The sequence below is a fragment of the Mucilaginibacter xinganensis genome, assembly GCF_002257585.1.
GTDB lineage: Bacteria > Bacteroidota > Bacteroidia > Sphingobacteriales > Sphingobacteriaceae > Mucilaginibacter > Mucilaginibacter xinganensis.
The window spans coordinates 1-230,686 of record NZ_CP022743.1 but is presented as its reverse complement, the minus strand read 5'-3'; the positions used below and the strand labels follow the sequence as shown (position 1 = coordinate 230,686).

The window sequence follows — 230,686 nt, the reverse complement described above, 5'->3', positions numbered from 1 at the left end:
GGCAGTGGGGTACCCCAAAAGCGGGAGCGCGAAAGGTTCCAGTCAACCAAATTTTCCAGCCAGTTACCAAAGCGGCCTGTACCGGTCGATTCAGGTTTCCAGTTAATGGTTTTGTTCAACGCCACCATTTTATCCTTTACCGCAGTAGTTTTGATAAACCAGCTGTCCAACGGATAATATAAGATCGGCTCATCGCTGCGCCACGAGTGCGGGTAGCTGTGTTCGTATTTCTTAACGTCGAACGCTTTGTTCTCTGTTTTTAGCTTGATCGAGATCAGCACATCGGTAGCTTTAAAGCCCGGGGCCTCGCGTTCTTCTTTGCTGTAATATTCTTCTTTTACATAAAGGCCGGCAAAATCAGTAACCTCATCCACAAAGCGGCCCTGCTTGTTTACCAGTGGTACTTCCTTGCCAAATTCGTCATATACCATTACCGATGGCACACCATTTTCCTTACAGGCCCTGAAGTCATCCGCCCCAAAAACGGATGCGGTGTGAACGATCCCGGTACCATCCTCGGTAGTAACAAAGTCGGCAGGAATTACGCGGAACGCATTCTTCTCCAGGTTTTCGTTGGTTACATAAGGCATCAGCTGCCAGTAGTGCAGGCCCAGCAGGTCGGTGCCTTTATAATGGCCTTTCACCTCCCAGGGGATGATCTTATCACCGCCTTTATAATCGTCAAAAAAGGCGTTTTCGCCCTCGGCCTTAAAGTGTTTGCCTACCAGGTCATTAGCCAGTATAACCGTTACCGGCTCATAGGTATAAGGGTTAAAGGTGCTGATTTTTACATAATCAATTTTTTCGCCAACGGCCAGTGCGCAGTTCGCGGGCAAGGTCCACGGGGTGGTAGTCCAAGCCAGGATGTATAAATCAGTATCAACACCCTCAAACAAAAACTCCGAATCCTTATCCCTTTTAACCTTAAACTGGGCAGTGATGGATGTGTCTTTCACCATTTTGTAGGTGCCGGGCTGGTTCAGTTCGTGCGAGCTGAGGCCGGTACCTGATTTAGGCGAATAAGGCTGTACCGTATATCCTTTGTATAATAAGCCTTTGGTATGAAACTCTTTCAGAATCCACCAAAGCGACTCAATGTATTCGTTTTTATAAGTAATGTAGGGGTTCTCCAGGTCAACCCAGTAGCCCATCTTTTCGGTAAGGTCGTTCCAGATGTCGGTATAGCGCATTACCTCCTTGCGGCAGGCGTCGTTATAATCCTTAACCGAGATGGTTTTACCGATATCATCTTTGGTGATGCCCAAAGCCTTTTCAACAGCCAGCTCAATAGGCAGGCCGTGGGTGTCCCAGCCGCCTTTGCGTTTTACCTGGTAACCTTTAAGTGTTTTGTAGCGGCAAAAAATGTCTTTTATGGCACGCGCCATCACATGGTGAATCCCGGGCATCCCGTTTGCACTCGGCGGCCCCTCGTAAAATGTGTACGGGTTGTTCGCCGGGCGACTGCTGATGCTTTTTTCAAAGATGTTGTTCTGTTTCCAGAAATCAAGTACATCTTTGCCTGTCTGCGATAAGTTTAACTGCTTATATTCCTTGTACATCCACCTCAAATTTTAGAGGTTGCAAAAATACGGATTTTTACGATAAATAGTATGATATTAAGCATTATTTGGCGGTTTGAATGGGGAAATGACTGAAAGATTGTTTTGGGGGAAGCCGGTAATTTGTCTGAACCTTGATTTTCGAGATTTAAGGATTAGCTTGATGAGGAGTGTCGCTTTGTTACCTAAACGCGGGGCACGAGAACCCCACCGCTTTGGGCCTGCGCTGCATTCTCGCGCCAGAAGGGAGAGGAGGTCACCTCTTTGTCCTGCGCTGCATTCTCGCGCCAGATGGAGGTTATTGATCAGAAGATCGATTACATTCATGAAAATCCGGAAAGGAGGTTGACGATTATTTATTGATTGGGATTTAAGCATGCCGCTTAAATTGTTGCATTTGAGCAAAAGATTAGACAGGCGACCGTTATTTAGATTATGTATTACTGCATAATTTTTTATCTTTGATAAGACACCTAAACGATGCTCAATGCTTAAATTTAGATTTCGGTTATCAATAGAAATTAATTTTAGATACTTAGTAACAATTCGTTAGGCAATAATTTGCATAAATTGTTAAAATAAAAGTGTCGGCACCGAAATCTATAATCCTATAATTTATGATATTACAAAATTTTGAAGTAAACGATCTATATGGTAATCAATCACTAAAAATGGAAATTAGTGATAATATTTTATTACTTGTTGCCGAAAATGGGTCGGGTAAAACGACACTTCTTAGATTGTTATACTTATTTCTTTCAAAACAATGGTTCAAATTAATTGAATATGAGTTTAGCACAATAAATGCCGTATTAGATGATGTAAAGTATACATTTAGAAAAAACGAATTTCAGAATATTGGTCTAGATTCTGAAAAGATTAAAGCACTTATATTAAAATATCCATTATATGAAAAATTCATAAAAGAGGAGTTAAAAAGGTATGATATTAATCAATTGTTAAAAGATACATATTTGTTAAACGATATTGAAAGCGAGTTTGACATCCCTTTAAGCCTTTTATTTCGAATCGTACAGGACTTAAAAGAACTTTCCTTCGATGAAACTAAATATAATTGGGACGTAAATATAATTTACCTTCCAACCTATAGAAGAATTGAAAGGGATTTTCATTCGTTATTTGGAGACTTAAATAAGAGACTCGAGCAACATATATTAAATTTAGTCCCTGAGATAAATCTCCGGATTGAATCAGAGAAATCAGAAAACGACAATGAGGAAAGCGAAACTGAAGCCGATCTTCAAAAAGTGTTTAGTGAATTGTGGAAGACGAGAGATATTGAAAAGTGGAAAAGAAAGAAAAATGAATCATCGCAATTAGAACTTATTGAGTTCGGAATGAATGACGTCAAGTACAAATTAAGTGAATTATTAAAGAAAAATGAGTTAAATCAAATTGCTGAAAATAATCTGTTGGTTGATCAGTTTTTAGTTAACTGTAATAAGTATTTATCCAATCAAAAGGAAATGCGACTTTCTAAAAATTCCAACTTTTTAGAAATACAGAGAATAAATCTAGAAGATTGCCTTGATTTGGATACCCTATCATCTGGAGAAAAACAAATAGTGTCACTTTTTAGCTATTTGTTGCTAGATAAAAATAAAGTTTTTGTAATATTCGATGAACCGGAAATTTCGTTGTCAATTAGTTGGCAAGAAATGCTTTTAAATGATATTTTGACTTGCAATTGTGAGGGCCTTGTTGTCGCCACACACTCTCCTTTTGTCATTTCGGACTCGTTGAAAAAATACACTCATGGCCTAAACGAATTCATTGTTAAATGATGAATTTCTTAGATAGTTTCTTTTTCAAAGCAGAATCGATACTACCACGTGCAGGTAATATTCGTCTTTTACAACACTATAATTCTCAACACAAAACAATCCATGTTTTCGTAGAAGATGAGGATGATTTTGAATTCTATCGCCCATTTATAACTTTGACTTATATAGATTTTAAGATTATTCCGTATTTTCAAAAGGGGAAGAAATATGTAAAAGAGGCGTATTATGAGATAAATTGGAGTAGGTTTATAAAGTCGAAAGTCCTGTTTTTTACGGATAAAGATTATGATGACATTCTCGGTAGAGAAACAGTAAACGACATAAATTTTTTTGTAACAAAACACTATTCCATAGAAAATTATTTAGCTACTGTTGAATCGTTTGATTTCATATTGTCACGATGTTTTGGATTAAAACATCAAGGACTAAAACAAAACCTTTTAGATAAGTTTAAAAACACATATGAAATATTTCAATCAAATTTATTGCCTATTACAGCATTTATATTGATTTATAGAAAAGATGAAAATCACCTTAAACTCGATTATTTAAAAATGAGTTATTTTTTCCATTTTGATGAACTTGAAATTTTTTATAAAAAATTAGTGCCTCAATTTGAATTTGATAAAACTACTAAAAGTCTAACCATTGCTAAATTGGAAAAGCTTATTATTAGAAACCAATCAATATTAGAATATATCGAAGATAAGTGTTTTGCGGACCGCTCTAATTTTTCTCTAAATAAATTATTGGGTCATAGGAACGCTATAAAACTTATAGATGACCCCAAAAAATATATTCGAGGAAAATATGATATATGGTTTTTATTAGAATCTTTTCGATGTGTAGAAAGAATGACTGGGAAGATTAATCTCAAAATAAAAGAAATGAACAATTCTTTAACAGAACATCAGCAGATTCCGTTAATTCGTAAAAATATAGACCTTAATATAAACAATGTGTTTGACGTACTACCTCCTAAAATAAATATGCCAACGGATATCAGACAATTCTTAACTATCAATCTGGATCATTTAAATGGAAACAATTAAAGAAATTTTCAATCACAAACTCTTTAGAATACCGGATTATCAAAGAGGGTATTCGTGGGAAAAGAATCATTTGGATGATTTTTGGCAAGATATTTCAAACCTCCAAAAGGATAGAATTCACTACACAGGTATGATAAGTGTCGAGGAAGTAGATAAAAGTGAATACTTTAGCTGGGAGGAAGACAAATGGTTGATAGAAGGCAAAGGTGATAAACCATACTTTATAGTAGATGGACAACAAAGAATTACGACAATTATCATTTTAATTTGGGTAATTTCTGATAAAATAACTGATTTGGAACAAATCAGTTACAATAGTAAAAAAGATATTATCAATAAATATATATATACAGAAAATCTCCCTGAACATAAAAAATCCTACATATTTGGCTATCACAAAGACAATCCTAGCTATGAATTTTTAAAACGAGAAATCTTTGAACAGATTGATGGCGTAACTAATTCAGAACTTGAACAAACGGTTTACACAAACAATTTACTATATGCAAAGAAGTATTTTATCGAAAAAGTTGCAAAGCTAAACATTAAGGATTTAGGCGACTTATTTGATAAAATAACCAAACAGCTAAAATTCGACTTCAAAGTCCTGGAAAAAGAATTAGATATATTTATTGTATTTGAAACAATGAATAATCGAGGTAAACCTCTTTCTAATTTAGAAAAACTTAAGAATAGATTAATTTACCTTTCCACTTTATTAAAAGACGACAATCCAGACCTCAGAATTCAGTTAAGAAATAATATTAATGAACATTGGAAGACCATTTACAAATATTTAGGTTTAAATAAAGAAAAAAAATTAGACGACGATTTATTTCTTCAAAGTCACTGGATAATGTTCAAAAGGTATGAGAGAAGAGAACCCGAATTTTACGCAACGGATATATTTGAAAGGTATTATACATCTCAAAATGTTATCTCAGGGGAGGAAAATTATTACACAATAAGTAACTATATTGAAAGTCTTGCTTTGAGTGTAAAACAATGGTTTGTGATGAATAACCCCTCGCATCGTCATGCGCAAGATCTTGCTGCATCAGATAACGTAATTTTTTGGTTAAAAAAATTAAATCGCTTAGGATTTAAATCATTTGCACCCTTAATAATGGGAGCCTTAGTAATTGAAGAAGACAAACAAAAAATTGTACAGCTTTTAAAAGCGACAGAATCATATGTGTTTTTAATTTTTGATGTTTCATTTAGACGATCAAATACCGGTACTTACCATTTTAGTGCTAAAGCTAGTGAACTATATAATAAAGAAAAAGACATTATTGAGCTAATACACGATATAAAATACTGGATTTACGGAGATGATGATTATAATGGATATTTTGATATAAATAGTTTCTACTCATATCTAAAGGATTTGTTTGTTAGAGAAGGATCAAATGGCTTTTATGATTGGAAATATTTAAGGTATTTTCTATTCGAGTATGAACTTTACTTGAATGATAATATTTCTTCAGGTAGAGATTGGAATGAATTGAAATTCGTAGAATATATTTACCCAAATAACCCCGTAAAAGCATGTTGGAAGTCGACTTTTAAGAGATTCAGCGCTAATGAGAGAAAGCGATTAAGTGGGAGCCTGGGTAATTTTACGTTACTTCCCCATGCAGTATTGGAAGAGGACAATTGCTTTGAGGATAAAAAGCTATATTTTTTAAATTCAAAAAATTCGTTGGAAATCGCAAACTTAGAAAGCTGGGGCCCTGACGACATATTAAGCAGAGGGGTAAAAATGTTGGGATTCATGGAAAAAAGATGGAATATTTCAATTCCGGAAGATTTTAAGCAAGAGCTTTTATTTTTGGATTTTGATTTTGAGAAGAGTTAACTAATGACAAAGGGCTCACTATTCTGGAAAGAGAATCTAGCTATTTCATCTCAATCTTTTTCAATGCCACTACCACAAGGCTAACGAAGCGAACTAATTTAACAAATAGAGGAATTTGTACCTTAAGTTATGGCTGACTAAATAGTTTGCGACTTGTTGCCTGGTTATCTGTCAGCGGGCCACAAGGCAGTACCTTGCTGTAGCGATAGATTTAGCGCCAACAGTCACGCCCCGCAGAAAGCGGAGATTGAATTTTCTCTTAAACTTATGCCGGGTTGCCCCTGCGTTCCAGGTACCGGTCGCGGCCATGGCCGGGGCCATATTTGTGGTAGTAAATAGCCATGGTTAGCTTGCTGTAATTATCATACCAGGCTTCATCAAAGGCTACCGACTGGTCCTCTTTAAACTCTATGACCAAACTTTGGGAAAAAGCCGCTCCCCAGCTGCCGTTATTACCCCGCGTTCTGTAAGTGCCAACGTTGGTGATCTCCGTAAAGGGGATAGTTAACTGCTTATTAAAAACAACATCGTACACAATAATTTCGGCAGCAGTTACCGTAACCCTTTTCCATGATCTTGAAAAGAAATGATAATATACCCAAAGCGCACCACACAAAAGCAGCGTAATTGAATAAGCAAGCAAAGGGTTTGCAAGGTTACCCTGCAGGCATGTATAAAGCATTTCCCCGGTCAGCGCTAAAAACACAACCGCGCCGGCTATCGCCCGGTTATAATAGGAGCTATCAAAATTGGAAATTATAGTTTCATCCATAAGGGTTGCTGTTTGCCGGAGTTGAAATGCAAGGTTTTTCAAAAGTATCGAAAATTTTGATGCGATGCCCAGGACTTAATAAGTTGCCTGCTTGGGAGATAGCGTAGTGGCTGACAGGCGGATAAGGATAGCTACAACTTTATCCAACATAGCATGTCGGTTACCTAAACGCGGGCCATAACGTGTAGACTCCCTGCAGTAGCACCGGGAATTTAGCACTCCCGTTTTTGCGTGGTGCTCTGCCGTCGTCATAATCATTAAAAACCGATAAAAAGTAGTGTTTAATGCAAATAATCTCTTTTATTTGTCAATCGTTATATTTATTTTGATATAACGGAATGTATTTAACCTGTTTTTCTCAAACCAGATCATTTATGAAAATAAACTTACCCTTACCTCATTGTAAAACTACGTATTACCGGTTGCTTCAAATTTGTTTAATTACACTGGGGATTGCCGGATCCCTATTACCTAAAAGCGTATCGGCACAAATAAAGGACGTGTCGCCCGATTCGATAAGATATGGCGGGTCGATTTACCAAAAAATTAAGCCAAAACCAGCTTATCCAAAAGTAGTGGGTTATCTGAGTATCATTCTGCCGCTCAAAACCTTGTCTGCCGGAAAATTCACCTCAAACTTTTCACACCATACCAGCAGTATCGGTTTCCCCTTGGGTGTAAATGTATTATACAGTGAACGATTTGGTTTTAGCTATGAAATTACACCTACTATTAAATCATCCGGCGGAAGCAGCAGGGTTAGTAACCTGTTAATTGACCCGGGTACCATGTTTCGTTTCGATCATGGCTTTACTATAATTACCCGGCTGGCTTTTGAAACCTCCGGGCGGTATGGTTTTACACCGGTATTTAACCAGGTTTATGCGCGGTCTAAGGCGGTGAATTATTTTGTGGCCTTGTCGCTTCCAAACCGGTTTGGGAACAGCGAGCCCTATTCTCTGGGTTTAAACCTCCAGTTTGGTTTCACTTTCAATTAGCAGAATAACCAGTACGCTGTATGCCCGGTCATTGTGGCGCAAAGCGGGTCTTATTTTCGGGAGACGGAGTAGTGGCTGCCATAACTTTTATTCAACATGGCACGGCGGCAACCTAAGGGCGGACCACAAGGGTGAACCCTCAATGCTATTAACTTAAGGACGCCTTAAACATTTAGCCCCCTCTAAATCTCCCGGTAGCGGCCGGAATAATAAGAACACCATTTTAACATCACCAAAACTTCCACCATTTATTTCTTAAATTATCGTTGCTTATTTGTTGGGGCGCGCTGCGCGCCATCTCCAGGGATGCTTTCACTTCTTTTTCAGGAAACATAATGTCACTATCATGTATATATTGGAGCGGAACATATCCAAAATTGTTCCCATCCTGGCCAATTATTGTTACATATGCTCTTGTCAATCTAAAAAAGGCAGCCGGATCTTTTGCTATTCTCTCTAAAAAACCATTAAAAGTTTTAGCAATAGGTTTAAGTGTATTAAAGTGGGGCTGGGGTTCTAACAAAAAAATATTACCAGCATTTTCCCCTTCTAAAAAAATTGTCAAACAAGTGGGTCCTCCGTCAATTTCTGCAAATGCTAACCATTTGTGCTCGCTTCGATAAAGTGTTTTGGTCTTGTTTAGATCGATGGTCCATGCCAGCTCTCCTTTTGGCAGATACTGATCCGTAAATTTTATCAAGTCAGCAACTGGTAATTGTCTCATCAAGGGTTTTTTTATTACATTCCCGGGGAGGACAGGCGTTGCCAAGCTAAACCCATTGCATTTGGTATAGAGGTCGGTCAACTCAATATTTGTACAAATTTTTTTGAAGTTTTCTAAGCCTTTCGGATCGATCTTTCTATCAAGCGTATTTTCAATTTCAACGGTTATGGCTTCTTTAGTTGAGTTGACGTCAAATTTAGCTTTAAGTAGCGGGCTTCCAGTTTCAAATAAATCAAAGAAAGCCTTTTTGTTTTTTATTTTATCCATCTATAATTCCAAGGTTTATTGCCCGTCTAAACGATGCTTAAATGAAATAATTTAATTTGTTATTAGTTAGTAATCGACCTAATGGTATTAAGAAACTCAGAAATAAAAACCTAATAGACCTTGCCTTATTTTTGCTCTGTTAATAATGCGCTTACCAGCCAAACCCTTAGTACATATCTCCCGATTTTATATTTCATAATGCTGCTACGACGAATTAAATATAACAATTATTCATTATCGTTTGATGCCCATTTTGGCCTTTCACCAATGGGGAGTAATCTGCATTGTTCAAAAGCCTCTGGCAGTAGCAAAGCCTGGCTGGTTGCTGGTCTGTTTTTTATGAAAGCTGTCACATTTTCCAGTTAAAAAAGGCGAAATCCTCGAAAAATGCCAAATTTTATTAAATCACAAAATATGAAACATGTTGATTATTAATTAATTATGAATACGTGTTCAAAAACATAAATTTATTAATTGCTGATTATCAGTCACTTGCATTTTAGATATTTGTTAAATACATGAAAATCAGCATGTTTCACTTTGTTCCGCCTCGTTCTGCTGAAAAATGGAACGCTTTGCCGGCTATTATACATCCGTAGAAATTTCTTACCTTACGGCATTGGCGAAACATTAAACCATGATCTTTCACAAAGCAATAAACAATAACATTATCAGCATTCTGGGCACGTGGGATCCACTTTTACCGCGCCACAGGGCTATCTTTAAAAAACTACTCACATACAGCAAAAGCAAGGGGTTGAATCCCTATGTAATTATTGTTTACCCGCAGCCAGGCATCTTTATTTACGGCAACGTTTACAAGGATTATTTTGACCTGCCGGCAAGGATTGAGCTTTTTAAATATTTAGGGATCAACAATGTGCTGGTGCTTGACATTGGGCGCGACGATCTTCGGGCGGGAGCCGCAGGGCTTTTTGACGAATTATTTAAAGACAGTACCATGCAATTGAAGGAGCTGTGGGCAGGCGAGAATCAGTATTTTGGCACGGGCGAAAAAGGGCTAACCTGGGCCCTGCAGGACGAATGCAGGGAACGGGGAATCAGGCTGCATACGTTGAAGAATTCGTTCAAAGTGGTGCTGGATAAAGACGAAGTTGCACGCAGTTTCCGCACCGGCAACTTCCGGCAGGCAGCGGCCATAGTGGGCCACTTTCCAACCTATTTTCTGCACCCCGGCCACCACATTAAAATGTACGACGGCACCTACAGTGCCTGCCTGAGAATTACCCCCTTCGATAAAACCAACGAAATACCTGTTACTGTTACAATAGCTGATGAGCAATTAGCTGAATTTAACCACCCTGGCGGTTACAGCTGGCTGGTGCTTAATGGGGTAGCTGGGGTATAGTTGGTACTCAATTATCTATTCCAGCTACCTCCTGCTGATACTACTTTGCTTTATAAACAAACGAAACACTGTCAGTAACGCGCAAACCGCTCATGCTTTGGCTGTTGTAGGTAATGGTATAGCGTGCTGGTTTAATGATGGCAAAAGCCTTAAGCAGGTCCACATTTGCGGAAAGGCTGTCTTTCCCTTTTACCTTAATATAGCTGCTTGCCGGTGGGGGCATTATCCTTTTGGCCATGGCTCCACGGTAATCGGCCTCTTCGCCGCTTTCGCTTTTTACGTCCAGGTATTTACTCATTAAAGGCTCAAACGGCGTGTGCCATTTACAAAACTGCTGTGCGGAATCGGCAGGGTTATAAACAGTAAATTTAAGCAATACAGAATCGCCTGCTTTAATGGTGTCCTTAATTTTCATTTTTGCGAATAACCCTTTTTCAACGAGCGGGGTACCCGCATTTGCCGTCGAATCTGTGGATTGATTATTCCGGGTTTTAACGCTGCATGCCGAAATGGTCAGCATGGTAATAAATAAAATAGATGAGATGTTTTTCATCCGGCAAAAGTAAGGCCTTTTATTCATCCGCATGAAAAAAAAGCCTTACTGTGAACAATACAGGGTATAAAGCGCATTTTGTATTACCTTTTCAACGGATGTCGACGGGCTGTTTTTCGGTTTTGCTACAGCTTTAACTCTCCCCAGCCCTTCCGGTATTCGCGTTTGATATATTGATTTGCCGGTTCAAAGTTGGTAATCTTCATGTTCTCGCCGTCCCACTTAAGCGCGGTGTACCTGCCGCTGAACTTATAGCCCTCCATGTTGCCATAAACGGGGTCGTTGCGTTTAATTTTTTCCTGCAGATCAAACGTGCGCAGCAGCAGGTTGCCCATCAGCACCGTTTCGGTTAACGGACCGGCATACCCTACAAATGGCGAGTCCACCTCCATTTTGCCATACCCGGCAATGCTGGCATCCACCCATTGCCACCAGTGGCCGTCCATGCCACCCTGGATGCGCGGATATTTCTCCGCCACGTGCACATCTTTATTTAATGATAATGGTAGCAACCGGGGGTGACTGCCACCCCAGCCGCAGCTTACCTTCCCTTTACTACCAATGAAAAGGGTGCAGCCCTCAAAATCATTTTCGGCCGGGATGTCGCCCAGCGCTTCATTCATATTTACCGAGGGGTCAAGCTCCGAAAGTCGTTCAGGGGTAATACCGCCATCCATCCAGTACAGGTCAAGCGGTTTGCCGTTTTGCTGGGTAAACTTAAATTTTATGGAGCTGGATACCGGCCCGCTTTCTGGATAAATCCCTTCCTTAAATATGCCTTTATAAACAGTGCTGGCGCTTCCAGAAACCTCGGTTGGATAGCCCAGGCCCAGCAGCTTAAACGGCGGGCCCATAATGTGGCAGCCCATATCGCCCAGGGCGCCGGTGCCAAATTCCCACCAGCCGCGCCAGTTAAAAGGCACCAGGTTGTCAATATAATTAGTTTGTTTGGCGGTACCCAGCCACAGGTCCCATTTCAATTCCTTCGGCACAGGCGGACTCGTTTTTGGCCACGAGATACCCTGCGGCCATACAGGGCGGTCGGTCCAGCAATACACTTTCTCAATGTCTCCTATCAGGCCTGCTTCAAACCATTCGCGCATGGTGCACATGCCGTCGCAGCTGGCACCCTGGTCGCCCATTTGGGTAACCACCTGGTACTTTTTGCTGGCTTCGGTTAATATGCGCGCCTCGTAAATATCATGCGTAAGCGGTTTTTGCAGGTATAAATGCTTTTTAAGCTGCATGGCACTCAGGCCCACCAGCGCATGGTTATGGTCAGGAATGGCGACAGTAACGGCATCAAAGTGTTTACTTTCTTTTTCAAACATTTCGCGCCAGTCGTGGTAAAATTTTGCTTTAGGGAATTCCTTGCGGCGCGGTGCGGCCATGCGGTCATCCACATCGCAAAGAAAAGCCATTTCGGCATTCTTCTTCGGGGCGGTAGCATAATGATGAATATCGTTTTCCGCTTCGCCGCCGCAGCCTACTGCCGCAATGTACAGCTTGTCGCTGGGGGCGGTATAGCCCTTGCCGCCCAGCACATAGCGGGGCACAATATAAAACCCGGCAGTGGCAATAGCCGCTTTCTTTATAAAGTCGCCGCGGGTAATGGCGGTGTTTTTTTTGCTTTCTTCCATTGGATTTTTTTGAATGGTTAGCTTTCGCCCCACCCTGCGCTTTTCAAAGGGTAGGGTTAAGAAACAGCGTTTAAATACTGTTCTTTGAAGTGGCTGCCGGCAATCTTATTTTTTCAGCGGTTTAACAGATACTTCTTTAAAAAAAACGATATCATTATCGCCATGGTTTTGCAGGCCGATGTACCCCTCATTAGGGCGGACGCCGCGCTGCGGTTCAAAATCAAACTTACGGGCCGGGGTTGGCTGGCCTTCAGTATAGTCGGTAACCTTTTGGCCGTTTACGGTAACAATGGTGCGCGGCCCGTCAAGGGTAATCTCCATGGTATTCCACTGCGGCCCGGGCTTGCCCGGTTTAGCCAACGGCTTGGTTAATGAATATAGGGTGCCGGTGATATGGTATTCGTCTTCCTTAGAGGTTTCCGGGTGATTGTCTATCTGCACCTCGTAGCCATAAAATACAGGCATCCATTCCTCGCGCGGCTCAATAGGGATGCGGATAAACACGCCCGAGTTGCTGTTAAACTTTTCCATTTTATACACCACACGAATGGTGCAATTGCCAAATTTTTCTTTGGTCCAGTATTCCAGCCCCATACCGCCATGGCTGCCGGTGAGGCCATCTTTAACGTAGCGGCTGCCGGGGCCCACGTGTTTCCAGCCGTTCAGATCCTTTCCGTTAAACAACTGTCGCCAGCCGTCTTTGGTTTGGGCATTGGCGTGCGTTAAAAAAAAAGAAAAAAAAGCCGCAAATAAGCCGGCAGCAAATAACTTTTTGGTAGTCGTCATAGTGAGGAATGGTAAAAGGGTTTATAATTGGATAAGCTAATGTAATGGTTTTGTTTAATTGTTGCAATAACCAATAAATTAATAAGCAAAACGGGTTGCGCCGCTTGCAAGTTAAAAAGCGCCCCTTATTACTTACTTTGCGCTGCAAACGGAATCCCCGGACATTAAAAACTATCTGCGTTGCCCTTATATTTGTAGGGCCATTATATGGAAAATCAGCCCGCTCAACCTCACCGTAAAATCATCCATATTGATATGGACGCATTTTACGCATCCGTTGAGCAGCGCGACAACCCAGAATACCGCGACAAACCGCTGGTGGTAGGCGGCCTGCCCGAAGGGCGCGGAGGCGTAGTGGCTACGGCCAGCTATGAGGCCCGCAAGTTTGGCATCCGCTCGGCCATGCCGTCAAAACAGGCGCTGCAGCTTTGCCCTCATGCTCTGTTTGTTCGCCCCAGGTTTGATGCCTACAAGGAAGTTTCGCGCTGCATCCGCGAGATCTTTAGCCGCTATACCGACCTCATTGAGCCGCTCTCACTGGATGAAGCCTATTTGGATGTTACCAATGACAAGCTCAATATCGGTTCGGCCATTGAAATCGCGCAGCAAATAAAACAGGCAATAAAGGATGAACTCCAGCTTACCGCTTCGGCGGGTGTGTCTGTTAATAAGTTTGTGGCCAAAATAGCTTCAGATATCAATAAGCCCGACGGCCTTAAGTTTATCGGCCCGGCGGCTATTGAAGGCTTTATGGAGCAGCTGCCGGTAGAGAAGTTTTTTGGTGTGGGGAAGGTAACCGCACAAAAAATGAAGAATATGGGACTGCACACCGGGCATGACCTGAAGCAGCTCACCGAGGCTGAACTTACCAAACGCTTTGGCAAGGCGGGGAGGTTTTATTTTAATATTGTTAGAGGGATTGATAACCGCGAAGTACAGCCTCATCGTGAAACAAAATCATTGGCTGCCGAAGATACTTTTGCGTACGATCTTACCACAACCGAAGAAATGGAGGCCGAACTGGATAAAATTGCAGCCACCGTTTGCAAACGATTGCAGCATTATGAACTGAAGGGCCGAACCGTGACCCTCAAAATAAAATACAGCGATTTTAAGCAGATCACCCGCAACCAGTCATTCCCGGCGGGTTTTAATGATTTAGAAACCATTAGTACAACAGCAAAAAAACTGCTTGCCGCAACAGATCCTGAAGACAAGCGCATTAGACTACTGGGTATTTCCCTTTCCAACTTCGGCGAAATTACCGTAAAAGGAAAAGATGAAAAACCAACTGATCAGCTCAGGCTGTTCCCTTTCTGATCCTTCTACCGGGGCTTTTCGCTAATCACCACCCTGAATTTATTTTTATAAACCACGCGCCCGTTGCTTTGGACATAAGGCTGAATGGATTGTAAAATAACATCCTGTACCCTTTGCAGCCCGCTGTTCGCAATAGCTCTTGCAGCTGGCCCGGATGAACATAATCCTTTTAACGCAGTGGCGGTGTCGGGGTAATCCCAAACGGTATCTACATCTTTTTGGTTGATAATGTTAAATCCGGCTTCTTCCAGCAGTTTTTCCAGCTGGTGGTTCTCGGTAAGGGCGAAAGGACCAGGAGCTCCCGGAGGCGGCGGGGGCAGCAGGCTGCCGATAGCTGCCAGGTTGCTGGCCGCTTCGCAATCCTCCTTGTTACCCCAAATCATAACCACTATTTTACCGCCGGGCTTCAATACCCGCCGGGCGCCCACAAAAGCATTGGGCGTGCTCGCCGCGTATTGAAAGGAATTAAATCCGCAAACCACATCAAAAGTGTCGTCGTCAAAAGGAAGTTCTTCCATTTCGCCGGTGCTAAAATTTGCCGTGGTATGCCGCTGCCGGGCTTGCTCAATGAGCTCTTCGCTGGCATCTATACCGGTTACATAAGCACCGGTAGCGCTGGCAAGGCTGCTAAATAGCCCCGATCCGCAACCCACATCAAGCAGTTGGGTTGTTGGGGTAAGATTTAAAAAGTTAAGTGCGTAAACATAGCCGGCATTACCGGTTTGTTCCTGTACGGTTGCCCAGTCTTTTGGATTTTTACCCCAAAGCGGCCCCTGTGTAACCCCTGACCCCATGATGCTTAGATTTTAAAAGCAAGGTAGGGGATAATTTGGAAATAAATAACAAAAGCGACGATTTAAGACCGTCGCTTTTGTTACCATTAATAAAATTTTGGCAGCGGGTTTAATTTAACGTTTTGTCTTTGGTGCCAATAAGGGTAAATGGGGTCAACTTCGCTGGCAGCATCCAGCTTTTTAACCTGGTCGGTGGTTAAATTCCAGCCTACGGCATCCAGGTTTTGTTTTAGTTGTTCTTCGTTACGGGCACCTATTATAATATTGGCCACGGTTGGTCTTTGCAGCACCCAGTTAAGCGCCACCTGGGCCACCGATTTGCCGGTTTCTTCTGCAACCTCGTCCAAAGCATCCACTATATTAAACAAATGCCCGTAGTTTGTTGCAGGGCCATGGCTGCCGCCCTGTTGTGTACGGTTGTCTTTTGGGATAGGCGCGCTTCGGCGGAACCTGCCGCCTAACTGGCCCGAAGCCAGGGGGCTCCATACTATTGTGCTTACATTTTGGTCAATCCCGGCCGGCATCAGCTCCCATTCAAACTCGCGGTTTAACAGGGAATAGTATGCCTGGTGCGCAATATATTTTGCCCAGTCGTACCGCTCAGACACCGAAAGAGATTTCATTAACGCCCAGCCCGAGAAGTTGGAGCAGGCAATATAGCGCACCTTGCCGGCAGTTATCATATCATCAAGGGCACGCAGGGTTTCTTCAACCGGGGTGTTGCCGTCAAAGCCGTGCATGTGGTAAATGTCAACATGGCCGGTATTTAAACGGCGCAAACTATCCTCCAGCGATTTAACCAAATGAATGCGTGAAGACCCGAAATCATTTGGCCCGTCGCCCATGGTAAAAGTGGCTTTGGTTGAAATGAGTACCTGGTTGCGCAGGCCCTCAAGCGCCTTGCCCAGGATCTCTTCAGAAAGGCCGCGGGAGTAAACGTTGGCCGTATCAAAAAAGTTTACGCCGGCGTCAATACACAGGTTAACCATGCGTTTAGCCTCGTCAAGCTGGGTATCGCCCCAAGCCTTAAAAAATTCATTGCCGCCGCCAAAGGTAGCTGTGCCGAAGCTGAGTACCGGAACCTGCAGTCCCGATGCCCCCAATTGTCTGTATTCCATAATAAGAAGTGTGATCTGGTGTAAAAATTCAAAGGTAACGCCAGTAAGAACAAATCAATGTCAGGGAAGTTTCAGGAAAACCAGCAAGAAGGGAAAAAGCGATTTTAAAAAGCGGGATGGTGTAACAGGGCGATAGGCTACCTGTTGGTCTGGGTGCTAAATTCAAAAAATCATCAGCGCAACATCCAAAAAATCCGCACATTTGCATATCCGCATATTCGCATAGCAACAAAATGTCATTATCCGATTTCTTTAGCCCTATAGATCAAAAAAAGGTGATCCCCGCAAAGGGTTATTACACGAGCCAGTTAGGCAGTAAAATCGAATATTACGCAGTTGATTTTCCATCATTGGAAGAAAAAACTGATATCGCCATTATTGGTGTGATGGAGGACCGCAATGCGCTTGACAATTCGGGCTGCGCCCTTGGCGCTGATTACGTACGCGAAAAATTATACCGGCTAAACGAAGGCAATTACAATACAAAGATCGTGGACCTGGGTAACATTCGCCAGGGTGCATCCATCACTGATACCTATATTGCGCTTAAAACGGTAGTTAGTGAACTGGTAAAAAAAGACATCATCCCGGTTATAATAGGTGGCGGGCAGGACCTTACCTACGCTCAGTACCTTGCCTATGAAGACCTGGAACAAAAGGTTGACCTGGTGATAGTAGATTCACATTTTGATTTGGAGGATGATGATAGCGGTAGTTCTGAAAATATTGAGACCACTTCAGCATCTTATCTCAACAAAATATTTTTACATGAGCCCAATTACCTGTTTAATTACAGCAACCTGGGTTACCAAACCTATTTTGCAAGCCAGGATAGTTTAAGGGTAATGGAAAAGCTTTATTTTGACGTGCACCGCCTGGGTGCGCTCAGCGGCAATGTTGCAGTGGCCGAACCTATTATCCGCAATGCCAGTATGATCAGCTTCGATATCGGCGCCATCCGATCATCAGATGCCATGGGAAATGCCAATGCAACCCCCAATGGGTTTTATGGTGAAGAGGCCTGCCAGATAGCACGTTACGCTGGGTTTAATGATAAATTAAGTTCTATCGGCTTTTATGAGTTTAACCCGGCGTATGATAATAACGGCCAAACCGCTACGCTGCTCGCCCAGATGATTTGGTATTTTATAGACGGCGTTTATAACCGCAAACGCGATTTTCCACTTAACCCAAAATCACAGTACCTGATTTATAAAACCAGTTTGAAGCACGACGACCACGAAGTGGTTTTTGTAAAAAGCAAAAAATCTGATCGTTGGTGGATGCAGGTGCCTTACCCCGCAGGCGGCTCAAAAAACGAACGCTTTCACCTGGTGCCCTGCCAATATGACGATTACAAGACAGCTGTATCGGGCGAAATGCCCGATCTTTGGTGGCGTACGTATCAAAAATTAAACTAAGCTGTATAATTCAAACCCTGTTTTAACGTTAACACAGCTTACACGCTGAACGCAAATGAAGAAAATAGTTCTTTTTATAATAATGCTGCTGCCATTTATAACAATGGCACAAACTCAGGAAACCTTTTTGCTGCGAAGCAAAATAGGTAATTTAAATGCCCCGGCGAGGGCCTACTTAATTTATAAACTTGGCGCTAACCAGGTGATAGATTCCGCAATTATTGCCGATGGTAAATTTGATTTCAGCGGGCAGCTCCTTAACCCATCCGCTGCTGTGCTGGTTGTTGACCATAAGGGCGTCGGTTTTGAAAAGCTGGACAGCACGGCTGATATTTTAAACCTTTACCTGGATAAAGGGGAGTTTGCCTTAAGCAGCGCCGATTCTGTATCAAAAGCGCAAATAACCGGATCGAAAATCAATGAGGATGACAAAAGACTAAAAGCATTACTTGACCCGATAAAGGTGAAGGCGCAAAAATTGGCTGCCGAAAAGAAAACAGTTGCGGCACCGCAACAAAATTCACCTGAATTCAGGAGCGCGCTGCAGGCAAAGTACAAGGCCTTGCAAGCTGAGCAAAAAGTGGTTATCAAAAAATTTATACAAGGTAATCCTGACAGCTACCTTAGCCTTTTAGCGCTTTATTCGGTAGATGGCCCATCGCCTGATCCGTTTGAACTTGATACGCTTTTTAACTCGTTGGCTGATAATATAAAAAACACAGAAGCCGCAAAAATCTTCAAAACATCCCTCGAAACATTGAAGCACACCGCCCCGGGAACTATGGCTCCTGATTTTACGCAAAATGATGTTAACGGCGTGCCGGTAAAATTATCCTCATTCAGGGGTAAATATGTTTTGATTGATTTCTGGGCATCATGGTGTGGGCCCTGCCGCGAGGAAAACCCTAACGTAGTGAGGGTTTATAATAAGTACAAGGAAAAGAACTTTACCATTATTGGTGTATCGCTTGATAAGCAAAGCGGCCGTGCCGACTGGCTGTCCGCAATAAAAAGCGACGGGCTGAACTGGACCCAGGTGTCAGACCTTAAATTCTGGAATAACCAGGCTGCTGCGCTTTACTACGTATCATCTATCCCCGCAAACTTCCTAATAGACCCAAACGGGAAGATCATAGCTAAAGACCTGCGCGGCGATGACCTGGACAATAAACTTAAAGAAGTGCTGCCAAAATAATATTTGGAACAAAATAACGCGGGGCTTTTTCGCGCCGGTAAATATACCTGTGAGGGTAACGGCCCTGCCTAATTCTTCTCATTCCTCCCGTTTTATGACTTTTTATCCGATAGTAGCCGATTTTTGACAATCGGGCTACAGCAATCCCAAATAATATTTTTTAAGTTTACGGTTAAATAATAGTAACTGATGAAAAAAACCTTATTAATGGTGCTGGCAGCCCTGCCAGCGCTCGCTTTTGCACAAACGGGAAAATATACTGTACAAGGCACCATTGGTGCTTTAAATGCGCCTGCTAAAATATACCTGCAGTTCCGCCAGTCAGGAAAAGTGCTCACCGACTCGGTGGTACTTAAGGATGGAAAATTTCAATTTAGCGGCACAGTTGGTGCATCACCGGTAATGGGATACCTGCAGCTAAACCAAAAGGGTACCGGCCCGGGATATAAAGATTACAAAGCTGTTTACCTTGAACAGGGAACCATTACGGTAACCAGCAAAGACACCCTTGCAAGTGCAAAGGTTGACGGCACAAAAACCAACCTGGAAAATACTAAATATGATATTTCCCATAAACCGGTTGACGATGCTTACGCCGCATTGGAGGCAAAAATGTCGGCAGCTTCTGATGAAGTAAAAAAATCAGACGCGTTTGTTAAAGAAAATGCAAAAACCGAAAAGCAGATTGAATGGCAGGACAACCAGATCAATAAGAAATTTATCCAGGATAACCCGGATTCGTTTATCAGCCTGAACCTTATCCAGAGCCTTGCATACAGCACCGACTATGTTGATATAGCACCCCTGTTTAACGATTTAACGCCTGCGGTAAAAGGTTCAGAAAACGGAAAGAAGTTTGCCGAAATGCTGCCCAAAATGAAAGCTGTTGCACTGGGCGCTGTAGCGCCTGAGTTTGCTGAAACTGATACCGCCGGTAAAGTGGTTAGTCTTTCATCGTTCAGGGGTAAATATGTACTTATTGATTTTTGGGCTTCGTGGTGTGGCCCCTGCCGCCAGGAAAATCCAAATGTGGTAAAAGCATATAATCATTATAAGAATCAAAAATTCACAATAGTTGGTGTTTCTTTAGATAGGCCCGGAGCAAAAGAAAAATGGTTAAAAGCTATTCATACTGATGGCCTGGCCTGGACCCAGTTATCGGACCTGAAATTTTGGGACAGCAAGACAGCCGGGCTATATGCAGTGCGCGCCATCCCTCAAAACTTTTTGCTTGATCCCGATGGAAAGATCATTGGTAAAAATTTAAGGGGCGAAGACCTTGAAAATAAATTAGAAGAGATTTTTGGAAAGATATAATTAACGTCCGAAAGTTTGTAAAGGCAGAAAGTCCGAAAGAAAGCGTTGTTGAGATCCTTTCTTCCGGACTTTTTGTTTAATAAATTCTTACAACAGCCACGTTAACCAACGGATAAGCACTAATGAATTAATAAGGCTTTATCCTTACCTAATATAAAAGCGCTTAGCTACAGCTCCGTTCGCATTCCCCTATAACAGATCGAAACCTATATCTTTTCTGAAATACATGCCATCATAATAAATGCGGCTTGCATCGGCTGTGGCTTGTTGCAGGGCGTCGAACATATTATCCTGTAACGAAGTAATGGCAAGCACGCGGCCGCCCGAAGTTTTTATGGTTTCCCCATCCAGATAAGTGCCGGCATGAAACACCTGTGAATCGCGGACGTTTTCAATACCGGTGATGATTTTATCCTTTAAATATTCGCCAGGGTACCCACCTGCTACCATCACTACGGTAGCGGCAACTTTGTCGGAGATCTTTAACTGCTTTTCATCAAGTGTGCCTTCGGCAACTCCCTGCAACAAGTCAGCAAAATCGCTTTCTATGCGCATCATTACGCTCTCTGTTTCCGGGTCGCCCATACGGCAGTTATATTCTATCATATAAGGGTCGCCGCCGCAATTCATCAGGCCTATAAAAATAAAGCCTTTATACGGAATGCCCTCCTGCTTAAGGCCGTCAATGGTTGGGATGATAACCTGCTGCTCTACTTTTTGCAAAAAATCATCGCTGGCAAACGGTACCGGCGAAACGGAGCCCATGCCGCCGGTATTTAAACCGGTATCACCCTCGCCAATGCGCTTATAGTCTTTGGCTGATGGTAAAATCTTATAGTTGTTACCATCGGTAAGCACAAAAACAGACAGCTCAATTCCCTGTAAAAACTGTTCAACCACTACTTTTGAGCTGGCCTCGCCAAACTTGGCTTCGGTAAGCATTTCTTTTAGTTCCTGCTGCGCTTCAGCTACGGTTAGGCAAATCAATACGCCTTTTCCGGCGGCAAGGCCGTCGGCCTTTAAAACAATAGGTAATCCTATGGTTGCAAGGTATTCAAAACCTTGATTAATGGTATCGCTGGTAAAAGTTTTTGATGCTGCGGCAGGGATATTGTTGCGCTCCATAAATTGTTTGGAGAAATCCTTGCTGCCTTCCAGCTGTGCGCCTTCGCGCTGCGGGCCTATAACAGGAATGTTTCGCAGTTGCTCATCGCCCAGGAAAAAATCATGGATCCCTTTAACAAGCGGCTCTTCCGGGCCAACTAACACCATATTGATTTGGTGGTTTAAGACAGCCTGTTTGATCCCCTCAAAGTCGTTTACCTTAACATTAAGGTTGGTGCCGTACTGGCCGGTACCGGCGTTGCCGGGCGCTATAAAAAGCTTTTCGCATTTTGGACTTTGGGATAATTTCCAGGCGAAGGCGCTTTCCCTTCCGCCTGAACCTAAGATCAGGATGTTCATGTGCGCAAAGATAGTTTTTTGAGCCGGAAAAGTTTGAAAAGAGTAAAGGCCTGATAGCACAAATAAATAGATGGCAGGTTAATCTTCCGTTATTTTATTCAGACGAAATAAAATGCCTGTTTGGGCTAAATAAGCACCCTTAGAATATACAATAACACTTTTGCCACTCTCAGACTAAAATATTAATTTTATCCTTAATATAATAAGACCTTTCCACCATGGCGCGCCGACTTGATAAATATGAAAAACTCCCTGTTTATCAAAAAGCGCAGGAGCTATTTGACCTGACCGAAGTAATAGCCGATGCGCTTAAAGAAGACGAGATGAAAGAGCATCTTGCTGCACAAATGTTTAGTAATGCCGCGCTCATCCAGGCTAAAATAGCCGGTGCAGAAGGCGGGGGCTTATACACCCTGCGCATGCAAAATGCCGTATTGATAAAGCTTGCAACGCAGGATATGTTTAACGCTATATCGTTTGCATCAATGGTTGAAATTAATGAAGAGGATTATGTGGACCTGATGCGGGATAAGATTGATGAGTTTAGATTGGTTTTTAACGACTGGGTGCGGGGGTTTGATAAAACCTATGATATTCCGGATAACTGGGCCATCCGTTTTGATACCAGCACCCCCGAACAGGAAAAGCTGGAGGAGCTGATGTTTGACGAGGATCGTTTTTTTGATGATTTTGATGAAGATGATATCAGCGAAGACGATGAAGGGCCGGAAGATAAAGAGTAGTTGGTTGGGGTTAGGCTACGGATCGTTTTACAGTAACTCTCTTTAAAGTAACCCCGTATAAGGGACTAACCCGGAATGGGGAATATTGGTGAACAGTAAATTAAATGAGTATGGTTGCTGAGCAAGTGCAAACAAAGCCTGATTACAGGGAAATCAGATCAATAGACAAACGAACAAATTTGTCGCATGCGGATTTTATTAACGAATATGTTAACAAATCACTCCCCGTGGTGCTTACCGATGCTGCCAAAGGCTGGAAAGCGATGGGCAAATACACGCCGGAGTTCTTTAAAAAAAATTACCCGGACATTACTAAAACCATAAACGGGGTAACTTATAAAATGGACGAATTTATCGACCAGATGTTAGCCTCAACCCCCGAACACAAAGCGCCATATCCCTACAATTTTGATGTGGAAAAGGTATTCCCTGAATTGATGCCTGATTTTTTACCCGAAATTATCTATGGCAATATCGATCGGATTAACCATAAACTAATGCCGCGCAAAATGCTGAAGGGCACTACGCTGTACGAAATATTCTTAGGTGGCAACGGCTGTAGCTTTCCTTTCCTGCATGTTGATGCTTTATATATGCATACCCAAATAACGCAGGTCTATGGATCGAAGATCTTTTACATGTACTCGCCCGATCAAACGCCGTATATGTACCCTTTTGCGGATAATCCAAAATTTTCGCAGGTAAACTTTAACGAACCGGACTATGAAAAATTCCCGCTGTTTAAAGAAGCCACACCGGTAGAAATAAAAGTTGAAGAAGGCGAAACCATCTTATTTCCGTCAGGCTGGTGGCATACTACACGTATCACCGAGCCCTGTATTTCGCTGGGCCGTGCGCAACTTAACGGGCATAATTGGGATGATTTTATAAATGATCGCTACGTAAACTGGAAGAAAAAGATCTCGTACGCCGCAGCGCCCGTATTGGCTTATGGCAAAATAGTGGGCAGTATAATGAATGCACAGGACAGGTAAATAATTTTCAGGGATTGATGGGTTACACCTGTTACGGTGGGCCATTGACTTATTTATAATCCATTGATTTGACCAACAGATTAATGGATTTTTTATTGGCAGATAAGCCATCGTTAAATAACAATCGGTGTAATTATTGCGCTTAAACGGCGCTATTGACCTCAGAAATCGTCCTAAAATCCCCGTAATCCAAATCAAAAATGTAACTTTGCCTGTCATAATGGCTCATAAATTGCTGTGGCGCAATTGTTGAGTTTGTTGCAACAGATAAAAAATAGCATGTTAAATTTTATAAGTAAGCTTTTCGGAAGCAAATCAGATCGGGACGTAAAAAGCATTTTACCTATAGTTGAAAAGGTAAAAGCTGAATTTGCCAAACTTGGCACTTTAACTAACGATGAGCTAAGGGCAAAAACCATTGGTTTTAAAGAAACTATTGCTGAAGGGCTTGCCGCTATTGATGGTGAGATTGGCGCGATAAAAGACCGGATTGAAGAAAATCCCAATCTTGACGTAAACGAAAAGGTTGAGCTTTATACCCAGCTGGATAAGCTTGAGAAAGACCGTAATAAGGAGCTGGAAGTAATTTTAATGCGCATTCTTCCTGAAGGTTTTGCGGTTGTTAAAGAAACAGCCCTTAGGTTTAAAAACAATAAAACCATTGAAGTTACTGCTACACAGTTTGACCGCGACCTGGCTGCACGTAAACAAAACGTAATTATAAAAGGCGATAAAGCCATTCACCATAATACCTGGCTTGCTGCAGGCAATGAAGTTACCTGGGACATGGTACACTATGATGTACAGCTGATAGGTGGTATTGTACTGCATCAGGGTAAGATCTCGGAAATGGCTACCGGTGAAGGTAAAACGTTGGTAGCTACGCTGCCTGCATACCTTAACGCGCTTGCCGGACAGGGTGTTCACATTGTAACCGTGAATGATTACCTGGCCCGTCGTGACTCGGAATGGATGGGGCCGCTTTATGAGTTCCACGGTTTATCGGTTGATTGTATTGATAAGCACGAACCCAATTCAGAAGAAAGACGCACCGCTTACCTGGCCGATATAACATTTGGTACCAATAACGAGTTTGGCTTTGATTACCTGCGTGACAATATGACACGCAGCCCGGAAGAACTGGTACAGAAAAAGCTGCATTATGCCATGGTGGATGAAGTTGACTCCGTGTTAATTGATGATGCCCGTACACCGCTGATTATTTCAGGACCTATCCCACGGGGAGATGAGCATGAGTTTTATGAACTGAAGCCTCGCATTGAGCGTTTGGTAAATGCACAAAAAAACTATGTGAACGGCGTTTTAAATGAAGCTAAAAAATTAATAGCCGAAGGTAAAAGCGGACCTGACGAAGGTGGTCTGGCTTTACTGCGTGCGTTTAGGGGCCTGCCCAAAAGTAAAGCTTTAATTAAATACTTAAGCGAGGGCGGCAACAGGCAGCTTTTACAAAAAACCGAGAACTTTTACATGCAGGATCAAAGCAAGGATATGCATAAGGTTGATGCCGAGCTGTTTTTTGTGATAGATGAAAAAAACAACCAGGTAGAGCTTGCCGAAAAAGGTATTGAGCTGATCACAGCATCGGGTGAAGATGCAGGCTTTTTTGTTATGCCTGACGTGGGTACAGAGATCTCTGAAATTGAAAAATCCGAACTACCTGCTGAAGAAAAAGTTGGCCGTAAAGATGAGCTGATGCGCGATTTCTCTATCAAATCTGAACGTATCCACTCGGTTAACCAGTTGTTGAAAGCCTATACCTTGTTTGAAAAGGATACCGAATATATTTTGGACGAAGGAAAGGTTAAGATAGTTGACGAGCAAACCGGCCGTGTACTTGATGGCCGCCGTTATTCTGATGGTTTGCACCAGGCTATTGAGGCTAAAGAAAATGTTAAGGTTGAGGATGCTACCCAAACCTTTGCAACCATTACCCTGCAAAACTATTTCCGTATGTACCACAAGCTTTGCGGTATGACGGGTACTGCCGTTACGGAAGCGGGTGAGTTCTGGGAAATTTATAAGCTGGATGTGGTTGAAATACCAACCAACACCAATATCAGCCGTGATGACAGGCAGGATTTGGTTTACCGTACCGTACGTGAAAAATACAATGCGGTTGCCGAAGAGATTGTGGCTTTAACAAAAGCCGGTCGCCCGGTATTGGTGGGTACTACTTCAGTTGAGATTTCTGAACTTTTGAGCCGTATGCTTAAGCTGCGCGGTATCAAACATAACGTACTGAATGCCAAGATGCACCAGAAAGAAGCCGATATTGTGGCCGAAGCAGGTCAGTCTGGTACTGTAACCATAGCAACCAACATGGCTGGTCGTGGTACGGATATAAAATTAGGCCCGGGCGTAAAAGATGCCGGTGGTTTAGCTATTGTAGGTACGGAGCGGCACGAGTCGCGCCGCGTTGACCGCCAGCTGCGTGGTCGTGCCGGCAGGCAGGGTGACCCGGGATCGTCACAGTTCTTTGTGTCTCTTGAGGATAACCTGATGCGTTTATTCGGTTCTGAAAGGATCAGTAACCTGATGGTGCGGATGGGTATTGAAGAAGGCGAAGTAATTCAGCACTCCATGATCTCCAACTCGATTGAGCGTGCGCAGAAAAAAGTGGAAGAAAATAACTTCGGGATCCGTAAGCGTTTGCTGGAGTATGATGATGTGATGAACTCACAGCGTACCGTTATTTACGCAAAACGTAAAAATGCGCTGTTTGGCGAGCGTTTGGAAGTGGATATCAACAACACCATTTTTGATGTGGTTGAAGATGTGGTAACTGAATATAAAGAATCAAACAATTACGAAGGGTTTATCCTGGAAATGATCCGTTTATTCTCAGTAGATGTTGAGATTTCGCATGATCAGTTTACTTCAAAAAATATAAACGGATTGGTTGATATAGCCTTCCAGGAAGTAAATGATTTTTACAAACGCAAGCAGGAAGCTATTGCCCAGCAAGCTTACCCTGTTTTAAAGGACGTTTATGATACCCGCGGCGAATACGTGGAAAATATTGTTGTTCCGTTTACCGACGGTATCAACGGCATCCAGGTTTCGGTACCGCTTAAAAAAGCAATCGCTAACCACGGGCAGGAAGTGTTCAAATCGTTTGAGAAGAATGTGACCCTGTACCTGATTGACGATGCATGGAAAGAGCACCTGCGCGAAATGGATGAGCTGAAACAATCAGTACAAAACGCGGTTTATGAACAAAAAGACCCGTTATTGGTTTATAAGTTCGAGGCTTTTGAACTGTTCCGCCAGATGCTGGCCAGCGTAAATAAGGATTTGGTAAGTTTCCTTTTCAGGGGAGGTATCCCGGTTCAGCAGGAAGCCGAAGAAATCCGCGAGGCAAAACCTCAGCCAAAGCTTGATCTGAAGAAAATGCGTACTTCTAAACCCGAAATGGTAAGCGAATCAAACGGCATACCGATGATGGATATGGGCGAGCCGCAAAAAGCTACCCCTGTTAGGGTTGAACAGAAGATTGGCAGAAACGACCCTTGTCCTTGCGGCAGCGGTAAAAAGTATAAAAATTGCCATGGCGTTGGCCAGGTTTAATTAGCAAAATATCACGCCGCAGAAGGCGATGATGAATTTATATATTTATGAAAAATGCAGTGTCTTATTATAAAACTAAATTTAGTAAAATAAGGGACTGCATTTTTTTTATAACCATTCTTTTACCGGGAATTGCTATGGCTCAAACCCGTGGCACGGTACAGGTTATAAAAGATCCGCTGCTGGATACCCTGATAGCACGCCGCAGCACCCTGGGTAGCGGCAGGAGCAGTGCGAATGCCCCCCAAACAGCAAACGGCTATCGTGTACAGATCTTCTTCGGTTCCAGCAGGCAGGCCGCCTATGATGCCCAGGCACGCTTTAATGATGAGTACCCCGAGTTGCGTACCTATATCATTTATACCGAACCTAACTTTAAGGTGAGGGCCGGCGATTTTCGCACCCGGCTGGAGGCGCAAAAGCTGGTGTCTGAAGTGCGGTCAATGTTTACCAGTATTTTTATTATTCCCGAAAAAATTAATCTTCCCAAACCCCTCCTTTCCGATGATTAAAGAGCAAATTCAGCAACTGTCAAAAGATATTTTTAATGATACGGTAGCTACGCGCAGGCACCTGCATGCGCATCCCGAGCTTTCATTTAATGAAGTGGAGACATCCGCTTATGTTGCAGGCAGGCTTGAGGCATTAGGCCTGCAATACCAGCGCATGGCCGATAACGGGCTGGTTGCTTTAATTAAGGGGGATAAACCATCAGATAAAGTGGTGGCTTTGCGTGCCGATATGGACGCGCTGCCCATCACAGAAGCTAACGATGTTCCTTATAAGTCGCAAAACGTTGGTGTGATGCATGCCTGTGGGCACGACGCGCATACCTCGTCGCTGCTGGGAACGGCCAGGATCCTGACTGACCTTAAGAGCCAGTTTGGCGGTACCGTAAAGCTTATTTTTCAGCCGGCAGAAGAGAAATTACCCGGTGGGGCCAGTTTAATGATCAAAGAGGGCGTGCTGGAAAATCCTAAGCCACAGGCTGTTTTGGGGCAGCACGTAATGCCTTTAATTGAGGCCGGTAAGGTGGGATTTAGGGCCGGTAAGTATATGGCATCAACCGACGAGCTTTATGTTACCGTAAGGGGAAAAGGAGGCCACGGTGCGCAGCCGCAGCAAAACATAGACCCGGTGATTATTACGGCGCATATCTTAACCGCATTGCAAACTATCATCAGCCGTTTTGCCGACCCTAAAAGCCCATCCGTGCTTTCTTTCGGCAAAGTAATAGCAAATGGGGCCACCAACGTGATTCCCAATGAGGTTTACCTGGAAGGCACATTCCGCACGATGGATGAGAATTGGCGTAATGATGCCCATATCAAGATGAAGAAAATGGCCGAAGGAATAGCTGAAAGTATGGGCGGCACCTGCGAGTTTAACATCATGCGCGGGTATCCTTTCCTTATAAATGAAGAAAAACTGACAATAGCCACCCGCGGACATGCCGAAGATTACCTGGGAAAGGAAAACGTGCTCGACCTTGACATCTGGATGGCGGCAGAAGACTTTGCCTACTACTCACAAGTAGCGGATTCCTGCTTTTACCGCTTAGGTACCCGTAACGAAAGCCGTGGGATCACCTCCTCCGTGCATACGCCAACCTTTGATGTGGAAGAAGATGCATTTAAAATCTCAACAGGGTTAATGGCATATTTAGCGGTTAAACAGCTGGGGAATTAGGGAAAGGTTCACAGATCATAGTAGCTTTACTTACGTTTCCGCAGGGTCTCTCGCAGAGAGCCCTGCGCTGGATTAGCTGTCTAAGGATAATGCGGCCATTTGAACAAATGAAAAAGATTAAGTAAACCACAAACATTACGCAGGGTTCTCTATTGGAGCCCCTGCGATGACAAGAATGAAAAAACTACTCATCGTTTTCTGCTTTCTCCTTTTCGTTTTCGGCTCACGCGCCCAGCAGATCAAACGTTTCAATCCTGATTCAATCCGCACTATTGTTATTGATTCTGCAATAAATATCCATTCGCACAGATTAAATGCACAGGATTTCATTGATGCCGTGCTGGCCGATACCGGCTTTTACCAGGCGTTTCAGAACATGAAGCATTACGGCTTTACTGCCGAGAACCGCATTTACACCTTTAACAGCAAAAATAAGATAGACGGTAAAAGCTACCGTAAAATAAAACACAGCTACATTGATGGCAAGCCCAAAGCAGCGTACCTGGCTAAAAGTGACAGTGGCTCACTTTATAAAAGTAATGGCAAGCCGCAGCTTTACACGGTTGAAATGTTTGATTATATTTTTACCAATGCCTATAAATCGAACTTTGTGCCCGGGCCTATGACGCAGGGGGAAGCAGGTAAAAATGCGTCATACAAAAGCAAATTGAAGACGCTGATTTTTGCGCCCGGCCACAAAGTAACCGGCCTGCCATTTATCAGCAGTAAGACAGAGATCTTTGGGAAGGATATGAAGGGCTACTATTTTTACCAGTTTGCGCGCGGTAAATACCTTGATTCTATTCCTGTTTATCGCTTCCGCGTGGTAAGGAAACCCAGCATTGCTGATAATGACGTGGTGATAAAAGAACTAACCACCATTTTTGATATGCGCACCTTCCAGATCCTTGGCCGGTACGTGGATTTAAAATACCACAATATGCTGTTCAGCTTTGATGTGCAGATGAATATCGAGCTGAATAAGGTTAACGGCGAATTACTACCCGCAAAGATCACCTATCAGGGTAACTGGGACGTCCCCTTCCACAAAACAGAGCGCGCCAGCTTTTTGATCGTACAAAAAGACTATAAGAAAGAATAATACGCCCCTGGAATTACAAGTAAAGGGGCGTCCTTAAATTTTATTAGAGCTATTTTCTTTTAACTCTTTTTTCATTTTGATGAGCGTCTAAATGCAGTTGGTTACTTCTGTTTGATTAGTTTATATTCCAGTTTATCTACAATTAAGTTTATTGAATCGGCGCTTTCACGGGTGTCAAATATGTTGAGCGTGTCTTTATTGATCTTAAAAGTAAATGATTTTTGCGCTTTACTGTAAAGGTTAAATAAAATTTCATCAAGGTTGTTTTCGGGGCCAGCCACAAAGTCCGTATTCAGGGCATACGTTTTAAAATCTGCCAGGCCGGTAACTTTACCGTCATTAGTGAAGGTGATTGCTCCCCTATTGCCCGGGATATTATTAAGTGTATAATTTCCGGCAATCAGGCCCCTGTTTATTAAAAAATCCATGCCATCGCTTAACCCATTTTGCTTATTTAACGCTTTTGTATACCGGGTAGTGGTGTGCTCATTTTTATCCTTGTCATAACCATATAATACCAGCGTGGTATCGCCATTTTTAATGCTGTAACCTAAGTCAAAATCGCCGAGCAGGATGGTTTGCTCCGTTTTTCCCTGCTGAAATTTCAACGTAAGTTCACTTCCTTCGTGGTTGTTCCAGCCTGCGGCAACTTTAACGCTATCGCCCTTAATACTGTCGGTTTGTATGTTAAAGGTGGTTAAACCCGAGGCCAGGTCCTGCGCAGCCAATGGCGATTTTGTAGCCAGGATCTTCTCTATATAATCACTTTTAACCCATACCCCTTGTATAAACGGCTTAAATTGGCTGATGAGCACTTGCGAAGAACTGTTGATTGAGCCTACCGCAACAGAATCAACGTTGCCATGTTTGGTGTTGCTTTTACAGGCTGCAATAAAAGTGATTATAAGCAGCATTAAACAGGTTGATTTGCGCATGTAAAACGGGTTATGGGTTTAAAGTTATCAAACACATTAACATGCTGAGTGTTTTAGTTTGTTTTTTGGAACGATTTATCTTTATCGCAAAGCCATTACTTTACAACCTTTCAACTTCCCCCGGTATAACAAACCAACAAATTTGTATTTTTGTACTATATTAATTTTATCCCCGCATGGATACTGCCGCTATTAAATTGCTGAAAGGCCGTTACTGTAATTCGTTAACTGAATACTCGCGTTTTGTAACTCGTGAGGTTTTTATTGGCGATGTGCCTATGGGCGGCAATAACCCTATCCGCATTCAAAGTATGACCACCACCGACACCATGGATACCATTGGCACGGTTGAACAATCAATAAGGATGGTTGATGCAGGCTGCGAATATGTGCGCATCACTGCACCCAGCATTAAAGAGGCTAAAAACCTGGCCGAGATAAAAAAGCAGTTGCGCGCACGTGGTTACAACGTGCCCCTGGTGGCCGATATTCATTTTACCCCCAATGCTGCCGAAGTGGCTGCCCGCATTGTTGAAAAGGTGCGTGTTAACCCCGGCAACTATGCCGATAAAAAGAAATTTGATCAGATTGATTATACCGATGCCGAATACCTGGGCGAGCTGGAACGCATTAACCAAAAATTTGCGCCGCTGGTGAAAATATGTAAGGAATACGGTACCGCAATGCGGATTGGCACCAACCACGGATCACTGAGCGACAGGATAATGAGCCGCTATGGCGACACGCCGCAGGGAATGGTGGAAAGTGCAATGGAATTTATCCGCATTTGTGAAACGCTGAATTACTATAATCTGGTGATCTCCATGAAATCAAGCAACCCGCAGGTAATGGTGCAAGCCTATCGCTTGCTGGTTGAAACCATGGTGGCCGAAGGCATGAACTATCCGCTGCACCTTGGTGTAACCGAAGCCGGTGATGGCGAAGATGGCCGGATCAAATCTGCAGTAGGGATAGGCACCCTGCTGGAAGACGGACTTGGCGATACGGTGCGCGTATCCTTAACCGAAGAGCCTGAAGCGGAAGCCCCCGTGGCTATCGCATTGGTAAAGCGCTATGCACTGCGGGAGTCAGCAACTGAAAAGCCGAAAGCAGAAATGGAGCTTGGTCAAATTGCGCTCCCCTCTCAATTCTCGCCCTACGAATATAAGCGTCGACATACTTACGAGGCAAATGCCTTTATCGGCGGCCACATGGTACCACGGGTAGTGATTGATCTTTCGCACAAAAACCTGAAAGATCCTGCTATATTGAGCGATGCCGGTTACCTGTATTCGGCACTGCTGGATAAATACAACATGGCCGAGCAATCGGTTGATTTTGTATATTTTGCTGATGAGCTGCCATCCTTCACTTTGCCGGGCAACTTAAAACAGCTGTACAATTATAACACATGGCAAAAGCTGGCCGATAAAACCATGTGTCATCCTTTATTTACGTTAAACGAATACCTGGACAATGCAGACCATTCGTCGGCCTTAAACCTGGTGAAGGTAAAACCTGCGGATATTGATTCGGAGACTTTTGGTGCTTTGCCATTTGACCGCTCGTTAGTGTTTGTTCTTGAAACTGATTCCTTGCAGGGCATGACAGAGCAGCGCTCATTTTTCTTTAAAATGGAGGAATTGGGGCTGGAGGTGCCCGTGATAATTAAAAGGACGTACCCGGAGGAAGGGCAAAACGACCGCGGCCCCTGGGCTATGGCCGGCGGACAAGAGGAACTGACCACACTGCTTCAGCTTTACGCGGCTACCGATCTCGGCGCCTTACTGGTTGACGGCTTTGGCGATGGCGTATGGATTGATGCACCGGGGATTGATACCAAAGTTATTACCTCAACGGCATTTGGTATTTTACAGGCTACCCGCTCACGCATCTCCAAAACAGAATATATTTCGTGCCCAAGCTGCGGCCGTACGTTGTTCGATCTGATGATCACCACGCAGATGATCCGCAGCCGCACCAGCCACCTTAAAGGCTTAAAGATTGGTATTATGGGTTGTATTGTAAACGGCCCCGGTGAAATGGCCGATGCTGATTATGGTTACGTAGGCTCGGGTACCGATAAGGTTACCCTTTACCGCGGCAAGGAAGCCGTAAAGAAAAACATCAGCTCGGCTAATGCACTTGATGAACTGATTGGCATTATTAAAGAAGACGGCAACTGGGTTGAGCAGGAATAATTCTGCATTTAAACCTTTATATGAGCAACAAAAACACTGTTTTAACCATTTCATCAACCCTAAAAGCGCTCCTTGCAGCACCGGGAGCAGGTTGCCCTGATTTTGGGATTATTGATGAAGACTGGACACAGGAAGATTTTGCTGTATTGGGCAACGCCCATGGCGTAAAACATGGCCTGCCCGTAAAAACCGACTACTACTCGGTAATTTTATGCCTTAACGGCAGCTGTAAAAAAACTATAGGCCATTTTGTGTTCGAAGTTTACCGCAACTCGGTTCACCTGGTTTCTCCTGATTTTATTACCTCATTTGAAGACGCATCGGATGATTTGGTTTTGTACCAGGTGCTTTTTAAAAAGGAGTTTTTAACCGGTAACTTTTTAAAGGAAAATGTGCTGGATAACCTGTTGGAGGTAAACCCCGATTATCCCCCTATTTATGGCCTTTCGGCAAAAGGATTTGCTTCTTTAAAAGCCCTGTATGAAAAAATAAGTGCCGAGAGCAGGGAAAAAGGTGCTTTTCATTTACAGATCCTGCGCTTGCTGGTAACCGACCTGCTTTACGAAATGAACCGCGCCTGCGAAAGCTGCTTATTAAACTCAACCCGGCACCTCAGCAAGCAATACCAGCTGGTTTATAAGTTTAAAAAATTAGTTGAACAGCAGTTTTTAACCCTTAAAACAGTGCAGGAATATGCCGATGAACTGTTTATCTCAGCAAAATACCTGACGGAAATAGTGAAAGCCGAAACCGGGCAAAACGCATTGCACGTGATCCATAACCGCATGTACCTGGAGGCGCAGTACCTGCTGTCGTCATCAGGCCTTAGTATTAAAGAAATAGCCGAACGGCTTAATTTTGATAACAGTTCGCATTTTAGCCGTTTCTTTAAACGTTTTGCAGGCAGTAACCCTTCCGGGTTTAAACAGCTACAGTAAACACTGCCCAATTTATCGTTTAACATACCCCGTTATGACCGTTGCCTGACGGTAAAAACCTCCTTCCGGAAAAATTGGTTGTTAAAACCGATTTATTGAGATTGATGCGCCTCGTGATGCAGGGTACCTTTGACCTGTCAATAAAAAATAACGATCATGAAAAAGCCAGACTTGGATCTATTAAAAAGCAGGTTGCTGCAAATTTATCTTGGGACATATCAAATTTTAACCATCATTTACAGGTAACCATTTCGGTCATCTTAAAATCTATCATATATCATAATACAACTTACATCAAATTAATTAAGGGTTTACTTTAAACAAAACAAACAGCCGGTTCCAGGCTTCGCTATATTATATTGATGATTAGAAAGAGGCATGCTTTTAACAGGGTATGCCTTTTTTGCGTTTATAGCAGGTTGTATCGTTCAATCCACAGCTGCAAACTCGGCAAACAGGTTGCCGGCCTCCGTTAAGCTACTTAAGGGCACATAATCACAAACAGCCGCATACTCCGCCCATAGCTGGTGAACAGCGGCATTAGCATGGGCCTGCTGAATAGCCTGCGCCGAAAGCCATTCAAATACTTCAATAATAATGCCTTCGGCTGTTTCCATAATTACAGCTGGCCTGTCCGTTACCAAACCCTCTTTTTTAAGGCGGGTTGCGTGGGTTTTAGTTAATTCTTTCAGTGCTTCAGCCTTGCCCGGTTTGGGTTTGTAAGCTACTATTACAATGCGTCCCATAAAATAATATTTAAAGCAATTTACAATTTTTAAAACTGTTACCATACTAAATGGTTCCCCTGTAAATACTTTAGTCATGGCAAAAAATGTGGCCGATCAACTGGTTGAAATGCTGGTTAACGCAGGCATAAAAAGAATATACGCAGTTACAGGCGACAGCCTTAATAATGTGAATGATGCGGTGAGGCGCGAGGGGAGTATCCAATGGATCCATGTGCGGCATGAAGAAGCAGGCGCATACGCGGCAGGTGCCGAAGCCCAGCTGAACGGCCTGGCGTGTTGTGCAGGCAGCAGCGGCCCCGGCCATGTGCATTTAATTAACGGTTTGTATGATGCCAACCGCTCAGGCGCGCCGGTTATTGCCATTGCATCAACCATACCAAGTTTTGAGTTTGGCACCGAATACTTCCAGGAAACCAGCACCATTAAGCTTTTTGACGATTGCAGCCTGTACAACCAGATAGCTACCACACCAAAGCAATTGCCCAGAATGCTGCAGGCGGCCATCCAGGCGGCTATTCAGCAAAAAGGGGTAGCCGTGGTGGGCCTTCCCGGCGATTTAACTGAACAGGATGCAGCAGAAATTACCACGGCCACACAGGTTTTTAAGTCAACCGCAGTAGTTACGCCTTCGGCAGATGATTTGCAGCAGCTTGCGGAACTGATTGGTAAGCATCATAAAATAACCATGTTTTGCGGGATAGGCGCCGCAGATGCACATGACGAGGTGGTTGAGCTTGCCGGTAAAATAAACGCGCCGGTGGCTTACTCGTTCCGTGCTAAAATGGAGATCCAGTATGATAACCCGAACGAGATAGGAATGACGGGGTTGCTGGGTTTGCCCGCAGCTTATCACAGCATGCATGAAAGTGATTTGCTGATACTGTTAGGTACGGACTTTCCGTACACCCCATTTATGCCCACCGATTGTAAAATAGTGCAGGTGGAGATTAAACCCGAACGCATTGGCCGCCGGGCAAAGGTTGACATGGGGCTGCATGGATCGGTAAAAGATACACTTGCTGCCCTGCTGCCACTCATCGCCCAAAAAACCGACGACAGCTTTTTAAAGGCGCAGCTAAAGGTTTATGCAGATGTTAAGGAAAAAATGCAGACCTATGTTGATGATACCGGCAAGAAAGACCTGATTCACCCGGAATTTGTTGCAAGCACCATTAACGACCTTGCCACCGCAGATGCCATATTTACCGTTGATACCGGAATGAGCTGTGTATGGGGATCGCGCTATATCCAGGCTACCGGTAAGCGTAAAATGCTGGGCTCATTTAACCACGGCTCAATGGCTAATGCTATGCCGCAGGCTATTGGTGCCGCTTTGGCCTGCCCCGGCCGGCAGGTGATTGCCCTTTGCGGCGACGGCGGCCTCTCTATGCTGCTTGGCGACCTGGCAACCATCACCCAATATAAATTACCCGTAAAAATTATTGTGTTTAATAACCGGTCGTTAGGGATGGTAAAACTGGAAATGGAAGTTGCAGGCCTGCCCGACTGGCAAACCGATATGCTGAACCCTGATTTTGCCATGGTAGCCCAGGCTATGGGCATTAAGGGTTTTACAGTTACCGACCCTGACCATGTAAAACAGGCCCTTCAGGAAGCTTTTATGTATAAGGGCTCTGCGCTGGTTAATATAATGACAGACCCCAACGCCCTGGCAATGCCCCCCAAGGTGGAGTTTGATCAGGTAAAAGGCATGACCCTTTCTATGACAAAACTCATTCTTAGCGGCCGCATGGACGAAGTGATAGATACCGTAAAAGGTAACTATAAACACCTGAAAGATTTATTATGATCGGTTAGCTATAGGTAGGTTGCTGTAAAAAACGCTGGTAATGATAATCTGTAAATTGATTACTGCCGGCTTCATTAATACTCCAGCCACTTGTTCAGCTTCAGGTTAATTTTGGTGCCCTCGGTGTATTTGCCAAACTGATCGTTCAGTACGCGGATGGTTACGCCGTTGTTTTCCATTATCAGGTCCTCGTAACAACCTTTAAACAATACCTGCTTTACTTCCCAGTCGTTATGCGTCCAGGTTTTGGCAGTTTCAATCCATTCGGGGTAGATCACCACATGGTCCGACTTTGTTTTTAAGCCGCAGATGCGGGCTTCGGCATTGGTAAGTACGGTGCAATTGGTAAGCAGCTGCGCAGTGTATAAGAACTTTGGATTTTGATAAAGCATTTTAGGGTGCCCCCATTCCAGGATCTCGCCATCTCTCAGCACAATCAGTTCATCGGCCATGGATAACACTTCGGCAGGGTCGTGCGATACGATGATTACCGTAAGCCCGGTTTCTTTGACTATGCGCCTGATGTCGTGCTGCAAGCCTTCGCGAAAAGAAGTATCCACCTGGTTAAAGGGCTCGTCGAGCAGCAGCACCTGCGGGCTGGTAATAAGCGCCCGGGCAATGGCCACCCGCTGCTTTTCGCCGCCGCTAAGTTCCGATACCTTTTTATCAGCCAGGCGGGTCATTTTTAGCTGGGCCAGCATCTGTTCGGTTTTTTGCTGTTTAGCCTTCAGGTCGGTGCTGGGCAGCATAATGGCAACATTGTCCCACACCTTGGCAAACAGGTTGAGGTCATCGGTTTGCTGGGTAACCATTTTCATGGCATCATGCCCCGGGATCAGCTTTTCTTCCGGTCCCCAAATGCGGGCGCCCTTAAAAAGCACCTCACCGTTATCGGGCGAAAGCAAACCGTACAGCAGGCGTAATAAAGTGCTTTTACCGCTACCGCTTTCACCAATTATAGCGGTTATTTGCCCCGGTGTAATTTTTAAGTTGATCTTCTTAACACCCGAACTTTGTACGCCGGGATAAACCTTGCTCACCGAAATTGCCTGTAAAAAGGGTGTATCTGCCATTGGCGTAAAGATACGTTGTAAAGGTTGTAGTTGTTTGCAGGGTTGTAAAAAGTTGTGTTGCTTAAGGATGCCTGTATTTCTTGTAAATGTTGTTAAAGGGGATAACAGGGTTTACAAGAAATACAGGCATCAAACGTTAAAATCCAAAGGTAAAGCCGAACGAGAGGTTCTTTAAGCCTTTTTGTGCGGGGCTGTTTTCAAACATATCGTTAAAGTAATACTTGGCAAATATGCCCATGTCGCCATAGCCAAAGCGTACAAAGCCGCCGTACCGTACTTTTGCAAAATGGTAATCGTCATCAAATTTTTGCTTGCCATTTTCCTTACTGATCTGTTTAACCCGACCGCCTAAAAGTAACCCTGCATCAGGGCCAAATACAATGTGCGCCCTTTTACCTTCGGAGTTTTCGTTGGTGCGGAAATCAAACGACAGCGGGATGCGCAGGTAGCTGGATGAAAAGCGGTTCTTACTGTAGTCTATATTGTCCCTGCGGTAAGTCAACACCGGCTGATTGGGCAGTATGGTAATATCCTCGCGCAGGCGGATCAGCGTCCAGTCGAAACCGCCGGAAAGGTAGATCTTAAAGTTCGGGTTAAACCGTACCCCCATCTGCACCAGGTCGAACCCAACGTTGCTGGTTTTCCATGAGCGGTAGCGTAAAAATTCATTTTGGGGCGATAGGGTAAAGCTGCCGTTATCAACCAAAGTAGCCAGGCCCAGGTCAAACCGTGAAAAGGTAAGGCCAAAAGAGAACTTAGGATAAGCCCTGTTGCTGGGGGTAGTATCTTTTTGGGAACGATGGTCGTTATCGTCGTCATACCCTACAGAAAGTTTAAAGCTTTTTGATTTGGTGGAGTCATTGCCGGTTTTGGTACTGTCGGCCGGTTTGTTCTGTGCAAAAGCACCGTATAAGGTTATGCTTAATATTGCGGTAAAAATTAATCTTTTCATGTTGTGTGTTGTAAATATAGTTGTTACTGTTGAATTGGGTTAATTTTAATAGCCTTACGGAAGTTCCGCCGGGCAATTAACCCGTCAGCTATTATTTTTCTACTTCTGTTTCTCTTTTTGATTTTAGTATGCCCAGGTTAATTGACATTACATTGGTTTCCTCATCATCGGTATCTTTAAACTCAATTATTTTTTCTTTTCGTTTATCAACCGTTGCAATTACCGCGTTTAAAAAGCCGCCAATGCCGTGTGCCTTCCGTTTGGGTTTTTCAGCTACTGCATATTGAGGGCTGCCCGGCCTGTTAGCCAATACAGGTGTTTCATCAACAGCGGGTTTGGTAACCAGCGGGGTGTTGTTATCAGGCACTACAGGGCTAATTACTTCCTGCTTTTGCTGCACTGCCAGCAATACCGGTTGCTGCTGCTGGGCAACAGGGCTTTGCTGAACTGCAGTTGCAGGGTCGGTAGTTTCTGTAACGGGCTGCACAGCCTGCTGCGGGTGCTTAACAGCAGCCATATTGCTTACGCCGTGTGCAGCTGCCGGTTGTACCGTGCCCTGCTGCGGTGCCGGAGCGCTGTCAGTTACCGGAACGGTTGCCGGCTGGCCGGTTTTAGCAATAACCTTAACGGGTGGCTTTGTTGTAACAGCTTGCTTTTGCTGGTTAAACAATATGCCTGCCGCGATTAAAACAATAATGCTGGCGGCTATGCTCAGGTACGGTACCATGGTTTTTTTACTGCGTTTGCCATCAATGCCTTCAACTACGCCATCCCAAACCTGGCTGGTGGGGGCTGCTTCAAAATCGTGCAGCTTTGACCTGAACAGATCATCAAATTCTTTATCCTGCATTTTCATACCTTTTACCTTCCATTTTTATTACCTTTTCCTTTAATACCGACCGCGCCCTCGAGAGCTGCGATTTTGAAGCGCCTTCCGTTATCCCTGTCATTTCGGCTATCTCGCGGTGGCTGTAACCTTCTATAGCATACAAGTTAAATACAATGCGGTAACCGGGTGCCAGCTGCTGTATCAGCGCCATCAGCTCATTGGCTGCCAGTTTTGATGTTGCAAGGGCATCAACCGAGGTGTGTGCAGCCGCATCCTCTATATCAACCATTTGCACCATTTTATGATATTTCCGGTAGTATTCTATCGAGCTGTGCACCATTATCCGGCGGATCCATCCTTCAAATGAGCCATCGCCACGGTAGTCCTCTATTTTCTGAAAAACCTTAATAAAGCCATTCTGCAGCATGTCTTCGGCTTCCATCCGGTCTGTAGCATAACGCAGGCATACCCCCATCATTTTCGAAGCAAATTGTTTATACAGCAACTCCTGTGCCTTCCTTTCGTTGGCTTTGCATTTTTTTATCAGTTCGTCGATAGTATATTTAGGCTCCAAAAGCATCATTTAAAGGTAAGATGGAAACGCCGGCGAAATGGTTGCATGAGATTAAAAATAAATTTAATAACTTGGTATTCTATCTTTTTATAAAACAGATGAAAATATTTAACCTGGCCTTATTTATTGTAGCAACCTTATTTACGCCTGCTGTTGCAAGGCAATCCCCGGCACCAATTTACACACTTTTAAAACCCGACCGCGTTTTTGACGGCGAGCAAATGCATCCCGGCTGGTGGGTACTGGTCAGGGATAACCGCATTGAGGCCGCAGGCGAGCCGAAAAGCATGTCGGTGCCATCATCAGCAAAGATCATTGACCTGAAAGGCGAAACGCTGATGCCGGGGATGATTGAGGGGCATTCGCACTTATTCCTGCACCCGTATAACGAAACCCCCTGGAACACGCAGGTGCTGTTTGAAAGCCGCGCCGAACGTACCGCCCGAGCCGTAGTGCATGCCCGTGAAACGTTGATGGCAGGCTTTACCACCGTGCGTGATCTGGGCACCGAAGGGGCTGGTTATGATGATGTGGGCCTGAAGGCGGCAATTAATAAAGGCGTTATTCCCGGTCCGCGGATGCTGGTTGCTACCCGGGCAATTGTGGCTACCGGGAGCTACGGCCCCAAAAGTGCGGTTACCGAAATGGTTACTGTTAAAGGTGCTGAAGAAGCCGACGGAATAGACGGTATTACCCATGTAGTGCGTTCGCAGATAGGGTATGGGGCTGATGTGGTTAAAATTTATGTGGATTACCGCTGGGGCATTAACGGTGCTGCCGAACCCACCTTTACCGAGGCCGAATTGAAAACGGCGGTAGAAGTGGCCAAAAGCAGCGGTCGTACCGTTGCCGTGCATGCAGGTACTGCTGAGGGAATGCGCCGCGCCATAGCAGCCGGGGTAACCACCATTGAACACGGCGATGGCGGAACGCCTGAGCTGTTTAAGCAGATGAAAGAAAAAGGGATAGCCCTTTGCCCTACGCTTGCTGCTACGGAGGCCATTGCCGGTTACATGGGCTGGAACAAAGTCACCGGTGCCGAGCCGGAAAGTGTTAAGCAAAAGCATATTGCCTTTACCCAGGCGATGCAGGCCGGTGTTACGATGTGCATGGGCGGCGATGTAGGCGTGTTTCCGCATGGTGACAACGCCCGCGAAATGGTGCTGATGGCCGACTATGGCATGAAGCCGATTGACGTGTTGAGATCTGCTACAAGTGTAAATTCGACAGTTTTTAAATTAAAAGAGCTGGGGAATATAAAATCTGGTTATATTGCAGATATTATTGCCGTTGCCGGTAACCCTGCCGAGGATATTAATTCGGTTAAACAGGTGAAACTGGTGATGAAAGACGGCGTAATTTATACCAATTAATAAAACCAAAACCCAACGCTAAAACATCATGAATAAAATAAACTCAAAAGGTTTGTTAACAGGGGCTATTGCGCTGTTCCTGCTGGTCGCTGCTGCCGTTACAAAAGCACAGGACATTATTATCCCCGTTGAAACAAAGGACAATGCGCTGGTATTGCAGGTAACACCCGAAAAGGCACTTAACATGGTGTATTTTGGCGGTAAGCTAACCGACAGGAACGAATACGCGGCAACAGCCAAGGCGTTTAATTTTGGCGGAACCATTGGCACTTATAACGGCGCATACACCACATCGGGCACGGGCAACCTGGTTGAGCCCGCTATTGCCGTAACCCATGCCGACGGCAACAAATCGCTGGAGTTAAGATACATCAGCCACATTGTAAAAAAAATTGATGATAACGTAAGCCTGCTGAGCATTACCCTTAAAGATGCGGTTTATGATTTTGAAGTTACCCTCAACTATCAAACGTATTATAATGAGAATGTAACCGAGCAATGGAGCGTTATTAAGCACCACGAAAAAAATGATGTGGTACTAAATAAGTACGCCTCGGCAAATTTGTGTATCCATGCAAACAGCTACTGGCTTAAGCATTACCACGGCGACTGGGCCCAGGAAATGCGCCCCGAAGATGAGCAGCTTAACCATGGCATGAAGACCCTCGACTCCAAGCTGGGCAGCAGGGCCGATCTGTTTCAGCCGCCTACCTTTATGGTGTCGTTCAACAAAACAGCTACCGAAGATGAAGGCGAGGTGATGTACGGTAACCTGGAATGGAGCGGTAACTTCCGGATTGATTTTGAAGTGGACCCCGCCAATAACCTGCGCCTGGTTGCCGGGATAAACAATTTTGCTGCCGACTATACACTTAAGCCAGGTCTTGAGTTTGAGACACCAAAATTTGTTTATACCCTTACCAGCAAGGGCAAAGGCGAAGCAAGCCGCAACCTGCAAAGCTGGGCACGCAAGTATAAAATTGTTGATGGCAACGGCCCAAGGTTAACCCTGCTGAATAACTGGGAATCAACTTATTTTGATTTTAATGAGGATAAGCTTGCCGGTTTATTAAAGGATACAAAGAAACTGGGTGTTGATTTATTTTTGCTGGATGACGGCTGGTTTGGTAATAAATACCCGCGTAATGGCGACCATGCCGGCCTGGGCGACTGGCAGGCAAATAAAGCCAAACTGCCTAATGATATCGCTTTTTTAACAAAAGAGGCAAAGGCCGATGGCGTAAAATTCGGGATCTGGATTGAACCGGAAATGGTGAACCCTAAAAGCGAGTTGTATGAAAAACATCCTGATTGGGTGGTGAAGCAGCCGCAACGCCCCGAAATTTACATGCGGAACCAACTGGTGCTTGATTTGACCAACCCAAAAGTGCAGGACTTTGTTTTTGGCATAGTGGATAACCTGTTTACCAAAAACCCCGACTTGGCCTACATTAAATGGGACTGTAACTCCGTGATATTTAATGCCTACTCATCATACGAAAAACACCAGGCAAACTTTTATACAGATTATGTAAGGGGATTATACAACGTACTTGACCGCATCAGGGCTAAATACCCCAGCGTGCCTTTAATGCTTTGCTCCGGCGGCGGCGGGCGTGTTGATTATGGTGCGCTGAAATATTTTACCGAGTACTGGCTGAGCGATAATACCGAGCCGGTTGAAAGGGTGTTTATCCAATGGGAATATTCATACTTCTACCCGGCGTTAACCAGCTCAAACCATGTTACCGACTGGGGCAAACAGCCTATAAAATTCAGGGTTGATGTGGCCATGATGGGTAAGCTTGGGTTTGATATTGTAATAGGCAAGTTAAAACCTGCTGAGCTGGAATTTTGCCAGGGTGCTGTAAATACCTACAAGCAATTTAGTGAAGAGATTTGGCATGGCGACCAGTACCGCCTTCAGGACCCGCGCGAAAATGATGTGGCCGCAATAATGTACGTAAACCCGGAGAAAACTACCGCCATTATGTTTAATTACCTGGTAAACCCACGGTACGGTGCAGGCAGCAATGCGCCCATTCGCCTTAAAGGCTTAAACCCCGATAAAATGTACACCATAAACGAGGTGAATGTATTTCCGGGCACACGGTCAACCATCAAAGAAGGATCGTATTCAGGTAAGTTTTTAATGACGATAGGCCTTAATCCTGATGTGCATCAGCGAAGAACAAGTGTACTGGTTTCGGTAAAGGCCAATTGATAGCAGCTATAAACAAAATATACAGAAGAGCGGATGAAATAAAGTTTTTAAAACCATTCGCTCTTCCTTGTGTTCCTGTTATCCAATCACGCTAAAATGTCAACGATTTCTGAACGGCTAAAGTTATTTAACCAGCATTTATTGCCCGATATGGTGCAGCTGAAATATGAGGCGATGACCGATAATGCTTTCAGGTATTACCGCGGCACCTGTCATTTATTTTATGAGGATCTTGCAGCGGTTAAGAAATTCCCGGACTCGCCTTTAACCTGGATCTGCGGCGACATGCACCTTGAAAACTATGGGAGCTATAAGGCCGATAATAAGCTGGTTTACTTTGACCTTAACGACTTTGACGAAAGCATACTTGCGCCTTGTTTATGGGAAGCCGCACGATTGGTTACAAGTATTTTTATAGCTTTTGACACCCTGGATATAGAACCCGAGAAGGCTGATAAGATGGCGAGGCTATTTATAAAAACCTATGCCGCAACACTTGTAAGGGGGAAAGCCACCAGTATTGACCCACGGACAGCAAAAGGGATAGTTTGCGATTTCCTGAGTTCGGCAGCCGGGAGTAAATATACAGACATCTTAAAAAAACGCACTGATAAAAAGAAGAACAAGGTAGTACTATCATTAAGCGATGAGCGCCAATTTAAAATAAAAAAGCCATTAAGACTAGCTCTGATGGGGCATATCCAGCAGTGGATTGAACAAAGCAGCGACAGCCCTTACAACTATAAAGTAAAGGATGCCGTTTTTCGTTTGGCGGGTACCGGCAGTATAGGGCAAAAACGATACTTGTTTTTATTAAAGAGCACCAACACCAGGAACAAATATCTTTTGGTAGATATGAAGCAATCAAGGCCATCATCGTTAGCACCGTACGTTACCGCTACACAGCCGGCCTGGCCATCAGAAGCTGAGCGGATAATAGCGGTACAGCACCGGATGCAAAATGTTTCGGCATCGTTGTTAAGCAGTACCCTGTTTCATGATGAGCCTTATGTGCTGCAGGAACTGCAGCCGGTAAAGGATACCATAAAATTTAAACTTATCCGTGATCAGTATCGGGATATTTACCAGGTGATTGATGATATGGCCGCACTTACTGCTTCGGCACAGCTACGTAGCGGTGGTATGAATGGGTCGGCCACTATTGACGAGTTGATAGCGTTTGGCAGCAACGCAAACTGGCAGCAGGCCCTGCTTGGTTACTGTTTTAAATATGGAATGAAGATAAAGGCAGATTACCGCCAGTACCTGAGCGATTATAATGACGGCGTATTTAACCAGAGCTCTTCTCAGGTTATAACAAACGATTAAAAAGCTTTGAAAGCAGTTTTTGTGAGGCGGCTATAGCGGCAGCGTGAACCAAAAAGTACTGCCATGCCCCAATTCACTTTCAACCCCTATTTGGCCTCCATGTCGTTTAATGATCTCCGAACAAATGTATAAGCCCAGGCCAAGCCCCGAGTTTTGGTATCCGGAAGATTCAGCACGGTAATACCTGTCAAACAGGAAGGGGAGTTTATCAGCAGGAATTCCAGGTCCGTTATCTTTAACAGCTATCTTAGCCATATCCCCCTCCTTTGAAACGGTTAAATGAATTTCCATAGAATCCGGCGCATATTTTACCGCGTTGTTTACCAGGTTAACTATAACCTGGTCAATGCCGTGTTCATCGGCGTACACCTGCAATTGCCTGTCGCCCCGGGTAACCAGGTGGTGCTTATTGGCTGCCCTGATGTGGTTACAACAGGTATTTAATAATTCGTTTATGTTAAAGGTGGTTTTGTTAAGCCGCAGTTCCGTTTTACTCGCCCTGCTTACATTTAAAAGGTCCTCAACCAACGCGCTTATTTTATGCATGCTCCTGCTTGACTGATCAATAAGCTTGGGCAGCAATTCTGACGACGGATCGTTCTTTACGCGCTCAAGCAATTGCAGAGACGCTTTTAAACTGGTGATGGGCGTTTTTAGCTCGTGGCTGGCAATACTTATAAAATCGTCTTTTTGTTGCTGCAGTCGCCTAAACTCTGTAATATCCAGCAGGGTGCCGAGTATTCTTACCGGCTTTTCATTTTTATAATAGACCTTTCCCTGTACCCTTATCCAATGAATAGTGCCATCATTGTGAATTACCCTGGCCTCATAAAAAAGCTTTCCATTTTCATACGCGGCCTGGTGGGCGGCATTACGGCCTGCCTGGTCATCCGGGTGAATAACCGCAGCATACATTTCCCATGGAACCTGTCTGTCAAAGCCGAAAATGATATTAAACCTGTCAGATGTGAGCATTTTTCCGTTAACCATATCCAGGTCAAAAGTGCCGGTTTCAGCGGCTTCAACAGCCAGCCTGATCCGCTCTTCTACATCTTCTATGCTCCGTCTGGCCATAACCTTAGCCGAAACATCAATGGCTAATACCATTATAGCAGTTACTTTGCCATCGTTTAGCATGGGTTCGTACACAAAGTCAACAAACACCGGCTCAGGAGTTCCTTCCTTTACCAATATCAACTCATGTTCTTTTGCCATAAAAGGGACTCCGCTTTTGATAACTTCGTTCATTATAGGTGCGTACAACTGCGCTGCTTCCGGAATGGCTTCCCAAATAGTCTTGTTTTCCAGTTCATTGCGTTTTCGGCCAACCAGCTCAAGATAATTGTCATTAACGTCCTGTATATACAAGTCGTTAGCGCGGATAATACAAAGACCAACCGGCGCCTGTTTAACCATGCTTCGGAAACGAAGGTCGCTTTCGGCAAGGTCGTCATATAGCTTCCTTAGGCTTTGCTGCGATTCGCTTAATTCTTCATTGGATGCATTTAACTCTTCATTCGCAGCCATTAATTCTTCGTTTGACGCGCGAAGCTCTTCGGTTAAGTTTTGAACCCTTTCAGCACCTAAAACCCGTTCTGTTACATCAGTAGCCGTATGCAAAATGCAATAAGTGTTTCCTGTGTCGTTTTTTACCGCCCTGTATTCAAAATCGAAGTAAAAGGTTTGCAATTCCCCGCCCACTTCAAGTTCGGCAGCCGCATCAGTACCGCTTACGGTGATACCTTCGTTCCAAACTTTTTTAAAAAGATCAATAAACGGCTGCCCTTTTAGTTCGGGTAAGGCATCTTCAAGTGATTTGCCAATAACGCTTTTATCTTTTCCCCATATTTCAATCATGCGGTTACTTGCATATTGTATAACGGCATCTTCTGAAACATGGATAGCAACGGCGCTATTTGACGACGCTAAAACGGCTAACAGTTCATCGTTACTTAAAAAATTTACTGGCTGGTTCATTACTATATCTATAGAACAAAAAATTAAAAATATAAAAAACGCGGTAAATACTGCTAACCCGGTAGTTTAATTTAACCGATGATTGAATTTTACAAACCAATTATTTGGCCAAAAGTTCTGTACAGAAATAAAATAAACTGCCCTGTTTTAAAAAACAATTCTTAAACACGGCTGGCTTATCCGGAATAAAAAGGAGGGAGAATCACTTTGTTTTCCACATTGCATTTAAGATTTAATTAGCGCACGGCGGGAGTTAAAAAGAGAATAAGTTACTGATATTTAACCCAATGCAATAGCGGGCGCTATAACGAGTGGTGTCCGTTTAAAACTTATGGTTAATATTTATGACATAAGTTGGCACACCTGTTGTTTAGGGATTATTTTATTTAATAATTACTTAAAATCAGTACCATGAAAAAGTTTACTTTATTATTTCTGCTGGCAATTTTAGCCGGCGGGTTTTCAGCCGAGGCACAAATTCAAAAAGGCAATGTGTTAGTGGGCAGTAATTTTGCCGATATCAATCTTGGCTTGAATTATCCTCATGTATTTACATTTAATGTTACGCCAAAAGCGGCCTGGTTTGTTGAAGATAATTTGGCATTGGGCGGGTATGTTAACCTGGCTATTGAAACTGCCAACGACTCTAGAACAGCAACCAGCTATGGCTTTGGTGGTTTGGGAAGATATTACGCCGGATCTGACATGACGGTATTAAAGCATGGCCGTTTCTTTGGTGAGGCTACCGTAGGTTTTGGCGGCACCAATATTAGCGATGGCGGCGGTAATACCAATGGCCTTGCATTAAGCGTTGGCCCAGGTTTTGCCTACTTTGTTACCCCCAACATAGGTTTGGAAACATTGCTGAAATTTAACGGCCTTGCTGGCTTTGGAAATCAATCGTTCCGCAGCAATCTTGATCTTTCCTTCGGCCTTCAGGTTTACCTGCCCGGTCAAAGAACGGCAAACAAAATTAAAAGCGATATGAAATAATTGCTTCCTATTTATTAGAACCCGCTTCCAAAAAAGGCGGGTTTCTTTTTGACCGGAAGTTTACCACCCGAATAAAATAAATTTATTGCCATTAAATGAGCAGGTTATCATAAATTGGGTTACATTTAATTTAAATATCACTCAACTTAAAGCTTATGGAACCAGTAAACAATTTCGGATCGCAGGACAATGGAAAAACCGCGGGGATAGTGAGTTATTTTACAATTATAGGCTGGCTGATAGCCTATTTTGCCCTCCACCAAAATAACAAAACAAGTTTAGGCAGTTATCAGCTCAGGCAAACGTTGCTTTTTCACTTGTCCTATATGGTTATCAGGTACGGGCTTAGTTTTGTTTTAGGGATTATCTGGCTGTCAGGTTCAGGCGGTATTTTTTCACTGTATTATTTACTGAAGATAGTTGACCTGGGTTTCTTTATCCTTTGGATCATCGGATTTATCGGCGCGGTTCAGGGCGAGAAAAAAGAGATCCCGGTTTTAGGGGAAAGGGCGCAGGCCATGTTCGCGTCAATATAAGCCTCGTTTTTAAAGCAAAAGCGAATCAACAAAATGCGCGTGTACTATGTTTTCGCAAGGCGACCATGAGAATATAGTGAACCTTCCATCCTGCGAGGACACCAGCGCTATGGCGTCGCGCTGATCAAAAACAAACTGCGCTGCTGACAGGTGCCTTGTGCCGCCCATTTGTGAGGGATGAATGGTTGCGGCCATGCTGCCTACAACGGGTTCAGTAACCAGTGTTTCTTCAACAGGCCGGCCGTTTGATGACATGCCGATTTTTGCGCCGAAGGCAAGCAGTTCAAGCTGGTCATTAATAATAGTGGCACCATCAACTGCGGTTAAACCGGCCACACTATCTACTGATCGGTTTACTTCATCCTGCCAAAGGTTCATGGTATGTTCATTTACCACTTGGCTCATCAATGTTTTAAGTTCATCAAATGCAGGGGTTATAGGGTACGTTATAGGGTGCACTATGGAATCTCGCCAGGCATCGCCGCCATCAGGCACTACCAGCAGCGTTCCGCCGTGTCCGTGCAGCCGCATAGAAGCAGCCAGTTGCACCAGCACATTTACAGAGTCGTTCCACCCGGTTGGCGAATTATAATCCAGCAGGGACGTAAGCATGGCAGGGCAATCGGGCAGGCTTTTGCTGTGCTCATCAATAATTTTAACTTCATCGCCTTTAAGCACCGCTACGTTAATGAATTTGCCAAAGCCCTTTATCCGGCGGTGCTTTATAACCAGCAGCCCTGGTTCAATGGTTTCTAAAACAAAGCTACAGTCGGGGATAGACCGGGTGGTTCCCCAAACGTATAATTCGCCATCCTGGTCCCATATTCCCAAATGAATGCCGGAACGTTCAACGGCAGGCGCCAGTTTGGTTAACACATGCGGCGTTAATAAGATCTTTTCCTCAAAAACAAGGGGTTGCCCGGCCAGTATAGGCGGCAGGTAAGTAAGCGAAACCTTTGGCGATCGCCCTTCCTCGCGGCGCAGGCTTGCCCAAAAGGCTACATCAATTATAGCTTCAATCACGCGTGCAGAAGGCTCGGGCGCCAGGTCTTCTCCTCCCTGTGCAAGGGCAGTTGCCAAAAGCTTTATAAAATGCTCTTCAATAGCCGGGGCCGCGGCTATTGCCGCCTTGTAGGTTGATGTGTAAGCCATGTATGCTAAACGCGTATTTTGAAAAGCTAAAATACCGCAATTATATTTTATGGTAAAACAAATGCCGTAAGTATTACACAAGGATTGCAGGAGCGTTCACTGAACAATGCCTTTACATAGTATAAAATTACCTCTCTGTCTGTATTTTTAATATATCGGTCTGTTAATGTTGTTAATATCAATAATAATATTTACCATTGTGTATTAGTGACACAATGTAATTGTGCGCTGCATAACCAGTGTTAAACCAATTAAATATGATGAAGATAAATTACAAAGCAGTTCCGCTGCTTGCATTGTTCAGCCTGTTTCAATTAACGGCGGGGGCACAGCAAAGCGCAAAAAAAGCCCTTCCGCAATTAGGTAAAAGCACCCTTAAACAAGTAATAAATGCCATGACCCTGCAAGAAAAATCAAAACTGGTAGTGGGTATGGGCTTTAAAATGCCGGGTATGCCGCCGCCTGTTAAAGGTGAAAAACCAAAGGCTATTGACATCGGCGGGTTTAAATTGCCCCCTTCAGATCCTGATGCTTATAATATCCCTGAAAAAGTTCCGGGTGCGGCAGGCAGAACGCATGCAATTGCCCGACTTGGCATCCCGTCTATCACTGTTTCTGACGGCCCCGCGGGGTTAAGGATTGAACCTAAGCGCCCGAATGACTCCAGTACTTACTATGCTACGGCATTTCCTGTTGCAACCTTATTGGCATCAACGTGGGATACGGCGATGGTTAAAAAAGTTGGCGTGGCTTTTGGCAACGAAGTGCGCGAGTATGGTGTTGATATATTACTTGCACCAGCATTAAACATTCACCGCAATCCGCTGGGTGGCCGTAATTTTGAATATTATTCTGAAGATCCGCTGGTAGCAGGCAGCATGACAGCCGCTATAGTAAGAGGCATCCAGAGCAATGGCGTAGGCACATCAATTAAACATTATGCAGCCAATAACCAGGAAACCCAGCGCAACAGTATCAACGCCATTGTGAGCGAACGGGCTATGCGCGAGATCTATTTGCGTGGCTTTGAGCTGGCCGTTAAAGCTTCGCAGCCATGGACGGTTATGTCATCATACAATAAACTGAACGGTACTTATACCTCTGAGCGCCGCGACCTCTTGACCACTATTCTGAAGAACGAATGGGGCTTTAAAGGCTTTGTGATGACAGATTGGTTTGGCGGTAAAGATGCCGTAGCCCAGATGAATGCCGGAAATGATTTACTGATGCCGGGTAATCCTGATCAGTCAGACGCAATTGTTGCTGCTGTAAAAAGCGGCAAGCTGAGCATGGCACAACTGGATGCCAATGTGGAGCGGATGTTAAAGATCATTTTAAAATCACCAACATTTAAAGGCTATAAATATTCTGATAAGCCCGACCTGGCGGCGCATGCAAAAGTGGCCCGTATGGCAGCTGCAGAAGGCATGGTATTGCTGAAAAATGATGACAATGTATTACCGCTTGCAATAAACAAGAGGGTTGCTGTATTTGGTAATACCTCGTACAAATTAATAGCGGGCGGGTCAGGAAGCGGCGACGTAAACAAAGCCTATACTGTGCCTCTGGTACAGGGATTAAGCAATGCCGGTTTTAAGGTACAGGAAGAGCTGGCAAAAACGTATACCGATTATATTGCCGACGCCAAAGCAAAACAACCAAAGCCACGCAACTTTTTTATGTTGCCGCCTCCAATTCCTGAAATGGATGTGAATGGGTTGCTTGCAAAGGAAGCAGATGGTGCTGATGAAGCCATTATCACTATTGGCAGGAATGCCGGCGAAGGAGCCGACCGCAAGGTGGAAGATGATTATTACCTGACTGCGGGCGAAAAGGCGATGATAGCCGCCATAAGCAAAGCTTTTCACGATAAAGGCAAAAAGGTTGTGGTTGTGTTAAACATTGGCGGTGTTATTGAAGTGGCCAGCTGGCGCGATAGTGTTGACGGCATTTTACTGGCCTGGCAGCCCGGCCTTGAAGGTGGTAACGCCATTGCCGATCTGTTGAGCGGTAAAGTTAATCCGTCAGGCAGGCTGGCAACAACTTTTGCTATGGATTATAAAGATGAACCAACGGCTAAAAACTTTCCGGGTACACCGGAGAAAAAGCCGGAGCAGGTTACTTATGATGAAGGCATCTACGTTGGCTATCGCTATTTCGACTCCTATAAAATTAAACCTGCCTATGAATTTGGTTACGGCTTATCCTACACCAAATTTAAACTGAGCGACGTTGCTGTTAGTTCGGCTGATTTTAAAGGAAAAATATCAGTAAAGGTAACGGTAACCAACACCGGCGATGTTGCCGGTAAAGAGGTGGTACAGCTTTACCTGAGCGCTCCGCATAAAAACATTGATAAGCCCGAGCAGGAGTTAAAGGCATTTGCCAAGACGGCATTATTGGCTCCGGGACAGTCACAGTTTATGGTGTTTACTTTAAATGCAGGAGACCTGGCTTCATTTTATACCGCTAAATCGGCGTGGATAGCCGATGCCGGAGAGTATAAGGTTAAGATAGGCACATCATCAGCAAATATTGAAAAGACTGTTTCATTTAAACTTGCTAATGCCCTGGTTACCGAAAAAACAAATACTGCCCTAACCCCCCAGGTTGCTATTAACGAATGGAGGAACAAATAATAAACTAAACTATATAACTGAACGACCCTGCAGCATTTATGCTGCGGGGTTTTTCTTTATTAGGCTCAAAAGTTACCAGATTGCATAAATTATAGCACAAAACCAGGTTTAATTTATATTTTACAGCCTGCAATAAAAATAAACATGGCATCAGGTTTTTTTGCGATTTTAGACGATATCAGCGCTTTGATGGACGATGTCGCGGTGACAACAAAAGTTGCGGCGGGTAAGACTACAGGTATCTTGGGCGACGATTTAGCGGTGAACGCAGAAAAAGCTACCGGTTTTTTATCATCGCGTGAATTGCCTGTCTTGTGGGCCATTACAAAAGGCTCATTACTTAATAAGCTCATTATTGTTCCTGTCGCTTTATTATTAAGCGTATTTTTCCCTTTGGCCGTTAAAATCGCCCTGGTACTAGGAGGCTTCTATCTGGCTTATGAGGGAGTTGAAAAAATAATTGAATACCTTTTTCATCGTTCAAAAGCTGTACACCCGGTAATTAACGAAAGCGAACAAAACGACACGGGTGCCGAAAAAACAAAAATCAGATCGGCTATAACAACCGACTTCATTCTGTCAATAGAGATCGTAATTATTGCGCTGGGGTCCGTAACAGGGAAGAGTCTGCTGATACAGGGAATAACCGTTTCGGTTGTTGCTGTCCTGGCAACAATAGGCGTTTATGGCATCGTTGCATTGATTGTAAGGATGGACGATGCCGGCTACCATTTGATTAAGCGCTCAAACAACAAAGGCTTCTTTTCAGCAGTGGGTGTTTTACTGGTTAAATCATTGCCGGTTATTATTAAGCTATTAAGCGTTGTTGGAACAATCGCTTTGATCCTGGTTTCGGGTGGTATTTTCGCTCATAACATCGAATATTTACATCATTTATTGCCGGGCTTGCCATCAACGGTCAGGGAGCTCATGATAGGGCTGGTTGCCGGTTTAATTACGGTAGCTTTGCTAAAGGGCACCCTAAAAATACTGGCTTTTTTTAAAAAATGATCCGCATCTGCCGCACAATGTGAATCAACCATAAAAGTGTTTGACTTTTGTATCTTAAGGAGTACAAGATGACCCACGGTCTGGAACTCTTTAGTTAAACGTCTAAAAACAATCGATAAACACAGGTTAACGATCCCATTCTCCAAAGCCAAAATTTTTTTAAAAAATATTAAGATGCCTATTGTTTCGTACGAAAATATTCCTAGGTTTGTATAATGAATTCCGAAAAAGATAAAAACGGGCGCAAATTCGATCCTACAAAATCGGAGCTGGAGATATTGCAGGTGCTTTGGGAACACGGCCCCTCAACAGTAAGATTTGTGAACGACCGGCTTAATGAGCAAAAAGATGTTAACTACACTTCCACCCTCAAGCTGATGCAGATTATGGCGGAGAAAGAAATATTGAAACGTGATGAAAGCCAGATGAAACACATTTATCACGTAGCAGAGGAAGAACAAAAGACAAAAAGCCACCTGCTGAACAAATTTGTAGATACCATGTACAGGGGATCTGCCGGCAGCCTGGTAATGCAGTTACTGGGAAATAACCAGGCCTCGAAAGAGGATATAAAAGCAATAAAAGAATTGCTGAATAAATTAGATAAAGATCAATAACCCGGGGTTTTAATTTAACCACTATGGAAACTATAACAAGCAGTTTATTAAGCGATCACCTGGTAAAAGCGCTGGGCAACACGCTAATTCAATCGTTGTGGCAGGGGCTTGTACTTGCCGTAGCCGGTGGCCTCATCATTGTTTTTACCAAAAAGCTCACTTCGGCATTGCGCTACAACCTGCTTATTGCAGCGCTTTTTTTGTTTACCGGTGCCATGCTATTTACTTTTCTACAACAGTTGCAGCCCCTGCAAAGGGGTAATGCGGTTTATAATGGTGGTAATACTATGTTTAATATGCCCGGTAATTTACAAGTAACTGCAGCTGTTAGCATTATAGATAAGCAAAATGTAGCCAACCTGCTTACTGGGTACTTAAATGCCAATTGCAGTACCATTGTTTTAATATGGTTTTTAATTATTTGTGCCAAAAGTGTTAAACTGGCGGTAGGCATCCGCGAGGTGTATTGCCTTAAGCACAGCAAAATTAATGCGGTAAGCAGCTACTGGGAAAACAGGCTGCAGCAGCTGTCGGCTTCTCTTAAAATACGGCAGGTAATCCGGATGCTAGAATCAGGGCTGGCAAAAACGCCAATGGTAATAGGGCATTTAAAGCCGCTTATCCTTATCCCCGTAGGCTTTATCAATGCTTTGAGCACAGATGAAGTGGAGGCAATATTGGTGCATGAACTTGCACACATCCGGCGCAGGGATTACCTGGTAAACCTGTTGCAGAGCCTTTTGGAGATCATATTCTTTTTTAACCCCGCAGTTATGTGGATCTCGCAGCTTATTAAAGCCGAGCGCGAAAACTGCTGCGATGATATAGCGCTGAAACAAGCCGGCAGTAAATCCGGCTATATACAGGCGCTTTTAAGCTGCCAGGAGTACCAACTGGCGGCACCCGGTTTAAGCATGGCTTTGGCGCGCGACAAAAGCAAGTTGCTGAACAGGGTTAAAAGGATGGTAAATAATCACAATCAATCATTAAACATCATGGAAAAAACAGTGCTTACCATAGGCATGGTAACAGCCGGGCTGCTCACGGTAGCCTTTTCGGCAAAAAATAAGATCGAAGTAAATCCGGTTAAAAGAACAACCGTTGTTAACAGCCGGATTAATTATCAAAACACAGCAATATCTCAAATTGATACAACCGTATCTCTCAAGGGCAGGCTCTATAACCCGGCTGATTATGAGGACGGTACTACCCTAAGAACGGTAGACAGCAGGAACGGAAAAACGCAGGCGGTTTACCTTTTCAAAAGAAAAGGCATCCTGTACCAGATTTTTACGGAACAAGGAAAACCGACGTCTCTGTATGTTAACAGGCAGGCAGCATCCTTAGTTGAAAATAAAGATAAAATAAACGGGCTGTTAAAGGAATTCAGGGCAGTTGCTGCTGTAGCCCCCGCCCCCCCTGCACCACCGGCTGCCCATGAACGTGCTGCCGCTGTTACAGCTATGACGCCGCCGGCACCACCTGCCCCACCCGCACATGAAATGGCTGAACGGAGCGAAAACGACATGCCTGTACCCCCCGCCCCACCAGCAAGCCCGGCAAGGCCAGCTCCTGTTGGCGCGCTTAATGCCCTTCCTCCGACGCCCCCTGTTGCTCCTCTGCCGCCGATAAAGCCAGCCTCATTCACGAAAATCACAGATGAGCTTATTAAAGCCGGCGTAATTAAGGATAAGGACAATTTTGATATCAACATCAGCAACGAGACGCTTGAGGTTGATGGTGTAACGCAACCGGAGGCGCTTCACCAGCAGGTATTGAAAAAGTTTGTTAAAAAGCCGGGCGATAAAGTGAACTGGCATTACAGTAATCATAATTAGTAGCCCCGGCATGAAAAGATTTGCGAAGTATGGCGTACTTCGCAAATCTTTTTATTCAGGCTGCACGGCAAAGATCTTTAAACCAATAATTCCGGCCATTATCAGCATCATGAAAAAGACCTCTGCCCATGAGGTGCGCTGATTGAAGAAAGCCAGTTCTGCGATTTTTATAAAGATCAAAGTAATGGCGGTCCATACCGCAAAGGCAGTGGCCGTCTGGATCTGTTTTATAGCCATGGAAAACAGGTAGATATTGGCTATGCCGAATATAATATAACCCATAAAAGGAAGTAATACCGGCAAGCCACCATCCCACCGGTAAAAATTAATAAAGCGCAATGTCTTAAGGTCGCTGAATTTCATGAACTTTAAACAAAATGTCCAGGCGGTTTCGCAGGTTGCTGCTAATAGTAAATAGATCCAGGGCAATAGCATTTGATTTATTTGTTATATGATACCAGGTTTTTACCTGTATTGGTATTTGTTAATTCAGCAGGCTGGTTATTTTTCGTTCGTGTGTTCAACACGCCCCCACTTTTATTTAATTTAAAAAGCCTTTTTAGGCGTTGGACAACGTTCAGCCTCAGCTCATAATAATGCCTGAACCATTTATATTTCAACAGCCGTTGTTCATCAAAGCGCTTTACCGAAAAAGCGTGCTGAAAAAAATAGTCTTTTGGATAATCATAGTATAAGCCCCAATTCTCAGGCGCGTTACCTGGCTTAAAACCGGGATCGTACAAGGTGCCGAAAAGGTGGTCCCAAAGAGCAAATTTGGTTGAAAAGTTAGCGTGAAATACCTCGCGATAATTGGCATGGTGCCATAGATGGAGTTCGGGCGAGTTAAAAATGTATTTTATTTTTCCCAATTTTATGTTGACGTTGGCGTGTATAAACATGCCGAACATGGCATCCAGCATGGCCTTGATAGGAATCACGGCCGGATCAGCACCAAGAATAATAATAGGGGCAAATTCTATAGTTTGGTTTATGATGATTTCAAAAGCGTGTGAACGTGACCCTGCTAAAAAATCAACCTCTTTACCTGAATGATGGGCCTCATGCGTGCGCCAGAGTATTTTGCTGGCATGCTGCAAACGATGAAAAAGATAAATATACAGATCGTGCGTTACCAGGAAAAACAGCACCTGCTCAGTTACTGACCATTCTTTAAAGAATTGAAATCCATGCCAGGAGATATGATGCTGAATGGGATAAATGATGTAATCAAATATCACAATTTTTAGTACGTAGCTCTGGATAATGGTATACCAAACCAGGTCCACCCAAAAACCATCCCTAAAAAACGGTAAGCCTTTTCGGTAGGGCGAAATCCGTTCCCACGCTATGATGAATATTATCCAGCAGATGAGTATGGTTGTTGTGGTTTGTAATAGTGTCATGTTATGAATGCCTTAACCAGGGTAGCAGGTTTAATACACGATGCTGATTCGTGGAGGGTTTTCGTTTAACATATTCATTTCGCTTTGAGTTTAAATAGCTGTCCAGCCGCCGTCAACAATAAGGTTTGCGCCCGTCATATAGGCTGATGCATCACTGGCTAAAAAAACCAGCGCACCCTGGTAGTCGGCAGGGCCTGCCATGCGCCCCAATAAAGTTTTGGCAGAATAATTTTGGATAAAAAATTCGTTCTGGCCATTCTCAACCCCACCCGGTGAAAGGGTGTTTACCCTTATGCCTTTATTGCCCCAATAGGCCGCTAAAAACCGGGTAAAATTTACTACGGCGCCTTTGGTAACCGGGTAAACCGGCGACTTATAGAAAGTTTGTTCGCCGCACTCATTGCGATAAATAGATTGATCAGGCCCCACCAGGCCATAGGTTGAGGCGATGTTGATGATGCTGCCGCTTTCCTGCCCGGCCATTACCGTTCCAAAAACCTGCGAGGCCAGGAAAACGCCGGTAATGTTTACATCAAGCGATTTCTTAAAGGCATCAAGCGGGTAATTTTCAAAAGCCGAAAGCTCTTTTGCCATCCCCGGGTTTTCGAACATATCATTTATAGCGGCATTGTTTACCAATATGTCTATTGATCCGTACCTTGTTACTATTTTATCGCGCGCTATTTTTAATGATCTTTCGCTGGTTACGTCAATTCTTAAGCCACCATGTTTTTCGCCAAGGATTTCGGCAAAACTTTCTGCGCCGCTCTCATCCAGGTCGGCAACTACCACATTTGCGCCGGCACGGGCCAGCGCTTCACAATGTTTTTTTCCCAACAGGCCCAGGGCTCCCGTAACAATTGCCGTTTTATTTTCAAGTGAAAATAGCTTCATAGGTTTTAACTATACTATCTTAGGCTTAATATTGTAATTATCTATTTTTCTAAAAACAGCTTCCAGCACCCCGCCTTTTAAATATTGTTTAACGTTGCCGCTACGTATCGCTGCTTTCATAATTGGCATCACATCCCGGTAAGCCGAAAGGATATAGACTATATCTTCATCGCTATGGCTGTAACACATGTTGTGAAACCCGGCCCACAAAACACCGCGTTTTATCATTTCCTGCTGCATTAGTGTTTTAACCTCCAAGCCGTTGCCTGCTTCGGGCGTAAAGGTTACCATTGAACGGCAGTTGTAGCCAATACAACGGGTGTAAATGTCCATGCCAGTTTCAATAGCTATGCGATTATAGCCATCCTTTATCAAAGCACCTTTTTCATCAAGGTATCGGGGTACATCCTTATCGCGAAGCTCATTGATGGTTGCAATACAGGCGGCCATTGATAGTGCCTCGCCGCCAAACGTGGTGTAACTGAATACGTCCGAATTAAACAGTTCCATCACATCGGCCCGGCCGGTTAGCAAAGCAATAGGCATGCCGTTGGCACAGGCCTTTGAGTAAACAGCAAGATCGGCCTTAACACCAAAATATTCTTGCGCACCGCCTATGGCTATCCTGAACCCGGTCCACATCTCATCAAAAATCAGCAGCGTGCCGTTGGCTTTGCATACTTCGGCAAGCTCATTTAAAAAGCCGGGTTTGGGCGCTTCAAAAATAAATGGCTCCAGTATCAGCGCAGCAACGCTTTCATCAAGTGCAGCTTTTATAGCATCAATATCATTATACTGAAAGGTATAGGTCATGTTCTGGATGGCTTCCGGGATGCCGGCGTTCCTGCTGGTAATGCCGATATACCAGTCGTGCCAGCCGTGGTAACCACAGCAAAACACTTTGTCGCGGCCTGTAAATGCACGGGCAACCCTGATGGCTGCCGAGCAAACGTCGGCTCCTGTTTTGGATATTTTTACCGCTTCGGCGTTGGGAATAACCTGTTGAATCAATTCGGAAAGTTCAACCTCCAATGGGTGCATTAACGAGAAGGTGATCCCGTCAGCTAATTGTTTTTTTATGGCTTCATCAACAGCAGGATAGGCATATCCTAAAGATACGGGGCCTATTGCAGCGTTAAAATCAATATATTCATTCCCGTCAACGTCCCAAACGTGCGAGCCTTGCCCCCTTTGTAAGTATTTAGGGGCAATGCCGTTGGTAAACTGGCCCGGGCCCTTTGCCAGAGTTTGTGTAACCGGTTTCTGCACTTTGAGCGCGCGCTCATACCAATCGTTTGATTTGGATATTTCGGGATAATCGGGGTTGAATTTTATAGTGTTCGGCATGGTGTGTCGTTCTTTTTTATTCAGCAAATTGCTGCATTGTTGTTTCTGGCTGCCGGTGAAATGTTTTGTATCCCAGTATCCTTTCGGCTATCTGTTTACCGGTAAACCCTTCATGTTCCAGGACGTTGGGAAGTAAGGCAGGCTTAAACCATCTTTCGTTTAGAGCAAAGGGCAAAATATTGGCGGTAAGACTGTGTTTCAGTAACACCTCTGCTACTATGCTGTATAGGCCACCGGTTAAAAAATGATCTTCCAGTGTAACTGTTAAACGGCTGTTGCGGGTAACATCAAGTATCGTCCGTTCATCTATCGGTTTCAGGCTGCGCAAATTCACCAGGCCAACGGACAGTCCTTCTTTTTTTAGGATGTCAACAGCTAAAAGCGCCTGCTCAAACAGCAACCCGTAGGTTAACAAGGTAATGTCATGCCCCGTTGAAATTATTTCGGCCTTACCCAATTCAAAAGGAGTATGGATATAATTAGTTTTGCGGGTATTGATGCGGACATACGCTGGATTGGGGTGACTCCAGATCTGTGGCAGCATTTTCACCAGGTCATCTTCGTCTGCAGGGGCAAAAACTGTCATGTTAGGGATTCCCCGCATCAGTGCAATGTCCTCAAGTGCCTGGTGGGTTGGTCCGTTCCCGTCCGATAAAAAGCCCGGGATAAAGCTGCTCAGCTTAACCGGCAGGTTGGGGATGCCTGCGTCTGTACGGATAAACTCAAATGCCCGCATAGATAAAAATGAGGCCAGCGCATGCACCACCGGGATCCGGCCGCGCAGGGCAAGCCCCGCGGCTGCGCCTATCATTGTTTGCTCGGTAATGCCGGTATCAATAAACCGGCTTCCCAATTTAGACGGAATATTTCTTACCAGCGCGCGGTTCTCGGCTGTCATTACTATAAAGCGATCGTCTGATAAAGCTATCTCTGTTAATAATTCTTCGTAGGTCATTTTTACCTTACCATTAATGTTTCTGATATCAGTTGCGTTAAGTGTTCGCCGTGCAGTTCCTTAAGCAGGTCGTCCACTTCGGCAGTGTTGAAATTGCAGAACCACCTGTCGGCCCGGCGTTCAATACTTGGCAGGCCTTTACCGCGGATGGTATCGGCAATTACAACATTAAGTTTGCCTGGTTGAAAGGGGTAGGCCGAGAACGCTTCGTGCAGCGCCTCAAAATCGTGGCCGTTTATCCGTTTCACTGCCGCACCAAAAGCTGTAAATTTATCGTGTAACGGCTCCAGCGGGATCAGGTCCTCGGTAGCCATGTTGGCCTGGAACTGGTTTCGGTCAATCACGAAGATCAGGTTATCTAATTTATAAGCATTTGCTACCAATGCAGCTTCCCAGCAGGTGCCTTCATTTAACTCGCCATCGCCCATAATACAAACTACTTTGTTGGTGCCGCCTTTTATCTTGATGTCTATTGCAACGCCAATTGCTACCGATGGCAAATGCCCCAACGACCCCGAGTGAAATTCAATACCCGGGATGTTGGTATTTGGGTGCCAGTAGATATTGTCATCCAGCGATAGATGATTTTTAAGGCGATCCGGATCCAACAGGCCCAGCTCGGCAAACGTGCCGTATAATGCGGGTACATCATGGCCTTTTGATAAAAACAGGTAGTCGCGGTTAGGGTCATCCAGGTTATGTTTATGGATGTTAAGGAATTCAGAATACAGATAAACGATAAGATCGGCTGCGGATAGCGATGCGCCAACAAAACAGCCGCCGTTTGTTGACATTTTTATAATATGCTCCCTCACTTTCAGAGCGGTTACCTCAAGCCGGGTAACAGGCATGGTTGCAGTTTGCATTTGCTTTAGTTAAAAGTTAGTTAGTGAATGGTTAGTTTGGTTTGTTCAGGCAATATCGTCGTCAATTCATTCAGGTGATTACGGTACCAGTTTACACCGGCATATTGCGCATTGATATGATAGATGCCGGGTTTTTCGGCCAGCAGGTTTAAAATGTCCTCACAAGAAAAAGTTGAGTTTACTGGATACAATTCCTCAAATACCGCTTTGATAAATTGATAGTCAGCTTCATAGTCTATTGTAAACCGGTGCGACATGGACAGATCATCGCCCTTGCGGCAAACGAGATTGCCGATGCTGAACTTTTTGGGATTTTCCCAGATGTAAGGTGTGGTATGTTCCAGTTCCAGTAGCCGGCCTGCTTCCCGCCATGTTTTTTCAAGACAGGCCATGCTCATTATTTCTACATCGTTACCGTCCGGAAATGTTGCCGGGTGTAAATTGCTTACATAATCAAATTGACCGGGGCTGGCAAAATAATGGGTTAGCACATCGTTAATAATACCGGGGTCAATAAGCGGGCAATCGGAGGGGATTTTAACTACGTGGTCCGCATTAAAATACAACGCGGCTTTATAATGGCGGTCCAGCAAATTTTCAAGGCTGCCGCGGAAACACGGTACGCCAATTCTTAATGATTCCTGCGCTATCATATCATCATCTGCGGCTAAGGAAGTGGCAATTACCAGCTGTACTTCATGGCGGATCATTTTTAAACGTTCCACCATCCGGAATAGCAGACTTTCGCCTAAAACAGGCAGCATAACCTTTCCCGGTAGGCGGCTGGACGACATCCTGGCCTGTACAACTATTAATATTTTATTTGCCATTTATGCTATACTTTGCGTTTGTCAGGCATATTGCGATAGAAGTTGTTCTTTAGGTTTCGGGGTCAGCGTAAGTTCAGCCAGGAAATCTTCCTTTCTTCCGTTAAATTCAAGGTAGCTGCTGCATACCTGCGCTATGTTACTTGCTGAACGGCCTTCATTTTGAACAGGTGCCAGGCGTTTTAACTCTTCCACATCAAAGTAGGAGTATACCTTTTTGCCAAGTGCTATGCCTGTGTAAACTACGGTTGAATATTGCGTTATTAATTCGGTACAGTTAGCTATCATGTGGCCGGTGTTTCCACTTTGATATATTAAAGTGCCGGCGGGTGCATATCTGCGGATCTCAGCCGTTGCGCGGTCAAACTTTTCATTGGGATGCAGTTTAAAAAGTAACCGCCTCCCCTTGGCTATCCGGACAGCGTATTTAATAAACTTCGGCCTGTTCTCAAGCCTGTAGGTCTCCCGCATATCTGTAGTTGCCACCATCACATAATCACAAAAGGGAAAATCATTGTTTAAAAATTCCCTGTGGTTGTCATAATTAGGAATCCCGGTAACAATTAATTTTTTGCTATCGGTACCGTGCTGGTTAAAGTATTCTTTGTATCCTTCGGATGCGACGCAATAAATGTCGCAAGCATTGGTCGAACCATTTAATGAGGTATCGCCGGTAAAATAGGGGGGTAAGCCAATTGCTTTTACCACACCTGTTAAAAAGGTCCGCTTATCAATCATGCCCTCCTGCACCCAAATGGTTTTGGTGTGCTTAAACTTATTGGCCATAACCATATCGGTGCAATAAACCACCAGGTCATACTTGTTTTTAATACCGCTGTAGTCAATTTGTAAGCCGTGCAACCGCAGGTATTCTTCAGACTTTGCCCTGAACTGTCCTTTCAACACCGTTCCATCGGCAAAGGGTGTATATTTTATAATAGCTTTCAGAAAAGTACCATCGGAGAACAACTGGCTAAACCAGCAATCATAGCCATTAAGGTGCTTTGATATCTGGTGCATTTGAGAGGTTTGGTTGATAGAGCCGGTGATAAATAATATCTTTCTCCTCATTGCTTTTGCTTAATCAGAAATTAAAACTACTAATTAGGTTTTGGCTTTAACGGGTAGGGGGAAAAAGTAATGTTTTGTTAATTTTCTTTTAATGTTCTTTTTATCAACAGCTTAAAAGCGTTGTTTTTACAATATTGAGATTAACTATTTTTGAAGAAAAACTTAAAACTAATTAAACATTTACCGGCATAAGTGATATTTTTATAGTTTATGCCAACATCCCCGCCCCTTAAAAAAATCAGGATAGTACAGCTTACTGCTGTAATTTTCTTTACAGTATCCGGAGGTCCTTACGGGCTTGAGCCGCTTATAAGTTATGCCGGCGAGCACGGGGCGCTGCTGCTGCTTTTGATAACCCCGTTAATGTGGGACGTGCCTGCAATTTTTACCGTGCTTGAACTTAATAGCATGATGCCGGTTACGGGCGGCTATTACAAATGGGTAAAGTACGCTTTAGGCAATCGGTGGGGTTTTTTTGAAGGCTGGTGGACCTGGCTTTACACCTTTGTTGACCTTGCCATTTACCCGGGTTTGTTCGTGCTTTATGCCTCGTACTTTTTCCCGGTGCTGGCTGCTTATCGTATCCCGATATGCTTATGCGTGGTGTGGGCATCAGCGGGTTTGAATATTTTGGGCATTGTACCTGTAGGTAAAACAGCGTTGTTTTTGGGCGCTATTGTATTCACGCCTTTTATTATTTTATTTACACTATTTTTTATCCACCATACAGGTGGCATCAGTATCCCTTCGCCGTCATTAAAGGGGATTCCTTTTCCATCGCTGGGGATGGCACTATATACGGTAATGTGGAACTGCCTGGGTTGGGATAATGTTACCACCTATGCCGAAGAAGTTGAAAAGCCGGTAAAATCATATCTTGTTTCTGTTTTTTCGGCGTTTGTGCTGGTTATTGTACTTTATTTTCTGGTGATGCTGGTTGCTCAGCAAACCGGCATCGGCAATGGTGTTTTGGCGGATAAAGGGTTCCCGGCGGTAGCTGAAATAATTAGCGGCAAATGGCTTGGCGGGTTAATTGCATTTGGGGGCATGGCAAGCAGTTTAGGCATTTATGCGGCGGTACTGCTTTCGGTGTCGCGCGTGCCAAAAGTTATGGCTGATGATGATCTGCTGCCCGGTCGCCTTAATAAACTGCATCCGAAATTTCAAACGCCCTATATTTCAATTATTGTTTGTTCGCTGATTGTTAGCCTTATGATATTATGGCCTTTTGCTGATCTGCTGATTATTGATGTTACCGTTTACGGGGCGGGCCTTTCGCTCGAATATATTTCGCTCATCAAACTGCGTATGGCAGCTCCGGATACAAACCGGCCGTTTAAAATTCCGTTAGGTATACCGGGACTTTGTTTAATGATATTGTTGCCGGTTACTGTTTATTTTGTAGCCCTGGCCGGCGCATTTTCATCACAGGAGCATGCTGTTTGGGCCGCTGTTTTCGCAATCACGGCACTCGCCAGTGCCGAACTGGTGTGGCGGATAATTGTTTGGAAAAAACCACACCACAAAAAGGGAGGCCTGTATTCTGTATAAGTTCAGATTTTTATCCGCGTAATAAATGTCTTATTATTAGCTATATTACAACTTTGTTGTGAACCCAGGAACTGAGTTTTATAAACCCCGGACATGTTTGAGAAAATAAAATACGCATGGATGTTGATTTTGCTATTGGCGGCACCATTTATCGGTACTGCACAAAGCGCATTTAACAAGCCAGCAGAGATCAGCGTTAACCTGGCTAAAATAAAAGCACCCATGAAGCCAGTTTGGGCATGGTTTGGTTATGATGAGCCAAATTATACCTATATGAAGGATGGTAAAAAGTTACTTTCGGAACTATCGGCTTTGAGCCCGGTTCCGGTTTACGTGCGGACGCATAGCTTACTGGTTTCGGGCGATAGTAAGGCAGCTTTAAAATGGGGATCGACCAATGCTTATACTGAGGATGCTAATGGAAATCCTGTTTATAACTGGGCTATTATTGACAGCATTTTTGATCCGTATATAAAAAGAGGAATGAAGCCTTTTGCACAAATAGGATTTATGCCCGAGGCGTTGTCCACACATCCGCAGCCTTACCGGCATCACTGGAAACCCGGCGATCCGTATTCTGATATTATCACCGGCTGGGCCTACCCACCTAAAGATTATAAAAAATGGGGCGACCTGATCTATAATTGGGTAAAGCATAGCATAGCGCGATACGGAAAACAAGAAGTGGAAAGCTGGTATTGGGAAGTATGGAACGAGCCAAATGGTTATTGGAAAGGCACCCGGCAGGAGTTTTTTAAACTTTATGATTACGCTGCCGACGGGGTAAAGAGAGCATTACCCACAGCTAAAATAGGCGGGATTGATATTGCGGGAACTTCAAGCACCGGCGCACAGCAATGGCTCAACGCTTTTATTAAACACTGCACAACTGATACCAATTATGCAACCGGCAAAATAGGGGCACCTTTAGACCTTTTAAGCTTTCATGCAAAAGGATCGCCCCGGTTAATTAACGGTATGGTACAAATGAACATGTCGCCGCAATTGAATGATATAGCAACAGGTTTCCGCATAGCGGCGGCTTATGCTCAAACCAAAAACATCCCGCTTATTATCGGCGAGTCTGATCCGGAGGGTTGTGCCGCTTGTGGCATGGCTACCAATCCGTCAAATGCCTATCGTAACGGCACCATGTACTCCAGTTACACTGCAGCTACATTTGCACGTAAGTATGAGCTGGAAGATGAGTACGGCATTAATTTTAAGGGGGCAGTTTCCTGGTCGTTTGAGTTTGAGAATCAGCCCTGGTTTTATGGCTTCCGCGACCTGGCCACTAATGGCGTTGATAAACCGGTGCTAAACGTGTTTCGGATGTTTGGCAAAATGAGGGGCAACCGCGTTGAAGCAGTAAGCAATCGCATGTACCCGTTAAAGGCGGTGATAGATTCCAGCATTCGCGGTGCACAAACAGACATTGGCGTTTTGGCATCAGCAGAAAAACATACGGCAGCAATAATGATCTGGAATTACCATGATGATGATCAGCAGGGGCCGGCTGAAGCCATTTCTGTAAGTATTGATAATATTCCTTCAAAAACAGTTACACTGACACATTACCGGATTGATAATGAGCATAGCAATTCCTACGAAGCCTGGAAAAAGATGGGCTCGCCGCAAAACCCAACGGAGGTAGAAATAGCAGCGCTGCAAAAGGCCGGGCAACTACAAACCATGGGCGAACCGCAAAAACTAAATACAAGGGAGAGTACCCTTAAGTTGGATATTTCGATCCCCAGGCAAGGAGTGTCCCTGCTTAAGCTCACCTGGTAGTGCATAAGTAACGCCGGCTTAATGTGCAGATATTTATTACTGTGCTACCCAAATAGCATCTGTAAACCAATGCTTGCTGTCAAAAAAGTGTGCTATTGGTTTAAATGAAGCCTTAATGGCCATTTGGTCAATTTGCTGAACGGTGAATTTTTGCGAGATCTCCATAAAGATGTACTCGTCTTTTACAAAATGAATGGTTTCCATTCCGTTGATCCGTACATCCTGGTCAGCCTTGCTGATGAGATAGCTTTTACAGGCCCCGGTTTCAGGATCATAGGTAGGGTAATGCTCAAACTGGTTAACATCAAAATTGGCATTCAGCTCGCGGTTAATGCGCTCCAGTAAATTAAGGTTAAACCTTTTGGTAATCCCCTCTTTATCATTATACGCTGCTAAAACCGTTTTAGGGTTCTTCTTAAGGTCAACACCTATCAGCAGCATATCGCCCGGCGACAAATGATTTCGTACATCCATGCAAAACTGTTCGGCTGCGTCAACCGGCATATTGCCAATGTTCGAGCCTAAGAACATAATAACCTTACGCCTGCCTGAAATTGATGACGCCTTTTTTAGCATATCAAAATATTCGCCGTTAAGGCCGGTTATATTTAAGCCGGGCAGGGTTACAGGCAGGGTTATATTTAAATACGAGATTACATTTGAGGAAATATCAATGGGCAGATAGTTAAAATCAGCTTTTTGTTCTAAAAGGTATTTCAATAAATAGGTTGATTTGGTGGCGTCACCAGCCCCAAGTTCAATCAGGTCGAAAGGATCGCCTGATCCTATAATGGCGTTGCAGATATCGGCGGTTTTTTCAGAGAAGATCTCCAGTTCGCAATTGGTTGGGTAATACTCTTCGCAGTTCATCAGGTCCTGGAAAAGCTTATCGCCGTTGGCATCATAAAAATACATCGAGCTTAAAAACTTAGGCGATGCATTTAGTCCACATATCACATCGTAATAAAATTTGCCGGTTCTACAGTTTGAAAGTCCCTGCATTTCTGCTTTTGCTAAAGTGGTGTCAATATTCTTCATTGGTATTGGGTATTACTTAGCCAGCCTTATGCCGGTAAATTGCCATCGTAAATTAGTTTGAAAAAAGTTGCGGTAAGTTACACGGCTGTGCCCCGGCGTTGTAACCTCCGATGCCCCGCGCAATACCTTTTGGTTAACCATAAATTTGCCGTTGTACTCGCCAATTGCACCAGGGGCTTTGGAGAAACCCGGGTAAGGGAGGTATGAGCTTTCTGTCCATTCCCATGCTTTGCCCCAGCTAAACAGCGGTGCGGCGGCTTCCCACTCAAATTCCGTCGGCAGCCTTAAGCCCTTCCATGCCGCGTAAGCATATGCCTCAAAATAGCTGATATGGCAAACAGGTTCCTTTAAAATAAGTTGCTCCAGCCCGTGATAGGTGTAATGGTGCCATTCCTCATCAATCAAATGCCAGTACAGGGGAGCCTCTGCTTTATTTGTTTTTACCCAATCCCATCCCTCGGCATGCCAATGGCGGAAATCATGGTACCCGCCGCCGTTTATAAATTCCAGGTATTCGGCATTGGTAACCAGGTTGGGGCTTATTTCAAAAGCATTAAGGTAAACCTTGTGGCGGCTAAGCTCGTTATCAAAACAAAACCCGCTGCCGTTAAAACCAACTTCGTAAATACCCTCATTTAGTTTTATAAACCCGTCGCTCTCAACCGGCTCAATTTTGGGCGATAGGTATTCTTTTGAATAGGCCGGAAAAAGCGGGTTATGGCCCAAAATGTATTTGATATCGGTATATAAAAGTTCCTGGTGCTGTTCTTCATGGTTAAACCCGAGGATCAAAAGCTCCTTAACCTCGGCCGAAGGCGCTTCACATAAAAAGCTTGCCATTGCTTCATCTACATATTCCCTGTAACGGTAAATTTCGGCCACGGTTGGCCTGCTCAAATTGCCCCGGTCTGTACGGATAACGCGGTTGCCCACGGTTTCATAATAGCTGTTGAATACGTAGTTGTAGTCGGGGTTATATTCCTGATAGCCCATAAAATAGGGCTTAAGTATAAAGGTTTCAAAAAACCAGGTAACATGGCCAATGTGCCATTTAGGGGGGCTAACATCAACCACGGGCTGTACCACGTAGTCCTCCGTTTGTAAAGGGCTGCAAATTTCCTCCGTTCGTTTGCGTACTTTTAGGTAACAGTCGGCTAAATCCATTGGTTTACTTATTATCTAAATATCGTTTAAGGTTAGAAATTGTTTTAATATTCAACCCAGTTGCCTGTTTTTTTCTCATCATTAACGCATAGGCATTATTAAAGCCAATTGGCTTCAGCCATTTAATGCTGTATTTTTCTTCGAACTCTTTTTGCACATAATTATAGGTTTCGCTTTTACTGTGCGTTAACGAATCAATTATTTTTGGCGATGGCTGCAATATGGCCAGTAACCCTGTGCCGGTGTATTCCGGGTAAAAATCAATCTGATCATTTGTTAAGGCGTCAAAACAAATTTTGGTGCCTCCCAACCCGGTTTTAGTTGAGGTTTCATAATCGGTATTGCCCTTAATCAGCATACTGTAGATGCTTGCCAAAATGTACTGCTCGCCAAATATTTTCGACCCGATCCTCACCGTTCCGCCTTTTGCGTTCCGGGCATGCTGATATAGATTATTAGCCGTCAAAAAATCTCTGGCTACCCGCTCAGGGCTTTGGTGAAGATAGTCAGTACGGTAATTAAGTGCGGTCATTATGCTGTCATTTATCTTTCCGGAAAGTAAATTGAGCGTTTTTTCAAGATCGGGAAACTTCCTTAAAGCATCGTCGCGAACAATTGGCGCAGCGTAATAGGGCGGGAAGATAAACTTGTCATCGTCCAAAACAACCAGGTTGTAGGCCTTTAGCCTGCCATCGGTAGAGTAGCCACTGATTACATCCAGTTGTTTTTCATAAGCCGCTTTGTACATTACGGCATCGTTTATTACCAGGGTTTGGATCTTTAAGCCATACTTGCTGACGAGGCCAAGATTACCATCCTGCCGGCCCATAAATTCGGGGGTAAAGCCAGCCTTTAGCTTGCTGCCATAAGCAGAGGGGATGAAGTAAAAGGAAGCAAGGAAGATAAGCAGCAGTGGGAGAGTAGCAGCAGCAGTTTTGAGTTTTTTGATATTCAGTTTTTGTAACCGCGACAGCAAAAAATCAAACAAAATAGCCAGCAAAGCGGCAGGTATTGCGCCTGCCAATATCATGTTGGTATTGTTGAGAGAAATGCCGCCAAAAATAAACTCGCCAAGGCCACCCGCTGCGATATACGATGCCAGCGTAGCTACGCCTACTGTAATTACCGTAGCCGTACGGATGCCAGCGAATATAACCGGCATGGAAAGGGGCAGTTCAACTTTAAAAAGCACCTGCCATTTACTCATGCCCATGGCCATAGCCGCCTCTTTAACAGCCGGATCAACGCCCGTAATACCGGTAAACGTATTGCGGATTATGGGCAGCAAAGCATAAAGTAATAAAGCCACGATGGCTGGTTTAACGCCGATGCCCAGCAGGGGGATCATAAAACCCAACAACGCAATGCTTGGTACCGTTTGCAAAATACCTGCAATACCAAGTATAGCTCCCGAAAACTGCTTTTTACGGGTGATGAAAATACCAAGCGGCAAACCAATTATCACCGCAATAAACAGCGACACAAAGGTAAGCCCGATGTGTTGCAGCGTTTGCGTGAGCAGTTTATCACTTTGCTGCTGCATAAACTCCCATAAAGTTTGCTGCTGCTCATTCATGGGCCTGCTGTTTTTTATATTGATAAAAGGCCGCCGTCAAATTTTCAAAAGATACAGTCTTCATTTCCTTGTTTTCCAGATTCATCATGTTCAAGCGTTCAGCATTAAAAAATGTAGCCCTTTCCAAAACCGCCCATAAATCATCTTTGTAGTTAACCAGTATCCCAGGCCCCTGCCCTTTTATTTCTTCATTTGAAAGTAAATGCCAGAGTGATTTAACGGTAATTGTTTTAAATTCCAGCAGCAGCCTTTGCTCTTTCAAAAATTCCTTTACAAAATCGTTTTTGGGCTTAAACAATAGCTCTGCAGGCGTGCCATCCTGGATTATTTTGCCTTGATCCATCAAACAGATATGGTCGCCCAGTTCAAAGGCTTCCTGCACATCATGGGTTACCATAATAATGGTTTTCTGCTTTAACTCGTCCAGGGCCTTAAACTCTGCATGGATCTTTGCGCGGGTAACGTTATCCAGCGCACCGAAGGGCTCATCCATCAGCAATACTGCGGGGTTGGCTACCAATGCCCTTGCCAAGCCAACGCGCTGCTGCTGCCCGCCGCTTAGCTCATTCGGGTAAGCATTAAGATAGTCCTTATTTAAATGTAGTTTTTCCAGCAACTCGGTAATGCGTTTTTCCGTTTGCTTTTTATCCCACTTTAACAACTGGGGTACAATGGCAATATTTTCGGCCACGGTGTAATGCGGAAACAGGCCGTTGTTCTGTAAAACATAGCCAATGCCGCGCCGCAAAATCTCGGGCTGTTGCTCAAAAATATTCTTTCCGTTAATGAAAATGTTCCCGCCCGAGGGGTCAATCAACCGGTTGATCATTTTAAGCGTGGTGGTTTTACCGCAGCCGCTGGTACCCAGTAAAATCAAATTTTCATGTTCTGCTACTTCAAACGAGATCGCGTCTACGGCTTTGGTTTTACCGAAGTGCTTGCTAAGCTTTTCAACCTTGATCATAAATGGCGGTTAGTCTTCCATCCCCAGGAAAAGATTGTTCAATGATTCTGAATAAAGCGGGTGTGCAAATACAAAATAGCGTACCTGGTCATAAGTAATGCCACCTGCCATAGCCATTTGTAATACCGTCATGATCTCGCCGCCTTCCTGCCCTAATACAGCAACACCCAGGATCTTTTTGGTCTCCGGATCAACAATTGCCTTCATAAAGCCGCGGGTGTCGCCGGTTTCAATGGCGCGGGCAACATGTGCCATGGGTAATTTAGCTACTTTATATTTTATCCCCTGTTTTTTTGCTTCGTTCTCGCTCAGCCCTATCCTCCCCAGTTGCGGATCGGTAAACATGCAATAGGGGACAAGCCTGTCTTTTATACTTAATTTTTGCTTTTCTATCAGGTTTCGATAAACGATAGTATAGTCGTTGTAGCTGATGTGGGTAAACGCCGGCCCGGGTTTTACATCGCCCAGTGCATAAATTCCCTGTACATTGGTCTCCAGCTTATCGTTCACCGTAATAAAGCCCTGCTCATCAACCTTAACGCCTGTGGAAGCCAGGTTTAAAGCTGCTGACTGCGGCGTGCGACCCACTGCGATTAACACGTGCGAACATTTTATTTTTTCTTCCTGTCCGCCTTTGTTCACGGTAGCGGTTATCTTGCCGCCGGCTTTCTTTTTAAACTTTGTAACACTGGCATTGGTGTGGATGGTGATTTGCTCCGCTTCCAATATTTTTGTGAGTTCTTCAGAAATGTCATCGTCCTCGCGCGACACGATCCGGCCGGATTTTTCAATTACCGTAACCTTGCTTCCAAACCGGCGGAACATTTGCCCAAACTCCAGGCCTATATAATTACCCCCAATTACCAGTAAATGTTCCGGCACCTGGTTAAGCTCCATAATGGAGGTTGAATCCAGGTAACCAATCTCTGCAATCCCTTCAATTTCGGGTACAAAAGGTTTGGCACCGGTATTAATAAAGAACAGGTCAGCGGTAAGTTCTTTTTGCCGGCCGCTGTTCATTTTTACTGTTATGGTTTTGTCGCCGGTAAATACTGCTTCGCCAAAAATGAGGTCAAGGTTCTGTGTTTTTTCAAGGCCTTTTTGACCGCCCTCTCTTGATTGGTGAACAATCGCGTCCTTCCGCTTTTTAATCTTCGGCATATCAACCGAAAAATTTTTTATTTTGATGCCCAGTGGCCCGCTGTTTGCCGCCAGATATGCCATTTTAGCCGATGCAACCATAGTTTTAGTAGGCGTGCAGCCATCGTTTACGCAGGTGCCGCCCACCCAGCGTTTTTCAATGATGGCCGTTTTTTTACCTGCTGCGGCCAGTTTTTTAGCCAAAGGGCCTCCCGCCTGCCCGGAACCTATAATAATTGCATCGTACTGTTTCATGGTTATGCTGTTACTTTAACGCCTTTCCAAAACGCCACGTAGCCCGTAATGTTTTCGGCTGCCGGTTTTGGATCGGGATAGTACCAGGCGGCGTCAGGGTTGTGCAGGCCGTCAACATCCAGGCTGTAATAGGATGCCACGCCTTTCCAGGGGCAGGTGGTATGTGTTGCCGATGGCTTAAGATAAGCTGCGGTAACGCTGTCTTTGGGGAAATAATGATTGTTTTCTACCACAATGGTGTCATTGCTTTCGGCAATCACCTGGTTGTTCCAAATTGCTTTCATAATTTAAGATGTATTTATGCATAAAGATAAGCGGTAAAATGCCAGATATAAAATCCTGATGGCGGGTATTTGTTTGCCCCGGGTAAAAAAGACTGTTCAGTACCCTGTAATTATAGCGGCAAATGCAAGCTTTTGCGGGCCCAGAAAAGAAAATTAAAAAAATTTAAAAGAATATTTTTAATTTATCATTAAACGTATATCTTTGCAGTCCCAAAATAAGGGTTACCAAATCCAAAATCGTTGGGAAAAAGCCTTAAAAAGGCCCGTTCGTCTAGGGGTTAGGACGTTAGATTTTCATTCTAGAAACAGGGGTTCGATTCCCCTACGGGCTACAAAGCCGCTTTACGAAAGTAAAGCGGCTTTTTTGTTGGCTAGTTTATAGCGAGTGTGGACATTCGGGATAATAGTCAGTCAAGCGCTTAACCCGGCGGGTAAAATTCCTTATAACACACCTGCCTTTCCCATCCCTCAATTGATAAACCCCATTTAACCGCATCCGGCAAATTTACCGACTGGCGAATGAAAAGTAACGGCTATGCAAGCTAAGTAGTTTAATTTGTTTTTTAGCGGTGCTTCGCCTTCACATTTTATCCGCCTTACGCTTTTGGGCCTAAGTGTTGAAAATGGGATAGTGTGCGAATACTTAATTTATTGCTAAAATGTAACAATCAATACTTTAAATGTGTCTGTTTGATTGTACTTTCGTTTTAACGAATAATGGGAGCCTATCATATTTTAACCGATTTGCAGCTGATCGATCTTTTAAAAAAAGGTGATGAGCATGCTTTTGCTGAAATTTATGGCCGTTATGCAGAGCAGTTGGCAGGTTTCGCTTCATCCAAATTATTTAGCCTGGAAGATGCAAGAGATATTATCCACGACTTGTTTGTGAAACTTTGGATGGATAGGAAACAATTGCAGGTTAATAATAATTTAAAAGCATACCTGTTTACTTTAGTACGTTATCGCATCGTTGATAAGATCAGGAAAAATGTTACCCGAGAAGAATACGCCGTAATGGTACACGCATTAAGCATCGTTCATGAAACAACGATTGAGCAGCAAATAGCGGCAAAAGAATTGCAGCAAAATATCGAAAAATCCCTGGATGATTTATCGCCGAGAGTAAAGGAGATCTACTTATTAAGCCGGGAAGAAAATCTTAGCATCCCTGATATTGCTAAGCAATTGCAACTTTCGGAACAAACTGTGAAAAACCAGTTGACCGTTGCATTAAGACATTTACGTCAATCACTGGCGGTAGTTACCACTACCGCTCTAATAATTTGGCTGCTTTCCTGAGCTGTTGTCGTTTTTGAGCTTATCAAGCACCAATTTTTGTAGCTTTTGATGCACCCGATTCCCATCTCAGCAATTTTTCCTATTAAAAGCCAGCAACACGCGATATGTCGAAAACGCGTGCAGCGGGAATGTAAAAGATACCCAAGCGATGATTGTAAAAATTGATCAAGTGGCGAAATTGCTGTAAATTAAGTTGAAATATTAATGCCACCCGGCGTTGTTTATTATTGTAACTAAACCAGAAAACTTAGCGTCTTATACATATGAAAACTAAAAAAAACGCCCTGTTCAGTCTGCTGCTGATATTGATCATGGCTTCGGCATTTCGTACAAAAGCGCAAAATAGCCTGTATCCTGTTTATAAGCCCGTATCAAAGGAACTCTACCAGGAAATCGTTCGGATGGACAGCTTATGGGAAGACAGTTACAATCACTGCAAGATGGATGTGCAGGACAGTCTATTATCGGAGGATATGGAGTTTTTTCATGACCAGGGCGGCCTGGTGACCTCTAAAAAGCAACTTACGGATGCTTATAAAAAAAACATTTGCGGGCAGGTCACCCGCGAGTTGCTGAAAGGGAGTATAGAAGTTTACCCCATCAAAGACTATGGCGCAGTCGAGATGGGTTATCACCGATTCCATAGCATCCATGACACCGGGCCTAACTCCACCTATTCCCGATTCGTGCACATCTGGAAAAAAGAAAACGGGTCCTGGAAAATTACGCGGGTAATCAGCCTGCATTAATTGATAGTGCTCGCGTTATAGATTTTACCGTATTCCAATAATGCCCGCCAATAAAGTCAATATATAGGATCTGAACTAGACACTATCGGCTCGATTTATTCGTCCCGGCCACCACATTATTGGCTATAAAAAGTGGGTGCGGCAATAGCTACAGAAACTGGTGTATCATTACCTCATAAATTACAGCTGTTTTACTAAAAAAATTATTTCATTTTCTTATAGTACCAAACGTGATTTCAAACGACTACTGTCAAATTCTGATAGAAATGAGTCGTAACCAAATCGAAGCCTTACTGGATCGTTATATCAAAGGCGAAACCTCAACCGAAGAAAATGCGCTGGTAGAACGCTGGCTGGAAGAGAACGGCAACTTCAATACGGAATGGGAGGGTCTGGATCAATCAGGTAAAGACAGATGGCTTTCCGGCGTGTTTGGGGACATTAAAAACTCTATTCATGCAAGTGAGGCTAAAGTTATACAATTGCCACAACGGAAGCATTTTTTGTGGCGAAGCGTTGCAGCAGCGGTATTGATAATCTTTTCAATTCTATATATAGAATGGCCAGCCTTACAAAACCGCTTACACCCCGTACAGTTTACAGCACTTCAAGTACCCGCTAACCAAAGAAAGGAAATTACCCTTGCAGATGGTAGTCAGGTGTGGGTAAATGCTGGCTCAGAAATAAAATACCCGAAAGTTTTTAATAGCAAAGTCAGAGAAGTTTATCTTTCCGGGGAGGCTTACTTTGATATTGCGCATGACGCCCATAAGCCTTTTATCATTCACACGGGTAACGTGGTAACAACTGTGTTGGGCACAGCTTTCAATATCAGGGAAGACAAAAGCAAAAATACCATCGAGATTACTGTAACCCGTGGTAAAGTGAGCGTAGCAAACGGCGAAAAATTGTTGGGCGTACTTACACCAAACCAGCAGATCAGCTTTAATACGTTAAAAGAGGAAGCAATTAAGGGAGCGGTAGATGCTAATTTGGTAATTGCATGGCGGCAAAGCGAATTACATTTCGATGATGTAAGTTTTGCCGATGCTGTATCACAATTGCGACAGCGTTTTAATGTAAAGATCAATTTCGCCAATGAAAAATTAAAAAACTGCCGCTTCACCGGCACTTCATTAAACGGCGAGAAACTGGATAATATACTAAAAGTCATCTGCGCATTTAATAACGCTACTTATCAAACTAAATCAGATGGCAGCATCCTTATCGACGGGGCAGGCTGCAAGTAAAATTAACCGGACATCAAAATGAAAAGTATCTAAGCTCATATAAGCTTTTGTCCTCAAGGTGGGATAGAAAGTAAATAACCTGTAAACCGACGGTCATCGGCTTACAGGTATCCCGGAGAACCGGGGTTTTAAATAATCTGTAGTCACTTAAAACATTTAAAAGTATGAATATTTCTGCAAAAATGCGGAAACCTGGGGCATTACATACCTGCCTCGGGTGTCTAATATCAAATAAACAAATTATCCATCAAGTAATGCGTGTCAGCGTTGTAGTCACATTAATTATTCTAGCCACTTTACAGGTATTGTTCGCCACCACAACCAAAGGACAGGATATGCACACGGAGAAGGTTACGGTTGGTCTTAATCACGAGGATCTGGTTAGCGGCCTTAAAAAGATAGAACAACAAACTTCGCTACGATTTTATTATCGCAGATCGGATGTGCAAACGCTGTCTGATTTAAACTTGACCACTGATAGTCGAACTGTTGAAAAAACACTTGAAGAGTTACTAAAAAATACCGGTTTCACTTTCAGGCAGATCGACTGTAATATTCTACTGGAAAAAAAACAGCAAACTGATTATACAATTACAGGCAGGGTAACCGGCGTAGATCATAAGCCCGTTGAATTGGCTACTTTGAGAATTGCCAAAGTCAGTAGCACCAAAATCATTTCAACCACGCTGGCAGACACCGGTGGGAAGTTCAATATAATTGTTTATGAACAAGGTGATTACCTATTGACCGTATCTTCTATCGAAACAGACAGTTTAACGATGAAAATCACAGTAAGTGATTCGAAAATAGTTGAACTAAAGGATATAGTTTTAAAATCGGTACCACATCAATTGGCCACCGTGAACATTTCAGGAACCCGTCCATTAATTAGGCAGGAAGCCGACCGAATCACTTATGACCTTCAGGCAGACCCGCAAAGCAAAGTAAGCAGCGTATTGGATATGATGCGAAAAGTGCCTTACCTCTCTGTAGATGGTGATGACAATATCCTGCTAAAAGGCAGTTCGGGCTACCGTGTTTTTATAAACGGCAAGCCATCGGCAATGGTGGAAAGAAATCCCAAAGATGTGCTACGCAGTATCCCAGCGTCAACCATCAAAAGTATCGAGGTAATTACTACACCTCCATCCAAATATGATGCGGAAGGACTGGCAGGAATCATCAATATTATTACAAATAAAGACGTCGCTAACGGATATCACGGTTCAATTAATATCAACGAAAAATGGCCTGTAGGCGGCCCAGGCGCAGGCGGTGCTTTTACTTTTAAAGAAGGGAAGTTTGGTTTGTCTACACTTGCTGGAATTAGCCGAAATAACAAACCTGAAACCCGTGGAGAACTAATACGAGTAACTACAGGAACCAATCCAACCAATCTGGAACAGCACAGCACCAACCAAAGCAACAGCCATACGGGCTATGCCGGGCTGGAACTTAGTTATGAAATTGATTCCCTTAATCTGATTTCCGGCCAGTTCAACTGGAACAGCAATAAACAGACAGGGCTGGCTTTTCAAACTTCTATCCTAACTGGTTCAGAATTACAACAGTACAACCTGACCAACGATAATAATAGTGAAGGACACGGCCTTGATGCTGCTATTAATTATCAGCTGGGTTTTAAAGCGAATAAGGATCAGCTCCTAACCATTTCCTATCGCTACTTGAAAAATAGCAATTCCTTGTTTAATAATATCGACGTGTCCAATGAAATCAATTACAGTAATCCTGATTATCATCAGACCAACGCCGAGGGCCTGACCGAACATACCGTGCAGGCCGATTATGTGCAGCCTATTGGTAAGATAACAATGGAGGCGGGTCTAAAAGGGATTTTTAGAAAGAATAGAAGTGACTTTCAATATTTAACAAAGAACGAGCTAACTGGTAATTATGACCTGGATCAGACTGGCTCAAATATTTTCAATAACGGTCAGGATGTGCTGGCCGCTTATAATAGTTATTCTTACCAAGCTGCGAACTGGCAACTCAAAGCTGGTCTTAGGGCAGAAGAAACTATTATTAATGGTGATTACAGCCAGGGTAGCGACCAAATACAACAAAGGTATTTAAATGTACTGCCAGCCATCGTTGCCAACAGGAGGTTTAACGATCGCAGCAGTTTGAGTTTTTCCTATTCAATAAGAATACAGCGTCCTGCAATATCGCAGTTAAATCCATTTGTCGACAGATCTAATCCCAATTTTGAAACAAGCGGTAGCCCTAATCTTAAACCCATTACCTCCACCGCATTTCAGTTAAGCTACCTGAAATCAGGTAAGTTAACCTATAATATAGCGTTGGGGTATTTATTCTTTAACCAAGTCATCAACGCCTTCTCTTCGTATGATCCTACCACCAACGTAACGCTTACACGTTTTGAGAACTATGGTAAAGGCCGTGTGCTCAAGTCCAATATTTATATAAATTACCAAATCAATGACCATTGGAACGTTAACCTGAATACGGATATTCGACATGTTACCTTTTATGGGCTTGTAGATAACGTAACACTCAAAAATTCAGGCTATGACGCTTATGCATATGCCTCAAGTGGTTACAGTTTTAATAATGGTTGGCGTGCCAATGCAGATTTTACATACAGGAAGGCTGGTATTTTACTACCGCTGGGAAGAACTAACGGCTTTACGGCATCATCTTTCAGTGTGAATAAGGATATCGTTCAAAATAAGTTAACTCTTTCAGCAGCCGTAAGTAATCCTTTTACCAAATATCGTTATGTGAACGAACAACTCACCGGCCCCGATTATATGCAAACCAGCAATTATCAAGTTTATTATAGAAGATTCACCGTGAGTTTAAACTATCGCTTTGGTAAGCTCAAAGAGGAGATCAAAAAGAATAAGCGTGGCATTAAGAATGATGACTTGTCTCACTAAAGTTTAGTAAAAAGTCTTCTGCTATCTTCGCCAAAAAGTGTTTGATTATACTATATGAACGTGGGATTTAAACTTCAAATTTTAGAATATATCACTTCTTTTTTGTATCTTCCTATTGTAAGATTTGTAATTAATCTGCATCAAAAAGTGGTTAGCAATTCGGTGCGTAGTACATCGACAAGCATATAAAGTATTGTAAGTCAATGAGGTTTAATCGTGTTCGATTCCCCTACGGGCTACAAAGGTATTAAACAGCTCCCCGCTTGATTGTAGATACGATATGTTACTTTAAAAAGCTAGCCAGGTAACCTGATATTGTTTTGGTCTGCGTCATCAGGCTAACATGCCCCTGCGAAGGCACCACGGCCAGTTGCGACTTTGGCATCGGTTGCATATCGGCAGCTACGCCACCTCCCAGTAATTGATAGGTTTTCATCAATTCAACTTTATCCAGGCCGTCATTGTCGCCCGAGATGAGCAAAACCGGCGAAGTAATTTTGGCAATGTTACTGTCGCCCATGTCAAATGACGTAGCTAAAAAAGTGAGCATCTGTTCTATAAACCTTGGCCATTTTGTTTTGTCTGGTGCTGTGGCATCATACGCCGCTTTCATCGGGCTATTTGCAAACATTTCGGGCTTCATGTTTTTAAATGCACCAGCTATTTGGGGCACCCATCCCGTACTTTTATAAGTGGAAGAAATGATCACCAATTTTTTTACCCGTTTAGGGTAATTTACGGTTAGCTGGTAAGCCACTGATCCACCCATGCTGTATCCTGCAACATCGGCGCTGTCAACCTTTAAATAATTCATTACCCCATCTACATCACTTGCCAGGGCAGCCACGTCAAGTTTCCGGTCTGAAAACGGTGTGTGCCCATGTCCCTGGAACTCAAGGGCAATCACTTTCCTGGTTTTTGCCAGCTCAGGGAGCAATTGCCCCCAGTTCTCCTCAATAGTCATAAAAGCGCCATGGAGTAATACAAGCGGCGTACCCTCACCATATACTTCGTAATAAACTTTAATGCCATTAACAGGCGCATAGCCACTGGCGGCAGGTTTAAGCTGTTGCCCGTTAGAATGTAATACTGTAAAGATAAGCAGCGTAATTATTAATACCGTTTTGAGAACATTAGCTCCTTTAAATACTCTTTTCATAAAACGTAATTGAAATTGACATTGATTTTGTTGACCTCACAAAGATCGATGGTCTTTCCGGATTTTAGGCTGTGCAAAAATGACAAAATGAGGTGCGGATTGCGACTAATGGCAAGGATTATAGCAGACCGGGTGATTTGTCCTGATTTGGATTGCGGCCTTAGGCGGTTGTATTTTGTCCGAATTTTCAATATTTATTTCGCCGGATAAGCCACATCAGATTTGACCAAAGTTGCTGACGGTGGTATTACCGGAAGTAATGGATGAACCGTTTAACTATTTAGATTTTGAAAATTCGCCGATATGCCAGAGGATGCCGGATGGGTCATGCAAAAAGCATTCGCTGCCCCAGTGTTCTACGCGAATGGGCGTAAGTTTAACATCTGCATATTTGCTTGTCAGATCCAATGCTAATAGCCTGTTCCAATAACTTTCAACGTCATCTACTTCTAAAAACACCATGGTGTTATCTACCCAATCTTTTACAAAAGCATCCTGCAAATAAAACCCCAATTGATCCGTTTGAAACAAGGACAAAGCTGGGCTCAAAATAGTTTCCCTGAAACCAAGATCACTGTAAAAGCCTCTTGACCGGTTAAAATTCTTCGCCCCTATAAATGGCCTTATTGATATAGCGCTGGGTTCCATGAGTTATTGTAATTGGGTTGCTGTTAATTACCCAAAAGTGGATATTATAAATCCTAAAAACAATTGATTCAAATCAAGAACTGCTTTTGCTTTTAACAAATTTTTCCCTAACCCTGCTTAACGTTTCAGGTGTGATCTTTAGAAAACCGGCAATAAATTTCAGGGGAAACGTTTGTATCAGCTGGGGCTTGTTTTCAAACAGGTATTGATACTTCTGCAGCGGGGTAAGTGAATGGTCAAAAAAGTAAAGTCTTGAAGTTGCCTGTTCTATTATCCTGTTCAATTGGAGAAACGCCGGGGACCGGTTTATAAGATCATGAATGGATTCTATACTTATTTCCAGTACATCGCTTTCGGTAAACGCAACGATTATACTTTCTGATGGTGATTGGGAAATAAAGCTTTTGTGATTTAAAACCCAGTCATTTTCTGTGTGCAGGTCTATAATGTTCTTTTCAGCTCCAGGTTTTGGACCGCATTGATAGATAGCCCCCTTTTTAATAAAGAAAATTGACCTGGCAATCTCTCCTTCCCTGAGTAGTAATTCTCCTTTAGGCACCTTTCTAAGTTTCACTTCCTGCTCGAAAAGTAAAATATCTCCGTCGCTATATTGGCCTGTCCTTTTTAAAACTTCTGAAAACATATACTTAATACAGTAGTTGGCATTTTACTTTATTTGCCGGCTTTTAATACAAAAATAAGGTATTGATTTAGTATGTACAGATATCTTGCTTACCCGATAGCGTTAAGCCAACAGACCTGGAGCGATCAGATTTAGGTTTTGCCGGCTTGAAAACATCCCGCATTAAGGGGGGCAACAGCTTAATTACAACGATCCACCCATTGCGAAAGGTCGCGCTTTTTTAATATTGCCGTGTATTTGAGCTGCCGGGCGGCAGGGCAAACGGTAGCCTGGAATTTGGATTGCGACATCAGGTCGGTGTATTCAACGGCAAAAACCGGTTTGTTTAACGTAATGTATGCGGAAAGCTCATTTTGCCAGCCCTGCGCGAAAGCATCTTCAGTTAAGGCCCAGTCAAATTTAGCCGCAAAATCTGCCGTTAACTCTTTTATATTTTTTTGCCCGATAGATAAGCCGTTGCTGTGTGCAAGCGCGATCAGGTAGTCTGCATATTTTCGGGTATCTGCCAGCTGGATGTTAAAACCGGGGTCATTATCGTACCCGTCCATGTTGTCGGGCTCAATGCCATCGAACCCTTTTTTGATGATCATATTAAACCTGGAATTGAGCCATGGTTTTAGCTTGTCTACCTGGCGGATATCCAGCCATTTTTCCTGCGGCCACTCCGGGTATTGTTTTCCGATAACCTCGGGCGGAAGCAATGAAGCATCACCCCGGTCGTTTTCAAGCGTTCCGACTGAAAGGTAGGCAATTACTTTTTTTCCTTTGGCGTGTAACGCTGCTACAGTTTCGGCACTGGTGGTAAAGGCGTCCACATCTACCACTTCAGCGGCAAAATTGGAGGTGCTGCTGATGTCGTCGAGCTGCCAGTCGAACCCGGCACCCGCCGCAGGTTGCCACCAGGACGTTTTGCCGCCGCCGGGCTGCAAGGGATCAAGAGCATTTGCAGGTACGTCAGCACCATTGTTTTTTTTGCAGGCCACGAGGAAAGCCATGAATGCCCCTAATATGAAGAGTGATTTTTGAAAAGCCATTGGGCAAATTGTACGGTTGAAAGCTTGAAGACGAAAAAATACCTTATTTATTGTAATAGAAATGTTGCAATCGCTCAAAGTATTTTTAGGCTAGGCTACGATGACTTAGCTTGATGGGGTTTTTAAATTAAATTTGCCGTAATGAAAATTAGCGATTTTGAAAGCGCTGAGGGTAAACTTCGATAGTTTACCGAGCATTTTATTGAGTTCCTGTAAAAACGTTGCCCAAGTTCCCGGCGACGTGACGCGCTACTTCGATTAGTTTCCTGACCGGAATATTTCACCTGGGAAATTACTTTAAAAGCCTGTTCCACTTGTTCCGTCTGTTCCACTTGTTCACACGCGTTCCGCGGAACAGAACATGGGTTAGGGCTAGGAGGGCTTTTGCCAATGGGGGAACCCACCGCGATCATATAAGTGTTGCTCCTTTTTAAAACTCCAGCTCAAGCAATACCGGGCAATGGTCTGAATGCCGTGCCTCGGGTAATATGGCGGCTCTTTTAATGTGCTGTTCAAGTGCGCGGGTAGCCATGTTATAATCAATCCGCCAGCCCAGGTTTTTAGCGCGGGCGTTTGCGCGAAAGCTCCACCAGGTATAGTTGTGCGGCTCTTTGTTCATGTGCCTGAAGGTATCAATATAACCCGACTCTAAAAAGTTCTCCATCCACTCGCGTTCCTCGGGTAAAAAGCCTGATGAATTTGCGTTTGATTTGGGGTTGTGAATATCAATGGGCCTGTGGCAAATGTTATAATCGCCGGATACTACCAATTTAGGGCATTGTGATTGCAGCAGCTCCAGGTAGCGGCCAAACTCATCTAAAAAACGATACTTAAAGGCCTGACGTTCCTCCCCGCTTGAACCCGACGGGAAATAAACGCTCATCACTGACACCTCATCAAAATCAACCCTGATGTTGCGGCCTTCGCGGTCAAAATCGCTGATTCCGCAGCCGTATTCAATATGCTTAGGGGTTTGTTTGGTAAAAATAGCCGTGCCGCTATATCCTTTCTTTTCGGCAGGATACCAGTAGTGTTGGTAGCCTAAATCCTCAACAAGTTTTAAATCGGTCAGTACATCAGGTGTCGCCTTAATTTCCTGCAGGCAAACCACATCTGCATCAGTAGCCTGCAGCCAGGCCAGCCAGTTTTTGTTTATTGCCGACCGGATACCGTTAACATTATAGGTGATGATTTTCATTCGGATTTTATTTGTTCCCGGGAAACAGCATTGCATCCAGTTGCTTGCATTCCTTGCTGCTCAGCAGTTCAACCGTCATAGCCACGTTTTCTACCGGGCGATCCCTTTCATCTTTTTTAACCGCAGCAATCCTGTCTACCATGTCAATGCCGGATACCACTTCGCCATAAACGGTGTAACCATGATCAAGATGAGGCGCACCACCAACTGATTTGTAATATTCTCTTTGCCATGCAGGTATTTTAAACCCTTTTAAGCGTGTGTTTTCAAGGGTATCCATTTTGCCATCAGTAAAGCGCTTGCCTTCCACAATATAAAACTGGCAACCGCTTGATGCTTTTGCCGGGTTATCATCCCTTGCCGCCGCCAATACACCGCGTTTATGAAAAAGGCTATCCCTAAATTCAGCCGGAACAGTGTAGCCAACATCGCCATTGCCAAGTTCTGCACCGGGCTTTGCTTTACTGGTATCCCTTGAATCCGGGTCGCCACCCTGGATCATAAAATTCTGGATCACCCTGTGAAACAGCGTTCCATTATAAAACCCTTTTTTTACAAGTTTTATAAAGTTATCGCGGTGTTTTGGGGTTTCGTTATACAAGCGGATGATACAATCGCCATAACTTGTTTTGATGCGCACATACTGATTCTTCGGCCCTTTGGCAAAAGCGATAGTAACAGCCATCAAAAATAGAGCAGTGGTAAAAAGTCTTTTCATATTTAAGTTAACAAATCTTATAGTTGTGGATTATCAGCCTCTTCACCGTCAACCATGCCCAGTTCCTGGAAATAATCAATCATCAATGATTTCAATACCATTTCCTGCTCCAGCAAGGTGTAGTTGGGGATAACGCCCACCCGTTTCCAATGCGGCCAGCCATCCTGGTCCAATCCTTCCAGCTCATAGAACCCCATTTTGCTAAAAAGCTTACAATTGGCTATGTGCATCAGCTCTTCCTTTTGGCGTTTACTGAACTTGCGGGGGCCCTGCCCCAGTTCCTGCACCCCGATAAGAAACAACATCACCTTTAAGTCGGGTTTTTCGTTATCAAACTCGTCTGCAATGCGTTGTTGTAGTGCGCTCCATTTTAAATTGATCTCAGCTGGTTTCACAGTGGCAAATATAGTTTAGTTCATGGTTCATCGTTCATGGTTCATGGTAAAAAGTTCAGGGCGATAGTTCATGGTTAGTGGTTGATGGTTTTTGGAGGCAGCAATTGTCTGGGTTTATGGATAACGGTAAATCAGCCTTCTTTTATTCCGCAAAGAACCATGAACTATCAACGTTGAACCGGAATAGCAATTTTGTTGCATTTAAACAAGAATGTTACCTTCTCTAACCATTTAAATGCTTACTTTTGCGGCTTACTGTAAAAAAGTAACTGATTTGAAAGTAAATAAATACCATATTATCCGCTCATGGGTATTGCTGATCTGCTTTATCACAGGTCAGTATATGGTATATGCCCACCAGCACAAGCTGATACAGGGATCAAAACATACTTATTCGCACCAGCAGTCCAAACAAACTCTTACCGAGAAGTGCCGCGTTTGCGATGCTATGCATCATAACAATATGGCCATAAACGGGCAGGTAAGTTTTACCCCTGTTATTGTAGCTGATTACGTTTATAAATCGCCGGTGTATAGCTTTACAAGCTTATCGCTTATCCTTGCCGGTGGCCGCGCACCGCCTTGTTGTTAATTTCTTCGCTTACGTTAAAAGCGGAATGCTTTTAAATACCAAATAATGATCTGCCTGTTTAAAAGAGCCTGTTCCCATAATCTGAATTAGCCCTCACAGGAACAAAATCAGGATCAATTGTTCAATTTCTATGCTAACAAAATGAAATTTAAGATAAGAATATTAAGCTTACTGGTGTTACTTTTATCGGTCATTGTGACCGCAAATGCCGCAGTACTAACAAAGACAGAAGATGCCGGAACTACCATAACGGGCACCGTAACTGACAAGGCCGACGGAAAACCAATTATAGGCGCTACGGTTAACGTGCCCGATTTACGGCACGGCACAATTACCGATGTAAATGGCCATTATAAACTGGATAATTTACCAAAGGGCGTTTACCTGGTGCAGGTTACTTACCTTGGTTATGCCACTTTTAACCAGCGGGTTGACTTTGGAAAAACAACCACACTTGATATTCAGTTGCAGACCTCTTCGCTGGAAGCCGGCGAGGTAGTTATAACCGGTGTAAGCAAAGCAACTGAGATAAAACGGAACCCCGTACCAATGGTAGCGGTCGGTAAAACGTATCTTGATCAGCGTGCCGGTGCAGGAAATGCCATAGATATGATAGCAAACCTGCCGGGCGTAAGTGCTGTAACTACCGGCCCAAACGTTTCAAAACCATTTATACACGGTTTAGGCTATAACCGTGTCGTTACCCTGCAGGACGGTATTCGCCAGGAAGGCCAGCAATGGGGTGACGAGCACGGTGTGGAGATTGATCAGAACTCGATTGACAGGGTGGAGGTTATCAAAGGCCCGGCCAGCTTATCTTACGGATCAGACGCGATCGGCGGGGTTGTGAACCTTATTACGCCTTCGCCTGTTCCTGATGGAAAGGTACTGGGTTCGATACAGGGAACTTATGGTACCAATGAGGGCTTGCTTAATGGTTCTTTCAGGCTGTATGGTAATAATAATGGCCTGGTTTGGGGTACTATCCTTTCTGCAAAAGAAGCAAAAGATTACCAGAATCAGCACGATGGCCGGGTATATGCTACTAATTTTAAAGAAAAGGATGCCCGCTTTATGATCGGCTTAAACAAATCATGGGGAACATCTTATTTAAATGCCTCGGTGTTTGATGATCAGCAGGCCATTCCTGATGGCAGTCGCGATTCACTTACCCGTAAATTCACCAAACAGGTTACCGAAGACGATCTTTCGCGCCAGGTAGTTTCTCCATCGGAGTTAAATTCATATAACATCCCTGTTTTACATCAGCATGTGCAGCTTTATCGTATCTACAACAATAGTAATTTTAACCTGGGCAGCGGCAACCTGATTGTAAACCTGGGTTACCAGTATAGCCACCGCAGAGAATACACCCACCCGGAAGATGCCGGCGTAGCAGGGCTTAACCTGCATTTAAGCACTTATACCTATGATGTTAAATACAACTTTAATTTGGGTAAGGGTTATGAAACTACCGCCGGCATAAACGGCCAATACCAAAACAACACGATAGGCGACGCTACAGATTTTCCAATCCCGGCTTATCACCAGTTTGATATTGGCCCTTTTCTTATTATGAAGAAGAGTTTCGGCAAACTCGACCTTTCAGCAGGCGGCAGGTTTGACAGTCGTTCATTCCACGGGCAGGCAGCTTACATTGATACTGCGGCAGGTAAATTTCCGCAGTTGTATACCGGGAGCGATCCTAATAATGCTCCAAACGTAGTGCCCCAGTTTGCTGCTTTAAATAAAACATTTACCGGTTTTAACGGAAGCTTTGGCGGTGCCTACAATTTCTCAGATCATTTTTTGCTGAAAGCTAATATTGCCCGCGGCTTTAGGGCGCCAAGCATTGCGGAACTTTCTGCAAACGGCCCCGATCCGGGCTCGCAAATTTACCACGTAGGCAACAATAACTTTAAACCTGAATTTAGCACCCAGGAAGATATCGGCGCGTTCTTAACCCTGCCGAATGTATCCTTCAGTGTAGAATTGTTCAACAACAACATTCAAAACTATATTTTTCAGCAGCAGGAGTTAAATGCAGACGGATCGCCGGTTATTACTCAGGGCTACAATACTTTTACTTATGTACAAAGTAAAGCAAGAATAAATGGCGGCGAAATCAGCCTGGATGTTCACCCCATTAGCTGGCTACATTTTGAAAACTCACTGGCATTAACTTACGGGCAAAACCTGGGTACCGGCGGCCGCGTTGCCGATAGTTTAAAATATTTGCCATTCATCCCGCCGCTGCACAGCCATTCAGAACTAAAGGCCAATTTTAGCAAAGGATTCAGCAATTTAAAAAATATCTATGCATTTTTCGGGTTTGACCACTTCAGCGCACAGGACAGGTTTTTTGCAGCTTATGGTACCGAAACCTACACAGCCGGATATAACCTGTTAAGCGCAGGCATTGGCGCCGAGGTTGTGAATTCAAGCGGCAAACCGGTAATGAAATTATTTATTGAAGGCACCAACCTTGGCAACGTTAACTACCAAAGCAATATGAGCCGGCTTAAGTATTTTGATAACGCAAATGTACCTGCGGGCGTTCAGCCTGGTATATTCAACATGGGCCGCAACGTAAGTTTTAAGGTTGTTGTCCCCTTTGACTTATCACCGCACCCAAAATCATAAGCAGCTACTTGTAAAATAAAGATCCCGCCGTAAAAAAGTGGGATTTTTGTTGCGGACGTTCAGCTTCTGGCAAATGCCGCTTATCCTTTCCAGAAAGAAAAATTAATAACGTTTGATAATTGCGGGCATTGAAGTGCCCGAAGAGTTTTTAAAAGCACCGACCGCTAATTTATAATTAAGATGCGGGCGCTTTTCGCATACCTTTTACAATCCGCTCGCGGTGTTGCATACCCCAGTTCCTCAATTCTTCCAAAACCTTTTCTAACGATTTGCTGTATAGGGTAAGTTCGTACAATACCGAAACCGGAATAGTAGGCGACACTTTACGAATAACAAATTCGTTCATTTCCAGTTCACGCAATTCCTTCGACAATATTTTTGGTGTTATGCCGTCGAGCGAACGCTGGATATCATTAAACCGTTTGGGGCCGCCTGTTAATGTCATTATCAGCGGTAGTTTCCATTTGCCGCTTAAAACGTATAGTGCATCTTTTATAGCAAGGGCGCTGGCATTGCAGGCCTCGGAGCTATGGTCCATATTTTCGAAAGCAGTCGGCATATACTAATGTTTTACTATCCCAAAGCATAGCAATATCCTTTGGGATAGTACTATACTTTTGATACTAAAGGTAGGTATTTTTGACGAAAATAATATAAACAAAAATGAAAGCTTTAAAAATTACTTATTGGGTTACCACATCAATAGTTGCCTTAATGATGACCTATTCCGCCTATGCTTATTTAACGCAACCTGCAATGGCACAGGGATTCGCGCACTTAGGGTTTCCGTCTTATTTTAGGATTGAACTGGCCATAGCCAAGGTGATTGGCGCTATAGCGTTGCTGGCACCGCTTGGTGTAAAGGTAAAAGAATGGGCTTATGCCGGGTTCTTCATCGTATTTGTATCTGCATTTATTGCGCATTCAGCATCCGGTGATCCATTTTCTATCAGGATAATGCCGGTTATATTTTTAGCGTTTTTAGCGGCATCGTATTACACTTACCACAAGTTGCCAAAAGCGGCGTAAAGGGTAGCGTTTGTGCGTCCTGGTCATACCGCATGGTATAACCAGGACGACCTTTTGCTATTTGCCTCTGAACATAGATGCGATCCAGATGATAATGGCTATTACTACAATAACCGATATAATGCCTACGGCGGCACCGGCTTTAAAAATGCCGCCAATTACTGAACAGCTGCTTAAGCAAAGCAATACTAAAATAAGCGAAGGGAAATATAATCTTCTCATGGCAGGTTTTTTTTCCTGATATAATATCGAAAAGACAAATAAGTTTTAACCGGTGGCATTTATTTTCGCTAACTGCCAAACTCTGTTACTGTAGATTTATCCTGTCGCCATGTGCCTTTGGTTCCGAGATCACCAGGAAGTGCAGGTCGGTATCGCCATTATTTAAAATGCGGTGTTTAATGCCCGGCATTATATGAATTGATTGATTAGCCTCTGCAATAATTGCCTCGCCCTTCACTTCAAAGGTAGCCGTACCCGACAGAATGTAAAATAACTGTTGGGCCTTACTATGGTAATGCAATTGCTCTCCTGTTAAGGGCGGCATCTTTTCCTGTATCACGCTCAGCGAGGGCGACTTTAACAAGTGCCAGCCGTCGCATTGATCGCCCCAGGTATAGTGTTCCGCATTGTTGATTGATGTAATCATTGTTAAGTTTTTACCGGATTACTTTAATTTGCCTTTGTTGCCCAAATATACAAACCGCCGGAATTTAAAACCTTGTTTAGCTAACTCGGGTTTTCTGGTTAACTTTACCTCAACATTAATTCTATTACATGAAACAGCAATTTCATTACGCCACGGTAAGTGAAGCCATTGAGCAGCTAAAAAAACAAGGCTATACCCTTGACCTGAATTTAAAAGAAAATCATTTTGTGGCTGGCGAACAACTATACCCGGCAGATGAGTTTGAAATAGTAGATCTGTACCGTTATGAAGGCCCGTCTGACCCGGCCGATGAGGCTACCGTTTATGCACTGGCGTCAGCATCCGGAGTGAAAGGAATTTTAGTTTCCGGCTATGGTATTTCAACCGATGATGATTCGACAGAAACATTAAAGCAGTTACATTATAAATACCAGCAAAAGAATTAATAGCTTTTTAAGGCTGTTAATTCTTTACCGATAAATTATTTTATGCCGTAATGGTCGTTCATTAATTTTTCGAATAATCCGCCAGGTAATATGCTTTTTAGTGTTGATGCAATGGTTTGGGCAAACGCACCTACCAGGTAGCGATGCGCAGGGCTTGACGAATCTACTATCTGGCAAAGTTTTTTACCAATTACTTCAGGATTAGCACCTATGCTTTCATCTTTTTCCATGGCGGCAACAGCGGTATTATACTCCTTCTCCAGCATTTCGTTTTTTATTGGGAAAGGGACTTTAGCGCGGTTTTGCGTAAAATCCGATTTAAAGTCGCCGGGGTTAATAAGGGTAACTTTTATGCCCGTGTTGCGAAGCTCCATCCGCAAGCTTTGCGAGTAACCTTCAATAGCGTATTTTGATGCGCTATACATGCTTTGATAAGGCAAGCCAAACAACCCGGCCAGTGAACTGATGTTTACCACCAACCCGTTTTTTACCGCAATCATGTGCGGCAGCACAGCGCTGCTTACCCGTACCACGCCGAAAAAGTTAACTTCAAACTGTTGTTTGGCACTTTCAACAGGCATGGCGTAGGCAGGGCCGGTAACACCATTGCCTGCATTATTAACCAGCACGTCAATCCTGCCCTCGGCTTTAATGATCTTATCAATGGCTGCGTTTACCGAAGCATCATCAGTAACATCCAATTCAATGGGTTTAAATGGTACTGATTTCATGCGTTTTAAATCGCGCGACGAACCATAAACCGTATGCCCCTTTGCCTGGAGCGCTGTAGCACAGGCCAATCCTATGCCTGATGATGCGCCCGTTACAAGAATTACTTTGCCCATTGTTTTATAATTGCTTAATGTGTTGATTTATAATTAAAATGAGCCGTAAAAATGCGAATAAATCAGGTAGCAGAAAAATTGTTTTAACTATTTATGGTAACATTTTGGAGGTCATCTTTTTAACTTTAAAACTTTTAGGCAAAAGTTCTGTATATTTATTAACCCTTATTTAAACCTTATTTTAAAAGCTTCGTATATAGATTATATCGGGGCGCTTAACCAATTAACATTAAACAATATGCCGATCAGATAGCGTGTATGATAAGCGAAAAACAACTCAACCAAATATTTAAATCATCATCGGTTCCGATGATGGTATTGCTGCCGGAAGTTCCGGACTTTTCAATAGTTGATGTAAATGAAGCTTATCTTGCGTTAAATGGTTATAAACGGGAACAATTAGTGGGCAAAAGTTTCCTGGGTCTTGCTGGTTTTCACGACATCTCCGACTGGGCAACATCACTGGAAAAGGTTGTTGTCCATAAAAAAGCTGACAAGATTCCGGTTAGCGCTTATACAGTTTCTGTAAACAGCGCAGGGGATAAAGAAACCAGGTACTGGGAGATAGATCACGCGCCCATTCTTGATGATGATAATGAAGTAGCTTTCATCCTTTGTTCGATATTGGATCATACCAGCGATATTATTACCAGGAAAAATTCCGAACAGGCACTAACAGAATCGTTAAACCAGTTTTATTCATTGTTGCAAACCATTGAAGGGATAGTTTGGGAAGCAGACGCAGATACGCTAAGGTTTACTTTTGTGAGCGATCACGCAAAACAAATCCTGGGGTTCTCTACAAATGAATGGCTAACCGAACCTCACTTTTGGGAAAACCATATTCATCCGGGCGACAGGGATGAAGTTTTAAACTATGTAAACTTAAAATCGGGCAAAGAAAAAAGTTATTCGTCAGAATACAGAATGATTAAAGCTGATGGCAGTACCATATGGATAAAAGACATTGTTGCTATAACTACTGACAATAATAAAAGGAAATGGTTAAGAGGCCTTATGCTGGATATTACCGTACCCAAAAGGCTTAGCAATCTTGAATACTTGGAAAAAAATGTATTGGAGCTAAACTCCAAAAGTAATGTAACCATACAGGAAATTTTATCTTATTACCTGGAGGGGATCGAAGCGCTTTTTCCACAGATGAAATGTTCTATTATGCAGGTTAAGGGTAACAGGCTGCATAACTGGGCAGCGCCGTCGTTATCGCCGCATTATCTTGCCACAATTGAAAACCTTCCGGTTAATGACAATACAGGATCATGCGGTACAGCCGCGTTTTTAAAAAAGAAAGTAATTGTAAGTGACATTGCAAACGATGCGCGGTGGGCCGATTATAAACAGATCGCATCAAAATACGACTTGCAGGCCTGCTGGTCGCACCCTATCATTAATTCGGAAGGAGAAGTATTGGCTACATTAGGCCTGTATTACAACAAGCCCAAAAAGCCCGATGAAGAAGAGCTTAAGGTTATTGAACGGGTAACCGCTATATTAAAGGTTATTTTAGAGAACAGGCAGCGGGCTGAAATAATAGCAGACGCGAGTGTTTTAATGACGCAAAGCCAGGAACTGGCCCATTTTGGCAACTGGCGCTGGGATGTGCAAAACAACATCGTGAGCTGGTCTGACAGCCTTTATCTAATATATGGCTTAAACAAAAAAGACTTTAAAGCAACGTTTGAAGGGTATCAGGAATTACTGCACCCCGATGACCGGGAAAGAGTTTATAACATCATTTCCAATGTGTTAAATTCCAAACAAGATGTTGAATTTGAGGAGAGAATAATAAGACCTAACGGCGAAATGCGGTATCTAAAATCCTGGGGCAAGCTAAAATCTGACGCGAGCGGTGTGCCGGTAGAAATGATAGGGGCCTGTTTGGATATTACGGAAAGCAAAAAAACACAGCAAGAACTGCAGTCAGGCGAATCGCGCCTCAGAGCACTTGCTGATTCGCAAACCAGCTATGTGATCCGGATTGATTTGGAGGGAAGATATACATACTACAACAAGAAATACCTGGAGGACTTTGGCTGGATATTAAAAGATAAGGATATTCCCAATACACTTGCCACAGTAACGGTCCAGCCATATCACCATCAACTGGTACGGGATATATTGAAAAAGTGCATTGAAAATCCCAATAAGGTTTACCAGGTAGAGTTTGATAAAATACAGCCAAACGGCAGCCCTAAACCAACTTTATGGCATTTTATAGGCCTTGCCAATTCAAACAACCAAACTACCGAAGTTCAATGCATTGGCCTGGATATTACCGACCTGAAGAATGCAGAAACCGCGTTAAAAATAAGTAATGAGCGTTACGAATACGTGAACAAAGCAACCAATGATGCTATTTTTGACTGGAACATAATTGAAGATGCCATAAAATGGGGTAATGGCTTTTTCAGGATGTTTGGATTTGACAGCAAGGCTGAATATACATCTTATAGCTGGGCTTCACAAGTACATCCGGAAGATAAAGAGAGGATACTGGATAGTTTACTGGAGACGTTAAAAGACGAAATGAAGGACAATTGGAGTGTGGAATACCGTTTTAAAAAGGCCGATGGCAGCTATGCGGATGTTGAAGGCACAGGCTACATTGTAAGGAATGAAACGGGGAAGCCTATCAGGATGATTGGCGTGATAAGGGATATAACTGAGCGGTTGAACTATATTAAGGCCATTGAAAAACAAAATGAAAAATTACTCGAGATAGCCTGGATGCAATCGCACGTAGTGCGGGCTCCCCTCACCAAAATTATAGGGCTTGCGGACCTCATCAGGGATTTTCCTAATAATGACGATGAAGAAAACCAGCTGATAGAACACCTGTTAACCTGTGCATACGAGTTGGATGACATTATCAGAAACATTTCTGCAAAAACTGAGCAGATTGATTTAAACACAGGGATAGCGTTAAAGTAAATACATTAAATGCCTGTGCCGGCGGGTTGCTCAGTATCCGGATTATTTAATTTTAGCCGGTTCAATGGCAGGCTTTCGGGGTGATTGTCTTTTATAAACTTCACCAAATTTTCCCGTACATAACAGCGAAGATCAAACGCCTGTGATGAGTTGCGGGCACTCACCAGTACCCTTACTTCAATACAAGTAGTTTTTGTGTCGGTAACCTGGATCACCTTTACACGCTTATCCCATAAAGGCGTGGTGGTAAGCAGCCGCTCAAACTCAGTGCGTAAAGCGTCAATAGGCGTATTATAATCAAGGTATAAAAAAACCGTTCCAAGGATCTCCGAAGTTGAACGGGTCCAGTTTTGAAAGGGCTTTTCAATGAAATAGTTGATGGGCAGTATAAGCCTGCGCTGATCCCAGATGTTAAGCACTACATAGGTAAGGGTTATATCTTCTACTCTGCCCCATTCACCTTCCACCACCAGCACATCATCAATGCGGATAGGTTGAGTAAATGCGATCTGGAAACCGGCAAGCAAATTCCCCAGCGATTTTTGTGCAGCAAAACCGATAATTATCCCGCCAACGCCAACACCTGTAAGTAGCCCTGCACCAATTTTGCGTACGCTGTCAAAACTTAGCAATATAACAGCTATGGTTATAAATATGATGATGGAGGCCAGCAACCGCCTTACAAACTGCATTTGTGTGCGGATCTTGCGTTCCTTCAGGTTGTCCTCTTTATTAAGATCGTAGGTGTGATAAATATAGTCCTCAAAAATATTGATGGCGCTTATTAAAACGATTGAAAAGGATATAATCAGTGCGATTTCTGCAGTACGTGAAAATAAGAGATCAGACCTTTTGTCAAGCACCATCAGCGGCTCCATCAGGTTCAGCATAAACAGCGGCACAAAATGGTTCATGGGCCGGCTGAAATACATTATAATGCTGCGAAAAAGCGAGTAGTCGGTATATTTTTTATTGTAGTTAAGTATAGCTTTTATGGTAAATTTAACTGCCAGGCCAATTATTACAGCAGCTGCCACAATAATCAGGTTCCATACCAGCGGCTGGATCCGGCCAGACCACCCTTCAATTATATCTTTCATAGCGCAAAATACACTTTTGCCTTACAACACAGGGGAGTAACTTTTGTTGTAAACAGATGCAAAAGTAATGTTGGCAACTGCTAATCTTCAAAAAAGCTTACTGGTTCTAGATCTTTTATTTCATTATCAGTAAACAATCTTGAATGGATCATGAAACGGAAGCCGGTGGGAATCTCTATTGAAAAGCTGGAGCCGCGGCCTTTGGTAACACCGATGGTTAGCTGGGTATGCTGCCAGTATTCAAACTGATCTTTGCTCATCCAAAACTCACAGTCATCTATGGTGCCCAGCTTTACATCACTGCCACCCAGCTTAAATTCGCCTTTTTCGAAACACATGGGCGATGAGCCGTCACAACATCCGCCGCTTTGGTGAAACATAAGATCGCCGAAACGGCCTTTTAATTCGGCTATAAGCGCTGATGCTTCGGGGTTTACTAATACTCTTTTAGTCATAATGGTTTTTTAAAGATACTGATAGGAACCTTACACCGGGCTAACTCCGCCCCGCAAAATGCGGAACGGAGCGCAAAGTCAGGGTAAAGCCCTTCTTAAATCAATCAGCTACTAAAAAAAGCCCAGTTTGTTTTTATTGTACGAGATCAGCATGTTTTTTGTCTGCCGGTAATGGCCCAGCATCATCTTGTGGTTCTCGCGGCCAAAACCCGACTTTTTATACCCGCCAAATGGTGCATGTGCAGGGTAAGCATGGTAATTATTTACCCAAACCCTGCCTGCCTGTATGGCGCGCGGAACCTGGTAAATCTCATGTGCATCCCTTGTCCACACACCTGCACCAAGCCCGTAAAGTGTATCATTTGCTATCGCTATAGCTTCCTCCGTAGTTTTAAAGGTGGTAACGCAGGCAACCGGGCCAAAAATCTCTTCCTGGAAAATGCGCATTTTGTTATGGCCCTTAAACAGCGTAGGCTGGATATAATAACCGCCGCCAAGTTCGCCATCCATTTTTTTAATTTCGCCGCCGCAAAGCACTTTTGCACCTTCTTCTTTTCCTATTTTAAGGTACGACTGGATCTTCTCATACTGATCGTTCGAAGCCTGCGCCCCCATCATAGTATCACCATCAAGCGGGTTACCCATTTTTATGGCATTTGTTCTTTCAATTACCCGCGATATAAACTTATCATAAATATTTTCATGTACCAGGATCCGCGACGGACAGGTACAAACTTCGCCTTGGTTAAGTGCAAACATCACCGCCCCTTCTACCGCCTTATCAAAAAACGCATCATCGGCATCGCCAACAGATTCAAGGAAAATATTCGGCGATTTGCCCCCCAGCTCCATGGTAACCGGGATCAGGTTCTCTGAAGCATATTGCATAATTAAACGGCCTGTGGTGGTTTCGCCAGTAAAAGATACTTTGGCAATTCGTGGCGATGAGGCCAGTGGCTTGCCTGCTTCAGGGCCAAAACCGGTAACTATATTTAATACGCCCGGCGGCAAAATATCTTTTATCAACTCCATCAGTATCATTATGGATGTTGGCGTTTGCTCGGCAGGTTTTACCACGCAGCAGTTACCGGCAGCAAGTGCAGGCGCTATTTTCCAGGTAGCCATTAATAACGGAAAATTCCATGGGATGATCTGCCCAACTACCCCTATTGGCTCGTGCAGGCAAATGCTAACGGTATATTCGTCGTGTTCAGAAATTCCGCCTTCTTCGGCACGGATAACGCCGGCAAAATACCTGAAATGGTCAATAACCAAAGGAAGGTCGGCAGCCCTTGTTTCGCGGATAGCCTTGCCATTGTCAATACATTCAACAATTGCAAGGTACTCCAGGTTAGCTTCAATAACATCGGCAATCTTATTCAGGATAGATGCCCGGTAAGCTGCTGACGACTTGCCCCACGTAGCGAACGCGGCATGCGCAGCATCCAAAGCAAGCTCAATATCCTCTTTGCCGGACCGCGCCGCTTTGGTAAATGCCTTGCCATCAATAGGTGATATGTTTTCGAAATATTCACCTTTTACCGGAGGGACAAATTTGCCGCCAATAAAGTTGTCGTACTTTTCTTTAAAAGTAGGTTTTGAAATAGTGGTCATATTTTTACGTTATAATTGGTAGCACTAATTTAAGTTTACAGGGGTGCTGGCATTTGCACAATGGTATCAAATGGTAGCACTATGGTATCATTTTATATAAAGTTGTAAATGAATATAACTATACCTAATTTGTACCTTATTAGGCAGTAGCCATGACCAATAAAAACCTGGTAAACCCATTATCCCTTTCAACCCGGAAAGAGATCAGAACGCTTGTAGAGAACAGGAAGGCTTACACTTTAAACCAATGTGAGCTTAACATATTTGAAACTTACCAGCGAAGCGAACTTGTGCCTTTAACTTTCAGCGACCTGGTAATTACCAGCATGCTTCGTGGCAAAAAGGTGATGCATTTGTTTGACCAGCCCGGGTTTGACTACCTGCCCGGCGAAACGGTGATTGTTCCGCCTAACATCACCATGAAGATTGACTTTCCGGAAGCATCGGCAAACCAGCCCTCGCAGTGCACGGCCTTGGCCATAAACAACCAGGAGATAATGAATACGCTCGACTTTTTGAATGAGAATTACCCGCGCGAAGACAGCAACACCTGGAAACTTAACTATAACCAGTTTCATTTTTTTAACAATTACGAGCTGGCACAACTCATCAATAAGCTCATCCGCATCAGCACAGGCGATACAATTACTAAAGATGTGCTGGCCAACCTTACCTTAAAGGAGTTACTGATCCGCATTATGCAGATGCAAAACCTGCACGAAGTGAGCACCGGCCTGCATGAATTATCTGCCGGCAACAGGTTTGCTTATGTATTGGAATATATCCGCATACACCTTACCGAAAAACTCAATATTGATGCCCTGAGCCAAATGGCCTTTATGAGCAAACCCAGCTTTTTCCGCGCCTTTAAGCATGAACTTGGTATTTCGCCGGTTGATTACATTATAAAGGAGCGGATCCAATTTGCAAAGCAACTGATGCGCAACCCTTATCACAGTATCTCTGAAGCATGCTTTAAAGCTGGCTTTAACAACCTGAACTATTTTAGCCGTGCTTTTAAAAAGATTGAAGGAATAACGCCGAGTGGCTACAGGGCTGGGGTTACCGGAAATAAATAAGCCTTTGGGCAAACCTTATGGCGCCAGCCGATAGTGTTTTCAGGGATTCCTTTTTGCTGGCTTGTTGCCGGTAAAGTGAGCTAAGCGCTTTGTTATTAGTTGCCCGGGAAGGGTTGCACCGGCCTTACTTCGCGGATAGCAAACCCTGCCATTACCATCGGGCAGCTTTGGGCTATAGCAGTGGCTTGTTCAATGTTTTCGGCCCAAATTAAATCATAACCGCTTAAGCCTTCTTTTGCTTCAATAAACGGGCCATCTGCCTGTACCCCGTGTTTGGTTACATAGCGGCCTTTTATCGCCAGCGGCTCGCCACTAATATAATTGCCTGATGCTATCAGCGACTGAACCCAGCCCGTCATGTCCGGGCCTTCTGAAAAGCGATCTTTTACGGTAAGACCACCTATTCTTGCCAGGTCTTCCCTTACAATCAGCATAAATTTTTCCATCACATTTTTAATTAAATTTAAGCAGATAATCTTTAAATCAACAACACCAAATGACATCTTTTTATTAAAGACAATCTCGTCTGCAAATTTCTAACAGGATAGCTTTATTTACCTGATGTTAAATGGCTGCTGTGACACTGTGACAAAGTGTGATAAGGGATGTTTTATAATTTACGAATTGTAATTGCCGTAATGTATCTGCTAAACTTATTATTGTCACAAGTGTCACACCCACTGAGCTGTGACAGTGTGACAAACCTGCACAGAAGCATCAAGGCCATTAATTTGAGTGATATTTATTGTGTACGTCGTTTTTCATCTTCGCTGGCACTGGTCCTTTTGCGGGAATCAGCAATTTTGTTGCGGCCTATTTTGTAGCTAAAACTTAAGGCTATGTTTCGGGTATCATTATATTCATGAAAGCCGTTGTGCTGGTTCAGGTAACTAACATTAATACGGTAGGGGTTGCCATTAAAAATATCATTAACTGCCAGCCTGATGGTCCCCTGCCTGTTTAATAAGGTTTTGCGGATGCCGGCACTTACATCAAATGTGCGGTCGAGCTTATAAATGCCCTGGATAGTTGGCGATGAATACCATGCGCCGATTTCGGCTTTTAATCCGCTGGCCTTATTAAGGGTAAAAGCATTATTGGTATTTACATACAATCCAAGTGTATGATAATCATAATTACCTTGCAGGTAGCCCGATTTTTCCTGCCGGTATGAACCCTGCACAAAATTGTTGATCTCCCACCAGCTAAAAGGTGTTACAGGAACCGAAAGATAAAATCCGGTTTCCAAACTCTTATCAAGGTTGCGCTGGGTGTCATAAAATATCTTATCAGTGTTATCCTGCACGGTTATATTGCTGAAATATCCATTTGTTTGGCGATAAAACAGGGTAAAGTTATATTGCTGTTGGTAAGTATAGCCAACCTCTGCACTTTGGATAAACGCAGGTTGTAAGGATGGGTTTCCCTCCAAATAGGTATATGGACTGGTGTAATATTTAAAAGGGTTAAGCCGCCAATACTCCGGCCGGTTTATGCGGTAACTGTAGTTGAGGTTTAGCTCGTGATCTTTTGAGATGGCATAGGTTAAAAACAGTGTTGGGAACAGGCGGAAATAGCTGTTGCGGTTAAGGGAATCAAGCGTAACGCTGTAGCCTTTGGTTCGGGTATATTCGCCACGCAAACCCGCTTCCACGCTCCATTTGCCGAGGGTGCCATTCACGCTTGCATAAGCGGCGGATGTAGTTTCGTTATATTCAAACTGGTCGCTTTTGTTGCCATCCAGTTGCGGGCTCCCGGTGTTGTTATTAAAAAAATTAAAGCCGTTGTGTGTAACAATGCTGCTGTATTTAACACCGGTTTCCACGCTCCATTTTTTATTGAATGCGTAGGTATAATCAGCCTTGCCCGACCAGATATCTATTTTTTGTTTTGAAAATGTGCTGATACTGTAAGGTGCCGACGCCGGGCTGCCGTTGGATAAAAAAGATAAACTATGAACCACCTGGTTCCCATTGTTGCGATAAGGTGTAAAATCCAGGTCGATGTTAAACGTTTGTCCAACGGTATCCAGTTTGGCTTTATAGTTCAGGTTATAGCTCAGTTGGTCGGTATTGCCGCCGGTATTATTGGCGGTTTTTAAAAGCGAATCAATGTTAAGCTGGTGGTTGTTATAGATATCGGTTTGTACATTATTGATGCGGGTGTTGGTACTGTTGGTTCCGTTTATTAAAAAGCCAACCACCTGTTTGTCGGTTAGGTCGTAATCCAGGCCAAATTTATAGCTGCTTGCCCTGCCCTTGCGTTCGCCAATTTTGTTGTTATCCCAATATGAATAGCTTTGCGGGCTTTCAAAAATAATGTATTCGGTTTCGTTATGCTCCTTATCGCGATAGCTGTAACCATAACTGCCATAAACGTTCAGTTTGTCTTTTCGGTAATTAAAGCTGGCTGCCGAAGTATAGCTACCATGTGCTGATTGTGTAAAAGCACCGTTAACAATAATATTTAAACCTTGTGCCTTTGATTTTTTTGAGATGATATTTATCACTGCGCCACCCTGGGCATCGTAACGGGAAGTTGGGTTAGCTATGATCTCAATCTTCGCAATATTATCCGAAGGTAAATTCCTGAGGTAAGCGCTCAGATCCTCGCCCGAAAGCCTTATCAGTTTATCATCAAGATAAATAACGGCGCCCTTACCGTTAGCTTTTATGGCACCGTCAAAAGTGGTTTGCACCCCAGGGGCTTTATTTAGCGCATCCCATGCCGTACCGCCGCTGGCTGTAATACTGTTTTCCACGTTAAATACAACGCGGTCAATTTTCCGTTCAATTAAAGGTTTGTTGCCGGCAATGGTTACCTCGCTTAACTGTTTGATAAGTGGCGATAAAATGAGCATTAGCGTGTCTTTCGGTAAGATAATATTTCGTACCAATGTTTGGTAACCCACCAGGCTTACGGTTAACTGGTATTGCCCGCTATTCAAGCCGCTATAAAAAAAAATACCTTTATCCGCGATCTTTAAAACAGGCGCTTTACCGTTGTGGCTTAAATAAAGACTAACGCCATCAAGCGAATTACCTTTATTGTCATGAACGGTTCCACTTAAGTTTTGTGCTGATAGAAGGCCCGGCAACAGGATAAAAGGCAGCAGAAAAGTAAAAATGTTTTTCATAAATAATTTTTGTCAAACTTAGTACGCCGCTCCCTAAACCAAAGTTAAACTCGGTTAAATAGAGTTAAATCGTACGTAAGGCTATGCTATTACCTGTTATTATTATCAAATTAGCTTTATGAAATGGTTCAGCTCCCGGTACGCTTATCCGCTTATCATCCTCTCGCTGGTGGTAAGCATTGGTTTGCAGGCGGTATGGTTAAGGCAGTTGTTTATTTCGCAAAAGGCACAGTTAAAAAAAGACCTGGAGCAGGCTGTAAGTACGTCAGCAATCCACGCTATTTACGCTTCTATTTCAGGAGCCGGCAAGCGTGGAGATCGTTTTAAAGAGTTTTTTTTATCGCCTCAATGGCTGCAAATGCGGCAGGCTTTTGATGATCTGAAAATAAATGGCGTGCATAGCATATTTCACTATGGACTTGGATCAGATAGCTCGTTGGTTCAAATAAAGATCATGTTCAATAATCATTCGACAAAAAAGGACGAATCATCAACTGACCGCAGGTGGAACGATGAATCGCCCGACGAGGTAGTAAGAATTGACAATCGCGACATTAAACTAATGGATTCCACTGTAAGCAGGCAACTTGCAAAGTTGGGCATTTATCAAAGCAGGCAATATGCCTTATATGGTTACGGAAGAGACACGCTTACATCAATGACCATTCCAGAATTACTATTTAACGAGGCGGAATATCATTCAGGCAAGTATTCTTATAACTTAAAAAGCATGCACAAATACCAATTGGTTGTAGGCGAGTTAAATAGTATTGTTATTTACCAGATGCGTTATTACCTGTTTTCGTCATTGCTAATGATCTTGCTAACCGGCGTTGCGTTCTATTTTTTATTAAAGCTGATCCGCAACCAGCGCTTATATGCCGACGCTAAAAATACTTTTACCAGCAACATGACGCATGAATTTAAAACACCGGTGGCCACTATAGCTGTAGCGTTAGAGTCTATCACCAAATACCAATTGGTTAATGACCCCGAAAAGCTGCAAAATTATCTGGACATCAGCAGGCACGAGCTGCAGCGCCTGAACCTGATGATAGAAAAAGTGCTGAACTTAAGCCAGGAAGAGGAAACCAGCAATGCCATGCGCCATGAATTGTATGATGTGCAGGCCGGGTTAAAGCAGGTTGTAGCCTCCATGCAGGTGCAGCTGGATAACAGCCGGTCCGTTGTTCATTTGTCGCTGGCTGATGAACCATGTTTTGTAAACAGCGACCCTGTGCACCTTACCAATGTGTTTTATAATTTGATTGATAATGCTATTAAATATGCCGGCCCGCAAATGGAAATGCAGATCAGTTGCCAATGTTCGGGAAGCAATGTTATCCTAAACTTTAAAGATAACGGCCCTGGTATAGCAGATATTTATCATGACAAAGTATTTGACCGTTTCTTCCGGATCCCGGCGATTAACGACAGGCACAACGTAAAAGGATCGGGCCTGGGCTTGCATTACGTAAAGCAAGTGATTGGTAAACACGGGGGCAGCATTGCCATTAAAAGCGAGCCGGGAAAGGGGAGCGATTTTATAATTGTATTACCCGCTGCCGCATGAATTATAAGGTGTTATATGTAGAAGATGAGCCATTTTTGGCCCGAATTGTTAGTGATGGCTTAAAAAGCAGTGGCTATAACGTTAAGCTGGTTTACGATGGGAGTTTGGCTATGGATGAATACCATGCCACACGCCCTGATATTTGCATTCTTGATATTATGCTGCCATCAAAAGACGGGTACGAAATCGCAAATGAGCTTCGGGTTTCTGATCCGCATTTGCCTATCATTTTTTTAAGCGCAAAAGCGCTCACAGAAGATATTGTGAAAGGCTTTAAAAGTGGCGGTAATGATTACCTGAAAAAACCCTTCAGCATGGATGAACTGCTGGTTAGGATGGAAGCCCTGCTTAAAAGACCTGCCGGTTTAAAAGAGGGGGTGCAGAACGAGGCCGCTGCTATTTATAATTTTGGTAACTGTATGCTTGACACGGTGCATCAAAAGCTAAAAACGTCTGCCGGGGAATTTGCCCTGTCATTTAAAGAAATGGCGTTGCTTGAAATGATGATACTGCATAAGAACACTGTGCTGGAGCGCCAAAGCGCATTACTGAAAATTTGGGGGGAGGACAGCTATTACAATACCCGCAGTATGGATGTATTTATGACCCATTTGCGCAAACTGCTAAAAGATGAGCCGGACATACAGATCATCAACATCCGGAGCATTGGGTATAAGTTTATTTGCTGAAAGGGCTATGCTCATTCTTTAGCCAGCGGATAGCCCTTCGAAATCCAGTTTGTTTTTAAATTGGTTGGTAAGTTAAGCAGCTTAACATTAGTAAATCCTGCTTTGATAAGTTCGTTAAATGCCGGGCGGATATTAGGACATTTGGCAAAAGGGCAGCAGCCGCAATAAATAACTATCTCTGTGTTTTTAGGCAGTGCGGCTACCGTTTTCTTCAACTTTTCGAGGGTTTCAGCGTTGCTAACCGCGCCAATATGCTGTGCCCCTTTAATGTCCTCTACCGCGCCAATGTTTAATATCAACGGTGTTTTTGTACCCCCGGCTTTAATGTTGGCAGCTAAGTCAGCCGGTTCCAGCAACTGGCTGTTGCTCCATGGATTATTTAAACCGGGTACCGGTATAGCTACAGGAGATGTTTGTGCCACACTGTTTAATGAGGCCGAAATGACAACTAAAGCAGCTAAAAACGTTTTGAAGATAATTTTTTTCATCAGGTTCATTTTAAATAACAGTAATCAATGGCCCGTTAGTGTGTGATGTTAGCCGGCCAAACGACTCAAACCCCAATTGTAGTTCTTTTAACAGCAGCTCAAATGCTTCACAGCTATCTTCGGCAACAGCTACCAGCAGGCCGCCGCTGGTTTGCGGGTCGGCAAGAATGTATCGCTGTTCATCCGTTACAGGGCCAATTTTATGCCCGTAGCTGTTCCAGTTGCGTTGGGTGCCGCCGGGGAAACACTTTTGGGCCAGGTATGATGGCAAAGAAGCTATTACCGGGATCTTATCAAACTCAATTATCGCTGACAGCCCGCTGCCTTCGCACATTTCAGAAAGATGGCCCAGCAAGCCAAAGCCGGTTACATCGGTCATGGCTTTAACACCTGCTATTTTACCGAATAGTTCGCCGGGCTTGTTTAAGGTGGTCATGCTTTGCAGGGCTATAGCCGCGTCTTCGGGCAATAATACGCCTCTTTTTTGGGCGGTTGATAAAATACCCACGCCCAGCGCTTTGGTAAGATATAACCTGCACCCGGCTGTTGCGGTTGAATTTTGTTTAAGGTGAGCGATGTCAACCAGTCCGTTTACAGCCAGGCCAAAAACAGGTTCAGGGCAATCAATACTATGTCCGCCGGCTAAGGTAATACCCGCTTCGGCACAAATAGCCCTTGCACCTTCCAGTACTTTCTGCGCAGCCTCGGGCGGAAGCTTATCTATAGGCCAGCCCAATATGGCAATAGCCAATACAGGTTTGCCGCCCATTGCATAAACATCACTAATGGCATTAGCCGAAGCAATGCGCCCAAAATCATAGGCATCATCCACAATCGGCATAAAAAAATCAGTTGTAGAGATCAGTGCAGTACCGTTGCCAAGATCTAAAACCGCTGCGTCGTCTCTTTTATCGTTTCCTACCAATAGCCGCGCGTCTGGTGGTGCGCTTATCGGGCTATGCAATATTTTATCAAGTATAGCCGGGCTGATCTTGCAGCCGCAGCCCGCACCATGCGAATATTGGGTAAGTTTAATTGTAGTTGCTTCCATTAATACAAGGTTGCTTTTTCGGCAAGTGTTTTTGTAAATGTTAAAATGGTATGGGCGTTATCAACGATATCGTCGCTGTGAATATCAACCGGGAATACTTTTTCAGCATTTCGTTTGGATAAGCCGGTGCGATAGGTTTTATCATAATAAACCAGCACCAGCCTGATAAAATCAACCATACGGTTTTCGCGGATAGCTTCCAGCGCATGTTTTGTTTGTTCGGGGCCAAGGCGCTTGCGGATCCTTTCGGTACATGCTGCAAGGAAGTCTTTATCCAGGGTGCCATACTCTTGCGCCAGTTTGGCCACACGTTGTTCGGTATTAACCCTCATATCAATCAGCGCCGCCTCCCGCATCTGATACCAGAATGGGTTAGGGATGGAGCGTTTGCCAATGGTAAGGCTTTCATCTTCCACCCAAATTTTAACCGCAGGATCCATCTCTGTAAGCGCTGTTGCCAGGTTATTTTCAAACTGTTCCTGGGTTGGCTGTACCATTATGTTCATGGTGCCGTAGGATGAACCCTGGTGTTGCGCCAGGTCTTCCAGGTCAATCACCTGCTCGCCCATAGCTTTAAGCTGGTGCAGGATCTTCGTTTTACCCGACCCTGTCATGCCGCCCAACACCTTTAAGCTGTAATTTATTGCAAACCGGGTATGTACCCAACGCCGGTAATTTTTATAGCCCCCTTTTATCACCACCACATCAAAGCCGTACAGTGCCAGTGCCCAGGCCATAGCGCCACTGCGCATCCCGCCACGCCAGCAATGTACCGCCACCTTTTTATCCGGCGCTATTTCAAGTGCCTGCTTAATAAAACCCGACCATTTGGGCCCTGTAAGATCAAACCCTAAAAGGATTGCTTCTTCGCGGCCTACCTGTTTGTAGGTTGTGCCTACTTTAACCCTTTCCTCATTGGTAAATAAGGGAATGTTAAATGCTCCGGGAATATGCCCCTGCAAAAACTCGGCTGGCGTACGCACGTCAATTAATGCAACGGGCGTGCCCGAATTAAAAAAATCATCTATGGTTAGCTGGCGGGTCATTTGCTTTGGATACGGCAAAGATACGCGAGATTTCAGTTCTATCTGGTAAAATAATTGTTGCCTGACTAAGCCATATACCCAGCCCGCTTAAGCGCCTTCAGGAACCCTCCTTAACTAATTTTTGATCCAAATAAAGGATGCCCAAAAATGTAGCTGCCCCTAAAAATATAACCCACTTAAATTTATACAGAACGTCCATAAACCGGGCGCCCGCATTTTCGTTAACAACCACCAAAACCTGGTAAAATCCGGCAAACCCTACAATAAGCACAACAAAGGCTATCAGATAAAACCGCATATCCCTTTTCCGGTTAAACTGCTGCTGCACCCTGCGTTTAACATTGGAAGCGAAGTTATAGGGCAAGCCCTCTTTAGGCTCATCCTTCAATTTTTCAAACAAAAAGCGGTATTGATCCAGGCTTTCTTTTTCACCGGCAGATAACAGCTCATCTGCTGATTTTAGTTCACCTTCCAGTAAACGCTGTATTTCCTCGTCATTTAGCTTTTTCATATTGGCTCGTTTTTTAAATCTTTTTCTATTTTTTCTTTAAGCAGTTTCCGTGCCCTGAACAAATTACTTTTTATGGTCCCTTCGGGCGTTCCTGTAATTTGTTCTATCTCCTGGCAACTAAACTCATTTAAATGGTATAAGGTTAGCGCTGTTCTGTACGCCAATGGCATTTGCGCTATCAGGTTATTCAAATATTCCGAAGCATTTTTTCGAGTTAAAACCTGTTCAGGATTATCATCGGTAAAGTGGTAGTTGTCTATATTTTCCGGATAGTCTGATTGCTGGTTAGCCCTGTATTTTTTTAGATAATTAATTGCTGTTAAATAAGCGATCCGTGCAATCCAGGTTGACAGTTTTGATTCAAATTTAAACTTTGGCAGGCTCTTGTGTACCTTAATAAAAACTTCCTGGCAAATATCTTCCTTGTCCTGCACATCGTGTACAAGGCGGTTAATTACAAAGAATACCAGTTTTTCATATTCCTTTACCAGTAACTCAAAAGCGCGGAAATCCTCCTTAATTATCCTGGATACAATTTCCTTTTCATTTAACATACTATATTAGTCAACGGTTACCGGCTAACGGTTGCAAAAAATAATAAAAAATATTTGCAACCGGGCAGCATCTTTTGCTGACTACTGTATCAAATTACTTTAAATAACAACATTATGAAACAGTTACTTCCCTTTATAATAGTGATCGTATTTTTTATAATCATCGCGGTTTTGATAATTGGCTTACTTAATTATCGCTTAAAGAACAGAATTATCAATTCAGGCCCGCTGGACGAAACCTCTTTCAAATTCCTTTCACAGCTTTCAACCATCGGCTCTGAATCATTAAAGTGGGGCCTTATATTATTTTTCGCAGGGCTGGGCCTGGTAATTATGCAGTATATCCCATACAGCGCCGAAGATTCACCTTTGCCGTACGGAATTGAAATGATCTTTGTAGCTGCGGGGTTCCTTTCTTACTATCTGCTTATTCAAAATAAAAGAAAGAGCCAGGATAAGTAAGGCCCGCAACCCCGGCACCATTTAATTTTTTGTAACCCATTTAAAAAGGAGCCATGGCCCCTAAGGGGAAGCTGCATGCCAAATTTTTACCACTTTTTAATTATTATCACAATGAAAACTAAGTTTAAACCAATATTTATAATACTGATTGTCAGTATATTTTCATTAGCTAAAAGCACCATCCAGGCGCAGGTAGCACCCCAGACTTTCCGCGTATCAGGTAAAATTGTTGATTCAGTTACGAGTGAGCCATTATCACTGATTACCATAAGGTTGAAAGATGAAAAAGGAGAGATCGTAAGGGCCATGGTAACCAGGGATAGCGGCTTGTTTGCTTTCCCTGCGCTAAATGCAATCCATTATGGCATAACAATATCAGCTATTGGTTATCAGCAGAAAGCTATTGCCATTAATCTTTCAGGGAACATCGAGCTTGGAGAGATCTACCTGAAAGGTCAATCAACTTCTTTAAAAGAAGTTATCATAACTGCGGACAGGCCTATTGTTAATCAAAAGGCTGATCGTATTGTTTATGACCTGCAGGCCGACCCGGAGAGCAAGGGCAGCAGTGTTTTAGGGATGATGCATAAAATTCCTTTTATCTCGTTAGATGGCAGCGATAATATTTTGGTTAAAGGAAATGCCAGCTATAAGGTACTGATTAATGGAAAGCCATCAAGCGTGGTGAACGGAAATTTAACTGCCATACTCCGCAGCATGCCCGCTTCAACCATCCAAAAAATTGAAGTGATCACCATCCCGCCTGCTAAATATGATGCCGAGGGCCTTGCCGGGATTATTAACATCGTCACCAATAAAAAGCTGCATGATGGTTATAACGGCACATTAAATATTAACGGGAGCTTTCCTGTCGGCGGGCCGGGTGCAGGCGGCTCGTTTACAGCTAAAATGGGCAAGTTCGGCATTTCAGCTTTTGGCGGCGGCAGTATCTATAACTCGCCGCAAACCAGTTTTACAAATAGCAGGATAAGTTCAGGTTTGCCTGCAACAAGCTTACTACAGAACGGACTAAGCAAGTCGAACACCAAAAACGGTTATTTGGGCACCCAATTAAGTTACGAGATTGACTCGCTTAACCTTATTTCCGGGCAGTTTAATATCAATGGCAACCGCTCAAATGGTACCAGTAGTTTGTCTTCTTTTTTAACGGGATCAAATGTTGCTTCACAAGGATATGACCTGCTTAATAACAATTCAAATACCTCCTATGGTATTGATGCTGCGATTAATTACCAGCTGGGTTTCAAATCGGTTAAAAACAGGTTTCTTACTTTCTCCTATATGTACAGCACCAATCCGGGCAATCAAAACGCCGCTATTGATCTGTCAAACCAGGTTAACATGGCAACACCAGACTATCGCCAAAATGCCCGCCAGGGTTTTACTGAACAGACTTTTCAGCTTGATTTTGTAACCCCGGTAAAAACGCTGAATGTGGAAGCCGGTGTAAAAGGGATCGTAAGGAAAAACTCCAGCAACTTTCAATACAGCTCCTTTAACGCAGCAAGCGGACAATTTGAACAGGATGCTTCACTTTCAGATTTATACACCAATACCCAAAATGTGTTTAGTGCCTACAACTCTTACCAGCTGGCATTAAAAAGCTGGAACATAAGTGCAGGCGTAAGGCTTGAACAAACCGTAATCCGCGCTAATTTTGTTTCTTCTGCATCTGTTGCAGATCAAAATTACCTGAATGTTGTTCCATCAATTGCCGTTGGTAAAAACTTTGCCGACCAAAGCAGCATCAATTTCGGATTTTCACAGCGGATAAGAAGGCCGGGCATCAACAGGCTGAATCCATATATAGACCGCTCTAACCCTAATATCGAATCAACCGGAAACCCGGCTCTTCGCCCGGTTTTGTTAAACGATATCCAGGCAGGTTATAGCAGCAATAAAAAGCTATCGGTAAATATTGGCCTGGATTATTCTTTCATGAACAACCTCGACCTGAAGGTTACCAATTTTGACCCTGCGACCCAAATCAGCAGCACTACTTATGCCAACGTTGGTAAAGCTAAAAGCCTCGGCGCTAATGTTAATATTGGCTACCCGGTTAGTAAATGGTACAACGCAGGCTTAAATGGCAATTTGATGTACCTGTGGTTAGCCGGCCCAAGCGATGGTGCAATCATCAACAATAACCGTTACATCTACTTTGTTGCCTTATCCAACGCTTTCCAGGCCGGCAATGGCTGGCGTATCAATGCAGATCTTAATGTGATCAGCCGGAATCCAAACGGTTTACAGGGCACTTCAAACGGAATGATCAGTACTGCATTTGGCGTGAACAAGGAGCTGATTAAAAACAAACTGGGTTTTGCAGCCACCATCAAAAACCCGCTATCCAAATACCGGAATAACCAAAGCCAAACTTTTGGCCCCAACTTTTCACAATTCAGCGCCAGCAGGGATTATTTCAGGTCGTTTAATATTAGCTTAAACTACAATTTTGGCGGGTTAAGGGACGGGATTAATAAAAGCAAGAACGAGATCAGGAATGATGATTTGGCTAATTGATATTTAAGTTCCTAAAGTGGTGTTCCCGCTTTAGCATTATTGAAAAAGCGTTGCCATTTACAAAGCCTTTCTGATAGAGAGGCTTTTGTCGTTAAAAATAATCCGGGTAATTAATAGGGTATTTTATAAATTGTGATGCTGTAAGTGCAGCATCACAATTTAATGTTCAAATCCTGTCACTTCTATATTTTAACATTGCTGATGGCATTGTTCAGCTGCAATCATCCTATCAATAAAACAGCTCTTAAATCAAAAGATAATAAATCTGTTGCTATAGTTGTTGCAGTTGACAAACAGACCGGGATCACGAAGAACGCGGATACAGAACCCTGGTCCGAACCCTTATACATAATCAAGCGTGAAGGTGTGGACGGGATGGAGGAGCCTGACTCAAACACCATGAACCACGGATTACCTGTTAATGATTTTTTTCGTTTTGGTACCCTGATAAAATTAATCAGCGTGAAAAACGGCTGGATGGAAATTCAGAAAGAAGGGTGCGATCATTGTTATTCTTTATTTGTTCCCCAATCCTGTAAATGCGTTGGCAATGAATTGGCGGTTCCGCTAACCAGCTCTGACCTGGATTCCCTGTACCGCGAAGAAAGGCAGCCCTATGATGGCGATGAGAACGATATTGATACATCCCGGCTTACCGAATTTAAACTGGAACGGGTTAGTGAGGCCGAGTTCTATAAGCAGAAAAAACTTGCTGTAAATTTATTTACAGCAGATACCGGCCGGTTTAAAAAGAAAGACAGCGTACTTTCTATAAAGACAGTGAAAAAAACGGTTAAATTAAAGGACTCGGTAAATGGCGAGCATGAGGAGGCATACGATTATTTGGGCCAATACAAATCCATTAATAAACTGGTTATTGCCGGAACGTACAACGAAAGCGCCAATTGTTTTTTTATAGACGGGATCACCGGAAAAGAAATTGGGACAGACTTTGTTGGTTTTCCTTATCTATCTCCCGATAAAAAATATGCGGTTTGTGTTAATACTGATGACGGCGATGAAAGAGCTAGTATTAATTTATATGCTATAAAAAAGGAAACGGCAGTGTATATAGCCGGCAACCATTTTCAATATTGGATGCCAATAGCAAACGGACCCGCGATGTTTTGGGGGCAGGATAGTTGTTTTTATCTCCCGCTTGTTCCTTACGGCGCTTGGAACAAGCCCAACAAAAAGGTTTCGGGGGGATATAGCCCCAACCGTAATTACAGGTATGCTAAAATTATATTTAAACGCTTGAAACGTTAAGCCGATTTATTTCCTGGTAAATCGTGTTAGTGTCCCGCCTGGCCTCGATCAGGTTTTTAATTTTACCATAAGGAATCAATACCTGAGGTGAGCCTTGTACATACGATCCTATTGTCTATAAGAAGATGCTAGCCGCTACACATGTGTGCCTTGTATAAATCGGTTGTAAACGGGGCGGAATTTGCCCTGTAGAATTTTATAAGTTGTGTAAAAAACGTATTTATCTGTATTATCTCCTTCAGCCGACTCCTCTATCCTAATGCTGCCGTTAACCGGCACAGTAAAATTTCTAAAAATATTGCCGTGGGGATTTCCTTCATTAAGCGATCCGTTCGAAATAATCCAATCGTTAAGATTTCCCTGTGGAGAAATGTTCAATAAAAGGCCTCGCGAAAGCCCATAGTCCCCTTTTCGCTGGTACTCCATATGGATCAGCCAATTACTATTGTAGTTGTTTTTTATCACGCAAATTATGGCGATTTTAGCAATTTCTTCTGGCTGTAAACAAATGGTGGTGTCTTCATCGCAATCAAAACTTCCAAAAGCGGTGCCTCCTTGCGGGTTAACAACCTTAGGTAATATGCTTTTAAGCGATTTTATAATGAAAACACTGTCGGTAGAGTGAATTTCCTTTTGATTTTCCCTGTAGTGCCTGTACCTCGCGCCAGCTGTTGAATATGGTAGTTTTGCAACGGTAACATTTTTTATAAGGGAATTAAAGTTTGTCTGTCCAAACGTGCTTGTACAGAGCGATGTTAAAATAAAGGGTAAAAAAATCCTTTTAATGGTCACGGTATTGAATAAAGTGGTTTTAATATCAAATATATAGGAAAGTATTTCAACAAAAAGAGAATAATTGACCTCCCAGTTTATCTCTTTGATATTAAAACATAAAGCCTTCCTATTTTCACAGGAAGGCTTTATATACTGTTAACCTGGGAACATCCCGGCATTTTGTTCCCTTACATGGACTCGAACCACGACAGGCTGAACCAGAATCAGAAGTGCTACCATTACACCATAAGGGAATTTGGTATTTCAAAAAGACCCGTGGGGCTTATCTGCTGCAAAGATATAAATAATGCTAATTATTTCACCCGGACGGCTTGTTGATTTTTGAATAAACAGGAAGTAAGCAAAAAACCTACTTAAAGATCTTTAAAATAGAACCCCAAAACCAGCTTTCATCGGCTTTAAGCATGGTTTCCAATGTTTTATCTACATTTTTAGCCAGCTTGTTGATATCCGTTACCGATTTATTGAAGGTTTTAAAGGCCGGGTCTTTAGCATCGCCTTTAACTTTTGACAGTTCATCCAATATTTTAATTACCGGATCCAGTTCCCTTTTGCGGCGTTCTTTGGCAACCTGCCGGGCAATGTTCCAGGTATCTTTGTCTGCAAAAAAATATTCTTTACGTTCGCCGGGCTTATGCTGTTTTTCAACCAGTCCCCAACTGATCAGGTCGCGCAGGGTCATGTTGGCATTCCCGCGCGAGATACTGAGCGATTCCATCACTTCTTCAGTAGTTAAAGCTTCCGGCGTTACCAGCAAAAGCGCATGCACCTGGGCCATGGTACGGTTAATTCCCCACTCAGACCCCAACTTGCCCCATGCCTCAATAAACTTCTGTTTAGCTTCAGGTAGTTCCATATACAAAGGTACTTATTTTACAAAACTTTCAAAATATTGTGAAAGTTTATTTTCATTGCTTTTTGTAACGTTTGCCGGTTTTAGGCGTCAATGTAACGGGATTGTTTGCTAACACGGTATTGCCTGTATGCAATAAATTGTTAAATTTGATTACCAATTATAAACAACCAATTATTCCTCTTCATTAAATAACCCATCATGAAAGAACACAACGTTTCAAGGCGGCAGTTTCTCGGCACCGGGATACTTGCAGCTGCAGGTATGGCGCTGGCCTCGAAAACAGCATTTGCAAGCTCGATTTTTGCAGATGGCAAACCAAACTCAATGATCAATGGCGTGCAGGTAGGTGTAATTACCTACTCGTTCAGGAGCATGCCCGGCACTGCCGAACAATTATTACAATATTGCAAAGACTGTAACATCAGTGCCATTGAATTAATGGGCGATGCAGCCGAAGCCTATGCCGGTGCACCCAAATGGGACCGGAGTGCAGATTTTGCCGCTAAAATGGCCGAATGGCGTATGAATGCACCTATGGACAAGTTTGTAGAACTGCGCAAAATGTATAATGATGCCGGTGTAAAGATCTATGCCTGGAAACCCAACGCATTGGGAGCGAAAAATACCGACGCTGAAATTAATTATGCTTTTAATGCCGCGAAGGCGCTCGGATGCAGTCATGTAACCGTTGAATTACCTGATGACCAGGAACTAACGCAACGCCTGGGTGATAAGGCCACCGAACATAAAATTTATGTTGGCTACCATGCCCACACACAAGCCACTCCTGAGCTGTGGGATGTTGCCCTCGGCCAGTCAGAATATAATGCCATTAACCTGGATATCGGGCACTACGTAGCCGGTACCAGCACAAGCCCGGTAGATTTTATCCTGAAAAACAGCGACAGGATTGTAAGCATGCACATAAAGGACCGCAAATTCCACGATGGTGTAAATATGCCGTGGGGACAGGGCGATACCCCAATTAAAGAAGTGCTGGCATTAATGAAAAAGAAGAAATACAAATTCCCCGCAACAATTGAACTGGAATATAAAATACCTGAAGGCTCTGATGCTGTTAAAGAGGTAATAAAATGCCGCGATTACGCTAAAAATGCGTTGAGCTAAAATCAAAGCAATACAACTTATGCCACCCAAAGATTTGATGACGCTCCCCGTTGTCGAATCTTTTTCATGTTAAACAAGCCCGCTGTGCTGTTTTTAAGCGGGGCATCGTTTTACATTTTAAAATACACGATGATAAGGATATGAAAGAAATTGCAATATTGGTACACGAAGACGCGGTATTTTCAACAGTATCAGGTGCTATGGATATGCTGATCCATACCAACAGGCTTTTCCATGAATCGGGCAAGCCGCTTCCTTTTAAAATAATGCTGGTTGGTGAAAAATCATCAAATGAATACTTACACCATCCCGAGCCTTATGTGGGTTACAGTAACATAGCCAACATGAAAAAACCGGGTCTGATTATTGTACCTGCATTTTATGGTGACCGGGGAGCTATCCCGCAAAAGCATCAAATGCTAATTAACTGGATAAACCGCATGAACAAAAGCGGTACGGAAGTAGCCAGCCTGTGCTCCGGCAGTTACTTCCTGGCAGAAGCCGGTTTACTAAACGGAAAATCATGCACCGCGCATTGGTTTGATAAAGACGATATAACAAGCCGGTATCCCGCGGTCAACTTCCTTTCAGATCTGGTAATAACTGACGATTGCGGAATTTATACCAGCGGCGGCGCATTCTCTTCGTTAAACCTGGTGCTGTACCTTATTGATAAGTTTTGCGGAAGGGAAGTAGGGATTTGGGCGAGTAAAATGTTCAGTTTGGATATGGACCGCAACAGCCAGGCGCACTTTGCTGTATTCAAGGGCCAGCACCAGCATAATGACGATAACATATTAAAGGCACAGCATTATATAGAACAAAATCATCAGCAACAGTTAAATATTGATCAAATTGCTGAATATGCCAATATGAGCAAGCGCAATTTTATCAGGCGTTTTAAAAAGGCCACTCAAAACACGCCTTTTGAATATGTACAGCGGGTAAAAATTGAAGCTGTTAAAAAGGAACTCGAAAAAGGATCTCCAAATATTAACTTGCTGATGTATGATGCTGGCTATAACGACATCAAAACCTTTCGCGAAGTGTTTAAAAAAATAACCGGGCTTACCCCGCAGGACTATCGTAAAAAATACAGCCGGGGGACGCCTGAACTGGAAGGGATGGATATTTATCAAACGCTAAATTAAAAAAGAAAAGTTCGCGTGCAACAGGAGTCCTTCTAACCAATCAAAAAACATAAAATAGGCTAGCCGGGATACTATTATTCTTAAAATCGCCAAGGATAGCAGAAGATGTTTCAGGAATTTTTTGAACCCCTTTTTAGTGATAATGAGATTTAGTTTTGATTAACGGGTGATACATGAAGCTTATTGAGCTGCCTTTGTACCAGGTCGAGCGCTTTCATTTGCCGGGTGAAATTTGCGATGAAGTACAGACCCAGCCCGTAGGTTATAATGCTGACCGGGGCGGTGAGCTTTAGCATATAACTCACGCCATTTTTGATATCTAAAAAAAAGAACAGGCTGGCTACTGCCAGCAGTAAACCATACTCCAGCAAATAGTAAGAAACCAGCTTTCGCTGACCGGATAACTTTTGGATCTGGTTGCTGAGATAGGCTCTGCTGACGGAATTAAAGTAACTGCTTTTGAAGGTGATGCCTTTCCACACAAAGTAAATCAGCACGCCCATTAGCACATACATTAAAACCAGGCTGCTCACCAGCAGGATAGTGTGATCGCCCTTAAAGCTGGAATATACCCTTGCAATAGCCAGGATGAGGAACATATAGCTCCATACTGCGCAAATGGTGCTCCACAAAAGCATTTGCTGCACCTTGTCATCCAGCTTGTCAATTTTAACTTTTAATTCTTCATCCCCGATGGTATCGTTGTTTAAGCACAACAACACGTTGTTCCTGACATTTTTCAGATTCCGTCCCATAGCCTAAACCGTACTATTTGGGTGCCATGAAACAGGAAAAAGCGTGAAAAGTGCCTTTAGCTTCCGTAAATGGGTATTTTAGTTTCTTATTTAAAAATAACAATGTTTCAGTTTCTCATTTTGACATGCCCAAATTATCAATTTGATGGTACTGCCGCTTCAAATTCTGTTCCGTTTGTTCCACTTGTTCCGCTTGTTCACACTCGTTCCGTGGAACAGAACATCATAACAGCTGTGGGACGTGCAAAATAAAAGCCCCGGAAAAACCGGGACTTCCTGATAGATCAGTTAATAGTTAAAAAGAAGCTTGTGCATTTACCTGCTGGTTTTGTTTAAAATACAGGTACTTAATCTTGTATTGGCCGGAAAGCTTATCGTACGCCACCAGGTCAGCATCCCCGTTGAAGTTGCGCTGCAGGCTGTAACGGAAGCTAACCTGTTTTGGAAAGCTATTCCATAAGTTGGCAACGGTAAGGCCCAGCAGTGGCTCATTGGCGCCGCCACTAAAATAGAACTGCTCCACCGGCTTCGGGCCTTTACCCTGTTGAACGAGTTTTGAACGGCTGTAAAGCAGGAAGCCTGCGGAGTCAATAATTCGGTAAGCTTCGTTTTGATAAAAACGGAAATCCTGCCCCTGCAGCCGGTAGCCAAAAATATCCTGCTTAGCCAGCTTTATCTTCTTTCCCTGGTAAGTGAGGCTTACATTTTTACCGTTCATAAATTCGTTAAGCTGTAATTTGTCGTGGCTTTCTAAAAGGTAGCTTAGTTTATGGTTCTTATAGTCCTGTTCGGTAAGGTAAATCCCTTTTTCTTTATTAGCGGTTTGTGCTCTTAAACCCATTGCGGATATAACCAGGATTATAGCCATAAGCACTTTTGTTGAATTTTTCATTTTGTCAATTATTATGATTTTGTGTATTGTGTGGTCTTTCAAAAAAGCCGGGTGGCAACCCCGGCTTTTGAATCAAGCTAAACATACTTAAACAATGAAAAGTAAGTTATTGCCGATCTGTGTATTTCTTTATTCGTGACGCTTGTTTAGAACCTTACCAGTAATGCACCTATAAAACGGGTTTCCGAAGGTACCAAGTCGGGCGTAAAATTCGACGGCACCGGCGTGGTGTTATACCCGTCGGGTGATGTCACACCGCCATGGCCTGCAAAATAAGGAACGCTTGCATGGCGGTGTACCACCTCCAGGCGGAAGGTTAAATAATCATTTGGCATCCAGTCAATCGAAGTTGAATAGTCGTATCCATGGAACTGGTCACCCGGGTTTGCAGAAAATGGATGCGATCCTGTTGCACCGGTATTGATGGCAGGAATCGGGTTTGCGTCACCTGTGGGATATAATACCAGGTAACGGCCGGGATTGTTGATCACCCCGCCGCCTATTGTCCAGCCCAGGTGCCCTTTTGCCATCACCATACGGTTATAGATCATGCCGCTGGCGAAGTATTGTGCAGGGCCCTTTACCGGGTCGGCGTGGAAGCCGTTTACGCCATCACCTTTTTCAAAGCCGATGTCACCGGTTACAGAAAACGCCATGCTGTTGATAAAAGAATTCTTGTTTTTGTAGTAACGCACCTCGATGCTGTTGTCTGAGTGGAACCGCTTCCTGCCGGGCTTGTCCTGGGTATCGGCGCCGTAGTAAGTATTCGTCAATACCTGGGCCCACTCTACCGGCCGCCAAAGAATTTGTCCGCCAATACCAGGCTGGCTGTTGAACATGCCGTAAGACTGCCAGCCGTTTATTAACCAGGGTTCGATCTTCAACTTATCAGACACAAAGATCTGGATGCGTAACCCGTTGAAAAACCATGGGGTGTTATCCGAGGTGAATGATGGCTGATAGGCCCAGTTCTCGGCGTTGTAGTATGAAAACAGGCCAATGTACGACATAAAGATACCGGCATCTACGTTAATGCCATTTAGTACGTCAAAGTGGTAACCGGCATTGGCCTCGCTCAAATACCGGTAAGCTGTTGCCAGGTCAAATTGCCCGCGTGTAACGCTAAAGTCATTACGGGGCACTACAGTTGCGCGTGTTCCAAATTGGGTTAAAACACTCGCCCTGATGTTGTCATAATGGAAATCGCCCCCGAAAGCTATCGTAGAAATTTCAAATTCATGGTCGCGCGCCAGTGCAGTTGATCCAACTACAGTATGGTCGATGGGATTATTGTTGGATGCCGTATAGTTAAAATCAAGCAGGAAGCGCCCGGTAAAATACTTAGTGTCCAGCAGGGCTTTATGCCGGCGGTCGTTACCGTTTAACCAGGTAAAGTCGCCGAATGCAAATGGTTCTTTTTTTACCACCGTATCTTTTTGCATCACGGTGTCTTTTTTAATAACCTCTAATGCAGATACGTTGTTTTGCGCACGAACATTTAGGGCAATAGTTGCCAGGGCAGCTATTGTTAGTAGTTGTTTTTTCATTTTTTATACGTGTTATTTGAACTTTTATTTGTCCCGGGGCCAGGGGCAATGCTGCCGTAGCCCAGGCATTAATATAGATTAAGGTGTATATGTTTCCTTTCGTGCCAATAGAAACAATTGGCATTCCAGTTCTGTAGTTTTTGGGTTATGTCATTGTATAACAGCTGTTTATAATATTTAATGTGCTCTTGAACTATCTTTCGGTACGAATGGGTTCTCAATTTGGTGAGGCTATTTTCTCATTTTGTTAATTCAGCAAAACCGGGTACTCCTCTATTTTGCGGTAAAGCGTTGCCAGCCCTATGCCAAGGATGCGCGCAGCTTCTGTTTTATTGCCTTTGGTGTATTTTAAGATCCGATGGATATGGTTACGTTCAACGCTTTCCAGGTCGAGCGCAACCAGGTCATAATACACACCATTATGAAATTCGTAAGGGAGCAACTTGGGGGTCAGGAGCGGTTCATCCATCAGGATGATTACTCTTTCAATAACGTTTTTCAATTCTCTGATGTTCCCATTCCATTTATGCTGGTTTAGCAGCTTAAAAAAGTGCTGATCCACATCAGGTACCTTCTTTTTTATTCGGGCGGCATATATTTTAATAAAATGGTTGGCCAGCACTTCAATGTCGCCAATCCGGTCGCGCAATGGGGGCAATAAAATAGAAAACCCTGACAAGCGGTAATAAAGATCGAGCCTAAAGTGGTTTTCTTCGGCTTCTTTTTGAAGATCCCGGTTAGTGGCTGCTATCAGCCGCACATCAACTTTTGTCGTTTTGGTTTCTCCTATTTTCATAAACGAGCCGTTTTCAAGTACACGCAATAATTTTGCCTGCAAATCGAGGCTCATTTCACCCAATTCATCCAAAAAAATAGTTCCGGTATTTGTTTCTTCAAAAAGGCCTTTTTTATCTTTTATTGCGCCGGTAAATGCGCCGGCCTTATAACCGAATAACTCGCTTTCCAGTAATTCAGGGCTGAAGGCGCTGCAATTTACGGCCACAAATGGTTTGTCTTTTCTTAAACTTTCGTAATGTATGGCCTCCGCAAAAACCTCTTTGCCGGTCCCGGTTTCGCCCAGCAGCAGCACCGTGGCATCGGTTTTGGCGACCTTTTTAGCCAGTTTAATAGCCTCCTGGATGGCCGGGGAGTTGCCCAGAACAATAGGGAAACCATGTTGATTCTCTACCTGGTCTTGCAGTTCCTTTAAACGGAATTGCAGGTTGGCTTTATCCATTGCTTTACTCACCATCGGAATAATCTTTTCATTGTCGTCACCTTTTGTCAGGTAATCGAACGCTCCATTCTTAATTGCCAGCACCCCGTCACTTATTGCACCGAAAGCTGTAAGATTAATAACCTCCACGCCTGGCCTTAGTTGTTTTATTTTGCTAACGAGTTCAACGCCATTGGCATCAGGTAATTTCACATCGCTCAGTACCACACGGATATCCTCGCGTTCCAGGATGCGAAGGCCGGCTTTTGCATTAGCAGCCTGCAGAACATGGTAACCTTCAAGCTCCAGTATCCTTGAAAGTAACTCACTGAGCTTTACTTCATCATCAATTATTAATATATTTGATTTCATTTTTATACTTGGTTGGATTGTTTATTAACATCAGCGGCAACATATCCAGTAATTTGATGTACATGCTGATCCCTCTTTTAATTTCTTCTAAAAAAATATATTCATCTGCCGTATGTGACCGCGCGGAATCGCCCGGACCTATTTTTACCGACGGTATGTTCAGCCACGCCTGGTCGGACGATGTGGGGGAACTATAAGTCTTACAGCCGATAGCTATGCCTGTTTTAACTATTGGATGATCCATCGGCACCGATGATGCTCTTAGCGGGCTGGGGCGGACGGTAAATGGCATTTTTATATTGGCTTTAATCACATCCAGGATCTGCTGGTGTGTATGGCTGTCGTCGTTCCTGATATCTACTGTAAAGCTGCACCTGGCCGGTATGATATTATGCTGGGTGCCTGCATTAACGGTGGTAACTGTCATTTTTACGGATGACAGTCCTTTAACCTGTTCGGGGAATTTATAGTTCCTAAACCATTCTATGGCCGCCAGGCTGTTGTAAATCGCGTTTTCTCCTTCCTCTCTTGCAGCATGGCCCGAACGGCCATTCGCCACACAATCAATAACCAGGTTGCCCCGTTCGGCTATAGCCATTTGCAATAAGGTGGGTTCTCCTACAATAGCCAGTTCCAAACCGCCTAACAAAGGCAGGATAGATACAATCCCGTTGCGGCCTGAGTTTTCCTCTTCGGCTGTTGCGGCCAGGCAAAGATTAAAACCCAAGCCTTTATAACTGTAAAAGTGCAGAAAGGCAGCAATAAGCGATACCAGGCATCCACCTGCATCGTTGCTGCCCAGGCCGTATAAGCGGCCGTTGCTTACCTCGGGGCAGAAAGGATCATTTGTATAACCGTCGTTCGGTTTTACAGTATCGAGGTGGGAGTTAAGTAAAATGGTAGGCTTTGCGGGATTAAAGTGTTTATTGAAACACCAGATATTATTTCCTTTTCTTTCAGTTTTAATTGAATAACCGTTGAGGTAATCCTCCACCAGGTCGGCGGCGAGGGTTTCTTCGCCGCTAAAGGAGGGCGTCTTGATCAGATGCTGAAGCAAACCTACCGATTTACTGAACAGCATGGGGTTTACCGGCAGTTTTTCCATAATTACATGGATGCCATCGTTTTGGTTTTTTGCCATCTTCTTTTAATTTACTTGTGGATCAAAAAGCATGGCGGTGCACAGGCAATTACACCGGAGTTTGCTTTGCAAAACATCATAGTTGACACAGCTTTTACAACCGTTCCAAAACATACTGCTTTTTGCTACTTCTGAATAGGTTACCGCTTCAAAACCCAGTCGGCTGTTCAATTTCATAATGGCCAGGCCGGAGGTGATACTGAAGATTTTCGCAGCGGGATATTTGCTGCGCGACAACTCAAAAATTTGGGTTTTTATCCGGGCGGCGATACCTTGGTTACGGTGTTTTGGGGAAACAATTAGCCCGCTGTTGGAGACAAATTCTTCATTGTCCCAGGTTTCGATGTAGGAAAATCCAGCCCATTCTCCGCTTTCTGTTACAGCAACAACACCCTTGCCGTTGTCTATTTTTTCAATGATGGATGCCGCTGATCTTTTTGAGATTCCGGAACCCCTCGCTATAGCAGAACTTTCCATTTCGTTTATGATCTCGTCTGCAAACACCACGTCAGCCGGAATAGCTGACCTCACAATAATTCGTTCTTCGTCCATTTTTGAAGTTTATTTCAGGCGGGCGCTGATTGTGGCCCAACTGTATTACAGGCAATGCCAAAAGGATGCCCATTATGCCGGCAACCGGCTAATTATGCTTTTAGACGTTTTAAACCAATGTTTTAGGTTTTTCAGGTTTTTTCTTCACTAAAAAAAGCCTCTCAAAATGAAAGGCTTTTTTTTTCATAATAAGTGGTTTAGAGAATTAATTAACCGGATGTTGCTTTGCCGGCTCGCCTGTAATTGGCTCTAAAAAGCCTCCGCCATTAACCGCTAACCTGCTTAATCCACCTGTGCTTTTTGTTTTCTTTTTTTTAGGCCCGAACAATGGGAGTATAATAATCGCTAATAAGGCAACTATTTTTAATACAGTATAAAATGCTGTCATAGCTAAATTTAAATTTACTAAGGTTCTTTACCGTTAAACAGCTAAAGGGATGCCACATTACCGGATATCCCTGATATGGTGCATCTGCTGCACAAAATCAACTTAAAATCATCTGCCGGCTTTTTAGCCCGATTAATTATCCTTTCATTTTGAGACGGTAGGGTTCTCAAAATGAGTGTTAAAGGATACTCGGATTTGCAGACAAAGAATAAACCGGGAGGAATCCGGTATCAGAGAGACGACTAACCTTTTGAAACTTTTTATCAGGCTTGCAGTGCGTTTGTGGAAAAAATCAAAGTGTCAAATTGAACGATTCGACACTTTGATTTTTCGGATAGCACCCAATTTGTTAGCGCTAAACTTTGAATAGCGCTGTTAATGCGGAAGAATTTATCTGCCGGTGAGATTTACTTTATTCCATAAAAACGGGCGGCATTGTTATAAAAAATATCCTGTTTCTGTTGTTCATTCAGGAAGGGGGCGGCTTCGACAGTTTTGATGGAAAGTGGTATGGCGTCTTCCCATATCATTTGGTCAGATCCATACATAATCTGTTTTTCGTGACCGGCAGTAATAACTGCTCTAAGATACTGGTAAAACTCTTCTTTCGGCAACGCCCAGTCTATCACTGAAATATCAGCATATACCTGCGGATACATATACAGTATAGCTTTGGTTTCCTCTATGTAAGGATAACCCATGTGCATAATTTGCAACTTTAAACGGGGGTGCTTCTTCAGCACAGGTTCAAGGTAAAATGGGCTTCCAGAGGAAACTGTAAAATTTGGAAAGCCGTGGTACGGGGTTTCCGGTGGTCCCAAACCCATGTGAATGGCTATCGGAACCCCATATCGTTCACAGATGGCGATATAGGGTTCAAATTCTGGCTGGTCGAGTGTTTTGCCGTCATATTGCAGGCCTAACTCTCCGAAAACAGTAAATTTTTTTTCCTGGATTAGTTTTCTAAAAGTAGCTGTATCCGGCAAAGGATTATCCTGGTGGTCGGGATATTCGAGCGAACTTATAAACCGCCCCGGATCTTTTGAAATAAAGTCTGCATTCCTTAAAAGGGTTCCGGAACAGATAGCCTTTACAATATTATATTTCTTTAGTAACGCAAAATTACCGCGAAAGATAGCATCATTAGTGCCTGCATCGGGGGTTTTGCCGGTAACCGGGTTAGGAGGGGGTGGCGTTCCATAATCGCCGGCAGACCGTGTATGAAAATGTACATCAATTATCTTTCTTTGTTGCGCGTCGCAGTTTAGGTATAACAAGGCAAATAGCGCAATTACTAAATAAGGTTTTATCATATTCAAATATAACCGAATTTCAACGTTAATCAAGGGTCAAAGCGTTAGTAAATAGGCTTTTAACTATTAATTCTCTTTGTTTTAACGCCAGCCAAATTGCTAAGACCACATTTAAAGAGTATTTGGCAGACAAATTTTTATTGATAGTTTTACATTCACGCTGAAAGGGGCTAGTCCCAGTGTTGTTAAGAGGAAACCAATTGATACCAATGTGTTGTAATGCCTGCTCCAATGGTTAAAACCAGAAAATTGCAAATGTCTAAAATTATTAAAGCCCTTTTAGTTACAGCCGTCTTTTTCTCGGGTTGTTTTAGCGGGCATGCACAAAAAAATGCGCCTGCTCCGTGCGGACCTATTCCTTCAAAAAATCAACTGAGATGGCAGGATATGGAATACTATGCTTTTGCGCATTTATCGTTAAACACCTACACTGATCAATCCTGGGGCTTTGGCAATGAAGACGTGAAACTCTTTAACCCGACCAGGCTGGATTGCCGCAAATGGGCACGCCTCTGCAAAGAGGCAGGTATGAAAGGAATTATAATCACAGCCAAACACCATTGCGGCTTTTGCCTGTGGCCCTCCAAATACACGGAATATTCCGTAAAAAATGCTCCATGGAAAAATGGCAAAGGGGATGTGGTAGGGGAAATGGCCGACGCCTGCAAAGAATATGGATTAAAGCTCGGAATCTATTTATCGCCCTGGGACAGAAACAGGGCTGATTATGGTAAGCCGGAATACATTAACTATTTCCGTAATCAGTTGACAGAACTGTTAACCAACTACGGTCCTATTTTCGAGATTTGGTTCGACGGCGCTAACGGCGGCTCCGGCTATTATGGAGGAGCGAATGAAACCCGTATGATTGACCGCAAAACGTATTACGATTGGGCCAACACCTACAAACTTGTCCGAAAGCTTCAGCCTAACATCGTCATCTGGAATGACGGCGGGGATCGTGCCGATCTGCGGTGGGTAGGAACAGAAGGTGGATCTGTCGGCGAAACGAACTGGAGCCTGCTGAACGCAAACGGCGATGTGCCATATAATATGTTGCATTACGGCGTCGAAAATGGTAACGCATGGGTGCCGGCAGAAGTAAATACTTCTATCCGGCCTGAATGGTTTTATCACCCCAGCGAGGATAAAAAAGTAAAGTCTGTACCTCAGCTGATGGATATCTACTACAATTCGATTGGTCATAATGGTAGTTTGTTATTGAACTTTCCTATCATGCCTGATGGTCTTATTCACCCCACTGACGAAAAAAACGTATTGGGTTTTGGCAAAGCAGTAAAAGCTGCATTTTCTGTCAACCTGGGTAAAAATAAAACTGCCACAGCGTCCAATGTTCGCTTGGGCAGCAAAGATTTTAGCGCTGGCCACGCTACAGATAATGATAACCATACTTATTGGGCTACGGATGACAGTATTAAAGCAGCATCGCTTACAATTGATTTAGGGAAGATCACCAGGTTTAACCGATTTTTAGTGCAGGAATACATCCAATTAGGGCAACGTGTAAAAGAGTTTACCGTGGAGGCACTCACTAACGGCCGGTGGCAGGAACTGGCGAAAGGAACAACTATTGGCTATAAACGCATCGTTAGCTTCCCTACTGTAAAGGCCAGGAAAGTCCGCCTCCAAATCAGGGATGCCAAAGCATGTCTGCTTATTTCAAATATTGGTGTTTATTATGCACCACAAATACTCACCGCGCCCTCTGTTACCAGGAACCAGGCCGGCACTATAATTATAACACCGGCTGACAAGGAATCGGTAATTTATTATACTACGGATGGGAGCATCCCAACTCGTGGTTCAAAAAAATATCAGGGCCCTTTCGCGGCTGACGGTAAACCTGAAATCCGTGCGATTGTTTACGACCCGTTTACCCGTCAAAGCAGTTCCGCGACGCATGAAAAGTTTGACGTTTCAAGGAAAGACTGGAAAATTGTTGGCATTGCGGATGAAAAGGTCAGCGCAGTATTAGATGGCGATCCATCTACTGCCTGGCACCAAAGCAAGGACAAAAAGATGCCACAAGACCTGGTTGTTGACTTAGGGGAGGAAAAAAAACTTGCAGGCTTCAGGTATCTACCTGATCAAAGTATATGGAATCCCGGAATTATTGCTGGTTATGAGTTTTATGTTTCAAAAGATAATATAGAATGGAAGCTGGTTAGCCATGGTGAGTTCCCTAATATTAAAAACAATCCTTTATGGCAAATAATAAAATTTGCTTCTCAAAAGAGTAGATACATCAGGCTAAGGGCGCTAAAGAACACTGAAAACAACAATGATACAGGCTATGCCGAAATAGACATCATTACGGAATAACGGTAAGTTTTTTTGTGGGGTTTCCAATGTGAAATTCAGGCGGCTTAACGGCGAGTAATTGCCGGCAACGAAAAATAGGATACTAACAGCGAAGATACGGTAGATGCAATCCCTTTTTTTGTTTTAATAAAATGCAGAATGCTTTTTTAGCGAAGCCATAACACGCTTATGTATTACCAACCATGAAAGGTATCACGATATAATATGCTGTAAGCATAATACAAAACAGCCTGTATTGAATTAAAAAATTGCCATACCTTAGTTTATAATTTATTACCTTATCAATCTACACCTTACACATGGACAGAACATTAAAAATCTACACCAAAACAGATCACCTTTTTGCCGAGTTTATATTTCAGTACGACCATCCCGGGCAGGCAACCGCACATTACGTGCAGTACCGCAGGCTTTACAACGATGATGAAGAAGATGAAAATAAATCGGTTTATCCACTTATGGAGATGGACACGTACTTATCATTCAGGCAGTTTGATTCGATAGAGCAAATTAAGGCGCATGATATAGAGGTGGTAAAAAAAGAACTTGGGCGTGACATGACAGATCCCCGGGGGTATAAATATGTATATAACCCCACGCCGGTATTGCTGCGTTATATAGTTACCAATAGAACAGGCGGCATGGTAAATGTGCTGTTTAGCTTTATTGATAACACTAAAGAGGTTAAGTTTCTTTCAGCAGTTCATCCCCGTTTTGACTTTGAACTTTCTGCCGATAGCCTGGAAACAAATATTAGCTGCATATCCAGGATTCCGGTATATACAGACAGGGACGTTTACGAAATAAGGAGTCACGATTTAAAACGATTGGAGCCCTGGTATTAGTAAAAAACGCTAACACCTTAAATGAGTTTACTTTTTGCTTAGATTTTAAATAAACAAGGCTTATTTTTATTGCCACGATATTTAAAGCAGGTAAAAGTTTATCATGAAAATAGCTACCTATAATGTAAACGGTGTTAACGGACGACTGCCGGTATTGCTTCGGTGGCTTGAAGAAACAGCTCCCGATGTTGTTTGTCTGCAGGAATTAAAAGCGCCACAGGAAAAGTTTCCGGAGCAGGCCATTCTTAATGCCGGGTACAACGCCATTTGGCATGGGCAAAAAAGCTGGAACGGGGTAGCTATCCTCGCCCGCAACAACGAAATAAAAGAGGTGCGGCGGGTATTGCCCGGAGACCCGGAAGATGAACACAGTCGCTATATTGAAGCGGAGGTTAACGGCATTACCGTAGGTTGCCTTTACCTTCCGAATGGTAATCCTGCCCCGGGGCCTAAGTTTGATTATAAGCTGAGATGGTTTGAAAGGCTTACGATGCATGCTGCTGAATTACTTGCCTCCGGGATGCCCGTGGTGTTAACCGGCGACTATAATGTAATGCCTACGGAACTTGATGTTTATAAGCCCGAGCGATGGGTAGAGGATGCGCTTTTCAGGCCCGAAACAAGGCTGGCTTTTAAAACATTGGTTGAACAGGGCTGGACGGATGCAATCAGGAAGATTTACCCCAACGAGAAGATCTATACTTTTTACGATTATTTTCGAAATGCGTACGGCCGGGACGCCGGGTTACGGATTGATCATTTCCTGTTGAGCCCGGAGCTTGACAAACGCCTTGTTGCCGCAGCTGTCGACCGAAATGTACGCGGGTGGGAAAAAACAAGCGACCATTGCCCGGTATGGATAGAACTGGCCGATGAATAAGCTTACACTGATTTAAGATGCCGCAGTTGCCTGACAGTTTTAATAAAACCCGGATAGCGCCAACGCCAAGCGGTTATTTGCATTTGGGCAATATTGCTTCGTTTGCGTTAACGGCCTTTTTGGCACGAAAAAGCGGCGCGAAAATTTTATTGCGGATAGATGACCTTGACCAGGCCAGGGCGAACAGATTATACCTGCAGGACATATTTAATACGCTGAATTTTCTGGAGATCCCCTGGGATGAAGGGCCCGAAAATCTGGCTGAATTTGAATCTTCATATTCACAATTACACCGGTTACCACTATACAACCAGGCACTTAAACAACTCGAAGATGAGGAGTTGGTATTTGCGTGCGATTGCTCCCGCAGCAGCTTAGCCGTGGCTGAATGTGTGTGCAGTGCAAGAAGTATTTCATTATCGCTGCCAAACATCAGCTGGCGGCTCCGCACGGATGCCAATACTGAGGTGACAGTTAAGAACTATAACGGTAGTGTGATGAAAGTAGCGCTCCCGCCTGCAATGCAACACTTTGTGGTACGAAAAAAAGACGGCTTCCCAGCCTACCAGCTTACCTCGTTAGTTGACGATCTTTTTTTTGGAATTGATTTAATTGTAAGGGGTGAGGACCTGTGGCCTTCAACACTTGCACAGCATACACTTGCAAAAAAACAGAAAAAAAATACCTTTTTTGAAATCTCGTTTTTCCATCACCCGTTACTGATGAATGGGGGACAAAAGCTATCAAAATCGGCCGGAGATACTTCTGTGCGTTACCTGGCCCAAAATGGTAAAAAACCTGCCGAAATTTATAAAATTATAGGCGGAATGCTGGGTATTAAAGGTGATATCAGCAATTATCAACAGCTTGGTGCCAATGTTATAAAGGCAATGAAACTATAAATGAGGTACCACCGCCTAATAACGATCTGACTGTTATAGTGCCATTCATATCTTCAATAGCCTGCCTGGTAAAATAAAGACCAAGACCCATGCTTTTTTTGTTAGTGCCCGATTTAACAAATTTATTAAAAATGCTGTTGCGCTGCTCTGGCCTTATACCTACTCCGTTGTCTTCTATTTCAATCACGCAATGCTCATTGTCTTTATATGACCGCACTTTCACCCATTGTTCCGGCTTGCTGAAATCAGCATATTTAATAGCGTTTGAAATTAGATTGTTAAATACGGTTTTTAAATTGGTTACATTACATTTTAGCTGCCAAACTTCAAGTTCGCTTAAAAACTTTACCTTTTTTCCTTCGGAAAAGAAAGCGTTTTGGCTTATCACACTGCTTATTATTTCGCCCAAATTACAAAGCTCTGCAGTCATACCACCATCGGTACGAATAGTATGCAATACATCCCGGATGTGTTTGTCCTGCAAATCAATACTTTCGCGCATCATTCCGGTATAATCCGGGACTTTAGCAATATCCTTTTCTTTTTCTAATACCGAAATAAGGCCTGTTAATGAAGATAATGGCGCCCGCAAATCGTGTGTTACTGTGTAAACAAATTTATTTATACGCTTATTCATGTCCGTAAGCGCAAGGTTTTGTTCAACAATAACCTTTTTTGATGTATGTACTTTTCGCAACATCAGGCCGCCAAGTAAAGCAGAACTGATGAGGATTACAATAACGGTAAGAAAATCAGCCATAAAAACATAATGATCAACTATCCGCGAAGTATTTCCAAGCAACGCTGAAAAGTTCTGTTGTTTTATGGTCAGCTCGTCAGATATGGTATTTATTTGCAGTAAAAGGCCTTCTTTGTCAACAGGCTTACCCGATTGAATTTTATGATGGGCAAACGCACCTGTTTGACTCAGCTTTGCTACCAATAGATCTGCCTGATGCCATTGCTGAACTGCCTTGTTAAAGAAACTGGTGTTTTTAAAGTTCTGAAAAAACCAGATCAGTTCAGGAAGATCATCTTTGTTGTTGCCGCCCATTAAAAAACCAATGCGTGCTATTTTAATGTCTTTACCGTTAGTTAGCGCGTCCCTGGCAATGCTATCCCCTTTAAGTATGCTGATGTCATTGTTGAAAAAAAGGTAATCCGTTTCCTCGTGCGAATAGATGTAGCTTAATAAATGCCGGGTAGCATCTTTTTCGGCTTTTGAATATTGCGATTCAAAATAGGTGTACGCCCTGCCGGCCGACAAGATTTTTACCGAATAGTAGTGTGTAATACCGATTGCAGCCGTGGCAATCAATACAATTGTAGTTAAAGCTATAATTACTTTTTTCATAAAAATACCGCCGGGCTAACTTTTACAACTATTCCACTTATACGAAACGCTGATTCATTAGGTTATAACGTGACGGACTATTTTAAACACAAAATTCAAAAAATAGTTGCTGAATTTTCTGTAAGCCCGGCAGACGGTAGCGCCCTGAAAACGCGTTCAGTATAATAAGGAGGATGGAATTTATTAAGGGCATTGCTCAATAACGAAAGCCGGTTTAGAAACTTTGAAAAAGCTAGTTGTGGGTTAATAAATTTTTTAATACGTTAAAGGCTGCTATTCTTACAACTATTTAATTAACTTGTACGTATCAATAGGCGTGATTTTTTGTTTTGGTATAAACTGGGAGATAATGATGGGTAATCAAATCACTTACGTTATTTGGCAGTTTTCTTATTTAATCGAAGCTGAAAACAGGTATTATGACAAATAAGGATGGCGGCTAAAGGGAACAAACAGAATTCAAAAAACACGTTTAATCTTGAGCTCTTTTTCGACATGTCACCTGACCTGCTTTGCATTGCGGGATATGATGGCTATTTTAAACGAATAAATCCCACCGTTTCAAAAGTGTTGGAATACACTAACGAAGAATTGCTGGCTAAACCCATTCACGAGTTTATTTACCATGAGGATAAGCATCTTACAGCAGGTCATCGGGAAAATCTGTTAAATGACGTTCCGCTGTTGAATTTTGAAAACAGGTATGTTACCAAAAGCGGGGGTATTGTTTGGTTGCACTGGACGTCGATGCCTATTGAGAGTGAAAAAGTTGTTTTTGCCATAGCAAGAAACGTTACCCATAAAAAAAGAATTGAAGACGACCGGAACTTACTGCTTACCAATCTAACTGAGCTTAACAATGATTTGAAGCAACTTGCTTACATGACATCGCATGATCTGAGGGCACCCGTAAGCAACCTTATTTCTGTTTTTAGCCTTCTGGATGTTTCAAAGATAGAAGATCAGGAAACACTCGAGTTTATAGAAATGATGAGGACAACTACCGATAGTTTAAAAGTTACCTTAAACAATTTTGTAGATAATTTAATTGAAAAAAACAACCTAGGCGTTACAGTTGCAGAGATAAGTTTCAATGAATGTTTAACTTCCGCATTGCAACCTTTGCAATCATTAGTTAAAAATTCAAGGGCGGTATTACGCGTTGACTTTTCAGCGGCTGAAAAGGTTGAATTTAATAAAGGTTACCTGGAAAGTATCTTTCTTAATTTAATCAGTAACTCAATAAAGTATTCAAAACCAGATAGTTTTCCAAATATCTCCATTTGTACTAAAAGGGTTAACGGGAGAACCCGGTTAATTTTTTCAGATGGCGGGATGGGGTTTGACATGGAGAAGGCTAAAGGCAAGATCTTTGGCTTTAATCAGAAATTTCATGAACATACCGACAGTAAGGGGATTGGCTTGTACCTGGTGTATAACCACGTCACGAGCCTGGGCGGCCAGATTGCTGTTGAAAGCAGGATAAATGAGGGTGCAAAATTTACAATATCTTTTAACGGATAGCCATCTTCGGGAACGTTCCCAGCTACCAGGCTTTCGTAGCTGCTGTTTATATGGAAAACATCGATTTCTTTACGGTCAAAAAGTTATTTCGAAAGAATGGAGGTCATTCAGATATTCATACTTTAAGTCAAAATTACGCTGATTACAAATGTTTTTCATAATGGCCAGGCCTAAACCGGTGCCGTCTGACGATCTCCCTTTATGAAAACGTGTAAAAATAGTTGCTTCCCGAAGGGGAGAAGGATCGCCGGAATTTTGAAACAGCAATTTGTTGCCTGCCAGCGTTATTTTTATTTGTCCATGCAATTTATTATGCCGTATTGCATTACTGAAAAGGTTATTGATCAATACATCAGTTAAATACCTGTTTGCAATAATGTCGACATCATCAAGCATATAGTCCAACTCAATATTTTTATTTTGAATCAGCTCATTAAACTGTTGGATTTTTTCCCGGATAATGGTTTTTACATTTAGCTTTTCTGTTTCATGCAATAAATTATTATCAATTTTTACCAGTAATAAAAGCGACTGGTTTAAACGGGAAAGCTTATTGGTTGCGGAGTAAATATCTGTTATTTGGGCAAATTGGTCTGGCCCCAATGTTTCATCCTGTATCAGTGTATCCAGCTTCGAAGTAATAACAGCCAAAGGCGTCATTATCTCGTGTGAGGCATTTTCTGTAAAGGTTTTTAACCCGTGATAGTCTGAGGTTACCCTTGATGACATGGTTGACACGGCCTCACCCAACTCCCTGAATTCATCTGCCTTTGCTTCGATAATATCCATCTTTTTATTATCAGACACATTGAAGCTTTTTACTTGGTTTAATATGTAATAAAAAGGACGCCAAAGGCCGTTCAAAATATATCGGTTGGTTATTATCAGTACCGTTAATAATACAGTAGTTAATGATAAAGTAATAATGAATATAATTTGAATAAGATATTCTGTGTCTTCGCGTGACACCACAATGGTAACAATAAAGTTTTCGCCTTTGCATTTGATAAGGGTGGAAACAGCACGCCCGGCTTCCACTTTTTTCTCCCGCGGATTTTGGTAAGGGGTATCAAAGTATTTGGTATCAAATTTAGCCAGGTTTGTTTTAGCAAAGGTGGTGAGGTCCTCGTCAAAATCAACAGATTTTGGCAGTCGCTGGTTCTGGTTTACGTAATCAACTACTTCTCCTATTTCTTCAGACAGGTTACTGTCCAGTTGTTCACGGGCAATCCGGTTAATAACAAAATAATATATCAGTCCGGATATGAATAATACAGTAACGCTAATAATGATACTCGCTTTATTATAATGCGCTGCTAATTTCATAGTTAAACAAATTTATAGCCCACACCATAAACGGACGCGAAATAGTCTTTACCAGAAATATCTGACAGTTTTTTTCTGAGGTTTTTAATATGCGTATAAATAAAATCAAAGCTATCCAGCATATCCATTTCGTCCCCCCACAGGTGTTCCGCTATGGCATTTTTCGAGATCACCTTTCCTTTGTTAGCAATAAAATACAGCAGCATTTCGTATTCTTTCCGGGTAAGAACAATGTTTTTTTCATCAATACTCACATTTCGCCCCAAAAGGTCAATGCTTATCTCTTTATAATTGAGTACGTTGGTGCTGCCGAATGCTTTTCTGCGAAAAATAGCTAGTAGCCGTGCTTTTAATTCAGCCAAATGAAAGGGCTTGGTGATGTAATCGTCCGCCCCAATGTTAAGCCCTTTGATTTTATCGTCTAATGAGTTCCGGGCCGAGATGATCAGCACACAGTCCTGCTTGTTGTGTAATTTTAAATAATCAAGTATGGCAAACCCTTCCCCGTCCGGTAAACCAATATCCAGTATAATACAATCGTATTCATAAATAGCGATTTTTTGGAGTGCAGATTCAAGGGTATTGCTTGTTTCGCAGATACTTCCCTCTTCGGTAAAGTATTTCTCTATGCTCTCGCGCAGACCGGGCTCATCTTCAACTATCAGGAGTTTCAACTTTAATTTTTTATTAAAACTATTATATGATTCTGAAGTAAAGCTGAAGACGCCGTCTGGGAATTTTATGTATTTATTTAAATACCGCCTGTCAGGGAACTTCAGTTTTACTCCAGATTTACAATATACTTTTAAAAAGGAAATTTAGCTAATAAACCAGCAATATATAAATGCCGATGCTGAAATATTTTATAACGATATGTATTTGCTTTATGTTAGGTGCAAACCTACAAGCACAGGATAATTATGAGATCCAGGTTTACGGATCAGAAACCGTTGAAAAAGGAAGCACAATGCTGGAACTGCACAGCAATTTTACCTTTGATGGCAGTAAAACTGTTGCTGACGGCGTTTTGCCTACCAACCATGTTTTTCACGAAACCATTGAAATAACCCATGGCTGGACGCCATGGTTCGAAACGGGATTTTATTTTTTTAATACCATAGGTAGCGATGGGCGCACAGGCTATGTCGGGTCGCATATCAGGCCCAGGGTAGCGGTGCCTGAAAGCTGGAAGTGGCCTGTAGGCGTAAGTTTATCATTGGAGTTTGGTTTTCAGAAGGTGCAATATGCTGCCAATACCAGTTCGTTAGAAATAAGGCCAATTGTTGATAAGCGGTGGGGTAAATGGTACGTTTCAGTAAACCCAACTTTAGAACAGAGCTTTAAAGGGCCGGATCAAAACCTCGGACTGATCTTTTCGCCAAACATTAAAGGCAGTTATGATGTTTCGAAAGTGGTTTCCCTTGGATTGGAATATTATGGAAGTACAGGGCCATTTTTTAGTTATTATCCAATACAGGAGGAGCAGCACCAGTTATTCATAGCAACTGATTTAAACTTTAACCCTAACTGGGAGTTTAACGCAGGCTACGGTTTTGGCCTTACCGATAGCGCAGACAAATCAATTTTCAAAATAATATTGGGCCGCCGTTTTTAAATTGCAGCGGAACTGAAGAAACTAACTTTATACAAACTAAAATACTGATTAAAGAAGAAAAATATGGTAACAATTGAGCCTAAGCGCAGGGATATACAACATCCTGGTAAAAACAAAAAATATTCGGCGCCATTGCGTTTCTGGCATTGGTTAAATGCGATAGTAATCACAGGTTCGTTGCTTACAGTACTGCTTAATTCAACGTTATTAAAAACACGCAAAAACGCAGCGTTTATTAAAGGTCAGCTGCATGAGGCAGGCGCTAATGTAACGGATGACCAGGCAAGGTCTGTCGCACATGAACTGAGTGATAAAGTTTGGGCAATACACACCTATTTAGGGTACGGTTTGGCCGCGTTGGTTTTGTTCCGCATCCTGCTTGAATTTTTTCAACTGGCTGATCAAAAGCTGATCCGCAAAATTAAAATAGCTTATAATGATTTTTTTGTAATTAAGAAAAACAGGGAGCTGGCGAAGCACGAGTTTTGGGTTAAAACAATTTATGCCGTTTTTTACCTCTTTATAATAACTATGGCCGTTACCGGTTTATGCCTTGCTTTTGAAGATGATGTGCCTGCGCTTAAGGCCATTCACGCCATTCGCGAAATCCATCAATTTACGATGTATCTGATCCTTGCGTTTATTACAGTGCATCTTGCAGGCATTTTCTTAGCCGAGCGTAAAGACAGTGCCGGCATTACCTCCGATATGATAAACGGCGGCCGATAGGCACAAAAAAAGGCCATACAACGCGGTAGTTAAACGCGAAGTATGGCCACAATATAAACAATCAAGAATTATTTAAATTTAAGGTTCACCGTTGCTATGTTTGAGTTTAACCCGGTTGAACGCACATAATGGCCAAGCCTGAACTCGAGCATATTTAAATGCTGCCAGCCAAATACGCCGTTAGGCGGTGCCAGCCTTACGTTAAGCCCAACAAAATTGCTGTGAAACGTTGAAAGGTCATAATCACTTGTGTAGTACTTCTCGGTAACGCTGTGCTGCCCGTATGGGGCAAAGTACCGGGTACCATGTTGATCGGTGTACCTGTAAAAAGGACTAAGCGACACAAAAGAAGTTAGCTTAACGGGCACCTCAACCTCCGCTGTATTGGCCCTGATTCCCCAGTTATCCATATAATACCGGTAAAACGTACGGATGATGAAGTGATCGTCAAGAAAATAGTTAAACCTTACGCCTATTGGCAGTTTATAGCGGCTTCCCGGAAGGCTCTCTATCCGCTCGTTATAAACGTCGCCATTCGGCCCTGCGCCTGTTGCAAAATCGCCATTAAAATAAACCCGCTGGTAGTCTGTAGCCAATAACCCTTTTTGGTAGGATGGTTCAACAATAAACAAGCCCTGCAGCCTGGTGCTGATTACCTGCGAAAGGGAAAATGCTGTACTGAAAGAGTTTCTTGGTTTACTGTCAACCGGCCGGTTATCATCCCGGTGCGATCCTGATCCGTAACCCGGCGGACGTAATTCAACAGGGAGGATCACTTTCCAGGTATCTAAAAATACATTCGCCTTAAAGTCAAACTGTGTGTTTTTATCGGCAGACACCCTGGTTAAATTAAAACCTGCACCGAACGACTGGTAGTCAAATTCATGTGAGTATGAACCGGTAAACCCAAAGGCATTACCTGTTTTATCGTTTGATTGTGTCCAGTTAAGAGATGGGTAAACCCTGGTGTCCTGGCTTGAAGCAGATGATACACTATACGGATCAATTTTATCCGATGAAGCAGAAGTATAATGATCAACACCCAATTCAAATAAAAACGTGTTTTTGCGGCCTGCTTTATTGTACTTTGATAGCTGCACATCAAGTGTGTTGGCAAAATCGCTTAATTTTTCGGTTCCAATCCCACCGGTTACTGCTGAATTATTGCCATTTTGATGATAAAAAGCAGACACAAAGTTTATTTCATCAACTTTAAGCTTACGCGTCTGATAATTTGAACTGTCTGCAACAGCTGGTGGTGTTGTTGTTGTTGTTTGTGCGTGCGACGACAATATGCCTAAATATAAAGCCAGTACACCTAAATATATTTTTCTCATTTACGGGAATTTAAAATTAATTACAACCGCAGCCACCGCCGCTTTTGCCGCCATTGGCACCTGATGCACCTTCGCGATATAACTGAAAGCTTTGCTCAAATTTTTGTGCTTTGCGTGCAGAGAGCTCCATCTCTGCATCGTTTAGCCTGTTTTTTTGGTACTGTTTTACTGAGCTGCATGAAGCAAGCAGGCAAACAAATCCAAGGCTAAAAAAGGAAAGCACCAGGCTTTTTTTCTTTGTCATATTAATTTTTTAAGTTGATGTTCTTTGAATGATGTACCCTGCTGTAATCATCAATAATTACGCAGGCCATTTGCGGCAGTTGGTTGATCAAATCAAGCCCTACTTTAACGCCCATTACCATTACCGGGGTGGCCATTGCATCGGCCAGCTCTGCGCTTGGGCAAATAATGCTAACACTCTTGATGCCGCCAACAGGAAGACCGGTTTTCGGATCAATAGTATGTGAGTATCGTTTCCCGTTTATAACGGCATATTTTTCATAATTACCTGATGTAGCTATGGCCATATTGCTGATATTTAATGTAGAAAAAGGCGTGCTGCTCTGGTCGGGGTCAGCAATCGCTATCGTCCATGCTTTGCCGCTGGGTTGTGTACCCCAGGTAACAAGGTCACCTGCTGCATTTACTATCCCGCTTGCAACGCCTCGTTGCTGCAGTAAGTTTTTTGCCTTGTCGGCAGCGTATCCCTTGCCTATTCCCCCAAAACCAATCCGCATTCCTTTTTCCTTTAAAAACACCGTGCTGTTTTCGGCATCAAGCAGCACATTTTGATAATTGATCAATCTTACTGATTCCCTTGCCGTTTCGGCATCAGGGAGTGCCTTCATGTTAATATCAAAGTTCCAAAGGCTTTTATCAATGGACCCATAAGTAATATCGAATGAGCCCTGTGTTATGGATGATATTTTTAACGAACGCGCAACCAGGCTGAATACCTCCTCGTCAACTCTTACCGGTTTTATCCCCGCGTTCCGGTTTATTTCATTTGTCTGGCTGTCGTCGCTGAAAGTAGTAAGCAGCTTTTCTATCCGTCTGATCTCATCTATTGCAGCGTCTATGTGCGCTTCGGCCAAAACAACATCATCAACCACAATGCTGATTTCAAAGCGGTTGCCCATTAACTTTAAAACGCGACGGTGTACATTGACCATATCGCAGGTTAGCGGCTGCTGGTTACCAAAGGATTAATTTGCTCAATAAACTGAGTTGCCGACTCATTTGGAAAGCCATCCCATTCTTTTAATATTTTGCCGTTCTCGTCAACCAATACCGTAAAAGGAAATTTGCCGTCAGGGTTATATTTATCTGCTAATGCTTCATTGCGTTTTACCTGTTCTTTATCCAACTGGTTTTTCTTTTGACGCGGGAAATCGGCGCGTACTAAAACAAGATGATCAGAAGCAAAATTGTCAAATTCTGTTGATTCCAAGATCTCTTTACGCAGGCGGATACAGGGCCCGCACCAGTCTGATCCTGAAAAATTGATCAGGATGCGCTTATGTTCTTTTTGCGCCTGTGTTTCAGCCTGGTTAAAATCACCTAGCCAGGGTGTGTTTGCAATAAATGCTATAAAAATAAATGCTAATAATTTCATATAAAATTCCTGTTTGTATTATGAATAAACTTTTAACGAAGTTCCTGTAACTAACGTATTATATACTGTAAGGTTTCTGTTTGCCGGTGAATTTAAAACAACACCTTTTTCTGAAAATGCAGATCCGTGATTATTGCAGAAAAACTGCTGGCTTGATCCCTCATATACCAAAGGGTAGTTTTGATGTGTGCATGATTGCTGCACAGCAATATAGGCGCCGGCGCTGGTCTTCGCCACTAAAACGCCGTTGGCAGCAAGGTAACCACCGTTATTAAGCAGCGCTGCGTTTGCGGCTAAAGTAAGATCTAAGGTAAAATTTACTCCTGTAGGCCCCGTTACTGATGATTTTCCGGAATCAGAACTTTTTGAACACCCAACGCAACTCATTACCAGGGCCGAAGCGGCACCTACACCTACTATTGAAAAAAATTCTTTCCGATCCATAAGGTGAAATTTTTGTTTGGTCAATTGTTAAATACCCAATCGATTGATAATTATAACATTGAGAATAGAGAAACGATGTTATAACAACAATATTACAATCACAATCTGTAGTTAGCATGAAATTCACCGGATTATGACAAAAAACATCATTTTACAGCTAAAAAGATGTTTTTAAATTAGCCTTGAGGGTGCTATACCGTACGCTTTCTTAAACGCGAATGAAAAGTGTGAGAAATCTTTAAAGCCGACTTCCATAAACACGTCTGAAGTTTTCCATCCCTTTTCTTTGATCAGAAAGTAGGCATCGTTGAGGCGTTTTTGCTGCAACCAGCGGTTGGGCGAGGTATGGAATATTTTTTCAAAATCGCGTTTAAAGGTAGCCAGGCTGCGACCGGTTAAATAAGCAAAACGGCGTATGTCAACGTTGAATTTATAATGCTCGTTCATATAGGCCTCCAAGTCAATTTTACCTGGTTCGCTAAAATCAAACAGGGTATTCTTTAGTGCTGGGTTGGTTTGCAGTAATATCATTATAGCTTCTTTCACCTTTAAGGTGGTCAGCATTTTATTATCATTACCAGAGCCATCCATATATGGCGCTAATGAATCGATATAGTTTTTTAAAAGAGGAGCGGGCTGCAACATCATGGCGCTATCACCGGTATATGGTTGTGGCGTTTGCAGGGCCAGTTCTTCGCTTAGGCTGCCCAGGGTTTCTTTATCCATAACAATGGATATCGTTTTAAACTCGCCACCCTTTGGCGGGTGTTTGGAAAACTTGGCCAGCTGGTTTTTACGAAGAAACCTGAAATCGCCCTCGTTAAAAACATAGCTTTTGCCGCCCACATAAAGGTCTGTGCTTCCTGAAATAATGTAGCCTAAAATATGATCACCTATAAATTGCTCTCCCTCTCTGCTGATATTTGAATAGCAGGAGTAAAGGATTTTGGGTGTTGTTTTGGCTTCCTTTTGCGGCATAATATCAAATTTACAGATTAATGTGTGAAAAGCGGGGACGAATATGGACGCATCCCCGCCACTTCCTATTATTTTATATTTAGAATAGCCTTACCTGCAGCGGTATTTAAAAAATCTTCGGCCTCATGGTGATCTGTTGAGAGACTTACTGGCATCCATTTTTCCATTTCGGCGGTGCGATCAGCATCTGCCTTTTTTAGCAAGCCGATGGCTTCACTACCCAACACAAGGTGTACTGGTGGCTCATCGTTATTGGCAAGTTCAACCATTGCTTGTGCAGCTTTACCCGGATCTCCTACTGGTACAAATTTCCCGCTCGCAAAGTAATCAGCACGTTGGTTCACCGTTGTTTCATAACCTTCCAGTTGTTGGGCATACGTCATTGAAGCGCCTGCCCAGTCGGTCTGGAAGCCGCCCGGCTCCACACTGGTAACAAAAATACCTAATGGCCTTACCTCTTTAGCAAGCGCTTCAGTAAATCCGCCGAGCCCAAATTTAGCGGCCTGATACATGGTTAGTCCAGCATTACCGACCCTTCCGCCAACGGAACTAATCTGTAATATGCGACCTGAACGTTGTTTGCGCATATAAGGTAATACCGCGCGGGTAATTTCAATCGGTGCGTAAAGATTAGTTTCCAGCTGGCTGCGAACCTGCTCTGCCGTAAATGCTTCAGCTGCGCCAATAATTCCGAACCCGGCATTGTTTACCAGCACGTCAATCCTGCCAAAATGACTAACGGCATTTGCTACCGCGTCATATACTTCTTTGTAATTAGTGACATCCAGTTTTATGGGATAGATTTGACCGGCATACTTTTCAACCAGGGGAGCCAACTGGTCAATATTTCGTGCTGTTGCAGCAACTTTATCGCCGCTTGCCAGTACAGCTTCTGCAAGGCTGCGCCCTAATCCGCGGGAACTGCCTGTTATAAACCAAATTTTTGTCATCGCTTTAAGTTTTATTTACACAAAAGTAGCCTCATCTAAGGGACGAGGTTTTGTTATAAAGCTCAATTTGCTTTGTTGCAAGGCTCATGTAAATAGCAGGAAAGGGACATAGACTCCAGTTGCTGTAACATCGCACAAAACCGACGTGGCAATTGCAGTTAGCTTTGAGGATTACAAACAAAAAGGGTGGGTTGAGTTGTCGGATTACAAGTAGAGGATGTTAATGTCTTGCCCTTTTCTTTAAAACCCCACCGGCAGCCTCTTTTATGGTGCTGGTAAACACAAATGCTTTGGGGTCAATATCCTGGATCAGGTTCCGCAGCCGCCTTACCTCCAACCGGGTTACCACAGTAAAAATAATATCAACCGGCTGGTGAATGTCAAAGCTGTCCTTTAAATAACCGCGCTCGCCTTTGTAAACAGTTATGCCCCGGCCAAGTGTCATTACCAGTTGCTTTTTAATGGTTTCGCTCTCGCCCGAAATGATAGTTACCCCGGTGTATTCTTCCAATCCTTCAATAACAAAACTGATAGTTTTTGAGGCCGTGTAATAGGTTAAAATGGAATATAGTGAGGTTGGTAACCCCAGTTTAATTGCTGCAATTAAGAATATAATAATGTTAATCCCGAGAATAATTTCACTGATGGTAAAGCTGATTCGTTTACCTGTATATAAAGCCAGCACTTCAATGCCATCCAGCGCGCAGCCACCCCTGATGGCAAGGCCAACGCCAATGCCCATAAACACCCCGCCAAAAATAGACACCAGCAATTTATCAGACGTTATTTGCGGATAGGGAAGGTATAGCAAGCATAAGCCCAATCCAATTACAGCCGCAAAAGTGCGGATAGCAAAGGTTTTATTAACCTGGAAAGCGCCCATAATAATAAAGGGGATATTGGCTATAATGATAACATAAGCTATGTTTAAATGATAAAGCTCATGAACCAGGAGCGATATGCCGGTAACCCCGCCGTCAAAAAAACTGTTTGGAACCAGGAAACTTCGTAAGGCAAATCCGCAAAATAAAATACCGCATATCACATAAATGGTATCCTGAATCCAATGAGGCAATAGTAGTTTTTTCATTTATGATTATACCTGTACTTTAATTCGCCCTAAGTTAGCATCCTTTTTAGCTTGTCGCAAATTAATGGCACTTTTGGTGAAATATCGATGGTTTTCCATAAAATTTATTTGCTGCCCGTTCCATTCATCTTTGGTCGCAGCTTTGCCCAGGTACAAGCTTTCCAGAAACAGCCTTTCACTGATTATAAAAAAATCATCACGCCCCAGGTTATCAAGATCGGCATCTGCTAAAATTTCTTCCAGTAGATTTTGGGGCGATTGTGGCAGGCGTGTAGCCAGTATCATGCCGCATATTTTAGCTATTTCATCCCGCGTATAGCCATAGTAGGGTAATGTTTCGCGCGCTATGCGGCATGATTCTTCTTCGTGTCCTTCAGCTTTTATTAAAAAGCCCGAATCGTGATAGTAAGCTGCGGTAAGCAGCAGGGTTAATTCTTCGCCGGCAATGCCTTGGGCCTCGGCAATATGTTTTGCGGCGTCATAAACATCTTTGGCATGGTCCGCATTGTGGTAAACGAGATGACCGGGAAGTTCAGTTTTTAATCTTTGAATTATAAAGTTTCCGGCATCATCCAGCTGCATAGATTATAAAATTTGGTGGCTAATATATTTAAATGTTTTGTACAAATTTGAAAGATTAGCAAGCTCAGTTTTTAATATTTAACTTTAGTTCGTAATAATCTAACTTTACCATATGGCTTTTTTCTTCTTTCTGGCAGCTTTTTTACTTGTAAGGCGCATCACAAAGCGGCTTAAATATTCCATTATCTATCCCAAGTGGCGTACGCTGTTAAGTACGGCAAACTGGGCTATAATTGCTCTTTATTTTTCTATCGCGTTTACTTTGGAAGACGAGGCTGTTGATATTTTGGGAAGCGCGATATTATTAGGATTGTTGCTTTATGTAGAAAAGGAGCCTGATTTTAGATCGCAAAAAGGATATGTTAAGGCTAATTACCCACTGGTTGTTGTCGGTTTTATAGGCGGGCTAATTATGTTTATTGCTCCGAAGTTTTATAATAAATATGACAACTATTTTCAGCTGGTGACGCTGGCTGCATTTGTTTGGATTTTCGGCAAATGGGCAAATTCTAATAAGCAGGAGGAGGAACTGCGTATAGCCGCCGAGCGTAAAGCCGAATTGGAGGCCCTGGTAAATGAGCGCACAGCGGAACTGGTTAAACAGAAAGAAAATTTACAGGAAATAGTTGAGGAGCTAAAAGCCACCCAGGATCAGCTTATCCAATCAGAAAAAATGGCCTCATTGGGCGAGCTTACCGCAGGCATTGCACACGAGATTCAAAATCCGCTAAATTTTGTAAATAACTTTAGCGAGGTAAGTATGGAGCTTATTGATGAGATGGAGGAAGAGCTAAACAAAGGCGATAAAGAAGAAGCCATTGCCATTGCTGCTGATATTAAACAAAACCTGGAAAAGATCCGTCACCACGGCCGCCGCGCCGACGGTATTGTTAAAGGTATGCTGCAGCATAGCCGGGCAAGCAGCACCACAAAAGAGCCTGCTGATATCAACAAGCTGGCTGACGAATACCTGCGCCTTTCGTACCATGGATTAAGGGCTAAGGATAAATCGTTCAATGCAAACTTGGTAACCCATTTCGGCGACAATTTACCGTTGGTTAATATGGTGCCGCAGGATGTGGGCCGCGTATTATTAAACTTATTTAATAATGCCTTTTATGCGGTACAGCAAAAAGAAAAAACAGCGGGGCCTGATTTTAAGCCAACAGTAGAGATAAATACAGCAATAAAAGGCAAAAGCCTGGAAATAAAAGTTAAAGATAACGGCACCGGTATTCCTGACGAGATCAGGGAAAAAATTATGCAGCCGTTTTTTACAACAAAGCCTACGGGCGAAGGAACCGGCCTGGGCTTATCTTTAAGTTATGACATTATAGTAAAAGGGCACCAGGGCAAAATAGATATTGCTACAAAAGAAGGAGAGTTTACCGAATTTACTATTTTATTACCCCTTTAACTTAAACTTTAATTAATTTTAGCAGCACCTATGAAAATATTGGTAGTAGATGATGAGGCAGATATTCAACCGCTTTTTTTGCAGAGGTTTCGTAAAGAGATCAGGAATAATGAGGTTGAATTTAGCTTTGCCCAATCCGGAGAGGATGCGCTGGGATACCTGAAAGAAAAGCATTCAGAAGTAGTGCTTATCCTTTCAGATATCAACATGCCCGGCATGAGCGGACTGGAATTGCTTACACATATCCGCGAAGATTTTGATACCCCACCCCCGCCCGTGGTTATGATGATAACTGCATACGGCGATGATGAAAATTATAAACAGGCTATGGAAAAAGGCGCTAATGACTTTTTAACCAAACCGCTTGATTTTAATTTATTAAAAGAAAAACTTAAAACCTTTAGTGCATAATGGCTAAGATATTAGTGGTTGATGATGAGGCTGATTTGGAATTATTGGTAAAACAGAAATTCCGCCGCAAGATCCGGGAGAATATATACGAGTTTGTTTTTGCCCAAAATGGCGAAGAAGCACTTGAGCGCATAAAAGAACACCCCGACCTGGATGTTATTTTGAGTGATATCAATATGCCTGTTATGGATGGCCTTACCCTGCTTAGCCGTTTACCCGAGGCTAATCCAATGGTTAAAGCAGTCGTGGTATCGGCCTACGGCGACATGCAGAACATCCGTACTGCTATGAACCGGGGCGCATTTGATTTTGTTTGCAAACCCGTTGACTTTGAAGACCTTGACCTTACCATGGAAAAAACAATTGTGCACGTAAGGCAGTTGCAGGAAACCATGAAGGCCATTAAGGAAAACAACATCCTTAAAATGTATGTGGATGAGAACGTGCTCAACTTTATGAATCATAAGGAGTTTGAAGGCACGCTAATGAAGAATGAACTGATTGACGCAACGGTAATGTTTATTGATGTTTGCGGCTTTACTGCAATTACCGAACAAGTGCCGGCCAATACTGTGGTTACCCTGCTCAACGGTTTGTTTGATACCATTGTTAAGGAGATTTTGGCGCAGGGTGGCCACGTTGACAAGTTTATGGGTGATGCCGTGATGGCGGTTTTTAGGGGAGAGTATCACCTGGATAAAGCGATTGATGTTGCCCTGGTGGTACGTGAGCATTTGAAGAATATGGCAGCAATTAACCTGGGTGATGTTTCCTATAACCCAGCGGTATCCATCGGAATTAACTCCGGCGAAATGGTGTCGGGCAATATCGGGTCTTCGTCGTTAAAGCGCCTTGATTATACGGTGATAGGGGATACGGTAAATTTATCTCAACGCTTGCAATCTGCCGCAAAGGCCGGGCAAATAATTATTACCGAAGAAGTTTACCACAAAGCTAAGGAATCATTTAAATGCGAAAAAATAGGCGAGGTAACTCTCAAAAATAAATCAAAACCTGTTACTATCTACCAGGTTTTGGAATAGCAGCCGTTTCAAAAATCATCAATATGCATTAAACTATTCCTTTATCCATTTACTCTTAAATCCCAATCGCTTCAATCCTTTTTGAATATCGGGGTTGTTCATAAATAGTTTCCAGATCAGCCCGGTGCGGTAATTTTCAATCATCACTACTATTGGCCCCTGGTCAATAGCCAGGTGGGTTTTAGCATACCAGTTATGGGTTTCACTGAAACCGTCGGCAAAACCGTAAGGGCCCCAAATCTTATCGCCCAAATCATAATAAAAATGCCTGAGCGCCTGCATAGAATATTGCGGTGTATATGGAAACGATGATAGTGCAGCAGTGGGCTGGATCACACCACGATCATCCTCGGGGCAATGTGCCACATAGCCTTTAAAGCTATCGCCTGCGGTAAGCCCCCAGCTGTTTTCGCCATAGCCCTTATAGTGCTTTGGATTTGCAACACAATAGGCCCTGTTAATTAGCGTGTGGCTTTTTGTTTGTTCCGCATAGTCTACGCCGTTATCATCTGTCAGCCCGTTCGGGTCAATCCCCATGTAGGTATATTGCTCAAAAAATAGCGGACCGCCCATGTCAAAATTGCCAAGCGGGAGTTTGTATCCGAAATAGGATTTACCGTTTTTCCAGCTGGCGCTTTTCACCCAGCTGTTTTCATAAAGTTCTTTTGAAATGGGGTGCACCGGCGACGAGGCGGCGATAATATAAGTGATCAGCGCTTCGTCGTAACCAAATACCGGGAAATTCATATCAAAATCGTTATCAGGGCTCCAATGCCAATACAGGCTTTTATTGCCATTGTTGCTGTGCCAGTTCCAGTCGGCGGCATCCCACATTTGCTGTACACGCTTTTGAAAGTACCGTTCGGGTAGGCTATTGCCTTTAAAATAGGCCTTTGCCGTAAGCATGCCCATCATCAGGTATGATGTTTCAACAATATCAGCGCCGTCATCCAGCCTGCCAAATGGGATTGTTTTGCCGGTTGCCCCATTCATAAAATGCGGGTAAATACCATGGTAACAATCGGCTTTAATTAAAAAATCAACAATTTTTATCAGGCGGTTTAAAGCCGTATCCCGGCCTATCCAGCCACGATTTACCGCAACTATGGTTGATAGGATTCCCATGCCGGTACCGCCAATAGCACAGGCTTCGGAGCCGAAAGTTGATTTACTCAGGTTCGGTTCATCGTCGGCTTCATTAATGTAATCCCAATAATATTCTCCTTTTACAGTATTATCCCGTTCCCGGGCCAGGCCGCTAACGGGGTGTGCAAAATGCCAGAAATACCTGAACGTTTGCCGCTGGATAATGTCAAGCAAAGCAGAATCTGTGATATTCTTAACAACACCTACCGGGGCGATTGAACTACCAGGTATGGGTTTATGTACAACGGTTTTCTTTTGAGCAAATGCGTTTAAGGTAAATAACAGGCAGATGAGCGTGTATGCTAAGCCTTTTTTCATAAATTGACATTAGGTTTTGTGGAAAAAATTGGTTCACTAAGTTAGGTGTTTTCTTTTAAAATAGATCTTACCGCTTAGATCCCGAACTCAGCAAGCCATCTAATGTACTGTCCAGAACTTTGTCTTTAATGTTTCTCGCCACAATTTTTCCCGATGGATCAATCAATATGTTTGAAGGAATAAGGGTTATGCCATAAAGCTTTGACGCAGCATTTTTGCTGCCGTTAAGATCTGATACCTGGGTCCAGGTAAGGCCATCGTCTTTTATTGCTTTAAGCCAGGCTTTTCTTGTACTCTGGTCGTCCCATGAAACTCCTAATACAGTAAATCCCTTATCCTTATATTTGTTATAAGCAGCTAAAACAAACGGATTTTCAGCCCGGCAGGGTGCGCACCATGACGCCCAAAAATCTATCAATACATACTTACCCCTGAAATCAGAAAGATTAACCGGCCTGCCGTTTATGTCGGGCTGCGTAAAATCTGTTGCCATAATGCCAATGTCTGATTTCATAGAGGCCGCTATATTAAGCCATAGGGCTTTACCAAACGGCGTTTCTCTTATGACTGGCGTTAATTCTTTATAGGCGCTCTCAATTTGCGGAATAAGATTTGCATTGCGTTTTTTCATCAGGTCAAGCGTTACCAGGCTAATGTATGAATCAGGGTGATTTTTAACAAATGCAAACTGCACAGGCTCCATTTCAGCAAATACCGTTTTAAAATTAGCCCTTAACGTGGCCACCGTATTAATATCCTCTTGCTGCGCCGGCGTTAAAGCTTCAAAATCTTTATTGAGTTTTATAAACCTGCTTTGTAAAGGGTTTAGCGCCTTGTTTAACGTTGTAAGATCGTTGTTTGTTGGTGTGCCTGAAATACTGGAATTAAGAAGCGAATCGGGCGAAGTAATCAAAATATTACCGGGCTCTATATAAAAGTTAAAAACGTCATGCAACTCCGCTGCCGTCATCGGGTCATCATTACGGCAAACATAACCATACTCTCTGCCGTTAATTTTTCCCTGAAACGTAAATGTGTGGTTCCTGACAATAGTTGAATCACCTTTTGTTTTGCTGTCAATTTTATAGATAAGCCAGATCTTATCACCATCTTTAAGACCCGGGCCCACCCCTTTTATAGTAAATGGTGATTGTGCCAAAGCGACAAATGGGAATAATGTTATGACTAATAATATTGTTATTTTCATTTTGCGTAATAGCTGGCGCATTGTATCTGATAATTAAATATAATTGATAAAGATGCTAAATCTACTTTTTTTAACGCCCAATTTAAAACAAGATGACAAAGTTGCATTTTACATTTTAACCTTGATGAATTTACAATAGCATTAGTTGTGTCGCATGCAGTGTCCAGTTTTGGGTATCTCTAGCCATGCAAAAGGCTAACAATAGGTAACACCGGGCTACCTGTAAAAAAGGTTTATAAATTCATTAAGTTATTTAACGCGGCATATTGCAGTAGCATTATGGTTTTAGCATCTTTAATTTCACCGGTTTGTATCATTGCCAATGCGCTGTTAAAAGGTATTTCAAGCACTTCAATATTTTCCTGTTCGTCAATCAGTCCACCGCCATCGGTTACCTTCATTTCGTTATTGTATTCAGCAACAAAAAAATGCAGAATCTCGGTTACAGAGCCGGGCGACATATAAGCTTCGAAGATCTTTTCAATGTGCGTTACTTTAAAACCTGTTTCTTCTTCGGTTTCCCGCCTGATGCAGTCTTCCGGATTATCGGCGTCAAGCAAGCCTGCACAAGCTTCAACCAGGTAACCACTGGTGTTGCCGTTGATGTAGGTAGGCATCCGGAATTGCCGTGTAAGCACAACATTGCCGGCGTGCTTGTTGTATAAAAGAATAGTGGCGCCGTTTCCTCTGTCGTATGCCTCCCTGTTTTGTTTATGGGTGATGCCCTTGTGTTCTATTTCAAAAGTTACTTTTTTAAGGATGTACCAATTGTCTGAAAGAATTTCGGTATCCAGTATCTTCACATTGCTCATTTTTGATCTTTTTTGATTATTTTTGATCAAATAACAGCATAGTTAATGATATTTCAAAAAAGAAAGCAAAAAATACTGCAAATACTGGCACAATCTGGAGAGGCTGATATACACCAATTTGCCGATGAATTGCAAACTTCGGAGATTACCATCAGGCGCGACCTGAACCGGATGGCAGCTGATGGCATGCTTTATAGAACCCATGGCGGCGCCACCCGTGTAGACCCATTGATGGGCGCAAAGGCATTCGAGAATAAGGCCGCGGTTAATGTGAAAGCTAAAGATGAGATTTGCCGCCGTGCAGCGAATGAAATAAATGATGGCGATATAATTTTTATGGACTGCGGCAGTACCGTATACCGGTTATGCCAGTTCATAAAAAATAAAAATATCAAAGTAATTACCAATTCGTTACCGGTGGTTTATGAACTGATAAATAGCCAGGTTTCGATAAACTTAATTGGCGGCGAGGTTGACCCGGCGCGACAGGCGGTTCACGGCAAAATTGCCGAAGAGCACATTAACAGGTACCGGGCAACAAAAGCATTTTTAGGGGTTGATGGAATTTCGGCAAAAGGACTGTTTGCCCAAAGCGAAAATGAAGCATCAATTACACTGGCTATTGCTAAAAACAGCAGGCATACTTATCTGCTGTGCGATGCGGGCAAAATAGGTAAGGAAACCTACCTTAAATTTGCTGAGATAAATGTAATAAACACCATAATTACTGACTACGAAGGGTTTGAAAATGTGCTTTTTAGCCAAAGAGGGGTAGAAATTTTAAAGGTTGAATAATTGTTAAAAACATTCAAATAATTAATATATTAGTGAAGCCGATTGCTCCCTGACTATTTGCTTGTAATGTTTAAAAGCTGCTGCCTTAGTTAATAAAGGTAAATGCCGCTTAACGGGTGTTAAATTAATTATTCACTTAAATATTATTATGAAAAAGTTCGTTATTGAAAGAAACCTTCCGGGAGCCGGAAAGCTATCTGCCGAAGATCTGCAAGCCATTTCTCAAACCTCCTGTTCAGTTGTTGACTCACTCGGGAAACCGTACCAGTGGATTGAATCATACGTTACTGACGATAAAATTTTTTGCGTGCACATGGCCGACAGCGAAGAAGTAATTCGCGAACACGCCAATCTTGGTGGCTTTCCGGTTACCAACGTGTTCGAAGTAAAAACAATGATCAGTCCCGCTACAGCAACGGGGGCGTAACAAACTTAGAGGTAAAGTCCCGCGGATTCAGCAAAGGGGCTTTGCTTTTTTCAGCAGCCGTTCATCTTTTATCATGCTAAAAACGTCCAAGCCACTATCCTGCTAACCTTTTGTCCCTGCGACATACTGATGGTTTTAACATCAAGCGCGTTAATCTTTTTCAATATTCTGTAAACTAAAGGCAGCGTTTCCTTTTTTGAAACCAAAGTTGTAAACCATTTACAGCTCTGCGGTATCAATGCACTTTCTTCAATCATCCGGGTAATAAATGCAGCTTCGCCACCAGGATACCACAGCTCTGTTTTTTGTCCGCCAAAATTGAGGGCATTATTTTGTTTGGGGTTAATGCCGAGCTTTTTCCACTTGGTGTCGGTGGCCGACTTTGCCTCCAAAGCAGATGAATGGAAAGGCGGGTTGCAGATACTTGCATCAAACAGTTCGCCAGGCTTAATAATGCTATTAAAAATGTTTGTTTTGCTTGTTTGACGGCGAATTTCTATTTTATCTTTCAGCTGCTTATTTAACGCCACGATGTTTTTTGCAGAAGCTAAGGCAATAAGATCAACCTCGGACCCAACAAATTGCCAGTCATATACACTGGCGCCAATTAACGGGTAAACGCAATTGGCACCCGTTCCAATATCCAGAATTTTTACCTGGCTGCCTTTAGGAACAACACCATTATTGGTTTCGGCCAGCAAATCGGCAAGGTAATGGATATAATCCGCCCGGCCGGGTATCGGCGGGCAGAGATACCCTGCCGGTATATTCCATCCCTCTATCCCATAAAAGTGTTTTAGCAAAGCATTGTTCAGGGCCTTAACTGCTTCAGGATTGGTAAAGTCAATCGACTCGTCGCCGTGTTGATTCAGCAAAACAAATGCCTTTAGCGAAGGGCTGCTTTTATAAAGCTGTTTAAAGTTATATCGTTCCCGGTGCAGGTTGCGCGGGTGCAGGTTTTCTTTTTCTACGGGTGTTACTTCAGGAGGCATCGGGCAAAGTTAACCTAACTATCGCCAAAAACATAAACTGATATTAGGATAACTAAAACATACGGCAATGAAATGGATAGATGCATCACATCAACATAGTAAATCGTTCCATTTTGTGTAAATATCAGGTCTTTAGGTGATTAATGTCATTTTTTAGGTTAAAAAATATGCCAAGCTTTGAGGTAATTACCAACGCTTTTAACTACACTATGAAAACAATCCTTGTTATTAACGACTATTCAGCCGAAGCCGCAAATGCAGCTAAAATGGCATTGAATATCGGCAGAAAAGTAGCTGCCGACATCATAATAGCAAACACAGTTAAAGTTAACGAAAAAACGCAGGTTAAAGGCGGCCTGCAAATGGCGGGCAGCAGTACAATTGTTCCGGACGAACCCGAAGTAAACCTGGTTACGCAATTGGAGTCCATTAATGGATCAGAAGATGATTATAAACCGGTTATTACTGTTATAGATGCTTCCCTTTTTAGCGAAACAAACCTGGCGGAGCTTATTATTAAGAATGATATCTGGCTAATGGTTAAAGGCATCAGGAACAATCCGGGAGCAAACCAATCCGGGTACTCTCTAAATGCCCAGGCTGTATTGAACAGGGTACGATGCCCTTTAATGCTGGTCCCGGAAAGCTTTGTGGCCAAAGACTTTGAACGCATTGTTTATATTAATGACCTGCGTTATTGCCGGTTGCTTATTATAAAATATTTGGTCAGTTTAGCTAAAACCACTAATGCCAGGTTGCAGGTTGCCCATCTTTCGGCAAACGGAATGCCTGATATGGAACAGCATTATTCCGAACACTTTTTTGCTGAAACTGTAAGTCTGAATTGTAATTACGATCAAATGTTTTTTAGTAATATTAAAGAAAGGGATATCAACAAAGCGGTTGACGTGATGATAAACGGGTTACATGCTGATCTGTTAGTGCTGGTTAATCACAGGTTTCACCTGGAAGAGATCCTTGGCATTTACATACCAGTAACGCTGCCTGAAAACATTACTGTTCCGCTACTGATCTTCCCCTGTTAACCAAATTTTGTTTTTGTAATTTAAGTTAAGCATAAAATTGGGTCAAAATAATCAGTCACTGGCTTCTTTCTGGAATTTTAGCGTTAACGAGGTTTTAGCTAAGCTTTCGTGTACGGGTAATGGCCTTAGCAGCAGTAATGCTGCGTTGCGGCTTAAAACTTACGGGCACAATATATTAAAAGACAATAAGAATAAATCGGCTTTGCTTTTATTCTTATTTCAGTTTAAAAGCCCGGTCACCTTGTTGCTAATAATAGCCTCATTATTATCTGCGGGTTTGGGCGATATCCCCGACACGGCTATAATTTTAACCATTGTTCTCGTTAGCAGCATCCTCAGCTTTTTACAAGAACGAGGCGCGGCCAATGCCGTAAGTGGACTTTTAAAAATGGTTCAGCTGCACTGTACTGTTTTGCGCGATGGCAAAAAGGCTGAAATCCCGGTTGACAACGTAGTGCCGGGCGATATTGTATTTTTAACTGCCGGCGATATTATACCAGGCGACAGCCTGATCATCGAATCGGTGGCGTTGTATATAGATGAAGCCGCATTTACAGGCGAAACTTACCCGGTTGAAAAAAGCGCGGCTGTGCTGCCTGCAGATCTGCCGCTCTCAAAAAGAACCAATTCGCTTTTTATGGGGTCGCATGTGGTAAGCGGCACAACAAAAATCCTGGTGGTAAATACGGGGAAAAACACAGCGTTTGGACAAATATCAGCCAGCTTGCAATTAAGGGCTCCTGAAACAGATTTTGAAAGAGGGGTACGCCGTTTTGGCTATATGCTCATGGAGATTACCCTGCTATTGGTAATCATCATATTTGCCATAAATGTTTTGCTGCATAAGCCCGTTTTAGATTCTTTTTTATTTTCCCTTGCCCTGGCGGTTGGGTTAACCCCGCAGCTATTGCCGGCAATTATCAGTGTAAATCTTTCAACCGGCGCACGCCGAATGGCCCAAAAGCAGGTAATTGTAAAGCGCCTTTCGTCTATAGAAAATATCGGCAGCATGAATATCCTCTGCTCTGACAAAACCGGCACCATAACCGAAGGTAAAGTGAAGCTTAAAGGTGCGCTGGACATTGATGGCAATGAAAGTAAAAAGGTGTTGGAATATGCCTGGCTAAATGCATCTATGCAGCAGGGATTTCATAACCCCATTGATGAGGCCATTTGTGCTGTTCAGCACAGCGATACCGGCAAGCAAACGCTGAAGTTTGAAATCCCTTATGATTTTATCAGGAAAAGATTAACCGTGCAGATAAGTGACGGATCCGGCGATGTTGCTATAACCAAGGGTGCATTGACTAATGTACTTGCTATTTGCACCCGCGTTGAGCTGGCAGACGGAAAGGTAGTGAGCCTGGACGGGAAAAAAGCCGGGATACTTAAGCAGTATGAACTACTAAGCAACGCGGGGCTCCGCACGTTAGGTATAGCTTATAAAGCTGCCGGGACCGGCAAGCAGTTTATGAGGGACGACGAAAAGGAAATGATCTTTTTGGGTTTTGTGACGTTTTTTGACCCACCCAAGGCCGATGTAAAGGTAATTATTGATAAACTGCGTGGCCTTGGGGTGGCACTTAAAATTATTACCGGCGATAATGCTTTGGTGGCAAAAAGTCTCGCGCTGCAGATTGGTGTAAAATCGCCGAAGATCCTTACCGGGGCTAAAATGCAGGTAATGAGCAGTGCCGCTTTAATGCATAAGGCGTTAACCACCGATATTTTTGCCGAGGTTGAGCCAAATCAGAAAGAACGCATTATAAATATCCTTAAAAAGGCTGGCAATGTGGTAGGTTTTATGGGCGACGGCATTAATGATGCACCCGCTTTACACACCGCTGATGTAGGCATCTCGGTTGATACAGCCGTGGATGTAGCAAAAGAGGCTGCAGATATTGTTTTATTAAACCGGGGGCTTGATGTGCTGTATGATGGAATTATTGAAGGCCGTAAAACTTTTACCAATACCATGAAATATATATTTATGGCAACTAGCGCTAATTTTGGCAATATGTTCAGTATGGCTGGCGCTTCGCTGTTTTTGCCATTTCTTCCCTTGCTGCCCAAACAGATCCTGTTAACCAACCTGTTGACAGATTTTCCTGAAATGGCTATTGCAACAGACAGGGTTGATGCCATCAATATTCAATCGCCGCAGCGGTGGGACCTTGGGTTTATCCGCCGCTTTATGATAACTTTTGGTTTGTTAAGTTCCGTATTCGATTACCTTACTTTTGGCATCCTGTTGCTGGTGATGCATTCAACCGAAAAAGTTTTTCAAACAGGCTGGTTTATCGAATCTGTGATCTCGGCAACTTTAATTGTGCTTGTTGTGCGTACGCGCCTGCCTTTCTTAAAAAGTCTGCCCGGTAAATACCTGGCAATTGCTACAGTAATAATATTAGTTTCGGTGGTGATATTACCGCTTACGCCAATGGCTGCATGGTTTGGTTTTGTGAGGATCCCCACAGCTTATTACGGGTGGATGCTGTTGGTTATTGCGGCCTACCTGCTTGCGGCCGAAACTATTAAAAGGCGTTTTTACAAAATAATGGATAAATACCTACAGCAAAAGTGGCACAAAGTATTTGTTGATTAATTGGCTACAGCTAAAATAAATTCGTTTATGGCTTCCAGGTAATGACAGCCGCACTCGTTTTTAATCTTCATCTTTCCTGCCATATCATTAACCACCCGCTGTATTTTACCTTCCGCATTATTTAGGGAACATTTACCGGAGTTTACCTGGGTTTCAGCGAAATGCTGAACATAAATGTCACTGAGCCTTGTTTTAACCGCCTTTAAAGCCGGTGCGGTTTGCCGCATTTGGTGCCATGTTAAAAACACGCTAATATGGCTTTCAATAATAGCTTTTGCTTTCGGCATTTCTGCCTGGCGTTTCTGTAAATTATCATCCCTCATTTTTGAAAGCTCGTCAACATTAACCAGCGTAACGTTGGTTAACTCCTCACATCCCGGTTCAACATTGTAGGGGATGGATAGATCAATAATAAGTTTGTCTCCTTTATTTACAAGATGTTCCTTCAATACTATAGGTGCAGAAGCATTAGTAGCCACTAGTATAATTTCTGATGAAGAGATGTAATCGGTTAACTCCTCTACCGGGGCATAATTCATCCCAAGCTCAGCCGCTAACCCAGCTGCCTTTTCTTCCGTTCTGTTTATCAGCGTCACCTGTGATCCGCTCAGGTAATCAACAATATTTTTGCAGGTACTGCTTCCCATTTTTCCAATTCCTATCACCAGTATCTTGTGCGTGTCAGATGGCACCAGTGCCCGTTTTATATATTGAACGGCCGCAAATGACACGGATACCGACCCGCTGCTTAACTCAGTAGAATTTTTAATTGTTTTTGATGCCTGTAAAACGCAGTTAAATAAACGCTCCATAAAGCAATTGATAAAACCGCGGTCCATTGAAAATTTTACCGCCTTTTTAAGTTGCCCGATGATTTCGTAATCGCCCAATATTTGAGAATCGATTCCGGCACCTACATTAAACAAGTGCTCAACCGCACTGACGCCATTTTTGATGTAAGCGAGCTTGTTAAATACTTGCTGTGTGCCTGTAGTTTGGGTGCATAATAAGCTAACCAAATCATCTGCGCTATCAGCAAAGCCATAAATTTCGGTGCGGTTACAGGTGGAAAGAATGAAAAGGCTTTCAATATTCTTGGCTGCTGCCATTTCAAGGATAATATTATACTGATCGTTATTAATTGCAAACTGACCCCTTGTTTCGGCATCTGTTTTTTTATAGTTGATCCCCGCTACAAAAAAATCTGAAATATTTAAGGGTATATTCTCGTCCATCTGGTTTAGCTTTTAGCCTTGTTGTAATGTTGTTCGTCCGGGTGTAAAAGTGCGTAAACCCTTCCGGGTCAATGCTGATGGTTGTCAGAACGTAAAGTGACCTTTATCACCTTTTTACCTCCATAATTAATACGTTGGGATAATGACAAAGGTCATAGCGGGTGATGACTTTTGTCATTTTGTGGTTTATGCTTGAAGGCCATCTTTGTTGAAAGTACTTTTTCCTAGTATAAGATCAATAATGGATAAATCTGAAATCGTTTTTCTTGAAGGCCCGCATTCGCGGATAAAAGAGCTGAAATTTACGTTCAGTACCTTGCTTGAATTTATCAGGGGATTCAGGGCATTGCATTTTATAGGCCCCTGTATCACCATATTCGGATCCGCGCGTTTTAAAGAAGACCATCCTTATTATAAGCTAACGCGTGAGGCGGCAGCTTCATTTGCCAAACTTGGATTTACTATAATGACAGGGGGCGGCCCGGGGTTGATGGAAGCAGCCAACCGTGGGGCCAAAGATGTTAACGGCAGGTCGGTTGGCTGCAATATTGAATTGCCGGTTGAACAACAGCCCAACCAATACCTTGATAAATGGGTATATGTAAAACACTTTTTTCTACGCAAAATATTGCTGGTTAAATACTCGTTTGGGTTTGTGGTTATGCCGGGGGGCTTTGGCACCATGGATGAATATTTTGAGGCGCTGACCCTTATTCAAACCCATAAAATAGCAAATTTCCCGGTTATAATTTTTGGCAAAGAATATCATAAGGAGCTGTTGCAGCATATTGAGCTGATGAAAGAAAATGCCACCATAGGCAGTGATGACACCCGCTTGTTTCTTATTACTGACAGCATAGAAGAAGCCACCAACTTAATTATTGAAAAGAGCATAAAGCAACACGGCCTTAAGCCTAAAGCTGCCGGAAAACCACTAAGATGGCTATTCGAGCGCGATTAAATATATAGCAATTAAAAACCACCTCATATGGAAACTTTAAACAACATGTCTGCCCGTTCACTGCAATACTATGTTATTGGCAGGCAGTGGGCATCAGACCTTGAATTTTTCAGGATCGAAACTGCTTTTTTACACCGCCTGCTGGAAGACTATTTTGTGGGCCTGCTTAACGAAATGCATTTGCAGCAGCTAAAGCATGCAGGTTTAAACCTGTTTTACCTTGAGAAAGATGAAACTGAGTTGAGCAAAATGCTGGATGAACAGATTAAACAGTTGGAACTAATGGCTGAAGATGTAATACCGGAGAATTGTGAGGAGCTGGCCGGCAAGCAGGCTCAACTGGAAAACAGGGTAGCGAACCTTATGCACAAGTACCGTTCAGTAAAAAAGGAAATTTTTGAACTGGTAGAAAATGTTATGAATGTAAAATAAAACGCCAGTTACCATATAGTTATATAATTAATATACCCTCTCAAAGTAAAAGCGCCCTAATTTATAAGCGCTTTTTTTGCTTGAAAGTATTGGTAAACCTGTTTAGCATCAAATCACCAAGTGACGTGCATCATTATTTCAGGAGGCTTAAAGTTTGAACTTTACATAATTAATTAATGAATTATGAAAACCACAGCCAAAGTCGTTCATCCTTTAAAAGCAGGCAAAAAAGCACTTGTATTTTCAGGGGTTGTTTTGCTGCTTTTATTCCCTGGAATTTCATTGGTAAGGGCTGCGGCACTTACCGGGCGTATTGGTGAGGACACTTCTGTAACGGCCAATATTAAGGTTATGCTTAATAACAACAAATTAAAGCCCTCCCTTTATTTCCCCGGTTCAGTAAAAAGGTTTTATAACCAAAGAGATTTTTCACCTAACTGGGTAAACCCGAAAGAAAACACCAAACAAACCTGGGAGGCGATGTTGCTGCTTGATTGCGTATTGCAGTATGGCCTTGCCCATGAAGATTATCACCCCCGGGAAATCTTGTATGATAAGCTGCATACTATTCTTGAAAATCCGGAAAAAGTGAGTAACAGCGAAAAGGCCCGGTATGATATTTTACTTACCGATGCTTTGATCACTTTTATGAACCACCTTCATTTTGGAAAGCTTAATCCTGAATTTACGCCTGCAAGAATCGACCAAAAACAAATTGGCTTTAACGCCGACGTTTCCCTTGCGAATGCTATGCACCAAAAGGATTTTATGAGTGCTTTTTTAGACGCGCAACCGCGGTCAAAGGAATATAACGACCTGCAGCGGCACATGCACTTGCTGGAAGGAATTTACCAGGGCGATTGTTACGAAATACCCGAGGCCGATATCAGGAAAATTGCCATAAATATGGAAAGGCTTCGCTGGATGGAAGTTGAAGGCGATACCTACCTGCATATTAATATTCCATCATACACATTAAAGCTGCACCAGCCTGATACTACTTATGAGTTTAAAATTATTGCCGGGAAACCGGGAACGCCTACTCCAATTTTAAAGAGTTATATAGGCGATTTTACTACTGCGTCTAAAGGGCTGGTGCGCAGGATTTTGGTAAATAAATTACCTAAAACAATAAATGAAAATGTATACCAGGGCAGTAATGCTGTTAATTATTATGGTAGAAAAAAAAATGATGCAGGAAGTATATTTTTCTGGTTCCCTAACAAATTAAACGTTACGCTGCAGGGCTCATCAGATAAACGGTTGTTTAAAAAACAGCAAAGGGCATTTACAGATGGCGGTATTAAAGTAGAGAATGCTGAAAAGCTAGCCAGTCTTTTGTTAAAGCAGGACGATGCTGCCAATAAAGTTAAAGAACTACACAATGCTGTAAGCGCAGCCATGGTAAAGAACTTTATGTTAAATAAAGCGGTGCCAATAAAAATAACTTATGTAACCGGCGAAATGAAAGACGGTATTTTGATAAGCTATCCGGATGTTTATAACCTGGACATGAAACTTGAAATGGCGCTTTACAATACCCATTTGCCGCTTAGCATGAAATAGCGGAATTTTTATACCTGTATTTATTAGATTTAGATGGAACTTCCGAAATTAATGGCCGCCATGGTGCTCAAAAAAAAAGGCGGCCCCCTTGTTTATGAACAGGTGGCAATGCCATCCCCTTCAAGTGAACAGGTGCTTATAAGAGTAATAGCTTGCGGCATTTGCCGTACAGACCTGCATATAATTGACGGCGAACTGGATAAGCCTAAGCTGCCGCTTGTGCCCGGCCATGAGATAGTAGGAAGGGTTGCAGGTATGGGCAAAAACGTTACCGGGTTTAAAATAAATGACATTGTTGGCGTACCCTGGGTGGGGTACACCTGTGGTTATTGCAAATTTTGTAAGCTTGGCAAAGAAAACCTGTGTGATAATGCTTTGTTCACCGGCTACACCATTGACGGTGGCTTTGCGGAATATACAGTAGCCAATGGCCGGTTTTGCTTTTTGCTTGACGCCGGGAAACCCGAAACTGCACCGCTGCTTTGCGCGGGTTTAATCGGTTTCCGGTCATACCGGATGATAAGCAACGCTGCAAAAAATATTGGGATCTATGGCTTTGGTGCTTCGGCGCATATAATTACCCAAATAGCAAAGGCACAGGGTAAAAATATTTACGCTTTTACCCGCCCGGGTGATGTTCAGGCACAGTTGTTTGCAAAAAAAATGGGCGCGTGCTGGGTAGGCGGAAGCGATGAAATACCCCCGTTAAAGCTTGATGCTGCAATTATTTTTGCAGCAGTTGGAGCTTTGATCCCAAAAGCTTTAAATGATGTTGATAAGGGCGGCGAAGTAATTTGCGGCGGCATCCATATGAGTGAAATACCTGCGTTTTCTTATGATATTTTGTGGGAGGAGAGGGTGGTCAAATCGGTGGCTAATTTAACCCGCGCCGACGGTGTGGACTTTTTTAACTTACTGAAGGAGATTTCCGTTCATACCCAAACGAAAATATTTTCTTTGCAACAGGCAAACCAGGCGATTCTGAAATTACGCAAAGGTGAAATAAGCGGTGCCGCAGTTTTAGTAATGGATTAAGAGCTACAGTGATTGTAGGTTGCATCAATTCTCCACCTCAAATTCTTCCTGGTGCGAGAAATCCCGCCCTTCATACTCCCAACTCAACTCCAGCTTCCATTTACCACATTGACAATCATTCACAGGGATTTCAATAGTATTATCTTCTTTACTGTTTATTGCTAATGTGCGGCAGTTGTTTGTTTTAGGTGTAAGCTGCAGCAGCCTGGCTCTGCCACTTACCGGGTGGCTAAAGTTGAACTTTATGCTATTCATAACCCATCTGTTTAATTAATTCTCTATTAATTGGCTCGCATTAACTGCTGTGTAAATTTAAGTAATTATTGAGAAATAAAAATGACTTTCATCAATTTTTGGTTAAAAATACCAGAATTAAATTAACTCAATGCTAATCGCTTTCGTTGCTTTAAAAATGGTGTGAAAATCATCTCATAAACTGACAATAGTCATTATTTGAATCAACAAGAACTATCAACTTTATATAAAATGAAAATTAATTACCATTAAAAAAAATGATCATGAAAACTTTACTTATAGCAACAGATTTTTCGGATAACGCCAAACACGCTGCTGAGTATGGATATGGAATAGCGACCCAGCTAAGGGCTAATTTGCTGCTGTTAAATGCGTTTATGGTGCCGGCCGAGATGCCCGAGGGCGGGTTGGTTACCTGGCCGCTGTATGATTATGATGACCTCGTGAAAAATGCGGCCGACGGATTAGCCGAATTAGAAACAGAGCTCAGGAAAGGAGGGCAGTCACAAATATTCAAACCCGCTGTTAAGTGTATGAGTGAGGTAGGTGAAGCCAGTACGGTTATTAATGACATAGTTGATAAAGAAAAGGTACGGCTTACCATTATGGGTACCCATGGAACCAGCGGGATAAGCCAGTTTATTCTCGGAAACCATTCAAAAAGGATGATAAATGCTACAACAGGCCCTTTATTGCTGGTTCCGTCACCTGCGCCGCTTACACCGGTAAAAAAAGTTGCGTTTGCCACTGATTTTACCCATCCGGATAAGGATCTTAAAATCATTTACGAACTGATTGACCTGATTAAACCGCTAAACGCGGAATTACTGATTACTCACGTTCAGGATAAAAAGGATGAAGGAATCCAATTTAAAAAATGGCTGGATAATTTTTTAGGAGACATCTCCAACAAAGCCGATTATCCAAATATCTATTATAGGTCCATAAAAAGTGAAAAGGCCGACAAAGGGCTTAATTGGCTATGTAAGCACGGCCAGGTAGATATTTTGGCAATGGTACACCGAAAGCACGGTTTTCTTGCTCAGCTTTTAACAGGCAGCCATACGCAAAAGCTGGCTAACCAAATTGATATCCCACTATTGATTTTGCCGGAAAAGGAGTAGTTAAGCTACCTGACTGAACCAAAAATTACTCAAAGAAAGCCCTTCCGAATAAAGGAAGGCTTTTCTTTGAATCCTCATTTTAGCTCCACGTCCAGTTTCGTATCTCCGGCATATCCTCACCATTTATACAGATATATTCTTTGTGTTCAATTAATTTATCCTCTAGGGCTTGCTTCAGATAGGTTCCCTTAGTGCCGGTTTGCGGTAAGCGATCAATGGCATCCATTACCAAATGGAATCGATCCATGTCATTAAGCACCGTCATATCAAAGGCTGTAGTTATGGTGCCTTCTTCTTTATAACCGCGTACATGAATATTGTTGTTGTTAGTGCGGTTATAAGTTAAGCGGTGGATGAGCCATGGGTAGCCATGAAATGCAAATATAATAGGCTTGTTTTTCGTAAACAACGCATCAAAGTCGCTGTCGCTTAAGCCATGCGGATGTTCAGACTGGCGTTCCAGTTTCAAAAGGTCAACCACGTTAACCACCCGTATTTTAAGTTCGGGAAGGTGTTCTCTCAATATTTTTACTGCGGCCAGCGTTTCTAAGGTAGGCACATCACCGCTACAGGCCATCACCAGATCTGGCTCAACATCCTGATCATTACTGGCCCAGTCCCATATTCCTATTCCGCGGCTGCAATGGTCAATTGCCTCGTCCATGTTCAGCCATTGGGGCGATGGATGTTTGCCGGCAACAATGACATTTACATAATGGCGGCTACGCAGGCAGTGGTCCATTATTGATAAAAGGCAGTTTGCATCGGGTGCAAGATAAACGCGTACTATTTCGGCTTTTTTATTAATTACGTGGTCAATAAAGCCAGGATCCTGGTGGGTAAATCCATTGTGGTCCTGTCGCCAAACGGTTGATGTGAGCAGGAGGTTTAATGACGATATTTTCCTTCTCCAGGGAATCTCGTTAGTCATTTTTAACCATTTGGCATGTTGGTTAAACATGGAGTCGATGATATGAATAAAAGCCTCGTAGCAGTTAAAAACGCCGTGCCTGCCGCTCAATAAGTAGCCTTCCAGCCAACCTTCGCACTGGTGCTCGCTGAGCATTTCCATCACCCTGCCGGCGGGAGCGAGAAATTCATCGTTTTGTTGGGTTGCTGCATTCCATTGTCTGTTGGTCACCTCAAACACTTCCTCAAGCCGGTTTGAAACGGTTTCATCGGGTCCGAAGATCCTGAAATTGTCAGGGTTAAGGCTGATAACATCGCGCAGGAATCGTCCTGTAACATGTACATCCCCTTCACCTTCCACCCCATGCGACTGAACATTAACCGCATAGTTTCTGAATTCCGGCATGCGCAGGTCTCGCAATAACAAACCTCCGTTTGTAACGGGGTTGGCACCCATACGGCTGTTGCCTTTCGGAGCCAGTTCGACCAGTTCGGGGATTAAACAACCGTTTTTATCAAAAAGTTCTTCCGGCTTATAACTCTTCATCCAATCTTCCAACTGTTGTAAGTGTTCTTTTGGTGCCGAGGCCGAAACCGATAAAGGAATTTGGTGCGATCTGAAAGTGCCTTCTATTTGCTTGCCATCTACAATTTTTGGTCCTGTCCATCCTTTTGGCGACCTTAAAATTATCATTGGCCAATGCGGGCGAGGGCCATCAGGGTTTTGGCCGGCATCGTATTTGATTTGTTTAATTCTGTCAACAGCATAATCAAGCGCTGCTGCCATTCTTTGATGCATGTAGTCAGGGTCTGATCCTTCTACAAATATTGGGTTATACCCGTACCCTCTGAATAACTGCTCCAATTCTTCATGTGGTATCCTTGCTAAAACGGTTGGATTGGAGATTTTATACCCGTTAAGATGTAAAATAGGCAAAACGGTGCCGTCTGTTAACGGGTTTATAAATTTATTGGAGTGCCAGGCTGTAGCCAATGGCCCGGTTTCGGCTTCACCGTCTCCAACTATGCAGGCGGCTATCAGTGCCGGGTTATCCAGCACCGCGCCAAATGCGTGGCTTAAAGAATACCCAAGTTCACCGCCTTCATGCATTGATCCGGGCGTTTGCGGGGAAGCATGGCTTGATATGCCGCCGGGGTAGGAAAACTGCGTAAAGAGCTTTTTAAGCCCCTCTTCATCCCGTGTAATCGCAGGATATACTTCACTGTAAGTCCCTTCTAAATAGGTGCCCGCAACAACAGCTGGTCCGCCGTGCCCTGGCCCTGAAATATAGATCATGTCCAGGCTATACTGCTTAATTATCCGGTTAAGATGGGTATAGATAAAATTCTGCCCCGGCGTTGTTCCCCAGTGACCAAGCAGCATGTTTTTCACGTGCTGCAATTTAAGCGGTTCTTTAAGTAACGGATTGTCGCGCAAATAAAGCTGCCCAACTGACAAATAATTTGCCGCACGCCAATAAGCATCCAGTTTACCCAGTAGTTCTGTTGAAAGAGGTGTTCCCTCACTCAGCGCAACTTCAACACAATTGTTAGTTTCCATATCCCTTAATATTTACGTGTCAAATTTTTTAAAAAACAGCAAAGCGTAATGTCTATCACAAAAGTGAGTTTTATAAACTGCCGGGTGAATGACAGCAGTCAGTACCAAAAGTGTGTTTGGTCACATTTATGATAAAATTTTAACAGACGGAGGTTTAGGATTTGTAAAGTAGGTTTAAATGAGGGGTTTCATCAGTACAAAGGTAATTGGCTCATAAAACAAGAACACCCGGCACTATCATTTGTTTCGGGTATTCTTGCGCTATGCGTTATCATTATATTAAATTATATGTTGATGAAACTCAACTTTGTTTCTGCAGTTGACAAATCTTCCAATATGTTCATCAGTTTTTGTTTTTGATCCGTTAGCTGCGGAAACAACTCTTTATAATAGGCAATACCATGCTCTAACTCGTTTTTGAATTTTACAAGGTATTTTTGTTTTTTATCATTCAGATTTTTAACATGTACCGAAAGTTCTTTTTGCAAATAATCTATGTAAAGGTTCAGCTCATTAACAAATAAGTTGGGCCGCTTTACATTCTGTAAAAGGTCAACAGAGCCATAAATGTGTTTTACCATTTCATCAAGGCTATATGTTCTTGAAAAATAGGAAAGATTTGGGCCGGGGCATATTGCAACTGCTTTGTTTTCCTTTGGTTTGGTAATGCCATATTTTAAATATGCCGAAGAACACAAGCCTTCGCACAGACAAACTTTTTCAGTAACCGCCTCCATCTTTTGTTCAAACTCTTCGGGCGAAAGATCTAGGCTTTTCAACTGTTTAATTTTTAAATTCTGGTATTCTCTTGAAGCTGTGCAGATGGGCTGTTCAGTAAATTCGGTATTTGATACCAGATATTTTTTTGTACAGGGGCTGCCGGGCCTGTTTTTATTAATCCTGTCCTGGCGTTGCTTTTCACTGCTGCTGCCCTTAAAGCTGTTGAACAAAATTCCCAGCGGCGATGAGTTACTTAAATAAAAGTCATCATCCCCTGCCCGTTCCAATTGTTTCAGTGTATCGGCATCAACATTAGTTGCTTCCGGAACCAGCAGGAACGGGCTGCCCCAGCCGGTTACATCCAACTGGTAATGGTTTAACAAAAAGTTATTTTCGTCGGCAGTGCCAATTCCGCCTTGTACGCTCAAATGCTGAGGAATTGTTGCTGTAAAGCTTGTTCCTTTTACTGCAAGCGCTGCCTGGTATGTGCTGTAAAGCTCAACGTACATTTCTTTGCGTTTTTGCTTAAACTCTTCCAATACGGGCCCCAGCAAATAACCATCGGTCGCAAATGCATGGCCTCCGCAATTTAAACCGGACTCCACCCTGAATTCGGACACCCATAATCCTTTTTTAGCTAAAAATTTAGCCTGTATAAATCCTGAACGAAAATCACTCACTTTCAGGATGATCTTCTTTTTCATTTCCCCTATTTCATTCGGGACAAAATCGGGGAAAGCTTCTAAATAACTATATAGTCTTGGGTTCATCCCTGCAGATAAAATTACTGACGAACTGAGATTGCTTAAGGCAAACCCTCGCAGAGCAGCAAGGGCATCTGTGTTTTCTTCCCCGGTAAATTCGTTACCGGCGTCATAATTCATTTTATCAAGCTTAGCCATTATATTTACATCAATGGATCCCTTCTTCAATTGCTTTCTTAAAATATCCTGGAATATGGTTTTACGCTCACTATCTTCAAACTCCTTCATTAATTCATAACCCTGTTTCTGTACAGATGAATCAGGAAGCAGGTCGAAATACCGGCACAAATCACTTCCTTCGGCGAAGGATTGCTTCGTTAATGCCTCAAATTGCCGGGTAACCAGTTTGTCAAGCAAATTTAAATAAGCGGTAATCCGCCTTTCACGTGCATTGGGCGCTAGTTTGGCAATCTCAACGTATTCTTCATTGTTTTTTTCTGAATGGTATTTGCGCATGCGTTCAATAAGGTCATCATCCACAATAGAAACAACTGATGAAATGCCATATCTGGCAACCTTTAATGGCGTATCAATCGAATAACCCAATCCTAATACCGGAATATGAAATTTATGGCTCATAGTAATTTTTTAAAATTAATAGCAGGCACTGTATGCCAGTTCAATTTTTCAAAACTATAGATATGGAACGTAGTGAAATCTGACGAAAGTCACTTTTTTATAAATTATAGATCATTGTTTGCGAGGAACAGATGGGGGACTTTTGGCTCATCAATATAATTTATGATAACTCAAACCCTGAACATTGAAAAAACTACGTGTTACCATTGTGGCGATGATTGCCTTTCGGCAGACTTTATAGTTGAAGATAAGCATTTTTGCTGCCATGGCTGTAAAAGCGTTTACCAGATTTTAGCTGAAAACAGGCTATGCAGCTATTATAATTACAATAATCATCCCGGCGCTACCCAGGCGCGAACAGATAAGCGTTTTGATTATTTAAATGACCCGACAATAGTAAGCGAGTTAATTGACTACGCCGACCAGCGGGTAACTATTGCAACATTTTATATTCCACATATTCATTGCAGCTCATGCCTCTGGCTGCTCGAGCAGCTGAATAAGATAAATCCCGCCGTACATTATTGCCGGGTTGATTTTTTAAAAAAGCAGTTAAATATCCGCTTTGAACATGATAAATTAAGCCTGCGGCAGCTGGTGGAACTTTTACATGATATTGGCTACGAGCCGATGATAAACCTGCAGGATGTTATCAAAAAGCAAAATTCAGCCACCAAAGACAACCTGGTTTCAAAGATAGCTGTTGCCGGGTTTTGCTTTGGAAATGTAATGCTGTTGAGCTTTCCTGAATATTTAGGTATCTCGGCCTTTGAACAATCGTTCAGGTTCTTTTTTGGATTGGTGAATATCCTGATCTGTATTCCGGTAGTTTTTTATAGCGGCAGGGGTTATTTTATTTCGGCCTGGCAAAATCTTAGGAACAAGGTTTTGAATATTGATTTTCCGCTGGCACTGGGCATAGGTGTTTTATTTGCCCGTACAGTAATAGAAATATTAACAAAAACAGGGGCAGGCTTTGCCGATACGCTCTGCGGGCTGGTGTTCTTTTTGCTGGTAGGAAAGTTTGTTCAGAAAAAAACCTATTACCATATTTCTTTCGAAAGGGATTACCGTTCATTTTTCCCTGTTGCGGTGCATGTTATAGAAAACGAAATTGAAAAACCTGTACCCTTGTCGCAATTACACACACATCACCGGATAATAATACGGCACAACGAGATTATTCCCGCGGACGCTATATTATTAAAGGGGGAAGCGCTGATTGACTTTAGCTTTGTTACCGGCGAGGCGTTGCCTGTAAATAAAACCTTAGGCGAGATTATTTACGCAGGCGGCAGGCAAACCGGCGAGGCTATTGAACTTGAGGTAGTTAAAGCGGTGTCGCAAAGCTACCTTACACAGCTATGGAATAATGAAGCTTTTACCCGGCAGCAGGACAATAAGATGCAAACCTTTAATGAAAAGGTAAGCAAGTACTTTACGGTTGTTTTATTGGTTATTGCTTTCTCTTCATTTTTTTTCTGGCTACCAGGCGACTTTAAAAGAGGACTTGCCGCATTTACAGCTGTGCTGATAGTTGCCTGTCCATGTGCGCTGGCTTTAAGTACGCCATTTACCATGTCGGCGGCGCTTAGCATTTTCGACAGGAACTTATTTTATCTTAAAAACACCGCAGTAGTTGAACACCTGGCCCGGATTGATACCATCGTTTTTGATAAAACCGGCACTATAACCGCCGGTAATAACCAGGATATTAGGACCGCGGCTGTACTAAACGATGAGCAAAAACAATTGATCTATAGCGCCTGCATCAACTCCATTCACCCTTTAAGCAGAATGATCTACCGGTCACTCGGCGGTGCACAGCGGCTACACGTAGCGCAATATTCAGAAATTGCAGGTAAAGGAATATCAGCTACTATTAATGGAAACCAAATTAAGCTGGGCAGCGCGGGCCTGGTGCTTGGCGAGCCGGAAAAAGCAATCCATTCTACCAATGTGCACATCATGATCAATGAAATGTACCTCGGTTATTTTGCTTTTTCGCATCATTACCGCGAAGGGCTGGAAAATATTGCCTGCCTTGACCAGTCTTATAACCTGCAACTGCTTTCGGGCGATAACGACCACGAACGCTTTGAACTGCTTCCCTTTTTTAAGGGTCAGCAAAAAATGCATTTCAGCCAGTCGCCGCAGCAAAAGCTCGACTTCATCCAATCGCTGCAATCAGGCAAACACAAGGTAATGATGATAGGAGACGGGCTGAACGATTCGGGAGCGCTAAAGCAAAGCGACGTGGGTATAGCTATTACCGATGATGTAAACAACTTTTCACCCGGAAGCGATGCCATCCTTGACGGAAGATCATTTGAAAAGCTGCCTGCGTTTTTACGATTTGCAAAAGATACAGTTAAGGTAATTCACATTTCGTTTTTAATCTCCCTTACTTATAACCTTATTGGGTTAAGCTATGCCGTAACCGGAAAGCTATCGCCTCTTACAGCGGCTATATTGATGCCCTTAAGTACAGTAACCATTATTTCATTTACCAGTATAGCCACACACCTGGCGGCTAAAAAAAGAAAGTTATTATGAGCATAATTTATTTCCTTATCGGCTGTAGCCTGCTATTGGCAACCTGTTTTTTGGGTGCCTTTTTTTGGGCGCAACGCACCGGGCAGAATGACGACCTGCACACCCCGGCTATGCGGATTCTGCTTGACGACGATGAAGTAGTTCCGCCTGAAAAGTGATAACCATCATTTTTTTGACCGATGTTCATCATTCTGTAACCTAAAAACTCAATATAGTTTTACAACCACAAAAAAAGAACAATTTATGCAGCCCGAAAATTTTTACTATGACAACAAGATCGTCCGCAACTTTGGTATAGCAACCATCGTGTGGGGGATCATCGGCATGACTGTGGGCCTTATTGTAGCCATCCAATTATATCACCCGGCTATGAATATGGGTAACCAGTATACAACTTTTGGCCGAATCAGGCCACTGCACACCAATGCGGTAATTTTTGCATTTGTGGGCAACGCCATTTTTATGGGAGTTTATTATTCATTGCAACGCCTGCTTAAAGCGCGTATGTTTAGTGATGTGCTCAGCAAAATCCATTTTTGGGGTTGGCAGCTGATCATCATTTCGGCGGTAATTACTTTACCGCTCGGATTAACAACCTCGCATGAATATGCTGAACTTGAGTGGCCCATTGATATTGCAATTACGCTTATTTGGGTAGTGTTTGGTGTAAACATGTTCGGCACCATATTTAAACGCCGCGAAAGGCATTTATACGTGGCCATTTGGTTTTACATTGCAACGTTTGTTACCATAGCAGTATTGCATATAGTTAATTCAATAGAGCTGCCTGTATCAATGTTTAAAAGCTACATGGTTTTTGCCGGTGTGCAGGATGCGTTGGTGCAATGGTGGTACGGGCATAATGCGGTGGCATTTTTTCTTACTACGCCTTATTTGGGAATGATGTATTATTTCCTTCCTAAAATGGCTAACCGGCCCATCTATTCATATAAGCTAAGTATCCTTCACTTTTGGGCGCTGATATTTATTTATATCTGGGCCGGCCCTCACCATTTATTATATACAACATTACCAGGCTGGGCGCAATCATTAGGCGTGGCATTTTCAATTATGCTTATTGCACCAAGCTGGGGCGGTATGATAAACGGGCTATTAACGCTCAGGGGTGCCTGGGATAAGGTAAGGGACGATGTTATCCTTAAATTTATGGTGGTAGGCTTAACCGCTTACGGTATGGCCACATTTGAGGGGCCCATGTTGTCCTTAAAGCAAATTAACGGTTTTGCGCATTTTTCTGACTGGATCATCGCTCACGTACATGTTGGCGCGCTGGGCTGGAACGGATTTTTAACTTTTGCTATACTATACTGGCTCATCCCCCGCATTTACAAAACCGAGTTATATAGCAAAAAACTGGCATCATTCCATTTTTGGATAGGTACACTGGGTATATTATTTTACGCAATACCTATGTATTGGGCAGGCTTTACACAGGGCCTGATGCTTAAAGAATTTACCCCCGAAGGGTTGTTAAAATACCCTAACTTTTTGGAAACGGTATTAAGGATATTACCAATGCATATTATGCGTTCAGTGGGTGGTGGTATGTACCTGCTTGGCGTAATAGTTATGGCCTACAATATCGCCCGCACCATGTTGCAGGGAAGTTTGGTGGCTAATGAAGCAGCACAGGCTATGCCGCTTGAGCCGCTGCCAAAAATTGTAACAGAATCAACCTGGCACAGGGTATTGGAGCGCAGGCCAATCCAGTTTATGATCATCTCATTGCTGGTAATACTGGTTGGAACCTTTGTTGAACTAATGCCAACATTAACCATCTCGTCAAATATTCCAACTATTGCCAGTGTGAAACCTTACACGCCATTGGAATTACAAGGGCGGGACCTTTATATAAGGGAAGGTTGTGTTAACTGCCATTCGCAAACGGTTAGGCCATTCCGCTCAGAAACTGAACGATATGGTGAATACAGCAAAGCCGGTGAGTTTGTGTATGATCATCCATTTTTATGGGGATCAAAACGTACCGGGCCTGATCTGGCACGTGAAGGTGGGAAGTACGGCAACTCCTGGCACTATAATCACCTCATGGACCCGCGGTTAATGTCGCCGGGAAGTATTATGCCAAATTACGACTGGCTGCTTACGCAAACGCTTGATACGTCATTAACGGCTGCTAAAATAAACGCTATGCGTTCACTTGGGGTTCCTTACCCCGCCGGTTATGATAAAATTGCCAACCGCGACCTTGACCTGCAGGCAAAAGCTATAGCAGCAAACCTTGCCAAGGACAATATCAAGGTGAAAAGCAACAAGGAGATTGTAGCTATAATTGCTTACCTGCAACGCCTTGGAACCGATATTAAAGCAAATAAAACAGCAAATAACAATAACTAATACCCGCCATGTTTAAGCAGTTTACAGAAAATTTAACAGGGAACCAGATGTATCTGATCTTCTCGCTCGGGATTTTTCTCGTGTTTTTTATAGTAGTAACCATTCTTTTAATCAGGTTAAGGAAACAGCATGTTGACTACATGAGCGACCTGCCCCTTGACGACAGTACATTAAATAAACCTCAAACTTTAAAGGCATGAAATATTTACGCATCACATTGTTCCTGGCTTTCACAGTTGTTTGCCAGGGTGCCTTTGCAGCAGATACAGTAGATGATCACAGTATGCTAACACCCGGCCAGGAAAATGCAATTGGCTATGGCGTAGTTGTGGGTGCACTGCTTATGTTTATTATAGTAATGCTGGTTTTATTAAGGACTTTTAAAGTGCTTACCCGTATTATAATGAAATACGAGGGGTACACCGATCAGCAAATAACAGCAGAATTTAAACCTGCCAAAATAGAGAAGAAAGCAAAAGAGAAGGGAGCGGTTTGGAATAAACTACTTTCACTGAGGCCGTTATCTGAAGAAAAAGACCTGTTGATTGAGCATGATTATGACGGCATTCAGGAACTGGATAATCCTATCCCAGCATGGTTTATGTATCTTTTTTATGCAACTATAGCTTTTTCAGTTAGCTACCTGCTGATTTACCATGTTTTTGGTGTTGGCCAGCTACAGTACGATGAATATAAAACAGAAGTAGCGCAGGCGGAAACCGCGAAGAAGATCTATTTAAGCAAGCAGGCTAACCAGGTTGACGAAAATACGGTTAAGCTGGTAACAGATCCTGCAGTAATCGGATCGGGCCAAACTGTTTTTAAAACTACCTGTGCACCTTGCCATGGCGATAAGGCCCAGGGAAACGTAGGCCCTAACCTTACCGATGATTACTGGTTGCATGGCGGAAAGATCACCGACATATTTAAAACCATTAAATATGGTGTGCTTGCAAAAGGAATGCCTACCTGGGAAAAGCAGTTGTCTCCAAAACAGATCTCGGATGTGGCCAACTATATAAAATCATTGCACGGAACCAACCCGCCGGGAGCTAAAGCACCACAGGGCGACAAAGAAAAGGACGATGATCACGCTGAAAAAAAAGGCCTGATAAGCGCTGTAGTTAAATAATTTAAAGCATAATGGACGAAGTATTAAAGGGGGCGGAGAGCAATAAGCGCAGGTGGATTTATCCATTAATACGTAAGGGGCAATATTATAAATGGAGGAGCTATATCAGCTATGTGTACTTGATTTTATTTTTTGCCGGCCCGTTTATCCGCATAAACGGGCAGCCGATGCTGCTGCTAAACGTTATTGACCGACAGTTTGTATTAATGGGCCAGGTATTTTGGCCGCAGGATATTTTCCTGTTCGTGCTGGCTACATTGGTTTTTGTAGTTTGTGTAGTGGTGTTTACCATAGCTTTTGGGCGGATATTTTGCGGCTGGATCTGTCCGCAAACCATCTTTATGGAAATGGTTTTCCGCAAAGTAGAGGCGTGGATTGAAGGGGATGCCAATAAGCAAAAAAAGTTAAATGCCGCGGAGTGGAACCGGGAAAAGATTACAAAAAAAACAAGCAAGCACCTGGTGTTCCTGCTGATCTCTTTTTTAATTGCTAATACTTTTTTAGCGTATATAATTGGAAGCGATGCTTTAATAAAAATTATAATTGAGCCGGTAAAAGCGCATTGGGTAGGTTTTATAAGTATCTGGGTATTTACGATTGTGTTCTACTTGATCTACAGTCAGGTGCGTGAGCTGGTTTGTACCGTTATTTGCCCCTATGGCCGTTTGCAGGGTGTAATGCTTGATGAGCATACCCTGGTTGTTGCCTATAACGATGTACGAGGAGAACCAAGGGCCAAATTGTCACGAAACGAAGACCCTTTTAAAGTTAAGGGCGATTGCATTGATTGCGGATTATGTGTTTCCGTTTGCCCCACCGGTATTGATATCCGCAAGGGCACGCAGATGGAATGCATTAACTGTACCGCTTGTATTGACGTTTGCGACGAGGTGATGGATAAGATCCATAAACCGCATAATCTAATCGGTTTTTTCTCTGAAAACATGATCAGGAATAACGAAAAACCCCGGTTTACTGTCCGCATGATGGCTTACAGTGCAGTTATTTTGGTGTTAATGAGCGTACTGAGCTATTTTATTTTTACGCAAAGCGATATGGATATTACGATTATGCGAAGCGCGGGAATGCTTTACCAGCAACAACCTAACAAAAATATCAGTAACATTTATAACGCCGAGATTATTAATAAAACCAATAAAACACAGACAATAACATTAAAGCCTGAAGATGCATCAATTAAGATTAAATACATCCAGGCACCGGGCCCTATTGAAAAGGGAGGGTCTTCAAAAATTGTGTTCTTTATAATTATCCCTGAATCCGGAATACACCAGGCCAAAACTGATGTACGGTTACAACTGGTAGCCGGTAATAAAATTATTAAAATCGTTAGCACCGCTTTTGTTGGACCTATAAATGATTAAGCTATGAACTGGGGAAAAGGAATTATTGCGGGCATGATATTATTTATGCTGTTTATTTTAACAATGTGTGTTTACATGTTTATGGCCCCCGTGGATGATTACGACCACGAGTATTATGAAAAGGGTTTAACATTTAACCAATATTATAATAAAGAAAAACAGGTAATAAAAGATAATGCCCGGCCGGTTGTATCGGTTTCGGGAGGTAATATCCGGGTCGTATTTACCCGGCCGGCAAAGGGTTCATTAAAATTACAGCGTCCATCAGACAATCAGCTTGATAAAGTTTATCAGCTTAGCACCGGTGCTGCCAACGAGTTTGAAGTTCCCGTTGAGGGGATTACAAAAGGGCAGTGGATCTTGATTTTTAACTGGACCAGCAACAATAAAGAGTACCTGTACCAACAGGAAATGTTTATAAAATGAGCAGTAACAGCATCGCATTTTTTATAGGGTTATTTGGTAGCGTGCATTGTATTGGCATGTGCGGCCCGCTGGCTTTCGCTGTTCCATCGTTTCATAGCCGTTGGTTGCTAGTGGTGGCCGATAAGATTATTTATAACCTGGGGCGTATTGTAAGTTATTCATTATTAGGCTTGCTTTTTGGTTTTATTGGCAGGCAACTGTGGATGTTTGGCCTGCAGCAGGGTATAAGTCTTGCCAGTGGAATGCTTATTATTCTCGCCGGTTTATCAAGGCTCTACAAGGTTCGCCTGAAAGATAAGAACATCCTTTCTATCTTTTTATTACCCATTAACAGGTTGTTAAGTTATGCTTTGAAACACAAGGCAGGGCATTTCATAGTGGGTGTATTAAACGGCTTTTTACCATGCGGCTTTGTTTACCTGGCGCTTGTTGGCGCTATTAACACCACCACCCCGCTGGCCGCTACGCAATTTATGTTTTGGTTTGGGATGGGCACATTCCCGTTAATGCTGCTGGCAACGGTAAGCTCAGGTTTTGTTGGTCCGGTGGTACGCCGACGTATAAACAGAACTATGCCCTACCTTATGGTTTGCCTGGGCTTTTGGTTTATCCTTCGCGGGCTAAACTTAAATATTCCTTACCTCAGTCCGCAGAAACAAACTTCGGGAGTAAGCGTGTGTCATTAAGCAGATTGTAACATTAAAAAATGCCTTAAATCACATTTCTGTGTGTGCAAAATCATGGTTTAAAAAGCCTTTATCAGGCAAATTTGTATCATAAACATATCAATCATGGATACAATAAAAATACAGTCTTCAACACAATGGGCAAATGAGGGAGCCGCCCGCAAGTCAACGCTTTGGAATAAATTTAATGCTTTTGCGGACGGACAAAAGCAAAACAAAACGCTGTGGTTCTTCGTGGCATTGATAGGTCAAGGCGTATTGTTTTTGCCTTTACCCGCATTGCTTATGTATTATTTTAATGCGCCTATCATAGTGCTGGTTATTACACTGTCGCTGTATTTTGCAAATATAATTGCGGGCATGGGTGGTTCGGGCATTCGCACAATGATGTTGTTATTAAGCGTAAGTGTCCTTGTGCATGTTATAATGCTGCTTGCGTTTATTATATAATTTTTATGGTGGTTTTTGGTTAGCTGCCGGTGATGAAAATCAACCGGCAGCTTTTTTTTGCAGCACGTTCTTGCATTAAAAAACGCTATTAATTAAACAGCCATGCTGAATAACTGGGTGGTGGGCTTATCAGCCCATAGCCTTGCGTCAAGGGCCATACATATATTACGCAGAAAGTTTTTACCGAGCGGGGTAACTTTCAGGTTCCGTGCGTTAAGTTCAATTAATCCGTCATCAACCAAAGGCGCTAATCGTTCAAAGGCATCCGTTAATGAGATGGATTGTTCCAGATGCTGGTTCCAAACCGTTTCGCCTTTGCACATTATATTTAAAATATGCTTGCGGATGATGAGGTCCTCATGTGTTAAAATATGGCCTTTAACAACAGGCAGCTCGCCCTCATTAACCAGGCGCAGGTAATCTTCAACCACTTTTACATTCTGTGCAAAGGCATACCATGAATCGCTGATGGATGATACCCCCAGGCCAATTAACAGCTGGGTGTGCTGATGGGTGTAACCCATGAAATTGCGGTGCAGGTTGCCTGATTTTTCAGCTTTTAGAAGATCATCTCCGGGCAGTGCAAAATGGTCCATCCCCACTTCAATGTATCCATAGCCCTTAAGCAGGTCGCGGCCAATTTCATATAACTTATTTTTATCATGTACGTTGGGTAAATGCTCCTCTGTAAATCGCCTTTGGCCAGGCTTAATCCAGGGCACATGCGCATAGCTGTAAAAGGCGATGCGATCCGGGCTTAGTTCCGATACCAGGTGCATTGTGTCGGCAAGTCCCTCCATAGTTTGTAAGGGGAGACCATAGATCAGGTCGAAGTTGATAGAGGTATAACCAATGCCGCGGGCAACCTGTGTTATGGTCTGTACCTGCTCAAACGTTTGATGGCGGTTGATAATAAACTGTACCCGCGGATCAAAATCCTGGATGCCGAGGCTAAGGCGCTTAAAGCCAAGATTGTACAAGGTTTGCAGATGATCAACCGTTGTATTGTCCGGATGCGCCTCAAAGCTGAATTCTGCCTGTGGATGCACTACGGATTCTTTCAGAATTCCGTCAATAAGCAAATGCAGGTTAACGGCGCTAAAAAAAGTAGGTGTGCCGCCGCCCAAATGGATCTCCCGGATTACAGGAGGTTCGTCCATCAATTGCAGGTACATTTTCCATTCTTTTAAAACGGCATTAATATAAGGTTCTTCAACCCGATGATTTTTTGTGATCCTTGTGTTGCAGCCACAGTAGGTGCAAAGGCTTTCGCAAAACGGCAAATGAATATAAAGGCTTATTCCGTCAGTTGCATTGCTTTCATCAAATGAAAATTTGACAGCCTTTTGCCATTGCCCGGCATCAAAATTTGCGTTGTCCCAATAAGGAACAGTGGGATAGCTTGTGTATCTCGGCGCTGCTACGTTATATTTTTGTGCAAGGGTGGTGTAGTTTTCTTCTGAGAACATAAATTCTTTATAATATATCTGATTTGATTTTTACTCTGCAGGCAGCTGCGCAAACACACGCATCGCCTACGCATTTGTTGTTTTGCCACTGATCCAGGTTTCGTATGGTCTGGTTAGCTATTTCCTGCAGCGCCTCTTTTGTTAAATAGGCTTGGTGGGGGGTAACAATTACATTTTCATAAGTCATCAGTTTTTCAAGCAGGGGGTCCTTCACTTTATCATTTTCATGGTCTTCGAAAAACAACCCCTTTTCGTGCTCATATACATCAATTCCGAGGTAGCCCACCTGCCCGCTTTCCAATCCAGCTAATATGTCCTCTGTTTTTATCAAAGCCCCCCTGGAAGTATTTATAAGCATTACGCCCGGTTTCATTTTGGCAATCGTATCCTTGTTAATTATATATTTGGTTGCTGGATTTAGCGGCAGGTGAAGCGATATGATATCAGCCTGTTCGTATAATGTTTCCAGCTCTACCGGTTGCACATACGGACTGTTTTCCGGGAAAGCGGAATCATAGCCAATTACATTACAGCCCATGCCGTGAAATATTTGTGCTGCGGCAAGGCCTGTATTTCCTAAACCGATCAATCCGACGGTTTTGCCCGAAAAGTTAAAGCCGATCAACTCGTCGTTTCTAAAGTTGAAATTACGGCTGTTTTGCCCTGCTTTAAGCATGTGCCTGTTAAGCGCAAAAGCAAGGGCAACGGTTTGCTCCGCGATAGCCTGCGGCGAATATGCCGGTACGTTTGAAAGTTTTATATGATGTTTTGCTGCCGCAACTTTATCAATATGATCGGTGCCTGCTGACCGGGTAGCAATAAATTTGATCCCGAGGTCGGCCAAACGATCAATTACCTTTGCAGATACATCATCGTTTGTGAAAACTATAATGGCATCCTTCCCCTCCGCATACATAGTTGTTTCCAGGCTCAGGGAATTGGATATTAACGTAATATCATGCTTCTTTTGATTGGCCTTTGCCAGGAATTCTTTTTCAAATGGTTTAACACTGTAAGCAACCGCTTTCATATTATAGTATTTTATAATGTACAAAACTATCGGCATAAGGCTATCCAAACTATGAGATTAATCAATAAGATAAGTGACCTTAATCAGTAATTGAATCGGCGACAATAATGACCAAGGTCATTTTTTTCAGCACCTCTAATCATTCCCCCGGCGGTGCCGAACTACGACTTTTGAATGTTGGGTAAACAATCCAGCATTTCAAACTTTTTTATATGCTACCAAAAAAAATGAAAGCGGCTGTTGTCAGGGAGTTTGGCAAACCACTGCAAATTGAAGAAATGCCGGTGCGAGAACCCGGCAAAAATGAAATATTGGTAAAAGTAATTGCCAGCGGCGTTTGCCATACTGATTTACACGCGGTTGATGGCGACTGGCCGGTTAAACCCAAAATGCCGCTGATACCGGGGCACGAGGCGATAGGCTATGTTGTTGCCCTGGGCCCTGATGTTAAAGATGTAAAAGAGGGCGATATTGTTGGTGTGCCCTGGTTATACAGCGCCTGTGGCGGTTGCGAATTTTGTATTACCGGCTGGGAAACCTTATGCAAAAGCCAGCAAAACGGCGGCTATAGCGTAGATGGCGGTTATGCAGAATATGTTGTGGCCGATGCCCGCTATGTTGCCCATTTGCCGCCCGGTATTGACTTTACAGCCATAGCGCCCATCATTTGCGCAGGTGTAACCGTTTATAAAGGATTAAAAGAAACTGAAGCGAAACCCGGAGAATGGGTTGCCATTTCGGGGATAGGTGGCCTGGGGCACCTGGCAGTTCAATACGCTAAAGCAATGGGCTTGCACGTAGCAGCCATTGATGTGGATGACGATAAATTAAACCTTGCGAAAAGCCTTGGAGCTGAGTTAACAGTAAACGCCAAAACGCAGGATCCGGGCGAATTTTTACAAAAGGAAACAGGGGGAATGCACGGTGTGCTGGTAACTGCTGTTTCGCCTATAGCGTTTAAGCAGGGGATTTCGGCATTAAGGCGAAAAGGTACAATAGCGCTGAACGGATTGCCGCCCGGTAGCTTTGACCTGCCCATATTTGAAACCGTACTTAACAGGTACACTATAAGAGGATCAATTGTGGGTACAAGAAAAGACTTGCAGGAAGCCGTTGAATTTGCTGTAGAAGGTAAAGTAAAAGCTACGATACATACTGCAAAATTAGAGGACATAAATACGGTACTTGATAACCTTAAAAAAGGAAAAGTAGAGGGCCGGATGGTGTTGGAAATAGCCAAACCGTAATTAGTTAGTCAAATCCTAAGTATTATCATCATAAATATCCGGTAAGGTTGTATTGCACAAAAATGTATCACAATTTTTCCGGGTATTTTTTTAACTATGCTTTGCCCCGGTATAATTTAAAATAGGCCTTTGCATACTAAAACATAGTTAAGCTTTTTACCTTTGCACTATGTATCCAGCGTTAAAATATGTCTAAAACTATTTTTGTAACCTCAGCCGAGCCGCACAGCGGGAAATCACTTGTTGCACTGGGCCTTGTGCACATGTTATTGGGTAAGGCACAAAAAATTGGTTTTTTTAAACCTATAGTAAATACAAACCCGGAAGAAAAAAAGGATGTACATATCCAGGCGATACTTGAACACTTTGGCCTGCCTATAAAGTTTGATGACGCATTTGCCTTTACCCGGCAGGATGCCATGCATTACATAGAAAACGGCAACCAGGGCGAAATGATAGATACCATAATAGCCAAATTCAAAAAAATTGAAGAGAATTATGATTTCACTGTTGTTGAAGGCAGTGATTTTTTGGGCGACGGGACGGCCTTTGAATTTGAATCGAATGCGCTGATTGCAAAAAACCTGGGCAGCCCCGCCATATTGGTGGTTTCGGGCGAGAATAAAACTACGGCACAGGTAATCCATTCTGCCCTTAATTTTCTCCGCAATTTTAAAGACCGGGAGATACAGGTATTGGGTATTATTGCCAACATCATCCAACCCGAACAGGCAGAAGACGTAAAGCAATTGTTGGCAGATCAATTACCGGCTGATATTTTACTGGCTGTTATCCCGGCTGATAAGGGGCTTCAAAACCCTACAGTTAAAGATATATATGAAAGCCTTGATGCAAAGCTGCTTTTTGGTAAAGAGCATCTGTCAAACCAGGTGGACAATTTTGTTACCGGGGCTATGCAGCTGCCTAATTTTTTAAGTTACATAAAAGATAATGTGCTGATTGTGACCCCTGGCGACCGGGGCGATATAATCATAGGTTCGCTACAAGCCAATCTTTCATCCAGCTATCCAAAAGTGGCAGGCATTGTGCTTACGGCAGGCTCACAGCCAGAAGAACCAATCGTTCGCTTAATTGAAGGATTGCAAAATATTGTTCCTATCCTTTCTGTCCAGGAGGGAACTTTTCAGGCTATTACAGCTATTGCTGCAATTAAGGCGCGCATAACGCCCGGCAACACAAAAAAGATACAGTTGGCTATTGATACATTTAATAAGTATGTGGATGTGCTGGCTTTAGAGAAAAGCATAGTTACTTACCAGTCGGCCGCTATTACGCCGCGCATGTTCCAATACCAGCTGAGCAAATGGGCACAACGGCAGATCAAAAACATCGTGCTGCCCGAAGGTAATGATGACAGGGTTTTAAAGGCCGCCGCGCGGTTGGTAGCACAGCAAATTGTACATATTATTTTACTGGGCAACCCGGTTGAAATTGCCGCATCAATGAAACGCCTGGGTTTAAACCTTGATTCAGGCAATGTACAGATCATTGATCCTGCCAATTCAGCCTATTACGATACGTATGTAGAAACCTTATATGAGTTGCGAAAGGATAAAAATGTGAATATGGAAATGGCCCGCGATTTAATGACCGATGTTTCCTATTTTGGCACCATGATGGTATTTAAAGGGCACGCCGACGGTATGGTTTCGGGAGCAAACCACACTACGCAACACACTATAAGGCCTGCTTTGCAATTTATAAAAACCAGGCCCGGCATTTCTACTGTTTCATCGGTGTTTTTTATGTGCCTGGAAGACAGGGTTTCTGTTTTTGGCGATTGTGCCGTTAACCCCAACCCTACTGCCGAACAATTAGCCGAAATTGCTATTTCTTCGGCCGATACCAGCAAACGCTTCGGGATTGAGCCAAGGATAGCAATGCTCTCTTATTCGTCAGGAACGTCAGGCACGGGAGAGGATGTTGAAAAAGTGCGTCAGGCAACAAAGCTGGTAAAAGAAAAACGCCCAGACCTTAAAGTTGAAGGTCCCATACAATATGATGCTGCAGTTGACCCGGGAATAGGGCAGCAAAAAATGCCGGGCTCTGACGTGGCAGGTCAGGCCAGTGTGCTCATATTTCCAGATCTCAACACAGGCAACAATACCTACAAAGCTGTTCAGCGTGAAACCGGGGCATTGGCAATAGGCCCTATTTTGCAGGGCCTTAATAAGCCTGTTAACGATCTTAGCCGGGGTTGTACAGTTGATGATATATTTAATACCGTTATCATAACCGCTATACAAAGCCAGGAAGAGTATCAAACCAATGCTAAAGTAAAATCAGTATCATAACATGAATATACTGGTAATTAACAGTGGAAGCAGCTCCATAAAGTATCAGCTTTTTAAAATGCCCTGCACTGCGCCAATTTGCTCTGGGCTTGTAGAACGGATAGGCCTGCAAAATTCAAGCGTTACCCACAAGGTTTATAGTGGCGACAAGGAAAGGGCGGTTACCCTTACGTTGAACATTCCTGATCATGAGACGGGTATGATTGAAATAGGTAAGGTTTTAACAGAACCCGGGATTGGTGTGATAAAAAACCCGGAAGAAATTGAAGTGGTGGGGCACCGCGTTGTGCATGGCGGAGAAAAGTTTTCACAACCGGCCATTATTACCGCACAGGTAAAGGAAGAAATAAAAAAATTATTTTCATTGGCGCCCCTGCATAACCCTGGGCATTACAAGGGGATAGAAATAGCCGAAAAATTGTTTCCAAAAGCAAGTCATATTGCAGTGTTCGACACGGCTTTTCACCAAACCATGCCTGAGAAAGCGTTCAGATATGCCATCCCCAATAGTTACTATACTGACTACCATATCAGGGCGTACGGGTTTCATGGCACAAGTCACAAGTATGTAACCGCAAAAACGCTAAAATACCTGGATAAACCGGATGCCAAAATAATCACTATTCACTTAGGGAATGGTTGTAGCATGGCAGCCGTTGATGCGGGAAAATGTATTGATACCAGCATGGGACTAACTCCTTTGGATGGCCTGATTATGGGAACCCGTTGCGGCAATATTGATGCATCGGTAATTCTTTACCTGGAGCAGCAGGAGGGTTACACTGCGGAGCGCGTAAATGCGATTTTAAATAAAGAAAGCGGGATGACGGGCCTTACCGGACATGCTGATATGCGTGATATCCAAAAATTAATTGCTGACGGCGATGAGGCTGCCAGGCTGGCTTATGATATGTATGCTTACCGTATAAAGAAATTTATTGGCTCGTACGCCGCCGCGCTGAACGGCCTGGATGCTGTTGTATTTACCGCAGGTGTGGGTGAAAATGATAGCCTGGCAAGGGAATTGGCTTGTCGTAACCTGGACTTTTTCGGCATTGTTTTGGACGGGCAAAAGAATAATCTCCGGAGTCCACTTCTTCGTGAAATAAGTACCACTGAAAGCAGGGTAAAGGTGCTGGTAGTACCCACCAACGAAGAACTTGAAATAGCAACACAATGTGTAGAACTGCTTAGCCACAGTAATAAACAAGGAAAATGAATTGCTTACAAATGCGACGACCTATGAGCCTGAAAAATTAATATCCCATCATTTTAAGCTGCTCGAAATACTGCAGGCCTACAAGGTGTTTGGCAATGCGGCACAGGAAAAAGCGATAAAGGTTATTATAGAACCATAACGTTCACGGTGTTAATAACGAAAAGACCTTTATAAAACGATCCAAAGTCAGTTTATAAGGGTCTTTTAATTACCTGTGTCTAAGTAATTGCAATAAATTAATTCTTCATTTTACTTAAACGCGAAGGATCAAGAATATGAATGGTGCTCCCCTTTTTTTCAATCAAACCTTCATCTTTAAAGTCAGAAAGTGTACGGCTTACGGTTTCTGTAGCCATACCGGACATTGAAGCCAGGTCTTCCCTGGTTATTTTAAAGCCGTCAGCATCGTGGCCGGGTTGCTTATGCAGGCGCAAAATAGCATCTGCCAGCCGTTTCCTAACGGAGTTATAGGCCAGCTGCAGCAACTGCTCTTCCTTTTCGCGAATATCGTTCGATAGAATTTTAATAAACTCTTTGGCAACATCGGGGTACAAGTTTAGCAGTTTCTCAATGCTGTCTTTAGGAATCAGGCAAAGCGAACTATCGTCCAGCGTTGTCGCAGTTTCACTGTAAGGTTCATTAGCCAATAAGGCCTGGATGCCGAGGTAGCTTTCAGGAGTGTACATGCCTGTCATTAACTCGCGCCCGTCTTCAGCCATTTTTACGGTTTTTATCCGCCCGCTTAGTAACAGGTAAAGGCCATTGCCCCTATCTCCTTCATAATATACAACCTGGTCTTTCTTAAACTGCCTTATTTTACGCTCGCTGATTATCTTTTTTAATTCAGCCAGTCCTTCATTTTTAGCTATGAGGTTATCCAGCTGGTCCAACGATTTGCTGTAGAAATTTTGCTGATCTGCTTTTTTTCGCAAGCGGCTTTCAATAGCGCTTAACAACTCAATATCGTCAAAGGGTTTGGTTAAATAGTCGTCGGCACCCATTTCCATGCCTTTTCTTAAGTCAACCTTTTCAGCTTTGGCGGTTAAAAAAATAAAAGGGATCACCGCTGTATCCGGATTTTTTAAGAGGAGGTATAATACCCCGTAACCGTCAAGCTCAGGCATCATAATGTCACATAAAATAATATCGGGCAAGTTTTTAAGTGCCAGATCAACGCCTGTTCTGCCGTTGTCTGCGGCAAGAACTTCATAATTTGCCAGATCCAGGATCTCAACTACATTTTCCCTGATATCGACGTTATCTTCAATTATTAATACTTTTTTTTTCATTATATTGGAAATGAAAGCGTGAACAAGGTTCCCTGGTTAACATTGCTTTTAAAGTTTATTTTCCCATTCATCAGCATCGTATAACGGGCTACAATGTTGAGCCCTAACCCGGTGCCCGGTATGTTGCCAATGTTGTGTGCCCTGAAAAATGCCTCAAACAGGTGTTTCTGATCATTTTCAGGAATCCCGATTCCGTCATCCTTGACAGTCAAAATACAAATATTATCGCCAATTTCAGTATTAAATTCTATGAAAGTATTTTCTCCTGAATATTTAATAGCGTTTGCAACAAGGTTAATTATAATATTCTTTAATAAATTCTGATCAAGATTAATTATGCTTTGGATGCCGGTATGCTGATAGATGATGTTTTGATTTTGCTTTGCCATCATCTGCATTTCTTCGGTAATTTCTTCCGAGAATTTAACGAGGTCAAAACTTGTAAAAGAAGGTTCAACTTTTCCGGCTTCCAGCTTTTCGAGCGAGAGAAAATCATTTAGAATAGTGGTAAGGTTACCTACCGCATTTTTTATTTTTACAACATGTTTGCCAATATGATCGTTTTCAAACGGCTGCGAGTACTTATCAATTAACGATGCCGAAAGTTGTATTGCGCTTAACGGCGTTCTGAATTCATGCGAGGCCATTGATACAAACCTGCTTTTTAACTGGCCAAGCTCTTTTTCTTTTTCCAGCGAAAGGCTAACTTCTTCTTTTGCCTGCTGTAGCGCGTGCACTGTTTCAGTAAGCGATTGCGTGCGCTCCTCCACCTGTTCCTCCAGGTGAGCGGCATATTCTTTTAGCTGTTCTTCTGCTTCCTTTTGCCGGCTGAGGTCGTGGATAAACCCTGTATAAATTTTCCTGCCCGAATACTGTACCTCGCTAACAGCCAGACGAAAAGGAAACTTATCGCCATTTTTTTTTAGCCCGATAACCTCACGGCCTGTTCCTATAATATGAGCTTCTCCTGTGCGTTGGTACCGATCAAGGTAACCATCATGTTCTGCTTTGTAGGGTGCAGGCATCAGAATTGAAATATTTTCGCCGATTACTTCTTCGGGCTGATAACCGAATAAGTTACAGCCTGCCGGGTTTATCGACTCAATAATGCCCCTATCAGATATCGTTATGATACCATCTATTGCATTTTTAATAATCGCATTAAGCAAGGCAGCATTTTCCATAGTTAATAAAACTAACGCAACCTTACCTCAGGTTTTGGTTAATTTAAGAGGGTGCATAATAGTTGTGCAAGTTATTTAATTAATCGTCAATAAAGGAGTTTTTCGTTTAAAAAACTCCTTTTTGATGGCGGATGGAATTTACAGAACAATTTGTTAAAAGTCCTTTGATGCTGGTTCCCGGCTATTGGGCTTTTTACCCTTTTAATTCTTTCGGAAGTAACGATTAAAATATGAGCAATGGGAATTACGTTCCAAATTTAATTGCGGAAAAACCGGGATGGGCGACGTATTTAACTGCTATAAACAGACGTGAAAGAATTTAGTTTAGTGCGCAGATTAACAATGATCAGGGTCATTTCTAAACCTGTTTTTGGTCATTACGAGTGGCAAAGTTCACTTTAGTTTTGTTGTGTAATCAACACAAAATATTATGAAAAATCTAAGACTATTTGTAACATCATTACTATTATTGAGCGTATTTACCACCTTTGCGCAAGAAAAAAAAGAGTGGGATATCAGGTTTAGGGCTATCGCAATTGTACCGCAGGAAAGTGCCACTATCGGAGTTATAGGCGGAGGCGTTAATATATCAAACACGGTTGTGCCCGAAGTTGACTTTACCTATTTTTTCGCTAAGAATTTTTCAGCTGAGCTGATCTTAGCAACTACCAGGCATAAAGTAAATACAACCGGATCTAATTTAACTGCCATTGGTGCAAGTTCATCTGCAGATGTTAACCTGGGTAAAGTTTGGCTTTTGCCGCCAACTTTAACCCTGCAATATCATGTTCCAACAGGCTGTGCGGTTAAGCCATATATTGGCGCAGGCGTTAACTACACTTTTTTTTACAGTGCTGACAAAGGGCCTACAGTACGGGCAATTGATTATCAAAACAAATTCGCTTTTGCCACACAGGCTGGAGTAGACTATAATATCACTAAAAAGGTGTTTTTAAATCTTGATTTGAAAAAAATATTTCTTTCAACCAATGTAACGGTTGATGCTTCAAACCTGACACCTGCTGCTAATCCTGAATTGGCACCAGTTTTGAAAAATATCCCTGCAAACGTAAAAATTAACCCATGGGTAATTGGTGCAGGTGTTGGTTTCAGGTTGTAACATTAACCAGCTAATAACATGCTTTTAAGCATACGGCCCCGGGCATTTAATTCCCGGGACCGTATGTTTGTGAAAATGCCGCCCATTATTGTTTACCACATCGGTACCGGTAAAGTGATTTGGCTCACCGCACCAAATGACGGCAGTCATTTAAACCGGGCAACCGCTTTGTATCTTAGCTTGAAATTGATTATAAACATTTGAGCATGTGGTGGCAGTACCTGTTGGTTTTTATCGGCTCCTTTTTATTCGACGTAGTCCCTATTCCCTTTCCGCCTGCATTTACCATTATGGTTTTTTTGCAGATTGAGTTTAACCTGGATATTTGGCTGGTTATTGTAATAGGGGTTGCGGGCTCCATTCTGGGGCGTTATATTCTCACTTTATATATCCCCCTGCTGGCCGGAAGGATCTTTAAAAAGTCGAAGAATGAAGATGTTCAGTTTTTGGGCGAAAAGATGAAGGAAAACGGCTGGAAAGGCCAGGCGGCGATATTGGCTTATACGTTGCTGCCGCTTCCAACTACGCCCTTGTTTCTGGCCAGTGGCATGGCAAAAATAAATGCTTCCTACATCATCCCGATTTTTCTTGTAGGTAAATTTACAAGCGATGCAATCACCGTACATTTAGGAAAATATGCAGCTAACAATGCAAAAAGCATTATAGAGGGTGGTTTTTCCTGGCAGTCTGTAGGCGGTTCAATATTTGGAATATTACTGCTGTGCACTATTTTGTTTATTGATTGGCGCTCGCTGATCCAAAAGAAAACATTCCTGCTGAACTTCCGGATCTGGAAGAAGAAAACGGTTAATTAAAGGGAGTCCGACATAAGCAAAAGGAGGTGTAACACCTAAACCTCTCTACAACCGCGTGCAGACATACCTTTATATAAGACAAGTTATGTATTCGCGTCGCTAACGCGTTCCATTTTTGCATGCGGAACACCAGGAACAAAGTGAAACATTCTGATTATCAGTGCTTTATGTTTTTATCGGGTGGGAAAGAGGTGTAAGTAGCTGATAATAAACATGTTTCATCAATATTTATATCGAATTTATGTTAATTAATGAAAGTCAACACGTTAAAATTTCGTTATAAATAAGCTTGCCTGCCATTATTCCGCTGCAGCCGTAACCGGGTCAGGCGGTGCTGGTTTTGCAGGGTCGTAAACAGCTACGCCCACCCTTGAGTCGGCACAGCCATAATACAGGTACCATTTGTGTTTAAACCAGGCCATCCCTTCTATAAACACAGTTCCGTTCACATATTGCCCGCTTTTTTCAAAAGGCTGCATTGGCCTCAGGAAAGGTACGTCCAGGCGGGTAACATATTTTTCAGGATCATTTTTGTCAAACAGCATTTGCCCGGCGCAATAGGAGTTGCCGTTAAATCGCTTGTCGCCACCATCGCCGGGGTGGTTTTTGCCGTTATACAAAAGCACAATACCCTGCGCCGTTAATATCGCGGGCGGCCCGCATTCTGTAAGGTCGCTGTCGAAGGATCCTTTACGCGGAGAGGCCAGGATCTTTAAGGCTCCTGTTTCATCAATTAAAGGCGCCCAGTCAACTAAATTATTCGAAGTGGCACCATACACGTGCTCTTCGCCCCAGTATAGAAAATATTTTCCGTTTATTTTAGCAATTACCTGCCTGTCGCCTTTTATCCGGGTTAATATCGATGCCGACTTTGAGGCGATATTAAAGAATTTGCCTTTGTAAGCATCCTGGAAGATCGGGCCGTGCTTGGTCCAGTTAACCAGGTCTTTTGAGGTGGCTACGCCAAGGCGCGGCGTTTTACGGTTCCACTGGGTATAAAAAACAACGTAGGTTCCATTTTCAGTAACTGCCACCCTCGGGTCCTCACAGCCGCCCGGCCATTCATAAGCTTTCTGGCTGTCGTTCCCGGGAAAAAGAACGGGCTGTGTTTTACGGTTAAAGTGTAAACCATCATTGCTTACGGCATACCCCAAACGTGATGTTCTCGTGCCTATCTGCATCCCGGTTTTATCTTCCGAACGATACAATACCACTATTTTACCGTCTCTTACTGTAGCAGCCGGGTTAAAGGTATCGTTCGCCTCCCAACTGATTAAAGCTTTGCTCATCGGGTCGTAAAATTTTGATGCCGGCTTCGGCGAAATAATGGGATTTACCCCTTCCGGCCTCACAAAACCGCCAAATGCCCAGTCAGGCAATATATTTGTTGCCTGGCCCTGCCCAAAACATATTTGCGAAAATAGTAACAGGATAAAAAGCCCGGTTAGCTTGCGAAATTGCTGCTTCATTTATGGTATTTTAGAACAGATGATCTTACTTGCCCGTTTTTAGGAAGATGAGCAACCTTTAACTGGTTTATAACATTACAATAATAGTTAATAAAACTATTGTATTAAAAAAATAGCGATGAGTTATCAAAAACCCATCGCTATTAGCAGGAGAACCTTTCCTTACAAATTAGCTTTTACGCCATATTTATCAGCAAACTTTTTATAAAGTTGTTTGTGCAGGTTATCAAGGTTAATGTTCCTTCCCTGTATAAACGCATTATCAACATTTATGGTGATCATATCCAGCGCATCGCCTTTGGAGATAAACAGGTTGGCATCTTTACCCACTTCCAGCGTGCCGGTTGTTTTGTCGATCCCCAGGATCTTTGCATTATTTATAGTGATCATAGAGATAGCCTGCTCTTTGGTTAAGCCGTAGCCAACAGCTTCGCCGGCCTCAAAAGGCAGGTTACGCTGGCGCCAGAATCCAACGCCTGTTAAACCATATAACACACCTGCATCCTGTAATATCTTCGGCAGCTTGTAGGGCAAATAAACGTCATCCTCGTCTTTATCAGGCAGACGTTGTGTCTCCTTTAATATCACCGGCACATTGTTGTCTTTCAAAACTTCGGTAACCAGGTATGATTCGTTACCGCCAACAATCACAACCTGTACGCCCATTTTTTTACCAAAGTTTATGGCCTGCACTATTTCTTTGGCACCATCGGCATTTACAAACAGTTTTTTAGTGCCGTTAAATAAACCTTTCATGGCGGCAAGGCGCAGGTTATCCACATCAGGTTTGCTGATGTCAGCATATGCTTTGGCCTCATCAAACAACTTTTCGATAGCGTCAATTGCTTTTTGCGCTTTTTCGGCCGGTGACTCTTCCGGAACGCCCGCAGCCGGTCGGCCTCTTCTCCTGCCCTGCGGCTGTGCAACAGGCCAGGTTAAATGAATGCCGATATCCGTTTTATAAGCCGCATCCTGCCAGTTCCAGGCGTCAAGCTGTACTACCGACGACTGGCCCTGTATAGTGCCGCCGTTGGGGGTAGGTTGCGCCAGCAGGATCCCATTTGAGCGTACGGTTGGGATCACCTTTGAGTCGGTGTTGTATGCAACAATAGAGCGAACGTTAGGGTTAAGGTCGCCGGTCTCTTCGTCATCTTCGGTACCGCGGGCACCTTCGGCAATTTCAATAAGGCCCAGGGTAGTTATGGGGCAAATAAAACCCGGATATACCTGTTTGCCCGTTGCGTCAATAACATCAGCATCGGTGGTGCCAGTGGCAATGCCTTCGCCAATGGCGGTTATTTTGCCCTTATCGAAAGTTACATAGCCATTATTGATTACCTGGCCGTTACCTATGTGTATAGTGCCGCCTTTTATAGTTATAGGTTTTGATTGCGCTTTAGCCGGCGAAATAGTTGCCTGGCCGTTTGCGAGGATAGTGCTGAGCAATAATCCTCCAAAAATTAAAAATATCTTGTTCATCTTAGTGTTCTGTTAGGGATTATTTACCGTTTGAGTTGCTTTGTCCAACACCATCGCCTGATACAAACTCATCGTCTTCATCAGCCTCATTATTGCGGGGGCGCTTTGCCACTGGCTTTTGCGTAACGGCGCCTTTGTTTTTAGCCGCTATCATTTTTTGGATGATCCTTGCTTCATCAGCTTTCATGGTTTTTTGGTTAGCTGCATCCTTCTCAATATCCCAGTAAGGAATCCCGTCAACATAGGTTTTCTCGGCAACTGCATAAATAGAAAGCGGATCGGCAGACCATAATACCAAATCAGCATCTTTACCAACTTTTATACTTCCAATTTGCTTGTCAACATGCAGCATGGTAGCCGGGTTAATAGTTACCAGTTTAAGGGCTTCCTCTTCACTCAGGTGTCCGTACGCTACAGATTTTCCGGCTTCCTGGTTTAGGCGGCGCGCCATCTCCTCATCGTCAGAGTTAAATGCGGTTACTACCCCGGCATCGTGCATCAGTGCGCCATTGTACGGAATAGCTTCGGCAACTTCGTTTTTGTAAGCCCACCAGTCTGAAAAGGTTGAGCCTGCTATGTTGTGCGCCTTCATTTTATCAGCCATTTTGTAGCCCTCTAAAATGTGGGTAAAGGTGTTTATTTTAAAGCCCAGTGAATCGGCCACATGCATCAGCATATTAATTTCCGACTGTACGTACGAGTGGCAGGTGATGAAGCGTTTGCCATCAAGTATTTCAACTATAGCATCCAGTTCAATATCGCGGCGCACATTGTTGCCTTTTATGGCACGTGCACCTTTATATTCTTTGGCACGCGTAAATTCGTCAATATAAACCTCCTCAACACCCATCCGGCTTTGCGGGAAACGGGCGGCACCTACTACCGGGCCGTTGTTGCTGCCTTTAACATTTTCGCCGAGCGCGAATTTTATAAAGCCGTCAGAACCTGCAACCTTCATTTCGTCAGGCAGTACACCCCAGCGGTGCTTGATCAGTTGAGTTTGGCCCCCAATCGGGTTAGCCGAACCATGCAGGATGTGTGAGGTTGTTACCCCGCCTGCAAGCTGGCGATAAATGTTTATGTCTTCTGAATTTAAGATGTCGGCTATCCGCACTTCGGCGCTTACAGCCTGGGTACCCTCGTTGATACTGCCGCTGCCCGCTATGTGCGAGTGCTCATCAACAATACCCGGCGAAAGGTGTTTGCCCGTAGCATCAATTACTTTAGCACTGCCGGCAGATAACCCTTTACCAATCGCTTTTATTTTGCCGTTTTCAATCAGCACGTCAGTATTTTGCAGTATGCCAGCCTTATCGCTGGTCCAAACAGTGGCGTTTTTAAACAGTACGCTTTCGGCTTTTGGCAGTTCGGTGTTACCGTAGGCTACAAACGGATAAACTACCGGGCCATCAATTATTGGCGCTTTGGCAGGTTCAGGTTTTTTTTCTGCGGATGCCGGGGCAGCGTAGGTTGCACCCCATTTAAGTTCTGATCCATCGGGCAAAATACCACTTCCATTAAATGTTAGCGGGGCCGTTTTGGTGATATACCCGTTTAACCGTACGTTGCCTGCCGGTTTGTTTTTAAGGTCGAAGTAAATGCTTACCATATCGCCGGTGCGGGTAATAGTGCCTTTGGTGCGCGAGCTGTCTGCCCCGGTGCGCTCAAGGGTTACGTCGTATGCTCCGGGTGTTCCGCCAATTTTAAGCGTTACACCAGGTAAAGCGTCACTGGCAAAGTTATATGTGCCGCGCAGGTCGGTCACATCCTTGCGGCTAACCACGTATTGGCGGCCTTCTATCCAATTCTCATAAATTACGTTGTCTTTTTTAAACAGATCGTCAGATGTGATAATAAAGTTGGCCATTTTGCCCTTTGCAAGGGTGCCCACCTTATCAGCTACGCCCAGCATTTCGGCGGGTATAGCGGTTAATGAGTTTAAAGCCTGTTTTTCACTCAGCCCATTATCAATGGAAATCCGCAGGTTGGTCCAAAAGTCGCGGGCATTGGCTAAGCCGTATGCGGTAATGGCAAATTTTATTCCTGCTTTTTCAAGCACAGCGGGGTTAGTTGGCGCCAGTTCCCAGTCTTTCATTTGGGTATAGCTTATATTACGGGCATCAAGCGGGTCTTCCACATCAAATGCTTCGGGGAAGGTAAGCGGGATAATAAAGCTGCCGCCGGTACCCTTCATGGCATCAATGCGGCGATACTCCTGCCCGTCTGTTTTAAAAATATATTGTTTGCCAAATTCCTTGCCTATTTTGTTAGCGCGCAGCACACTCAGTTGATCGGTGACCTCAAATATCTGCGGCAGGGACTGTGTGCGGTTAAATTCATCAAGCGAAATATTGTATTCCTCTTTTTGGTTTTTGTACCACTGGGCATCATAATAAGTTTGGCGCAACAAAGCAATGGCCCCCATTAATGATGATGGATAGTTGGTTGCGGCAGTGCCCTTGCTAAAAGAGTAATGCGCAGCAGCCTCGCTGCTAATTATCAGCTGGTTGTCGCGTTCATCACCTAATGTAACTATTGCTGATGTACCGCGGGCAATACCGTCATGAATAAGTGATTGTACCGTTCCGAAACCATTTTTTTTGAACTCTTCAGCTTTTGATGCATCAGCGTGGAATACCGCTTTTGCATTCATTTCCGGCTTTATAGATTCGTTCCAGCCGTAAGCACCCGGTTTGGTTGATACCGGTACCGCAGCCCTGCCAAAACCGCCTTGTGCAAACGCCTGTCTTGACGCTTCGGGAATCCCGTAGCTGGTGTAGGCATCAACAAGCGATGGGTAAATGTATTTTCCCTTAAGGTCAATAGTAACATAGCCTTTGGGGATTTTAACAGCGGCACCAACAGATTCTATTTGCCGGTCTTTAATTAGCAGCGTACCGTTGGTGATGGTTTGATCGGCACTTACAACAATGGTGGCGTTGGTGAAGGCATACTGGCCGGGGCGAATATCCCAGGGGCCGTTTACCGGGAAGGTTTGCTGTGCCCGCGTGAGCAGGGCAAAGAGCACAGCACAGCCTAAAAGTAAAAGTTTTTTCATTTGAATAGTTTTGTCAGTTAATACAGTCCCTAATATATTAAAAATTGACGAATGCACTGAAGCTGTGCGGTGTTTCATCATAGATTTGTTACAATTTATCAAAAATTTAAAAGAGCGCATTACAAAATGTAGCTTAGTGCAGCCTAATGCTGTTAAAATGATACAAATTCCCAAAGATCTGCTTGATCAACATACACACATCAGGTTACGGCTTGCTGATATGTACGGTATTCTTATCGACAAAAAACGGCCTTTTCGCTGCGACGATACGCTGCAAACCGCGCATTGCCTGGAAATTGTTTTAACGGGCGCTATTGATGTAAGGTATGGCAGTTTTGTGCAGCACCTTACCGCGGGCGAGATCCAGTTTAGGCGGCGAGGGAACTACCAGTTGTTTCCATCTGATGATTATACCAGCCTGCTCATTTTTATGGAGAATGAATTTGTTGACTATTTCCTGGAAACTCATGTCCCGGAGTTTAAACAGGAAAGGTTTGGTGCCGATTTGCCACCGTTTACATTTAAAACATCAGGGTTTATCAATGCTAACATAGCACAAGCCATTCAGCATATTTTACACCCGCAGGAATACTCCCGCTGCATTGTTAAATTTACTGCTCACCAGGTATTGCTGCAAATTTTGGCAAATGACAGCTCAAAAACCTTTGTTTCGTTTTTAAAACATCTGGTTAGCGAAAGGAAAATTGACCTTGGCTATTTTATGGAGGAAAACTTTAACCGGCAGCTTTCATTACCTGATATGGCAAAACTTACCGGGCGAAGCGTAAGCGCATTTAAAAAGGAGTTTACCGAACGCTTTAACACAACACCTGTAAAGTGGCAGATAAACCGCAGGCTTGAGTATGCTGAATACCAGTTAAAAACCTCAAGCGACCCTATATCGCTAATAGCTTATAGCAGCGGGTTCGAGAACATTTCGCATTTTTCAAAAGTGTATAAACAAAAGTTTGGTGCTTCACCTAAAAGTGCAAGGAGCAGGCAGGTGGTTTATTAACAAACAAATAAAGCCTCACAGCAAAATTTTGACTTCCATAAAGCTGCAATTTTGAGGTATGAAAACAATAACGAATACCCATCCTGCACTGATACTGGTTGATATCCAGCAGGGTTTCGACAACATCACTTACTGGGGCGGCGAACGCAACAATCCCGGTGCGGAAGCAAACGCACGCAGACTGCTCGACTACTGGCGGGCAAACAACCTGCCGCTTTTCCATATTCAGCATTGCTCAACAAACCCCAACTCCCTGCTGGCTGAAAGTAACCCCGGCAACGCACACAAAGAAATTGTGAAGCCTTTACCGGGAGAGCCGGTGATCAAAAAATCAGTGAACAGTTCTTTTATCGGTACCGATCTGCAACAACAACTGGATACCGCAAACATTGACACCGTAGTTATAGTGGGCCTCACCACGGAACATTGCGTATCAACCACAGCCCGGATGGCCGGCAACTTTGGGTATAATACTTTTGTAGTGGCCGATGCAGTTGCCGCTTTTTCAAAAACAGGGATCAACGGTGAGCATTACGATGCAGAGACCATCCATTTAACCGCGCTGGCAATGATAAATAAGGAGTTTGCAACTGTTTTAAATACCGAAGAGGTTATAAATGCTTTAAAAAAAAACGATGGTTTTCTTTAGCAAGTTTATGAAGAGGCTTTTAGCAGCCTATTTACCCGTTTCGCAAATACTTGCGGTAATGAGATAACAGAAACTTTTTCGCGTTGCGTATATTCTCCACAATACAAACATTACTGCGATAAAAGGAGTACCAAATTTGCGGGAAATGCTCAATGCAAATCGGCTTAAAATTAAATCGCTCAAAATCTTATTTTTGCGCAATAATCAATTTAAGTGGGAAAAGATAAAATAAGACGTTTTGCCGAGATAGACACCTTTAGCAACGTTTTGCAGTTAGATGCCGGCAAGCCTTTTAAAGGGCAATGGAATACCGAATTTTTTAAGAACAATAATCCGGTAGTGCTGGAGCTGGCCTGCGGCAAAGGCGAATACACGGTTAACCTGGCTACAATGTTCCCCGGTAAAAATTTTATCGGGATAGATTACAAGGGCAACCGCATCTGGCGGGGTGCAAAAACCGCACTGGAAGATGGTGTTACCAACGTTGGCTTTTTGCGTATCCAGATTGAAACGCTGATAGAATATTTTGCACCCGGAGAAATAGACGAGATCTGGATCACCTTTCCCGATCCGCAGCCGCAGCTCAGCAGGGAGAAGAAGCGCCTAACCTCGCCCCGCTTTTTAAATATGTATAAGGTGATTTTAAAACCGGGTGGTTTTGTGAACCTCAAAACTGACAATGACGACTTGCATGTCTATACCGCTGAAAAAATTGAAGAAACTGGCTTAACCCTGCACGCAAAAACGGAGGACGTGTACCATTCATCATATGCCACCGAGGTGCTGAATATTAAAACGTATTACGAGAAAAAATATCTGAAGGTAAACAAGAATATTAACTATCTTAAGTTTTCGTTTTAAACCCGGCAATGGCGGAACCGAATTTCTATGATAGTGTTTACGAAGTGGCCCGGCTGATTCCGAAGGGCAGGGTAACCAGCTATGGGGCTATCGCGGCGTACCTGGGTACCAAAGGCTCGTCGCGGATGGTGGGTTATGCTATGCAGGCGGCAGGCAGGGTAGATCCGCCGGTACCGGCGCACCGGGTGGTAAACAGGCAGGGGCTTTTAACTGCAAAATTTCATTTTGGTGGTAACCTGATGCAAACACTGCTCGAAAATGAAGGTGTAAAAGTAGCAGATGACCAGGTACAGGATTTTAAAACCGTATTCTGGGACCCATCGATAGAATTAGCTTTGTAAAAAAGAGATCGGGAATTATTAGCTTAAGCTGTGTACACTGTCGCCCCTGTAGTCAGTAACAAGCCAGGTTAGCAGCAAACAGTTTCCGAAGATAACGTAGAATAACTTACCATCGGCATTGTTGTTGAACAGCGTATAAGCCAGCATAATAACAGCTACTGCAACTACAAATTCCACCAACTCATGGATGCTAACCGGTATAAGTTTAACCGCACCCATAGCAAAATCAGTAAATACCGTTAGCAAAAGGTGTGCGGCGCCTAAGGCGTATGTAAACAGTGCAAGCTTGCCTGTAAAGCCAAAAATTACAGGCGATGCCAATAAAAACACACAAACCAGAATGTCAATAATTCCGTGAATCTTAGGAGATATGAATTTCATAACTATATTTTTTAACTGATGCCGTACTATCTATAATTCAACTATTTGAAGCAACTCCATCCGGTTTCCAAAAGGATCGTGAAAAGCGAACCTTTTGCGGCCGGGAATTACGGGCTCCTCTAATATTTCTACGTTATGTGCCTTAATATGTTTCAGTGCATTATCCATATTTTTTATTTCGAAGGCAATGTGCCTTACCGATACTGGCTTAAGCGGTTCAACACCAACATGCAGCTGGATATCACCGATATCAAACCAATAGCCCGGGGTAGTAAACAGGTGGTCGGGCCGGGCAATTTTCCTCAGGCCAACTATTTCAGTATAAAAGATGAGCGCTTCTTCCAGCCTTTCGGGCGGTACGCAAATATTAATATGGTCGGCACGGATAAACTCAATCATTATTCGTCTTCTGCAAAGGTGAGCACGTAGTTGTTATTATCAAGAATGGAGAATTCGGTAGCACCGTAAAAGGTAGTTTCAAGGCCTTTTAATACAGTTACCTTATCTTTTACCAGTTCAAAAAACTCCCTTATTTTTTTTAGTTTGATGTAAAGGAGTAGCGAGGCGCCATTTTGCCTGCTGATTTGCGGCAATTCTTCGCCCAGGCTTTCAAACGTTTGAAACATAAAGGTAACTTCGCCGTTCACCATCATAGCCCAAATAAATTCGGTGCCGGTTTCTGGAACAGTAACTACCAGCTGAAATCCAATCGACCGGTAAAAGGCGATGGTTTCATCCATATTGTTAACAAAAATATTGGGCGACAGGCTTTCCATAGGATTTTTTTATTTAGGGTTTCGGATGTTCAACTTCGGATTTGTTTAATTTTGAAGACCGGATTGCGTGCGAATTGACCGCAATAACCAAGTAATTCAGTAATTCAAATTTATAAAAAATACTTATGCCGCTATGGGGAAATTAATAGAAGATTTTGAGAGCTACCGCACAAAAATGAATGACAGGATAATGGACACGGCCAATACCAATATCAAACGGTTCTTTGCGCTGGACACCACCACCTATGCTGATGGGGCGCTTGATGTTAAAACAAAGGAAATGCTTGGCCTGGTAGCTTCAATGGTGCTGCGCTGTGATGATTGTATAAAGTACCACCTAGGCAAATGCCACGAAGCCGGGGTGAAGCACGATGAAATGAACGAAGTGTTTATGATAGCTAACCTGGTTGGGGGATCAATTGTTATTCCCCACTATCGCAGGGCGGTGGAGTACTGGGATGAATTGAATGGAGTTGGTTTGTAATGTAATTGCATCAAATTTTACAGCACACATTCACAGGGGCGAAAAGGCTTTTAATAAATCCGAACAAAAATGACCAAAGAAATACACCGCTGCCGCTGGGCCGGAACAGACGAAATCTATATAAAATATCATGATGAAGAATGGGGGAAGGAAACCCATGATGAGAAAACTTTATTTGAGTTCCTGATCCTGGAGGCGGCGCAGGCCGGCTTGAGCTGGATCACCATCCTGAAACGCAGGGAAGGTTACCGTAAAGCTTTTGCCAATTTTGATGTGCATAAGGTTGCCGGATTTACCGATGAAGATGCTGCACGCTTATTGCAAGACCCGGGGATTATCCGTAATAAATTAAAGGTTCATTCGGCTATAAACAGTGCCAAGTTATTTTTGGACGTGCAGAAGGAATTCGGTTCATTCAGTATTTATTTATACAGCTTTATGCCGGAAGGTAAACCAATTAATAACACAACAGGTAATACGCCGGCCAGCAGCCCTATATCGGACATTATTAGTAAAGACATGAAAAAGCGCGGGTTCAAATTTTTTGGTACTACCATTTGTTATGCCTACATGCAGGCTGTAGGTATGATGAACGACCATGTGCCGGCTTGTTCATTTAAATAAAGAGGCACTAATTTATAGGGTGGAGACCCCGCAAAAAATTAAAAAAAATGTCAGATTTTATAAGTTAAAGCAGGCGGCGGATTTTGACTAAATAGGTGTGGCTGGATTAACACTATACGGGTAATAATTATATTTTTGCATTATACCGGCGCATTTGAATTATACCAGAATTGGTTTGATTCAAATATATTCGTGCGATTGGTGTAATTCATCATTATTATGAAAAAACTGTTTCTCCTGGATGGGATGGCCCTGATTTACCGGGCACATTTTGCGCTAAGTAAAAACCCGCGTTTTACATCGAACGGGTTCAATACATCAGCCGTAATGGGTTTTACCAATACGCTGCTGGAGGTATTACGTAAAGAAAAGCCAACCCACATGGCGGTGGTATTTGATACTGAAGCACCAACCGAACGCCATACGGAGTTTGAAGCCTATAAAGCTCATCGCGAGGCCATGCCCGAGGATTTGAGCAAAGCATTGCCGTATATATTTAAAGTTGTTTTAGGTTTTAATATCCCACTGATCACGTCTGACGGTTATGAAGCCGATGATATTATAGGCACACTTGCCAAAAAAGCCGAAGCCAAAGGATACCAGGTTTATTGTATGACGCCGGATAAAGATTTCGGACAGTTGGTATCTGAAAATATCTTTGTTTACAAGCCGGCGCGAATGGGCAATGAGATGGAGATATTGGGCGTGAAGGAGATCCTGGAGAAATGGGAAATTGAGCGGGTTGACCAGGTGATTGATATTTTGGGATTATGGGGCGATGCGGTAGATGGGATTCCCGGGATTCCTGGGATTGGCGAGAAAACAGCAAAAGCGCTGATTAAACAATATGGTTCGGTTGAAGAAATTATTGCCCATAGCCATGAGCTAAAGGGAAAGCAGCGCGAAAATGTAGAACAATTTGCAGAACAGGGCTTAATGTCAAAAAGGCTGGCAACCATCAACCTGAATGTGCCTGTTGAACTGGATGAGGCAGGCCTTGAAATGTGCGCGCCAAGTAAAGACCTGCTGGAACCCCTGTTTGCCGAACTTGAATTCAGAACCCTGGGCAGGCGTGTTTTTGGGGACGATTTCAGCATTACCGAAACAAAAGCGGTATCTATCCAAACCGATCTTTTTGGTAACCCGGTAGCAGAAGGCCGCACTACGTTAACCGTTGACGTGGAGGATATTTACGAACCGCCAACCCCGGTAGAAATAAAGAACATAAACACCGTTCCCCACCAATATTATTTGGCTGATACCTTTGAAAAAAGGGCCGGGCTAATAGCAATTTTAAAGCAGCAAAAAAATTTTTGTTTCGATACTGAAACCACCGGTACCGACGCCAACCAATGCGAACTTGTGGGCCTTTCATTCGCAGTAAAACCCGGCGAGGCCTGGTATGTACCTGTGCCTGTTGATGACGCGGAGATAAGAAAGATAGTGCTGGAATTTAAACCGGTGCTGGAAGACGCGGCAATTGGCAAAACAGGGCAAAACTTGAAGTTCGACATCCTGATGCTGAAATGGTACGATGTGGAGGTTAAAGGCGACTTGTTTGATACGATGATGGCGCACTACATCATAGACCCGGATACCCGCCATAACATGGATATTCTTTCAGAAAACTACCTGAGTTATAAACCTGTATCCATTACTGAACTTATTGGTGCCAAGGGTAAAAACCAGGGCAGCATGCGCGATGTGGAGATTGAAAAGATAAAAGAGTATGCCGCAGAAGATGCCGACATTACCCTTCAGTTGCGGAACGTGTTTGAGCCGAAGTTAAAGGAGGTTGAAGGGGAGAAGCTCATCCACGGGATGGAGCATCCACTGATCTACGTATTGGCAGATATTGAGTATGAAGGCGTAAAAATTGATCATGACACGCTGAAAGAATTTTCCAAACAGCTGGAAATAGATATAGCCAGGCTGGAAAAGATAGTTTATGAAAAAGCAGGGGTAAGGTTCAATATTGCATCGCCAAAACAACTGGGCGAAGTGCTTTTTGAAAAGCTGATGCTTGATCCCAAAGCAAAAAAAACCAAGACGGGTCAATACCAAACCGGCGAAGACGTATTGCTGGCCCTGGCTGCAAAAAGCGATATCGTGCGCGATATTTTAGATTACCGCCAGCTGCAAAAGTTAAAATCAACCTATGTTGATGCCTTGCCAACAATGGTAAACGCTAAAACCGGCAGGGTGCATACTTCCTATAACCAGGCAGTAGCAGCAACCGGAAGGCTAAGCTCAACTAACCCCAACCTTCAAAATATCCCCATTAAAACCGAACGTGGCAGAGAAGTGCGGAAAGCTTTTATTCCTAGGGATAGCGGGCACACCATTGTATCTGCCGATTATTCGCAAATAGAGCTGCGCATTATAGCCGAGATCAGCAAGGATGCCAACATGATGGATGCCTTTGTTAAAAACCTCGACATCCATACGGCAACTGCGGCAAATGTTTACGGAATAACCCTTGAAGAAGTAACCAGCGAACAGCGCCGTAATGCCAAGGCGGTAAACTTTGGTATTATTTACGGGCAGTCCGCATTTGGATTGTCGCAAAGCCTGGGTATCCCGCGTAAAGAGGCTGCGGAAATAATAGACAACTACTTTGCCCAATTCCCCGGCATAAAAAATTACATGAGCGATACCATGAACTTTGCACGTGAGAACGGCTATGTGACCACGCTGATGGGCCGCCGCAGGTACCTGCGCGATATTAATTCGGCTAACGCAACGGTACGTGGGTTTGCAGAACGAAATGCCATTAATGCCCCTATCCAGGGCTCGGCGGCAGATATGATCAAGATCGCGATGATTAATATCCACCGTGAATTTAAATCACGCAACCTTGATGCCCGCATGACCATGCAGGTACATGATGAGTTGGTGTTTGATGTGCCGCATCACGAGGTGGAAGTGGTAAAGCCTATTATTATGGAATGTATGAAAAACGCCATAAAAACAACGGTACCTATTATGGTTGAAATTGGCACAGGAGATAACTGGTTGGAGGCCCATTAATAGCGCATAACCTTTGTATATACCTTACTCAACCTAAAGCGGCTACAGTAAGCTGCAACTTTATGTTATAAAATAATTTTCTGAAACTGGTTGAAGGCGCCTCACTGATTACAGCGGGTGCTGCTTACTTGTGTAATTTGCAGGCGGTTATCCTATTAAAAACGGTACGTAAGTCACCCCACTTTCATAACATTAATTATCACTGGGTACATCACTGTAAAATGTTAAATTTGCCATTGCAAACAATTGAGCCCTTTGGACAGAAAACTAATTATAGGAACCCGCGGCAGTGACCTGGCGCTTTGGCAGGCAAACTTTGTAAAAGATAGCCTTGCTGCACTTAACATTCCCGTTGAGCTAAAGATCATCAAAACACAAGGTGACCGGATACTTAACCTCAGCTTTGATAAGCTGGAGGGAAAGGGCTTTTTTACCAAAGAACTTGAAGAAGAATTATTGGCGGGCACCATTGACCTTGCGGTACACTCGCACAAGGACCTGCCGACTGAAAATCCTCCGGGACTCATTATCGCAGCAGTTTCAGAGCGGGAAGACCCGTCTGAACTACTGCTGATACTGAAGGACTGTGTTGATGTACACCAGAAGCTTTCTGTTAAATACGGAGGCATCGTAGGTACCTCATCAAATCGCCGCAAAGCACAATTGCTTGCTTACCGGCCCGACCTGGATATAATTGACCTTAGAGGTAACGTACCTACCCGCGTAAACAAACTGCGCGATGAAAATTACGATGCCATTATGCTGGCTAAAGCAGGTGTAAGCCGGCTCGGTTTAGACCTAAGCGATTTTCACGTAGAAGAATTAACGCCGACGGAATTGATCCCGGCCCCGGCACAGGGAGCGTTGGCTATCCAGATAAGGGAAATTGATAAAGAATTATTTGAAGCACTGCAGCCGCTTAACCACCCTGATGTGGCTGAAGAACTTGCAGTTGAACGTAATGTTTTAAAACTGTTTGGAGGCGGGTGCCATTTGCCATTAGGATGCTATTGCCGCAAGGATGATGGCGTTTATCAGGTGTTTACTTCAAAAGCCGATGAAGGCGAAGGTTTTCCGGACAGGTTGTTTTTAGAGGCACCATCAACCGAAGGACTGGCGCAAAAGGTGGCTTCGTTTTTTAGCGCCGACCGCAAGTTCCCGATGAAGGTATTTATATCACGTGAACTTTCAGCAAACAGCTATTTTCGTAAATCTCTGGAAAAACATGATATAGAGGTGGAGGCGCGCTCGCTGATCCGCACGGTGCCGGTAATTACCAAACTTGATAATTACATTTTAAAACATGCCGAATGGGTATTCTTCAGCAGTAAAAATGCGGTTGAGTACTTTTTTCAGCTGGATCCGCTATTGCCTAAAAATGTAAAATTTGGGGTGATGGGAACAGGGTCAGAAGATATGTTGCGTCGTAAAGGGCATTTTGTTGATTATACCGGTAACGGTGTTGATCCTGCAGATGTGGCAAGGGAATTTGCGGCGTTAGCCAATGGGCAAACCGTGGTATTCCCCTCTGCCGAAAACTCTATGCGGAGTATTCAGCAGGCTTTGTCAGCAGAAACCAAAGTTATCGACTTAACCGTATATGAAACCATACTGGAAGATGATGTAGAGCAAAGCGGCGCCGAGATCCTGGTGTTTACCAGCCCGTCAAATGTTGAGGCTTACTTTGTTGATAATTTACTTGATCCTGATCAGAAAATTATAGCCATCGGCGTATCAACCGGGAAAAAACTGGATGAAATAGGCGTAAAATATACCTTGCCTTATTCGCCTGATGAAACGGGCCTGGCTGAGGCGGTGTTCGGAACAATTTGCCTTAGCCACAGGTGCTGAGACAATAAGTCCATAGTCGATGGTCGATAGTCCAAAGACTTTAAAACTTGAATAACCAGCCATGGACTATCGACCATGGTCCACGGACAAAATATGCTACAACGACCACGAAGGAACAGAAAGAGCGAAGTTATTCGCGATATGGTGCAGGAAACGCATGTGAGTGCTGCTAACCTGATTTTTCCATTATTTATTGTTGATGGTACTTTTCAAAAAAGCGAAGTCGCTTCAATGCCGGGGATTTACCGCTATTCGATAGATAATTTGCTGCGCGAGATCGAAAGCTGCCTTAAACTCGGGCTCAACTCCTTCGACCTTTTTCCCAATATTGAGGAATCAATTAAAGATAAATATGCTACCGAAAGCTACAGGGAGCAAAGCCTGTATTTGCGCGCTATTCGCGAAGTAAAGAAAAATTTCCCCGAAGCTTGCGTGGTTACCGATGTGGCCATGGACCCTTACAGCAGCGACGGACATGATGGTATTGTTGAAAACGGCGAGATCCTGAATGATGAAACGCTGGAGGTGCTTGGTAAAATGGCGCTGGCCCATGCACAATGCGGGGCCGATATTATTGCCCCTAGTGATATGATGGATGGTCGCGTGGGTTATATTCGTAAGGTGCTTGACGATAACAAGTTTACCAACGTGTCTATCATGTCGTACTCGGCGAAATATGCCAGTGCATTTTATGGGCCGTTCAGGGATGCTTTAAATTCAGCCCCAAAGTTTGGCGATAAAAAGACATACCAGATGAATCCGGCAAACCAGCGTGAAGCCTTAATTGAGGCCCGTCTGGATGAATTGGAAGGGGCCGATTTTTTAATGGTAAAACCCGCCCTGCCTTACCTTGATATAATTAAATTAATAAAGGACAATACGGAACTGCCGGTTGCCGCGTATAATGTAAGCGGTGAATATGCCATGATAAAAGCAGCCATACAAAAAGGCTGGCTAAATGAGCAGCGCGCCATTACAGAAGTGCTTACCAGCATAAGGCGTGCCGGTGCAAGTGCGATACTAACGTATCACGCTAAAGAGGTTTTGGAGAATAAGTGGTTGTAATTGGCGACCAGGTTTTAATGTGTCGCTGATAAAGAAGAAAATATGTTTGAGTCGATAAAAAAGAAATTCACCGCAGAGGGAAATGAATCAGCAGGTTCAACAGGAAAACCTGACATCAACCGCGAAAAATCTGCGGAACTATATGCCAAGGCAAAAACGTTTTTTCCGGGTGGGGTAAACTCACCGGTAAGGGCGTTTAAATCTGTTTACGGCACACCGCTTTTTATAAAAAGGGGAGATGGATGCCATTTGTGGGATGCGGACGATAACCAGTTTGTTGATTTTTGCTGCTCATGGGGGCCGCTTATTTTGGGCCATAACAATGCCAAAGTTCGCGAAAAGGTGATTGAGGTGATGCAGAACGGCATGTCGTTCGGTGCGCCTACAGCCCTGGAAAATGAATTGGCTGAGCTGATCATTAAAAACAACAAATTTATTGAAAAAATCCGCTTTGTAAGTTCTGGTACCGAGGCTGTTATGTCAGCCATCAGGTTAGCGAGGGGATACACCAAACGTGATAAGATCCTGAAGTTTGAAGGATGCTATCACGGGCATACCGATTCGCTGCTGGTTAAAGCCGGGTCTGGGCTGGTTACTTTTGGCGAAACTTCCTCCGCAGGCGTACCCAAATCATTTGCTGATGAAACTATTGTGGTTGCTTTAAATGACAGAGAAGCGGTGCAAAAGGCTTTTGAAGAATTTAAAGACCAGATAGCTGCCATAATTATTGAGCCTGTGCCTGCCAATAACGGCCTGATTTTACAGGAAAAAGAATACCTGCAATACCTCCGGGAAATCTGTACCCAAAACGGCACTTTACTCATCTTTGATGAGGTGATCTCTGGCTTCAGGATTGGCTTTGAGGGTGCCGCCGGTTACTATCAAATTAAACCGGATATCCTTACCTATGGTAAAATAATTGGCGGTGGCCTGCCTGTTGGGGCGTATGGTGCATCCGCCGAAATAATGAGTAACGTTTCTCCCGACGGCGGAGTTTACCAGGCCGGAACACTATCAGGCAACCCGGTTGCTATGGCTGCGGGTATTGCGCAATTAAGCGAACTGCTGCGCATGGGTTTCTATCGCGATCTTAATAATAAAACGGAAGAGTTTACCGAAGCTATTCAGCGTTTTGCTACTGCCCGCAATTATAAATTCAAAGTTTTTACCATCGGCTCAATATTTTGGTTTGCTTTTACCGATAAGGAAGCTATCCGTAACGCTGATGATATTGATGCATCCAGCATGGAGAAATTTAAAAAGCTTCACCGGGAACTGCTGAACCGAGGCGTTTACTTAGGCCCAAGCGGTTATGAGGTTGGATTTATATCCTCGGCCCATACTAAAATAGACCTTGAAAAAGCAAAACGTGCTATATTTGATAGCCTGGAAGTGGTATTCAGGGAAAAGTAGGCTGTTAAAAGTATCAGTTGGCAATTTTAAACTATCTTTAATTAATAACTTGCTGCTAACCGCCTACGGAAATTATAAAATAAACTGAAATGAAAAGATCATTTGTAATATTTTATGCGCTTATCATTTATGCACTTGCAGAGCTGATATGGTGGGGCTACCTGCTTACCAAAATGATGCCAAGCAGCTTCGGTATGATAATGGGCGAAGGTTCCATATTCATAGTGGTGTTTTTTGCCGGGGCCTATTCGCTGCATCGTTCCATAAACCGGGAGCGCAAACTGCAGGAACAGAAAAAGAATTTTTTGCTTTCGGTAACACATGAACTTAAATCGCCACTGGCGTCAATCAAGATCCTTTTACAAACCATTCAAAAAAGGGACCTTACCAAAGAACAAACACTCAGTTTTATAGGTAAGTCATTAATGGATATTGAACGGCTTGACGATATGGTTGAGAATATGCTGCTGGCCTCAAAAATTGATAATCGCTCCTATACTTTCCCTAAAGACAGGTTTAGCCTTTCTGTATTGGTGGATAGCATTGTAAACCGGTTGCAGATCACCAAATGCGAAGGTACCCAGCAGATAATTGATGCTGAAATTGAGCCCAAGGTTGAAATAACCGGCGACAAATTTGCACTTACATCTGTTGTTACCAATTTGATTGAAAATGCTATAAAGTATTCAGGGCCCTGTGAAACTGTTGGTGTGAAACTTTTCTCAAAGGACGGTAAAGTGTACCTGGAAGTGGCTGATCATGGTATTGGGATAGCAGATCAGGAAAAAAACCGTATTTTCGATAAGTTCTACCGTGTAGGCAGCGAGGATACCCGTAATACAAAAGGTACCGGTTTAGGTCTGTATATTGTAAAAGAAGTATTGGACAAGCACCAGGCAAGTATAAAGGTGAAGGATAATCGCCCGGCAGGTAGTATATTTGAAGTGGTTTTTGGATAAAAACCGCAAATAAAGGCTGATTTTTATAAATCAACCGGATTAATTCGGATGCCTTAATTCGATATAAGTCGTGAACTACGTGTAAATTAATAATTATCATGTTAAACAAAAAGAGAATTTTATTAGCCGAGGACGAAGAGCATTTGCTTGAGGCCATTAAGCTTAACCTTGAACTTGAGGGTTACAAGGTGTCAACTGCTACTAATGGTAAAAAGGCTTTGCAAATATTTAAGGAAGAGCGTTTTAACCTGGTAATACTGGATGTTATGATGCCCGAAATTGATGGATTTGTAGTTGCTGAAACCATCAGGCTTGAAAATTCCGAAGTGCCTATTATGTTTTTAACCGCTAAAAATACCAACGAAGATAAAATAGCGGGCTTAAAAAAGGGTGCTGACGATTACCTGACTAAACCTTTTAATCTTGAGGAACTGATTCTTAGGGTGAACAACCTTGTAAAACGTAGTTTGAAAGGCGATGATCTTAAAGAATTTAACAGTTATAAAATAGGCGACAAAACTATTCACTTTAACTCGTTTGAATTGGTAAACGGCGATGAGTCAATCACTCCTTTAACCAAAAAGGAAACCATGCTGTTGAAGCTGCTTATTGAGCGCCGTAATGATGCTGTTTCGCGCGAGCAAATATTAGAGACAGTATGGAACTATGACGTTTACCCGTCAACCCGCACTATTGATAACTTTATTTTAACTTTCCGTAAGTATTTTGAACCAGACCCTAAAAACCCGGTTTATTTTCACTCTATCCGTGGTGTAGGTTATAAGTTTACTGATAATCAGCATTAATGTTTGCAAACAGGACACGCTTATTCATTGGCTTCATATTTTTTTTGTCGCTGTTGTTATTAGTTTACCTGCGGCAATACATGTTTGCGTCAGTTGCCCTGATGTTTATTGTGCTGCTTGCCTGGGATTACATCAGGCAGGGAACACTTATTGTTGCGGCAAAGTATTTTCATCATAAAAACTATGATAAGGCTGAGCGTACATTAATGGAGATCTTTAATCCGAAATGGCTGAGCAAAAGCCGCAGGGGTTATTATGAATTTTTAATGGGAGGTGTTTGCCTGCAAAAACAGGATTTCGAAGATGCGGAAAAACATTACGAAATAGCCGCACAATACCCTTTACGCTCGGTAAATGATCATGTGGCGGCGTTGGTGCATGTGGCCAATATAAATGTACGGCAGGGCAACTTTGACAAGGCCGATGCCTACTTAAAGCTTACCGAAAAGCACCAGGAAAATATAAACGCAAAAATGAAGGATGTTATTGAACGCCTTCGCCAGGAATTAAAAAAACACAAACTGTAGAGGCGCAATATTTTGCGTGTTTACATGATATATTATGAGAGATTCGTTATTAATTAAAGCAGCATTTTCTGAAGAAACAGAGCGGCCGCCCGTATGGATGATGCGCCAGGCGGGTCGTTTTATGAAGGAATATTGGGACATAAAGAACAAATATTCCTTTTTAGAGATGTGCAAAACCCCGGAGCTGGCGGCAGATGTTACCATGTTGCCGGTTGACCTTTTGGGCATTGATGCTGCAATATTATTTTCAGACATATTGGTTACTGGTGAAGCCATGGGAGGCGACCTGAGCTTTAACCAGGGTATAGGGCCTAAATTTGCCAACCCGGTACGCACCAAAGCTGACGTTGATAATTTACGAACCGACGTGGGTGACAGGTTACAATATGTAGCTGATGCCATAGAGGTGATTCAACAACGTTTGAACGGCCGCATCCCGCTGATAGGTTTTGCCGGAGCACCTTTTACTGTTATGAGTTACCTGGTTGAAGGCGGGTCGTCAAAAGATTTTAAGCTAACCAAACTGATGCTGCATAATGAGCCTGAACTTGCTCACCTGCTGTTATCAAAAATAGCAACTGTTACCGCTGATTATTTAAACTTGCAAATTGCGGCGGGCGTAAATGCTGTACAGATTTTTGACAGTTGGGCACAAGCCCTGGCATGGGATGATTACAAGGAATTTTCGCACCGTTATATCACCGAGATCATCAGTAAGCTTAACAGAAAAGATATCCCTGTGATCTCATTTTGTAAGGGCAGTTCAGTTTTTGCGCCGTTAATGGCCGAAGCCAAGCCGGATGTGATCTCCATTGACTGGAATGTTGACCTGCTTGACATGAAAAAACGTTTGCCTGCCGGCATTGCTGTTCAGGGGAATCTTGACCCGCATATTTTGTATGCCGATAAAAAAGTAATTAAAGAACGCATCTATCGCTTGTTCGACAGAATGAAAGGTGAAAAAGGGTTTATCTTTAATTTAGGCCATGGTATAATGCCCGATATCCCGTTTGATAATGTTAAATACGCAGTTGATATTATTAAAGAATATAGAAATTAAAGCAGCTTTAGCCCATCAGTTAAAATAGAGAAAAGCAGTGTACAATTACGTCCTTTCCTTACATATCATTTTTGTAGTCTGCTGGATGGCGGGGCTTTTCTATATGGTTCGTTTGTTTATTTACCATACTGAAGCGCAGGAAAAACCTGAACCAGATCGTACCATCCTTTCCAAACAGTTTGAGATAATGGAGCGGAAGCTTTGGTTCATCATCACGGTGCCCTCAATGATGCTGGTTTTAGCAGCTGGGGTAACCATGCTTTTTATAATGCCGGTGTGGCTCCAGCAGCCCTGGATGCACATTAAGCTTGCTTTCGTTGGCGGCTTGCTGGTTTATCATTTCATCTGCGAAAGCAAAATGAAACAGATGGCGAAAGGCCTTTTCAAGTGGACATCCACGCAACTGCGGATCTGGAACGAGGTGGCTACCTTATTACTGTTTGCTATTGTATTCCTGGTGGTATTAAAAAATGCGGTAAACTGGATTTTCGGAATTATTGGCCTGGTGCTTCTATCATTAATACTTATGACCGGTGTTAAGATCTATAAATACTATCGTACTAAAAAATAGGTAATTGCTATTACCTGCTTCTCTTCAAATCGCTTGCGCTTTAATACTTGTGCCTTAACCGGCGTTTTTATGTAGCCTTTTGCACCAAACTGTGGAATAAGTCAGCATTGTTATTTTGCGGAGTTATTCTTAAACTGTTGGCTTTAAGCTGAATGCTGTATTGATGTTGTTATGGCACCATTATGTAGCCTAACACCATATCATACATAAAAAACAAAAAAGTATATTTATGAAAAAGTTCATTTTATCAGCAGCAGTATTAGTTGTAGCAGGTTTAGCTACGGTTAAAGCAAACAACCTAAATACAAACATGCACACTGTTGCAATTGTAGCCCAGGCAGACAGCGTACAGAAAAGCCCAATAAAATTAGAAGCTCTTCCCGATCCTGTTAAAACAGTGCTGTCAAGCGATGTTTTTAAAACATGGGTTCCATCAACTGCTTTTGCAGTAACCGCAGGTACAACTCAGTATTATGAGGTTGACGTTAAAAAAGGTACTGAAACAAAGGCCCTTAAATTTGACAAAGACGGTAAAATAATCCAATAAACTAACAAACATATTGTTTTATCACATGAAAGGCACCGATATATCGGTGCCTTTCGTATTTTTGCCATTCTACCAAAGAAAGATTTATGGCAAAAATATTAATAGTTGATGACGACGTCACATTCTCTCAATTATTGGAGGGTTTTTTGCAAAAGCATGGCCATGACATAACAACGGCTCAAAACATTAAATCGGGTTTAACACAGATAAGCCAAAATAAATTTGACCTGTTACTGCTTGACTATCGGCTGCCCGATGGTATCGGGCTTGATATGTTGGTTAAGGCAAGGGAAAACGGTTTTCATGTTCCGGTCATTATAATGACGAGTTTTAATGACGTGCGAACTGCGGTTAAAGCTATCCGGTCGGGGGCTTTTGACTACATCACAAAACCAGTTAACCCTGACGAATTGCTGATGATTATGAGCAGCGCGCTCGGTGGAAAGAAGGAGCAAAAAGTTGTCGTGCGGGATGAACAGCCTGAATTTATTAAAGGTAACAGCACTGACTCTGATAAACTTCATGAGTATATTGATGTAGTTGCGCCTACTGACCTGGCGGTATTGATACAGGGCGAAAGCGGTACCGGTAAAGAGTATGTAGCCCGGACTATTCACCGGCAAAGTAAACGTTTTGCAAAGCCATTTGTGGCAATTGATTGTGGGGCCTTATCGAAAGACCTGGCAGCAAGCGAACTCTTTGGGCATATTAAAGGCGCCTTTACAGGGGCAATTGCTGATAAAAAAGGTGTTTTTGAATGGGCAGACGGTGGGACGCTGTTTATGGACGAAGTTGGGAACCTAAGCTACGATGTGCAAATAAAACTCCTGAGGGCACTGCAGGAAAAGGTTATCCAGCCCTTAGGTGGCAATAAACTGATCCCGGTTAACGTAAGGATAATTACCGCAACCAATGATGACCTGGTAAACAGCGTAAGCGGCGGCGATTTCAGGCAGGACCTTTATCACCGCATAAATGAGTTCAAGATCCAGCTGTCGCCGTTAAGAACGCGCGGAAGCGACATTGATATTTTCATCCGGCATTTCATAAAGCTTGCAAATGCTGAGCTGGACCGTAAAGTAGGGAGCATATCCCCCGAGGCGAAAGAAATCCTCCACAAGTACGATTGGCCGGGCAATTTGCGCGAGCTAAAGAATGTGATTAAACGCATGGTTTTGTTAAGCAGCGGCGAGATAGCCGGTGCAGATACATTGCCGGAAGAAATGCTATTCTCCGTATCTCACAATATTCACCAGGTGCGTGAATCAGACTTAAAAGCGCAAAACGAAGTTAATGAAAAGCAGTTGATTCAAAAAACGCTGATCCAGGTAAAATATAATAAATCAATGGCGGCCAGGTTGCTTAATATTGATCGTAAAACGCTTTATAGCAAAATTGAACGTTACGGACTGGATAGTTAGCGAATCAGTTTCATTAAACAGTTTCGGTAAAACTATAATCGCGCGTTGCAATAGCGAGAGTATGCAGTTTTTGGGAAATAGTTAAGATTTCTTCTATCCTTTTTGCAGTGAATTTTTTATCCCGGCCAAGTTCTATTTCTGCTAAACGGAAGCTTTCGGCTAACTCCCTTGCTCCGGCCTGTGCAGTACGGCCTGCAATACGGTGGGTAAGCAGCAGTACTTTCTCAACCTCCTGTTTTTCTATTCCCGTTTTTAATTCCTCCAGATCATTAAAACTGTCGGCGGCAAAACGGGCAAGTATTTTTGCTGTCGCTTCCTGGTCGCCCATGGTTAGTTTTTCAATAGCGCTTATATTGATCTCTGGTAAGGTGTTAACTATGGTGTGTTCTCCTTTTACTAATGCTACCAGCTCTGTTTCTTTAAATGGTTTCATTAATAAGCCATTAAAGCCATGCGCTAACACTGATTGGCTCTCGCCGGGTAAAGCTTGTGCGGTAAGCGCATAGATCATTATATCTCCCGGTATTTTTTGGCGCAACAACTGGCAAAGCTCAATGCCGCTCATTCCGGGCATTCTAATATCAAGCAATAAGAACTTTACGCCCGTATCCCATGGGGTATTTAAAATTTCGTTCGGCGATTTAAAACAACGGCAGGCAATGTTATTGTTCTTGAAAATGCGCGAGCATAGTTCAAGGATAAAGGGGTCGTCATCAATTATCCAAACCTTATTGGTAGCTGGGTTTTGAACAATCTTTTTTGAAGGTGCCGGCTTAACGGCAGCTTGTTTTGCTTTTGTAAAATTAAGGTTAAAGCTGAAGCTGCTCCCTTTACCCGGTTTGCTTTTTACGGTAATGCTGCCCCCCTGGCTTTCAATAAGCTCCTTTGTTATAGGGAGTCCCAGGCCGGTGCCGGCGTGGTTTTGCGTATCATCATGTGCCTGCTCAAATTCATTAAATACGCGCTCTATATCGCCTGCGGCAAGCCCTATCCCAGTATCCGTTACATCAAATTGATATTGTAACTGCTCTTCAACCTCCTGCGTGTTAACGGTTAGAATAACGCCACCTTGAAGGGTGAATTTTATAGCATTGCCCAATAAATTAAAGAGAATCTGCTTTAATCGGAAGGGGTCCCCGGTTACAGATGCAGCCACACCGGTACTATAGTTTGTTTTCAGACTGATGCCTTTTTGGTCGGCCTGTAAGCTAATAATAGAAATAACTTCGTCAAGCAGCGGTACCATTTCAAATTCCTGACTCGCGAAAGTAAATTTTCCCGATATGATCCTGTTATAATCAAGCACCTCGTTTACTATCTGCATTAAATGGCCCGAAGAACGGTAAATGGCCTCAATGTCTTTCTGCTGTGGATGCTCCTGGTGTTTAACCATTTCTGCATAACCTATGATGGATTGTAGCGGAGTGCGAATCTCATGGCTCATGTTTGAAAGGAACCGCTGTTTTGCCAATGAATGATATTCGGCTTCATCTTTTGCCAGCTCCAATTCTTTTCGGTATTTATTAATTTTTGAGATATCCCTTAAAATAAAGTACACCAGCAATATGGTGAGCACAACAAAAGCCAGCATAATGAGGCTGATGCGTTCAATGCTGCTGTTAACCATCGTCCTGGCTGACTCATTATTTTCAGCGGTTTGCACTACCACTTCATTTTCTACCTTCTTAAGGATGGAAAAAATTTGGTGGATAATGTTCGAGCTTGATTTTACCAGCACCGCTTCGCGGTTTACAAATAATGAACTTTTGCGCTGCTGAATTTTTTCCAGGTCCCTCATTGTCTGGCCAAGCCCCTTAAGTAGACTGTCCTGTATGGCTTTTGCCAGCGTGTCGTGCTTCACGTTCAGTTCTTCTGCAACTATTTGGAAAGGCTTGTTTGTCGAGTCTGTATCTTTTACTTTTTTCTTGCCAAAGAGTTTGTTGAAAAAACCCCTTGTGTCTTTTTTATCGATCTCTGCTGGGGCCGGGTAAACGGTTGTGGTTGATGTTTTCTTCTCGGTGGTAGTAACCATACTATCGGCCTGTTTGGCACTTTGGTCAACTATATCGTTTAAGCTTTCTACCTGTGCTGAAAATGATTTATTATCAATAAGGCCCTCTCTTACCTTAAGGTAATTTACAAAAAGCCGGTCGCGATCCTGCAATAGTTTTTTTAAGGTATTAAGTCGGTTTACCTGCTGTGATTTTTCAGGGTACAGGCTTTTTAAAGTATCAATTTTTAAAATAAGTTCTTTTGAAGCATTAAACCCGTAATACTTGTCGGGGTTGTTGATTGATCGTGCGCGTTGCACCTGGTCTATGCGGGCCATACCGCGCGAGAGGTCATTCACGAGGCGAAGCTTTTCATTTGGGGCCGAGACTCTTTCAAATGCGTTTAGCATACCCCTGAAAGCACCGGTACTGGTGCTCCATGCCAAAAAAAGCGCAAAACATGCCAGGATAGCTGCAATAATTATTTTGCCCTTTACAGATCCGATGAAACTCCGTTTATGCATTTTGATATCTTATATCTTAACGCAAAAACATAGGTTATGTGTTCTTTTAGATTAAATTGCTGCAAAACCAGCTTTTCAGCGCCAGGCTTTGGTATGATTTTATTACCCTGGAGTGTAAAAATTGGCTGGTTTGCTTAATAATTTTTCAGCGGCTAGGGAACCTTTGTAAAATCATAAGGATCCATCTCTACAAAATCTGCAACTTTAATTCTAATTCCTTTTACTGTGCCGTTTTGCACCATAAAAGGAAAAACAGCTTTTCCTAAAGTCGGGTCAGAAAAAGTGGCGTAAAAACGGTTGCCGCCAAGCGGTTGTAAATGAGTAAACATTTTAGGATGGTGCTCAAAGCGGATCTCGAGGTCATTGTTTTCTCCTTGGGTGATGGTAAGGCTGCCATAAAGGGTATTTTCATACTTGCCTGTATAACTGGATGGCGAAAGGGCCGGTTTGGGGTTCAGGGCAACGGAATCGCGTAGTTTTTTGTCAGCGGCTTGTTCTATTGAAGCATCATTTTTAAAAGCAGCAAGATAAGTTTCGCTGTAATCGCGGTATGTTTTTTTGAAATAAGCATCCATTATTTCCCAACGCAAAGCTTCAAAAAAGTTGTTTTGGTCGGTGTTGGTCAATACAATTATGCCCAAGTGTTCTTCGGGCACCAGTGTTACCGATGACAGATATCCGTTTACGCCGCCGTCATGCATTACCAGGTGATGGCCCGCATAATCCTGGATCATCCACCCCAATGCATAAAGTTCGTAATTGGTTGAACCATCAGGATGACTCACCCGGCCCATAATGTCCTGCGCTTCGCGTGTGGCTTTAATTGCAGCCGCAGGAATTACCTGGCGCGCACCTACCTTACCATCATTAAGCAAGGCAAGTACCCATTTACTCATATCGTTTATTGAGGAGCTTATGCCGCCTGCGGGTGCAAGCCCGTCTATCTGGCAGTAAGGGATAGGGGACAGGCGTCCGTTAATTAAGGTATGGGGTACCGTTCTGTTCAATGATTTTGGAATATCTGCGCTCAGCGCCAGCGTATTGTTCATGCCAAGTGGGGCAAAAATATTTTCTTTAATATAAGTTTCCCATGGTTTGCCTGTTACTACAGGAATAATCTCGCCTGCTGTTAAAAAAGCTGCGTTTGTGTAGCCCCATTTGGTACGGAACGGATACTTCGCTTTTATGGTGCCCAAACGCTGCATTACATCGCTCCGGCTTAAATTTGTATTATAAAAGGTGAAATCGCCCTGAAAGGTCTGAAAACCAAGCCGGTGACAGAGTAGGTCCCGGATTACTGTCATTTCGCCAGCTGGTTTATCAGCCAGTTTAAATTGCGGCAGGTATTTGGTAACCCTGTCATCCAGCGAAAGCTTTTTATCATTTTGCAGCATGGCAAGCGCAGTGGCTGTAAAGGCTTTGGTATTACTGCCAATCATAAATAATGTATTTACATCAACTTGTGCAGGTAGCCCCAGTTCTTTAATTCCATAGGCCTTCATCAGCACAATTTTACCGTCTTTAACAATACAAACAGCGGCGCCCGGGATGCGCCAGTTAGTGAGGGAGCGGTTGATGTAAAAATCAAGGCTGTCTTTTATAAACTTACTTCTGTCAGTATGCTGCGCAAACGTGAACGTTACACAGCTGAAAAGGCCAGCAGCACATAGAAGTATTTTTTTCATTACAGGTATTTATTACAGGCTTTAAAGTACTAATTTAACGGCAAATTTACAGCCGGATTACTTATAATTGAAATAAAGCTAAAAACTGACCAAATGAATATTAAAATTTACCACTTAAAGCTAATTCCCGTCTTTTTATTGTCGCTGGTGTTAACGCAGCCGGCAGCAGCACAACGCGGAAGAACACACTGGGCGGCAGACGGATATCAATATTATCGCCAGACGGATAAAGATGGCATAGTTGAATTGGATACGCGTGATGCATCCAAAAAAATAGTTTTGATAAGCACAGAAATGCTTACCCCTGCCGGCAAAAGCCCCTTGAAGGTTGCCAACTTTTTCCTGTCTGATGATGGTAAAAAGGTGCTGATATTTACAAATACAGCGCGTGTTTGGCGATATAATACACGCGGCGATTACTGGGTTTATGACCTGGCTGCTAAAACATTAAAGCAAATTGGTGCTGCAAGGCCGGTGTCTTCATTAATGTTTGCCAAGCTGTCTCCTGATGGAACAAAGGCCGCTTACGTTAGCGGGCATAACATTTTTACCGAAGATCTTGCATCCGGCGTTGTTAAACAGTTGACCTTTGACGGCAGCCAAACATTAATTAATGGGACCTTTGACTGGGCTTATGAAGAAGAGTTTGATTGCCGCGACGGTTTCCGCTGGTCGCCTGATAGCAGGAGTATAGCTTACTGGCAAATAAATGCAGCCAATACCAAAAAGTATTTGATGCTTAATACTACAGATTCTATTTATCCCTACGTTATTCCCGTTGAATATCCGGTTGCGGGTGAAAACCCTAGCTCATGCAAAATAGGCGTTGTTGATGTTAGCACCGGTAAAATAAGCTGGATGAATATTCCCGGCGATGCCATACAGCATTATATCCCGCGGATGGAGTGGACAACAAACTCCAACGAAATTATCCTGGAACAACTTAACCGCGCACAAACGGAGAGCAAAGTATTTACCGCCAATGTTTCAAACGGCACCGCAAGGGTTATCCATAGCGAAAGTGATAAAGCCTGGATAGATGGTAAATCGCGCTGGAATGGCGGCGACCCAACCGGATGGGAGTGGATAAATAAAGGGAAAGACTTTTTATGGATCAGCGAGAAAGACGGCTGGAGGCATATCTCAAAAATTGACCGTGACGGTAAGGAAACGCTTATTACAAAGGGTAACTATGACGTTGAGTCACTTAACCTTGTTGACGAAGCAAATGGCTATATCTACTTTTTAGCATCGCCTGATAATGCTACGCAAAGATACCTGTACCGCATAAAGCTAACCGGCGGAAAAGCTGAGCGGGTTACCCCAATGGATGAACCGGGAACGCACGGCTATGAAATTTCGCCAAATGGAAAAATAGGGCTGCATAATTTCTCGAACATTTACACCCCTTACCAAAGCGAAGTTATAAGTCTGCCGGATCACAAACACCTGGGCGGAACTGTTATTAAGCTAAACCAGGATGCGAAAAACAAGCCTGAATTTTTTAAAGTGAAAACCGTTGATGGTGTTGAAATGGATGGATGGATGGTGAAACCAACCAACTTTGACCCTGCGAAAAAGTATCCGGTTGTATTTTATGTTTACAGCGAGCCAGCCGGCGCTACGGTTACAGATAGCTACGGATCGGGCATGAACGGCGAGTATGTTGGCAACATGGCCGATGACGGATATATCTATATCTCGCTTGATAACCGCGGAACGCCCGCGCCAAAAGGAGCTGAATGGCGTAAATCTATCTATAAAAAAATAGGGATAGTGAATATTGAAGACCAGGCAATGGGCGCAAAGGAGATCCTGAAATGGCCGTTTGTCGATTCAACCCGCGTAGCAGTTTGGGGATGGAGCGGTGGTGGCTCATGCACACTTAATTTGATGTTCCAGCATCCCGAAATATATAAAACGGGAATAGCGGTTGCAGCTGTGGGCTGGCAGTTAACTTATGATAATATTTACCAGGAGCGCTACATGGGGGTGCCTGTTGATGATGAAAGCCGCGAAGTATTTATCAAAGGCTCACCTATCACTTATGCTAAAAACCTGCGCGGTAATTTATTATATGTACATGGTACCGGCGATGACAATGTTCATTACAAAAACGCAGAAATGCTGATCAATGAGCTGGTTAAATACAACAGGCAGTTCCAGTTGATGTCGTACCCTAACCGTTCTCATGGCATTTATGAGGGGCCGGGCACCAGCCAGCACTTACGCACGTTGTACACGCAGTATTTAAAAGAGCACTGCCCTCCGGGAGGGAGATAGTAAACGGTTTATTATCGCCAAAGGAGGGTTTCTACAACTTCACTTGCTGGTACAATAAGCCGTCTTTCAAAACTTAACAAAAAAGCCACGAGATAAACTTGTGGCTTTTTTAATTAAAGGTTTATAATTGGTTTAAAGTTGCAGGTTGTTTACATCGGCTACCCCGTCTGTTGCTTTTGTCAAAGCTTTTACTGCCGCCATGCCGTCATTTTCAAAATCTGTTTTGCGTCCCAACAACGTAAAGTTTTCAGCAACCACTTCTGTAGTATATTTTTTTATTCCTTCTTTATCTTCAAATGAACGGGTTCGAAGCTTACCTTCAATGTAAACAAGCTTACCTTTTTGTAAAAATTTTGCAGCCACATCGGCAAGCCCTCTCCACATAACAATATTGTGCCACTCAGTTTGTTCAACCTTACGGCCATCCTTATTAAAACTTTCGGAAGTTGCCAGGGGGAAACTTACTACAGAAACCCCTCCTTCCAATGAACGGGCCTCGGGATCTTTACCCAGGTGCCCCACTAATATAACTTTGTTAATGCCAGACATATAATATTGTAAAGCAACAAAAAATATATTACAAATTAAAAATATTTTTTAAAAATATAAATATGATTTTGGGTACAGCTAATTTCTTAAGTTCTTCCACCGGGGTGTAAAACCATTGTTCCTGTAATTTTGACGGCATATTTTGTATTTTTATAAGCCTCACATAAAGCCGCTGATGGGTAAGCACATGTTTTTTTATGGGCGAAATTTCTGTTACTTCGACATTATTACCAAAAAAATCAGTGACCATAGGGAGGCGCAATAATTCACCCGGGTCCATTAATGATGTGGTCTCAACTAAGGGCAAATCATACATGTTTGCCCAAATATCTGATTGGTTTCTCTTATTTACCAGTACTTTATCGCTATCAGTAATTAAAAAGTAATTCAGATACCGTTCGCGCACTTTAACCTTGTTAAGCTTTACCGGGAGACTATTAGTTGCATTATGGGTAAAGGCATAACAGTCGGTGCGTACCGGGCAAATTCCGCAAGCGGGGTTCTTCGGCTTGCAAATTATCGCGCCCAGCTCCATCATAGCCTGATTGTGGATTGCCGGGTTTTTCTTATTAAGCAAATCGTTTGCGGTTTGCTGGAATATCTTTTTGCCTGTTGTGCTGTTGATGGGTTCGGCAATGCCGAGGTAACGGGCTATAACGCGGTAAACATTTCCGTCAACCACGGCCTTCGCCTCGTTAGACGAAAAGGAGGCGATGGCAGCAGCAGTGTATTCACCAATACCTTTAAGCTTTATAAGCTGATCATAGTTTTGCGGGAATTTACTATCATAAACTTCCTTTACCATAATAGCGGTTTTGAGCATATTGCGCCCCCGGGAATAATAGCCCAGCCCCTGCCATAGTTTTAAAATTTCATCTTCGCTGGCAGCGGCGAAGCTGCCAACATCAGGGTAATTCTCCAGGAAGCGATTAAAGTATGGTAGCCCCTGTTCCACACGTGTTTGCTGTAAAATAATTTCCGAAAGCCAAATTGTATAAGCATCGGTGGTGTTGCGCCAGGGCAGATCGCGTTTATTTTGCTGATACCAGTGTACCAGTTCGTTATTGAAATTCATCGGTTGCAAAAGTAATGACGATCAGAGGTCATTTTATAGCATTTTTTTTGCCTTTGAACTGAAATACAGCCTGTAATAAAAAAAAACAGCGAATTATTTCAATCTTTAGTAATAAAAAGATACTTTTGCAACCCCAAATCAGTTAAGTAATAGTATAATAAATAAAAGAAAAAGCAGATATGACTAAGGCAGAAATTATAACTGAAATCTCGTCCAAGACAGGTATTGAGAAAGTTGACGTTCAGGAAACTGTTGAGGCGTTTTTTAAAGTAGTAAAATCCTCAATGGTGGATGGCGAAAACGTTTATGTAAGAGGTTTTGGAAGTTTTGTTGTGAAGAAAAGAGCGAAGAAAACAGCACGTAATATTTCTAAAAATACTGCCATTATTATTCCGGAACATTTTGTTCCAAGCTTTAAGCCAGCAAAAACTTTTGTTGATAAAGTTAGAACTGGTAACAAGATCACCAAATAATTTATTGAGCAATGCATAAAAAACAAATAGTCGTAATTATAATAGTTTTTATCATTATGGGCGTTTTGTTTTTTATGCCTGTTAAAGGGCTAATTAAGCACAAGGAGGATGACGGCCACGCCAATGCGCCGGCTGTCAAAAACCAGGCGGTTAGTAAGGTAGATGTAACCGTAGTATCAGCGGCAGCGAAAGTTTTAATTGGTGCTGCATTATCTTCCCAAGTAAATGATCTTGAAAGTCAGTTACAGAAAGCAACTGCTGAAGGAGATAAGGTTAATTTACAAAAAAAGCTGGCTAAGTTGTGGGACGATGTAAATCAACCGGCACCGGCAGCATTTTATTACCAGGCTGTGGCCCAGCAGGAGAACAAGTTTGAAGAGTGGAAAAATGCAGGCAGCCGATTTAATGATGCCTACAAATTAACACAGGATACCGCTTCGCAGCCCGCTTTTGTAACCAATGCAATTGCAAGTTATAAAAATGCTGTAAAGCTTGATCCGTCCAATCTTGATGCTAAAGCCGGCTTAGGTGTTGCTTATGTAAACCAAACCAGCTTAGGCATTACTGATCCTGACGGAGGTTCGCCAATGCAGGGGATCATGTTGTTGCTTGATGTTGTAAAACAGGACCCGAATAACAGGAACGCGAATTTAAGCCTTGGTTTATTCGCAATGAAATCGGGCCAGTATGAAAAGGCTGTTGCGCGGTTTAAAACCATAATTGCACAAAAAGCCGAAGTTGAACCTTATTTTTACCTTGCAGAAAGCTATAAGCAGTTAGGGCAAAAGAAGGAAGCTATTGAAGCTTATCAGAAATGTAAAGAGATGATGCCCGATCCGGCATTTAACCAGCGCATTGATGAATACATTAAAGAATTAAAGAATTAATCACAAATAAAAATAATTATTATGCCGAGCGGTAAAAAACGTAAAAGACACAAAATGGCTACTCATAAACGTAAAAAACGTTTAAGAAAAAACAGACATAAGAAAAAATAAGCATTTTAACCCCTGCTTATAATTCCTGTTTATGTTTAACGGGCAAATTTGTTTTTTACCCACTTATTAACGTGCGGTTTTATAACCGCTTTAAGAAATGGAGTAGCAATTGATAAAAGAATTAATTATCGATTCATCCCCCAGCGGGACTACTATTGCATTATTACAGGACAAACAGCTTGTAGAACTTCATAAAGAGCAAACCAGCAATAATTATACTGTTGGTGATATTTACCTTGGCCGTATCAAAAAGATAATGCCAGGGTTAAATGCTGCTTTTGTTGATGTAGGATATGAGAAAGATGCCTTTTTGCATTACCTTGATCTTGGCCCGCAGGTACAAAGCCTGCTTAAGCTGACCAAGCAAGTACGTAGCGGGGGATATCAGTCAAAGCTTTTAGATAACTTTAAGCTGGAGAGTGATATTAATAAAGGGGGTAAAATCTCTGAGTTATTATCTAAAAATCAGCTTATACCTGTACAGATAGCCAAGGAGCCTATTTCAACAAAAGGCCCCCGTTTAAGTTCAGATATATCTATAGCCGGGCGATATGTAGTATTGGTGCCGTTTTCGGAAGTTATCTCTATCTCAAAAAAGATAAAGAGTAACACCGAGCGTAACCGGCTGCGTAAAATAGTTGAAAGCATTAAGCCAAAGCACTTTGGTGTAATTATACGTACGGTTTCTGAAGGGAAAGGCGTTGCGGAAATGCAAAAGGACCTGCTTGATCTGGTATCAAAGTGGGAAGCTTTCATTACGCGTCTGCCGTCTATCGAGCCTGCTAAAAAAGCACTGGGTGAAATTGACCGTACTTCAACGTTATTGCGCGATATTCTAAATCCCGATTTTCAGCACATTTATGTGAACGATAACAGCATGTTCGAAGAGGTTCGCTCCTACGTTCATGAAATATCGCCAGACCTGGAGAGTATAGTAAAGTTCCACAAAAATAGTGTTCCTATATTTGAACATTATGGCATTGACAAGCAAATTAAAGGTGCTTTTGGAAAGACTGTAAACCTTGCCGGTGGAGCTTATTTGGTTATTGAACATACGGAAGCGCTGCATGTTATTGACGTAAACAGCGGAAACCGCACTGCCAGCAAAGAGAACCAGGAAGAAAATGCTTTCCAGGTCAACAAAGAAGCGGCCAAAGAAATTGCCCGCCAGCTAAGGCTGCGCGATATGGGCGGCATTGTGGTTATCGATTTTATTGATATGCACAAGCCAAATAACCGTAAAGATCTGTTTGATTATTTACGTGGTGAAATGGCGCACGACAGGGCCAAGCATACTATTTTACCGCCAAGTAAATTTGGACTGGTACAAATAACCCGCCAGCGGGTACGCCCTGAAATGAACATTGTTACCAGCGAAGTTTGCCCTACTTGTAATGGTACCGGTACCATAAGGCCAACAATTTTGTTGCTTGATGATATTGAAACCAACTTTAATTACATATTGGTAGAGCAAAACGAAAAGAACATTACACTTACTGTTCACCCATATATTGAAGCCTACATTAAACAAGGCTTTATAAACCGCCAGATGAAATGGTTTTTAAAGTATAGCCAGTGGATAAAGGTTAAAAGCAACCCTGCTTACCAGATCACTGAGTTCCATTTCTTCTCAGGCAAAGACGAGGAAATAAAGCTTTAACTATCGGGCTTCCGAATTAAAAAGTATTTAGATAAGGAGATGTTTTAATAAAGCATCTCCTTATCTAGTTTTGCAATAGATTGCTAATTATTTTAGTATAATTGTTTATATTTGAGCTAATCCGCAAATCTATATTTTGCGCACCTGAAAATGGCTAAATCAAAAATTGCATACTTCTGTCAAAGCTGTGGGTACGAATCTGCCAAATGGCTGGGAAAATGTCCGTCATGCGCGCAATGGAACACCTTTGTTGAGGAAATACTGGAAAAGCCTAATACATCTGTCCCAAATTGGAAAACTTCGTCCACAACGCTGCAAAAGGCAAATAAGCCTGTACAAGTGGCAGATATTACTTTTACCGAAGAGGACCGGCTGTTAACACCCGATGCAGAATTTAACCGCGTTTTGGGCGGCGGTATTGTAGCGGGATCATTGGTGCTGATTGGTGGCGAACCCGGCATAGGTAAATCAACCTTGATGCTGCAGCTGGCCCTGAATATGCCAAACCTTAAAGTGCTTTATGTATCTGGCGAGGAAAGCGAGCGGCAGATAAAGATGCGGGCGGAGCGACTGGTGGAAGTTGGAGGTCAGAGATCAGAGGTTAGAGATCGGCATTTAGGAGAAAGATTAAACAAATCCGAAATCGAACAGCCGAGATCCGAAATCAATAAAGGATGCTACATATTGACCGAAACATCAACCCAAAACATATTTAAACAAATAGAAGCGTTGGAGCCTGATCTGGTGGTTATTGACTCTATCCAGACCTTGCATTCAGCTCATATCGAATCCACACCAGGCAGTGTTTCGCAGGTGCGCGAATGCACGGCTGAATTGCTGCGCTTTGCAAAAGAAAGCTCCACACCGGTATTTTTGATCGGCCATATAACTAAGGACGGCATGATAGCTGGTCCGAAGATATTGGAGCACATGGTTGATACTGTGTTGCAATTTGAAGGGGACAGGCACCATGTTTACCGCATTTTACGTACGGTAAAAAATAGGTTCGGTTCATCATCTGAACTGGGGATCTATGAAATGCTTGGCGAGGGACTCAGGGAGGTATCAAATCCCTCCGAGATCCTGCTTTCACAACGTGATGAACCATTAAGCGGTATTACTATTAGTGCCACTTTAGAGGGCATGCGCCCCATGCTGATTGAAACCCAGGCGCTGGTGAGTATCTCCGCCTATGGCACGCCGCAACGTACCGCAACGGGCTTTGATACCAAACGCATGAGCATGTTGCTGGCTGTGCTTGAAAAACGCTGCGGCTTTAAGCTTGGTGCCAAGGATGTGTTTTTAAATATAACCGGTGGTATAAGAGTTGAAGACCCAGCTATTGACCTGGGGCTGGCGGTCGCCATTATTTCTTCACACGAGGACATTGCTATTTCTACAAAAACCTGTTTTGCCGGTGAAATTGGTTTATCAGGCGAGATTCGTGCTGTTAACCGCGTGGAACAACGCATTGCAGAAGCACAAAAATTAGGATTTGAACAGATCTTTATCTCTAAATATAATTTGCCCGCCGGTGGGCAGGACAGGAAGAAAATAGACCTTTCGCGTTATAAAATTGAGGTGAGGGTGGTAAGCAATATTGAAGAGGTATTTGGGCTGTTGTTTGGGTGATGCTTACTGATCGCGAACCTATCCAATTTTGTCATTGCGAACGAGGAACGAGTGAAGCGACCTCATCGCCATATACAGCGCCAATACAGTGGCGTAAATGCATAGTGATGTGGTTGCCGCGCTTTCGCTCGAAATGACATTTTTTTTAAAAAATTCTATTTTACCTTAAACGTCAGTTCATTTTCCCAAATAACATTCCTGTCCAATTGTTCTTTAAAATTGGCAAGTGTAAATTGCCTGTCAGGTTGCAGCATTTTTGAAAACACCTTCTTCCCATTTAAATACACATTTACCTTTTGTTTATAATCTATTATTTCCCGGTTTAGTTTAATGGAGAACGAAGCGACATCGCTGGTTTCAATGTAAATACTGTTGCCTTGCCTACTTGCTTTTATAGCACCTGATTTGTGCGGATAGTAAAAAGCCATTTCTTCGCGGTGAACGGTTTTATTGAAATCATTATTATCCAGCCATTCAGTTATCTTAAAATTAGGATCAGGTTGCCATGCTGCTTTATTTGAAAGGGTATCTAAAGTGGTTATGGTTAACCAGTCGGACGTTCCGTATTTAACGTTGTCTGTTTCAAAGTAAATCTCTTTTGGGTAGGGATCGCGAACACGAGTACTCATGTCTTCAAATATTTTAGCCATTGGTACCTGTGATTCCTTCATAGACGGGAACCAATGCGGATAACCTTTATTAAGCTCCGTATGCCACTTTACCCCGAGGGAGTTGGCAAGGCTATCAATAGTTTTAACGGCCTGCGGAGGATAGTAATAGTCCTTATCAGTAGCAAAATTATAAAACTGCCTTGTCATTCCATTTTGCAAGTAGGTGCCGCCAATAAACACTTTGGGCTGGGTATTCATTCCGTAAAAACCCGCATATAACGATGGTGATTTCACCAAATAAGTAAACACCCCGGTAGCGCCGTTTGAATGGCCCAGCAACTCAACCCGGTTATCATCTATATTTAAATATGCTTTAAGGTGCATTACAATTTTATTTACCATATCAAAACCGCTTTCAGTAGTCATCCAGTTAATAAGCTTTGTCCCCATTGGATAAATGGTAATATATTTCTCTGCATAAAGCGGAATATGCTCGCTTGTTGCACGGTAAACCATCGAAAACGTTGCTGCGCCGCCATAGCCAATACTGTGCCTGACTGCACCATGTAAAACAACCATCGCCGGGCAGGGCACAGCCGGATCGTAATCAGCAGGTAAATGCACATAAAACGGAACATCAGTGGTATCAATATGAATAAATAGTGCAATACCGTTATCCTTTAAATAAGCCTTTGGCGATTTATAAGTGAATGCCTTTTTTAAGTCCGGATAAATATCTCTGTCTAATTTTAGCGCATTAAGTTGCAACCGCACATCCATTGCTGCTTCAAAGTTTTTCCAGGTTGCTATTACATCTTCCTGCTCTTTCTTTTCCTGTGCAACAACTTTGGCCTCTCCTTTTTGTACCGATGTTATCATTTCCCTCCATCTGGGATCTTCTTTTATAAAGTCGAACTCTTTTTCTTTGAGTAACTTTTCGCTAAAAAAATAATAATTGTTTAATGCATTGTTTTTTACATACCGGCTTAAAGCTGTAAAAGTTTTTTCCTTATCTCCGGCCATACACCAGGCAATGGCAGCTCGATAGGCGATTATGTTTGACTCGGGATTTTGTTTATCCAGGTAAGCATCGTAATTAGTAGCCGCACCTTCATAGTCTTTAGTCTTAAAACAAGAATCGGCCCTCTCAATGTAATTCACTTGCTGTGCTTTAAGCAAACACGGAAATAACAGGAATAATAAAATTATCTTCTTCATAATGCAGGTTTAGATCAGGCTTTTTTGGGGCATTTATTTTTAATGTACTTTAAAATCTCCGGGAAAAAATCAGCGAAGTTTTTATACTTGTTTGAATTGAGGTAATTATTATAAATAAACGGTGCAAGATCCTCCACATAAATAAAATTGTTTGCTTTTTCGCGGGCCATCTGGCGTTTATAAGCTTCCTCCGTGCTGTATTTTTTATAAAGGGATGCGGTTATTGACCGCACCATATTTTCATCAAAACAATAAGGCCAATTGCTGATCTGGTTTCGTTTCATGCCTTCATCATCCTTGTTAAACAGGTAATCCAATTCGCTTATATCTTTTTCGTATTTCTTAAGCAGGCTATTTATATAAACATGGCTTCCCTCATGCCATACCAGGTTTTCAAAATTTTTGAATTCAAAAATAGGATCGGTGTTTACGGAAGCGTTGTCTTTAAAATATCCGGTATTATACACCAGCCAGGCAGAAAATTGTGGGTTAAGTGTTTTGGTCATTATGGCGTGTGATCCCCAGCTGTTTAGCGGGTCGATGCAAATGTACCAGTGGATCGCCGTATCGTATTTATAAAAATCCTGCAACTTTTTTATCAGCTTTCCCGAATCAACATTGGCCTTCAGCTCATCGCCCCATTTGTTATACCGTGCCTGGTGCTGCTGGAAAAATTGCCAGAAGTGGGTGTCGTTAAAAAAATCTTTGCAGAGCCTGATGTATTCAAGCACGTTTTCTTTACCGTACATTTTATACCAGTTAAGGTCAGCAGGCTCATAAATTTTAATATTGGGGAAGTCGCTCATGCACCAGCCCAGCTCAACCAGGTCGGGATAAACTTTATCAAATGATATTGCCTTTTTTACGGCGGGGTGCTCTTTGTATTTTCCAAAATAATCCATTACCTCTTTACTGTAAGCTGATGGATTGGGCTCTGCATACTTACCTGCCAGAATTTGTACAATAGTAAACAGCTCCACGCCGGGATGAACTGTAACATTAAGTTGATCCTGGCAAAATACCTGTGCGGGCAGTAACGCGATCAGCATGATCAGTATTGATTTTCTCATGTCCGTAAAATTTACTCGTACAAACATGATACGAATGCGCCTTTATTAAAACTACAATTGATGAACCGGTGAATTTTGTTGATGAATCGGGAGACCGGCTTCTTTTATCAAATGATAGAAGGCAAAAGTCGGTTCATCACTAAATATCCGGCTTTTATGTATTTATAGTGCGATAAGCAGTAAACCTGTTTTATATTTAAGCAATGAAACGGAAGTACATTATACTATTGCATATAACATTTTGGGTACTGCTACTGGGTAATAACCTGTGGAACTCAATTGGCAGGGGTATATTGAGTGGACATAAAAATCAGTTGGTTGGGCTGCAGCTGTTTTTTAAATACCTGGTAATGGAAACCGGTTATTTGCTAATCCCGGTATTTTGTTTTTTTAGCGCTTACCTGCTGGTGGCCCCGCAAATAATTGTTAAAAAAAACTATGTAAAGGCATTTTTGCTGTCAATTTTAACGCTGTTGTTTATCGTAGCCTATCGTTATGTAATTGAGTACCATTTATTTTTACCGTTTTTAGGCTTTGATAATTACAACGGGAACAACTATTCAGCAACCCGCTACGTTAGCAACATATTTTTCTATTATTTCCCCAGCTACTTTGTATATGGGTTGATGTATTTTTTTGTTGAAGACTGGTATAAAACCCGCCACCGGCAGCAGGAGCTTGAAAAAGAAAAGGCGGCTGCCGAATTAACTTTTTTGCGGTCGCAGCTAAACCCACATTTTTTGTTTAACAGCATTAATGATATTTATTCGCTTACCTACCAGCAATCAGAACAGGCGCCGGCAGCTTTATTAAAGTTGTCAGATATATTACGCTACATGCTGCGCGAAGGCAGGGAGGATACCATGCCTATTCAAAGCGAGATTAAATATCTTGAAAACGTAATTGAGCTGCAGCGCATAAGTACCAAGGGTGCGGCTCGTATTAATTTTAACATTGAAGGGTATATCGGCAATCAAAAAATAGCGCCGCTGCTTTTAATAGCCTTTGTTGAAAATGCTTTTAAACATGGCGTATTAACCGATCCGGAAAACCCTGTTGAAATTTGCCTTATAGCAACCAAAGAGGAAATTAATTTCAAGGTGCAAAACAAGAAAAATCGTGACCATAAAGATAAAACTTCCGGAATTGGTTTAAACAATGTACGGCGTCGGCTGGATTTGATATACCCTGACAAGCACAACTTGACCATTGATGACCAGACCGGATTTTATACCGTAAATTTAAAGCTGCAATTGACATGAAACTACGCTGCCTTGTAATTGACGATAAACCTTTAGCCATTGATGTACTTGCTGATTATACCTGCAAGGTGCCTTTTCTTGACCTGGTAGCCACTACAACTAACCCCATTGAAGGATTGAATATTGTACGTGAACAAAAGATAGATTTGGTTTTCCTCGATATTCAAATGCCCGAAATAACGGGGATGCAGTTTATTAAAATAGCAGGTAAGCAATGTAAAATAGTACTCACAACAGCATACACCGAATATGCACTGGATGGCTATGAGCATGATGTGGTTGACTACCTGTTAAAGCCCATTGCCTTTGACCGGTTTTACCGCGCGGCCGAAAAAGCGCTGCATTTAACAGCAAATCAACCAGCGGGTGGTTTGCCGGGTATATCCCCAACTCCCGGGGTTGCGCCAGAATACTTATTTGTTAAGACGGAGCACCGGATTCAAAAAGTAAATCTGGTTGATGTTTTATATGTAGAGGCGCTTCAAAATTACGTGTCGATTAATGCCGTGGCGGGAAGGGTAATGAGCCTCCAGCCATTAAAAAAGATTGAAGAACAACTACCTTCCGCGGAATTTGTAAGGGTACATAAATCTTACATCGTTTCCTTACGGCACATCGGCTCGGTTGAGCGCAGCCGGATCTTTATTGGGGATGCTGTTATTCCTGTAGGGGATAGTTACCGGGATGGATTTTACAGGTTGATTGATAATAGTTAAAAACGGCTTTTACTCAATACAATTATCCTTCCTCCTGGTATCAACAATGTAAATTATCTTCCAGCCGTCAGCAGTTTTCATCAGCGAAAAAACATCGACTCCGCAATGGCTGAATTTATCACCAAGGTAAAATTTATAGGGCGCCCAAACGCTGGCCAGGTCGCCGTCAATTTTGATGTCGCCGTAGGTAATGCGCTCATCATAAATGGCAGTATGCGGTGTTCCTATGGCTTTCGCAAAATCGTTGGCGCTATCTGTTGAAATTACTGCTTTGCCTTCCTTATTGGTCGAAACGCTTTGTAACACCATTTCTTTTGAAAAAACAGATTTTAATAAAGTACTATCACCTTTGCGCATGGCGTCAAACATGGTGTTGATGGATTGCTTAACGCCATCTGTTGCAGATTGCTGGGCGAAGGTGCTAATTGAAATTAACAGCAGTAGATTTAGTAATAATAACTTCCTCATGTTTAATTATTTAGGACGATTGATAATTTAAATATGAAATAAATATAATAATATATTTGAACTCCAGGTCGTGCTGCCTGTTTAGGCCGCCGCCTTCTAATTCTATAGCATACATGCGGAAAAGTCCCCTAGGGGTGTCGAAATAGATTCAGCAGGACATTTGAGACTATAAAAAAGCCCTGCATTTTCATGCAAGGCTCATATAAATCATTATAAGATCAGTTAGGACATTTTAAGCTTTTTCTGAATGTCGGCAACATAGCCTTTAAATTTCTTATCCGTGTCAATCAAATCCTCAACTGTCTGGCAGGCATAGATCACGGTTGAGTGGTCACGGCCACCAAAGAAATGTCCGATTGATTTTAATGAACTTTTGGTATGTGCTTTAGCAAGATACATAGAGATCTGGCGGGCCTGGACAATTTCGCGTTTGCGGGTTTGTGATTTAACCATTTCTATTGGCACTTCAAAATACTCGCAAACCAGGTTCTGGATGTATTCCATCGAGATCTCTTTTGAAGAGTTCTTCACAAAGTTTTTCAACATTTGTTTAGCCAGGTTCAAATCGATCTCCTTTCGGTTAAGGGTGGACTGCGCAAGTAATGATACCATTGCACCTTCCAGTTCACGTACATTGTTGTCAATATTATGGGCAACGTACTCAATTACGTCGTTTGATAATTCAATGCCGTCCTGGTAGGTTTTGTTTTTAAGGATAGCCATGCGGGTTTCCAGGTCAGGAATCTGCAGGTCGGCCGAAAGGCCCCATTTGAACCTTGATAACAAACGTTCTTCTAAACCGGCAAGATCTTTTGGTGCCTTATCCGAAGTAATGATAACCTGTTTGCCTGATTGATGCAGGTGGTTAAAGATGTGAAAAAAGAAATCCTGAGTTTTCTCTTTACCGGCAAAGTTGTGCACATCGTCCATTATCAATACATCAATGGCCTGGTAAAAATTCACAAAATCATTTATATTATTGTGTTTTAACGCATCAACAAATTGCTGGGTAAATTTCTCACAAGATACATACAGCACAAGTTTGTCAGGCAATGAGTTTTTAATCTCGTTGCCAATGGCCTGTGCCAGGTGGGTTTTACCCAGGCCAACACCACCATATATCATCAACGGGTTAAATGAAGTTCCTCCAGGTTTTGCGGCCACAGCATAACCTGCCGAACGGGCAAGCCTGTTGCAGTCACCTTCAACAAAGTTATTAAAGGTGTAATTGCGGTTTAACTGCGGATCGACATTCAGTTTTTTTAATCCCGGTATAACAAAAGGATTTTTTATATCCTTATTGATTGAAATAGGTATTGGCATAGACTGATTTTTAGATTCAGCGCCATTTCCGTTTGAGGGCAAATTAGTAGTATATGGCTTGCTGGATGATGATTGTTCTACCACTATGTTGTATTCCAAACGTCCGTCGTCGCCTAATTGTTTTTTAATTGTTTTACGAAGCAGGCCAACGTAGTGCTCTTCAAGCCATTCATAAAAAAACAAACTTGGTACCTGTATCGTTAGCACACTCCCTTCCATCCGCAAAGCTTTGATCGGCTCAAACCAAGTTTTAAAGCTTTGAGCCGGGATGTTGTCTTTTATGATTTGAAGGCAGCTATTCCAAACGGTAGTACAAGTTTTTTCCAT

The 230,686-nt window shown here is 43.0% G+C and carries 203 protein-coding genes and 1 tRNA gene (1 of these 204 cut by a window edge); 104 read left to right on the top strand and 100 right to left on the bottom strand.

What is annotated here, in order from left to right:
- On the bottom strand, window positions 1-1,559 hold the 5' portion of the coding sequence (gene ileS / locus MuYL_RS01045) for an isoleucine--tRNA ligase (RefSeq protein WP_094568761.1). It extends 1,822 nt beyond the left edge of the window; 1,559 of the gene's 3,381 nt are visible here — the first part of the coding sequence; the start codon lies at window positions 1,557-1,559; its stop codon lies beyond the left edge, outside the window.
- Between the two features lie 617 nt (window positions 1,560-2,176).
- Here ileS and MuYL_RS01035 point away from each other — a divergent pair.
- Genes MuYL_RS01035 through MuYL_RS01025 form a run of 3 tightly spaced genes read left to right on the top strand, consistent with a single transcriptional unit; the run spans window position 2,177 to window position 6,277 of the window.
- Window positions 2,177-3,364, top strand: a complete 1,188-nt coding sequence (locus tag MuYL_RS01035; RefSeq protein WP_094568759.1) for an AAA family ATPase — start codon at window positions 2,177-2,179, stop codon at window positions 3,362-3,364.
- Window positions 3,361-4,416 (top strand): DUF4435 domain-containing protein, encoded by a 1,056-nt coding sequence (locus tag MuYL_RS01030; RefSeq protein ID WP_094568758.1) that lies wholly within the window; start codon window positions 3,361-3,363, stop codon window positions 4,414-4,416. Before MuYL_RS01035 ends, MuYL_RS01030 begins: the two co-directional genes overlap by 4 nt.
- On the top strand, window positions 4,403-6,277 hold the full coding sequence (locus MuYL_RS01025) for a GmrSD restriction endonuclease domain-containing protein (protein ID WP_094568757.1): 1,875 nt from the start codon (window positions 4,403-4,405) through the stop codon (window positions 6,275-6,277). Before MuYL_RS01030 ends, MuYL_RS01025 begins: the two co-directional genes overlap by 14 nt.
- A 265-nt stretch (window positions 6,278-6,542) precedes the next feature.
- Here the strand turns inward: MuYL_RS01025 and MuYL_RS01020 are convergent, their stop codons facing one another.
- Window positions 6,543-7,049, bottom strand: coding sequence for a hypothetical protein (locus tag MuYL_RS01020; RefSeq protein ID WP_157740528.1), 507 nt, complete (start codon window positions 7,047-7,049; stop codon window positions 6,543-6,545).
- Window positions 7,050-7,423: 374 nt separating this feature from the next.
- On the opposite strand from MuYL_RS01020, the gene MuYL_RS01015 reads away from it, so the two are divergent.
- Complete coding sequence (locus tag MuYL_RS01015; protein ID WP_094568755.1) at window positions 7,424-8,047, top strand: hypothetical protein; 624 nt, start codon at window positions 7,424-7,426, stop codon at window positions 8,045-8,047.
- A gap of 229 nt (window positions 8,048-8,276) precedes the next feature.
- On the opposite strand, the gene MuYL_RS01010 is transcribed toward MuYL_RS01015, so the two are convergent.
- The gene (locus MuYL_RS01010; RefSeq protein WP_094568754.1) at window positions 8,277-9,038 is read right to left on the bottom strand and encodes a hypothetical protein; all 762 of its coding nucleotides are present in this window, start codon (window positions 9,036-9,038) and stop codon (window positions 8,277-8,279) included.
- A 637-nt stretch (window positions 9,039-9,675) separates the two neighbouring features.
- Here MuYL_RS01010 and MuYL_RS01005 point away from each other — a divergent pair.
- A complete protein-coding gene (locus MuYL_RS01005) occupies window positions 9,676-10,407 on the top strand; it encodes a nucleotidyl transferase family protein (protein WP_094568753.1) in 732 nt (243 codons plus the stop codon).
- Window positions 10,408-10,447: 40 nt separating this feature from the next.
- Here the strand turns inward: MuYL_RS01005 and MuYL_RS01000 are convergent, their stop codons facing one another.
- From MuYL_RS01000 to MuYL_RS00990, 3 genes are all read right to left on the bottom strand, one after another.
- The gene (locus MuYL_RS01000; RefSeq protein WP_170309712.1) at window positions 10,448-10,960 is read right to left on the bottom strand and encodes a protease; all 513 of its coding nucleotides are present in this window, start codon (window positions 10,958-10,960) and stop codon (window positions 10,448-10,450) included.
- Window positions 10,961-11,085: 125 nt separating this feature from the next.
- A complete protein-coding gene (locus MuYL_RS00995; protein ID WP_094568751.1) occupies window positions 11,086-12,600 on the bottom strand; it encodes a Gfo/Idh/MocA family protein in 1,515 nt (504 codons plus the stop codon).
- Between the two features lie 105 nt (window positions 12,601-12,705).
- On the bottom strand, window positions 12,706-13,386 hold the full coding sequence (locus MuYL_RS00990; RefSeq protein WP_094568750.1) for a 3-keto-disaccharide hydrolase: 681 nt from the start codon (window positions 13,384-13,386) through the stop codon (window positions 12,706-12,708).
- Window positions 13,387-13,593: 207 nt separating this feature from the next.
- Between MuYL_RS00990 and dinB the strand changes: the two genes are divergently transcribed.
- Window positions 13,594-14,706 (top strand): DNA polymerase IV, encoded by a 1,113-nt coding sequence (dinB, locus tag MuYL_RS00985; RefSeq protein WP_094568749.1) that lies wholly within the window; start codon window positions 13,594-13,596, stop codon window positions 14,704-14,706.
- A 5-nt stretch (window positions 14,707-14,711) separates the two neighbouring features.
- Here the strand turns inward: dinB and MuYL_RS00980 are convergent, their stop codons facing one another.
- The gene (locus MuYL_RS00980; protein WP_094568748.1) at window positions 14,712-15,500 is read right to left on the bottom strand and encodes a class I SAM-dependent methyltransferase; all 789 of its coding nucleotides are present in this window, start codon (window positions 15,498-15,500) and stop codon (window positions 14,712-14,714) included.
- An 86-nt stretch (window positions 15,501-15,586) separates the two neighbouring features.
- Window positions 15,587-16,618, bottom strand: coding sequence for an aldo/keto reductase (locus tag MuYL_RS00975; RefSeq protein WP_094568747.1), 1,032 nt, complete (start codon window positions 16,616-16,618; stop codon window positions 15,587-15,589).
- 233 nt (window positions 16,619-16,851) lie between these two features.
- Between MuYL_RS00975 and MuYL_RS00970 the strand changes: the two genes are divergently transcribed.
- The 3 genes from MuYL_RS00970 (at window position 16,852) to MuYL_RS00960 (ending at window position 20,551) form a co-directional block, all read left to right on the top strand.
- Window positions 16,852-18,039: a formimidoylglutamase gene (locus tag MuYL_RS00970; protein WP_094568746.1), complete on the top strand. Its 1,188-nt coding sequence runs from the start codon at window positions 16,852-16,854 to the stop codon at window positions 18,037-18,039.
- A gap of 55 nt (window positions 18,040-18,094) precedes the next feature.
- Window positions 18,095-19,234, top strand: coding sequence for a TlpA disulfide reductase family protein (locus MuYL_RS00965; protein ID WP_094568745.1), 1,140 nt, complete (start codon window positions 18,095-18,097; stop codon window positions 19,232-19,234).
- 189 nt (window positions 19,235-19,423) lie between these two features.
- Window positions 19,424-20,551 (top strand): TlpA disulfide reductase family protein, encoded by a 1,128-nt coding sequence (locus MuYL_RS00960; protein WP_094568744.1) that lies wholly within the window; start codon window positions 19,424-19,426, stop codon window positions 20,549-20,551.
- Between the two features lie 189 nt (window positions 20,552-20,740).
- On the opposite strand, the gene purD is transcribed toward MuYL_RS00960, so the two are convergent.
- Window positions 20,741-22,015 carry a phosphoribosylamine--glycine ligase gene (gene purD, locus MuYL_RS00955; RefSeq protein WP_094568743.1) on the bottom strand — a complete coding sequence of 425 codons (1,275 nt, stop codon included), beginning with the start codon at window positions 22,013-22,015 and terminating at the stop codon, window positions 20,741-20,743.
- 218 nt (window positions 22,016-22,233) lie between these two features.
- On the opposite strand from purD, the gene MuYL_RS00950 reads away from it, so the two are divergent.
- The 6 genes from MuYL_RS00950 (at window position 22,234) to MuYL_RS00925 (ending at window position 30,132) form a co-directional block, all read left to right on the top strand.
- Window positions 22,234-22,758: a hypothetical protein gene (locus MuYL_RS00950; protein WP_094568742.1), complete on the top strand. Its 525-nt coding sequence runs from the start codon at window positions 22,234-22,236 to the stop codon at window positions 22,756-22,758.
- A 104-nt stretch (window positions 22,759-22,862) separates the two neighbouring features.
- Entirely contained in the window at window positions 22,863-23,753 is an 891-nt protein-coding gene (locus MuYL_RS00945; protein ID WP_094568741.1) for a cupin-like domain-containing protein, read from the top strand.
- Between the two features lie 279 nt (window positions 23,754-24,032).
- Window positions 24,033-27,341 (top strand): preprotein translocase subunit SecA, encoded by a 3,309-nt coding sequence (secA, locus tag MuYL_RS00940; RefSeq protein ID WP_094568740.1) that lies wholly within the window; start codon window positions 24,033-24,035, stop codon window positions 27,339-27,341.
- A gap of 137 nt (window positions 27,342-27,478) precedes the next feature.
- Window positions 27,479-27,853 carry an SPOR domain-containing protein gene (locus MuYL_RS00935; RefSeq protein ID WP_245845730.1) on the top strand — a complete coding sequence of 125 codons (375 nt, stop codon included), beginning with the start codon at window positions 27,479-27,481 and terminating at the stop codon, window positions 27,851-27,853.
- The gene (locus MuYL_RS00930) at window positions 27,846-29,030 is read left to right on the top strand and encodes a M20 metallopeptidase family protein (RefSeq protein WP_094568738.1); all 1,185 of its coding nucleotides are present in this window, start codon (window positions 27,846-27,848) and stop codon (window positions 29,028-29,030) included. The genes MuYL_RS00935 and MuYL_RS00930 overlap by 8 nt, the downstream gene beginning before the upstream one ends.
- Window positions 29,031-29,205: 175 nt before the next feature.
- Complete coding sequence (locus tag MuYL_RS00925; protein ID WP_094568737.1) at window positions 29,206-30,132, top strand: hypothetical protein; 927 nt, start codon at window positions 29,206-29,208, stop codon at window positions 30,130-30,132.
- A 101-nt stretch (window positions 30,133-30,233) separates the two neighbouring features.
- Here MuYL_RS00925 and MuYL_RS00920 read toward each other — a convergent pair whose 3' ends face one another.
- A complete protein-coding gene (locus tag MuYL_RS00920; protein ID WP_157740526.1) occupies window positions 30,234-31,046 on the bottom strand; it encodes a hypothetical protein in 813 nt (270 codons plus the stop codon).
- Between the two features lie 197 nt (window positions 31,047-31,243).
- On the opposite strand from MuYL_RS00920, the gene ispG reads away from it, so the two are divergent.
- Both ispG and MuYL_RS00910 read left to right on the top strand, forming a co-directional pair.
- Window positions 31,244-33,268 (top strand): (E)-4-hydroxy-3-methylbut-2-enyl-diphosphate synthase, encoded by a 2,025-nt coding sequence (ispG, locus tag MuYL_RS00915; RefSeq protein WP_094568735.1) that lies wholly within the window; start codon window positions 31,244-31,246, stop codon window positions 33,266-33,268.
- 20 nt (window positions 33,269-33,288) lie between these two features.
- Window positions 33,289-34,206: an AraC family transcriptional regulator gene (locus MuYL_RS00910; protein WP_094568734.1), complete on the top strand. Its 918-nt coding sequence runs from the start codon at window positions 33,289-33,291 to the stop codon at window positions 34,204-34,206.
- Window positions 34,207-34,634: 428 nt separating this feature from the next.
- On the opposite strand, the gene MuYL_RS00900 is transcribed toward MuYL_RS00910, so the two are convergent.
- Entirely contained in the window at window positions 34,635-34,952 is a 318-nt protein-coding gene (locus tag MuYL_RS00900) for a hypothetical protein (RefSeq protein WP_094572805.1), read from the bottom strand.
- Between the two features lie 76 nt (window positions 34,953-35,028).
- Between MuYL_RS00900 and MuYL_RS00895 the strand changes: the two genes are divergently transcribed.
- Window positions 35,029-36,765, top strand: a complete 1,737-nt coding sequence (locus tag MuYL_RS00895) for a thiamine pyrophosphate-dependent enzyme (protein WP_094568732.1) — start codon at window positions 35,029-35,031, stop codon at window positions 36,763-36,765.
- A 74-nt stretch (window positions 36,766-36,839) separates the two neighbouring features.
- Here MuYL_RS00895 and MuYL_RS00890 read toward each other — a convergent pair whose 3' ends face one another.
- The 4 genes from MuYL_RS00890 to MuYL_RS00875 form a co-directional block, all read right to left on the bottom strand.
- Window positions 36,840-37,838, bottom strand: coding sequence for an ABC transporter ATP-binding protein (locus tag MuYL_RS00890; protein ID WP_094568731.1), 999 nt, complete (start codon window positions 37,836-37,838; stop codon window positions 36,840-36,842).
- A gap of 136 nt (window positions 37,839-37,974) precedes the next feature.
- Entirely contained in the window at window positions 37,975-38,790 is an 816-nt protein-coding gene (locus MuYL_RS00885) for an outer membrane beta-barrel protein (protein WP_094568730.1), read from the bottom strand.
- Between the two features lie 91 nt (window positions 38,791-38,881).
- Window positions 38,882-39,646: a hypothetical protein gene (locus MuYL_RS00880; RefSeq protein ID WP_094568729.1), complete on the bottom strand. Its 765-nt coding sequence runs from the start codon at window positions 39,644-39,646 to the stop codon at window positions 38,882-38,884.
- Window positions 39,630-40,199, bottom strand: a complete 570-nt coding sequence (locus tag MuYL_RS00875) for an RNA polymerase sigma factor (RefSeq protein WP_094568728.1) — start codon at window positions 40,197-40,199, stop codon at window positions 39,630-39,632. Before MuYL_RS00875 ends, MuYL_RS00880 begins: the two co-directional genes overlap by 17 nt.
- A gap of 92 nt (window positions 40,200-40,291) precedes the next feature.
- Here MuYL_RS00875 and MuYL_RS00870 point away from each other — a divergent pair, with 92 nt between their 5' ends.
- From MuYL_RS00870 to MuYL_RS00860, 3 genes are all read left to right on the top strand, one after another.
- Window positions 40,292-41,566, top strand: a complete 1,275-nt coding sequence (locus tag MuYL_RS00870; protein WP_094572804.1) for a metal-dependent hydrolase family protein — start codon at window positions 40,292-40,294, stop codon at window positions 41,564-41,566.
- A gap of 28 nt (window positions 41,567-41,594) precedes the next feature.
- Window positions 41,595-43,790, top strand: a complete 2,196-nt coding sequence (locus tag MuYL_RS00865; protein WP_094568727.1) for an alpha-galactosidase — start codon at window positions 41,595-41,597, stop codon at window positions 43,788-43,790.
- 96 nt (window positions 43,791-43,886) lie between these two features.
- Window positions 43,887-45,119 carry a DUF2252 domain-containing protein gene (locus MuYL_RS00860; protein ID WP_094568726.1) on the top strand — a complete coding sequence of 411 codons (1,233 nt, stop codon included), beginning with the start codon at window positions 43,887-43,889 and terminating at the stop codon, window positions 45,117-45,119.
- 30 nt (window positions 45,120-45,149) lie between these two features.
- Here the strand turns inward: MuYL_RS00860 and MuYL_RS00855 are convergent, their stop codons facing one another.
- Window positions 45,150-47,096, bottom strand: a complete 1,947-nt coding sequence (locus MuYL_RS00855; RefSeq protein ID WP_094568725.1) for a PAS domain-containing sensor histidine kinase — start codon at window positions 47,094-47,096, stop codon at window positions 45,150-45,152.
- Between the two features lie 411 nt (window positions 47,097-47,507).
- Here MuYL_RS00855 and MuYL_RS00850 point away from each other — a divergent pair, with 411 nt between their 5' ends.
- Both MuYL_RS00850 and MuYL_RS00845 read left to right on the top strand, forming a co-directional pair.
- On the top strand, window positions 47,508-48,089 hold the full coding sequence (locus tag MuYL_RS00850) for a hypothetical protein (RefSeq protein ID WP_094568724.1): 582 nt from the start codon (window positions 47,508-47,510) through the stop codon (window positions 48,087-48,089).
- Window positions 48,090-48,244: 155 nt separating this feature from the next.
- On the top strand, window positions 48,245-48,625 hold the full coding sequence (locus MuYL_RS00845) for a hypothetical protein (RefSeq protein ID WP_094568723.1): 381 nt from the start codon (window positions 48,245-48,247) through the stop codon (window positions 48,623-48,625).
- Between the two features lie 9 nt (window positions 48,626-48,634).
- Here MuYL_RS00845 and MuYL_RS00840 read toward each other — a convergent pair whose 3' ends face one another.
- Window positions 48,635-49,777 (bottom strand): putative sensor domain DACNV-containing protein, encoded by a 1,143-nt coding sequence (locus tag MuYL_RS00840; protein WP_094568722.1) that lies wholly within the window; start codon window positions 49,775-49,777, stop codon window positions 48,635-48,637.
- Between the two features lie 257 nt (window positions 49,778-50,034).
- Between MuYL_RS00840 and MuYL_RS00835 the strand changes: the two genes are divergently transcribed.
- The 4 genes from MuYL_RS00835 (at window position 50,035) to MuYL_RS00820 (ending at window position 55,882) form a co-directional block, all read left to right on the top strand.
- A complete protein-coding gene (locus tag MuYL_RS00835; protein ID WP_211710211.1) occupies window positions 50,035-52,416 on the top strand; it encodes a glycoside hydrolase family 3 C-terminal domain-containing protein in 2,382 nt (793 codons plus the stop codon).
- A 144-nt stretch (window positions 52,417-52,560) separates the two neighbouring features.
- The gene (locus tag MuYL_RS00830; protein ID WP_094568720.1) at window positions 52,561-53,427 is read left to right on the top strand and encodes a DUF808 domain-containing protein; all 867 of its coding nucleotides are present in this window, start codon (window positions 52,561-52,563) and stop codon (window positions 53,425-53,427) included.
- A gap of 215 nt (window positions 53,428-53,642) precedes the next feature.
- Window positions 53,643-54,044, top strand: a complete 402-nt coding sequence (locus MuYL_RS00825; RefSeq protein ID WP_094568719.1) for a BlaI/MecI/CopY family transcriptional regulator — start codon at window positions 53,643-53,645, stop codon at window positions 54,042-54,044.
- Between the two features lie 23 nt (window positions 54,045-54,067).
- Entirely contained in the window at window positions 54,068-55,882 is a 1,815-nt protein-coding gene (locus MuYL_RS00820) for a M56 family metallopeptidase (protein WP_094568718.1), read from the top strand.
- Between the two features lie 51 nt (window positions 55,883-55,933).
- Here MuYL_RS00820 and MuYL_RS00815 read toward each other — a convergent pair whose 3' ends face one another.
- The 8 genes from MuYL_RS00815 to MuYL_RS00780 form a co-directional block, all read right to left on the bottom strand.
- Window positions 55,934-56,317, bottom strand: coding sequence for a DMT family transporter (locus tag MuYL_RS00815; protein WP_094568717.1), 384 nt, complete (start codon window positions 56,315-56,317; stop codon window positions 55,934-55,936).
- Window positions 56,318-56,322: 5 nt separating this feature from the next.
- Complete coding sequence (locus tag MuYL_RS00810) at window positions 56,323-57,285, bottom strand: sterol desaturase family protein (RefSeq protein WP_094568716.1); 963 nt, start codon at window positions 57,283-57,285, stop codon at window positions 56,323-56,325.
- A 90-nt stretch (window positions 57,286-57,375) separates the two neighbouring features.
- Entirely contained in the window at window positions 57,376-58,179 is an 804-nt protein-coding gene (locus MuYL_RS00805; protein ID WP_094568715.1) for an SDR family oxidoreductase, read from the bottom strand.
- 9 nt (window positions 58,180-58,188) lie between these two features.
- Window positions 58,189-59,526: an aminotransferase class III-fold pyridoxal phosphate-dependent enzyme gene (locus tag MuYL_RS00800; RefSeq protein ID WP_094568714.1), complete on the bottom strand. Its 1,338-nt coding sequence runs from the start codon at window positions 59,524-59,526 to the stop codon at window positions 58,189-58,191.
- 16 nt (window positions 59,527-59,542) lie between these two features.
- A complete protein-coding gene (locus tag MuYL_RS00795; RefSeq protein ID WP_094568713.1) occupies window positions 59,543-60,481 on the bottom strand; it encodes a transketolase family protein in 939 nt (312 codons plus the stop codon).
- Between the two features lie 2 nt (window positions 60,482-60,483).
- Entirely contained in the window at window positions 60,484-61,347 is an 864-nt protein-coding gene (locus MuYL_RS00790) for a transketolase (protein ID WP_094568712.1), read from the bottom strand.
- A gap of 20 nt (window positions 61,348-61,367) precedes the next feature.
- Window positions 61,368-62,177: a cytidylyltransferase domain-containing protein gene (locus MuYL_RS00785; protein ID WP_094568711.1), complete on the bottom strand. Its 810-nt coding sequence runs from the start codon at window positions 62,175-62,177 to the stop codon at window positions 61,368-61,370.
- Between the two features lie 21 nt (window positions 62,178-62,198).
- Window positions 62,199-63,194, bottom strand: coding sequence for a hypothetical protein (locus MuYL_RS00780; RefSeq protein ID WP_245845726.1), 996 nt, complete (start codon window positions 63,192-63,194; stop codon window positions 62,199-62,201).
- Between the two features lie 261 nt (window positions 63,195-63,455).
- On the opposite strand from MuYL_RS00780, the gene MuYL_RS00775 reads away from it, so the two are divergent.
- Together MuYL_RS00775 and MuYL_RS00770 are read left to right on the top strand one after the other, a co-directional pair.
- On the top strand, window positions 63,456-64,796 hold the full coding sequence (locus tag MuYL_RS00775; RefSeq protein ID WP_094568709.1) for an APC family permease: 1,341 nt from the start codon (window positions 63,456-63,458) through the stop codon (window positions 64,794-64,796).
- A gap of 93 nt (window positions 64,797-64,889) precedes the next feature.
- Window positions 64,890-66,587 carry a GH39 family glycosyl hydrolase gene (locus tag MuYL_RS00770; protein ID WP_094568708.1) on the top strand — a complete coding sequence of 566 codons (1,698 nt, stop codon included), beginning with the start codon at window positions 64,890-64,892 and terminating at the stop codon, window positions 66,585-66,587.
- Between the two features lie 36 nt (window positions 66,588-66,623).
- Here the strand turns inward: MuYL_RS00770 and MuYL_RS00765 are convergent, their stop codons facing one another.
- From MuYL_RS00765 to MuYL_RS00740, 6 genes are read right to left on the bottom strand one after another with little or no spacing between them, the layout of a single operon-like run.
- On the bottom strand, window positions 66,624-67,625 hold the full coding sequence (locus tag MuYL_RS00765; protein ID WP_094568707.1) for an L-histidine N(alpha)-methyltransferase: 1,002 nt from the start codon (window positions 67,623-67,625) through the stop codon (window positions 66,624-66,626).
- A 12-nt stretch (window positions 67,626-67,637) separates the two neighbouring features.
- A complete protein-coding gene (gene egtB, locus MuYL_RS00760; RefSeq protein ID WP_094568706.1) occupies window positions 67,638-68,789 on the bottom strand; it encodes an ergothioneine biosynthesis protein EgtB in 1,152 nt (383 codons plus the stop codon).
- Between the two features lie 4 nt (window positions 68,790-68,793).
- Complete coding sequence (locus MuYL_RS00755) at window positions 68,794-70,365, bottom strand: ABC transporter permease/substrate-binding protein (RefSeq protein ID WP_094568705.1); 1,572 nt, start codon at window positions 70,363-70,365, stop codon at window positions 68,794-68,796.
- Window positions 70,358-71,329 (bottom strand): ABC transporter ATP-binding protein, encoded by a 972-nt coding sequence (locus MuYL_RS00750; protein ID WP_094568704.1) that lies wholly within the window; start codon window positions 71,327-71,329, stop codon window positions 70,358-70,360. Before MuYL_RS00750 ends, MuYL_RS00755 begins: the two co-directional genes overlap by 8 nt.
- Window positions 71,330-71,338: 9 nt before the next feature.
- On the bottom strand, window positions 71,339-72,724 hold the full coding sequence (locus MuYL_RS00745) for a mercuric reductase (protein WP_094568703.1): 1,386 nt from the start codon (window positions 72,722-72,724) through the stop codon (window positions 71,339-71,341).
- A gap of 2 nt (window positions 72,725-72,726) precedes the next feature.
- The gene (locus MuYL_RS00740; protein WP_094568702.1) at window positions 72,727-73,008 is read right to left on the bottom strand and encodes a DUF427 domain-containing protein; all 282 of its coding nucleotides are present in this window, start codon (window positions 73,006-73,008) and stop codon (window positions 72,727-72,729) included.
- A gap of 260 nt (window positions 73,009-73,268) precedes the next feature.
- Between MuYL_RS00740 and MuYL_RS00735 the strand changes: the two genes are divergently transcribed.
- The 5 genes from MuYL_RS00735 (at window position 73,269) to MuYL_RS00715 (ending at window position 79,230) form a co-directional block, all read left to right on the top strand.
- Window positions 73,269-73,340: transfer RNA gene (locus MuYL_RS00735), tRNA-Glu, on the top strand.
- A gap of 385 nt (window positions 73,341-73,725) precedes the next feature.
- The gene (locus tag MuYL_RS00730) at window positions 73,726-74,310 is read left to right on the top strand and encodes an RNA polymerase sigma factor (protein ID WP_094568701.1); all 585 of its coding nucleotides are present in this window, start codon (window positions 73,726-73,728) and stop codon (window positions 74,308-74,310) included.
- A 263-nt stretch (window positions 74,311-74,573) separates the two neighbouring features.
- Window positions 74,574-75,059 (top strand): nuclear transport factor 2 family protein, encoded by a 486-nt coding sequence (locus MuYL_RS00725; protein WP_094568700.1) that lies wholly within the window; start codon window positions 74,574-74,576, stop codon window positions 75,057-75,059.
- A 266-nt stretch (window positions 75,060-75,325) separates the two neighbouring features.
- Entirely contained in the window at window positions 75,326-76,309 is a 984-nt protein-coding gene (locus MuYL_RS00720) for a FecR domain-containing protein (RefSeq protein ID WP_094568699.1), read from the top strand.
- A gap of 164 nt (window positions 76,310-76,473) precedes the next feature.
- On the top strand, window positions 76,474-79,230 hold the full coding sequence (locus MuYL_RS00715; RefSeq protein WP_094568698.1) for a TonB-dependent receptor: 2,757 nt from the start codon (window positions 76,474-76,476) through the stop codon (window positions 79,228-79,230).
- 283 nt (window positions 79,231-79,513) lie between these two features.
- Here MuYL_RS00715 and MuYL_RS00710 read toward each other — a convergent pair whose 3' ends face one another.
- The 7 genes from MuYL_RS00710 to MuYL_RS00680 form a co-directional block, all read right to left on the bottom strand.
- Window positions 79,514-80,389 carry an alpha/beta fold hydrolase gene (locus tag MuYL_RS00710; RefSeq protein ID WP_094568697.1) on the bottom strand — a complete coding sequence of 292 codons (876 nt, stop codon included), beginning with the start codon at window positions 80,387-80,389 and terminating at the stop codon, window positions 79,514-79,516.
- Between the two features lie 276 nt (window positions 80,390-80,665).
- Window positions 80,666-81,037, bottom strand: coding sequence for a VOC family protein (locus tag MuYL_RS00705; protein WP_094568696.1), 372 nt, complete (start codon window positions 81,035-81,037; stop codon window positions 80,666-80,668).
- Between the two features lie 73 nt (window positions 81,038-81,110).
- Window positions 81,111-81,680, bottom strand: coding sequence for a Crp/Fnr family transcriptional regulator (locus MuYL_RS00700; RefSeq protein WP_094568695.1), 570 nt, complete (start codon window positions 81,678-81,680; stop codon window positions 81,111-81,113).
- Between the two features lie 179 nt (window positions 81,681-81,859).
- Window positions 81,860-82,714: an endo alpha-1,4 polygalactosaminidase gene (locus MuYL_RS00695; RefSeq protein WP_094568694.1), complete on the bottom strand. Its 855-nt coding sequence runs from the start codon at window positions 82,712-82,714 to the stop codon at window positions 81,860-81,862.
- 430 nt (window positions 82,715-83,144) lie between these two features.
- Window positions 83,145-83,912 carry an exodeoxyribonuclease III gene (locus tag MuYL_RS00690; RefSeq protein WP_094568693.1) on the bottom strand — a complete coding sequence of 256 codons (768 nt, stop codon included), beginning with the start codon at window positions 83,910-83,912 and terminating at the stop codon, window positions 83,145-83,147.
- Between the two features lie 7 nt (window positions 83,913-83,919).
- Entirely contained in the window at window positions 83,920-84,630 is a 711-nt protein-coding gene (locus tag MuYL_RS00685) for a peptidylprolyl isomerase (protein ID WP_094568692.1), read from the bottom strand.
- Between the two features lie 17 nt (window positions 84,631-84,647).
- Window positions 84,648-85,025, bottom strand: a complete 378-nt coding sequence (locus tag MuYL_RS00680) for a hypothetical protein (protein ID WP_094568691.1) — start codon at window positions 85,023-85,025, stop codon at window positions 84,648-84,650.
- 235 nt (window positions 85,026-85,260) lie between these two features.
- On the opposite strand from MuYL_RS00680, the gene MuYL_RS00675 reads away from it, so the two are divergent.
- Both MuYL_RS00675 and MuYL_RS00670 read left to right on the top strand, forming a co-directional pair.
- Entirely contained in the window at window positions 85,261-85,617 is a 357-nt protein-coding gene (locus MuYL_RS00675; RefSeq protein ID WP_094568690.1) for a hypothetical protein, read from the top strand.
- Window positions 85,618-85,758: 141 nt separating this feature from the next.
- Entirely contained in the window at window positions 85,759-88,260 is a 2,502-nt protein-coding gene (locus MuYL_RS00670; RefSeq protein WP_094568689.1) for a TonB-dependent receptor, read from the top strand.
- A gap of 175 nt (window positions 88,261-88,435) precedes the next feature.
- Here MuYL_RS00670 and MuYL_RS00665 read toward each other — a convergent pair whose 3' ends face one another.
- Window positions 88,436-88,819 (bottom strand): winged helix-turn-helix transcriptional regulator, encoded by a 384-nt coding sequence (locus MuYL_RS00665; RefSeq protein WP_094568688.1) that lies wholly within the window; start codon window positions 88,817-88,819, stop codon window positions 88,436-88,438.
- Between the two features lie 104 nt (window positions 88,820-88,923).
- Between MuYL_RS00665 and MuYL_RS00660 the strand changes: the two genes are divergently transcribed.
- On the top strand, window positions 88,924-89,289 hold the full coding sequence (locus MuYL_RS00660) for a DoxX family protein (RefSeq protein ID WP_094568687.1): 366 nt from the start codon (window positions 88,924-88,926) through the stop codon (window positions 89,287-89,289).
- A gap of 57 nt (window positions 89,290-89,346) precedes the next feature.
- On the opposite strand, the gene MuYL_RS23070 is transcribed toward MuYL_RS00660, so the two are convergent.
- Both MuYL_RS23070 and MuYL_RS00655 read right to left on the bottom strand, forming a co-directional pair.
- The gene (locus MuYL_RS23070) at window positions 89,347-89,511 is read right to left on the bottom strand and encodes a phosphatidate cytidylyltransferase (protein WP_157740522.1); all 165 of its coding nucleotides are present in this window, start codon (window positions 89,509-89,511) and stop codon (window positions 89,347-89,349) included.
- A gap of 85 nt (window positions 89,512-89,596) precedes the next feature.
- Entirely contained in the window at window positions 89,597-89,938 is a 342-nt protein-coding gene (locus MuYL_RS00655; RefSeq protein WP_094568686.1) for a cupin domain-containing protein, read from the bottom strand.
- Window positions 89,939-90,066: 128 nt separating this feature from the next.
- On the opposite strand from MuYL_RS00655, the gene MuYL_RS00650 reads away from it, so the two are divergent.
- Window positions 90,067-90,384 carry a hypothetical protein gene (locus tag MuYL_RS00650; RefSeq protein ID WP_094568685.1) on the top strand — a complete coding sequence of 106 codons (318 nt, stop codon included), beginning with the start codon at window positions 90,067-90,069 and terminating at the stop codon, window positions 90,382-90,384.
- A gap of 35 nt (window positions 90,385-90,419) precedes the next feature.
- Here MuYL_RS00650 and MuYL_RS00645 read toward each other — a convergent pair whose 3' ends face one another.
- Window positions 90,420-91,229, bottom strand: coding sequence for an SDR family oxidoreductase (locus tag MuYL_RS00645; protein WP_094568684.1), 810 nt, complete (start codon window positions 91,227-91,229; stop codon window positions 90,420-90,422).
- Between the two features lie 258 nt (window positions 91,230-91,487).
- On the opposite strand from MuYL_RS00645, the gene MuYL_RS00640 reads away from it, so the two are divergent.
- Window positions 91,488-94,181 (top strand): PAS domain-containing protein, encoded by a 2,694-nt coding sequence (locus MuYL_RS00640; protein ID WP_094568683.1) that lies wholly within the window; start codon window positions 91,488-91,490, stop codon window positions 94,179-94,181.
- Window positions 94,182-94,186: 5 nt separating this feature from the next.
- Here the strand turns inward: MuYL_RS00640 and MuYL_RS00635 are convergent, their stop codons facing one another.
- The 3 genes from MuYL_RS00635 to MuYL_RS00625 form a co-directional block, all read right to left on the bottom strand.
- The gene (locus MuYL_RS00635; RefSeq protein WP_094568682.1) at window positions 94,187-95,281 is read right to left on the bottom strand and encodes a mechanosensitive ion channel family protein; all 1,095 of its coding nucleotides are present in this window, start codon (window positions 95,279-95,281) and stop codon (window positions 94,187-94,189) included.
- 80 nt (window positions 95,282-95,361) lie between these two features.
- Window positions 95,362-95,736, bottom strand: a complete 375-nt coding sequence (locus MuYL_RS00630; protein WP_094568681.1) for a DUF779 domain-containing protein — start codon at window positions 95,734-95,736, stop codon at window positions 95,362-95,364.
- A gap of 111 nt (window positions 95,737-95,847) precedes the next feature.
- A complete protein-coding gene (locus tag MuYL_RS00625) occupies window positions 95,848-97,350 on the bottom strand; it encodes an aldehyde dehydrogenase family protein (RefSeq protein WP_094568680.1) in 1,503 nt (500 codons plus the stop codon).
- A 152-nt stretch (window positions 97,351-97,502) separates the two neighbouring features.
- On the opposite strand from MuYL_RS00625, the gene MuYL_RS00620 reads away from it, so the two are divergent.
- On the top strand, window positions 97,503-98,429 hold the full coding sequence (locus MuYL_RS00620) for an AraC family transcriptional regulator (RefSeq protein WP_094568679.1): 927 nt from the start codon (window positions 97,503-97,505) through the stop codon (window positions 98,427-98,429).
- 95 nt (window positions 98,430-98,524) lie between these two features.
- Here MuYL_RS00620 and MuYL_RS00615 read toward each other — a convergent pair whose 3' ends face one another.
- The gene (locus tag MuYL_RS00615; protein ID WP_157740520.1) at window positions 98,525-98,875 is read right to left on the bottom strand and encodes a YciI family protein; all 351 of its coding nucleotides are present in this window, start codon (window positions 98,873-98,875) and stop codon (window positions 98,525-98,527) included.
- A gap of 296 nt (window positions 98,876-99,171) precedes the next feature.
- A complete protein-coding gene (locus MuYL_RS00610; protein ID WP_094568677.1) occupies window positions 99,172-101,565 on the bottom strand; it encodes an outer membrane beta-barrel family protein in 2,394 nt (797 codons plus the stop codon).
- A gap of 118 nt (window positions 101,566-101,683) precedes the next feature.
- On the opposite strand from MuYL_RS00610, the gene MuYL_RS00605 reads away from it, so the two are divergent.
- Together MuYL_RS00605 and MuYL_RS00600 are read left to right on the top strand one after the other, a co-directional pair.
- Window positions 101,684-103,138 (top strand): sensor histidine kinase, encoded by a 1,455-nt coding sequence (locus MuYL_RS00605; protein ID WP_094568676.1) that lies wholly within the window; start codon window positions 101,684-101,686, stop codon window positions 103,136-103,138.
- On the top strand, window positions 103,135-103,827 hold the full coding sequence (locus MuYL_RS00600; RefSeq protein ID WP_094568675.1) for a response regulator transcription factor: 693 nt from the start codon (window positions 103,135-103,137) through the stop codon (window positions 103,825-103,827). The genes MuYL_RS00605 and MuYL_RS00600 overlap by 4 nt, the downstream gene beginning before the upstream one ends.
- Before the next feature lie 11 nt (window positions 103,828-103,838).
- Here MuYL_RS00600 and MuYL_RS00595 read toward each other — a convergent pair whose 3' ends face one another.
- The 5 genes from MuYL_RS00595 to MuYL_RS00575 form a co-directional block, all read right to left on the bottom strand.
- Window positions 103,839-104,315 carry a rhodanese-like domain-containing protein gene (locus MuYL_RS00595; protein ID WP_094572803.1) on the bottom strand — a complete coding sequence of 159 codons (477 nt, stop codon included), beginning with the start codon at window positions 104,313-104,315 and terminating at the stop codon, window positions 103,839-103,841.
- A 10-nt stretch (window positions 104,316-104,325) separates the two neighbouring features.
- Window positions 104,326-105,366, bottom strand: a complete 1,041-nt coding sequence (selD, locus tag MuYL_RS00590) for a selenide, water dikinase SelD (RefSeq protein ID WP_094568674.1) — start codon at window positions 105,364-105,366, stop codon at window positions 104,326-104,328.
- Window positions 105,366-106,412, bottom strand: a complete 1,047-nt coding sequence (gene mnmH, locus MuYL_RS00585) for a tRNA 2-selenouridine(34) synthase MnmH (protein WP_094568673.1) — start codon at window positions 106,410-106,412, stop codon at window positions 105,366-105,368. Before mnmH ends, selD begins: the two co-directional genes overlap by 1 nt.
- Before the next feature lie 97 nt (window positions 106,413-106,509).
- Window positions 106,510-106,923 carry a hypothetical protein gene (locus MuYL_RS00580; RefSeq protein WP_094568672.1) on the bottom strand — a complete coding sequence of 138 codons (414 nt, stop codon included), beginning with the start codon at window positions 106,921-106,923 and terminating at the stop codon, window positions 106,510-106,512.
- Window positions 106,920-107,477: an RNA polymerase sigma factor gene (locus MuYL_RS00575; protein ID WP_094568671.1), complete on the bottom strand. Its 558-nt coding sequence runs from the start codon at window positions 107,475-107,477 to the stop codon at window positions 106,920-106,922. The genes MuYL_RS00580 and MuYL_RS00575 overlap by 4 nt, the downstream gene beginning before the upstream one ends.
- A 114-nt stretch (window positions 107,478-107,591) precedes the next feature.
- Here MuYL_RS00575 and MuYL_RS00570 point away from each other — a divergent pair, with 114 nt between their 5' ends.
- From MuYL_RS00570 to MuYL_RS00560, 3 genes are all read left to right on the top strand, one after another.
- Window positions 107,592-107,939 (top strand): hypothetical protein, encoded by a 348-nt coding sequence (locus MuYL_RS00570; RefSeq protein WP_094568670.1) that lies wholly within the window; start codon window positions 107,592-107,594, stop codon window positions 107,937-107,939.
- A gap of 111 nt (window positions 107,940-108,050) precedes the next feature.
- Window positions 108,051-110,483, top strand: coding sequence for an outer membrane beta-barrel family protein (locus tag MuYL_RS00565; RefSeq protein ID WP_170309711.1), 2,433 nt, complete (start codon window positions 108,051-108,053; stop codon window positions 110,481-110,483).
- Window positions 110,484-110,684: 201 nt separating this feature from the next.
- Window positions 110,685-111,752 carry a hypothetical protein gene (locus MuYL_RS00560; RefSeq protein ID WP_094568668.1) on the top strand — a complete coding sequence of 356 codons (1,068 nt, stop codon included), beginning with the start codon at window positions 110,685-110,687 and terminating at the stop codon, window positions 111,750-111,752.
- Between the two features lie 135 nt (window positions 111,753-111,887).
- On the opposite strand, the gene MuYL_RS00555 is transcribed toward MuYL_RS00560, so the two are convergent.
- Together MuYL_RS00555 and MuYL_RS00545 are read right to left on the bottom strand one after the other, a co-directional pair.
- Window positions 111,888-112,544 (bottom strand): hypothetical protein, encoded by a 657-nt coding sequence (locus MuYL_RS00555; RefSeq protein WP_094568667.1) that lies wholly within the window; start codon window positions 112,542-112,544, stop codon window positions 111,888-111,890.
- A 352-nt stretch (window positions 112,545-112,896) separates the two neighbouring features.
- On the bottom strand, window positions 112,897-113,403 hold the full coding sequence (locus tag MuYL_RS00545; protein WP_094568666.1) for a GbsR/MarR family transcriptional regulator: 507 nt from the start codon (window positions 113,401-113,403) through the stop codon (window positions 112,897-112,899).
- A gap of 198 nt (window positions 113,404-113,601) precedes the next feature.
- Here MuYL_RS00545 and MuYL_RS00540 point away from each other — a divergent pair, with 198 nt between their 5' ends.
- Together MuYL_RS00540 and MuYL_RS00535 are read left to right on the top strand one after the other, a co-directional pair.
- Entirely contained in the window at window positions 113,602-114,531 is a 930-nt protein-coding gene (locus MuYL_RS00540) for a TIM barrel protein (protein ID WP_094568665.1), read from the top strand.
- 140 nt (window positions 114,532-114,671) lie between these two features.
- Complete coding sequence (locus MuYL_RS00535; RefSeq protein ID WP_094572802.1) at window positions 114,672-115,682, top strand: GlxA family transcriptional regulator; 1,011 nt, start codon at window positions 114,672-114,674, stop codon at window positions 115,680-115,682.
- A 149-nt stretch (window positions 115,683-115,831) separates the two neighbouring features.
- Here MuYL_RS00535 and MuYL_RS00530 read toward each other — a convergent pair whose 3' ends face one another.
- The 8 genes from MuYL_RS00530 to MuYL_RS00495 all read right to left on the bottom strand — a co-directional run bounded on the left by MuYL_RS00530 (window position 115,832) and on the right by MuYL_RS00495 (window position 123,858).
- Window positions 115,832-116,437, bottom strand: a complete 606-nt coding sequence (locus MuYL_RS00530; RefSeq protein WP_094568664.1) for a hypothetical protein — start codon at window positions 116,435-116,437, stop codon at window positions 115,832-115,834.
- A gap of 295 nt (window positions 116,438-116,732) precedes the next feature.
- Complete coding sequence (locus tag MuYL_RS00525; RefSeq protein ID WP_094568663.1) at window positions 116,733-117,329, bottom strand: hypothetical protein; 597 nt, start codon at window positions 117,327-117,329, stop codon at window positions 116,733-116,735.
- 146 nt (window positions 117,330-117,475) lie between these two features.
- Window positions 117,476-118,876: an outer membrane beta-barrel protein gene (locus MuYL_RS00520; protein ID WP_094568662.1), complete on the bottom strand. Its 1,401-nt coding sequence runs from the start codon at window positions 118,874-118,876 to the stop codon at window positions 117,476-117,478.
- Window positions 118,877-119,123: 247 nt separating this feature from the next.
- A complete protein-coding gene (locus MuYL_RS00515) occupies window positions 119,124-120,464 on the bottom strand; it encodes a sigma-54-dependent transcriptional regulator (RefSeq protein WP_094568661.1) in 1,341 nt (446 codons plus the stop codon).
- A complete protein-coding gene (locus tag MuYL_RS00510; RefSeq protein ID WP_317043861.1) occupies window positions 120,439-121,605 on the bottom strand; it encodes a M20 family metallo-hydrolase in 1,167 nt (388 codons plus the stop codon). Before MuYL_RS00510 ends, MuYL_RS00515 begins: the two co-directional genes overlap by 26 nt.
- Before the next feature lie 6 nt (window positions 121,606-121,611).
- Window positions 121,612-122,157 carry a GNAT family N-acetyltransferase gene (locus tag MuYL_RS00505; RefSeq protein ID WP_094568660.1) on the bottom strand — a complete coding sequence of 182 codons (546 nt, stop codon included), beginning with the start codon at window positions 122,155-122,157 and terminating at the stop codon, window positions 121,612-121,614.
- Window positions 122,158-122,362: 205 nt separating this feature from the next.
- Window positions 122,363-122,545: a hypothetical protein gene (locus MuYL_RS00500; protein WP_094568659.1), complete on the bottom strand. Its 183-nt coding sequence runs from the start codon at window positions 122,543-122,545 to the stop codon at window positions 122,363-122,365.
- Window positions 122,546-122,952: 407 nt separating this feature from the next.
- Window positions 122,953-123,858, bottom strand: coding sequence for an amidohydrolase family protein (locus MuYL_RS00495; RefSeq protein WP_094568658.1), 906 nt, complete (start codon window positions 123,856-123,858; stop codon window positions 122,953-122,955).
- Between the two features lie 255 nt (window positions 123,859-124,113).
- Here MuYL_RS00495 and MuYL_RS00485 point away from each other — a divergent pair, with 255 nt between their 5' ends.
- From MuYL_RS00485 to MuYL_RS00470, 4 genes are all read left to right on the top strand, one after another.
- Window positions 124,114-126,201: an alpha-L-fucosidase gene (locus tag MuYL_RS00485; protein WP_094572800.1), complete on the top strand. Its 2,088-nt coding sequence runs from the start codon at window positions 124,114-124,116 to the stop codon at window positions 126,199-126,201.
- A gap of 299 nt (window positions 126,202-126,500) precedes the next feature.
- A complete protein-coding gene (locus MuYL_RS00480) occupies window positions 126,501-127,046 on the top strand; it encodes a hypothetical protein (protein WP_094568656.1) in 546 nt (181 codons plus the stop codon).
- Window positions 127,047-127,149: 103 nt separating this feature from the next.
- Entirely contained in the window at window positions 127,150-127,926 is a 777-nt protein-coding gene (gene xth, locus MuYL_RS00475) for an exodeoxyribonuclease III (RefSeq protein ID WP_094568655.1), read from the top strand.
- Window positions 127,927-127,943: 17 nt separating this feature from the next.
- Complete coding sequence (locus tag MuYL_RS00470; RefSeq protein WP_094568654.1) at window positions 127,944-128,828, top strand: glutamate--tRNA ligase family protein; 885 nt, start codon at window positions 127,944-127,946, stop codon at window positions 128,826-128,828.
- Here MuYL_RS00470 and MuYL_RS00465 read toward each other — a convergent pair.
- Window positions 128,806-130,182, bottom strand: coding sequence for a sensor histidine kinase (locus MuYL_RS00465; protein WP_094568653.1), 1,377 nt, complete (start codon window positions 130,180-130,182; stop codon window positions 128,806-128,808). The genes MuYL_RS00470 and MuYL_RS00465 overlap by 23 nt on opposite strands.
- A 432-nt stretch (window positions 130,183-130,614) precedes the next feature.
- Between MuYL_RS00465 and MuYL_RS00460 the strand changes: the two genes are divergently transcribed.
- A complete protein-coding gene (locus MuYL_RS00460) occupies window positions 130,615-131,706 on the top strand; it encodes a PAS domain-containing sensor histidine kinase (protein ID WP_094568652.1) in 1,092 nt (363 codons plus the stop codon).
- Window positions 131,707-131,781: 75 nt separating this feature from the next.
- Here the strand turns inward: MuYL_RS00460 and MuYL_RS00455 are convergent, their stop codons facing one another.
- Both MuYL_RS00455 and MuYL_RS00450 read right to left on the bottom strand, forming a co-directional pair.
- Window positions 131,782-133,032, bottom strand: a complete 1,251-nt coding sequence (locus MuYL_RS00455) for a sensor histidine kinase (protein ID WP_094568651.1) — start codon at window positions 133,030-133,032, stop codon at window positions 131,782-131,784.
- 2 nt (window positions 133,033-133,034) lie between these two features.
- Window positions 133,035-133,706 carry a response regulator transcription factor gene (locus tag MuYL_RS00450; protein ID WP_094568650.1) on the bottom strand — a complete coding sequence of 224 codons (672 nt, stop codon included), beginning with the start codon at window positions 133,704-133,706 and terminating at the stop codon, window positions 133,035-133,037.
- Between the two features lie 212 nt (window positions 133,707-133,918).
- Here MuYL_RS00450 and MuYL_RS00445 point away from each other — a divergent pair, with 212 nt between their 5' ends.
- Window positions 133,919-134,647: a transporter gene (locus tag MuYL_RS00445; RefSeq protein WP_245845722.1), complete on the top strand. Its 729-nt coding sequence runs from the start codon at window positions 133,919-133,921 to the stop codon at window positions 134,645-134,647.
- 63 nt (window positions 134,648-134,710) lie between these two features.
- Window positions 134,711-135,376, top strand: a complete 666-nt coding sequence (locus MuYL_RS00440; RefSeq protein WP_094568649.1) for a cytochrome b/b6 domain-containing protein — start codon at window positions 134,711-134,713, stop codon at window positions 135,374-135,376.
- Window positions 135,377-135,444: 68 nt separating this feature from the next.
- Here MuYL_RS00440 and MuYL_RS00435 read toward each other — a convergent pair whose 3' ends face one another.
- The 9 genes from MuYL_RS00435 to MuYL_RS00395 all read right to left on the bottom strand — a co-directional run bounded on the left by MuYL_RS00435 (window position 135,445) and on the right by MuYL_RS00395 (window position 142,375).
- Window positions 135,445-136,713 carry a DUF3570 domain-containing protein gene (locus MuYL_RS00435; protein ID WP_094568648.1) on the bottom strand — a complete coding sequence of 423 codons (1,269 nt, stop codon included), beginning with the start codon at window positions 136,711-136,713 and terminating at the stop codon, window positions 135,445-135,447.
- Window positions 136,714-136,729: 16 nt separating this feature from the next.
- A complete protein-coding gene (locus MuYL_RS00430) occupies window positions 136,730-136,957 on the bottom strand; it encodes a DUF4266 domain-containing protein (RefSeq protein ID WP_094568647.1) in 228 nt (75 codons plus the stop codon).
- A 1-nt stretch (window position 136,958) separates the two neighbouring features.
- Window positions 136,959-137,888 carry an FAD:protein FMN transferase gene (locus tag MuYL_RS00425; protein ID WP_094568646.1) on the bottom strand — a complete coding sequence of 310 codons (930 nt, stop codon included), beginning with the start codon at window positions 137,886-137,888 and terminating at the stop codon, window positions 136,959-136,961.
- 8 nt (window positions 137,889-137,896) lie between these two features.
- Entirely contained in the window at window positions 137,897-138,331 is a 435-nt protein-coding gene (locus MuYL_RS00420) for a thioredoxin family protein (protein ID WP_094568645.1), read from the bottom strand.
- A gap of 18 nt (window positions 138,332-138,349) precedes the next feature.
- Window positions 138,350-138,775: a QcrA and Rieske domain-containing protein gene (locus MuYL_RS00415; protein WP_094568644.1), complete on the bottom strand. Its 426-nt coding sequence runs from the start codon at window positions 138,773-138,775 to the stop codon at window positions 138,350-138,352.
- Between the two features lie 171 nt (window positions 138,776-138,946).
- Complete coding sequence (locus MuYL_RS00410; protein WP_094568643.1) at window positions 138,947-139,753, bottom strand: AraC family transcriptional regulator; 807 nt, start codon at window positions 139,751-139,753, stop codon at window positions 138,947-138,949.
- A 68-nt stretch (window positions 139,754-139,821) separates the two neighbouring features.
- The gene (locus MuYL_RS00405) at window positions 139,822-140,703 is read right to left on the bottom strand and encodes an oxidoreductase (RefSeq protein ID WP_094568642.1); all 882 of its coding nucleotides are present in this window, start codon (window positions 140,701-140,703) and stop codon (window positions 139,822-139,824) included.
- Between the two features lie 220 nt (window positions 140,704-140,923).
- Entirely contained in the window at window positions 140,924-141,793 is an 870-nt protein-coding gene (locus MuYL_RS00400; protein ID WP_094568641.1) for a YitT family protein, read from the bottom strand.
- Between the two features lie 6 nt (window positions 141,794-141,799).
- A complete protein-coding gene (locus tag MuYL_RS00395) occupies window positions 141,800-142,375 on the bottom strand; it encodes an HD domain-containing protein (protein WP_094568640.1) in 576 nt (191 codons plus the stop codon).
- 112 nt (window positions 142,376-142,487) lie between these two features.
- Between MuYL_RS00395 and MuYL_RS00390 the strand changes: the two genes are divergently transcribed.
- From MuYL_RS00390 to MuYL_RS00380, 3 genes are read left to right on the top strand one after another with little or no spacing between them, the layout of a single operon-like run.
- Window positions 142,488-143,792 (top strand): sensor histidine kinase, encoded by a 1,305-nt coding sequence (locus MuYL_RS00390; RefSeq protein WP_094568639.1) that lies wholly within the window; start codon window positions 142,488-142,490, stop codon window positions 143,790-143,792.
- A gap of 30 nt (window positions 143,793-143,822) precedes the next feature.
- Entirely contained in the window at window positions 143,823-144,203 is a 381-nt protein-coding gene (locus tag MuYL_RS00385) for a response regulator (RefSeq protein ID WP_094568638.1), read from the top strand.
- Window positions 144,203-145,246, top strand: a complete 1,044-nt coding sequence (locus MuYL_RS00380) for an adenylate/guanylate cyclase domain-containing protein (protein WP_211710210.1) — start codon at window positions 144,203-144,205, stop codon at window positions 145,244-145,246. The genes MuYL_RS00385 and MuYL_RS00380 overlap by 1 nt, the downstream gene beginning before the upstream one ends.
- 33 nt (window positions 145,247-145,279) lie before the next feature.
- Here the strand turns inward: MuYL_RS00380 and MuYL_RS00375 are convergent, their stop codons facing one another.
- The 3 genes from MuYL_RS00375 to nudK all read right to left on the bottom strand — a co-directional run bounded on the left by MuYL_RS00375 (window position 145,280) and on the right by nudK (window position 148,729).
- The gene (locus tag MuYL_RS00375; protein ID WP_094568636.1) at window positions 145,280-146,710 is read right to left on the bottom strand and encodes a glucoamylase family protein; all 1,431 of its coding nucleotides are present in this window, start codon (window positions 146,708-146,710) and stop codon (window positions 145,280-145,282) included.
- Between the two features lie 67 nt (window positions 146,711-146,777).
- A complete protein-coding gene (locus MuYL_RS00370; RefSeq protein ID WP_170309710.1) occupies window positions 146,778-147,917 on the bottom strand; it encodes a TlpA disulfide reductase family protein in 1,140 nt (379 codons plus the stop codon).
- A gap of 233 nt (window positions 147,918-148,150) precedes the next feature.
- On the bottom strand, window positions 148,151-148,729 hold the full coding sequence (nudK, locus tag MuYL_RS00365; RefSeq protein WP_094568634.1) for a GDP-mannose pyrophosphatase NudK: 579 nt from the start codon (window positions 148,727-148,729) through the stop codon (window positions 148,151-148,153).
- Between the two features lie 45 nt (window positions 148,730-148,774).
- Between nudK and MuYL_RS00360 the strand changes: the two genes are divergently transcribed.
- On the top strand, window positions 148,775-149,524 hold the full coding sequence (locus tag MuYL_RS00360) for a DeoR/GlpR family DNA-binding transcription regulator (RefSeq protein WP_094568633.1): 750 nt from the start codon (window positions 148,775-148,777) through the stop codon (window positions 149,522-149,524).
- Between the two features lie 148 nt (window positions 149,525-149,672).
- Window positions 149,673-149,951, top strand: coding sequence for a DUF4242 domain-containing protein (locus MuYL_RS00355; protein WP_094568632.1), 279 nt, complete (start codon window positions 149,673-149,675; stop codon window positions 149,949-149,951).
- A 71-nt stretch (window positions 149,952-150,022) separates the two neighbouring features.
- On the opposite strand, the gene rlmF is transcribed toward MuYL_RS00355, so the two are convergent.
- Window positions 150,023-150,943 (bottom strand): 23S rRNA (adenine(1618)-N(6))-methyltransferase RlmF, encoded by a 921-nt coding sequence (gene rlmF / locus MuYL_RS00350; RefSeq protein ID WP_094568631.1) that lies wholly within the window; start codon window positions 150,941-150,943, stop codon window positions 150,023-150,025.
- 209 nt (window positions 150,944-151,152) lie between these two features.
- On the opposite strand from rlmF, the gene MuYL_RS00345 reads away from it, so the two are divergent.
- Together MuYL_RS00345 and mgtA are read left to right on the top strand one after the other, a co-directional pair.
- Window positions 151,153-151,989 carry a universal stress protein gene (locus tag MuYL_RS00345; protein ID WP_157740515.1) on the top strand — a complete coding sequence of 279 codons (837 nt, stop codon included), beginning with the start codon at window positions 151,153-151,155 and terminating at the stop codon, window positions 151,987-151,989.
- A 37-nt stretch (window positions 151,990-152,026) separates the two neighbouring features.
- On the top strand, window positions 152,027-154,594 hold the full coding sequence (gene mgtA / locus MuYL_RS00340) for a magnesium-translocating P-type ATPase (RefSeq protein WP_170309709.1): 2,568 nt from the start codon (window positions 152,027-152,029) through the stop codon (window positions 154,592-154,594).
- Here mgtA and hemA read toward each other — a convergent pair.
- On the bottom strand, window positions 154,591-155,829 hold the full coding sequence (gene hemA / locus MuYL_RS00335) for a glutamyl-tRNA reductase (RefSeq protein ID WP_094568629.1): 1,239 nt from the start codon (window positions 155,827-155,829) through the stop codon (window positions 154,591-154,593). The two genes, mgtA and hemA, sit on opposite strands and share 4 nt — an antisense overlap.
- Before the next feature lie 241 nt (window positions 155,830-156,070).
- On the opposite strand from hemA, the gene MuYL_RS00330 reads away from it, so the two are divergent.
- The 4 genes from MuYL_RS00330 to MuYL_RS00315 all read left to right on the top strand — a co-directional run bounded on the left by MuYL_RS00330 (window position 156,071) and on the right by MuYL_RS00315 (window position 159,823).
- Window positions 156,071-156,790, top strand: a complete 720-nt coding sequence (locus tag MuYL_RS00330) for an LOG family protein (protein WP_094568628.1) — start codon at window positions 156,071-156,073, stop codon at window positions 156,788-156,790.
- 27 nt (window positions 156,791-156,817) lie between these two features.
- Window positions 156,818-157,222 (top strand): hypothetical protein, encoded by a 405-nt coding sequence (locus tag MuYL_RS00325; protein ID WP_094568627.1) that lies wholly within the window; start codon window positions 156,818-156,820, stop codon window positions 157,220-157,222.
- A gap of 183 nt (window positions 157,223-157,405) precedes the next feature.
- A complete protein-coding gene (locus MuYL_RS00320; RefSeq protein ID WP_094568626.1) occupies window positions 157,406-158,788 on the top strand; it encodes a L,D-transpeptidase scaffold domain-containing protein in 1,383 nt (460 codons plus the stop codon).
- 33 nt (window positions 158,789-158,821) lie between these two features.
- Entirely contained in the window at window positions 158,822-159,823 is a 1,002-nt protein-coding gene (locus MuYL_RS00315; RefSeq protein WP_211710209.1) for a zinc-dependent alcohol dehydrogenase family protein, read from the top strand.
- Window positions 159,824-159,847: 24 nt separating this feature from the next.
- Here the strand turns inward: MuYL_RS00315 and MuYL_RS00310 are convergent, their stop codons facing one another.
- The gene (locus MuYL_RS00310; RefSeq protein ID WP_094568625.1) at window positions 159,848-160,078 is read right to left on the bottom strand and encodes a hypothetical protein; all 231 of its coding nucleotides are present in this window, start codon (window positions 160,076-160,078) and stop codon (window positions 159,848-159,850) included.
- Window positions 160,079-160,341: 263 nt separating this feature from the next.
- Here MuYL_RS00310 and MuYL_RS00305 point away from each other — a divergent pair, with 263 nt between their 5' ends.
- Window positions 160,342-161,202 (top strand): universal stress protein, encoded by an 861-nt coding sequence (locus tag MuYL_RS00305; protein ID WP_170309708.1) that lies wholly within the window; start codon window positions 160,342-160,344, stop codon window positions 161,200-161,202.
- Between the two features lie 79 nt (window positions 161,203-161,281).
- Here MuYL_RS00305 and MuYL_RS00300 read toward each other — a convergent pair whose 3' ends face one another.
- Window positions 161,282-163,672, bottom strand: coding sequence for a phosphoketolase family protein (locus tag MuYL_RS00300; protein WP_094568623.1), 2,391 nt, complete (start codon window positions 163,670-163,672; stop codon window positions 161,282-161,284).
- 284 nt (window positions 163,673-163,956) lie between these two features.
- Window positions 163,957-165,735: a hypothetical protein gene (locus MuYL_RS00295; RefSeq protein ID WP_094568622.1), complete on the bottom strand. Its 1,779-nt coding sequence runs from the start codon at window positions 165,733-165,735 to the stop codon at window positions 163,957-163,959.
- Window positions 165,736-165,897: 162 nt separating this feature from the next.
- Between MuYL_RS00295 and MuYL_RS00290 the strand changes: the two genes are divergently transcribed.
- The 9 genes from MuYL_RS00290 (at window position 165,898) to MuYL_RS00250 (ending at window position 174,746) form a co-directional block, all read left to right on the top strand.
- Window positions 165,898-168,291 (top strand): heavy metal translocating P-type ATPase, encoded by a 2,394-nt coding sequence (locus MuYL_RS00290; RefSeq protein ID WP_094568621.1) that lies wholly within the window; start codon window positions 165,898-165,900, stop codon window positions 168,289-168,291.
- The gene (ccoS, locus tag MuYL_RS00285) at window positions 168,288-168,449 is read left to right on the top strand and encodes a cbb3-type cytochrome oxidase assembly protein CcoS (protein ID WP_094568620.1); all 162 of its coding nucleotides are present in this window, start codon (window positions 168,288-168,290) and stop codon (window positions 168,447-168,449) included. Before MuYL_RS00290 ends, ccoS begins: the two co-directional genes overlap by 4 nt.
- An 85-nt stretch (window positions 168,450-168,534) precedes the next feature.
- Window positions 168,535-170,667 carry a cytochrome-c oxidase, cbb3-type subunit I gene (ccoN, locus tag MuYL_RS00280; protein ID WP_094568619.1) on the top strand — a complete coding sequence of 711 codons (2,133 nt, stop codon included), beginning with the start codon at window positions 168,535-168,537 and terminating at the stop codon, window positions 170,665-170,667.
- 8 nt (window positions 170,668-170,675) lie between these two features.
- Entirely contained in the window at window positions 170,676-170,867 is a 192-nt protein-coding gene (locus tag MuYL_RS00275) for a hypothetical protein (RefSeq protein ID WP_094568618.1), read from the top strand.
- Window positions 170,864-171,799, top strand: a complete 936-nt coding sequence (locus MuYL_RS00270; protein WP_245845718.1) for a cbb3-type cytochrome c oxidase N-terminal domain-containing protein — start codon at window positions 170,864-170,866, stop codon at window positions 171,797-171,799. Before MuYL_RS00275 ends, MuYL_RS00270 begins: the two co-directional genes overlap by 4 nt.
- 11 nt (window positions 171,800-171,810) lie before the next feature.
- A complete protein-coding gene (gene ccoG, locus MuYL_RS00265; protein WP_094568617.1) occupies window positions 171,811-173,184 on the top strand; it encodes a cytochrome c oxidase accessory protein CcoG in 1,374 nt (457 codons plus the stop codon).
- A gap of 3 nt (window positions 173,185-173,187) precedes the next feature.
- A complete protein-coding gene (locus MuYL_RS00260) occupies window positions 173,188-173,610 on the top strand; it encodes a FixH family protein (protein WP_094568616.1) in 423 nt (140 codons plus the stop codon).
- Window positions 173,607-174,296, top strand: a complete 690-nt coding sequence (locus tag MuYL_RS00255; protein ID WP_094568615.1) for a sulfite exporter TauE/SafE family protein — start codon at window positions 173,607-173,609, stop codon at window positions 174,294-174,296. Before MuYL_RS00260 ends, MuYL_RS00255 begins: the two co-directional genes overlap by 4 nt.
- Window positions 174,297-174,401: 105 nt before the next feature.
- Window positions 174,402-174,746 (top strand): hypothetical protein, encoded by a 345-nt coding sequence (locus tag MuYL_RS00250; RefSeq protein ID WP_094568614.1) that lies wholly within the window; start codon window positions 174,402-174,404, stop codon window positions 174,744-174,746.
- Window positions 174,747-174,838: 92 nt separating this feature from the next.
- Here MuYL_RS00250 and hemN read toward each other — a convergent pair whose 3' ends face one another.
- Both hemN and MuYL_RS00240 read right to left on the bottom strand, forming a co-directional pair.
- Window positions 174,839-176,215 (bottom strand): oxygen-independent coproporphyrinogen III oxidase, encoded by a 1,377-nt coding sequence (hemN, locus tag MuYL_RS00245; RefSeq protein WP_094568613.1) that lies wholly within the window; start codon window positions 176,213-176,215, stop codon window positions 174,839-174,841.
- 7 nt (window positions 176,216-176,222) lie between these two features.
- Window positions 176,223-177,245, bottom strand: a complete 1,023-nt coding sequence (locus tag MuYL_RS00240) for a 2-hydroxyacid dehydrogenase (RefSeq protein WP_094568612.1) — start codon at window positions 177,243-177,245, stop codon at window positions 176,223-176,225.
- A gap of 212 nt (window positions 177,246-177,457) precedes the next feature.
- On the opposite strand from MuYL_RS00240, the gene adhP reads away from it, so the two are divergent.
- From adhP to MuYL_RS00225, 3 genes are all read left to right on the top strand, one after another.
- Window positions 177,458-178,492: an alcohol dehydrogenase AdhP gene (gene adhP, locus MuYL_RS00235; protein WP_094568611.1), complete on the top strand. Its 1,035-nt coding sequence runs from the start codon at window positions 177,458-177,460 to the stop codon at window positions 178,490-178,492.
- A gap of 188 nt (window positions 178,493-178,680) precedes the next feature.
- Window positions 178,681-180,807, top strand: coding sequence for a phosphate acetyltransferase (gene pta / locus MuYL_RS00230; RefSeq protein WP_094568610.1), 2,127 nt, complete (start codon window positions 178,681-178,683; stop codon window positions 180,805-180,807).
- A 1-nt stretch (window position 180,808) separates the two neighbouring features.
- A complete protein-coding gene (locus MuYL_RS00225; RefSeq protein ID WP_094568609.1) occupies window positions 180,809-182,026 on the top strand; it encodes an acetate/propionate family kinase in 1,218 nt (405 codons plus the stop codon).
- Between the two features lie 236 nt (window positions 182,027-182,262).
- Here the strand turns inward: MuYL_RS00225 and MuYL_RS00215 are convergent, their stop codons facing one another.
- Together MuYL_RS00215 and MuYL_RS00210 are read right to left on the bottom strand one after the other, a co-directional pair.
- Window positions 182,263-183,315 carry a response regulator gene (locus tag MuYL_RS00215; protein ID WP_094568608.1) on the bottom strand — a complete coding sequence of 351 codons (1,053 nt, stop codon included), beginning with the start codon at window positions 183,313-183,315 and terminating at the stop codon, window positions 182,263-182,265.
- The gene (locus tag MuYL_RS00210; RefSeq protein WP_094568607.1) at window positions 183,315-184,499 is read right to left on the bottom strand and encodes a sensor histidine kinase; all 1,185 of its coding nucleotides are present in this window, start codon (window positions 184,497-184,499) and stop codon (window positions 183,315-183,317) included. The genes MuYL_RS00215 and MuYL_RS00210 overlap by 1 nt, the downstream gene beginning before the upstream one ends.
- 430 nt (window positions 184,500-184,929) lie before the next feature.
- On the opposite strand from MuYL_RS00210, the gene MuYL_RS00205 reads away from it, so the two are divergent.
- Window positions 184,930-185,619, top strand: coding sequence for an OmpW/AlkL family protein (locus tag MuYL_RS00205; protein WP_094568606.1), 690 nt, complete (start codon window positions 184,930-184,932; stop codon window positions 185,617-185,619).
- Between the two features lie 206 nt (window positions 185,620-185,825).
- Window positions 185,826-186,434: a hypothetical protein gene (locus MuYL_RS00195; protein ID WP_094568604.1), complete on the top strand. Its 609-nt coding sequence runs from the start codon at window positions 185,826-185,828 to the stop codon at window positions 186,432-186,434.
- A 299-nt stretch (window positions 186,435-186,733) separates the two neighbouring features.
- Here the strand turns inward: MuYL_RS00195 and MuYL_RS00190 are convergent, their stop codons facing one another.
- The 3 genes from MuYL_RS00190 to MuYL_RS00180 form a co-directional block, all read right to left on the bottom strand.
- The gene (locus MuYL_RS00190) at window positions 186,734-187,903 is read right to left on the bottom strand and encodes a glycoside hydrolase family 130 protein (RefSeq protein ID WP_094568603.1); all 1,170 of its coding nucleotides are present in this window, start codon (window positions 187,901-187,903) and stop codon (window positions 186,734-186,736) included.
- Between the two features lie 162 nt (window positions 187,904-188,065).
- Window positions 188,066-189,382, bottom strand: a complete 1,317-nt coding sequence (locus MuYL_RS00185) for an amidohydrolase family protein (protein ID WP_094568602.1) — start codon at window positions 189,380-189,382, stop codon at window positions 188,066-188,068.
- A 19-nt stretch (window positions 189,383-189,401) separates the two neighbouring features.
- Complete coding sequence (locus tag MuYL_RS00180; protein WP_094572795.1) at window positions 189,402-192,440, bottom strand: amidohydrolase family protein; 3,039 nt, start codon at window positions 192,438-192,440, stop codon at window positions 189,402-189,404.
- Between the two features lie 157 nt (window positions 192,441-192,597).
- Here MuYL_RS00180 and MuYL_RS00175 point away from each other — a divergent pair, with 157 nt between their 5' ends.
- From MuYL_RS00175 to MuYL_RS00160, 4 genes are all read left to right on the top strand, one after another.
- Window positions 192,598-193,455 (top strand): AraC family transcriptional regulator, encoded by an 858-nt coding sequence (locus MuYL_RS00175; RefSeq protein ID WP_157740512.1) that lies wholly within the window; start codon window positions 192,598-192,600, stop codon window positions 193,453-193,455.
- Window positions 193,456-193,513: 58 nt separating this feature from the next.
- A complete protein-coding gene (locus MuYL_RS00170; RefSeq protein ID WP_094568600.1) occupies window positions 193,514-194,104 on the top strand; it encodes a cysteine hydrolase family protein in 591 nt (196 codons plus the stop codon).
- A 213-nt stretch (window positions 194,105-194,317) separates the two neighbouring features.
- On the top strand, window positions 194,318-194,965 hold the full coding sequence (trmB, locus tag MuYL_RS00165; protein ID WP_094568599.1) for a tRNA (guanosine(46)-N7)-methyltransferase TrmB: 648 nt from the start codon (window positions 194,318-194,320) through the stop codon (window positions 194,963-194,965).
- A gap of 8 nt (window positions 194,966-194,973) precedes the next feature.
- The gene (locus MuYL_RS00160) at window positions 194,974-195,306 is read left to right on the top strand and encodes an MGMT family protein (protein WP_094568598.1); all 333 of its coding nucleotides are present in this window, start codon (window positions 194,974-194,976) and stop codon (window positions 195,304-195,306) included.
- Between the two features lie 18 nt (window positions 195,307-195,324).
- Here the strand turns inward: MuYL_RS00160 and MuYL_RS00155 are convergent, their stop codons facing one another.
- The 3 genes from MuYL_RS00155 to MuYL_RS00145 are packed head-to-tail and all read right to left on the bottom strand — an operon-like array spanning window position 195,325 to window position 196,463.
- On the bottom strand, window positions 195,325-195,687 hold the full coding sequence (locus tag MuYL_RS00155) for a hypothetical protein (RefSeq protein ID WP_094568597.1): 363 nt from the start codon (window positions 195,685-195,687) through the stop codon (window positions 195,325-195,327).
- 30 nt (window positions 195,688-195,717) lie between these two features.
- Window positions 195,718-196,086, bottom strand: coding sequence for a VOC family protein (locus MuYL_RS00150; RefSeq protein ID WP_094568596.1), 369 nt, complete (start codon window positions 196,084-196,086; stop codon window positions 195,718-195,720).
- On the bottom strand, window positions 196,086-196,463 hold the full coding sequence (locus MuYL_RS00145) for a VOC family protein (protein ID WP_094568595.1): 378 nt from the start codon (window positions 196,461-196,463) through the stop codon (window positions 196,086-196,088). Before MuYL_RS00145 ends, MuYL_RS00150 begins: the two co-directional genes overlap by 1 nt.
- A 133-nt stretch (window positions 196,464-196,596) precedes the next feature.
- Here MuYL_RS00145 and MuYL_RS00140 point away from each other — a divergent pair, with 133 nt between their 5' ends.
- The 13 genes from MuYL_RS00140 (at window position 196,597) to MuYL_RS00080 (ending at window position 210,821) form a co-directional block, all read left to right on the top strand.
- The gene (locus MuYL_RS00140) at window positions 196,597-196,947 is read left to right on the top strand and encodes a carboxymuconolactone decarboxylase family protein (RefSeq protein WP_094568594.1); all 351 of its coding nucleotides are present in this window, start codon (window positions 196,597-196,599) and stop codon (window positions 196,945-196,947) included.
- Between the two features lie 69 nt (window positions 196,948-197,016).
- A complete protein-coding gene (locus tag MuYL_RS00135) occupies window positions 197,017-197,571 on the top strand; it encodes a DNA-3-methyladenine glycosylase I (protein WP_094568593.1) in 555 nt (184 codons plus the stop codon).
- A 219-nt stretch (window positions 197,572-197,790) separates the two neighbouring features.
- Window positions 197,791-200,601: a DNA polymerase I gene (gene polA, locus MuYL_RS00130; protein ID WP_094568592.1), complete on the top strand. Its 2,811-nt coding sequence runs from the start codon at window positions 197,791-197,793 to the stop codon at window positions 200,599-200,601.
- Between the two features lie 255 nt (window positions 200,602-200,856).
- Entirely contained in the window at window positions 200,857-202,452 is a 1,596-nt protein-coding gene (gene hemC, locus MuYL_RS00125) for a hydroxymethylbilane synthase (protein ID WP_094572794.1), read from the top strand.
- Window positions 202,453-202,545: 93 nt separating this feature from the next.
- The gene (gene hemB, locus MuYL_RS00120; RefSeq protein ID WP_094572793.1) at window positions 202,546-203,517 is read left to right on the top strand and encodes a porphobilinogen synthase; all 972 of its coding nucleotides are present in this window, start codon (window positions 202,546-202,548) and stop codon (window positions 203,515-203,517) included.
- Between the two features lie 42 nt (window positions 203,518-203,559).
- Complete coding sequence (gene hemL, locus MuYL_RS00115) at window positions 203,560-204,930, top strand: glutamate-1-semialdehyde 2,1-aminomutase (protein WP_094568591.1); 1,371 nt, start codon at window positions 203,560-203,562, stop codon at window positions 204,928-204,930.
- 89 nt (window positions 204,931-205,019) lie between these two features.
- Window positions 205,020-205,889, top strand: coding sequence for a sensor histidine kinase (locus tag MuYL_RS00110; RefSeq protein WP_094568590.1), 870 nt, complete (start codon window positions 205,020-205,022; stop codon window positions 205,887-205,889).
- A gap of 98 nt (window positions 205,890-205,987) precedes the next feature.
- A complete protein-coding gene (locus MuYL_RS00105; protein ID WP_094568589.1) occupies window positions 205,988-206,695 on the top strand; it encodes a response regulator transcription factor in 708 nt (235 codons plus the stop codon).
- A gap of 80 nt (window positions 206,696-206,775) precedes the next feature.
- On the top strand, window positions 206,776-207,222 hold the full coding sequence (locus tag MuYL_RS00100; protein ID WP_211710208.1) for a tetratricopeptide repeat protein: 447 nt from the start codon (window positions 206,776-206,778) through the stop codon (window positions 207,220-207,222).
- Between the two features lie 34 nt (window positions 207,223-207,256).
- Window positions 207,257-208,282 carry a uroporphyrinogen decarboxylase gene (gene hemE, locus MuYL_RS00095; RefSeq protein WP_094568587.1) on the top strand — a complete coding sequence of 342 codons (1,026 nt, stop codon included), beginning with the start codon at window positions 207,257-207,259 and terminating at the stop codon, window positions 208,280-208,282.
- A gap of 37 nt (window positions 208,283-208,319) precedes the next feature.
- A complete protein-coding gene (gene hemJ / locus MuYL_RS00090) occupies window positions 208,320-208,853 on the top strand; it encodes a protoporphyrinogen oxidase HemJ (RefSeq protein WP_094568586.1) in 534 nt (177 codons plus the stop codon).
- A 229-nt stretch (window positions 208,854-209,082) separates the two neighbouring features.
- Window positions 209,083-209,400, top strand: coding sequence for a hypothetical protein (locus MuYL_RS00085; protein WP_094568585.1), 318 nt, complete (start codon window positions 209,083-209,085; stop codon window positions 209,398-209,400).
- Window positions 209,401-209,486: 86 nt separating this feature from the next.
- Window positions 209,487-210,821, top strand: coding sequence for a sigma-54-dependent transcriptional regulator (locus MuYL_RS00080; protein ID WP_094568584.1), 1,335 nt, complete (start codon window positions 209,487-209,489; stop codon window positions 210,819-210,821).
- A 13-nt stretch (window positions 210,822-210,834) separates the two neighbouring features.
- Here the strand turns inward: MuYL_RS00080 and MuYL_RS00075 are convergent, their stop codons facing one another.
- Together MuYL_RS00075 and MuYL_RS00070 are read right to left on the bottom strand one after the other, a co-directional pair.
- Window positions 210,835-213,336: a hybrid sensor histidine kinase/response regulator gene (locus MuYL_RS00075; protein WP_094568583.1), complete on the bottom strand. Its 2,502-nt coding sequence runs from the start codon at window positions 213,334-213,336 to the stop codon at window positions 210,835-210,837.
- 152 nt (window positions 213,337-213,488) lie between these two features.
- A complete protein-coding gene (locus MuYL_RS00070; protein WP_094568582.1) occupies window positions 213,489-215,021 on the bottom strand; it encodes a serine hydrolase in 1,533 nt (510 codons plus the stop codon).
- Between the two features lie 93 nt (window positions 215,022-215,114).
- Here MuYL_RS00070 and MuYL_RS00065 point away from each other — a divergent pair, with 93 nt between their 5' ends.
- Complete coding sequence (locus tag MuYL_RS00065) at window positions 215,115-217,304, top strand: S9 family peptidase (RefSeq protein ID WP_094568581.1); 2,190 nt, start codon at window positions 215,115-215,117, stop codon at window positions 217,302-217,304.
- A 132-nt stretch (window positions 217,305-217,436) separates the two neighbouring features.
- Here MuYL_RS00065 and MuYL_RS00060 read toward each other — a convergent pair whose 3' ends face one another.
- Both MuYL_RS00060 and mutY read right to left on the bottom strand, forming a co-directional pair.
- Entirely contained in the window at window positions 217,437-217,853 is a 417-nt protein-coding gene (locus MuYL_RS00060; protein ID WP_245845712.1) for a single-stranded DNA-binding protein, read from the bottom strand.
- 28 nt (window positions 217,854-217,881) lie between these two features.
- A complete protein-coding gene (mutY, locus tag MuYL_RS00055) occupies window positions 217,882-218,928 on the bottom strand; it encodes an A/G-specific adenine glycosylase (RefSeq protein ID WP_094568580.1) in 1,047 nt (348 codons plus the stop codon).
- 179 nt (window positions 218,929-219,107) lie between these two features.
- Here mutY and MuYL_RS00050 point away from each other — a divergent pair, with 179 nt between their 5' ends.
- From MuYL_RS00050 to radA, 4 genes are all read left to right on the top strand, one after another.
- Window positions 219,108-219,401 carry an HU family DNA-binding protein gene (locus tag MuYL_RS00050; RefSeq protein WP_094568579.1) on the top strand — a complete coding sequence of 98 codons (294 nt, stop codon included), beginning with the start codon at window positions 219,108-219,110 and terminating at the stop codon, window positions 219,399-219,401.
- Between the two features lie 11 nt (window positions 219,402-219,412).
- Window positions 219,413-220,288 (top strand): tetratricopeptide repeat protein, encoded by an 876-nt coding sequence (locus MuYL_RS00045; RefSeq protein ID WP_094568578.1) that lies wholly within the window; start codon window positions 219,413-219,415, stop codon window positions 220,286-220,288.
- A 220-nt stretch (window positions 220,289-220,508) separates the two neighbouring features.
- A complete protein-coding gene (locus tag MuYL_RS00040; RefSeq protein WP_094568577.1) occupies window positions 220,509-222,059 on the top strand; it encodes an Rne/Rng family ribonuclease in 1,551 nt (516 codons plus the stop codon).
- Window positions 222,060-222,209: 150 nt separating this feature from the next.
- On the top strand, window positions 222,210-223,691 hold the full coding sequence (gene radA, locus MuYL_RS00035; RefSeq protein ID WP_094568576.1) for a DNA repair protein RadA: 1,482 nt from the start codon (window positions 222,210-222,212) through the stop codon (window positions 223,689-223,691).
- Between the two features lie 155 nt (window positions 223,692-223,846).
- Here the strand turns inward: radA and MuYL_RS00030 are convergent, their stop codons facing one another.
- Window positions 223,847-225,520 (bottom strand): alpha/beta hydrolase, encoded by a 1,674-nt coding sequence (locus MuYL_RS00030; protein WP_157740509.1) that lies wholly within the window; start codon window positions 225,518-225,520, stop codon window positions 223,847-223,849.
- A 14-nt stretch (window positions 225,521-225,534) separates the two neighbouring features.
- Window positions 225,535-226,590 (bottom strand): DUF4932 domain-containing protein, encoded by a 1,056-nt coding sequence (locus tag MuYL_RS00025; protein WP_157740507.1) that lies wholly within the window; start codon window positions 226,588-226,590, stop codon window positions 225,535-225,537.
- Between the two features lie 203 nt (window positions 226,591-226,793).
- On the opposite strand from MuYL_RS00025, the gene MuYL_RS00020 reads away from it, so the two are divergent.
- Window positions 226,794-227,852: a sensor histidine kinase gene (locus MuYL_RS00020; protein ID WP_094568573.1), complete on the top strand. Its 1,059-nt coding sequence runs from the start codon at window positions 226,794-226,796 to the stop codon at window positions 227,850-227,852.
- Window positions 227,849-228,568, top strand: a complete 720-nt coding sequence (locus MuYL_RS00015; protein WP_094568572.1) for a LytR/AlgR family response regulator transcription factor — start codon at window positions 227,849-227,851, stop codon at window positions 228,566-228,568. Before MuYL_RS00020 ends, MuYL_RS00015 begins: the two co-directional genes overlap by 4 nt.
- Before the next feature lie 9 nt (window positions 228,569-228,577).
- Here the strand turns inward: MuYL_RS00015 and MuYL_RS00010 are convergent, their stop codons facing one another.
- Together MuYL_RS00010 and dnaA are read right to left on the bottom strand one after the other, a co-directional pair.
- The gene (locus MuYL_RS00010; protein ID WP_094568571.1) at window positions 228,578-229,036 is read right to left on the bottom strand and encodes a nuclear transport factor 2 family protein; all 459 of its coding nucleotides are present in this window, start codon (window positions 229,034-229,036) and stop codon (window positions 228,578-228,580) included.
- Window positions 229,037-229,258: 222 nt separating this feature from the next.
- Window positions 229,259-230,686, bottom strand: coding sequence for a chromosomal replication initiator protein DnaA (gene dnaA / locus MuYL_RS00005; RefSeq protein ID WP_094568570.1), 1,428 nt, complete (start codon window positions 230,684-230,686; stop codon window positions 229,259-229,261).

Coding starts and splice junctions, on each gene's coding strand:
- MuYL_RS01035 (WP_094568759.1), top strand. CDS start 2,177: ATGATATTACAAAATTTTGAAGTAAACGATCTATATGGTAATCAATCA.
- MuYL_RS01030 (WP_094568758.1), top strand. CDS start 3,361: ATGATGAATTTCTTAGATAGTTTCTTTTTCAAAGCAGAATCGATACTA.
- MuYL_RS01025 (WP_094568757.1), top strand. CDS start 4,403: ATGGAAACAATTAAAGAAATTTTCAATCACAAACTCTTTAGAATACCG.
- MuYL_RS01020 (WP_157740528.1), bottom strand. CDS start 7,049: ATGGATGAAACTATAATTTCCAATTTTGATAGCTCCTATTATAACCGG.
- MuYL_RS01015 (WP_094568755.1), top strand. CDS start 7,424: ATGAAAATAAACTTACCCTTACCTCATTGTAAAACTACGTATTACCGG.
- MuYL_RS01010 (WP_094568754.1), bottom strand. CDS start 9,038: ATGGATAAAATAAAAAACAAAAAGGCTTTCTTTGATTTATTTGAAACT.
- MuYL_RS01005 (WP_094568753.1), top strand. CDS start 9,676: ATGATCTTTCACAAAGCAATAAACAATAACATTATCAGCATTCTGGGC.
- MuYL_RS01000 (WP_170309712.1), bottom strand. CDS start 10,960: ATGAAAAACATCTCATCTATTTTATTTATTACCATGCTGACCATTTCG.
- MuYL_RS00995 (WP_094568751.1), bottom strand. CDS start 12,600: ATGGAAGAAAGCAAAAAAAACACCGCCATTACCCGCGGCGACTTTATA.
- MuYL_RS00990 (WP_094568750.1), bottom strand. CDS start 13,386: ATGACGACTACCAAAAAGTTATTTGCTGCCGGCTTATTTGCGGCTTTT.
- dinB (WP_094568749.1), top strand. CDS start 13,594: ATGGAAAATCAGCCCGCTCAACCTCACCGTAAAATCATCCATATTGAT.
- MuYL_RS00980 (WP_094568748.1), bottom strand. CDS start 15,500: ATGGGGTCAGGGGTTACACAGGGGCCGCTTTGGGGTAAAAATCCAAAA.
- MuYL_RS00975 (WP_094568747.1), bottom strand. CDS start 16,618: ATGGAATACAGACAATTGGGGGCATCGGGACTGCAGGTTCCGGTACTC.
- MuYL_RS00970 (WP_094568746.1), top strand. CDS start 16,852: ATGTCATTATCCGATTTCTTTAGCCCTATAGATCAAAAAAAGGTGATC.
- MuYL_RS00965 (WP_094568745.1), top strand. CDS start 18,095: ATGAAGAAAATAGTTCTTTTTATAATAATGCTGCTGCCATTTATAACA.
- MuYL_RS00960 (WP_094568744.1), top strand. CDS start 19,424: ATGAAAAAAACCTTATTAATGGTGCTGGCAGCCCTGCCAGCGCTCGCT.
- purD (WP_094568743.1), bottom strand. CDS start 22,015: ATGAACATCCTGATCTTAGGTTCAGGCGGAAGGGAAAGCGCCTTCGCC.
- MuYL_RS00950 (WP_094568742.1), top strand. CDS start 22,234: ATGGCGCGCCGACTTGATAAATATGAAAAACTCCCTGTTTATCAAAAA.
- MuYL_RS00945 (WP_094568741.1), top strand. CDS start 22,863: ATGAGTATGGTTGCTGAGCAAGTGCAAACAAAGCCTGATTACAGGGAA.
- secA (WP_094568740.1), top strand. CDS start 24,033: ATGTTAAATTTTATAAGTAAGCTTTTCGGAAGCAAATCAGATCGGGAC.
- MuYL_RS00935 (WP_245845730.1), top strand. CDS start 27,479: ATGGCTCAAACCCGTGGCACGGTACAGGTTATAAAAGATCCGCTGCTG.
- MuYL_RS00930 (WP_094568738.1), top strand. CDS start 27,846: ATGATTAAAGAGCAAATTCAGCAACTGTCAAAAGATATTTTTAATGAT.
- MuYL_RS00925 (WP_094568737.1), top strand. CDS start 29,206: ATGAAAAAACTACTCATCGTTTTCTGCTTTCTCCTTTTCGTTTTCGGC.
- MuYL_RS00920 (WP_157740526.1), bottom strand. CDS start 31,046: ATGCTGCTTATAATCACTTTTATTGCAGCCTGTAAAAGCAACACCAAA.
- ispG (WP_094568735.1), top strand. CDS start 31,244: ATGGATACTGCCGCTATTAAATTGCTGAAAGGCCGTTACTGTAATTCG.
- MuYL_RS00910 (WP_094568734.1), top strand. CDS start 33,289: ATGAGCAACAAAAACACTGTTTTAACCATTTCATCAACCCTAAAAGCG.
- MuYL_RS00900 (WP_094572805.1), bottom strand. CDS start 34,952: ATGGGACGCATTGTAATAGTAGCTTACAAACCCAAACCGGGCAAGGCT.
- MuYL_RS00895 (WP_094568732.1), top strand. CDS start 35,029: ATGGCAAAAAATGTGGCCGATCAACTGGTTGAAATGCTGGTTAACGCA.
- MuYL_RS00890 (WP_094568731.1), bottom strand. CDS start 37,838: ATGGCAGATACACCCTTTTTACAGGCAATTTCGGTGAGCAAGGTTTAT.
- MuYL_RS00885 (WP_094568730.1), bottom strand. CDS start 38,790: ATGAAAAGATTAATTTTTACCGCAATATTAAGCATAACCTTATACGGT.
- MuYL_RS00880 (WP_094568729.1), bottom strand. CDS start 39,646: ATGAAAATGCAGGATAAAGAATTTGATGATCTGTTCAGGTCAAAGCTG.
- MuYL_RS00875 (WP_094568728.1), bottom strand. CDS start 40,199: ATGCTTTTGGAGCCTAAATATACTATCGACGAACTGATAAAAAAATGC.
- MuYL_RS00870 (WP_094572804.1), top strand. CDS start 40,292: ATGAAAATATTTAACCTGGCCTTATTTATTGTAGCAACCTTATTTACG.
- MuYL_RS00865 (WP_094568727.1), top strand. CDS start 41,595: ATGAATAAAATAAACTCAAAAGGTTTGTTAACAGGGGCTATTGCGCTG.
- MuYL_RS00860 (WP_094568726.1), top strand. CDS start 43,887: ATGTCAACGATTTCTGAACGGCTAAAGTTATTTAACCAGCATTTATTG.
- MuYL_RS00855 (WP_094568725.1), bottom strand. CDS start 47,096: ATGAACCAGCCAGTAAATTTTTTAAGTAACGATGAACTGTTAGCCGTT.
- MuYL_RS00850 (WP_094568724.1), top strand. CDS start 47,508: ATGAAAAAGTTTACTTTATTATTTCTGCTGGCAATTTTAGCCGGCGGG.
- MuYL_RS00845 (WP_094568723.1), top strand. CDS start 48,245: ATGGAACCAGTAAACAATTTCGGATCGCAGGACAATGGAAAAACCGCG.
- MuYL_RS00840 (WP_094568722.1), bottom strand. CDS start 49,777: ATGGCTTACACATCAACCTACAAGGCGGCAATAGCCGCGGCCCCGGCT.
- MuYL_RS00835 (WP_211710211.1), top strand. CDS start 50,035: ATGATGAAGATAAATTACAAAGCAGTTCCGCTGCTTGCATTGTTCAGC.
- MuYL_RS00830 (WP_094568720.1), top strand. CDS start 52,561: ATGGCATCAGGTTTTTTTGCGATTTTAGACGATATCAGCGCTTTGATG.
- MuYL_RS00825 (WP_094568719.1), top strand. CDS start 53,643: ATGAATTCCGAAAAAGATAAAAACGGGCGCAAATTCGATCCTACAAAA.
- MuYL_RS00820 (WP_094568718.1), top strand. CDS start 54,068: ATGGAAACTATAACAAGCAGTTTATTAAGCGATCACCTGGTAAAAGCG.
- MuYL_RS00815 (WP_094568717.1), bottom strand. CDS start 56,317: ATGCTATTGCCCTGGATCTATTTACTATTAGCAGCAACCTGCGAAACC.
- MuYL_RS00810 (WP_094568716.1), bottom strand. CDS start 57,285: ATGACACTATTACAAACCACAACAACCATACTCATCTGCTGGATAATA.
- MuYL_RS00805 (WP_094568715.1), bottom strand. CDS start 58,179: ATGAAGCTATTTTCACTTGAAAATAAAACGGCAATTGTTACGGGAGCC.
- MuYL_RS00800 (WP_094568714.1), bottom strand. CDS start 59,526: ATGCCGAACACTATAAAATTCAACCCCGATTATCCCGAAATATCCAAA.
- MuYL_RS00795 (WP_094568713.1), bottom strand. CDS start 60,481: ATGACCTACGAAGAATTATTAACAGAGATAGCTTTATCAGACGATCGC.
- MuYL_RS00790 (WP_094568712.1), bottom strand. CDS start 61,347: ATGCAAACTGCAACCATGCCTGTTACCCGGCTTGAGGTAACCGCTCTG.
- MuYL_RS00785 (WP_094568711.1), bottom strand. CDS start 62,177: ATGGCAAATAAAATATTAATAGTTGTACAGGCCAGGATGTCGTCCAGC.
- MuYL_RS00780 (WP_245845726.1), bottom strand. CDS start 63,194: ATGCACCAGATATCAAAGCACCTTAATGGCTATGATTGCTGGTTTAGC.
- MuYL_RS00775 (WP_094568709.1), top strand. CDS start 63,456: ATGCCAACATCCCCGCCCCTTAAAAAAATCAGGATAGTACAGCTTACT.
- MuYL_RS00770 (WP_094568708.1), top strand. CDS start 64,890: ATGTTTGAGAAAATAAAATACGCATGGATGTTGATTTTGCTATTGGCG.
- MuYL_RS00765 (WP_094568707.1), bottom strand. CDS start 67,625: ATGAAGAATATTGACACCACTTTAGCAAAAGCAGAAATGCAGGGACTT.
- egtB (WP_094568706.1), bottom strand. CDS start 68,789: ATGGATTTAGCCGACTGTTACCTAAAAGTACGCAAACGAACGGAGGAA.
- MuYL_RS00755 (WP_094568705.1), bottom strand. CDS start 70,365: ATGAATGAGCAGCAGCAAACTTTATGGGAGTTTATGCAGCAGCAAAGT.
- MuYL_RS00750 (WP_094568704.1), bottom strand. CDS start 71,329: ATGATCAAGGTTGAAAAGCTTAGCAAGCACTTCGGTAAAACCAAAGCC.
- MuYL_RS00745 (WP_094568703.1), bottom strand. CDS start 72,724: ATGAAACAGTACGATGCAATTATTATAGGTTCCGGGCAGGCGGGAGGC.
- MuYL_RS00740 (WP_094568702.1), bottom strand. CDS start 73,008: ATGAAAGCAATTTGGAACAACCAGGTGATTGCCGAAAGCAATGACACC.
- MuYL_RS00730 (WP_094568701.1), top strand. CDS start 73,726: ATGGGAGCCTATCATATTTTAACCGATTTGCAGCTGATCGATCTTTTA.
- MuYL_RS00725 (WP_094568700.1), top strand. CDS start 74,574: ATGAAAACTAAAAAAAACGCCCTGTTCAGTCTGCTGCTGATATTGATC.
- MuYL_RS00720 (WP_094568699.1), top strand. CDS start 75,326: ATGAGTCGTAACCAAATCGAAGCCTTACTGGATCGTTATATCAAAGGC.
- MuYL_RS00715 (WP_094568698.1), top strand. CDS start 76,474: ATGAATATTTCTGCAAAAATGCGGAAACCTGGGGCATTACATACCTGC.
- MuYL_RS00710 (WP_094568697.1), bottom strand. CDS start 80,389: ATGAAAAGAGTATTTAAAGGAGCTAATGTTCTCAAAACGGTATTAATA.
- MuYL_RS00705 (WP_094568696.1), bottom strand. CDS start 81,037: ATGGAACCCAGCGCTATATCAATAAGGCCATTTATAGGGGCGAAGAAT.
- MuYL_RS00700 (WP_094568695.1), bottom strand. CDS start 81,680: ATGTTTTCAGAAGTTTTAAAAAGGACAGGCCAATATAGCGACGGAGAT.
- MuYL_RS00695 (WP_094568694.1), bottom strand. CDS start 82,714: ATGGCTTTTCAAAAATCACTCTTCATATTAGGGGCATTCATGGCTTTC.
- MuYL_RS00690 (WP_094568693.1), bottom strand. CDS start 83,912: ATGAAAATCATCACCTATAATGTTAACGGTATCCGGTCGGCAATAAAC.
- MuYL_RS00685 (WP_094568692.1), bottom strand. CDS start 84,630: ATGAAAAGACTTTTTACCACTGCTCTATTTTTGATGGCTGTTACTATC.
- MuYL_RS00675 (WP_094568690.1), top strand. CDS start 85,261: ATGCTTACTTTTGCGGCTTACTGTAAAAAAGTAACTGATTTGAAAGTA.
- MuYL_RS00670 (WP_094568689.1), top strand. CDS start 85,759: ATGAAATTTAAGATAAGAATATTAAGCTTACTGGTGTTACTTTTATCG.
- MuYL_RS00665 (WP_094568688.1), bottom strand. CDS start 88,819: ATGCCGACTGCTTTCGAAAATATGGACCATAGCTCCGAGGCCTGCAAT.
- MuYL_RS00660 (WP_094568687.1), top strand. CDS start 88,924: ATGAAAGCTTTAAAAATTACTTATTGGGTTACCACATCAATAGTTGCC.
- MuYL_RS23070 (WP_157740522.1), bottom strand. CDS start 89,511: ATGAGAAGATTATATTTCCCTTCGCTTATTTTAGTATTGCTTTGCTTA.
- MuYL_RS00655 (WP_094568686.1), bottom strand. CDS start 89,938: ATGATTACATCAATCAACAATGCGGAACACTATACCTGGGGCGATCAA.
- MuYL_RS00650 (WP_094568685.1), top strand. CDS start 90,067: ATGAAACAGCAATTTCATTACGCCACGGTAAGTGAAGCCATTGAGCAG.
- MuYL_RS00645 (WP_094568684.1), bottom strand. CDS start 91,229: ATGGGCAAAGTAATTCTTGTAACGGGCGCATCATCAGGCATAGGATTG.
- MuYL_RS00640 (WP_094568683.1), top strand. CDS start 91,488: ATGATAAGCGAAAAACAACTCAACCAAATATTTAAATCATCATCGGTT.
- MuYL_RS00635 (WP_094568682.1), bottom strand. CDS start 95,281: ATGAAAGATATAATTGAAGGGTGGTCTGGCCGGATCCAGCCGCTGGTA.
- MuYL_RS00630 (WP_094568681.1), bottom strand. CDS start 95,736: ATGACTAAAAGAGTATTAGTAAACCCCGAAGCATCAGCGCTTATAGCC.
- MuYL_RS00625 (WP_094568680.1), bottom strand. CDS start 97,350: ATGACCACTATTTCAAAACCTACTTTTAAAGAAAAGTACGACAACTTT.
- MuYL_RS00620 (WP_094568679.1), top strand. CDS start 97,503: ATGACCAATAAAAACCTGGTAAACCCATTATCCCTTTCAACCCGGAAA.
- MuYL_RS00615 (WP_157740520.1), bottom strand. CDS start 98,875: ATGGAAAAATTTATGCTGATTGTAAGGGAAGACCTGGCAAGAATAGGT.
- MuYL_RS00610 (WP_094568677.1), bottom strand. CDS start 101,565: ATGAAAAACATTTTTACTTTTCTGCTGCCTTTTATCCTGTTGCCGGGC.
- MuYL_RS00605 (WP_094568676.1), top strand. CDS start 101,684: ATGAAATGGTTCAGCTCCCGGTACGCTTATCCGCTTATCATCCTCTCG.
- MuYL_RS00600 (WP_094568675.1), top strand. CDS start 103,135: ATGAATTATAAGGTGTTATATGTAGAAGATGAGCCATTTTTGGCCCGA.
- MuYL_RS00595 (WP_094572803.1), bottom strand. CDS start 104,315: ATGAAAAAAATTATCTTCAAAACGTTTTTAGCTGCTTTAGTTGTCATT.
- selD (WP_094568674.1), bottom strand. CDS start 105,366: ATGGAAGCAACTACAATTAAACTTACCCAATATTCGCATGGTGCGGGC.
- mnmH (WP_094568673.1), bottom strand. CDS start 106,412: ATGACCCGCCAGCTAACCATAGATGATTTTTTTAATTCGGGCACGCCC.
- MuYL_RS00580 (WP_094568672.1), bottom strand. CDS start 106,923: ATGAAAAAGCTAAATGACGAGGAAATACAGCGTTTACTGGAAGGTGAA.
- MuYL_RS00575 (WP_094568671.1), bottom strand. CDS start 107,477: ATGTTAAATGAAAAGGAAATTGTATCCAGGATAATTAAGGAGGATTTC.
- MuYL_RS00570 (WP_094568670.1), top strand. CDS start 107,592: ATGAAACAGTTACTTCCCTTTATAATAGTGATCGTATTTTTTATAATC.
- MuYL_RS00565 (WP_170309711.1), top strand. CDS start 108,051: ATGAAAACTAAGTTTAAACCAATATTTATAATACTGATTGTCAGTATA.
- MuYL_RS00560 (WP_094568668.1), top strand. CDS start 110,685: ATGGCATTGTTCAGCTGCAATCATCCTATCAATAAAACAGCTCTTAAA.
- MuYL_RS00545 (WP_094568666.1), bottom strand. CDS start 113,403: ATGGAACTACCTGAAGCTAAACAGAAGTTTATTGAGGCATGGGGCAAG.
- MuYL_RS00540 (WP_094568665.1), top strand. CDS start 113,602: ATGAAAGAACACAACGTTTCAAGGCGGCAGTTTCTCGGCACCGGGATA.
- MuYL_RS00535 (WP_094572802.1), top strand. CDS start 114,672: ATGAAAGAAATTGCAATATTGGTACACGAAGACGCGGTATTTTCAACA.
- MuYL_RS00530 (WP_094568664.1), bottom strand. CDS start 116,437: ATGGGACGGAATCTGAAAAATGTCAGGAACAACGTGTTGTTGTGCTTA.
- MuYL_RS00525 (WP_094568663.1), bottom strand. CDS start 117,329: ATGAAAAATTCAACAAAAGTGCTTATGGCTATAATCCTGGTTATATCC.
- MuYL_RS00520 (WP_094568662.1), bottom strand. CDS start 118,876: ATGAAAAAACAACTACTAACAATAGCTGCCCTGGCAACTATTGCCCTA.
- MuYL_RS00515 (WP_094568661.1), bottom strand. CDS start 120,464: ATGAAATCAAATATATTAATAATTGATGATGAAGTAAAGCTCAGTGAG.
- MuYL_RS00510 (WP_317043861.1), bottom strand. CDS start 121,605: ATGGCAAAAAACCAAAACGATGGCATCCATGTAATTATGGAAAAACTG.
- MuYL_RS00505 (WP_094568660.1), bottom strand. CDS start 122,157: ATGGACGAAGAACGAATTATTGTGAGGTCAGCTATTCCGGCTGACGTG.
- MuYL_RS00500 (WP_094568659.1), bottom strand. CDS start 122,545: ATGACAGCATTTTATACTGTATTAAAAATAGTTGCCTTATTAGCGATT.
- MuYL_RS00495 (WP_094568658.1), bottom strand. CDS start 123,858: ATGATAAAACCTTATTTAGTAATTGCGCTATTTGCCTTGTTATACCTA.
- MuYL_RS00485 (WP_094572800.1), top strand. CDS start 124,114: ATGTCTAAAATTATTAAAGCCCTTTTAGTTACAGCCGTCTTTTTCTCG.
- MuYL_RS00480 (WP_094568656.1), top strand. CDS start 126,501: ATGGACAGAACATTAAAAATCTACACCAAAACAGATCACCTTTTTGCC.
- xth (WP_094568655.1), top strand. CDS start 127,150: ATGAAAATAGCTACCTATAATGTAAACGGTGTTAACGGACGACTGCCG.
- MuYL_RS00470 (WP_094568654.1), top strand. CDS start 127,944: ATGCCGCAGTTGCCTGACAGTTTTAATAAAACCCGGATAGCGCCAACG.
- MuYL_RS00465 (WP_094568653.1), bottom strand. CDS start 130,182: ATGAAAAAAGTAATTATAGCTTTAACTACAATTGTATTGATTGCCACG.
- MuYL_RS00460 (WP_094568652.1), top strand. CDS start 130,615: ATGGCGGCTAAAGGGAACAAACAGAATTCAAAAAACACGTTTAATCTT.
- MuYL_RS00455 (WP_094568651.1), bottom strand. CDS start 133,032: ATGAAATTAGCAGCGCATTATAATAAAGCGAGTATCATTATTAGCGTT.
- MuYL_RS00445 (WP_245845722.1), top strand. CDS start 133,919: ATGTTAGGTGCAAACCTACAAGCACAGGATAATTATGAGATCCAGGTT.
- MuYL_RS00440 (WP_094568649.1), top strand. CDS start 134,711: ATGGTAACAATTGAGCCTAAGCGCAGGGATATACAACATCCTGGTAAA.
- MuYL_RS00435 (WP_094568648.1), bottom strand. CDS start 136,713: ATGAGAAAAATATATTTAGGTGTACTGGCTTTATATTTAGGCATATTG.
- MuYL_RS00430 (WP_094568647.1), bottom strand. CDS start 136,957: ATGACAAAGAAAAAAAGCCTGGTGCTTTCCTTTTTTAGCCTTGGATTT.
- MuYL_RS00425 (WP_094568646.1), bottom strand. CDS start 137,888: ATGGTCAATGTACACCGTCGCGTTTTAAAGTTAATGGGCAACCGCTTT.
- MuYL_RS00420 (WP_094568645.1), bottom strand. CDS start 138,331: ATGAAATTATTAGCATTTATTTTTATAGCATTTATTGCAAACACACCC.
- MuYL_RS00415 (WP_094568644.1), bottom strand. CDS start 138,775: ATGGATCGGAAAGAATTTTTTTCAATAGTAGGTGTAGGTGCCGCTTCG.
- MuYL_RS00410 (WP_094568643.1), bottom strand. CDS start 139,753: ATGCCGCAAAAGGAAGCCAAAACAACACCCAAAATCCTTTACTCCTGC.
- MuYL_RS00405 (WP_094568642.1), bottom strand. CDS start 140,703: ATGACAAAAATTTGGTTTATAACAGGCAGTTCCCGCGGATTAGGGCGC.
- MuYL_RS00400 (WP_094568641.1), bottom strand. CDS start 141,793: ATGAAAAAACTACTATTGCCTCATTGGATTCAGGATACCATTTATGTG.
- MuYL_RS00395 (WP_094568640.1), bottom strand. CDS start 142,375: ATGCAGCTGGATGATGCCGGAAACTTTATAATTCAAAGATTAAAAACT.
- MuYL_RS00390 (WP_094568639.1), top strand. CDS start 142,488: ATGGCTTTTTTCTTCTTTCTGGCAGCTTTTTTACTTGTAAGGCGCATC.
- MuYL_RS00385 (WP_094568638.1), top strand. CDS start 143,823: ATGAAAATATTGGTAGTAGATGATGAGGCAGATATTCAACCGCTTTTT.
- MuYL_RS00380 (WP_211710210.1), top strand. CDS start 144,203: ATGGCTAAGATATTAGTGGTTGATGATGAGGCTGATTTGGAATTATTG.
- MuYL_RS00375 (WP_094568636.1), bottom strand. CDS start 146,710: ATGAAAAAAGGCTTAGCATACACGCTCATCTGCCTGTTATTTACCTTA.
- MuYL_RS00370 (WP_170309710.1), bottom strand. CDS start 147,917: ATGAAAATAACAATATTATTAGTCATAACATTATTCCCATTTGTCGCT.
- nudK (WP_094568634.1), bottom strand. CDS start 148,729: ATGAGCAATGTGAAGATACTGGATACCGAAATTCTTTCAGACAATTGG.
- MuYL_RS00360 (WP_094568633.1), top strand. CDS start 148,775: ATGATATTTCAAAAAAGAAAGCAAAAAATACTGCAAATACTGGCACAA.
- MuYL_RS00355 (WP_094568632.1), top strand. CDS start 149,673: ATGAAAAAGTTCGTTATTGAAAGAAACCTTCCGGGAGCCGGAAAGCTA.
- rlmF (WP_094568631.1), bottom strand. CDS start 150,943: ATGCCTCCTGAAGTAACACCCGTAGAAAAAGAAAACCTGCACCCGCGC.
- MuYL_RS00345 (WP_157740515.1), top strand. CDS start 151,153: ATGAAAACAATCCTTGTTATTAACGACTATTCAGCCGAAGCCGCAAAT.
- hemA (WP_094568629.1), bottom strand. CDS start 155,829: ATGGACGAGAATATACCCTTAAATATTTCAGATTTTTTTGTAGCGGGG.
- MuYL_RS00330 (WP_094568628.1), top strand. CDS start 156,071: ATGGATAAATCTGAAATCGTTTTTCTTGAAGGCCCGCATTCGCGGATA.
- MuYL_RS00325 (WP_094568627.1), top strand. CDS start 156,818: ATGGAAACTTTAAACAACATGTCTGCCCGTTCACTGCAATACTATGTT.
- MuYL_RS00320 (WP_094568626.1), top strand. CDS start 157,406: ATGAAAACCACAGCCAAAGTCGTTCATCCTTTAAAAGCAGGCAAAAAA.
- MuYL_RS00315 (WP_211710209.1), top strand. CDS start 158,822: ATGGAACTTCCGAAATTAATGGCCGCCATGGTGCTCAAAAAAAAAGGC.
- MuYL_RS00310 (WP_094568625.1), bottom strand. CDS start 160,078: ATGAATAGCATAAAGTTCAACTTTAGCCACCCGGTAAGTGGCAGAGCC.
- MuYL_RS00305 (WP_170309708.1), top strand. CDS start 160,342: ATGAAAACTTTACTTATAGCAACAGATTTTTCGGATAACGCCAAACAC.
- MuYL_RS00300 (WP_094568623.1), bottom strand. CDS start 163,672: ATGGAAACTAACAATTGTGTTGAAGTTGCGCTGAGTGAGGGAACACCT.
- MuYL_RS00295 (WP_094568622.1), bottom strand. CDS start 165,735: ATGAGCCATAAATTTCATATTCCGGTATTAGGATTGGGTTATTCGATT.
- MuYL_RS00290 (WP_094568621.1), top strand. CDS start 165,898: ATGATAACTCAAACCCTGAACATTGAAAAAACTACGTGTTACCATTGT.
- ccoS (WP_094568620.1), top strand. CDS start 168,288: ATGAGCATAATTTATTTCCTTATCGGCTGTAGCCTGCTATTGGCAACC.
- ccoN (WP_094568619.1), top strand. CDS start 168,535: ATGCAGCCCGAAAATTTTTACTATGACAACAAGATCGTCCGCAACTTT.
- MuYL_RS00275 (WP_094568618.1), top strand. CDS start 170,676: ATGTTTAAGCAGTTTACAGAAAATTTAACAGGGAACCAGATGTATCTG.
- MuYL_RS00270 (WP_245845718.1), top strand. CDS start 170,864: ATGAAATATTTACGCATCACATTGTTCCTGGCTTTCACAGTTGTTTGC.
- ccoG (WP_094568617.1), top strand. CDS start 171,811: ATGGACGAAGTATTAAAGGGGGCGGAGAGCAATAAGCGCAGGTGGATT.
- MuYL_RS00260 (WP_094568616.1), top strand. CDS start 173,188: ATGAACTGGGGAAAAGGAATTATTGCGGGCATGATATTATTTATGCTG.
- MuYL_RS00255 (WP_094568615.1), top strand. CDS start 173,607: ATGAGCAGTAACAGCATCGCATTTTTTATAGGGTTATTTGGTAGCGTG.
- MuYL_RS00250 (WP_094568614.1), top strand. CDS start 174,402: ATGGATACAATAAAAATACAGTCTTCAACACAATGGGCAAATGAGGGA.
- hemN (WP_094568613.1), bottom strand. CDS start 176,215: ATGTTCTCAGAAGAAAACTACACCACCCTTGCACAAAAATATAACGTA.
- MuYL_RS00240 (WP_094568612.1), bottom strand. CDS start 177,245: ATGAAAGCGGTTGCTTACAGTGTTAAACCATTTGAAAAAGAATTCCTG.
- adhP (WP_094568611.1), top strand. CDS start 177,458: ATGCTACCAAAAAAAATGAAAGCGGCTGTTGTCAGGGAGTTTGGCAAA.
- pta (WP_094568610.1), top strand. CDS start 178,681: ATGTCTAAAACTATTTTTGTAACCTCAGCCGAGCCGCACAGCGGGAAA.
- MuYL_RS00225 (WP_094568609.1), top strand. CDS start 180,809: ATGAATATACTGGTAATTAACAGTGGAAGCAGCTCCATAAAGTATCAG.
- MuYL_RS00215 (WP_094568608.1), bottom strand. CDS start 183,315: ATGAAAAAAAAAGTATTAATAATTGAAGATAACGTCGATATCAGGGAA.
- MuYL_RS00210 (WP_094568607.1), bottom strand. CDS start 184,499: ATGGAAAATGCTGCCTTGCTTAATGCGATTATTAAAAATGCAATAGAT.
- MuYL_RS00205 (WP_094568606.1), top strand. CDS start 184,930: ATGAAAAATCTAAGACTATTTGTAACATCATTACTATTATTGAGCGTA.
- MuYL_RS00195 (WP_094568604.1), top strand. CDS start 185,826: ATGTGGTGGCAGTACCTGTTGGTTTTTATCGGCTCCTTTTTATTCGAC.
- MuYL_RS00190 (WP_094568603.1), bottom strand. CDS start 187,903: ATGAAGCAGCAATTTCGCAAGCTAACCGGGCTTTTTATCCTGTTACTA.
- MuYL_RS00185 (WP_094568602.1), bottom strand. CDS start 189,382: ATGAACAAGATATTTTTAATTTTTGGAGGATTATTGCTCAGCACTATC.
- MuYL_RS00180 (WP_094572795.1), bottom strand. CDS start 192,440: ATGAAAAAACTTTTACTTTTAGGCTGTGCTGTGCTCTTTGCCCTGCTC.
- MuYL_RS00175 (WP_157740512.1), top strand. CDS start 192,598: ATGATACAAATTCCCAAAGATCTGCTTGATCAACATACACACATCAGG.
- MuYL_RS00170 (WP_094568600.1), top strand. CDS start 193,514: ATGAAAACAATAACGAATACCCATCCTGCACTGATACTGGTTGATATC.
- MuYL_RS00160 (WP_094568598.1), top strand. CDS start 194,974: ATGGCGGAACCGAATTTCTATGATAGTGTTTACGAAGTGGCCCGGCTG.
- MuYL_RS00155 (WP_094568597.1), bottom strand. CDS start 195,687: ATGAAATTCATATCTCCTAAGATTCACGGAATTATTGACATTCTGGTT.
- MuYL_RS00150 (WP_094568596.1), bottom strand. CDS start 196,086: ATGATTGAGTTTATCCGTGCCGACCATATTAATATTTGCGTACCGCCC.
- MuYL_RS00145 (WP_094568595.1), bottom strand. CDS start 196,463: ATGGAAAGCCTGTCGCCCAATATTTTTGTTAACAATATGGATGAAACC.
- MuYL_RS00140 (WP_094568594.1), top strand. CDS start 196,597: ATGGGGAAATTAATAGAAGATTTTGAGAGCTACCGCACAAAAATGAAT.
- MuYL_RS00135 (WP_094568593.1), top strand. CDS start 197,017: ATGACCAAAGAAATACACCGCTGCCGCTGGGCCGGAACAGACGAAATC.
- polA (WP_094568592.1), top strand. CDS start 197,791: ATGAAAAAACTGTTTCTCCTGGATGGGATGGCCCTGATTTACCGGGCA.
- hemB (WP_094572793.1), top strand. CDS start 202,546: ATGCTACAACGACCACGAAGGAACAGAAAGAGCGAAGTTATTCGCGAT.
- hemL (WP_094568591.1), top strand. CDS start 203,560: ATGTTTGAGTCGATAAAAAAGAAATTCACCGCAGAGGGAAATGAATCA.
- MuYL_RS00110 (WP_094568590.1), top strand. CDS start 205,020: ATGAAAAGATCATTTGTAATATTTTATGCGCTTATCATTTATGCACTT.
- MuYL_RS00105 (WP_094568589.1), top strand. CDS start 205,988: ATGTTAAACAAAAAGAGAATTTTATTAGCCGAGGACGAAGAGCATTTG.
- MuYL_RS00100 (WP_211710208.1), top strand. CDS start 206,776: ATGTTTGCGTCAGTTGCCCTGATGTTTATTGTGCTGCTTGCCTGGGAT.
- hemE (WP_094568587.1), top strand. CDS start 207,257: ATGAGAGATTCGTTATTAATTAAAGCAGCATTTTCTGAAGAAACAGAG.
- MuYL_RS00085 (WP_094568585.1), top strand. CDS start 209,083: ATGAAAAAGTTCATTTTATCAGCAGCAGTATTAGTTGTAGCAGGTTTA.
- MuYL_RS00080 (WP_094568584.1), top strand. CDS start 209,487: ATGGCAAAAATATTAATAGTTGATGACGACGTCACATTCTCTCAATTA.
- MuYL_RS00075 (WP_094568583.1), bottom strand. CDS start 213,336: ATGCATAAACGGAGTTTCATCGGATCTGTAAAGGGCAAAATAATTATT.
- MuYL_RS00070 (WP_094568582.1), bottom strand. CDS start 215,021: ATGAAAAAAATACTTCTATGTGCTGCTGGCCTTTTCAGCTGTGTAACG.
- MuYL_RS00065 (WP_094568581.1), top strand. CDS start 215,115: ATGAATATTAAAATTTACCACTTAAAGCTAATTCCCGTCTTTTTATTG.
- MuYL_RS00060 (WP_245845712.1), bottom strand. CDS start 217,853: ATGTCTGGCATTAACAAAGTTATATTAGTGGGGCACCTGGGTAAAGAT.
- mutY (WP_094568580.1), bottom strand. CDS start 218,928: ATGAATTTCAATAACGAACTGGTACACTGGTATCAGCAAAATAAACGC.
- MuYL_RS00050 (WP_094568579.1), top strand. CDS start 219,108: ATGACTAAGGCAGAAATTATAACTGAAATCTCGTCCAAGACAGGTATT.
- MuYL_RS00045 (WP_094568578.1), top strand. CDS start 219,413: ATGCATAAAAAACAAATAGTCGTAATTATAATAGTTTTTATCATTATG.
- radA (WP_094568576.1), top strand. CDS start 222,210: ATGGCTAAATCAAAAATTGCATACTTCTGTCAAAGCTGTGGGTACGAA.
- MuYL_RS00030 (WP_157740509.1), bottom strand. CDS start 225,520: ATGAAGAAGATAATTTTATTATTCCTGTTATTTCCGTGTTTGCTTAAA.
- MuYL_RS00025 (WP_157740507.1), bottom strand. CDS start 226,590: ATGAGAAAATCAATACTGATCATGCTGATCGCGTTACTGCCCGCACAG.
- MuYL_RS00020 (WP_094568573.1), top strand. CDS start 226,794: ATGAAACGGAAGTACATTATACTATTGCATATAACATTTTGGGTACTG.
- MuYL_RS00015 (WP_094568572.1), top strand. CDS start 227,849: ATGAAACTACGCTGCCTTGTAATTGACGATAAACCTTTAGCCATTGAT.
- MuYL_RS00010 (WP_094568571.1), bottom strand. CDS start 229,036: ATGAGGAAGTTATTATTACTAAATCTACTGCTGTTAATTTCAATTAGC.
- dnaA (WP_094568570.1), bottom strand. CDS start 230,686: ATGGAAAAAACTTGTACTACCGTTTGGAATAGCTGCCTTCAAATCATA.